The following is a 230686-nucleotide window of genomic DNA, read 5'->3' as shown; positions in this document are numbered from 1 at the left end:
AGTGCATTAACTCTGGATCATTAACAAAGATAACAAATGTTGGTGGTTCGGTTGCAACCTGTGTCCCATAGTATACTCGCAAACGCCGACCATTTTGTGTTGGAGTCGGATTGGCAGCAATTGCATCCATTAAAACATCATTTAAGACTGCCGATTGGATCCGTTGACGGTGATGTTGATATACTTCCTCGATCAATCCCGGTAATTGATTTAACCGTTGCTTTGTCTTCGCCGAAACGAAAATAATTGGTGCATAACTGAGGTACTGGAATTCTTGCCGAATCAGATTAGTAAAATCTGTCATCGTTCGGTGGTCTTTTTCTTTTAATGTATCCCACTTATTAACGACGATAATAACCCCACATCCTGCTTCATGAGCATATCCAGCAATGTGCTTATCTAATTCACGAATACCTTCTTCTGCATTTAGGACAACAAGTACAACATCACTATCATCAATTGCTCGCATGGACCGCATCAATGAATAACGCTCAGTGTTCTCATAAATTTTTCCTTTTTTGCGGATTCCAGCAGTATCAACCATTGTGAATTTTTGTCCATCTGCTGTTTCAAATTGAGTATTAATGGCATCACGGGTAGTTCCGGCAACGTTAGATACAATTACCCGGTTCTCACCTAGAATTGCATTAACTAGTGATGATTTCCCCACATTAGGACGCCCGATAAAGCTAAAGTGAATGGAGTCATCTTCATCATTAGCAGCGTTATCAGGAAACTCTTTAATAACAGCATCCAAAAGATCACCCATTCCAATACCGTGAACACTTGAAACTGCATACGGTTCACCCAGACCAAGGGAATAGTAATCATAAATATCACTCCGCCGTTCTGGATTATCGACTTTATTAACAGCTAAGACCACTGGTTTATTGGAGCGATATAAAATTCGTGCTACTTGTTCATCAGCATCAGTTACACCATTTTCTACATCGGCAACGAAGATTATTACATCCGCTTCATCAATAGCAACTTCTGCTTGTTGGCGAATCTGTGTCAATAATGGTTGATCTGATATTTCGATCCCGCCAGTATCAATCATGCTAAAATGTTTTCCTAACCATTCAGCATGAGCATAAATACGATCTCGAGTAACTCCAGGAGTATCTTCAACAATTGAAATCCGTTCTCCCGCAATACGATTGAATAATGTTGATTTTCCAACGTTTGGACGACCAACAACTGCTACGATTGGATTTGCCAATCTTTCCACCTTCTTTCATTTTATTTTAAATGATTAAAGAGGGAGTGGGAAAGAAGTCGCTTGCGACTTCGTTTTCCCACCCTCGCGAGGATGGCTAGGCATTCCGGACGTTGATTTATCAACGTTCGGAATCCAGCCAGCTACTGCGCTACTGTATAAATACCTTTAAAAAAGTAAAGAGACTGAGTTAATTCCCAGCCTCCCCTTAAAAGATAATTAATTTAAGAAACTAGTTCCGTAGGTCCTTAAGCTTGTCACCAATTAAGTCACCCATTGAGAAGCCACTTTCTTCTTCTGGAGCGTTGTTCATGAAGCTCCGGTTGTTATTGTTACGACGTGAACGACGACGACCACGGTAGTTTTCACCGTTGTTATTGTTGTTTTCGTCTTCCTTTGGACGTTCTTCAAGAGCCTTCATTGATAAACCAAGACGTTGGTGTTCAGGATCAACATTGATTACCTTAACTTGAACTTCTTGACCTGGCTTAAGAACATCTGCAGGTGTAGCAATGTGCTTGTGTGAGATTTGTGAAATGTGAACTAAACCTTCAACACCAGGGAATACTTCAACGAAAGCACCAAAGCTAGTCAAACGCTTAACAGTACCAGTTAATACGCTGTCTACTGGAGCCTTTTCTTCAATATCATCCCATGGTCCTGGTAAAGTTTGCTTAATGGATAATGAAATCCGTTCACGTTCAGGGTCAACGCTTAATACCTTAACCTTAACATCTTGACCAGCAGTCAATACATCAGAAGGCTTGTCAACGTGATCGTATGAAATTTCAGAAACGTGAACCAATCCATCAACGCCGCCAAGGTCAATAAATGCACCGAAGTTAGTCATCCGTGCAACTTTACCTTCAACAACATCGCCTGGTTGTAATTCAGCAAATACCTTTTCAGCAGCCTTTTCGTGTTGAGCTTGAATGATTTCCTTGTGTGAAAGAATCAAACGGTTTTCGCTTGGTTCGATTTCAACAATCTTGAATTCAAGTTCTTGACCCTTAAATTGATTAAGGTCTTCAACATAGTGATCAGTAATCATTGAAGCAGGGACGAAGCCACGAACTCCAGCATCAACGACTAATCCACCCTTAACAGCTTGAGTGACCTTGGCGGTAATGTGTTCACCTTCATCAAATTTCTTTTGAATGTCATCCCATACCTTACGGGCTTCAAGACGACGGTGAGAAAGAAGGTAGCTACCATTTTCCTTATCGTTACCGATCTTAGAAATGACAACTAAGTCTAATTCGTCACCTACTTTTACAGCATCATTGATGTCTTCAACTGGCTTGGTTGATAATTCCTTAGCAGGGACGACACCTTCAACCCCTGCATCTTTAATACCAACGATAGCTTGACGATCGTCATCGATTGCCAAAACTTCACCCTTGACAACATCGCCCACCTTAACTTGTTCAATGCTATCAAGCGCTTCTAACATATCGTTTTTATTTTCGTTGTTTTCAGCCATTAAAAAAAATCCTCCTTGCAACAATCAACTCTAAAAGATATTTTACTAAAATTTGTTTCACATTTCCAGTATTTAGGCTAATTCATCTTGTGTTTTTTTTATTATTTTACTGATTTCACTCACAACTTCATCAATTGTCATATTTGTTGTATCCAATTTGATTGCATCAGGTGCTTGTGTAAGAGGTGAAACTTTTCGCGTTGAGTCTTTTTTATCCCTTAATTCAATTGCTTTTTGTAATTCTTCAAGCGATGTTGTATTAATCCCTTTTGCTTGGTTTTCAGCGTATCGCCGTCGCGCCCGTTCATAGGCACTCGCTACCATGAATATCTTTACGGGTGCTTGTGGTAAAACAGTTGTACCAATATCCCGTCCATCCATTACAATTCCACCATTTTCAGCAATTTGCCGCTGTTGCTTAGTCATCTCTTCGCGAACAGCTGGAACTGCCGCCACAGCAGATACATTTGCTGCTACTTTCGGCAACCGAATATCATGAGTCACCTCTTTGCCATCCAAGAAAACTCTTTGTTCAGTTTCACCAGGTTCAAAATCTATTTTTATTTGCCGAGCAATTTCAGCAACCTTTTTATCATCTTTTGGATCAATGCCCTGGTTTAATGCTGCTAATGTAATAGCTCGGTACATTGCGCCGGTATCACAATAGACATAATTAAACTTTTTTGCTACTAATTTAGCGACCGTACTCTTTCCTGCTGAGGCCGGACCATCAATTGCTACTTGCAATCCCTTACACATTATTAGTTATTCACTCCTCTATTTTCAATCCAATACACTACTTTATCAAAAAATTGCTGCTAATACTCTATTTTTAACGATAACGGTTTGTATTTTCTGTATTATTATTGTAGCGATTATAGGTTTGGTTATTGTTATAACGCTGCTGATAACTACTGTAGCGATTAGGAGTAGTCCGGTTTTGATACCCATTACCATAACGATAACTACTACTATATCGATAATAACTACTACTGCTTTGCGGAGCACTATAACTTTGGCTGGTTTGTGTCGAACTTGATTCCTCAATACTTGAAGAAGAGGATTCACTACTGCTTACACTAGATTCCTTCTTTGAATGCTCACTAGAGGTACTCGAACTGTGAGATTCTTTTTTTTTACTATTTTCAGAACTAGCAGCTACTTGTTCAGTTCTCACCGGATGATTAAAGGACTGTTTATTATTAATCCAATAAATAAGTGGTGTAGCGGCGAGAACGATAATTAATACGATTAAGATCGTAGTAATCATTGAATTATGTGATCGTTGCTTACGGTGTTCTGTTCGTGATAAATGGCCATCACTATCAAGGTCTTCGTTATCTGTAAACTTTTTATCCCATAATTCATCATTAGCTCGTCGGCTCTCTTTCCGTTCCTCACTCAAAGTAATCATGCCTCCTTATTTTGAGAATTAACATTCTGATTGTATCGCAAACTTTTGATGATTGTCTAGCAACAACACGAAACTTTAATTTTCAGTAATATTTAACAGACCCTTTAAGCGGTCTTCCCATCCTACTTTATTGTTTTCAGAAAGTGGCTGACTGACCGGCAAAATCAGTTTAGTTGCCCAATCTGAAAGCTCATAATCACAACAAAATTCATTCGAACCGGCAAATTGCTCACCAAAATATGTTAAAAGATATTCTCTTTTACAACCGTCCTCTTTGATATAAGCAACCATTTCTTGCAATTCTTTTTCTGTTTGAATTTTGCGCCGCTCAAACATCGTAATTATTTGCTGCGGCGTAAAAGAATGTTCAAGATAAAACGCAAATAAAGACGCTTGCTCCCCCAAAACACTTGCTGACAACTTGCCATTCTTAATCTGCTCTAAAATTGTAACTGGCGGAAGATCAACGCTTGTTAATTGTCGTTGAATCATTTCATCGCCATTTGCATATAGAAGAACTGCCAAACTCTGCTTACCATCACGCCCAGCTCGACCGATTTCCTGTAAATAATTCTCTAAATTACTTGGCAAATGATAATGAATAACGTAACGAATATCATTTTTGTCAATTCCCATCCCAAACGCACTCGTTGCACAAATTACCTGTAATTCATTATTCATAAATTGATTTTGAATTCGAAATCGTTCAATTGGAGCAACGCCAGCATGATAAGCCGCCACATTTAAATCAGTTTGGTTTTCAAGCCATTCTGCCATCTGAGAAGCCAGCTTACGACTTGCAAAGTAAATAATCCCGGGACCAGTGAATTTTTGAACTAGTTTCAGAAGTTCACCATCCTTTTCCTTTTGAGTAGCGATGGACTTAACAGCTAAAAAAATGTTAGGACGGTCAACAGATTTAATTACCTGGTAGGCAGTCGTCATCCCCATTTTTTTCAAAATGTCCTGTCGAATACGAGGAGTAGCAGTTGCCGTTAACAGCAATGTTGTCGGCGATCCTAATTGCTGCCGCACTTCCTTTAGTAATAAATATTCAGGACGAAAATCAGGGCCCCACTGTGAGATACAATGGGCCTCATCAATAACCATTAACGCAATCTTATTTTTCTTAAGCGCGGTTAAAACTTGCTGGTTATCAAGCATTTCCGGAGAAGTAAATATAAATTTAAATGATTTCAAATTGTGGAGGACGCTTGCTCGCTCTTTTCCGACAAGCTGGCCGCTTAACATAATGACTCGTTTTTCTCCCTGCCGATGAAGACGGTCAACCTGATCCTGCATTAGTGAAATCAACGGTGAAACAATGAGGATCGTTCCTGACAATAAATAAGCTGGCAATTGATATAAAAGGGATTTCCCGGCACCAGTGGGAAGAATCGATAAAGTGTCTTTCCCTTCCAGTAAGGCGTTAATTGTCTCTTCTTGGCCTGGACGAAAATCCTCAAAGCCAAAATGATTTTGTAAAACATCTAGAATTTCTTGCTTATTTTTCATTTGTTATTCCTTGAAATATTTGATATAGGCGGTATTCATAAAAACTGGCAATTTGCTCGTCAAATTTCCATGCGGTCGGTTCGCCCTTATAGAATCGACTAAGTTCGTCACGCTTACTCTCTGGCAAAAGGATATCCCAATCTAGCTTGTCAGGAATAAGGATTGCCGCTTCCAAGAGATGCTCCCTAATTGTATTTTCTTTCAACCGTCGCTCTTGAGCAATCAGTTCAATTGGCTCTCCCTGGGTATATAAGTCAAACGTTACTTGGGCACTCCGGTTTAGTGGACTCTCATTGATCAGCGGAAGGAGCAATTGTTGCAGTGGACCAGGAAAATTACGAGCATAAGCGCTAACCGCTAACATCTCGTCATGACGTAAGTACTGAATATCATCGATTTTTATTTTCAATTCTTGAGCTGCTTGATTAATTGTCCATCCTGATCGCTGATAACCAATCATGATATTAAAAAGGTCCGTTGTCATTCGTGGATCTTCACTTTCCAAAGCGCTGCCAAACCGATGGAGATCAGTATAGAGATTTTTAACCAGATCGTGATGATAATTTTGTCGAAACCACTGCTTCACCGCAACCATTTCACCATATGAAATCGCCAATGGAACATACTTTCTTTGATGATAAGAGAATTCTGATACGACTTGAATAGCTAAAAAAAGTCGTTGGATTATTCGTTGCGTATTGGTTAACCAGTACCAGTCGTAAAACGATGGGATGTAGAAAGTTTCTTCTTCGTTTTTTAAAACTTTCGCGCCCTCTTCTGTAAGAATTGCTTGGGATTGATCATCAATCGCTAATAGTTTATCAGCAACAAGTTGATTAATAAGCTGATCATATTCTTGTCGATTCAGTGTTCGATCTGCCCCTAACCACTCTAAGATTCCATACTGTCGAGCCCAAAAGAGAGTTGCGACTGTTCGCCGACTTCGCAGAGTGTTTTCAATTACACGAATTCGCCGTGGCTGGTGATAGCTAAAAAAGCGCAATAATTTATTCACGGATTTCACCCCCCTATATATTTATATACGTAATTTATTTAAAAATTTTACCATAAAAATAAAAGGCCAAGAAAAATCTCAGCCTCTTAATCTATCTTTTAAATCATTCTATGCTGGTCTAGCCATGGACTCAACCGACCCGCGATAATTACATATACAATTGTAACAACCAAACCCTTAATAAGGTTAAAAGGCAACACACCGATCGCTACTAATTGAGATACGGGCAAAGTTGACTTCCAGTTCCAAACTGCCATATATAAAGGGGTAAGGATCCACAAATTAAGCAGAGACATTAAAACAGTCAACGTTACGGTTCCTAAAGCAATTCCGATAATAGCTTGTCTTTTATTACTCCAGTTATGATGACACCATACCCAGCAGAACGGAAGCAGAAGAGCGAGGGATGAAATAAAGTCGCTGGTAACCCCGATTAATTCAGCTGGCGAAAAGCCATGAATCATTCCGTGAATTAAGCATTTAATTGCAGCGATAATAATTCCGCCAACTGGCCCATAGATATAGCCCCCTAGCAAAACAGGGACATCAGAAAAGTCCAGTTTAAGATAGGGCGCCATCGGCAAAACCGGAAACTCAAAAAACATTAAAATAAATGCTAAGGCACCTAAACAGGCTATGCCTACCAATCGTTGAATACGTTGATGCGTTACTGTCATTAATAACAACCTCCATCTGAGATTGTCTCCATTTGGCATCCTGTATTAAAAAAGCGTTGCCGACTTACCATTTGTTTGTCAGCAACGCAAATAAACTATTTAAAGATTATTTAATACAGAAATCTTCTTTATACCAGACTGTACTGTCGGCTCTGGAATTACACCAGATCAACCATTAACAATGGGTTGCGGGCTGTCACCGCCGGTCGGGAATTTCACCACGCCTTGAAGACAAACGTTTTATATTTTTACAAGTCCTATTCTAATAGGCTTTTACTGTCATGTCAACGTTTATAACTTGGCTTATTTTCCGTACTATTCCGTAGTTTTCCGTAAAACCAGGTATCTTCTGCCCCCTCAGTGCGCCTTCGGATTATTTCACAAATTCAATTTTACTTTTTCTTTAATAACTGCACTTCTTCAGGCTTTAATGCACGGAATTCACCCGGCTGAAGACCATATAAATTTAATGGTCCATATGTTTCACGATGAAGTTTAGTCACCGGATGTCCTACTGCCTTAAACATATTCTTAACTTGGTGGTTTCGTCCTTCGTGGATTGTTAATTGAACAAGGCTTGTCTTCTTGGCACGGTCAACATTCAAGAGCTTCGATTTAGCCGGTTTTGTCTTTCGACCATCGATGACTACCCCTAAACGTAATTGTTTTAACTCATCATTTTTGACGATTCCTTCAACCTTAGCAACATAGGTTTTTTCAACTTCATATTTAGGATGCATCAGTTTATTTGCCAAAGCACCATCATTTGTTAGAAGAAGAATTCCAGTTGTATCATAGTCCAATCGGCCAACTGGATAAATGCGTTCATCAATCTCAGCATCATGAATAATATCAACCACTGTTCGACGGCCTTTATCATCATGAGCACTTGAGATAACTCCCCGCGGCTTATTTAACAAGTAGTAAACGTGCTGTTCGTGATGGATTGGAACACCATTTACTACAATCTCATCGTGAACGCCAACTTTAGTGCCAAGTTCAGTCACAATCTTGCCATTAACTGCAACTTTCCCTTGAAGGATAAGTTTTTCTGATGCCCGACGAGAAGCTACTCCCGCTTCCGCCATTGCCTTTTGTAATCGTTCCATTAATTATCGTCCTTTCGTTCTTCTCGCGCCTGTAATGCTTCAAGGAAAATATCTCCATTAATATTGCTCATTTCTAATTCGTCTTGATCGGGTAACGGTGGGAGTTCATCTAAATCGCTTAAACCGAAATAGTTTAAGAAAGCCGGGGTTGTTGAATATAAAAATGGACGGCCTGGTGCATCCAAACGTCCATGAGTGTCAACTAAACCACGAACCATTAATTTTTGTAATGATCCTGAACTTTGTACTCCCCGAATATCATCAATTTCTAGCCGCGTAATTGGTTGCCGATAAGCAACAATGGCCAATACTTCTAATAATGCTTTAGTCAATGGTACCGTTAACGGGACTTCAAAGTAATGTTTAATGACCTCTGCTAACTGAGGCTTGGTTGCTAAACGATAGGTCTGATCACTTTCAAGCAAGATAAAAGCAGATGTGGGATCATCTTCATACTTCTTTTTTAGCTCTTGTAATATTGTTAGAACAGCCGGTTTCATAAAACCAGAAATTTTTGCTAAATCGCCTAGGGTAATTCCTTCATCCCCACTAATAAAAAGTAATCCTTCAATCTGCGCTTGGTTGGTTAGTTTCGTATTCGTCACTCTTAGATCCCTCCGCTAAAATTATTGGTTCAAACAAGCCACCTTGGTTAATAACAATCGCTTGATGCTTTGCCAGTTCAAGAATTGCTAAAAAAGTTGTAACTAAGCCATCGCGAGTATGTAAATCTTCAAACAAGTCTTCAAACCTAACTGGACCATCATGAATTATTTCAATCACGTGGTTCATTTGTTGACCAACGCTTACTTTTTCAGCTGCTACAGTTTCAACTAATGGAGTAGCTAATTGTTGGCGGCGAAGAACGGCTGCAAAAGCTTGTTGCAAATCTGTTAATTTGATGCCCGGCTCCACGTGAGATTTTACCATTTCACGTGGAACTTGCATTGCTGGTCGAGTATACTCCTGTTGACGCAGATTTTCTTTATCTTTTAGTCGATCTGCCGCTTTTTTATAACGCTGATATTCCAAAAGCTGTTCCACTAATTCTTGTCGGGGATCAAGCTCCTCTACTTCTAGTTTATCATCCAATACTGGCGGCGAAGGTAACAGCATCTGACTTTTAATGTCCATCAGAGTCGCAGCCATTACAAAATATTCACCTGCGACTTCTAATTGGTGGCTTTGCATCTGGTGAAGGTAATCAAGGTATTGGCTTGTAATTTGCGAAATCTGAATATCATAAATATCCATTTCAGATTGCTTTATTAAATGGAGCAATAAATCTAGTGGTCCTTCAAAGTCATGAACTTTTATGACCGGTTGAAATGGATTTTGTGGTTGCACTTGCTTATTCATTATTTCTCTCCCACATGCTAATTATTGGTTGGGTTGCTAAGGTTCCCATGAGGCGTTTATGAGGATATTGATCGTGAACGCCATCTAATAAGGAAAAAATATTATACCCCGTTCGTTCGCTTGGCGTAAACGATAAGCGGCGAACCAGCACGTAACAATCCCCTATTTCTATCATCACAATTCCAATAAAGTGACTATCATCCATGTCTTTCCACAAAAAGATTGGCCAATCATTAGCCAGTGCCCAGTCCATCTCTTCCATAAAACGATTATCTTTTCGAAGGTCTTTTACTAAGGACAATAAACCTAGGGCGATTTTTTGGTAATCTTTTCGATAACGAACTAACATCGTATTTTCCTTTCTATGCACGAGGATGATATTTCATATAGTTAGCGGATAACTGTTGCGGCGAGACCTGTAAATATGGTTGGAGAGCCTTCATCGCGTTATAACCAAGGATTTCTTGGATTAATTGAACATCGGCGCCATTTTCTATTAAATGAACAGCAAAAGAATAACGCATAGTTTGAGGAGTAACTTCTTTTTTGATTTTAGCCTCACTGACCCATTCCTTCATTTTTTTCCAAATTCCTTGCCGCGTCAAAGGATAACCATGAGCATTTAAGAACACCCGCGTTTCGTGATCATCTCTGAGCAAACGTGGTCGACCACGGTCTAGGTAACCGGTAAGCCACTTGACTGCTGGTTGACTTAAGGGAATCATCCGCTCACGTTCATTCTTTCCCGTTAGTTGTAGAAGCTTAACGTCGAGATGAAGTGCTGTCAGATCCAAGGCAATTACTTCACTAACCCTCATTCCCGTTGCATCCATAATCTCTAACAACGCTCGATCACGAAGACCAATTGGGGTTGAAACATCCGGGACTGCCAGCAGTTGTTCAATTTCTTTTTCAGTTAAAATTACCGGTGCAGGTGGTTGGTTAAAGGTATACTGGTGATCAATCATTTCCATTGGATTAATGATTAGGTTATGGTGACGAATCATGTATTTATAAAATTGCCGTAAACTTGAAATCACACGGTTAATTGTTGAATTAGCTTTTCCCTGCTGACGAAGATTATTAAGGAGGTCAATTAGCAAATAGTGGTCCACCTGTTGCCAATCATCAATTCCTCGATCTTCTAAATAAGTCACAGTTTGTCCTAAGTCCCGTTGATAACTCATCAAGGTATTATCGCTTAATTGTCGTTTATCTTTTAAAAAAGCTAAAAACGCAGCCACTTCATTATTCATTAATCTTGATTCTCTTTTACTAGGATTAATTGACCGTTTTCTTGTTTTACTAATTTCTCTTTAAGCAAATGCCCAATAGCACGTTTAAACTGCCCCTTGCTTATGCCAAAGACATCGCGAATGATCGATGGGTCCGTCTTATCAGTGTATGGCAAGCGGTGATTTATATCATGTTCTAACATTGTCAAAATCATTTGTGCATCTTCACCAATAGCTTGGTAGGCACGAGGCTTAAGGGAGAGATTGAGACTACCATGTGACGAAATTCCAATAACCCGTGCTTTAACTCGTTGACCTAATCGCGGTTCTTGGTCTCGTTCACTTGGATGGATGAATCCTAAACGATAATCATCAGTAATCACAAAGGTTCCACTCATCTTAAGGCGGTAAACTGTGGCATAAGTATCATGGTTGAGCAAGCGTTTATCTGGAGCTGCTGAAATAGTTTGATAGATTTGGTCATCTGCTAATTTACCCCATAGACGGTCCTTATCATCAACTTGAAGGGACATTAATAAACGGTCACCTGGTTGTGGCCATAAGTGTTTCAAGCTTGGTAAATCATCTAAAGAGACGACAATATCCTTATTAGGAAGACCGATATCAACAAAAACCCCTAAATCACGACGAACATTAACTACTGTACCATAATCGTAATGGTCAACCTGGATCGTTGGAATGTGTTTACAGGTCATCTGTAGTTGGTGGTCCTCATTTTCATAAACAAAGCCGCGTACCTGTCCACCAATATGTAATTCTTGAGGACTTTCGCTTTTCGGTAATCGATACGTTTGCCCATTACGATCTGGTTGAACAAAATAATCGGTATCATTTTCATCAATCATTACCGCTGTAACAACTTTTCCTAACGCTGAATTCATTTTTATCACTTATCCTTTTTTATTCTATATCGATTTTACACGGTAAAGGCTTATTTTGCTAGTAAGATCAATGATTATCATTGGTATAAAAAAAGACCGGTTACTAATGACCGATCTTTTCGCAGACAATATTATAAAATATTAGTCGATAGTCTTAACACGCATCATGTTAGTTGCACCTGGTACACCCAAAGGAACACCAGCAACGATGATGATCCTGTCGCCCTTCTTAGCAAAGCCAAGTTCAACAGCCTTCTTAGCAGCTAAGTCGAACATTGTATCAGTGTTCTTCATTTCATCAACAACGTATGGTTGAACACCCCAGTTGATCATAAGTCCACGTTCTACACGTTCGTTTGGAGTTAATGCAACGATATCAGCATTAGGACGGTACTTAGAAATCATCTTAGCAGTGTAGCCTGAAGCAGTGTAAGCAACAATTGTGTGAATGTCTAAGTCTTTAGCTGCGTTAGCAACAGCAGAACCGATAGTTTCAGTTACGTCAGACTTGTCCCAATCGAACTTTTCAGTACCGAATTCCCAAAGGTGGTTTTCAGCCTTGATGTCAATGTCGTTCATCATTGCAACAGATTCAACTGGGTAGTCACCGTTAGCACTTTCACCAGAAAGCATAGTAGCATCAGTACCGTCAAATACGGCGTTAGCAACGTCTGATACTTCGGCACGGGTTGGACGTGGGTTTTCTTGCATTGAGTCAAGCATTTGGGTAGCAGTAATAACTGGCTTACCTAATTCGTTACAACGCTTGATCATGTGCTTTTGAACAATTGGCACATTTTGGGCAGGAATTTCAACACCCATGTCACCACGAGGTACCATTAAACCGTCAGAAACAGCAATGATTTCTTCAAAGTTGTCGATACCTTCTTGAGATTCAATCTTAGGGAAAATTTGAACATCTTCCATGTTCTTTTCCTTAAGTAATTCGCGAATGTCAAGAACATCTTGAGCCTTACGAACGAAGGATGCAGCAATGTAGTTGATCTTGTTTTCCAAACCAAAACGAATATCGCTACTGTCCTTTTCAGTAATACCTGGTAAGTTGATTGATACACCAGGGGCGTTAACACCCTTCCGAGAACCAAGAACACCATGGTTTAAGACGTGACATACAAGTTCCTTGTTTGCATCGTCTTTTTCATCAATAACCATGTCAATTAAACCATCATCAAAAAGAACATGGCCACCAACATGAGTATCATCGTATAAGCCTGGGTAGGTAACAGCAATCTTGTCATGAGTACCTTCAATTGAAGGATCCATTGAAATGCGAACCTTGTCGCCAATTTCAAAGTTGATCTTACCTTCTTTTTGAACAGTAGTCCGAATTTCGGCACCCTTAGTATCAAGCATAAGACCAACGTGCTTGCCAGTAATTTCTTCAGCCTTGTGTACGTTTTCGATCCGACCCAAGTGTTCTGGGTGGTCACCGTGTGAGAAGTTGAAACGGAAAATGTTAGCTCCCGCATTGATCAACTTAACGATCGTATCAACATCAGTACTTGCAGGACCAAGTGTACTTACAATCTTGGTTTTCTTCATAAATGAATCTCTCCTTTTGCATCTATAGCATCAATCACAATCTGTAATTGTATGCCTCATTTGCACACTGTTATGATAGCACTTTTCAAATAACGTGTCTTTATTTTTTATGCAAAAGGTTTTAAAAAAGCGCTATCATTCTAAAATTAGTTATTTTTTCTAACTGTTATTTAATTTTATAGCTTTCAGTGATTACTATTAAGCTGTTGTAAGACAACGTTTTCTTGGCCGAGAACGGCGACAAGCGCCTTTTTTGCTTTCTGAGAATTTTTTAACCATCGTTTTTGGTCAAGCAGGATCTTCTTATCGTTTGCTGGATAAAACAACAAGACAGGAATTGAACCATGGTATTCATTAAAAATATTATTTAACTCTCGATGCACCATCTCAGTGTCTAATGACGGTAAGATTCGTAAAACCCATCGTTGCTTGCGGCGTTTCTGTTGAACTTTTTTAACATCCTGCAATTGATTAGCAACTAATTGTAGACCCCGTCCCTCACGATATTCTGCTCGACCTCTGACAATTAAAATCTTATTTGTTTCTAGTTGTTCTTTGAACTGCTGATATTGTTTGGGAAAGACGGTAATATCAATTGCTCCGGTCTCATCCGTTCCATTAACAAAGGCCATTTCCCGATGTTCACGTTTAGTATAAATAGTCTTAACGTGATTTGTAAGGACAATTATTGTCGCTTCTGAATGCGGATATAAATCAGCAATTTTAGTTGCATGGAGCTGCTGTCCTAATTGGTAATATTGGGTAACCGGGTGGCCGGAAAGATACACTCCTAAGTATTCATTCTCCTTCGTTAAACGGTTCAACAGAGGGAATTCATTTCGTTGGTCAATTGCCGTTTGGAGAGCCGGATCGTCAAAATTAGCAAAACCAGCAAACAACTCAATCCCGGAAATTAATTTAGGAAGGGCGTCAATCATCTCCGCTCGGTTATATTCCATCTTATCAAAGGCCCCACTATAGATTAACGGTTCGATTAATTCTTGCTTTTGCCAACGTTCTGGAATACGCGCAATAAAATTACGAAGATCTGTAAACTTGCCATTTTCCTGCCGTTCTTCAAGAATTGCGGCGACAAAATCACGACGTACTCCTTTAATAGCAGAAAAGCCAAAGTAAACTGTCCCATCATGTAATAGAAAACTACTCTCACTTATATTGATTCGCGGCCCACTAACCTTGACGCCAAATTGCTTTGCATCCCCCACGTGCCGTTTCAATTTCTCAATATTAGTTTCTGCATTCATTAGGGCTGTAAAAAAAGCTGCAGGGTAATAAACTTTCAAATATGCCATCTCAAACGCCATCATAGAATAGGCAACTGCATGCGAACGATTGAACCCATAATTAGCAAAGCGATCGATATATTCAAATACTTGGTGAGCAACTTGTGCTGAATAGCCGCGTTCTGTTGCGCCGGCAATAAATTTTGTCCGCATATCCTCCATTGTGGCCTTTTTCTTCTTACTCATTGCCCGGCGTAAAAGATCCGCCTCTCCTAAGGTAAAGCCAGCCATTACAGAAGCCAACTGCATTACCTGCTCTTGATAGACCAAAATACCGTAAGTTGGTCCCAGAATTTTTTCAAGTGAAGGAGCAGGATAAGTAATTTTCTCTTTTCCAGCTTTGCGGGCGGTAAAATGAGAAATATTTTCCATTGGGCCCGGACGATAAAGTGCATTCACTGCCACAATATCTTCAAAATTCGTTGGATGAAGATTGACCAATACATTTCTGATCCCACTTGATTCAAATTGAAAAATCCCTTCAGTTTTTCCTCGCTGGAACAGTTGAAGAGTCAACGGATCATTAAAGTTAATTTTTTGCAAATCAAAATTAGGGTCTTCTTGCCGAATCATTTGAAGGGTGTTATCCATGATTGAAAGGTTCTTCAATCCCAAGAAATCCATTTTTAATAGCCCCAGCGCTTCTACTGTGTCTTTGGCAAACTGCGTCATTAATAAGCCATCACTACCATCTTGTAACGGCACAATTTCATGTAATGGCTGCTCAGAAAGGACAATGCCTGCCGCGTGAATTGAATAATGACGCGGCAATCCCTCTAATTGCTGTGCAACTTGAATCAGCAAACGAAATTTAGGATTATCGTCAAGAAGATTTTTTAGTTGTTGTGACTCCTTTAATGCATCTTTGAGTGTCACGTGAAGGCCATGTGGTAATGCATCGATTAACCTTTGCATATCGTAACGGGGCAAGTTAAAGACCCGACTCACATCACGAACGACTTGTTTAGCGGCTAATGTCCCAAAAGTAATAATTTGGGCTACGCGTTGGTGACCATATTTTTGATGTACATACTGCAAAACTTCATCACGCCGATTATCAGGAATATCTAAGTCAATATCGGGCATTTGAGCTCGTTCTGGATTCAGAAAGCGTTCAAATAATAAGTCGTATTGCAAAGGATCAACTTCTGTAATTGCTAAAGCATAGGCAACTAATGATCCCGCAGCTGATCCTCGTCCAGGGTCGGTCGTAATCTTTTGCTGGTGAGCAAAATTCATTACGTCCCATACAATTAAGAAATAATCATCAAAGCCCATTTCATGGATTACTTTTAATTCCATCGCTAAACGTTCTCGGTACTGTTGAATAGTTTTTCCTGGTGCTACTCGTCTTTTTTTCAATCCTTGAATACATAGAGAACGTAAATATTGTTGAGATGGTATCCCTGCTTGATTTTTAAAATGAGGAAGGACCGGGGCCCTAAATTGAAGTTCAACGTTGCACAGGACTGCTACTTCAACTGTCTTTTGCGCGGCTGCACTAAGCCCCCTTGCATTGTAATCTTGGACAATCTGTTCTTTCGAATGAAGATAATGTTGTCCTTTTCGTCCCGCTTCTATTGTCGGATCTTTTAACTCAACTCCGGCATCAATTGCTTGTAAAACCCGACTAGCAAAAAGGTCATTAGCATTTAAATAATCAACTGGAGACGTCCCTACTAATGGCAAAGATAATTGTTTTGATAATTGTTGCAAGGTATCTATTTGAACGTCATCTAACCGCGAATTGACTCCTAACAGAACGCTATCATCATCCCCCAGATTAGCAAGCTCAGTTAAAATTGATGTTGGCTGAGCAAGTATACTAAAAACTGTACTTTGTGGGGGGATAATTATAAACAATTCACCCAATAAAGAACTAATTTGCGCAATCGTTAAAGGTATTTTTTTATCTTTTCGTGTTTGCTGAAGCGTCGATATGTCCATCAGATGCTGATACCCTCGTTGATTCTTAGCTAGAAATACTAAATCTAGCTTGGTACCATCCGTCTCATTTAATGCAACTACCAGCCGCAAGCCGAGAATGGGTTTAATTCCTGCTTTTTTTGCTGCATTATAAAATTCGACAGCCCCATATAAAACATTTTCGTCTGTTAACGCTAATGCCTTATACCCTCGTTCCTTAGCCGTTGTAACTAGGTCAGAAATCCGGGTGGGACTTTTTAGCAAACTATAACTACTCTTAACATCTAAGGGCGTAAAATCCACTTCATTTCACCTCTCAATAAAATTATATCAAATCAAACTAAATAGAGAAATTAACCCAACCCTTTCAAAAGCATTAATAAATATGCTAGAATATGGTATGACTTCAAAGGGGATGACCAACATGAACTTTTTATTAAAGAATATCGTGGCTGGTATTTGGGCACTTATTCTGGGTGAGGTCCTAGCTTACATCACAAGTCAACTAGAATCGATGACACCAGACTACACCCTTGTCGGCTGGTGTTCTGTAATTATGGGATTAGTCGTTATCAATTGTGTGGATAAAATTACCGCAGATGCAAATCCTAGCAAAAATGAAGATTAATTAAAAAGGATTGAGTCCAAAATGGCTCGATCCTTTTTAATTTATTTATCTTCTTCTGCAGTCAACCGCACAATTTCAAGCAGGGTGTCCAATGCGCGTTCCATCGTTTGCAGTGATACATATTCAAAACGCGAATGCAATTAACATGCCAATTGACGCGATAAACGGTAGAAACCCGTTAGATTATTAGTGCTTTGGGCTTTTGATTTCTTAATCAATATCGACAATTTTTTCTTGTTTTTAAAACGTTTGCCCCTTTTGTGCCCCTTTTTAGAGTTATCTTAAAGAGCTTACCTCTTACTGATCTATCAACATTTTCAGTATTATAACATAAAAGAAGGGACCATTACATTAACCGCAACAGTCACCTAACTACATTCGCAAACATATTATATTTTAACATAAAAATCCCTAGTAACCGATATGACTACTGAGGCTTTATTATGAGGAACAACAAACTACTTTTTATTACGATACTTAATTAAATCCTTGACGCTTGGATTGTCTTTTTCATCAATATGACATGCTTGAGGTGTATCAATCATCATAATTTTACTAAGTTTATCTACTAAATTCTCTAAATTATAGTTAGGCATTACTTCTATTAAAGTCACCCCATTTATTTTAGAAATGCGCTTCTTTCTTTCATCGCGTTCTTGGTTAGATTTAAGACAATTTTCACCGCCAAAATAGCTAACAGCCCTAAAATGCTGGTCTCCTTGATATTCACATGCTATTTTGTATTCTGGAAAATATACATCGTAATGCTGTTGCCCCAAGAATTTAGGGCGAGCATGCTGTTGTACTTCTTGATTATTAAATGTTTTTCTTAATTCTTCAAATAGCTGTGATTCATGAATCCATCCTTGACCAATTTCAGGAAGATGATTGCTTTTTCTCCATTCATTTTCTGAATTTTTTATAAACGATTTTACTTTATTGTTATCTTTAGTAAAAATATAGCCATTTACTTGTTCAAAGTCTTTTACATCGTCATAATCAACATTATCTGTTGTAGGAATTATCTTTGTTGTGTCCACAACTTTTGCAAACATTGATATATAGTTGATCCCCTTATCTTTGTAGATTAAATCTAACTTTTGTTCTATAAACTGTCTTATCTCATCTTCAAAGTTTCTTCCGTATGGTGAAAGCTTAGATTTTATTGGAAATAAGTCTACGAAGTATTTACTTGGTATATACTCTTCTTCATCTTTAAATAAGAGGGATCCTAAATCATTTAAATTTTTTCTGTCGTTACATAAATGATCTAAATAATAATTAAGCCAATATTCGCCGATTTCCCGATTACCAATACTCTTTGATAACTGCATCATCCACAACGTTGCATAATAATTAATCTTTGGAAAATCTGCTCCGTAAGATCTTAAAATAGATTTATATTTTTCTGATGCTTCTATTAATGATTCTTGAGAATGCTTAATAAGACATTCGTCGTTGATTTTATAGCAATAGTAATATAGATACGAACTTTGAGTATTATCTATATCTATTCTATTTCCATTTTTCCATTTATTTTCTAAATACGCATAGGCTATTTTCACTTCTTTACTTTCATTCTCTACTTCTGGATAATAACCAACCCATTCAGGTATGAACATTAAATTTCTCTCCCTTAAATCAGTAATACTTAAATAGGATATCCTATTTACTAATTGAAATCTATAAAAAAATAGCCCTAGCAGTCATTGCAATTACAATGACCACTAGGGCTAATATTTTTAGATCTGAATTGTCTGTCCTACATAAATTACGTTAGGATTTGCGATCCCGTTTTTCTGTGCGAGTGCTTGCCAGGCCTTGCCAAACTTAGCCGCGATTCCGCTTAATGTGTCCCCTGCCTGGACGGTGTAAGCATTGGATTGTCCGTTACCAGGTAGAATAATCTTTTGACCCACACCAATGATATTAGGATTGGCAATGTGATTAATCTGAGCTAACGTTTGGTAAGTTGTACCATACTTAGCCGCAATACCAGATAATGTATCGCCGTTTTGAACATAGTAAGTATTCTGTGTTGATGCTTGACCGGAAACCTTGAGGACTTGTCCTGGGAAGATAGCGTTTGGGTCACCAATACTATTAATTGCAGCAAGCTGTTGATAGGTTGTACCATATTTAGCTGCAATTTCCGATAATGTGTCACCCCATTGGACTGTATATGTCCCCGTAGCTGGTTGCCACTTATGTTGAACCGGTTCAGGCTTGGGTACTTCAATAGTTGGAACTTGACCAGTTTCACCTGTCGAGACTGTGAAGCAACCATCAAAATCGTAACTAGCATCTGTTCCAGAGCGATTACCTCCATAGCCCTGGCCATCGTCAAATTGCCAAGCTGCAGCATTACTAATTCCGAGGTCAGTAATCCCATATCCAGCAAGCCAAATCTTGTTATCACCTAGAGCATGGCTATTAAGAATGCCGCTAGTAAAGAATGACTTCATCGAGTAAACACTGGTATGAGGGAATCCTAGAGCCTTGACTTGATTAGTAAAGGCCATTGCTCCAGCGTTATAGTCGGCCATTGTGTGAACTTCAGCATCATCAACCATTAACGTTGAGCTGTCCATTCCTAGCGCTTTAGCGTGAGAAACAAAGAAATTTGCTTCATTACGAGCATCGGCTTCACTAGTGTACCGTGCAAAGTGATACAAGCTAATGAGTAAGCCAGCCTTCGATGCATTGCGAATCTTTTCAGCAGCAGTTGCTGACACCCAATTAGAACCATCAGCAGATCCCTCGGTTACTTTGATGACAATTCCCTTGAATCCGAGATTCTTTAAGAATTGCATAAAGTCAATGTCAGAACGTTGATAGTCAGATACATCAGCAAATAAATTACGAATACTCATTATTGATTATCTCCTTTCGTTAGATCAATAGCTACCGCTTGAGCAACTGGCGTAATGTCGGTGCCTGTTTGCGTAGTTGTAATTGGTGTAGCACTAATAGGATTCTTAGTATCAGGATCAACGGTTGGTGTCAATGCGGACTTTTCATAAGCTGATTGGACAAGGGTCTCAATAGCATTGAGGTCAATGTTATTGATGCCTTGCTTTTGAAGTGCCTGTTGGACAATATCCGTTGCTCGGCGGAACTTCTCATGACCAGCCATATCTTTGTCGACTAAGGAAGCTACCGCATTATCCGCAAGTTGGGCCGCACAAGACCAAGCAGCACGAGAGGTTTCTGTTTTAGCATGGATAACTTTGGCGTGGATGAACACCTGACTCTGTTTTAAGGCAAAATAAAAGGCCGCTGAGATAACGGCCGTCAGAATATAGGTTGGAATTGCATTAATGATTGTGCTCATGTTGTTTCTCTTCTTTCTCTAAATAATCTTTGCTGAGTTTGTAAATATGATCTTTTACCCAAGATGGTAGCGGCAATCCCATCTGTCCCCAATTTTCCACGATAGAGACCAAATAAAATAGGAAAAAGAAAAAGACAAGCGAGTCACCTGCCTGTCCTAATCCGCATAATTCCAACATTGGATAAACGGTTAATGTCAAAATAATTACGGCTGCATGTTTCAAAAGTCCTGCTGTTCCTTTACTAGAAGTTGTACGGTGCGTAATGATACTTTTGAAAAATCCAGTCACAATATCAATCACAATCGCCCAGACTAACCATTCAATCAGCATGTTATCAATCATGCTGGCAAAATATTGAATGTATAGAACGTGTTGGGGCGGTTGTGCGAGTAACGTGTGCATTGTGAGGTAGTCACCTTCTTATTGAAATAAAATTATTTTCTAATAGTTAGTTCTATACAATTCAAATCATAATATTGAAAAATATGAATTAATAAAAGACTCTCATAAACATATGTCCTTGCTTTACTATTGAAAAATTATTTTGATCATCTTTTTTTAGCTTTACCTTAAAATAAACATCTCTAACCTCATCATGGAATTTGATTATACCGTCTTCTATTCCCTCTTTTAATTGAATAGTTGCAGTATCCAGCCTTTCAGTATAAGGGCCAAATTCGTCAAAGTCTTGAATAAATTTTTCTTTAGTTACATTAACTGGTCGTAACCTGATTAATGATTGCGAATTGTATTCTAGAAGCCCCAAACCTTTAACTATTTTGAGTGCTACTTCATGGGTACTTAAATTATTAATCACTAGCATATCATTGTCTATATAAAATCGAACATAATTCTTATTCCAACTTCTAGAAAAATAAAGTGATGTAATAACAGCCAAAATAGTCCCAATCGCACTTAGCCAATCTGCCAAGGACCCTTTTTCCATAGGACCTACAGTTATTATTCTAAGATGCAATAACGTAGCAGCTACAATGCCAACGACAATTCCTACTACTAAAAAGAATATATTAATTTTTTTCATCTATATTCTATCCTTTCATTATAATTAAGCATTTTAATTATAAAGGATACTATAAGTATAAAGAACAGTTTATAGATAAATAGCCGCCCATAATAAAAGCCCCAAGTTTGTCATTTTTAACGCTCCCTTACAAGACAACAAACACGTTACCAGCATCAAGCAAAGTCACGGCAACCTTACCAGTTGACTTGTTGAGAGCGAGCGAGTGCGTGTTTTCACCACTATTCCCCGAATCAAGGAACCAACTTGTCCCAGGGCTCATTGAGGACGATTCCGGCTTGGCATAAATCGTTTTAGTGCCATCGCTCATTGCAACAACTCTGACAAGCCTTCCATAGCGACCGTAATCAAGATTGATAGTCTGATCACCATTTCCATTGAAGATGATAAGTGAGTCATCCTTACCATAATCCCCCGATGCATCTGTAGCAAAATGGGGAACGATCGACTCATGCATAAACTGGCCCCGATTGTTAACGAACCAGTTAGCAGACTTATCTGGATTCTGTGCTCTGAAATAGTAATCTACTTTTGCATCGGGATCAACGTTATAAGCGGTGCCGCCATCCACGTTTACCGCATCATAAGCATTGGAGTAGCTTCCGGTTATCTTAGCTCCATTATTGATAAACTCGCCACCAGAAGTTATCCGCAACCCTACGATGTCTTGTGGAACTGTAGACTTAGAGTAGACCCCTAACTCAAGAGCTGTTCCAGCTGCAGCATCTTCTTGAGGAATGTAGACATTAAAGTTAGCACCCCAGACACCAATCATCGGGTTAACGGTGATTGCCAGTCCATCTGCAGGTGTTCCGGTTACTGTTTCGGCGTTAGGATTGCTCTGAACCTTATACCACAGATTGGTGTTGATCGTCCGCCCTTCAACTGAGACAACACTCGTAACATACCAGTCTTTGTTGATGTTTGCCCGCACAGAGGTATCAATCAGCATACCGGGCTTTACATCTGACAAATCAATTGACTCATCAAGGACCGTAACGGAGTTCTCGGTGAATTTTGTGTCCGTGGTGGTAAAAAGGTACGGGATCCGCGTGTTAGAAGCATAAATAGCAGCACTGTCACGACCGGTGTAATGCTTAGCAATCCAGTCCAGTGAGTTGTTTTGTACTTCTGGATCATCATCGCTGTTAACCATGACACTCATACCAGAAGCGTCTTTGCCTTTACCAAACGTCTTTTTGTACACGGCAATGTGCCCGTTATGCATCAAATCGTGTCCCGCAAAGTCAGCTGTTTCTTTTGCGTAATCGGGAAACTTTCCTTGCAAGGTAGAAATAGCATCGTTAATCTTTTCCCGCTCTTTATCTAGCTGACTTTGGATTGCTGTTTTGAAAGCATCCGCTTCCGCCTGCGTAAACAAGTTATCCTGCTTAATCTTAGCTTCTAATGCATCTAAGCCATTTTGGACCGTGACCCCTAATGCCTTGAGAGTGTTCATTGATTGTGTAAATTGATCAACAAAGTCACTGGCCATCTTAGTGAGCTTATCGGTACTGTCTTGGTACTTAGTTTCGATTTCATTGATTAACTCTTCGACAGGTGAAATATACGTTCGTGGTACCAATCCATCAATGACCTTGTCGGCAAGGACATCGAGGTCGAATTCCAAGGTGGTGATGGAATTGCCATCCTTGACAATACGGAAAAAGGCTTGGCGGTAAGAACCAGCGACTGTAAAGGCATGGCCGGGCATGTCGAAACGGAAACGTCCGGCAGTTGGGTCAAGGGCAACGTAGCCTTTATCATCAATTATCCGGAAGTCGCCGGCGGAATTCTTCGGCAGCAATCCTTCAAACCAGACGTTGCAACCGGTTAAGTCTAAGGGTGTCCCATCTTCGTTTTTAATATTGACAAAGACTTGGCGCATACTTCGCTCATACTGACGCGCTTGGACCCAGTTAGTATTACTGCCATCAAAGTTAACCTTGAAGTCTTGCACATTGTCAACATGCGGACGCCGGTCTTGACCGATCACATAAGTTAAAGTTTGTGACATTAAATCATTCCTTTCTCTTTCAAAATCTGCATGACAGCTTGTTCGACCGTTTCATAGTCGGTCCCTAACGCCACATGCTCAATTTTCTTTTTCCACGCTTCTTGAACATTTTTTAGTTCATCTCGCGTGGCTTTTTCTTGTTCGAGTTGGTTGAGACGAGTGTTATTATCCTTTTGAAATTTCTCAAAAGTGGCATCGTCTTTACTATCCTCTTCTTGAATCTTTTGAAAATTATTGCCGATGATGGCTCGGGTATTACGATCCGAAGCATTTAATTGTGTCTCTAATTCCATTTACTCACCGACTTTCTTCTTATTAATAGTTCCATCGTCTTCAATGGTGATTTCGTAAATTGTGCCATTGGGAGACTTTAATTTAATCGCGTCATGTATAATCTCAGTGACTTGGTTCAAAGTTTCTTGATCGTGACCATCGATATATGCATGAACTTGTTGATAATTTTGTTGTGATTCGTTAGCAACTTTCTTCAATCCTTTTGCTAAATAATCAATCCAATCCCAGACATCCATCATCAGTCACCCCGCATATTCCTCGAGCCAAGTAAAAAGCTTCTTGTCACCGCCGATTTGGTTGGCTTGACTAGAAGCTTCAATACTTTTTTGTGCATCTTGTCGAACAGAATTAATAGCATCAGTCAACGCAACTTGGCGTGAGTGCTGATAATCTAAGATATTTTGCGAATTGCTATTAAGCGTGACAGAAGTTGGATTGGTAGCACTATATGGATACCAGTTAAAGCCAACCACTGCTTCATTAGTACAGATTGATTGTTCTTTAACCATGATATGGATCATGTCACCAGCAATCGGCTTAAAGTTCGAATAAGTCGTAACTTCTAATGATAATGCTGGGTCTGGTTGAATTTTCGTCTTAGCATAATCAGACATCGCATTTTTATCACTAAAACGGTCATCTTCAATTGGTTCAGCCGGATATTCGCCGTACTTCTTAATTGATTCTTCATCACGATACATAAAGGGAGAAAAATAGTAATACTCGCTAGATGTCGATGAAGAACTTTCCGAAGTCGTATCGCCACCACTATCGCTATCACCAGCGACAATTGAAGCCATTTGATCATTACGTTCCCACCAGGTTGGCGGATAAGAATCAATCGATTGAGTCTTACAAGATTGTCCCGGAGCTGGTTCATAAATCATCGTGCTGTTATTTAGAGCCATACAAATATGATATGAACCGCCAGGCGAACCATAAAATCCCATGTCACCAGTTTGCACTTGCGACCGATCAATTTGTTTACCATATGGTTCCATTGCTACCGTGTAAGCAGGGATATTGATCCCCATGTCCTTGTAGACCTGACTGACAAAGGAAGAGCAGTCCATACCGCTATGCGGATCACCACCACGAGCACCACCGGCACCGCCCCACACGTACGGCACTCCGAGGTACTGCTTGGCATCGTTGACGACCCTATCCGCGCCAGCGCCACCAGAACCATGACTATCATCCCCACTAGTTGAGGTATCGACCTCAGTTTCAATGGAGTACTTCCCACCGATACACATAACTTCATTAGTCAAACTAGTGGAATCAAATGTCCACTTCACTTCAGTTGTATTATTCGGATAATCAAGCCGATTGCCGTAGTCCTTATAGAACTGGTCCTGCGCATACACCCGAATATTCCAGTTGTCAGGATAAATCACAGCGTTCGGCCAGGCTTCGGTAATTTTGCTCAGCATATCCGTCCCACTGCCGTCAGCCAATTCTTCGAGCCGAGCAGTAGGAAAGTCCCCAATGACCTGATAAGAAAAGCCAAGCTGATTACCATCTATCCAATGTTTCAAAACATCTTCAATATGGTATTCGACTTGGTTCTCATCAGAATCTTCTTTAGTTTCGTCAGTCTTGGTGACCGTTGTCTTGGTAGTCGTGTTCCCTTCGGTTGTGGTGGTTTCCGTCTTCTGAGCATTTGGATCATCATCGTTGTCGCTATCATCTCCGCTATTATCGTTATCATTCTGAGTACTTCCGTAAACTTTAACATCCGTCTGCTTGTCAGCATCAGCCGGATCAATATACGTCTTATACTTCCGGATCCGTGATAATTCGAAATAAACGTGGGTGGCCACGACTTCAATCGTATTGACTAGCCCGCTGGTATCAGGTTCGGCCTGCTTAATGACGTACTCTTGACCATCAAAGAACAGCGACGCCTGAGCATCCAACATCGAGTAAGCAAATGATCCATCATCACGGGCCGTAAACTGAATGCTCCAAGCAGAATTGGCTTCCCAATCAACATAGAACGAGTCCGGATCAATGCAGTTCAGGGGCTCAGTCTCGGTGCGTCCGACGCCCCTAACTGTGACCTTCTCATCAATATTCATCAGATGTAAACAAACGGAAAGCTGAAAGTAATATCAAAACTGTCCGCACCGTCGACAGTAAAACTATTCCATTCAGTGGCCAGGCGAATTGTCCCATAATCGGAGTTGGCACTGGCCGGGTTTCCATTAAGCGTGGTAAAGATTCCATCTAGAACAATCGTCTCCTGTCCGTTCGAAGGCTTCTTGTAGGTCCATTCGGTATTAGTCGTCGTGTTGGTAATCTTCAGCGACTGACCGCTAAACTTCACAATAATCTTGAGATCAGACTTATATTTCCACGGATCAATTGGCACGTCGCTTGCGTTGAAAACCTTAAATTGCTTCGTGGTGAAATGATAATTGTACTGATCCTCATTATTGTGGAGGTTCATACCGAATTGCACCCCATCGTCATTGTTGCTATACGTTGCATCACTCCGATAAAGCGAGTAACGGAAACCTGTCGGGTTATCAAAGTTCATGCTGAACGTAGCATAGTGAGAGCCATTCTGGTCCGGCTTAATTTCCGGCAAATTGGGGTAAACAAAACGGACGATCGCTGATTCAACGTCCGTCCGCATTCTAATGAGTTCTCGTGATGTAAAAAGCCGGTAAAACTGGTGCTTAGCCAGCTTGTAGTCTTGCCAGTCAGTGAAGAAGAGGCAGAAGTTAGCTGCTACCTGATACCGTGAGAAGGTCGTGTACTGAAGCTTGCTACCATCAATACCAGGAATATCCTGGTAAGTATTAGCAAGAGCTGGCGTCGAGTCATCCCCAAGGAAGGTCAGGCCCTGCACCTTGTCCTCAATATTAAATTCATCCTGGTCACCAATCTTCAGATATAATGCTGGGTTACTTACACTCAAGTTTTATCACCTCCGATAACTCATATAATTGCTTAGCCGCTGGTCTCTGGCCATCACGGTATAAGCCGTCGATCGATTAGCTCGCATCCCCAGCTTATTGCCAGAGTTGATAGTAGCATCGATCTGCTGCTGGCCAACCTGAACAAGCTGTTGAACCCCACTAATCAGCTGATCTAATTTCGATTCTAACGACATGAATTCCTTTCGGCTGATGGACTGGTCATCTCGTGTTGGCTGAGCGGGGCCATCTTCATGCTTAAATTGGGCCATTACTTCAGATAATAGCTGATAAGCACGTCCTCTCTTGGAAGCAGTCAGTGGAATAATCATTTCTGGATGATTACCCTCAGCAACTTCATATAAGCCGTGTTGGAATACCTTTCCACCATTGGCCCAACCCCGGCCAGGAATACCAAAGTTACCCCAGCCACCTTCACCACCGTGTTGTAAGGCGTTGAAGGCGGCCAAAATCTGATCAAACCCGTTCATGATGTTTCCGTGACCGTGCCAGATCCAACTTCTGAAAGTACCTGGCTTAAATTGCAGCAGCCCGGTAGCGTGACCATCAGCCAAGCCATCGGTACCACCAATAGCTTTGGGATCACCCTTGGACTCCGTATTGATCTGGGTAAGCATCTTTTTCATCATTGTAGGCGTTAATGAAATGCCTTCCATCTTGGCGGCCTTTTCAATATAAGGACGCCAGCGTTCAACACCAGATCCTCCTGGGTTATCCAATTCAGCAAATTGCTTCTTAACCCATTCAGCCATCTGTTTGGCGATATAAGTAGGCACGCCGGTAATCAATGCTTGGGCAAATTTAATGCCACTGCTTAAACCGCTGAGCTTCTTTGCAAATTCATGCTCCATGAATTCAACTGGATGTTTCATAATCTTTTCAGCATTATCCATCCAGCTATCTGCATCATCTTTTAGCCCGCTAAAGAAGTCACCAACCCCATCAGCAAACTTAGGCAAGCCAATTGCTGACATCAGCTTATGACTGTCCTCACCGTTTAAGATTGACATCCCTTTCGGCAGGAACGTGATAAAGTTCCGTTTATTCGGGAACGCACCTACTTGGCCTTTATAAGAATACAGCTCACGCCAGTGTGAACCGGCACCATCATTGACCATGCCGATCGTCGACTTCTTCAAACCGTCACGATTACCGGCCGTCCCGGTGGCAAACGTAGGAATAGCAGCGGACCAGGATCCACCAAGTTTACTAGCGCCAATCTTATCTAATACCCAATTAATACCGTTTTGGATATCATCAATCAACGTCTTAAATGGTTTCAAAACACCATTGGCTAAGTCTGCCATTGCTGCACCGGCTTTTTTCTTACCGTTGGAAATAGCATCCCCAATCTGGGACATGTGGTCTTTCCAGGAGTCCACAACCTTGCCGAGCCAGCCGCCAGTCTTCTTGTTGATTGAGCTATACATATCTTCAAAGATATCCTTGTTAGCCCGTGACTGGTCCTTGGCTAGCCGCCCGGTATCGTCCTTCAGTCGGGACCAATGGCCAGTGACCAGATCATGCCAGGTCCGAGTCCGATCTTGGATAACCTTATACATGCTTTGGAAAGTCCGCGGATGTTGCCGATACATATTCTGAACAACTCGTGAAGTTGATCGGTTCATATTGGTATACCAACGGCTTACCCGGTTAGCTCCTGAACGGGCATTCTGCTCAATATTCTTCCAGCCTCTGGCAGCATTACGCTTCATCGCATTCCAGGCTTGCTGATCCTGCTTGCGGCGCTGGGCTTGATATCGGGCTTCTTGTTTCTGCTGAGCGCGTTGCTTGCGTGCCTGCTCTTTCCAGTAGTTACTCCAACCACGAGAGAGCTTCTTGTGCAGATTCCCAACACTTTTAAGAATGTTACGGCCGGTATTAACGAAGCCCTTAGCCATATTCTTTAGGCCACGACCAATCCCGTTCACGAAGGACCGGAACTTCTTGTTGTGCTGGTACAGATGTACCAGCGCAACTACCAAGGCTGCAATCGCAGAAGCTACCAAAATGAAGACATTAGCTTTCATCACTAGGTTTAGCACTTTCTGCGCACCCGCTACCTTCTTAATTGCTCCAGAAAGAGTCTGGAAGGTGGTGACCACAGTTGCCACGCTTCGCAACGCTTTTAACGTACCGACTAAACCGAGGAAAGCAGCACCTACCCCAATAACTACCTTTTGATGCCGGGCTAAGATAGCTAACGCTTTAGCAGCATTGACTGCTAATTTTGCAAAGCCAGAAGCTAAGATAACCAACCCCCGTTGAGTATCTTTGTTTTCCAGCGCTTTACTTAGCTGGTTCAGGCCGGTAGCTTCAACCTTGACCAGCGGCTTAGCCAGTGCCGCTTGAGTACTTGTCCATTCAGCTCGTAGCTTATGCTGAGCACCTGCCGCTGACTTGCCAAACGCCTCTGAGTTCTTGTTGTAGTTTTTGGCAGCCGTTTTTAGATAGCCGTTAAATTGGTCGGTTGTCATTTTACCAGAGTTGACTAACTCTTTGAACTTTTGCTGAGTCATTCCAGAAGCTTTGGCCATCGCCGCTGTTAAACCTGGCGCTTGCTTTTCCAAGCGTCCTAATGAGGAACTTGTGACTTTCCCAGACGATTCAATCCGGCTTAATCCACCAGCAAAAGCATTAGCCTGTTTATCAGAAAGTTTCAGTTGGTCAGCTAAACTTGCTACCCCTTTAGTCAAAACTTGAGTCTGTTTAACACTGTGGGTCATGCCATAAAAGCGTGACTGCAATGCATTAACCGATTGTGCAGTTAAATTGGTGTTTGTTTTTAGCTGAGTAACTTGATCACTTAGCTGTTTAACGCCACTAGCATTAACACCAATGTTCTTCCATCGAGCTTGCATGGCCATTCCAGCTTGAGCAGCTTGCATCCCCACTGATGTTATTTGATGCAATTCGTTTTGCAGACTAGGAAGAATTGACGCGGTAAGATTGCCTAGAAACGCACCACTAAAAACACCTTTAATTCGTTGTGCCTGTCTAGTTGCTTGTTTTTCGGCGCCTTCAACGTCTAAGACTTTCCGCTTAAACAAGTCCCAACCTGAAGTACGTGGTGGATTTAATGAGTGAGACAGTTCTGAGGCTTGTTTTTGTGTCCGCGCCATTGCAGCACTTACCTTATTGTAGTCAGTAATTCGCCGCCGATAAGTTGCAGAGTTTTTCCCCTCAGACTTAGCCGCTTCATCTGCCAGCTTTTTCGTTGCTTCCTGTTGCTTAGCAAGATTAACCAACGATGATTTCAACCCGGCAAGCTTTGCCTTCTGGGCTTCTGCAGTATTGCCTTCTGCTTTAAGCTTTTCAACATGTGAGTCAATCGCACAATTATTGGTATAGTAATCATTGCGCAATTCTTTGAGCCCGGAACTGGTGTACTCATATGAGCGTCTGGCTCGTGCTTGCTGGTTAGTCAGGCTAGTCATCTTATTAGTAGCACTAGTCAGCGCTCTGTCCAGTCGTGAAAGTTCATCCGTCTGGTCCTTAGTGACCGTTGCTGACAATTGAATAAGCCGGCGCTGATCTTCACGCTGTCGATTAAGCTGTTCAACTTTCTGACGCTGAACTTCCAGTGCTTTACTAAGCCCCTCATACCGAGCCTTAGCGGCACCAATCGAATCACCGCTTGCTTTGGCCGTTGCCTGTTCAGCCTTCCACTGCGCCGTCAAGTCTTTGAATTTATTGGTTAGGTTCTCAACCTGATTAGCAGCTTCCTGCTGGTCAACCTTGATCTTAGTCGACATGGTTTGCTGAATATCACTTGCCGCCATTTATTTACCTCCTTCCTTCTTAAAATTGCTTAACTAGTGTGATAGATGTCGCAAACGCTGATGAGCAGTAAAGGATGACAATGGTCGATCCTCACGATTACGGGCCTTAGTAATCCGAAATAGGTCGTAGATATTTTCATTCTCAATCTGCGACGGCAAAACACCGCCGTCCTGTAGTAAGCGTTTCTCCATATAGGCAACATCTTCGATATCGTTGTTTACATCATCGATTGCTTTAAGACAGTCACCGACTATTCTTTTGGGTCCTTTACCTTCTGTGAAGCTGCTTCCTTCTTATCGTCAAGCTCAATCTGTTTGTCAGATTGACCCTTGATCCGACGAATAACATAACTCAAGTAGTTCGCCAGAGTTTCCGTATTAGGAATCGATTCTTCAAGATGTTCAACTTGCTTTTCATTAAGTTTGAACAACTCGGTCAGGAACTTAATACCATCTTCAAGAAGCTTGTCCTCATTCTCAATTGATTCAATAACAAACTTGGTGTAGTTAGGGTTATCCGGTTTAATTGCATCTAGTCGATTAGCGGCTGCGGACATCTTCAGAACCTCGACAAGCATTTTGTTGGCCTTCGTGTAGGTCTTGACCGTTGGCTTAATGTTGAAACCTTTGTTAAAACCGACTTGCTTACCATTAATATGCATAATTTATCTCTCCTTAATCGCCGCGTGACTTCTGGCCATACTGTGTATTTCTGCCGCGACGTTTATTTTCTAGGCATGAGTACCTTTATTTGGGTCTTCGCTAACAGCGATAGTGCTTGAACCAGCACCCTTGATCCGGTTAATGATTTCCTTATCTGTATCAACAAATCCACCAAATACCTCGGCTAACATAGCCGCCGCATCGAAGTTTGCATCCCCAGATGAGTATTCCTTGTAAGATTGCTGAGTCCCAGTAGTTGGGTCTACAAAGACATCGTCCTTAATTGGCGATAAGGACTGGTAAGTATACGTTGAGTTGTAGTCCGATTCGTTCTTGTTGCTAGTAGCGTGGTTGTGTGCCGGCTCAATCATTTCACCATTGGCAAAACAATCGAGGACCGCGTTCCCCCAGTAATCAGATGAGCAAATCATCAAAGCAACGTTTGGCTTACGACCAGCGGTAAGAACATAACCGCCCTTGCCGTCATATACGTAGCCCTTAGTCTTCTGCCCAACATCGAGTGGCATATCCAGCATCGTTAGTGCAACTTGAGGCGTTGGTGTACCGTGAGTGATCCGCTTGACCTTATCATTGGCATATTGTTGCTGACCGGCTTCTTCCAAACCGGTAATGTTAGCGGTGGTGGCACCTTGGCCATCCCCATCAATTAGGACAACTCCAGACTTGGAAAGGCCCTTTTTCTCATCAGCAATGATCAGCCCAGTGCTTGGATCAATCATCCCAAAGGCGACCCAACGGATACCCTTAAATGAAGTACCTTCTGTCATTGATTAATTCCTTCTTTCTAAAATTGGCTCTTGCTTATCGATATAGATTGTCTTGGTCAGCTGGCCAGTATCGGGATCATAATCATGCTCCCGTGAAATTTCCACCTGCCAACCGTTGGTAATAAAAAAACGCTGAAGTTCAATTTCGGCGCTCGCAATATCAAAATCGACACTTTTCTTATAAAAAATCTGAATCTCGCAACCAACCAGCATGAACTTAAATGTCGCATTGGCATAGTGTCCCGGTTGAAAGTCTGATTCAGTAATTAAGACAACTGTTTTACTAGTATCATCAATAAATTCAGGCTCAATGTTGGTGGTGGCCAAATGATCGATCCACTTAAAGCCCTCACTCTCGAGCAGCTCTTTAACTTGCAGTACAGGAAGCTTCATTAGTCATCACCCTTGATACTTTCCCGATACTTATCAGCAATGGCACCAAAGATCTTGTCGGCGTTGTCTTCTCGAGCATGCTCTACAAAGTGATCGCCCCGCATCTTCTTCGTGCCATCATTGATAAAACGCGCTATTCTCGCATGATTAACCCCGGACTCCTTAACACCCTGAAAGCCAACCAGTGAACTACCATCAACCTCACCATTAATGTTCTTGTCATCCGAAGCAATCGAATCGGCAAGGTGTTTAATGTTTCGGCCACGATACTTCTTGGGAACATAGTGCTGTTCGTTGTAATGCTTGCGACGGGTTTCCTGTTGCAAACGATCACGAAGAACATCTGCTCCCTCTTTGGTCATTTTCCGCTGTGTCTCCTTATCAGGGACCAGCTTCTTTACTCAGTGTAAGAAGTCCATGATCTGCTCATCAAAATCAGCCATTAGCATTCAACTCCTTTACATTCCGTAAGGTCAGGAAATCGTAAGTTAAATAGTTGGCCGAATCATCGGAGCTGATATTAATAATTGCGTACTCCTCGCCCTTGTACTTCACATGAAGCTGATCATTGAGCCTGGCGTTATGACGAACCACAAGGGTGATTGCGTTCTGATAGGACGTTCCAAGTGCACGATACTGCATATTCAGTGTTCGCTTCTGAGGGAAGACATGCAGACTAAATGACTTAACAAAGGTCGGCTCATTAACCCCACTATATGGGTTAGTAGTCGTCTTCGTAACACCAAAGTCAGCAATCTCATTAAACAGGTAAGGCGAATACTTAACTGTCTTGGGCATTGCCATTGTCTTCACCTTCCTCAGTATCAATATACTTCGCCTGCAACTGAACCAGCATCATCTGAACGCCCAGTGAGAAGTTATTCTCCAGGGTACGATCATAGAAAAGTTGAGTAGTCAACGCGTCCAACGCTCCCAGGAAGAGGTCATCCCCCATGTACTTATCAAGACTAATTTTCTTATTGATAGCATTAATCAGAATCGCTTGTGCCTGCTTAATGAGGTTGACCAGCGTTGCCTTAGTGCTGTCAACATCGTCCAGATTCAGTTCATCCATCAAGCGCTGCGCAAATTCTTCGTTGGTCATAGACTACTCATCTCCTTAGCTTACTTCGTGATTCCGGTACCTTCACCAGCTGCCTTAGCCGTAGCCTTTGATCCAGTGATAAAGGTAATCAAGTCCTTACGTGCTTGAACAACATCTTGGCGAAGGTAAATACCAAGCAATTGATACCAAACATCGTAAGTATCAATTAACTTACCAGTGATTTCATTGTTCTTGAAGTTAATGATTGCCTTTTGAAGTGGTGCAACAATGATGTTTACATCCCCGTTCTTAGCAGCTGGGAATAAAGTATCATCGACGACAACTACTGACTTACCAACGATCATAGAACCAGTTGACTTAGTAACATCTGGTTGTACAAGTGGACGACCCATCTTATCAGTCATTTGATCTAATTGGTTAAAGGCAGATTGAGAAAGAACAATTGAAGCTGCTTGTGAGTCTTGAGGCTTCAAGTTAACATTCAGAGCAGTCTTAATATCAGAAATTAAATCAGTGGCGGTAGCCGCAGTAACACCATTGGTCAATTGAGTAATGATCTGTTGGTCGTTAGTGTTATCTTCAAGTTCTTTTAGCCGGCCTTGTAGTTCACTGATCCATGGGTAAGTTGAGTCACTAAGCAAGTCTTGAGATACCGCATAGTTTGCAGTGTAGGTCTTCAAATCCCAATTAATTGGAGTAATTTCTGGAACCTTGTGCCGTTGTGTTGGTTCAAATTCATTGTGTTGACTTAATGTATCATCACTTGTTTGGAATACTGGAAGCTTCCCTGTAGTCGTCTTAACTGAAACAGTCCGCACTAGGTTTCCTAAACGTGGGAATTGGTGTTCTTCATGTTCTGGGGTAAGGATCGTGTCAGGAATCAGCACTGAACCATCATTCAGCTTAACGTTATTGTCATCACGGCGAATACTATCCGCCACCACCCCAGTCTTCAGATATTCACCGAAGTCACGGATAACTTGGTTCTTGTTGTCGTTCAACTTAATAGACATTGGTTTTTCATCTCCATTTTCTTGATTATCATTTGCAGCCGACACTGCATCCCGAGTTACATCGTCACCAGAAGCCGGTTGTGCTTCACGAGTTGTACTAGAACTGGATGCACTACTCTTTGGATCGCCAGGGTTGCTACTAGTTCCAGCGGCGCTCTTGGCTGCAGAACTCGTTGGATCTCCCGGGTTGGCCGGTGTAGCAGAACGATCAACGTCATCACTATCTGGCGTTGCATCGCTGTCTGAGTCATCATCCCGTTTAGTACTTGAAGCTGGCACCGCCGCTTTGACCACAGTAGTCAACTGCTTCAAAGCCGCTAAAATATCATCATTGCTTGCTGATGCAGAACTAGAAGCGGAACTGGCCGCACTAGTTGCTGTAGAAGTAGCAGAACTAGCTGAAGTTGGTGCCGCACTATCATTTTTATTCATGCTTTTCAAAGCCTCCTCATAATCTCGCTTAACTTGAACACTTGTTTCCGTATAAGCTGGAATTGGCGTCAAGCTAATCTCGTTCAATTGTCTGAATTGGGTAATGGTGTGAATTACATTACCGTGACCATCCTGACCCCAGGTGTCACCACCATTTGGATCAATCACCGCATTGAAAGATAAGCCCTTGATGTTACCATTCTGAACATTTGTATAGACATCATTACCCAAGGTTGTGTCCGGAATATTGGCAACAAAAAAGAGACCTTTATCATCAACTTTTAGTGATAAGGTCCCTGAGTCCACGCGGGCAAGAATATTGTTGTAATCATGTGCATATAGTAATCGAACCTGTGACATATCAACGTTATCAAATGCACCTGGTCGAATATATTCAATAAATGGCAACGGGTTAGATGGTTGATTGAATGTCACCGCATAGCCCGATAGTTGCCGTGTTCCATTACCCAGATCACGTTTGACTGTTAGATTGGTTGCCTGAATTGTCCGGACGTCCGTTGTTTTCATCTTCTGTTCCACCTCCTTTCATTGCTGTACTGGAGCGCTTATTAAGCAATTCAATATCTTCATCGGTAACTGTTAGCCCTGGAAGAATGTCATTAGCCAGCATCAAGCCAAACGCTTGCCGAGGAGTAAGCATCCCCGACTTGGCCAGATTATTGATATTGTTCAATTCATTCTGGTGATCAACATCAATTGCACTGGTCACATCCAGCTTTACTGGTGCTCCCAGCTTATACGTTAGTTCTGACTCAATGGGCCGGATATACATCGTCAAAGCATTCTGGTAGAGTGACCGGATCATTTCAATTGATGATTGCTGATCACCTTGTCCATTGAGGTAGCTATCTGGGATTCCAAACGCCTTAGCAATTTGTGTCTGAGCAAAGGTCGTATCGTCTAACAGCTTGGCCACGTTGGGCGAAACATCCAAAGTAGACAGTTTTGCGCCAGCATCCATTACCATCAAACGACCAGCATTGGCACCCGTATTTGCCTTCTCAAAAGCTTGACGGATCTTCTCTTTATCCTCTGGATCAGTGATGGCATTAGGAGTCTCATAGACGTTTGTCGGGGCGAGAGCATGGATCAGGCTAGCAAGCGTCAGTTTCTTGGAATTATTTTGAATTCCTAGTTCTTGAGCCAGCGAAATCAGTGGACTAACACCGGTGTATTGTTCTGCATCACTCCCAGGTGCAACCAGTTTGAAGTGCAATATATCCGCACTAGGATAAGTCTTGTCTTCGCGCTCATCCTGAAAGTGAACCTTGTACGTGATATCTTCCGCATTATCAAGCAACGTTAATTCCACATCATCGGTTGGTATTCGCTCTAGCCAGGAGGCTTTATTGTTATTGTCACGATGAATGATGACATAGGCATTTCCATGAAGCAGGAGCTGAATCATTACTCCTTGCCAGCCCGCATAGGGATTCATCAGCTTAAACGGGTTGTTTAATAGTGTTTGATATTGCTGACCGTTAAAAGAACAACTCGCAATATCAGAACTGATCCGGAAGACAATGGCAAAGACATCACTGTTCTTAAATGCTTTATCCGCATCAATAACCTGACTGGTTACAATTTTATTCCCGTTAAACACTAACAGCGGGCTTGCACCATTCGGCAAGGTCCGCTGTCGTAGTATTCTCAATGGGTTAATCATCGCTTATCACCAGCCATTTCCTTCAAGGTGTCGTTGCAAACATAGTAAACAACCACGCCACCGACAATCAGGCCGAACCATTTGGCCAAGAGCCAACAGCCATATACAGCAACACCCAGTGCAATATACCCAAGTGCTGCAATCACAAATACCATTGCCACAGTACAGATTGTTCCAATTTTCTTCATCACGTGAATCACTCCTAAAATGTGAAATTATTCCAATACTCTTTCCGTTCGCGCGGTGTCATGTTAGCAAACGGATCTTTTTGATTCTTGTCGAGATTGACATCATCAAAGTCATACTGAGCACGGAAGAAAGCATCAATTGTCGCATCAACAATATCAATTTTGGCCGTGCGGCTATCCTTGTCAACTTTTACTCCGTTGTTATCGTTTAGTAGCACAGCATTGCTGAAGCTGTACTTCAAAAGCGGATCATCAAGCCAGCGAATCTGATCTGAAGCAATAGCACGCCGGAAAGCCAGTGTTGGCTTGTTCAACGTTAGTGACCCCTGGCGGACTGGAATAGTCAGCCAATCGGTCTTCTGATCGATCCACATAGTAACTGGTTCATCAGCATGCCAGGCATCGAAGCAGAACGCTTTAACGGATAAATGGTGCTGTTCCACAAAATCAAGGATGTAGCTAAACACAACCCCATCGTCAATAAAGCCATAGGCATCCTGGGTAATATCGCAGAAGCCTAGCCGCTCTGCGTTGCGATAATTAATACCATCCTGCTTCTCTTTCAGGTCAATGGACCCTTGGGCAAATGCTAACGGAATAAAGCTATGCTGCAGGATATACCACTTGCCAACCCCACCTTCCATATAAGGAAAGGCAAAGCTTACCGCCGTATCATCGGCATATTGCGACTTATCGAAGCCAATTGTTACCTCGTGGCCATCAATGTTAAATGGCGCCTGCTCAACAACCGACTTCTCAATATCGTTAAGAGTCAAATACGTATTGGACTTCGTTTTAAGCCAGATATTCATATTCTTATTCTGGAATTCCTGAATATTGCCAGCCGCCATGTGAGTATTCCGCTCATTAATCAAGGAACGAATCATCTGTTCCTTTTTCTCCTTGCTCAATGTAATCAGAGGGTTCGACTTCTCCCAGGTATCCGGTTGCTCGGTTTCTTTAACTGAGTCTTGTTCCCAGACCATACAGAGGTAATTATCCAGTGAGCGGCTGGTATCATCCCTCATGACGCGCTCAAGCATTCGCTCATCCTTGTAGAAGTAAGAGGTCGGGTTAGGATAAGCAGTCGAAATTTGAAACATCGAGCCACCGGTCTGCATCATCCCCGAAGAGACCTGGCCGACATTCCGCGCAATCTGAGCAATTGCCGCTGGGCTTCCCTTGGCACCGTCTGAACCTGATTCGTCTAGAACCGCCATAACGAAGTGACGACTATCGAACCGACCTGATTCATGACTAAGCCGAAGAATTACATTCTGCGGTATCTTGCTGATGATCTGGTCATTCTGAACATGGGTATCCAGTTGCTTAAAAAGCTTATTGAATGCCGGCATCGTGGAGAAGTGGTCCATTGTGGTCTTGAGGTATGAGAACCCCTTCTTTGATTGACTAGTTACCGGTGCGATATACGCCATATCTTGGTTAGTCTTGCCGGCCGACTCGATGATAAAAGAATAGGTCAGAATAATTGCTGAAAGATACGTTTTACCATTGGTCCGCGCAACAGAGACAATTACTCGGTCATACCGCTTGTTATCCAGATTGTCCCGCCAGCCAAACATTAAGGCTAGGATGGCTTTTTGCCACAGCATTAACGGAACCGGCTTGCCAGTATCAACATCAGGAACAATTTTGGCAAAGTTCAGGATGATTTTGACGTGTTTTAAGTCGTAAACATACTTGAAGGAACTATCCTCATCAATTCGCCGCAAGTCTTGAAGTTGTCGAAATGCAGCAAGCTTCAGCATGGTTGACGTTTGGAATTTACCTTCTAGGACATCGAAGCAATACCTGGTCCCAGGGTCCGGATACTTTTCTTTGATTTTCCGATAGTTGCCAGCTTTCTTTTCTGCTTGATAGGCACTCAGAAGATCTTTAGCAACATTCTCAGAGCCGTTAAAATCATATGCTTTCACGTTACTCATCATCCCCATTAATTACTTTAGCAATGTCAGCCATCACATCGCCGCTATCGTCGTCATCCCCAAGGTTGAGCAAGGTAACACGCGATTGAGGCGTTAACCCTAGTTCCGCACTCAATTGCTTAATCTTGGCCGTGGAATCACTCAAGGTCGTAACTGCTGGGTTTTTCTTATACCCGACAAAGCAATGCGGATCAATTATGTCACCGTTGGGAGAAATAATTGGCTTGTAGATTGCTGACTGAATACCGTGCTTCCGAATTTCCTTGTAGGCTTGGCGAAAAATATCAACCTGAACGCATAAGGAAGCAACAACCGTTAAATCAGGTTGCTTGACAATCTCGGATTTTAGCAAGGCAGGTAAGATTGCCCTATAGGCATTCTTGGCAATTTTTGAAAGATACCAGGGTGGATCCTTCTGCAAGGACTCCCAAGTATCGGTGCTTTCCTTCAGCTTCTTGGTCCGCTCACGTTGATACTTTTCATCAGTCGGGTCATCAGTAATCTTGTTTTTCCGTGCCATATTATCCCTCCTTTCCTAAGAGTGTGCTTGCTCGTGACCATTCCTGACTTCAGCAGCAGAATGGTGAACTTTTCTGCCGCTTGATACCCCCCTACCCCAAAAGATGAAATATCTCGGATTTTCAAGCAAGTGCATTGTTCTATGTGATGCGCTCATTTTGGTTCCTAGGGGGCGGGGGTATTGTTTGTAATTTATTCAAAATTACTTCGTGGCCAAAAAATATTGTTCGCTTTCTCAGATTAATCATTCTTTATCGACTCGTTTAGCCAACGCTTCCACGTTTTTTTGCTGATATGCCGCAGCTTATTGATACCACTTGGTTTGGCTTCGATGGCTTGCTCAATCTGCGTCTTGCGGTTGTGCTGACGTCGGCTCAGTAGCCAAAGGTTATCTGCATCATAAGGATCACGACAGTAACGGCGTGGAATAATATGGTCCACAATATAATCATGGTCACTCAATGCTCTACCAGTTGATCCGTCAATCATCAGGTCTCGACGTTTAACATAGTCACGAACCTTAGTCCATTGTGGTGAATGGTAGAACTTATTAGCAATAGGATCACGATCATACTTGTTGTACTCACGTTGCCATTGCTTATGGTATTGCTTGTACTGATCTGTCTGATGATACTTGGCAAGGCGCTTAAGCTGTTCCTGCTTATGTAATTGCTCGTGCTTACTGCACCAGTCATGGCCAGGTTTACAAAGTACATGGCATCCCCGTTGATAGCATTCATGAGTACGCAATATCATTCTCTCCTTTTGGTTAATGATCTCTGTAGCAGTGGAGGCGCTTGGCTTGCAAGAGGCAAGAGCCTCCTTGGGGTCGGCTTACTTCTTGACCTCAATTAAAATAAGTAATAAGATTAATAGTGTTAAGTTTAAGTTATTCATTGGGAATCACCTCCTCGCAATTTACTTGGGAGGTGATTCCTATTTTTTGTTGCCTAGCCGACCCCAAATAGTTTTATGGGGATGCTATTCATTTAAATAATCTTTCAAGCATAATATCTTTTAATTCCATAATTGACTCCTTTTAAATAATAATTATGTGCAATCTCGGACTCGAACCGAAACGGCTACCCATACTGGCATTAAGGTTTGACCCGCCGGAAAACTAAACTTGCGCAAAATAAAAGACGGCCATCGAATTGATAGTCGCCTATAATACTCGGTTTAAGTAATCTCGTAGCTTTATTGCATTTTCTTTAGATAATTTGAATACCGTCTGTTGATCGTCTTGTTCCCGTGTTCCTTGACGCATATTAGGGTAATAAAGATTAGTTAATAAAACATCAATACTATCTGGTTGCTTTAAGAAGCTGATCTCAGCCTCCATTCCCAGATGATCGTCAATCTTATCTTTATACATTGCATTAAACCAACCATCATCAATGATCAACGAATGATCTTTTACATTCTTAAATGATTTTCTATGCATTTCTTAACCTCTTATCAATTAATTCTTGTAATTCTTTCAAGTCGTCATCAGTAGCTAAATCACGGATAAACTTACGAGCATATGAACGGTAACGATATATCCGATTCTTATCCTTGTTCTTATCGTCCCACTTTTTCTTGGCTCTTTGTTGTGCTTCACTAACCATAATATCGACCTTCTAACATTAATATGGTATACTGTATATGCAAAAGGACAAGAGCTGCTACCTCTCGTCCCTTTGCGATCCGGAAAACGAGTTTGCTGGCTAACCGCTATTTGCGATTAGCTTTTTTTATTATCGCATATGCAATTGCAAAGTTGATACTTGCAACTGATATTGCTACGAGAGCATTAACGATAACTGCATCCTCATGTTTCCAGATAAACTCTTTCATCCATTGAACTCGCCTCCATCCGGAAGAAAGGCTGTCGCCGGATCGCTGTAGCATATTGATAAGGTCGCGACTCCTTATCTCATCTACATCCATTATTATACCTTATTAATATATAAACAACAATAGAAAATCAAATCTTTTTGAGTATAAATTTAGCCGGCAAGCGTTGACCTGTCGGCTTTTTCTTTGCAAAATAAAAGACGGTAGCCATTTTCTATCGCCTTAACTTAACCTCTCATCAATCATCTTGCGTAGTTCTAATAAATCATCCTGGCTTGCAATATCTCGTACATACTTACGAGCATATGAACGGTAACGGTAAACACGCTGCTTATCTTTATTTTTATCGTTCCATTTCTTGGCTGCCTTTAATTGTGCTTCGCTTGTTTTATTTTCTGCCATGTCACTCACCTACTTTAATATCCAAGTGGCAATACAAATAATAATAGCTAAAATAGAAAGCACAATTGAAATGTTATCCTTAGTTTCTCTTTTCATAACAGGCAAGACTAGAACATGGTATAATTTATATACACCTAAACAAGGGCTTTGTTGGAACCCTTGCTGGTGTCAGATTACTTAAATAAGAACGTCAAGATGGATATTATGAAGCTTGCAATGCTGAGATAAAATTTAATATCTTCTCGACGTTCTTTTTGTAATCTCTTACGTCTATCTGTTCTAATCTTTATCTCTCCCTTCACTTATTATAATACTACGTTAGTAACGTATAGCAAAGCGAATTAGGGATAAAATTCATGTATTTTTATGTTCTTTAAAAGCCGGCAAGCGTTGACCTGTCGGCTTTTTCTTTACTAATCGTTTACGGGTTCGTTCAGCATGAGCTAACATATATAATTCGGCTCTACTATTGGTAAAGCCCCATTTTTTAGTCGTTCTCATAATTATCTCCAAACAAAAAGCCAGCCGTTAAGCTGACTTACTATGTCTCTATTTATTGCTGATATTGTAAAGACTAATACATAAACTAATAATAGCTAATATTGAACCTATTATCGTAAATATCATTAATAATCATATCCCTTATTTATATCATGATTCATATCATCATCTATCAGCTTGTCTATTAGCCCTTGATTTCGTTTATCAAAGGCATTGGCAAAGTTCCTATATTTAGCGTTGTACAAATTCTTGTTTTCTTTAATTAATTTTCGATCTTGGCTCATTACATATTTCAGCTGTGCTAGAGCATGTAGTAACGTGCTACGTTCACCCTCAGACAATGGAATGGGCTCACCGTTCTTAACATGATGTTTAGCTTTTAGACTATTCACATCACTATTTATCTTATATACCGTATCAGACAAATCTTGCCGATAAGTTTGGTAATTCATTGATTGTCTTGTAGGCAAATTAGTTATTTGAACATCCCTAATAACCGATAGATTCTGACGTAAACTATTAACTTGAAATATAAGATTATCGGGTGTTATTGGAACCCTAGGTGCATTGGCAACCTTCCCTATTAACAAATCCAATTGATAATTCGCTAAATCTGTTGAATTTATAATAACCTGGCGAGTACTTTTCTCATAGTTATCCGCTGCTTTGCGTTGAGAATACCAGCCAGCACCTGTAAAGACCAATGAGACTATAGAAATAATCAAAGGATACTTAAGGTTCCAATCTTTCACAAATATTCTATACAAACTTTGCTTTACTTTATCCATTCATTTTCACCTCGCTATTAATATAGCAAAAGCCCAGTCAACGAGACTAGGCTGAGGTAAAAATAAAATGGTCATAGTTTAACGTCATTGCGGACAAAAACTTAGTAGGGCTTTGCACCCATACAGCCTTGAAGCCTAAGTATAATCAGGACCACACAATCACCGCACCCGGTCGTAGTTTTCCGCCTACTCCTGTAACGGTATTGCTGTCCATTCATACGGTAATCCTTTAGCCGCTGAGTTAGATTACGTACTCTTCTGCTGATCACAGCACGGTTGCTACGAGACTATCAGAGTAGCATGTAAATTTAATGATAAAGGAGATCTTCCAATCTTCCAAAACGCACAAACCAAATTTAATCGTTACCGTAAATTTATTTTTGAAGTTAATGATAGTCTCAACGTGGATTATGGGGCTCAGACCCATCAGTCAGTCAAACATCTGATCCACACTCAAGCTTAACAAGAGATCCCGTGTGGTATTAAGCATAAAAATCTCTTTCCTTAAAGCCAGAATCCTAAATTTGAGTAGTTAAAGGCTTGCTCAGGCACAATTGGGGGTCACAAGGCTACATCGCTAACCTTCCGACAATATCATTTTCGCACTTAAAAACGGGCTTGAAGTTCACTCATAGTTCACTGTTTGTTCACTCGTTGTTCACTTTTTTCGTCCTTGTATGCATGAAGGTCTTCTAGTAAGTCAGCATCCCCGAGCAAACTAGTATATCTTTCCAGCGTATCCGCAAACTCACTACAAGCAATTTTCAAGTAATGATAATAGCGTGTTTTCTCATAACCAATCTGATTAGCTACTTCCCAATCTTTTTTATTCTGAATAAACTTAGCAATTAATATTCGCCTACTTCTAAGACTGCATGCGTTGAGTGCTTGGGCAATTGTCTCAACTAAGAGATGGTAATTAGCAACTTTAACCATTTGATTTTCCAACGAATTACCATTGGCACTTGCTCTTGGCATTCCATCAATTTGTGGGGATGTTAGCTTGATCCCTCCACCAGCTAAGCGGCATAAGCGTTGATATTCGTCCTTGAAGAAGTAGCGAACATTGTCAGTAGTTCCGTCAACATCTAATTCTTTCAAAAGCCCCACTTTTAGCACTCTCCCCGTTTTGATATAATAGATTTGTTATTTAAATATTTAAGAAGGGCGCGCTTTTCATAGGGGTGTCTTTTTTGTTTAGGAGGAATAAAGATGGTTATTACAATCGTTATTTCGATCATTTCACTGCTAATTTCCGGACTATCATCTACTGTTGCTTTGCTTTCCTTTGCATCTAACAAGTCTAAACTTATTTTCTTTGGTGATGATGACCCAGTTCCAGAAGCTATAATTGAATCTGAAATAACAGCAGATCGTATAAACGAAAAAGGAAAAACTGAACAACTTCCTTTCCCCAACGGTATTCTTTACTGCATCCAAGTATTCAATCCTTCGCCACAAGATATTTCCTTTTTTAACATGCAATATATTATTGATAGTGAAATACCCAAAAATGTGTGGAGTAAGAAAACTATTGAATGGTTTTCAGACAACGCAAAGGTTATTATGCATGATCCTATACATGGATCAGGTGAGATTTATATTCCGGATACGTCATTTGGAGTTTTCAAAGCTCACTCCTTTACTCCCCTATATCTATTCGTTTCAACAGATGGAAGTCCCTACCCAAAACAATTAAGATTTCAATTTAATTATGCAGTTAGAAGCTTCCCGTACTTTGGAAAGAATCATCACTATAAATCTTTTGTTAAGGATTTGGATATTACTAATACCGAAAAAGAAATGCAATTAAAGACAGAAGCAATGAAACAATTGACACAACCAATGCAAAGATCGCAAAAGCCAAATCAAACACCACCTTATAGTAAAAAACGCCGTAGACGAAACAAAAAATAATTAAAACAACATACTAATTATCCAGTGCCATAAAAAGATATTGGCTAAAATCAAACCGCCTAATATTAAGCCACAAATACAGGCACAGAATATAAGGACAACTACACTGATTAATCCACCAAATGCTTCTTTAACTTTATTAGTCATTCTTTCCCTCACGTTTAACTTTATTATTCTCTCGCCGCTGTCGCTTTTTGCGTCGGCGGTTTTTACTTTTACTTTTTGACTTGGCCATGCTTTTGTACCTCTCTTGGTATAATCACAGCTCTGGGATGACCAGTTGCATATTTTTGAGCATCATGTAAATCCTCAAAGACATGAATTAATTCGAGCTTACCGTAATCATCCAACTTCATGTCTTTAACAACGTAGACGATTCCATAATCGCTTCGCTTGGAAAATTCATCTCTGGCAATTGCTTTAATTGCTGTTACCTGTGCTTCGTTAAATAATATTCTGCTAGTAGCTTTTATCCCACTCCCTGATTCAGAATAGACTACATCGCCATCATATCTAATCATTAGCTGTCCCCCGCATATAGATAATTCTTGCATCTAAGTTTTCTAAATAAGCTTGCATTGACCTTAGTTGAGCATTTAGTAGTGTTAATTCCAACGGGGATGAAAGCTTAGGCCCATCTTTAACAATAAATTGAGCTAATCGGTCGATCTTGCCTAACAGATCCTTTCGCTCCTTTGATAATTGCTGAAGTACTTTTCGTTTACTTGTCATTGTATTTCCTCACTTGATTAGTTCGCCGTTCCTCAAAGTTTGCTTGTTTTATCGATAGGACAGTTCCCAAGATAAAACCAACCGTAAAAATTAGGACGGCGCTGATAATTAATAGTTCTGTCATTGTGCATCCCCTCATTCATCAATAGCAACTAGTTTGGCCATATCATCATATTTAACTCTTAAACGTTCTAAGTGGCCAAGATTAAACCGAGTAACAACAATCTCGTCACCGTAAAGAGACTGATTAATAATCTCCCCGGTAGTTTCCCGTACTGATAATTTGAGACCGTTATGAAAAATAATTCGTGTCTTCATTAAGCAATCACCGGATACTTAATCTCGCCAAACGTTTCTTGCTCTAATTGCTGAATGTACTTCTTAATATTATTCTTTGCTTCTACTTGCCATTGGTTGTTATCAGCCATGAATAATGCTGATTGCATCCCCTCACGCATCCGGAAGATAAACTTGCTTGCTGGCTGATCGACCTCCTGGAATGTCCGGAAAGGAATTAACTTAACGGGATTAGGTACTTTCACCTCATCGACACTAGCAACACCAGAATTGATTTGAACGCTCTGGCTTACACCATCATCAGTTTGTTGATGAATGCTTTCATCACGTAGATTACTAACAACTTTAAGAATAATATTTCGGTCGTCATTCTCCTCAAAGTGAGATTGTAGCATGATAATCATCTTTTCTTGATCTAAATAATTCTCTAGGTTAAGACGATCAACGACTGCCCGAACCTCGGCAAAACAAGGACGTTGACCGTGGCCATTCAACTCACCGACTACCTCGACCTTAGTTGGACTAACAACATGGATTTTGATACTGTCATAAATTTCCTGAGTCTCACTTTCCAGCCATTCAATCAGGCTAGTTAATTGGTTCAGTTGGAGGGGATGAGCAATAATCGGATCATTAAGTAAGGCTGCATCCCCATCATGATCAAGAAGATACTGGCGACCGTTTAAGCCTGTAATGAGCTGATTGCCATTAGCATCAATTACGAGTTGTTCAAATTGGGTTAATTCACCGTTAATCTTTGTTTCCATGGGTTAGTTCTCCTTCTTTTGCAAATCAATGATCTTGCGCTTTTCTTCTTTTTCCACTTCTTCAACTGGTTCGCCAGTATCTGTCTTAGCTTTACCATCATCTGGATCGATGTAAGTTTGACCCTTAACTCCTGACTTTAATTCGTTAACGTGAACCTTGCCGTTAATATCACGACCTAAAAGCATCGTAGTTGGCACTCCCACTTCTGGAGCAAGGGTAGTTTTAACTTCAACGGTGACGTCTGAGGCATCCCGCTTCTCATTAGAGGCTAACGTGATATTAAGTTGCACCTTCCGCTTTTTAGTTGGATCCGTATTGGGATCAAGGATATTGTCTGCAACTTGTTGCAATGCGCGGTTAAGCTTAACTTGCACACCACCATCTGCAATTTCTGATAAATCAAAATTGATTGCTTTCTTCTTACTCATAACTCTTCTCCTCCACGTCAATAAACATTTGACCATCTTCACAGTAATAATTAAGTTCCCAGCCATTGCGTCTCATCAAATGAATTAACTTCTCAGCAATTTTTCGCCCGTCAATGCCAAGATTAAACAAATGATAAAGTTCAGGTTCCATCACAAAGTCATCACATCCTAGGGCTTCCATATCAATGGGGAGATAAAGCCGATTGTAATGACCTTTATCATGTAATTGATGAGCCAAGTTAACTTGCATGATGTCGAATAACTGATCTTCGAACATCTTTTGATCTCCCTGTCGCCGTTTAGCAACATATTCATGTCGTAAGTAGTTCTTTAATTCCATCGTAATCTCCTATTTTCCTTTTTCTTTTATCTTCATCATGACCCTAGCAATTAGCATCCCTGTTTTAGATAAGGCTGTATTGTCAAAATGTAAACCCATATGATTGATATACATTGATTCAGCCCTTGTAACTGCTGCTAGGTTTTCAATCGCAAAATTTTTCTTATTGCCATCGAGGAAGAGAATAACCATCCCCTCCGGTAGTGTTCGCTGGTAATGCTGTTGCCATAAATATTTCTGATAAGGAATCCAACGCTGATACCGTGGTCCTTCATCAGATACCTTGATATAGGTGTAACCATTACGCGCTTCACGGAGCGTACCCAGCGACTTGTATTGCTTTGGAATATGACCTTTCTTAAACCTCGTTTTATGACTATTACCGCCAGCAGACCACCTCATTCCCGTATTCCAGGGACGGTTTCCCTTTCGAAACTGACCTTTACTATTTCGTTTTTGGTTTGTCATCGCCATTAATTCCAATCATATGTGGCAGCGTCATATTGCTATCAACTCGCCGGTCATAGATTTCCGCTGCTTTAAGGACAGTATTAGCGTTGTTAATGATCGTATTCCCCACATCGGCCATCGCCTTAGCACGATCAATTTCGTGGCTTAGCTCCTCGGGCTTGATATCATCACGGTCAAGCCGAGTTAGTTCGTTAAAAAGTAAATCATTCAAATCTTCAAGGCGGTTACTTGCCATTTTTAAAAACATCCCTTCCGCATTTTGGGCACTGCTGCCGAATGCTTTTATTTATTATTCGATTGTAACTAGCAGCAAGGTGATACCCACACTTGCATTTAATAATTGTTTGTTTAATTCTTTGATCTCCGGAAGACAGATAATCGACAATAAAGTTTTTACTTAGAATATTTTTAAGTTTCTTGCGAGGATTTTCTGCTTTTTTTGAATCATGTAGACAGCAATAAGCACAATTGCCAGAAAAAGTTCCTTTAACTATTGACTCAGCACGGCGGATAGTGACCTGACCACACTGCTTACATTTCAAGTCGACTTTTTCATTGATGGTTGATGGAATTGAACTGACCACAAAACTTTTTGCATACTTTTTACGAAAATGGTACTGAAATGACTCACGTACTATTTTTCGTTTATCCTCTCTTGAATCGGCTGGTGCTAGTTTTAAAATCTTCCCTGGATAAAACATTACAGCTCAGCCAGTCCTTTCATAATAATGTCATTATCTTTGCGCTTCTGTTTCCTTAGTAAATGGATATAGGTCTCTTGGGTTGTAATCGTATCAGCATGTCCTAAGCGATCAGCGACACTTTGAATCGATACGCTATTAGAAATCAAGAAGCTTGCGTGGGTATGCCGTAATCCATGAACAGTTATCGGTAAGCCATCAAAGTGCAAATACCTTTCTTGAATACTTTTTAGAACGTCGTTAACTGTGGAATTAAACCGAATACCCGCTTTTCTAAAAATAGGCTCATCATCGTTAACGCCAACTGCATTCCGCTTAAAACACCGCAAAGTATAGTCATCAACTTCAATTGTTCTTACTGATGAAGAATTTTTCGTCGGTTGAAAGCCCTCATCAGTTTTGTAATTCCAAGTCTTATTAATGCTGACAGTATGCTTATCAAAATCAATATCATTCATCGTGACTCCTAAACATTCGGCATATCGAAAACCTGTTCGTAGCAGAATATCAATAAAGTTGGTATAAGTACCATCGTCTTTGCGGCAAAACTCATCTAGCTTTTTCATTTCAGATATTTCTAAATACTTTCGACTGTTCTTGACAACCTTCTTGGTAGTGACAATCTTGATCCGGTAAGTCGGGTCCTTATCAAGCAGTCCGTCATACTTTAGATCGCGAAATGGTTGGTTAATGATATGAACAAAGTCCTCAACCGTCTGTTTCTCATGCTTTTTGCCATAAAGATTAATTAATTGCTGATACAATTCTCGTGTAATATCACTAATTTTAACCTTTGGCCATAGTTCCTTAATAACTTGATTGGCGATGTAATACTTCTGGAGCGTTACTGGCCGAACCTCATTTTGTTTGTAGGTAACAATCCAATCATCAAAGTATTTCCAGAAAAATGTGTCTTTAGTCGTCAAAACGATCAACCCATTCTGTAATATCAAATTCTCTCTTGAATAATTCATGATGAGGGCACTTAATAACCTCACTATAAGCAAGATAGTTATTGCTATCATTACGGATAAAATAAACATCCTTAGCCCGTCGACTAAGTGAGTCACAATGTATAGCCACACCATTCATTCCGCGGATTGCCATGTTGAATAGCAAGAATGGGATTGCCCGATCAGACATCTCCTCCGCTTGATACCAATATGAGCGAGGATCGTACGTAAAAATCGAATTATGGGTCAGATCATTCCACCAGTGTTTAATGAGAATTCCACCTGTGCCAGCTGCCACTTCATAATAGGCGTTGTCGTTGCTTTGTCGCGCTGTTAGCCGATTGAGCAGGGTCGCCACGCTATCGGGGGTAAAGTCCTGCTTCTTACTTTTCCTTTCCGCCTGCTCATCTTCAAAGTATTCATGAAACCAATCAAACTTTAGATCAGTTGATACTGCTAAGAACTGCTTAAATAGTCCTGGTCGTTGCTGATCATCAAGCATTAGCTGGAGTATTTTCTCCGGTGCCTTATAAGATTCTTCAATTCCAAGGAGCTTATTTACTGTCTTTACGTCAAACTGCATATCGTCACTCCCCTAACTTGTAAACGGGAATCTTTGGCTTAATACCAGCGACAATAACTGACTTACCGTTATAAACATCATTATCATGTTGGACTGCTGCAAGATTAGTTAATCCCTGTTGCTGATAACGATTTAAGATCGAACGCAAGTATGCAAATGTTGGACGATCAGCATTCTCAAACATAGAAGTGATGGCAAATGCTACTACATCACGACCAAGTTCATTGACGAAAGTTTTGAATTCGATTTTTGATTTTGGGGCGAGCTTTTCATAATATGAATTAAGAGTAGTACTAGTAGTAGTATTTAAATTATCTTTACTCTTACTTAACTTAACTCTATCCTTACCTAACCTGAGGATCCATTTCGGTTCCATTCTGGTTCCAATTTGGTTCCATGAAGGTAAAGCCTTGTACCTGTTGAGGTTGAGAGTTTTCATTTGAAATTTGGTTTTCATTTTTGGAACCACTTTGGATACATTCTGGTTCCATCTTGTCTCCATTTTGGATCCGTTTTGGTTCCATTTCGGTTCCAACTTGGTTCCGTTCTGGTTCCAAATCGGATACAAATTGGTACCGTTTATTCTTATCAAGACCAATTAATTTCATGTCGTCGGTATAAATTGTCGGGGTGTATCGGTCCTTTTTGACATAGTTGGAAACTAACCAATCTTTGATGACGACTACACCATCATCAAAGACAATCAGATAGTCTTTCTCAACTAGAGCCTTCAAGTCATCTTCACTAGCACCGATCATGCGTTTAATTGACTTAGGATTGCCAACAAAACCGTCATCATCGGCATTCATCCCCAAATGGAAGTAAAGTGATTGAGCAGTAAGTGCCATATCAAGGAACTTATCCGTCTCAGTAACCTTCTGACTAAACATTCTGCGCTGTGCCATTTTGTAACCCCCTAGTTATAAATCTGCTTAACCAATTCATCAAAGTCTTGAGATTCGCTCAGCCGCTTAAGGTGGTAAGCAATATCTTCTGCTAACTTCAGATGATAGCTGTACGTCTCAGCATGCTTGAATTGATCACATAAATTACAAATAAAAATAGCTTGATCAATCACATTGTTAGCAAGTTTTTCAACTTCTGCTGCAGTATCTTTTTCTGACATATGTTATAATCTCCTTGTAGATTTCTTATCCAGTTATTGGATTTTGCCATCGGTGTCTCCAGCACCGGTGGCTTTTTTAGTATTCAAGTCCAATAACAAGAGCAAATAAGTAAATAACAATACCAACACTCCATCGTAATCGCCAGCGCCTGCACAGTAAGCAATCCAAACACCAAGCAACATTGCGATGATCTTGGAATTAACAATCTTTTTTAATGTCATTTGATTACCCCCTAATGCTTCTTCTGATACTTCTTTTTGAATAGTAGTGGTCGATCCCTTTCGTAAAGCAGACTGTACGTCAGTGCATACAACATACACAATGCAATACTTAATATGGGTAATGTAATTAGCCACGCCATCTATTCGCCTTCTTTCAAATGAGGATCAAGCATTCTTTTCCGGTATTGTTCAGACCTATATCGCAAAAAATCCTGAAAACGATTTTCATCAACATAGGTTCGTTGACCACCATCATGAATAATTGCGTTCCGATAATCCGGCAGCAATGAGCATTCTTTACACCGGCTATAGAAAGTTCCTTCTGAATAGCCATAATCTGCCATGATCTCTTTTTTCGTTTTCCAGTTATTTGCCATCATGTTAATCAACTCCTAAGCTTCATCTAAAATGAAATCAATTAGTTTTGATAGTCCCACTGCTAAAACCAATAGCAGCAGGGCTTTTTTCTTTTTCTTCTTCATCCATCATTGCCCTCCTCCTTCTAGAAGTTTTATGCTTCAACTGTCAAAAGTTACTCTCTTTCTTTTATTTTGCTATACTTAATTCATCTCTGTATACGAGGAGGTGAACTTATTGAAAAACTGGACTATATCTGAAGTTGTTGCCGTATGTGCAATTGCATCACCTGTTCTAGTCACCTTTATCAGCGTCATATTCAAATCTCATTCAGAAAAGATCAATCATCGACTGGCAGCCTTAAACGCATCCATCAAGAGCAAGCAAAGTGCTTTAAATCAAATAAGCAAGGCTTACAGTATCTTCGTGATTGAAGGTCATAACAACGATAAAAAGGACCTTGAAAATTTCTTTGCTGAAATCGAAACAAGTATGGCGTTTATTGATCCTAAAGATTGTAAAATACTCCATGACCTTGAGTTATCCGTACGCCAGAATAGTTATCTTAGACATGAGAAAGATTTCTACGATGCTAGGGATGTAATACTCAAATCGATTACATCTGATAAATTGAAAATCTATAAGTTAACAACTTCAAAGATTTATAGGATCTGTTCCTTTAGTAAGAAAGTCGTTATCCATATATGGGCTTGGCTAACTTCAAGAGATGTAAGATCCAAAATACATAAGGAATATAGAGAACCCAAACAATAGGAAACTCAATACCTATTGTTGAGAAAAAAATAGTTGCTAAAATTCCCAAAATAATCATTAATATTAATGGATCCAAAAAATCATCTCCTTTCGAGGTGGCTTTTTCTATTCTTCATTACTGCCATCAAAGTGAATTTGAAAGATCGGATAGATCAACTAGCTGATAAGCTTCATCTAAAATGAAATCGATCAATTTTGATAGTCCCACTGCTAACACCAATAGCAGCAGGGCTTTTTTCTTTTGCTCACTCACCATCGCTACCCTCCTAGTACAGTTTTCTGTACATATTCCTTAAAAAAATAAGTGCTAATTTTAGCATCAGGAATTGATAGAACCGCACTAATTGCCTTAATTTCCTTTTGGGTAAACGAACTATGATTGTTAAGCTTAATATTCAAAGCAGTTCGACTCATACTAATAGCTTCTGCAAGAGCCGCTTGTGACATATTCTTTTCCCGCATACGCTTTTCTAATAATGAATAGTCATATTTACTCATGGACACACTCCCTTCTGTTTTTTTGTTCATTTTTCTGAACAACTATATTATATATCAATCTGTCACGGAGTCAAGATAAGTTGTACATTTTTTTGAACATTAGATAATGCGCGTCCATAAATCTGTGCTAAAATACAATAAAGGGGTGTTAAAAAATATGAACACTTTTCAAAATAGATTAAAAGAAGCATTAGATAGCTCAGGACTATCTCAAGCCGAATTAGCGAGACGAGCTAATATTGGCCGAAATTCAATCAGTGACTATCTAAAAGGAAAATATGAAGCTAAACAAGATAAACTTCATGCCCTAGCACAAGTCTTAAACGTTGATGAAGGTTGGCTAATGGGCTATGACGTTAAACAGGAAAGAAAAGTTACGTCTGAAACTAACTTGCCAACTAACATCGTTTACCCGCTGGGAAATAATTTTGAGCGCATCAGCATCCCCCTCATTGGTGAAATTGCCTGTGGTGATCCGATCACAGCCGAGGAAAATATTGAGGGCTACGTTGAAGAGATTTTTGAAAAGCCTGTTCCAAAAGGCAACCTCTTTGCTCTACGTTGCAAAGGCAAAAGTATGGAACCAACTATTCATGATGGATCAATTGTAACCATTAGAGAACAACCCACAGTGGAAGACGGTGAAATCGCCGCTGTCCTTGTTGATGGTGATAATGAGGCAACTCTGAAACGAGTCAAACATCAAGGAAATCTAATTATGCTAATGCCAGATAATAAAGAATTCGACCCAATTATCTTAGATAAAGATAATCCAGGCCGAATTGTTGGTAAGGCTGTTCACGTTTCATGGAGTATTAAATAATAATTTACGTCCAAATACTGATCGACGTAAAAAGCTGATATTTATATTGGGGAGAATTAATTATGTCATACACACATAAAAAAATAAAAGAAAACGACACCATCAAAGGACTAAACGTGAAAGTAATTAATAATGATCAAACTATTGGCAGATCTCTTGGTCATCATTCCTATAGTTTCAATTAGGAGTAAGTAAAACGAAAAAATTAAAGTTCTACATTTATGATATTTTCATGGCGTTACTTGCTATTATTTCAATTGTTCTGATTGTTTTAGATTACGCCCATGAAATTAATATCATTTCACCACCTTATAGTATTATTGATAATTCAATTTTAATTATTTTTGCGGTTGATTACTTTGTAAGACTATTCTATGCAAAAGATAAGAAAAGATTCTTCAAAGAAAATATCTTTGATTTACTCTCTATCATCCCCGTTAATAACCTTTTCTATGTCTTCCGGATGGCTAGAATTGGACGAGCATTCCGCCTATTAAAACTTTTAAGAATTTTTCGATTAGTTGGATTAACTGGAAGACTACATAAGTTTTTAAAGACTAACGGACTTATTTATTATCTCTATATCAGTTTAACCGTTATCCTTATTGCTTCCTCACTATATTGCATTTCTGAAAAAGTATCATTCAGCACTGCATTATGGTGGTCAATCACTACGGCCACGACTGTTGGATATGGGGATGTCTCCCCTACTACGGGATTAGGAAAAGCTGCAGCAGTTTTATTAATGTTCCTAGGAATTGGTTTCATTGGAATGCTAACAAGTAGTCTTACTAATTTCTTTGATACTTCAACAGATAATGATCTAGAAAAAGAATTAGCTGAACTCAAGCAGCAAAATCAAGAACTTGAAGATCATTTAAGTAGGTTAGAAAAGCTTGTGAAAGAGAATAAGTAAATATGTACGTCCAAACGTGATCGACGTTAAAAGCTACTATTGGAGGAAATTATAATGCACGTGAATTTAGAAAATCCTAATACGCACCAACTTAAACAAGTTAAAGTTGGCTTCTCTTGGACAACGTTTTTCTTTGGCTTCTGGCCAGCACTTTTCCGCGGTGACTGGAAATGGTTTGTCATTCAATTAGCAATCGAAATTGTCTTGGGGTGCTTCACATTTGGAATTGGGGCCGGCATTGTAGGAATTATTTTTTCGTTTTTCTACAATAAATTGTACATTAATGATTTACTTGAAGCTGGATATGTTCCAAATGATAAATCTTCAAAAGACATTCTTTTAAGTAAAGGAATTACTGTGGCAAGCAAATAAGCAATTATATATATAATAATTAGCCGGCTTTATGCCGGATACATAATGACCAAATGCTGATGTCATTAAAAGCTGAACTATTGGGGAGTAAACAAAATGAAAAAGTTAGGTTTAATCTGTGTCACCCTGCTAGCTGGGTTGTCATTGTCAGCCTGCAATAACCTGGCGTCACAGCAGTCAAAATCATCAAAAATGAGTAGTCTTAAGGCTGAACATTCTAGCTTAATTGCAGAATCTAGGAAACAGGCCAAAAAGAATCATAAAAACAAGCATAACCATAAACAGAAGAACGCAAATTCAACTACAAAGGCCTCCAATAAAAAGGATAGTGTAACTAGTTCTAGTTCAAATAATAGTACTAAACAAGCCACCCAGAATGATTCGCGTTCTTCTGATAACGGCTCAGATACTGCTGCTAGTTCTGCAGCGTCGAGCACTAGCAGTAATAACAATTACGATGCCACCGATTCATATAATGGCGACTCAAGTCGTTATCGTAATGGCACGCGAAAGCCAAGTACCTTTAGTAATAATCAAGACTACCAAGCCTATTTGGCTTACTACCAAGGATATAATTACGATAAGTCCACTGGGCAGATGACCCGAATGAATGATCAGCAACTGAATGATATGCGCCAGCAAATGAACCAAGATGGTGGTCAAAGTTTTGGGCAAGGAGGCCAATGATGAAAAGACTAATTCTAATTAGTACCGTATTGCTTGCCGGGCTATCACTCTCTGCTTGTGGAAATAATAATAAGCAAGCTGCTAGTTCTTCAGATAGTAGCAAAGAAAGCAGTCTTAAAGCGGCTAATGCTTCCCTTAAGCACAGGATTAGCCAGCAGAAAAAACAGTCTAAAACGAATAGCTCATCAATTGAGTCTTCCTCTAGTAGTTTCTCAGATCAACAGTCAGCTAATACCAGTGGTTCATCTTCTCAATCTCAGGCATCTTCCACACAAGCAAGCAATAATCAGGGGTCGCAAAACGTTGATAACTTCAATGGTGATATCCATGACTTCATAAATACCTACGGCGAAACTATGGCTGCTTATAAGATAGATCATGGGATGTCCGTTAAAGACGCCCTAAACTCTACGCCTGATGATATGAAAACATCTGGTGAACTGCAAGACCAATACATGATGAATGGTGAGCAGTAACAAAAAAAGCATCCCCCACTGGTGCACGGGATGCAAGAAATTTTTAAGGAAGGAGTAATTAATTCATTATCGTTATGCAAGCAAACGAATACATTAAAAACCGGTTAGATGATCAAATTAACTGGTATGACAAAAAAAGCGCTACTCAAAAGAAATGGTACTATCGTTCAAAATTAGTTACACTAGTTTGCACATCTTCTATTCCTGTTATATCAGTAGCACTCAGACATCAATCTTTTACTGTTATTATTACTGCATCAATTGCCGCAGTAGCAACTGTTACAGAGGGAATCTTAACATTAACAAAGTGGCACGAAAAATGGATAGCCTACCGTTCGAACGCCGAAACATTAAAGCATGAAAAATTCGCCTACTTAACCTCTTCAGGAGCTTATTCTAATATGAGCGACGAAGAAAAGTTTCATAATTTAGTAGATCGCACAGAAAATATTATTTCTAATGAAAACACTAATTGGGCATCTCTCGGTAAAAAGAAAGGAAAGACTATTTAATGAAGCATAAATGTTTTATCTCGTTTAAAACCGAAGATATTTCTTATAAAAAAGCCATTCAAAATGACTTAGACGTCGATATGATTGATAAATCACTCAACGAACCAATTAACTCTCAAAATGAAGATTATATAATGCGCAAAATTCGAGAAGATTATCTAAAAGATTCTACAGTTACAATCTGCTTGATCGGGAAACATAGTGCAGAAAATGATTTATTTGAAAACCAACATTATATTAAACGAGAATTACAGGCAAGTTTATATGATGTTCCAAATGGTATCCTGGGAGTTGTTCTACCGGATATGACAAATCAGATTTATAAAGGTACTTATACTTGTGAGGTGTGTGGTCAAGAGCATAATTATGTAAAGATCGATGATGATACTGTTATCAAGGAATTTAGTGTAAACTACTATATTCCAAATCACTCTGGATGCGCCTGGAGTGCTGATGAAAGATATTGTGTTTTAGTCAAATGGGAAGACTTTGTTAAGGAACCAAACACATACATTGAAGCAGCCTTTGATAAAAGATCTGAACCAGTTAAAAATAAGATTACTGTTTTTCCGAAATAATTCGGTATGTTTTTTCAAAGATTTCTTTTTTTACTGGCCATTGTTCTCCTTCGACTCCAGTAATAATCCAATCGCCGGCATTAGCATGCATTACACCTTCAAGAGTCTTAATATCTACAGGCTTTTCTGTTTGATAAGCTTCAACCGGTATACTTTTTTTAACCACTTTATATAATTTCATATTTTCTACTTCTTTCTACTTTTACAAGTTTACAAATATTATAGCATTAAACAAAATTGATTAATTGTGTTTTGTCCAAACCCTGATAACGTAAAAAGCTGGTAAATGAAAAAAGCCCATCCCCTACTGGCATAGGAGATGGACCGAGGGTTGATAATACATTGGTGTGTGATATCAACCCTTTTATTATAACAAATTTATAATAGGAGGAACAATTATGTGGATAGAAAATCTACCTGACGGACGTTTTAAGTTTAGAGAACGGTATAAGGATCCTTTAACCGGCAAATCATTTAAGGTATCTGTTACTGTAGCAAAAAACACAACTCACACACGTAAAGAAGCACAAATTAAGCTGGACAAAAAAATAACTGAAATACTTAAAAGTATTCAATATGGAAAGATTAAGCATGGTATTCATCTTAAAGAACTTAAAGACGAGTGGCTCCCAACTTATAAATTAGAAGTCAGAGCTAATACTTATAGTAATGCTGAAAGCCGTCTGCGTCGTGTAATGCGAGATATTAAACCTGATACTCTAATCGAAAAAATTACGCCAAACTATTTAACTAATTATTTTAATAACCTATTGTATAAACAAAATCTTAAAAATGGAACAGTAAGCCATATCAAGCAAACATTAAACGTTATGTTTGACTATGCCGTAGTACACGATTACCTAAAAGAAAATCCCATTCAAAAAGTTAAAATCCGCTACCGCAAAGAGGATGGTTCAGCTAAACCAAGAGATAAATTTTTAGAAGATGATGAGCTAAAAAAAATTCTTGAATTTGAATATCAGGCCGGTAACCCATATGGTCGATTTTGTGAATTCCTATATCTCACTGGTCTACGATATGGCGAAGCTGCCGCTTTAACTTTGAAAGATATTCGAGGAAACAAAGCAACTATCTCTGGAACGCTTATTAAGCTCCCTAAACAACCGGCCTATAAGCAAAATTCAACAAAAACACAAGCAGGTACACGAACTATAACTTTGCCTAAAAGAGCTATTAAAATTTTGAAAGATCAAGAACAGGAATTCCCTAATAATGAATTTTTATTTTGTACTAAACAAAAAAACTTTATACCAGAAGTAACTCTTAACTATCAATTAAGACGAGCAAAGAAGAAATTTGATATCGACAAAAAAGTTGACTGCCATATTTTTCGTCATACCCACGTCTCTAAATTAGCTGAACTAGGAATTCCGCTCTATGTAATTCAAGATCATGTTGGACATGCTGACGATCAGACTACTAAGTTGATTTACCTACACGTAACAAAAAAAGCCCAGCAGAAGCTGGACTCTCAATTGGATAAATTATAAAAATTTGCCCCCTAAGTGCCCCTTAGCGGGCATTTTTTATTTATCTTCTTCGGCAGTCAACCGCACAATCTCAAGCAGGGTGTCCAATGCGCGTTCCATTGTTTGCAGTGATACATATTCAAAACGCGAGTGCATGTTTTCTCCACCAGCAAAAAGATTAGGAGTTGGTAAGCCCTTATAAGAAATTGTTGAACCATCCGTCCCGCCACGAACTGGATAGATATCCGGTTTAATGTCTAGATTCTCCATAGCTTTCTTCGCAATTTCAACAACTTCCATGTGATCCTTAAGCGCATCTTTTAAGTTGTAGTATTGGTCATAAAGATTCATCGTTACTAGGTCTGCACCAAGTTCATCATTTAGGCCAGCAACAACCCGGTCGAGTAAATGCTTCCGTTCAATAAACGTTTGCTTATCATGATCACGAATTAAATATGTCATTGAAGCATGATCAACAGTTCCATCAAACTTGTATAAGTGATAGAATCCTTGCCGTCCATCTGTTCGTTCAGCTCGATCATGTGCTGGCAAGCTATTTTGCAAGTCAATTGCAACCTGAATAGCATTGATCATTGTTCCCTTAGCAACCCCAGTGTGAACATCTTTTCCTTGAATCTCAATTTCTGCCTGAGCTGCATTAAATGTTTCATATTCCAATTCGCCAAGTGGACCACCATCAACCGTATAGGCAAAATCGGCCCCAAAATCCTTAACATCAAAATGATCAGCCCCGGTGCCGATTTCCTCATCAGGTCCTAAACCAATCTTAATTGTTCCGTGCTTGATTTCAGGATGAGCCATCAGGTAAGCAGCCATTGTAACAATCTCCGCTACTCCTGACTTGTCATCAGCCCCAAGCAAAGTAGACCCATCAGTAGTAATTAAAGTATTGCCCTGATATTTTTCCAATGATGGAAATTCAGTAGTAGTTAAGGCATATTGGCCATCTTTATCAAGCTTAATATCTGACTTGCCATCGTAATCTTTGACAATCTGTGGATTAACATTATGAGCATTAAAATCTGCAGTGTCGATATGGGCAATGAAGCCAACCGTTGGCACATCCTTGTCAATATTACTTGGAATTGTAGCGACCAAATATGAACTTTGTGGATTAATATGAACATCACTCAACCCTAAAGATATCAATTCATCTTTTAATTCATTTAAAAATGCAGTTTCCTTAGGATCAGAAGGAATTGTTTTTGAATCTGGATTTGACCTTGTTTCAGTTTTAACATACTTCAAAAAACGTGGTAATAACCCCTCATACTTTTCCTCACTCATGATTAGCATCTCCTTATCTAAAACCTATTTAGTAATAAAAGTAAACGGCTCTGTATTAACTCTACTCTCTAGCACCTCAAACTGCCAATTATTTTCATTCTTCCACTGGGTGATTAAGTTAGCAAGCTGGTGGGCAGCTACCACTTCAATATGATGTCCAGGATCAATAACAACAAGGTGATTAGCAATCATATCGTGCGCAAAGTGGTAACTTACATCTCCAGTGACATAAGCATCAGCTCCAGTTTCAAGAGCTTGTTGATAAAAATCTTGACCAGCACCACCAAGTACTGCAACACGTTTAATCTCTCTCTCTTGGTCAAGCGGGTTGACAATTAACCGTAATCCGCGGATGGCAAAAACATCTATACAATAATTTGCAAATTTTCGCGGTGTTAATGGTTCATTCAGCTCACCAACACGCCCCATTCCAACTGGTTCACCGCTTATTGGATCATTTCCTGCTGGCACTAAAGGCACAGTATTAGTTAGGCGAAGTTGATCTGCTAACCAGTCATTCATTCCGCCATTAGCAGTATCTAAATTAGTATGAGCTGCATAAACAGTAATATTATTCGCCAAAAGTTTAGCGTACATTGCATTTTGCGGATCCCGCGTATCTAGATTCTTTGCTGGGTGAAACATAATGGGATGATGAGCAAAAATAAGGTCAACATTTTGCTCAATTGCTTCATCAACCACTTCTGGGCGAACATCAAGGGTGGTCATTAGTCGAGTAATCGGGAGATCTGGATTGCCAATTTGTAGACCGACATGATCCCATTTTTCTGCTAGTTGCGGATTAGCAAATTTTTCAAAACGCGCAATTAATTGGTTACCGGTTGTCATCGGCGATCGCTTCCTTTACTTGTGATAAAAACTCGTTTATCTCATTAATCTTTTTTACTGGTGGCTGTTGAGCCTTTTGCATCTGATCAATAACATGGGCTTCACGTTGAAGATATTCTTGCCATTTTTTCCTAAAAACAGGCCCTTTATTTTCCAATAAAAATGGTCCAAAATCAAGCTCATACTTACTGTATCTAAATGGGACAACTGATGGCTCAGCAACGATAATCTCATAAATATGATTGTCTTCTTCAATTATTTTTTCGTTCATTATTTGGTAATAATTATTCATTAACCATTCACGCAACTGACTTTCCCCTACATTCGGTTGAAGGACAAGTCGCTTAATTCCTGTTAACTTATTCTTGTCTTTCTCTAAAATCGAAGCAATCAAACTCCCGCCCATTCCGGCAATCGTAATTGTATCGACTTTATCTGCTGGTTCAATCGCTGCTAAACCGTCTGCCAAACGTGGGATAACCCGGCCTTCTAATTTGTGGTCTTTTATTTCACGAACGGCATTTTCATAAGGACCCTTTACTACTTCTCCAGCAATTGCAAAATCAATTTTACCATCTAACACTAATGCGGCTGGTAAATACGCATGGTCAGAACCAATATCAGCCACCCGCGCACCTGCTGGAACAAGGGAAGCAACACATGCTAAACGTGCTGACAAGTGCTTTTCATCCACAAAAATCATTCCTTTATCTATTTAATAAATCAATTATAACAAAAAGAGGAAGCAAGATAGCACCCACTTAGGAGTCCTATTCCTACTTCCTTCTAATTTACGCAAGATGGTCTAAAAATTCACCAATTCGTTTAATGGCTTCTGTTAGGTTTTCATCAGAGGAGGCATATGACAGACGAACATAACCATCGCCACCCTTACCAAATGCACTACCTGGTGTTACTCCAACCTTTGCTTCTTTAGCAAGCTGCTTTGCAAAGGCAACATCGTCAGTTCCAAATTGAGCTGGAATCTTAGCAAAAAGGTAAAATGCCCCTTCAGGAGTTAACATTTCAAAGCCTAATTTCTTAAGACCGGCAACAAGTAAATCGCGACGATGCTGGTAAATCTTTCGAAATTCTAATGGATCATTTAAACCATTTGTCAGTGCTTCAGCCGCTGCAACTTGAACGTTATTAGTTACGGTTGTGACTAAGAAGGCATGCATCTTTGAAATATTAGCCATGATCTTAGCCGGAGCTGCAACATATCCTAAACGGTAACCAGTCATTGCGTGAGATTTTGAGAGTCCAGAGATAAAAATTGTCCGCTCTGGAATCATAGTAGCAATTGAATAGTGCTCTACCCCATAGACTAGTTCGCTATAGATTTCATCAGCAATCGCATATAAATGATGCTTCTTAATTACTTCAGCTAATCCTGCTAGAACTTCTTGAGGATATTCACGACCAGTTGGGTTACTTGGGTAGTTAAGGATAACAGCTTTGACGCCTTTTCCCTCTTCTTCAAGAACTTCTTCAAGCTTTTCTGGAGTTAGAACAAAATTATCTGCTGAAGTATCAACCTGAACAACTGTTGCTCCTGTCATTTCAATTAATGGGAAATATAGAGAGAAAATCGGGGTCGGAACCACAACTTTGTCTCCAGTATTAAGGATTGCAAATAAGGTTGCATCGAGGGCTTCGGTTGCTCCCACAGTCGCAATTATTTCCGTTTGCGGATCATAGTGCACATCACGAGTATTCTGAATATAATCACTGATTGCTTCAAGTAATTCTGGTTTTCCCATTTGAGGAGCATAGTGAGAATCATCTTCCTCAATACTTCTAATGGCTGCTTGCTTAACGTGTTCAGGAGTTGCCATGTCTGGTTCTCCCAATGTTAATTTAATAATTCCTGGGATCTTTGAAACTTCTTTATTGAATTCACGGATACCTGATGGCTGTAACGCATCTAACTTGTGACTAACAGTTCCATATAAATCAGCAGATAATTCTGGCATTGTTCGATCTCTCCTCAATTTTTATTTTTAATAGATTTAAAAAACGCTTTATAAAAATTTTACCCGAACAATCAAATGTTTTCAATACAAAAATAAGATTTCTCTCATTTATTTTAAATAAAATTAAAAAGTAGCTTAAGATAATTAATTAACTTAAACTACTTTTTTAGTGTAAATCCATCTTTTTTACGTATATATATTAAATGGAGAATATTTTTATTCTAAGAAATCTTTTAATTGCTTAGAACGTGATGGGTGACGTAATTTCCGAAGCGCCTTAGCTTCAATCTGACGAATCCGTTCCCGGGTTACCCCGAAGACTTTTCCGACTTCTTCAAGGGTCCGTGTCCGACCATCATCTAAACCAAAGCGAAGCCGCAGAACATTTTCTTCACGATCGGTTAACGTATCCAGCACATTTTCAAGTTGCTTCTTCATCATTTCATAAGCAGCATGGTCAGCTGGACTTGTTGCATCTTGATCTTCAATAAAGTCCCCTAAATGAGAATCATCCTCTTCACCAATAGGCGTTTCAAGTGAAACTGGTTCTTGGGCAATTTTAAGAATATTCCGTACTTTTTCAGTTGGCATATCCATTTCTGCACCAATTTCTTCGGGTAACGGCTCACGTCCTAAATCTTGAAGTAATTGCCGTTGAATCCGGATCAATTTGTTAATAGTTTCAACCATATGAACCGGAATCCGAATTGTCCGTGCTTGGTCAGCAATTGCCCGTGTAATAGCCTGACGAATCCACCAGGTAGCATAAGTAGAGAACTTAAATCCTCGCCGGTAATCGAATTTTTCAACGGCTTTCATAAGTCCCATGTTACCTTCCTGGATTAAGTCAAGAAACTGCATTCCACGGCCAACATAACGCTTTGCAATTGAAACAACTAACCGTAAGTTAGCCTCAGCTAATTCTTGTTTAGCTACTTCATCACCTTTTTCAATCCGTAAAGCAAGCTGAACTTCTTCATCAGCCGTCAAAAGATTTACACGACCAATTTCCTTCAAATACATCCGCACAGGATCATTAATTTTAACTCCAGTTGGAGCTGATGTATCCTTCATAGCAGATTGTGAGAATTTTTCAGTAGCCTTTAAAGCACGAGGATCTGGATCCCCATTTTCATCGACAACACTAATTCCGGCATCTTCAATATTTTGAAGTAAATTGTCAATCCCATCAGCGTTCAATTCAAATGGTTTAGCAATTTTAGTAGTTAATTCATCGTACTCAATCTGCTTTTGCTTCTTGTAATTACGAATTAACTTACCAACTGCGGTGTCATATTCTTGTTGGTCAAAATTGGCGCTGTTAGAAATAACAATGTCTTTTTTTTTGCTTTTTGCCATATTAATTAGTCTCCTCCGTTTTTAAGCGTTGCTGCTGCTTTAATAATTTTACCAGTTCAATCGTTAATTGCGTAGCTAATTCTGTATTATGCAATGAATTAGCTTCTTTTAACTGGGCTTGCTTATCTGCAATTTGCGCAGCTAACGGTGTTTGTTCTACGATCATATGGATACAATCATCAATTGCTCGCATATCAACTTCTTGGTCAACATTTAAATTTTCAATTTGCCCAAGAGTACCTTGTAAACTACTTTCATCTAAATAATCAAGAAAGTCAGCAGTTGAATACGAGCCATTTTCAGAAAAATAACTTGCTGCTAATAAATACAAAGTTTGATATTTCTCATGTGCAAAATGAAAATTGTGATCTGCTGTCACATGCATCCATACTTCACGATCATATAGCATGTACCTTAATAAGATCTGTTCCGCTAATTCAGTCCTACTAAGTTTAATTTTTTGCTGTTCTTCTTCACTAGTTTGTTGAAACTGTTGATGACGAGCTAGTGAAGGCTGTTGCTTAATCCATGGCTGATTATGAATTCCTAGTTGTTGTCGCAATTGATCTAACTGCGTTTTTAAGGTTTGTCGATCTAACTTGAACTCACCTGCCAACCGTTGCAAGTACATATCTTCTTCTAAGGGAGCTTGAACCTGAGCAATTACCTTCAGCGCTTGGTTAAGATATTGCATTAGTTCATTCTGATTATCTAAATTTTTCCCATTTCTTAAAAAGCGCAGGTAAAATTCTGTTGTTGTTTCTTCCTTATTCGTAAGATAGGCATTGAATTGCTGTGGTCCATACTTTTGAACATATTCATCTGGATCGATCCCAGCCGGCAATTGGACAACCTTTACCTGCAACTGATTAGGTCGATGATCATTAACGAGGCTAATTGCACGATCAATTGCATTTTGTCCCGGTTGATCTCCATCGTAGCAAATGTCTAATTGCCTAGTTGCTCGACCAATAATCGCTACTTGCTCTTCGGTAAAACTAGTTCCCATTGAAGCAATTCCATTTTCGATCCCTGCAGCAAAGGCCGAGATTACATCCATAAATCCCTCAAATAAGTATAATCGACCATCTTTGCGGGCTGCTTTTCGTGCAACATCAAAATTAAATAATGTTCGCCGTTTATTGAAAATCGGTGTCTCAGGACTATTTAAATATTTGGGTAAATTTGTTTTACTGGTATCAATTAATCGCCCAGAAAAAGCAATTACCTGTCCTTGACCATTTTTTATTGGATATATTATCCGTTCAATAAACCGGTCTCGCAACTCTCCTTGTTGATCTTCACTAAAAAGTCCACTTTTTCTTAGCAATTGGTAATCAACTTTTTGCTGTTGGAAGAAAGGCTTCAAGATTCGCTGATCAGGAGCATAGCCTAAACCAAATTGTTCAATCAGCTCCTCACTCATTCCCCGTTTTTTTAAATAATTAAGTGCAACTTGCCCAGCCGGTGTATTTACCAATATATGGTGATAAAGTTTAGCCGCTTTATCATGAAGATCAAACAGCTGTCGATTCTCGTTATTTAATGGTTTAGCCGGAACGCTAACATATTGTTCAGGAATCTTGATATTACTATCGTTAGCGATCTCCTTAACTGCATCGACAAAATCGATATGCTTTAACTCCATCAAAAATTGAAATACATTTCCGCTCCGGTGACATCCAAAACAATAGAAAAATTGTTTTTCCTCATTCACCGAAAAAGAGGGGGTCTTTTCATCATGAAAGGGACATAACCCAATTAGATTTTTTCCAGCCTGATGCAGTTGGATATAGCGCCCAATTACATCACCAATATCAACTGAATTTCGTATTTCATCAATTACATTACGCGGTATCTTTGCCATTGATCCACCTCACTTAGTAAGCGAACAGCAACGAAATGAAAGGTCGCAACCTAACGGAATGCGACCTCCACCTATTTTTACATTTAACTAGTATCTATAATACCACAAGTTAGCAGCAATACAATTAAAACGTCTTATTTTACAATCAAGTTATCCAAGTTACCAATTAATGATGCTTGATTAGCCAAAATACTTAATTGGGCCAAACGATTATTACGAATATCTTCATTCTTATCCATAATCATATTTTCATCAAAATATTCACTAATTATTGGTGTTAAAGTCCGTAAGGCTGCAAAGTTTTCACTTACTGTCTGTTGATTTTCCTTAATCAATTCTGAAACAGCAGTATGCATCTTAGCCTCAGATGGGTTCTCAAATAAATTAGGATCTACTACAAGCTCACTAACTGGACGTTTATCCTTCTTTGCAATCCGTAATACCCGGGTAAGAGCTTCAATATCTTCTTTAAAGTTATCATCATCCTTATGATCATCAATAGTTTGAATAGCTTCAAGGATATTAGCAATATCATTTTGACGAGTATCGGTAGCTGCATCAATGATATCGTGACGAACCTTTTGACCATGGAATAATTGCTTAATCCGGTCCAAGAAGAACGAACGGACTTCATCACTATTTTTATTCAAATCAAAAGAAACATTGATTTCAGCGTTTTCAAAGGCAGGGGCAATTTCTGATTGAATACTTAATAATGGAAGGTTCCAACCACGATCGGCGATGATCCGGACAATTCCAAATGCCTGCCGACGTAAAGCATAAGGGTCATTTGAACCGCTTGGAATCATATCAACTGCAAAGAAGCTCATGATACTGTCAAGTTTATCGGCAATTGCTAAGACCGCGCCAATCTTAGTTTGTGGCAATTCTCCTTCTGCAGAGATTGGCATATAGTGTTCACGAATAGCTGTGGCAACATCATCTTTTTCACCGAATAGCTTAGCATAAATTTCACCCATAATTCCTTGCAACTCTGCGAATTCACCCACCATTTGCGTAGTAAGGTCAAATTTATAAATATGTGCTGCTCGATCAAGGTCTGCTAGTTCTTCATCTGAAAGATTTAGTTGCTTACCAAGAACATTCGCAATCACTGCGACCCGCTGCATTTTGTCATACATTGAACTAATCTTATCATGGAAGCTAACTTTCTTAAGTCGTTCCACATATTCATCAATTGTCAACTTCTGATCTTCTTGATAGAAGAATTGAGCATCTTCAAGACGAGGAACAAGAACCCGTTCATTTCCTTTAATAACATTATCAAGGTAGTCTGTGTTACCGTTGCGAACAGAAATAAAGTGCGATAAGAGGTTACCATCTTTATCCCGTACACAGAAGAATCGTTGGTTATCCTTCATGGAAGTAATTAGGACCGGGTCAGGTAATGCTAAGTACTTCTCATCAAAAGATCCAGCAAAGGCAGTTGGCCATTCAACTAGGTTATTAACTTCTTCTAGTAAGTCCTCATCCCAATCAACTTGCCAGTTGTTCTCATTAATAATCTTAGTAATTTGATCCTTAATTAAATTCTTTCGCTTTGTTTGATCAGCAATAACGAAATCATTATTTAAGGTTTTCTCATAATCATCAGCCTTAGCAATTTTAACTGGATGGCCTAAGAACCGGTGACCTTGTGTTTCTCGACCAGCTTCAACGTCCAAAATATTAAATGGAACGACTTCATCATTTAATAAGGAAACTAGCCACCGAATCGGACGAATAAATTGCAAGTTATTGTAGCCCCACTTCATCAAGGTTGGGAATGTCATCGAAGTAATAACTGCTGGTAATCCTTGAAGAACTTCAGCAACAGTTTTTCCAGCAATATGCTTTTCAACAAAAACATATTCAACGCCTTTTACTTCTTTGAATTCAATATCTTCAACAGAGGCACCTTGTCCCCGGGTAAAACCAATTGCAGCTTTGGTCCAATTACCATCAGCATCTTGCGCAATCTTTTTTGCAGGGCCCTTAACTGATTCATCAATATCAGGTTGCTTATCACTTAAGCCATGGATTAGTAATGCCATCCGTCGTGGAGTAGCGAATTCTTGAATATCATCAAAAGTAATCCGTTGTTCTTTAAGGTACTTTTCTACTCGTTCGTGTAACTGTTTAATACTTGGTGTTACAACGTGAGCAGGCATTTCTTCAACACCGACTTCTAATAAGTATGTATTTGCCATCTTACTTTTCCCCCTTTTGTGCTTTCTTAGCTGCTTGCTTTGCGGCCCGTTCCTTTGCTTTTTCCGCTTTTTTTGTATATTCTTCAACTGTCTTTTGGCGAACTGCTTCGTCATGAATCAGTGGGAAGCCACGTTTACGCCGCTCTTCAACAAAGGCTTTTGCAATTGATTTTGCCATAATTCGAATACGGTGAAGGTAACCAGCACGTTCGGTAACCGAAACAGCACCACGCGCATCTAACAAGTTAAAGGTATGACTACACTTTAAAACATAATCATAAGCTGGGTGAACTAATCCAAGCTTAATTAAACGTTTAGCTTCTTTTTCGTAATCATTAAAGTCTTGCAGAAGCATATCTTGGTTACTTTCTTCAAACGCATACTTAGAATGTTCATATTCAGGTTCTTGGAAGATATCACCATACAGAACACCATCCGCCCACTCTAAGTCATAAACTGAGTCAACATTTTGAATATATTCAGCCAACCGTTCAAGTCCATAAGTAACTTCGGCGGCCACTGGGCTCATTGGCAACTCTCCAACGACTTGGAAGTAAGTAAATTGAGTAACTTCCATTCCATCAAGCCAAACTTCCCAACCAACACCGGCACAGCCCATTGAAGGGTTTTCCCAGTTATCTTCAACAAACCGGATATCATGCTCTAAAGGATCAATCCCTAATTTTTTCAAACTTCCTAAGTATAATTCTTGAATATTATCAGGAGAAGGCTTCATTAATACCTGGAATTGGTGGTGTTGGTAAAGCCGGTTTGGGTTTTCACCATAACGACCATCAGCTGGCCGCCGTGAAGGTTCAACATAAGCCACATTCCATGGTTCAGGACCAATTGCCCGCAAGAAAGTGTAAGGACTCATTGTCCCCGCACCCTTTTCGTTATCATAAGCCTGCATTAACATACAGCCTTGATCTGCCCAATATTGTTCCAATGTAAAGATAATATCTTGCACGGTTAATTTTTTCGTCATACTTTACTTCTCCTTTCAATGAAAAAGTCCCTACAGTATCAAATAATTGATACTGTAGGGACGAAGTTAATCGCGGTTCCACCCTACTTTTTTACATCTCTGTAAAACAGCTTAGTTTAAGCGGCTGTTAGAGTGCCAAGGATAAATAAACTACAAGGCTTGCACTATCCCCTGATCGCTGATTTGGTTTATCCATAATCTCTGTCATTGCCAATATTCAATTAAACACGCTCTTATAATAGAAAAATATTTTACAAATGTCAATCGTTCATTGATAACTTTCCGATATTTTGTTCCCACTTATTCATTTGTCTAATGAACCGTTTTGCCTTCAAGTTTAGTCCAACCTCGTTATCATAAAGAGTATCCAAGACTTGTTGGAGACGTCGTTTAGTAGCTGGATTAATCCGAATAGAATTCAATTTCTGCAAGTTAATTGTGGCAAACTGTTGGAGATAATAAACAGTTTTACGGTCAAGGTGAAGACGATGTTCATCAAGTGACCAGTGATTCTGACAAAGCATCCCTCCATATTGTTCAGAGAAGTCTAAAGCCAGATCATTGCGGCCACAAACAACACACCGATCCCAAATTGGTGCTACACCAAAAGCAACTAGCAGCTGTGTTTCAATAATATTTGTAATTATTTGCTCATCTAATCCTTTTTCGATTAAGTCTAAGGCTGCAGCAACTTGATTAAACCAGCCACCAATGCTTCGACCGTCATTAAAAGCACTGTCAACTAATGCCAAAATATACGTAACATATGCATTTTTGCTAATGTCACTTGCAATATTCTTGTATTGGCTAGTATCACTTGCTGTATTAATAAAACTTAAGCCATTTTCATCAAGCGAGCCAATGTATGTACCATGGGTGAATGGCAGGATATCAGCAGTCATCCGAAAGCCACGTTTTTTAGCATTTTTTACAAAAAACATTGCCGGCCCAATCTTATCAGTGAGCATTTTTACTAATAGGTCGCGTTCACGATAATCCTGTCGGTACATAATGATCCCAGTAAATTGTGTGGTTACGCGTGCCATGTAACCATCATCCTTTTAATAGTCTTTATTCCGATAACCATAGTCTTTTAGCATTGCAGACTTATCACGCCAGTCAGGAACAACTTTTACCCATAGTTGAAGAAATACTTTGTCACCAAGTAATTTTTCAATATCTTGCCGGGCCATTGTCCCAATCTTTTTCAGCATTTTTCCACCTTTACCAATAATAATTCCCTTTTGGCCAGGACGTTCAACAATAATATTGGCCGAGATATGAATATGGTTTTCATCCTCACGCTTTATCGATGTTACATCAACAGCTACTGAATGCGGCACTTCTTGTCTCGTCAGCAAAAAGACCTTTTCACGGATCATTTCTGCAATCACAAAACGTTCAGGGTGGTCACTTACTTGATCGGCTGGGTAGTATTGCGGACCATTGGGAAGAATCTTAATAATATCATTGATTAAGTTATTCACATTATTTCCCTGCAAAGCCGAAATTGGTACAATCCCCTTAAATGGAAGGGTATCTTTATACTGATCAACAATTTCAGGCAGATCATTCGGATTGATTTGATCGATCTTATTAACAACTAAAAAGATTGGCTGATTAACTTTCTTTAAGCGTTCAATAATAAAGTCATCACCAGGGCCGCGCTTCTCAGTCGCACTAACAACAAATAAGACAGCATCCACTTCATCTAATGCTGACATTGCTGATTTTTCCATGAAATCACCTAATTTAGTAGATGGTTTATGAATTCCTGGCGTATCAATAAAAATAATCTGTGCTTCTGGGCTTGTATAAATTCCTTGAATCTTATTACGCGTTGTCTGTGCAACATTACTCATAATTGCTACCTTTTGCCCGACAACATAATTCAATAAAGTTGATTTTCCAACGTTTGGGCGCCCAATAATTGCCACAAAGCCAGACTTATAATTTGGATTATCCATATTAAAACTTCCTATCTAATAATTGCTAATATACGGGGAATAAAAATAATTAGACCCACCAAAACCGAAAATATCGCTGAAATCAGTACACCACCAGCAGCAACATCTTTAACTTTTTTTACATTTAATTCATAATGGTGATCAACAATCAAATCTGTAACAGCTTCGGTAACCGTATTAAGAAATTCAGATGTAAAAACAACAAAGATTGCTAATAAAATCCATAACCATTCCATTGCTGAAATCTGCAATAAGGCCGACATAATAATGGCCAAGCAGGCAGCTAAAAGATGATACCGCATATTACGCTCTTCACGTAATACTTGGATAATTCCATCGATTGCGTGACGCATTGCTTGAATTAAGTGATGATTTTTCTCAGTTTGATGTTTATCGCGTGAGTCCATAACCGTCTAGTATCTCCCGTTGTAATTTAAACATTTTTTCTTCATCTGCCGGCTCTTCATGATCATATCCATTTAAGTGAAGAAAACCATGAACAGCTAAAAATCCTAACTCTCGATCAACTGAATGGCCCAAAAACTTTGCTTGTTCTGCTACCTTATCGATGGAAATAAATAAGTCACCAAGATTAACAGGGATTTCAGCGGCCATTTGGGGATCCATAATAATTGGTGTTTCATCTCCCGCTTCTTCTGCGGCAAAACTTAAAACATCAGTTGCCCGGTCAACATTACGATACTGGGCATTTAATTTTTTTATCTCTGGATTATTTACAAACGTTAAAGACATTTCTGTATTTTCTGATAAGGAAAGTTCTTTAGCAGCATACTGTAATAAGTCCCTTACCATCGCCAATTGTTCATTTGGAAGCTGTGCTGTTGTTTGATCGAAAATTTCCAAGTCCATCATTTTTCCTCTTTTGTCTCTTTATCTTTATCTTTTTCTGCTAATCGCTTTGATGTTTGGTCCTCATAAGCAGTAATAATCCGTGCTACAACCGGGTGACGAACAACATCTTCTGCACTAAATTTAACAAACTTAATTGACTTAATATTATTCAAAATTCGTTGCGCGTTTACAAGACCACTGCGAGTCCCATGTGGAAGGTCAATTTGTGAAACATCACCATTAATAACCATTTTTGAGCCAAAGCCTAAACGGGTAAGGAACATCTTCATCTGGGCATTAGTCGTATTTTGGGCTTCATCTAAAATTACAAAAGCTCCATCAAGAGTTCGTCCACGCATATAAGCAAGAGGTGCAATTTCGATAATTCCTCGATCGATTAACCGCTGTGTATGATCAGCCCCAAAAATATCATTTAAGGCATCATAAATTGGTCGTAAATAAGGATCTACTTTTTCACGAAGGTCACCAGGTAAGAATCCTAGACTTTCACCAGCTTCAACTGCTGGTCGCGTCAAGATAATCCGTTCCACTTCGCCACGCTTTAAGGATGCCACGGCCATTGCGACTGCTAGGTAAGTTTTCCCTGTTCCGGCAGGGCCAATCCCAAACGTAATATCATTATGCTTCATTGCGTTAACATACTGCCGCTGACCAAAATTTTTTACCCGAATGGCTCTTCCCCGGCGATCTTTAATAATCGTTTCACTGTAGAGGTCAGCAAAATATTCCAATGTTCCACGATGCGCCATCTTCATCGCACTAACAATATCTGTACTGTGGATGCGGATCCCTTGGTTTAGCAACGAAATAAGGGCACGAAATACATCGATCGTAAGTTTAACGTCTTCTTCTTGTCCACTTACTTTAAGATTTTCACCGAATGGTCGGATTTCAACATCCATTCCTTGTTCAATCAGGCTCACAAACTTATCCTGTGTTCCTAGTAAGCCAACTTCTATTTCTGGACTTTCAATTTGAAAAGTTTGTTCAATCGTTTTTTGTTCTCCCACCTATACAATCTCCTTTAATTTAGCAGATTTTATTTAATGATAATTATATCATAGATCACCTTTAACCTCATCACTGCAAGCTTTTCTAAGGGATCTAAGTTATTTTTCAAAATTAACTTTAACTACTTCCCCACTATTAAAAGTTTTCGTTTTTCCGTCTGCCAGGCGAATTGTTAACGCACCATCATTTTCGATTTTTTTAGCAGTTCCAGCAATAACCTCACCATTTACTACCAAGTCCACCTTCTGTCCTAAAATCATTGAGTCTTGGCGATATTGCTCAAGATACTGTGGATTATCATAGTCTAAATAATTATTAGCAATCGTCTCAATAAGACGGCTGACTAAAAGATTACGATCTGCTGGTGCTATTCCTGTCGCTTTATTTTTAAGGCCCAGCGGAAATTCTTTTGTAGTTATATTCAAACCAATTCCTACCACTAAGGATGCCGTTGCTCTTAATTCAAGGTCTACTACTGCCTCGGTCAAAATTCCACCGACTTTTTTATGGTTTAAATAAATATCGTTGACCCATTTGTACCGAAAGTCTTGAGCAGGGAAAAATTGTTTAAGAACTTCCCCAATTAAAACTGCAAAAGTCGTTGTCATTAACCCAGCTTGTAGTGGTCTGTCGGTTGGGCTAGGCAGAATCATACTAAAGTACAAGCCAGTTGCTGCCGGAGAGTAAAAGGACCGTCCCTGTCTTCCATAGCCAGCAGTTTGATGATCAGCGATAAATACCGTTGGCGCACTAACTAGGTGGTGACTCAAAAAAGCTTTCGCGATGCTTTGAGTTGAGCTAACCTGATTTTCAACGTAAAGACGATTCTTAAAGTGATTATGAGTATAAAAATCAATAATATCAGCACTCAACCTTGAATTTCCGGTAAAACGGTATCCAAGGTTTCTACGACTTTCAATATTATTTCCGTTTTTTCGTAAACCGTTGATGGCCTTCCAAACAGATTCACGACTAATATTAAATCGCTTTGCTAAATCATTTCCAGAAATCCATGAATCTGGTGCTGAAAGTAATTGCCATAAAATTTTCTGTGCCGTCGAATGAACCATTCTAACCATCTTCTTAACAAAAAGCCTTAATGTGTCGTAAACGGCGAGTAATTGAGACGGCAATAAGCGCTTTGATTGTATCGCCAAAAACAAATAAAACATTGGAAGCCAAGGCAGAAATAAGCGTGGTATGTAATTGATTAGCTAACCAGATTGCGCCGACTCCTTCCACAAAGATTACACCCCATAGCCAAACAATTAGAAATTCAGTTATCCCCTGTGTCATCCCATAATGCCAACTTAATTTTAGACTAAAACCAATCAACAATGGGACAAATAACCAAGCAAAAATATATCCGCCAGTTGGACCTAATATTGTCACCATTCCACCGCGTCCACCAGAAAGTAGTGGCAATCCAAGCACAACTAAAAACAAGAAGAGCCATACAGCAAATGTTCCTAATCTTGGTCCAAGTAATTCTCCAGCAATTATTATTCCCATGTTTTGTAAAACAATTGGCACCGGAATAACCCCCACCGGAATTCCCGGGACTGCTCCTAAAATAACAATAATTGCAATCATCATGGCAACGACAGTCATTTCATAAATTGATAAACTTATCTTTTCCCTAATCATCAGCGTAAATCCTTTATTTTTGCATTAATTATATTCAATAGTAAACCTCGATTCAATATAAGGGTTACTATTGAGTAAAAAAATTGAGGCTAATCACTTTCGATAGCCTCTTTTTACGAATATTGTTACGATATCGTGGAAATTAATTACCTTCTAAAATTTTCTTAGCATCTCTAATTTGTTGACGAACTTGATCAAAACCAGTTCCACCATAAGAATTCCGCCGTTCAACTGCTACTTTAGGTTGTAAGCAGGTATAAACATCTTCTTCAATTTTGGGCGAAATCTTTTTATATTCGTCTAATGGAATATCAACAAGATTTGTCCCTGTCTTAAGTCCCTTCAGTACTAGCTCACCGACAATCTCATGCGCTTCCCTAAACGGAATTCCTTTAGTAGCGAGATAATCTGCTAATTCAGTGGCATTAGAAAAGTCATGATGAGTTGCATGCTCCATGGCTTCTTTCTTTACTTGAAGGGTGGCAATCATCCCGGTCATGATCTTGATGCTTGGGAGAATCGTCTTTACCGCGTCGAATAATCCTTCTTTATCTTCCTGCATATCCTTGTTATAAGCAAGCGGAAGTCCCTTCATTGTCGTTAATAAGCCGAAAAGATCACCATAAACTCGCCCAACTTTACCACGAATCAATTCTGCCATATCAGGGTTCTTCTTTTGGGGCATAATCGAACTACCAGTAGAATATGAATCTGCCAATTCTAAATAGCCAAATTCATAACTACACCAATAAATCAGTTCTTCACATAATCGTGACAAGTGCATCATCAAAATACTTGCGTTACTTAAAAATTCAAGGGCAAAATCCCGATCAGAAACGGCGTCCAGTGAATTATGGTATGGTTCAGCAAAACCTAAATACTTTGCACTTAATTGTCGATCAATTGGGAAAGTGGTCCCAGCTAAAGCAGCCGCTCCTAGTGGTGATAAATCCGTGTGCTGCTGGTTAAATTCAAAACGTTCAACATCTCGCTGAAACATTTGGAAATAAGCCATGAGATAGTGCCCATACGAAATTGGCTGAGCATGTTGCATATGAGTGTACCCTGGCATAATCGTTTCAACATTTTCTGCTGCTTTATCTACTAATTCTGCCTGTAAGTTTTTCAATTCATTAATGATAATGGGCAAACGCTTCTTTACATATAAATGAAGGTCAGTTGCAACTTGATCATTTCTGCTCCGCCCAGTATGAAGCTTACCAGCAACGGGGCCAATTTCTTCTGTCAGCAATGCCTCAATATTCATATGAATGTCTTCATTGTCAATCGAAAATGGGAGTCCTTCACTAGTTAATCGTTCACGTAACTTCTTAAGTCCAGCAATAATCTTATCAGCATCATCTGCTGATAAAATTTGTGTTTCTTTCAGCATTTTTACATGGGCTAATGAGCCTTCAATGTCTTCTTGAGCCATTTCTTGATCAAAACTGATTGACGCATTAAATTGGTTAACTAGTTGGTCACCGGCTTCTTCAAACCGTCCACCCCACATTCTCTTAATAGGCATCGCTTGTATTCTCCTTTACTTTCTTTTTATTTTTGTTTTGTACTTGAGCATAGACCTTATCTGGTAATTCCCAAAGTTTAATAAAGCCAGTGGCAGCTTCTTGGTCAAATTCATCAGCGGAAGTGTAAGTTGCCAAGTTCTTATCATAAAGTGAATTTGGTGATTTCCGACCTTCACAGATTACATTTCCCTTAAATAATTTAACCCTTACCACTCCATTAACAACTGCTTGTGATTCATCAATAAAAGCAACTAAAGATTTCATTAATGGTGAATACCAAAGCCCATTATAAATAATTTCACTCATTTTTTGTTCAATTAGGGGTTTAAAGTGCGCTACTTCCCGTTCTTGGGTCAGGTCTTCCAAGTCTTTATGGGCTGCCAATAAAACAGTTGCAGCTGGGCATTCATAAATTTCCCGTGACTTAATACCAACAAGCCGGTTTTCAACGTGATCAATCCGACCAATCCCATGACTACCAGCTAATTTGTCCAGTTTCATAATTAACTGGTCAAGCGGCATTTCTTCACCATCAATTGCTGTAGGAACCCCTTCACTAAAGGTAATTTCAATTGTGGTTGGGGTATCAGGGGCTTCTTCAATTGAAACCGTCCGATCATATGCATCAGCAGGTGCCGCAGCCCATGGATCTTCAAGAATTCCACATTCATTTGCCCGGCCCCATAAGTTCTCATCAATGGAATAAGGACTAGCCTTTGTGATTGGAACAGGAATGCCATTATCCTTAGCGTATTGAATTTCTTCTTCCCGTGACCAGTGCCAATCCCGAATTGGATCTTCAATCTTCATATCTGGTGCTAAAGCATGAATACCTGCTTCAAACCGAACCTGATCATTTCCCTTTCCAGTACAACCATGGGCAATAGCAGTCGCACCGTATTGATTAGCAACTGCAACTAGTTTTTGAACGATTAATGGACGAGAAAGTGCTGAAACTAATGGGTACTTTTGCTCATACATTGCATGGGCTTGAAGGGCTGGTAATACAAATTGTTCAGCAAAGTCCCGCTTGGCATCAATCACTACTGACTTCCACGCACCAACTTGAAGACCCTTTTCCTTAATCGCTTCAAGGTCTTTTCCTTCACCCACATCAATACAACATGCAATTACGTCATATCCCTTATTTTTGAGCCATGCAATTGCAACTGAAGTATCTAAACCACCAGAATAAGCTAAAACAATTTTTTCTTTTGACATAATCTTGTCCTCCATCTCATTTGAAATTCGTTGTTTATAAATATACGAGTATTATGAATAAAAATCAATAGTTTTAGCATATTTTTTCAAAAAAGCTCTTTTTATGCATAAAATATAAGTCGTTCATGCATAAAAAGAGTTTAGAGATAGAATAATTATTTAATTTTGTTGGTTAATAATTTGTTTATTTTGAACTGGATAGGTAATTAATTCTGATGCTTCAAGGTCTTCCTTATGCATATCAACTGCATTAATTTGACTGTTTTCGTAAGTCTTGTAGTAAAAAATACCCTTCTTTAGGTTTGAACCATCAGAGTAGATCGTATATTCAAAAGTATCCGGTGCTACTTCATCCAATCCCTTTTGTTGTTCGACAGATTGAAGAATGTGGAAATAGTTGGTAATATTCTCAACTTCAGAATTACCAACTGGGGCATGCATCTTAGTGAATGTAGCCTTAACAAAACGACTTTCAGAATCCATTCCTCCCGGGAGAAAATGGGTCCCTAAGCCCCGGCTATAAACTGGTAGGTCGACATTAGGTGCAAATACGTTAGCCGGATTAGCAGGTGCAACACTACAATAGTTACTAAGATTTAATAATTGACGAGGAAACTCCGGATTATTTGTCAAAACACCAACTGGGTTATCATAAACATTCAATCCTTTTGCGGTGGATTCAACAGTCACAGAAGCCCCCGTTTTATCAGCAATAATCCAGTGCAGCGGTGCAGCTTGGAATTTATCAGAAAAATTGATATTAGCAATGTTTGCATTTGAAAGTAACTTCTTCGCTTCAGCAACCGAGGAAGCAGCCGCAAGAATATAAGGAACTAATTCAAATGATGCAATATTATCTTTTCCTTCTTGAACTGGGAAATAATGAGCTGGACCATCAAAATTAAGGCCTGCCATTCCAACACCCTTCTCATTTACCCCATCAAAATATAATGGATAATCATCACGAACAATCGACATTCCAATAATTGCATAATGGTGTTCAAGGTTTGGCATTTCCCGAAATTCTAAAGTCTTATTACGTGGAGTAATCACTACTTCTTGACCAAGATTAACTTCCAAATCAAGGTTACGGCCAAAGTAATAATCACCTGTTGTATAAATTACTGATGTGCACATATAAATGCCCCTTTTCTTTTGAATATACCTTAATTCTAGTTTAAAAAGTAAAAATGTACAGTAAAAAAGGGACTGTGACATAAGTTAAGTTACTTTCATAAAAAGCAAATACACAGTACAACAATAGGCCTCTAACGTCCGGCAAAACCGATCGTTAGAGGCCTATTGTTGCTTGCGGGGGCTCCCAGAGGCTAGCTTCGCGTCGAAAAACGAAGTCACAAGTGACTTCTGTCTCGCTCCCTTTTTACAGCTGATATTACTTACTCAATTGTTCTTTTACAACCTGGTTAACTAATTTTCCATCTGCTTGACCTTGAACTTTGGGCATAACTGACCCCATTACTTGTCCGAAGTTCTTCATACTAGAAGCATTAAGCTCATCAATTACTTCCTTAACAATCTTAGTAACTTCATCTTTTGATAACTGCTTTGGCATATACTTTTCAACAATTGCTAATTCATTTTTAGCTTGGTTGATCAGATCTTCTCGTCCAGCTTTTTCAAATTCTTCAAGCGATTCTTTACGCTGTTTATATTCACGTGCCATTACCGCAATTTCTTCATTAGCGCTCAAATCGTGGCCAAGTTCAATTTGTTCATTTTGAACTGCTGCTTTAAGCATCCGGACAACGTTTAATGTTTCCTTGTCACGATTCTTCATTGCTGATACCATGTCTGACGTTAATTGTTGTAGTAAGCTCATTATTTATCCTTCTTTCATATAAAAAAGCTCTCACCAGGCAACAGGTGAGAGCACACATTTTTAGTAACGACGACCGCGCTTATTCTTACGCTTCCGTGCCGCTTCAGATTTCAACTTGCGTTTTACACTTGGCTTTTCGTAAAATTCACGTTTACGATATTCTTGCAATGTTCCGTTACGTGAAACTGAACGTTTAAAGCGTCGAAGAGCGTCGTCTAAAGATTCATTCTTACGAACGACTGTTTTTGACATGTTGATCCCTCCCTCCGAGCTTAAAGTTACGTATCGAGGTAGCAGGCATACTGCTTCCTTTTCACTACAAAAATTATTTTACCCAACATGGCCTACCCTGTCAACATTACTTTTAAATAAAAATTTAAATTTCTTATCTACCTATTCTTTGACTACTCCATAAACTAAGTAACCGCTTTTAATTATTATACAAGTATATGAATATTTATTCTTTTATTAGATTTTATATTGCATGAATAAACATTTAAGTGTATATTTAGTAACAATTTAATCTTACTATTCTCAAAGGAGTTATTAACTATGAAAGGTTTTAAACATTTATTACTGCTAATGGTAATTGCGTTTCCGATATTATGTACACCTATTACTGTATTAGCTGCTAACGAGAGCAGTTCAACTAGCTCTTCATCAACCAATAATCCATCGCAAGTCGCTAGCAATGATTCAGTGCAAAAGATTAAACAAAAAGGAACATTGGTTGTGGGAATGAGTGCTGATTATCCACCCTACGAATTCACAACCAAAGAAAATGGAAAAACTAAATATGTCGGTTTTGAAGTTTCCCTTGCTAAACAATTTGCTAAAGACTTAGGAGTAAAACTAGTTATTAAAAACATGGACTTTGACTCACTTCTAGTTGCGCTAGAAACAGGTAAAATTGATGCTATTATTTCGGGAATGAACGTTACAGCTGAACGAAAAAAGAGCGTTGACTTCTCAAATACATATTATTCCGGTGATAGTTACTTTTTAATTAATAAAGGAGATAAAGATAAACTAGTTAATGTCAAAAGTTTTAATGGGAAAAATGTGGGAGCACAAAACGGTACGCTCCAATCAACCCTAATTTCAAAGGAAATGCCTAAAGCAAACGGCAAAGGGCTTGCTAAACTTTCTTCCTTAGTCATTGGGCTTCAATCTCATAAATACGATGGGATTTTAATGGATGCTGCAACTGCTAAAGCCTACGCTGCCAATAATTCAAATCTTTATGCCTTTAATTCGAAATTGCCAAATACTGCTGGCGGAATTGCCATGGCCTTTCCTAAAGGCGATACCTCGTTAGTCAATGCCGCCAACCAGACAATTAAAAAAGTTAATAAAGAACAACTAATTAATAAAAAATGGATTCCTGAAGCCTCACAATATATGAAGAGCTATAAAAAACAAAATACTGTTCTTAGCTATTGGCGTTACTTTGCTAAAGGGATTAAATATACATTAATCATTACAGTTGTCTCTGTTATTTTTGGTTTCCTATTAGGAACTCTCTTTGCACTAATGCGGCTTTCAAAGAACAAATTCTTACATTCAATTGCTGTTTGCTACATTGAATTTCTTCGGGGTACGCCAATGATGGTTCAAATAATGTTTGTTTACTTTGGGATTGGCGCAATTATTCAATCACTTCCGGCTCTCCTCGCTGGGATTATTGCCGTTTCACTAAATTCCGGTGCCTACGTTGCTGAAATTATTCGTTCTGGGATCCAATCCATTCCACTTGGACAAACAGAAGCTGCTCGAAGCTTGGGGATGAGTAAAAGCGAAACATTCAGATACGTGATTATGCCCCAAGCACTTAAAAATATTTGGCCAGCATTAGGAAATGAGCTTATTACTTTATTAAAAGATAGTTCATTAGTTTCTGTGATTGGTGTTTCCGAATTGATGTATCAAACACAATTAGTTCAATCAGCAACTTATAAAGGAGTTTTACCTTTATTCATCACAATGATCATCTACTTTATCCTCACATTTACACTATCCAGGATTTTGCTTTACTTTGAAGGGAGAATGAAACATGCCCACTAAAATGATTGAAATTAAAAACTTACAGAAAAAATTCAAAAATAATATTGTCTTAAAAGATATTTCCGAACATGTTGATAAGGGACAAGTAATTTGTGTGATTGGCCCTTCAGGAGCAGGTAAAAGTACTTTTCTCCGCTGCTTAAATGCACTCGAACAACCAACAAGCGGACAAGTTCTTTTTGAAGGACAGAATCTGATTGGCTTAAGTGATAAAAAACTCGACCAATTGCGAGAAAAGATGGGAATGGTTTTTCAAAGCTTCAATCTTTTTCCTAATATGACAGTCCTTAAAAATATCACAATTGCACCAGTTAAAGTTAAAAATATCAATGAAAAAGAAGCAACTAAAACTGCAATGGAACTACTAGAAAAAGTTGGTTTAAGCGATAAGGCTCAACAATATCCGGATCAACTATCAGGAGGGCAAAAACAACGGGTTGCAATTGCCCGGGCCCTTGCGATGAGTCCAGCAGTAATGCTCTTTGACGAACCAACGAGTGCCCTTGATCCTGAAATGGTTGATGAGGTACTAAAAGTAATGCGCGATTTAGCTGAATCGGGAATGACAATGGTGGTTGTTACTCATGAGATGGGGTTTGCTCGTGAAGTAGCAGACCAAATCTGGTTCATGGCAGATGGGTATATTCAGGAAACTGGAGATCCAGAGGAATTTTTTGCCCACCCTACTAGCCCCCGGGCACAAGACTTTTTGAAGAAGATTTTGAAATAAAATAATCCTCGTGAACAGTACCCTTCAAGTACCTTTTCACGAGGATTATTTTTGTTTTATTTATTGCTCATCTGGATCTTGATCGAGCTTGTAATCAATTTTTTCATCAAATTCAATTTTAAGATCATCAAGTTGTTGTTCACTAACTTTGCCTGGAGCTGCCGTTAATGGTTCAACTGCCTTCGAGTTCTTAGGGAATGGAATAACATCCCGAATACTATCAGCTTGAGCTAGTAACATAACCCATCGGTCCAAACCAAAGGCAAGTCCTCCCTCAGGTGGCATTCCCATTGTTAAGGCCTTAAGTAAGAATCCAAAGCGAGCCTCTGCACGTTCCTTTGTATATCCAAGAGCTTTGAGAACTTTTTCTTGAATCTTTGGATCGTGGATACGAATTGATCCCCCACCGATCTCGTTACCATTCAAGATAATATCGTAACTTTGAGCATGAGCTTTATGAGGATCTTCCCCATCTTCAAGATAATGTAAGTCTTCTTCATTTAGCATTGTAAATGGGTGGTGAGCGGCAATCCACTTTCCAAAGCCTTCATCATATTCAAACATTGGCCAATTAACAACCCATAAGTAGTTCCATTGGTCAGGCTTAATCATATCTAGCTCTTCAGCGATTATACGACGAAGGTAGCCAAGTGAATCTGATACAACGTGGAAACTACCAGCAACAAAGAGGATTAAGTCCCCTTCTTTGGCATCCATTTCTTCATTGATTTGGGCAACTTGATCATTTAAGAACTTAGCAACTGGACCATTGTAACCATCAGCAGTTACCTTAACCCATGCAAGTCCCTTTGCACCAAAACGCTTAATGTATTCTTCATACTTAGAAATATCTTTCCGGGAATACTTATCTGCTCCACCAGGAACGCGAATTGCACGAACATAGTTACCATCAGCAACAGTATTAGCAAAAACCTTAAATGAACTGTCTTTTACAATATCAGAAAGATCATGAATCAACATCCCAAAACGAGTATCCGGCTTATCGGAACCGTACTTGTCCATGGCTTCTTGCCATTCCATCCGTGGGAATGGAGTCTTAACATCTACCCCCACGATTTCCTTCATTACCCGCTTAATTAAACCTTCTGTAACTGTTTGGATGTCTTCAGGAGTTGCAAAACTCATTTCAGTATCGATTTGCGTAAATTCTGGTTGACGGTCACCACGAAGGTCTTCATCCCGGAAACAACGTGCTAATTGATAGTACTTATCAACTCCGGCTGCCATTAACAATTGCTTAAATAATTGTGGTGATTGTGGCAAAGCATAGAAATGACCGGGGTAAACACGTGATGGAACAATGTAGTCACGTGCTCCTTCTGGTGTTGACCGTGTTAAATCAGGGGTTTCAACATCCATAAAGCCTTCATTATCATAGTAATTGTGCACAATCGAAGCAACCTTACTCCGCAACTTCAAATTACGCATCATTTCTGGGCGCCGTAAATCAAGGTAACGGTACTTCATCCGTAAGTCTTCAGAAGCATCAACACCATCAGTAATATCAAATGGCGTTGTTTCTGATTTTGCTAATACCTTAACCTTATCAACGGCTACTTCAACTTTTCCAGTCTTCATATCTGGATTAATTTCTTTTTCTGCCCGTAATTGAACTTTTCCTTGAACCTCAAGAACATATTGGTTACGAACCGCATTTGCGATTTCAAATGCTTCTGGATTTTCTTTTTCGTTGAATACTAGTTGAACAATTCCTTCCCGATCCCATAAATCAATAAAGATAAGTCCACCTAGGTTACGACGCTTAGCTACCCAACCCTTTAAGACAACTTCTTGTCCAACTTGCTGTTCATTTGTATCCCCAGCATAATTTGTTCTCTTCATTCTCCGCTTACCTCTTTCAGTTTTTAATAACAGTTTAAATAAAAAGCACCCTTGAAATTACAAGGGTGCAAATGCACGGTACCACCTTGGTATCACTCAAAAATAACGTCTAAACGACGAAGCATATTGCCCAGCTTCAAAAGTGTCAATCGAGGCCGAAATATTTGGAGCTCTCACCTTTCTCCAATCGCTGATAATTTCAAGTACCCGAGCATTCTTTATCAACAGCTATTAATATCTTTAATTTACATTTTTACCTTACTCGATCCCCTCATAAATGTCAATACTAAGGTTAATTAGTGCCTTATAAATCAACTTTATTTAACAATACTTGCCTAAAAATGGTATAAATAAAGTAATTTAGTAAAGGAGGGACATCAATTGGAAAGTCCAAATACAGCATGGTTTAAGCGCCTTCCATTAAAAAATCTCACTTCTGTTAAACCAGTCAGTGGTGGTGATATTAATTTAGCATATCAAACCACAACTACTGATGGAAATAGGTACTTTATAAAGGTCCAACCTAACCATTCACAAGATTATTTCAGTCATGAAATTAATGGTCTCAAAGCTATCGGTAAGGTCATTAATACCCCAACCCCACTTTACCATGGTGAAATCGATGGGAATGCCTATTTAATTTTAAACTGGCTTGATGAAACTTGGGGTAATCAGGCCGACCTGGGATTAGCAGTTGCCAAAATGCACCAACAGCATAATGAAGAATTCGGCTTTATGGATAATCATCAAACCAAGGCCCTCGTAAAAGATAATTCTTGGAATTCAAGCTGGCTTGATTTTTATATTAATCAGCGCCTAGAACCAGAAGTACAAGTGGCAAGCCAACGTGGCCGATGGAATAAATGGCGACAAGAACATTACCAACAAATGGTTAATAAATTTACTGATTACTACCAACACCATGAAGTCATCCCTAGTCTTCTTCATGGTGATTTATGGGCCGGTAACTTCTTATTTGCTGGCGATCATAAACCATACTTAATCGATCCAGATGCATTATTTGGGGATCGTGAATTTGATTTAGCTATGACAACTGTTTTTGGCGGTTTCGATAATAGTTTTTATCAGGCATATAGCAGCGTCTTTCCCTTTGATGATCATTTAGAGGAACGCCTTTCGTGGTATCGTTTCTATTACCTATGCATGCATTTAATCTTATTCGGCGAGAGCTATGGTGGCGCAGTCGATCAAATTTTAAGTCAATACTAAACTGTGACATAAGTTAAGTTACTTTCATAAAAAGCAAATACGCAGTACAACAATGGCCTCTAATGTCCGGCAAACCGAACGTTAGAGGCCTATTGTTGCTTGCGGGGGCTCCCAGAGGCTAGCTTCGTTTTTCGAGCCCCCTCTTTGCTTTTTTAGCGTTCATAAATAATTGTCGTGGGGCCATCATTTTCCAGATCAATTTTCATCATGGCTCCAAAATGTCCGGTTTCAACAGGAATACCAGTAGCAGCTAGTTTTTGATTAAAAAGATCATATAACGGTTCAGCAATCTCAGGACGAGCAGCCTGTGAAAATCCAGGACGATTTCCATGCTTAGTGTCAGCATAAAGGGTAAATTGGGAGACTGATAAAATTGCACCATTAACATCCCGTAGCCCCTTATTCATCTTACCGTTTTCATCCTCAAAAACACGAAGATTAGTAATCTTATGTACTAAGTAGTCTAATTTTTCTTCGGTATCATCTGGAGCAAAACCGACTAAGAGAAAATAGCCAAGGCCAATTTTACCAACAACTTCATCATCAATTGAAACTGCTGCATGATTTACTTTTTGTAAAACGACTCGCACAAGCATCCTCCTATCGAATAATTCTTTTGACAACGTAAACATCTGGAATGTTTTTTAAACCATCCATGATTAATTGCAACTGTCGTAAATTACGCACTCCGATAATCAAACTAATTGTTACCATCTTGTTATGGTCAACTTTTCCGTTAACTGAATTTAAGAAGCGAGTACTGTTATTTACTGAACGTAAAACATCATTTAACAAGCCATTTCGATTGTATCCCTGAACTTCCAAGTCAGCATTGTAGTTTGTTTTGTCGCCATTAGGATTTGCCCAATATACACTAACAATTCGTTCGCCATTCTTACGGGCAGCTTTAATATTCGGACAATCATCCCGGTGAACCGATACTCCCCGTCCCTTTGTAATGTAGCCAGTAATAGCATCTCCTGGGATTGGACTACAGCAATGACTTAAACGAACAAGAAGATTGTCAACTCCTTCAACAATTACGCCCTCGCTCGATGCCTTAGCCTGTTTTTGCTTTTCACGTTCATTTGGCTTCTCAAGAGTCTGGTGATCTTCTAGTACAGCTTTTTCTGCTGCTTGTTGGCGGTCGCTTTCAACTTGCTGACGGATATCAGCAGTAAAACGATTTCTAATACCAACGGGAGCCAAGTCACCAAATCCTAGGGCCGCAAACATATCATCACTACTATTGTAATGAGTCTCTTGAGCAACTTCCTCACATTTTTCATCAGTCATTAATTCTGCTGGCGAATATCCTGCTTCACGGAGTTCGTTTTCAAGAAGTTGTTTTCCTTCTTCAATGTTCTTTTCTCGATCGTGTGCACGGAAGAATTGGCGAATCTTATTACGAGCTCGCCGCGTTGAAACCAAATCAAACCAATCACGACTCGGACCAGCTGATGATGATGAAGTCAAAATATCAACAATATCACCATTTTTGATCTCATAATCAAGGGGTACAATCCGTCCATTTACTTTAGCTCCAGTTGTATGATTACCAACTTCAGTATGAATTTGGTAAGCCATATCAAGTGGTCCAGATCCCTTAGGCATTTCAATTACGTCACCTTTAGGGGTGAATGCATAGACCTTATCAGTAAATATATCGCTCTGAATCCCCTGCATAAATTCATCTGTGCCTTGACTTTCACTTCGTAATTCAAGGATTTCTTTGACGACATTTAGCTTTTGGCTATCCTGAGTTTGTTGGATTCCATTAGTCTTTCCTTCTTTATATGCCCAGTGAGCAGCAACCCCATATTCAGCAATTTCATGCATCTTGTGAGTTCGAATCTGTACTTCTAATGGCCGTCCTTCTGGTCCAATAATTGTTGTATGCAAGGATTGGTACCCGTTAGTCTTAGGCATTGCAATATAATCCTTAAACCGTCCAGGCATTGGTTTCCAATTAGTATGGATCGCTCCAAGAGCAGCATAGCAGTCCCGGATTGAGTCAACGACAATTCGAACTGCAAGAAGATCATAGATTTGGCTAAATTGCTTATGCTGAGTAACCATTTTACGGTAGACAGAATAAATATGTTTAGGCCGGCCATAAATTTCAACATTCGGCCCTAAGTCCAAATCTGCAATCGCCTTTTTTATCAACTTAATTGACTCATCAATATAGTCAACCCGCTGATCGCGCCGTGAATTCATTAAATGGACAATCCGGTAATATTGTTGCGGATTTAAGTACCGTAATGATAGATCTTCTAGTTCCCACTTAATAGTACTGATACCCAAGCGATCCGCAATTGGAGCATAAATTTCAAGGGTTTCATTTGAGATGCGGCGCTGCTTATCAGGACGCAAATGCTTAAGAGTGCGCATATTATGAAGACGGTCCGCAAGCTTGACAATCATTACCCGAATATCCTTTGACATTGCAAGTAATAATTTACGATGAGTAGCAGCCATTTGTTCTTTATTTGATTTGTAACGAATCTTACCAAGCTTTGTATCACCATCAACGATCATTGCAATGGTTGGTCCAAAGAGTTCTTTAATATCATCTAAGGTTGCGCCAGTATCTTCTACAATATCATGTAAATATCCTGCACAAACTGTTTCGGGATCCATATGAAGATTAGCAAGGATCCCCGCAACTTGGATAGGATGAATAATATACGGTTCCCCAGATTTACGTCGTTGATCATGGTGAGCTACCTCGGCAAAATGATATGCCTTTTCAACTAAAGCAACGTGTTCTTCATTCATATAAGAACTAACTATCTTTTGAACATCTTCATGTGTCAATTCCTTTTCTTTTGACATCGGACGACCTCCTTTCAATTACTTTTGTTGACGCATTGCCCAGGATAAGTACGCAAGCGCTAAGTAAGCAAGGGCAAAATAATAAGTATATCGGGGCATAAAGAAATACGCAGTTATCAAGTAAAGGATTGGAAAAATGAATAACTCGCCCCATTTTCGCTGGTGCTTATAAATCCAATAACCGGACCAAATACTAAAAATACCATTAATAAGGATTAAGACAATCTCTACCATTACAACTCGCGTAACAAATGGAAGCTTATCAACAACGAGCGTCAATACAATCCCAATTAAAATGCTAGCTAGCCATAATGGTTTATCTAAATGTTCCCATGCTTTTTTCATAAAATTCATTCTCTTTCAACACCTATATTCAGTTTTAAATCACCGATTAAAGCTGTTCTTTATTTTACCATAAGTAAGCCAGCTACATTATGACAATTCCATTGCATATGAGATAGCCGCCATGAAATATAAAGGCGCTGTTTCAGTTCGTAGAATTCGTGGTCCTAAACCTGCTGCTACCACGCCAGCTTCATTCATTTTAGCAATTTCATTTTCCGTTAATCCACCTTCTGGACCAAAAATGGCAAGGAGCGAGTCTCCCGGGTTAAGGGCATTAAATTGTTGCGCTAAAGCACTTGTTTCACCCTGTTTAGCTGATTCTTCCCAAGCAACTATCCGTTTGGTAGCGGGATAATCGGCTAACAATTGATCAAGATTTGCACTGTATTCAACCTGCGGAATTTTATTTCGATGGGATTGTTCTGCTGCTGATTCAGCTATTTTTTGCAGACGTTCGATCTTTCGTTTCTGCTTATTTCCCTGCCAATGACTAATGGAGCGAGCAGCATCGAAGAAAACAATTTTGTCTGCCCCCAATTCAGTTGCCTTTTGAACAATTAATTCTGGTTTCTCTTTAGTCTTTGGAATTCCGCAGGCAAGCGTTACCGAAACTGGCAATTCACTATCAGCATCTAACTTCTGATTGATTTTTAATGTCGCCGTTGGTTCTGTAGTACTAAGAGTCGCAAGGTAAACACAGTGGTCGGCTAATACAAGCTCAACACTTGTTCCAACCTCTGCGCGCATTACCTTTAACAAGTGGTGGGCTGCTTCAGATGGCAATGTTACTTCATTAGCTGGAGTTACATTAACAAAATAGCGTTGCATTTATTTCACCTCGATTGGCTTGTGGGTAATCATTCCGTGCCAGTCCTTCATCTGCTGTTCATCGTCAATTATAAATCCTTGCTCTTGCAACTTTTGACGAATCAACGGAGCCTTATCATCGATAATTCCAGAAACAAGGAATTTGCCACCTGGCTTAAGATTTTCATATGCTTGAGGAATAAGAGGTACGATGATTTCCGCAAGCATATTAGCAACAATCAAATCTGCCTGGGTATGGATCCCATCTAATAGGCTATTTACGCCAACCTTAACATCTTTAGCGACCGGGTTTAGTGCAAGATTCTTTTTTGCTGAGTTGACTGCTACTTCATCAATATCATAAGCATCAACTTTTCCTGCCCCTAAGTGCTTGGCAGCAATACTTAAAACACCAGAACCTGTCCCGACATCGATTACATATTCATTACCAACAACTGTTTTTTCAAGGGCCTCCAGCATTAAACGAGTAGTTGGATGAGTCCCGGTACCAAAAGCCATTCCTGGATCAAGAAAGATTAATTTTTCTTTAGGATCTGCTGGCTCATATTCTTCCCATTGCGGAACAATCGTTAACTGATCCGTTACTCTTAATGGGTGATAATATTTTTGCCAAACCGTTGCCCATTGTTGATTATCGACAGTCGCTGCTGAGACATCATTTTCTCCTGGATTCAGGCCATAATCCCTTAATTTTGCTACTCGTTGATGGATAGTTGGCAAAAGTTCAGGAACAAATACGTTTTGTGGGAAATATCCAGATACTGCTGCGCCATTTTTTCGGTGCGGAATTGATGATGGATCAATAAATTCACCGTGGTCCCCATACTTTCCCTCATGTAAGTTTGCAAAATCAGCGGCATCTTCAATTTGAACGCCTTGTGCTCCCATATCCGTCAAAATATAGCTAACTGCTTCAACAGCCTCACTAGAAGTTATTACCTTTATTGCTATCCAATCCATTTAATGACCTCCTTAAATAATAAAATCGTGACCACAATAAAAGTAAATGGTCACGATAAATACCAACTTAATAAAGTCTAATCATTTTCATTATCAACTTTACTAATATGTGGTCGTTCTTGTTCGCGTTTCTTTTCTTTTTCTAAATGATGACTTAAGTAATCGATTAAGTCGGACTCAGTCAAGAAAATACGGGGATGATGTTGGTGATGCAACCGAACATCAATCTCGTTAATTTTTAATCGTCCGGTCCAAGTATGGGAATAACGAACAATTACCCGATTATTTAGTCTGTGTTTACCAAAGCGGAACACATATACGTGTTGGGGTGTCATCATTGGCCGAATGTACTCTTTTTTATACATTAAATCATTGTCGCGCATAAACTGCTTAGTTCGATTCAGAATGGTAACCACCTCCTCTATTATTATTCCTGATCAATTTTAAATTAATCTCCCTAGATAGGTATATTTTAGCACAGGTCACCAACGTTCCAAAGTTTAATCTATGTTTAAACTTTAATTTTCAAAAAAATGCTATACTATGTTCACGATACTTTAAGGAAAGGTGATTACAATAGTGAGTCTCTTAATTGCTATTCTTATCTGCTGGTTGCTATGGAAGATTGGGGTTTTAACGGTTAAGTTCATTGGTCTAATCCTTCTTATTCTATTAATCGGGACATTAATTCATGTTTTACTTTGGCCAGCGATCCTTTTAGCAGTCATTATCTTAGGAGCAGGATTATTCACTAACTAATTTATCTATAAAATCTTATAGTAATTTTTCTGCGGAATGTTATAATCATTACTGTGAGAGAAATCTCAAATAATGTATACATAAGATGAAAGGGAGACTGTTTATTATGTCTAAGAATCATCAAAAAGTTGTTCTTGTTGGTGACGGTGCTGTCGGTTCAAGTTACGCCTTCGCAATGGCACAACAAGGAATTGCTGAAGAATTTGCTATCGTTGATATTATTAAGGAACGGACTGAAGGGGACGCAATGGACCTTGAAGACGCTACTGCCTTCACCGCTCCTAAGAACATCTACTCAGCAGATTACGACACTTGCAAAGACGCTGATTTAGTTGTTATTACTGCTGGTGCTCCACAAAAGCCTGGTGAAACTCGTCTTCAATTAGTTGATAAGAACTTGAAGATCATTAAGTCCGTTGTAGAACCAATCGTTAAGTCTGGTTTTGACGGAATCTTCTTAGTTGCAGCTAACCCAGTTGACATCCTTACCTATGCTGTTCAAAAGCTTTCTGGCTTCCCTAAGAACAAGGTTGTTGGTTCAGGTACTTCACTTGATTCCGCACGTCTTCGGGTTGCTCTTGGTAAGAAGCTTGATGTTGACCCTCGTGATGTTATTGCTAACATTATGGGTGAACATGGTGATTCCGAATTTGCTGCTTACTCAAGTGCTACTGTTGGTGGCAAGCCATTACTTGACATCGCTAAGGATGAAGGTATTTCAGAAGATGAATTACTTAAGATTGAAGATGATGTTCGTAACAAGGCATACGAAATCATTAACCGCAAAGGTGCTACCTTCTATGGTGTTGCCACTGCTTTAATGCGGATTTCAAAGGCTATTCTTCGTGATGAAAATTCTGTTCTCCCTATCGGTGCCCCAATGAACGGTGAATACGGACTTAACGACCTTTACATCGGTACTCCAGCTGTTGTTAATGCTTCTGGTGTTGCAAAGGTTATTGAAGTTCCACTTAACGACCGTGAAAAGAAGGCTATGGCCGACTCTGCTAAGCAATTGGAAGAAGTTGCTAAGAACGGTATGGCAAAGTTACAAGGTAACAACTAAGCCGTATTCATAAATAAAACGATAGATTATCGTGCTACTAAAAAACTCTCAGCGTTTAGTAAAACGTTGGGAGTTTTTTTGCCTATTTTTGATCATTTTTTAAGTCACGTGCAAAATCATCAAGAAAGTCTTCTATTAATTTATCCTTATAACCCTTTTTTCTAAGTTCACTCGCTAAAATTGCCGAAGTAAGCCCCTTTCGAATTGCTAACTTATGATCACCTGCGAGCCAAAACATTACTAATTCTCGATCTTCCATTTAAAATGCTCCTTTTTCCTCATATATTCAGTGTACCACTTTCACTTATCAGGATTTGAAGGAGTTTATCAATTATTAAGGAACATCAATACCAAGTTCAGTTCCTATTTCTTTCATTTCTTGATAGGTCTTTTCATCAATCGTGACACCTTTTTCTTTATTTTCTGCTAATAAACGGTACTCACGATCACCGGGTACCCAAATTTCTTTACCAGGAATATGTTCAAGCTGGCGAATTCGATCTAGCATTGATGTGGCATCTTTCTTCAATACCTCTGGATCACCAAAGAATGCTGGATTAAGAACCATTACAAATTGACTAAAATCATGTTTACCACTAACAGTATCGGCAGAGATAGAGCCTTGAGCTAAAATACCCGTCAATAATTCAATTACGATAGAATTTCCCATCCCCTTATAATTAGAATTTTCCTCATCATTTCCGCCAAGAGTGAGAACTCCTCCACCTTTTTGTTCCCCTTCAGTAAAGGCCGCGGTGGCAAGAATATCTTCTGCCTCTTGCGCATCAGTTACTACCTGCCGATCTTTATCAACTGCCCATTCGCCTGGCAACGGTTCGCCTTTTTTAGCATGAACTTGAATTTTTCCACCTGAAACAACACAAGTGGCACCATCAAACATAAATGGATGTGGAGAAGCAGGAAAGCCAAACGCAAAAGCATTAGACCCAAGAAAAGCCTGAGTAGCATTAGTTGGGACTACCAGGGGACGAGTGTTAGTAAGGGCAACTCCTACCAATCCAGCTTCTAACGCTAATCTTGTATAGTAACCAGCGGTGCCGAAGTGATTCGAATTGCGAATAACAGCAATTGCCACCCCTGTTTTCTTAGCCTTTTCAATTATTTTTTGAGTCGCTAAAACCGTTGCGAGCTGTCCCATATTTTGATTAGCGTCAACAAGGACGGATCCTGGTAACTCACGAATAATTTTGGCTTTATTTTGGGGAATAATCGTTCCTTCTTTAATCATCCGACGATACCATGCTAATCGTTGAATCCCATGAGATGAGATCCCGCGTAAATCCGCATCAACTAGAGTGTCTGCTAATAATTGACTGTCATCTTGGTTAAATCCCAATTTTGTAAAAACTTCTACTAGATAATGCCGTTCATCGGTTGCTTGAATTCTCATTTTTATCCTTCTCTCATTTTACATTAATTATATTTTAATAATAAAGTGAGAAATGTCAATATTCAAAATATCTTAAAGGTTAGGATCCATCTTAAATGACATCTTTGAAAGCTCACAGCCTTCAGTTAATAATTCAAAGAAGAGGGCCTTTGTCCGTTCATTATAATGGGTAGCTATTTCATGATTTTGCCCAGTTAGATAATCAGTTAATGCCTGCCTTTCAAGACTAGCTGCTTCTTTATCAACCTGCGCAATTTTACGGCGTGCCCATTCATTTAGTTCCTTTTGGTAGTCTTCATCTTTTTCCATAAATTCTTGATAATGACTTTCAACAACCTCTGCTAAGGCTTCATTTAACCAGAATGCAGACTCTAAGTTCATTTTTTCCGGTACGTTTCGATATGATTCATCAGTATCGTCAGCATTAGCAAAAAATGGAACATAAGGGTTAAAGGCTGGGACCCCTAATTCAATCCAATGAATACTTGTTTTATATTTATTCAGATTGCGCACTTGTAAAATATGTGATTGGGCCGTCCGTGATAAAGAGATAGCTCGGTAAGTCTTACTTTCAGGAGCATCCCCCATTGGATCGTAAGGTGTCTCATTAAAATGCGATTTTAGAACATATTGGATGTCTTCATTAGCAATCTTAAATTCAGCCTTACGAATAAATGGCATTTCAGAATCTTCGGGACGTTGGCCTAATGAAGCATTAGGACTAAGGTAACGTTGAGCAAACCAGGTCCGCGGTGTGTTGTAATGACGGTCTTTTTGTGTACTGGTACCAAAAATATGACGGAAATCCCACCGGTCATGGTCAGGGTTTAATTGGTGTTCTTCAACAAATTCTTGAATTCCATCAGCCCACATATAATTATCAGGATCGTCAAAATCGATATCTTCAATTGCTACCTGGTTAGGAGTAACAGCATAACAATCATCAGGAATACGAACTGCAACCCATTGGTGACCAGTTACTACTTCCATATACCAAATATCATCTGCATCTGCAAATTGCATTCCATTTCCCTCAGCAGAGCCCAATTCAGCAATTAATTTTCCAGTATATTCAACTCCTTCACGGGCAGAATGAATATACGGTAATACTAAAGTACAAAGTGAGTCTTCTGCCAGGCCATTTTTTACGTATGGATCATATGCTAACACCCGATCATTTGCATAAACACTCTCAGTAAAGGAAGCTGCCACATTTGCTTCATTAATTCCATCTTCTTCATTAGGTCCGGCTGTTTGATCAAGGGTAGGCGTAGAAGTATAACGCATTCTCTCTTCCGGCAAGGCTACAGTTACTTTATTGTAAGGTGATACGTAGGTTTCGTGGCGTCCTTTTACTGCCGGTTCTACTAAAAATCGCTTGGGTTCAATTGCTTTTACGCGATCTTCATTACGAGCAATATAATTAGCACCGTCGAGAGAAGCCTTTTTACCGACCATAATTGATGTACAAGCATCTTTATTTTGCATATTTATTTCCTCCTCAAATAATAGCGATTACATTATCTATGATACGCTAATTTGGTGAGGACTGCAGTATTGAGCGAGTATAAAAACCCACCATGTTTAATCGAATGATGAAAAAATTAAATGAGAATCTGTTAAATCGAGGAGAGTCCTTGTATTATTATTTATGGGGTTACCTTCTTTTATATGTGATTTGGCGATTTCATTGTATCAGAGGGCGAGCCTCTTTTTAGTTTAAAAACAAAAAATCTGATATTGGTATAGGAAGTGATATTTCTATATCAACATCAGATACTTACGTCCATCTTGCAACCGAATCCAAGAAAGAAACAGCTAATCTTTTTCAAAAAAGGATCAGTACCTCTATTTCTTAGGGAATACTGATCCTTAATTTTTACCACATTTTAAGCTCACGTGGTAAAAATTACTAGTTTTGTATATTTTTGTTTTATACAAAGCCAATAAATACCTTTACATCAACGTTTACTTCTCATCCAATTGCTCATCGGTCTTCAAAACGGCCATAAAGGCGGCCTGAGGAATATCAACTTTTCCGACAGCCTTCATCCGTTTCTTCCCACGTTTCTGCTTATCTAATAATTTAGCACGCCGGTCTGGATCCCCTGTATGAATACGGGCAGTAACGTCTTTTCGGTAGGCTTTAATATTGGTCCGGGCAATAATTTTTGAGCCTATTGCTGCTTGAATTGGGATTTCAAAGTTTTGCCGTGGAATAATCTTCTTTAACTTAGCAGTAATTTCCCGACCACGTTCTGCCGCAAAGTCACGGTGAGCAATAAAGCTCAATGCATCCACCTTATCGCCATTGAGCAAGATGTCAATCTTAACCAAATTACTTGGCCGGTAACCATCAATTTCATAATCTAAGGAAGCGTATCCCCGTGTAGAACTCTTTAACTTGTCAAAGAAGTCAAAAATAATTTCTGACAGCGGAATATGATAAATAACGTTTACCCGGGTATCACTTAGATATTCCATCGTATCAAAGTCTCCCCGTTTACGTTGGCAAAGCTCCATTACTGGGCCAACATAATCATTGGGTACCATGATTGAAGCGCGGACATATGGTTCCTTAATCGCTTTAATGGAAGAAGCGTCTGGCATTTCAGCTGGATTTTCCACTTCTTTTGTTGTCCCATCCGCTAATTCAACATGGTAAGTAACAGATGGTGCAGTTGTGATTAAATCAAGATTAAATTCACGTTCAAGTCGTTCTTGAATAACGTCCATGTGAAGTAATCCTAAGAAACCACAACGGAATCCAAATCCCAATGCTTGCGATGATTCCGGTTCAAAGGTTAATGCTGCATCATTAAGTTGAAGCTTTTCCAACGCATCACGTAAATCATTAAATTTAGCATTATCAGTTGGATAAAGTCCAGCATATACCATTGGCGTCATTTGCCGATATCCTTCTAACGGCTTATCTGTAGGATTATCTGCACTTGTAACCGTATCACCGACCCGAGTATCTTTAATGTCTTTAATTGCCGCGGTAATATAACCTACATCCCCAGCCATCAATACATCACGTACCAATGGTTTAGGAGAGTTAATTCCTACTTCAGCAACTTCATATTCGGTACCACCGTTCATTAACTTAATTCGGTCACCTTTTTTAACCGTTCCTTCAACAACCCGGACACTAAGAACCACGCCCCGATAATCATCATACTTTGAATCAAAGATAAGGGCTTTTAACGGCGCAGTTAAATCTCCTGTTGGTGCTGGGACATCCTTAACGATTTTTTCAAGGACTTCATCAACGCCCATTCCAGTCTTAGCACTAATATCAACTGCCTCATCAGTATCTAAACCAATCTCGTCTTCAATCTGTTTCTTAGTACCCTCAGGATCAGCAGAAGGTAAATCGATCTTATTGATAACAGGTAAGATCTCAAGGTCATTGTCAAGCGCTAAAAAGACGTTAGCAAGGGTCTGTGCTTCTACCCCTTGCGTTGCATCGACCACTAAGACGGCACCTTCACAGGCAGCAAGAGACCGTGATACTTCATAAGAAAAATCGACGTGGCCTGGTGTATCGATTAAATGGAAAATGTAATCTTCACCGTCTTTAGCATGATATGTCAAGGCGACGGCATTTAATTTGATTGTAATGCCCCGTTCACGTTCTAGAGGCATATCATCAAGAATCTGGTTTTTCATTTCACGTTTGCTGATTGAATCAGTCATTTCTAAAATACGATCAGCAAGCGTTGATTTTCCATGGTCAATGTGGGCAACAATCGAGAAATTCCGAATGTGTTTTTGCCGCTCTTTCATTTCTTCTAGGTTCATTTAAAAAGACTCACTTTCAACGAATATTCTTTATCTAGTATACCAAATCCTCGTTTAGAATGGGAAACCTTCTACTAGATATACAAAAAGCAGGAAAAATATTAAGCTTTTCCTGCTTCATAAAAATTATTTACTTATCCTCAAAGGCATCACGTAACTTATCAAGAACTGTCTTCTTCACACCCTTAACATCTTCACCACTAGCAGCCGCAAAAGCTAACATTGCTTCACGCTGACGCTTGTTAAGGCTCTTAGGTGTCTTAACATGGACAGTAACATGTTCATCTCCGTTACCATTACCGTTAAGGTGTGGAACCCCTTTGCCACGCAAGCGGAAATTAGTTTCTGATTGGGTTCCCGCAGGAATCTTAAGGTTAACATCACCATGAACCGTTTTAACTTTTACTTCGTCTCCCAAGGCTGCTTGAGCAAACGAAATATCACGATCAACGTAAATTGTTGAACCGTCACGACGGAATTCACGACTTGGTGTTACCCGAAAGACAATATACAAATCTCCGGCTGGGCCACCATTCTCACCAGCGTCTCCTTGGTGTTGGAGCCGCATTTGTTGACCATCATCAACACCGGCAGGCACCTTCACTTCTAGCTCATGACGTTCGTGAATATGTCCTGCACCATGGCAAGTATCACAACGATCTTCTGGCTTAATAATCTTTCCAGTTCCATTACATTCTGGACAAGTGGTTTGAGTTTGCATATTGCCTAGTGGTGTTTGACGAACACTCGTAATCACGCCGGCACCATGACACCGTGGACAAGTTATTGGCGATTTACCAGGCTTTGCTCCGGTTCCATGACAAGTCTTACATTCTGCATCACGGTTATACTTGATAGTAGTTGTTTTACCAAAAACCGCATCCATAAAATCAAGAGTCATTGCATATTGTAAATCACGTCCTTGACGCGGGGCTGTTGGGTCCCGACGAGTACGACCACCGCCACCAAAGAATTGACTAAAGATGTCGTCAAAGCCGCCGCCAAAGTTAGAATAAGCTTGACCACCACCAAAGCCGCCAAAGCCTTGACCGCCAGCACCTTGTGGGCCAGCTGAACCAAATTGATCATATTGAGCACGTTTTTGGCTATCACTTAATGTCTCATATGCTTCATTAATCTTCTTAAACTTTTCTTCTGCACCAGGCTCGTGGTTAACATCTGGGTGGTATTTTGCCGCAAGCCGACGATATGCACGCTTGATGTCTTTTTCGGATGCATCCTTAGAGACACCTAAAATGTCATAATAATCTTGTTCTGCCATATAATAAATACCTCATTACTTTATTGCTTGTTTAGTTATACCACAGCCAGCAAACGAAAGTAAAAGCCAAAGTCCTTTTTTCTGGCCTTTGGCTTTTACACTAACATTTTAAGACTGTTTACCGCAGGCTATTTCTTGTCGTCTGGTGTAACGTCCTTAAAATCACCATCAACAGTATTGTCATCATTACCGTTGTTATTACCATTTTGTTGGTTATCACCAGGCTGACCATTAGCAGCGCCACCTTGTGCACCTTGAGCTTGTTGGTAAAGCTTTACGCTAAGGTCTTGAATAACTTTGTTTAAAGCATCCTTCTTAGCTTTCATTTCATCAAGGTTGCCGCTTTCTTTAGCCTTCTTTAATTCGTCACGAGCACTTTCAGCCTTCTTGATATCATCTTCAGGAACTTTACCCTTAACTTCCTTCAAAGTCTTATCAACTTGGAAGAGTTCTTGGTCAACTTCATTCTTTAAGTCAACTTCTTCCTTCTTCTTCTTGTCGGCTTCAGCATGCTCTTCAGCATCCTTCTTCATCCGTTCAATTTCTTCATCACTTAAGCCTGAGTTAGACTTGATAGTGATATTTTGCTTCTTGTGAGTTCCTTGATCTTCAGCAGAAACATTAACAATACCGTTCTTATCGATATCAAATGTAACTTTGATTTGAGGAACACCACGAGGAGCAGCAGGAATATCAGTTAGTTGGAAGTTACCTAAAGTCTTGTTATCTGCTGCCATTGGACGTTCACCTTGAAGAACGTGAATATCAACAGCTGGTTGGTTATCAGCAGCAGTAGAGAAGATTTGACTCTTTGAAGTAGGAATAGTTGTGTTACGGTCAATCAACTTAGTGAAGACACCACCCATGGTTTCAATACCAAGTGAAAGTGGAGTAACATCAAGTAATACGACATCCTTAACATCACCAGTAAGAACCCCACCTTGAATAGCTGCACCAAGAGCAACGGCTTCGTCAGGATTAATTGAGTGGTTAGGTTCCTTACCAGTTAATTCCTTAACCATTTCTTGAACAGCAGGAATACGAGTAGATCCACCGTTTAAGATAACTTCATCAATGTCATCAAAAGTAAGATCAGCATCTTTCAAAGCATTCAATACTGGTTGCTTTGTCCGTTCAACTAAGTCATTAGTTAATTGGTTAAATTGTGCCCGGCTTAATGTCTTTTCCAAGTGTAATGGACCGTTTTCACCAGCTGAAATAAATGGTAAGCTGATTTGTGCCTCTTGAACACCTGACAAGTCCTTCTTAGCCTTTTCAGCAGCATCCTTCAAACGTTGAAGAGCCATCTTATCTTGAGAAAGATCAACACCATGTTCTTCCTTAAAGCCATCAATTAACCAATCCATGATCTTTTGGTCAAAGTCATCCCCACCTAAATGAGTATCACCATTAGTAGAAAGAACTTGGAAGACACCGTCACCTAATTCAAGGATGGAAACATCGAATGTACCACCACCAAGGTCATAAACAAGGATCTTTTCATCTTTGTCCTTCTTGTCAAGACCGTATGCTAGGGATGAAGCAGTAGGTTCGTTAATAATCCGCTTTACATCAAGGCCCGCAATTTTACCGGCATCCTTAGTAGCTTGACGTTGAGCATCATTGAAGTATGCAGGAACAGTAATAACTGCTTGAGTAACAGTATCACCAATGTAGTCTTCAGCATATTTCTTAAGGTATTGCAAAATCATTGCTGAAATTTCTTGTGGAGTATATTTCTTACCATCAACTTCAACAGTGTATCCTGCTTCACCCATGTGACTCTTGATTGATGAAATAGTGTTAGGATTAGTAATCGCTTGACGCTTTGCTACTTCTCCAACTTGAGTTTCACCATTCTTAAATGAAACAACAGATGGTGTTGTCCGACTTCCTTCTGGGTTGGTGATAATCTTAGGTTCATTACCTTCCATAACAGCAACCGCAGAGTTAGTAGTACCTAAATCAATACCAATAATCTTATTACTTGCCATAATTTATTTCCTTCTCTCACAAATTTATTGAGCTACAACAACCATTGCTGGGCGTAATACCCGGTCTTTGAGTTGATATCCTGCTTGAAGAACATTAACAACAGTTTCAGGCTTCTGACCTTCTTCGACCGAAACAGTTTGAACTGCCTGGTGAAGAGTAGGATCAAATGTTTCACCATCAGCTTTGATTTCAGTGATGCCATGATCATTTAATGCCTTTACAAGATGATCATGGACCATTTGAATGCCCTTTTTAAGTTGCTTGCCATTATCGTCTACAACTTCAATTGCTAAAGCCCGTTTAAGGTTATCAAGCACTGGTAAAATTGACTTTGCTAAATCCTGACCATCATATTTAAGGATTTGAGCCCGTTCTTTATTAAAACGATTAGTCATATTTTGAATTTCTGCTTCTGCTCGTAAATATTTGTCATCTTTATCAGCGAGCTGCTTCTTTAAGTCAGCGATCTCTTCTTTTAATTTAACAGTTTGATCATCCTTCTTATCTGAAGCCTCTTTTTTTATATCTTTTTTAGGTGCCTTTTCATTTTCAGGCGCAGTTTGTTTTTGTTGTTCTTCTTGTTTTTCCTTGGCCAATTAACTCGCCTCCTATGAATCATAATAGTGACGGTAGAAATCTAATAGCCGTTTTGCTAATTCTTGGCGAAAGGCATTTACAATTCCAATCGTCCGTGAATAAGGCATCCTTGTTGGACCAAGAACTGCAATAATTCCTCGTCCATATTGTTCAACATTATAACTTGCAGTAATCAAGCTATAATCATCAAGAAGCTTATTCTTAGAGATTTCTTGACCGATTTTAACATTAACTCCATTATCTGAGGTAAGTGTTGAATCCAAGATATTCGATAAGTTGTCGTTCTTATCTAACAAGCCATACAGTGATTGGATTGCATGGGGATCATGAGTACTTGCAAAATCCAGTAAGTTCAATCGACCACCAACGAAAAACCGCTCACGTGCTGCTTGAGATAAGACATTATCAAAAATATCAAGGAAACCATCGGGACTATGCATATAATGCAGAACCTGAAGTGGAATATCATCTTTTAGTCGTTTTACCACTTCTGATAGCGGCAAACCAACTAATTGATCATTAATCATTCTAATTACTGCCTGCAATGCATCTGTGTCAATGTCCGACGGCAAAGTGAATGACTGATTTTCAACCTCACCGTTATCGGTAACCAAGATCGCAATAACCTTATGATTTCCTAGCGGCACAACTCGAAAGCCACTCAAACGAACACTTTCTTGCTCAGGCTTTAATGTAAAAGCAGTATATGAAGTTAAGTTTGATAAGATATCTGCTGAATGTGAAATAATCTCGTCAATCTTTTGAAAACCGGTTCCAAGTGAGTTTTGAATTACTACCAGGTCATTATCAGTAACTGCTTGTGGATCAAGCAAATTATCAACATAATAACGGTAACCTCGTTTTGATGGAATCCGGCCTGATGAAGAGTGCTCTTTTAAGATCAAATCATTGTCCTCTAAAACCGCCATCTCATTACGGACAGTTGCTGAACTGACCTTAAAAGGCAACTTTTCTGCTAAATGTTTTGATCCAACCGGTTGACCAGTTGATGTGTATTGACGTACAATCGCTTGCAGAATCTTTTTCTGTCGTTGTGTTAGCATCGTATATCACTTCCCCTTTTAGCACTCATTAGGGTCAAGTGCTAAACACACTGTATAATATACCAATTACTCCCCTAAAAGTCAAGAAACGTCAAATAATTTTTAAAAGGAGCTTTATCCATGAAACATAAAGAACATCGCTATATTCAACCTCAGAATACTCAAGAAGCAATGTTATTAATTCAGAAGTTATTTAATAAATACCGCAATGCGTCCCTAACGAATGAACTATTAGAATACCATAACAACCTAATCTATCGCTTGCAGTCAGATATTAAAGACGAAGCAATTAAGGAGAACAATCCTAATCAACTTAAGGCACTTGCTTCCATGACCGAAATTATGCGTAACTGGACAACAGTACGCTTAAACGGCCAGCCTTTTAACGGGAAAATGCGGCATTTCAAATTAGTGACTGATGGCGGATTCAAATTTGAACGAAATATTCATAAAATTAACCAGACTACCAGTCATCGGGGAAGTCGGCATTAAAAAAGAGGTTTGATGAATCTTGGTGGCGAAATTGCCACGAAAGATCAATCTAAACCTCTTTTATTTATATTTTTCTAAAATACGACGGGCGTTTTGTTCATCTTGCTTCATCTGTGCTACTAATGCATCCGCTCCCGTGAACTTTTCTTCGCCACGAAGGTACTGATACCAGCGCACAACTACTTCTTCACCATACACCATTTGTTGAAAATCAAATAGATTAATCTCAACCGTTAATTGATTAGCATCGCCAAATGTTATGTTATGGCCAACACTTGCCATGCCGTCATACCACTTCTTACCGAGCTTAACTTTGACAGCATAGACCCCAATCCCAGGAATTCGCTCCTCTTCTGGATGCTCAACATTGATTGTAGGAAAACCAAGTGTTCGTCCACGAGCTAAGCCATGAACTACTAAGCCAGTTGTTTGATAAGGATACCCTAGTGCTTGGTTGGCTGCTTCTACATTACCAGCATCAATTAATTTCCGAATTTCTCGCGAACCGACCTTTTCTTGACTTCCATCCTCAGTAAATTTGGGCACAGTTACAACTTCAAACCGTCCCGCTGCATACTTAGGAAGCAACTTCATTGATGCAATATCTTCTTTTCCATAAGTATGATCAAAACCTGCTACGACCGTTTGAGCATGAAAGCCTACCAAATACTCATCAACAAATTGCTGAGGAGAAAGACTTGCAAAAGACGAGGTAAAGCTTATTAAATAAACCCGATCGACATCAAGGTCATTTAATAACTCAAGCTTCCTATCGACCGTTGATAGATATTTAAAGCCGCCCTTATATTGACGATAAACAATTCCTGGAGCATGATCATACGTCAAAACTACTAATGGCAATCCTTTTTCACGGGCAATTTCACGGGCACGTTTGATTACTGCCTGATGTCCCCGATGAACACCATCAAAGAAACCCATTGCAAGTACAATTGGCCCCGCAGGAATTAGTCTTTTTTCCAAAGGATGGTGAATTTTAATAACTTGCAACTCCTACACTCCTCAATTAACTGCAAACATTTTAGTTGGCTTATACATTTTATTTTTTGGATCAAAATGATATAGTGCTTTTACTTGTCCATCAAATGATAACACAATTTCCTTCTCACTAGTATTAAGTTCACTTGGAGAAAGCCATCCTCCATTTTGAACCTTTTTCCATTGAGCCTCTTGAATCGTTAATTGCAGATAGTCCTTCAAAGCATAATCTAAAGGATACAAATATTGCTGGAGAGTTTGGGTCGCAACAGCATCGCGAACGTCGTCTAAACTTAGAGTCTGATCAAGAGTAAAGCCTCCACTCTTCAACCGCGTTAACAAACTCATTACTCCTGGATACCCTAGTTTACGTGCAAGGTCAACAACAAGCGTCCGAATATAAGTACCCTTACTACATTCAACATTAAAACGGATTCGTTGTTGTTTATTTTCCTCATCATACTTTGAGCTTAATAATTCAAATTTGCTAATAGTCACTTGTCGTTTGGGCCGTTCAACAGTTTCACCAGCTCTTGCATATTCATAAAGTTTTTTCCCATTTACTTTTACAGCCGAATACATCGGTGGGATTTGTATTATTGTCCCCGTTAATGAATTCATGGCTGATAGGATTTCACTAGTCGGAATTTCATTTGTAACTTCTTTTTCCTCAATTTTGTCTCCATCAAGGTCTTGAGTAGTAGTCGTAAAACCAATTAAAAGCTCACCTTGATATTGTTTTCCTGATTGCATCAAATAATCAACAACTTTGGTAGCATTTCCAACACAAATTGGTAAAACACCCGCTACACCTGGATCAAGTGTTCCTGAATGACCAATCTTTTTAGTTTTTAAAATTTGTCGTAGTCGACTAACACATGCAAAACTAGTCATCCCACGTTCTTTATATAAGGGTATTATTCCATCCATCGTTATTCCTCCAAGGGGCTGTGATATAAGTCAAGTTACTTTCACAAAAGACAAATAGTGCAGTACAACAATGGCCTCCATCGCTCGGTAAAAAAAACGAACGTTGGAGGCCGATTGTTGCTTGCGAGGGGCTCCCAGAGGCTTGCTTCGCGTCGAAAAACGAAGTCACAAGTAACTTCTGTCTCGCTCCCTTTTTGCTAATTATTTTTCTTTTTTGTGTAAGTCGTTAATGAGTTGATCAATTCGACTACCGTAAGCAACTGATGGGTCTCTTACAAATTTGATTTCTGGAGTCTTAAAAATATTAAGACGTGCGCCTAATTCACTGCGAATTAACCCGGTTGCCTTATCTAATCCAGCCTGTGCCTTCTCCGCATCAGAAGCAAGATCTGACAAGATACTGTAATAGATGGTTGCTTGCTGGAGATCACCAGTAACATCCACACCTGTAATTGTAACGTTTTGTACACGTGGATCACGAACACGTTTTAACAAGATTTCATCAACATCTTTTTGAATTTCTTGAGCTAAACGATCTACTCGATATTGTTTACTTGGCATCTTTATCTCTCCTCAGCTTTTACTTAACTGGAACTTCTTTCATCTTGTAGGCTTCAATAACATCCATTTCTTTAATGTCATTGTAGTTTTCAATTGTCAACCCACATTCGTAACCTTGCTTAACTTCTTTGACATCATCTTTGAAGCGCTTAAGACTACCTAATTCACCTTCGTAAATAACAACGCCATCACGAACTAAACGAACCTTTGCATCACGGGTAATCTTACCAGAAGTAACCATTCCCCCGGCAATTGTACCAACTTTTGATGCCTTATAGATTTGACGAACTTCTACTTGACCAATTGTTTCTTCCTTGTATACCGGTTCAAGCATCCCCTTCATCGCATCTTCAACTTCTTCAATTGCATCGTAAATGACACGGTGAAGACGGATATCAATACTATTAGAGTCAGCCAATGTCTTAGCTACGGCAGTTGGGCGAACATTAAAACCAATGATAACCGCATTAGACGCTTCAGCTAAGGTAACATCACTTTGATTAATGGCACCAACGGCTTGGTGAATAATATCAACACGAACACCGTCAACTTTAATCTTTTGAAGGCTTTGACTTAGAGCCTCAACAGATCCCTGAACATCGGCTTTAATGATAATCGGTAAGGTCTTCATTTGACCCTTCTTCATAGTTGCAAAGAGGTTATCTAATGTAACATGAGAAGTCTTTTGACGTTCCTTATCCATTGCTCGTTTAGCCCGTTCTTCACCTGCTGCACGGGCAGTCTTTTCATCATCAAAGACAACAAACCGATCCCCGGCTTCTGGTACTTCATTTAACCCAGTAATCTCAACAGGAGTAGATGGGGTAGCTTCTTTAATACGACGACCATTTTCATTTGTCATTGTCCGCACACGACCAAATGTGTTACCAACAACAATTGGGTCCCCAACATGAAGAGTACCTTGTTGAATTAAAATAGTGGCAACTGATCCCCGACCTTGATCAAGGCGGGCTTCAACAACTGATCCAGCCGCATTTTGATCCGGATTAGCCTTTAATTCCAGCATTTCAGCTTGGAGTAGAATCATATCAAGTAATTCATCAAGATTCTTACCAAATTTGGCAGAAATCTTAACAAAAATCGTATCTCCACCCCAGTCTTCAGGAATCAAGTTATACTTTGCTAATTCTTCAGTTACACGATCTGGATTTGCACCTGGCTTATCAATCTTGTTAACTGCAACAATAATTGGTGTTTGGGCAGCTTGCGCGTGGTGAATAGCTTCAACTGTCTGTGGCATAACTCCATCATCAGCTGCAACAACAAGGACCGTGATATCAGTAATATTAGCTCCTCGTGCACGCATTTCAGTAAAGGCCGCGTGTCCTGGCGTATCAAGGAACGTAATTAATTGATCATTATAGTGAACTTGGTAAGCACCAATTTCCTGGGTGATTCCCCCTGCTTCATGTTCAGTAACATGAGAGTGACGTAACTTATCAAGCAAGGTTGTCTTACCATGGTCAACGTGTCCCATAACAGTAACAACAGCTGGCCGCGTTACTTGATGTTCAGTATTATTTTGTTCATCTTCAAACATCTTATCAATGTCTGAAACGTCAACTTGAACCTTTTCCTTAGCCTCAATACCGTAATCAGTTGCTAATAATTCAATTGTATCCTTATCAAGTGACTGATTTTGGTTGATCATTACACCAAGCATAAATAACTTTTTAACGATTTCTGCTGGTGAACGGTGTAAGATCTTTCCTAAGTCTTGGGCATTCATCCCATCAGTATATTCTAATACTTCTGGAAGCGGCTTATCTTTTCGTTGTGTTGGTTGCTTATGAGCTACTTCACGTAACCGCTTGTTCTTATTGTGTTTCTTATTCTTCTTATTTTTCTTATTAAAGCGTTTGCCATTACGGCCTTGATCGTTATTTAAGCTGCCGCCAAATCGACCACCATTGTTTTGGTGTTGATTATTATCTTTTGTTCCATTGTTTGGTCGGCTATTGTTTTTCTTTTGTGGACGCTCATTTTGTGCCTTATCATGATCGTGGTGTTGATTGTGATTTTGTGCTTGATGGTTATTTTGCTTATTGTGACCATCATTTTTCTTTACTGGTTGGCGTTGATTATTAGTTGTTTTTTGTCCACCCTTTGCAAGTTGACGTAATTGTTGCGCTTGATCTGGGGTAACAGAAGACATGTGACTTTTAACTCCCATTCCTTGCCGATTGGCCATATTAACTAAGTCTTTGCTAGGCATTTTTAATTCCTTAGCTAATTCATAAATTCGTTCTTTGGCCATATGCTCACACTCCTTATCTCATAGTTAGTAGTTCCTCAAACTTTCTTGCAAAACCTGATTGCATTACACAAAAAACTGTTCGTGCTTGCCCTGTTGCCCGGCTAAGTTGTTCTCTAGTGAAATCTGTTGAAAAAGGAATGCCATAAAATTTACATTTATCAGTAATCTTTTTTGCACTAGCTTTTCCAGCATCTGAAGCTAGGAATACAAACTTTGCCTTTTTAGTTTGAATATTTTTTAAGACAATCTCTTCCCCACTCTGAAGTTGCCGGGCACGCCGAGCGATTCCAAGGAGGTTTAAGACCTGTTCTTTATTTTTGATCATTACCAAATAACTCTTGTCGTGCCTGTAGGTGGTCTGCATACTTGATTAATTCATCATAAAATGATTCATCAAGTTGAACATGAAAAGCTTTTTCAAAAGTTTTTTCTTTCTTGGCGCGCTTTGCAATATCCACATCTACTGCAACATATGCTCCACGACCAGGCTTTTTACCAGTTGGGTCTAAGGAGACTTCATTTTCCTTATTCTTAACTACCCGAATCAATTGCCTTTTAGGCATCATTTCACCGGTAACAATGTCTTTACGCATCGGTATTTTTCTCTTTTTCATTATTTTCACCCCGCTGCTTAATTTCTAGTTATTCTTCGTTATTGTCAACATTTTCTTCTAAATCAGCTACTTCTTCAGATTCTTGGTCATTTTCAGCCATTTCAGATTCAGACTTGATATCAATCTTGTACTTAGTCAACCGAGCAGCAAGACGAGCATTTTGTCCTCGCTTACCGATGGCTAAGGATAATTGGCTATCTGGGACAACGACAGTGCATGAACGTTCTGTTTGTCCTTCAGTCGTTTCTTCACCTTCGCTATCCTCAGTTTCGCTTGCTGCCTTCTCTTCGTTAAAGATTACATCCAGTACTTCTGCTGGGTTCAATGCATTAGCGATAAACTTAGCGGGCTCCTTAACATACTCCACAATATCCATATTCTCGCCATCAAGTTCATTAACGATTGCTTGTACACGAGAACCTCGTGGACCAACGCAAGTCCCAACTGGATCAACATTAGGATCATTTGAGTATACTGCAACCTTAGCACGATCACCTGCTTCACGAGCAATATTTTCGATTAAGACAGTCCCATCCTTGATTTCAGGCACTTCTCGTTCAAATAATCGCTTTAAAAGTTCTGGAGCAGTCCGGCTAACAAAAATTTGTGGTCCCCGACGATCGTCATTTACTTTCGTTACGTATACTTGAATCCGATCATGGACGTGGTAGTGCTCATTAGGCATCTTATCTCTAAAGCCCATGGCACCTTCTACACCATCTCCTAAATCAACATATGTGAAACGCTTATCTTCTCGTGAAACTTCACCAGTGATAATCTCATTTTCATAAGTCTTATACTTGTCGTAAATGATTTTCCGTTCTTCTTCACGGAGACGCTGCATTACTACTTGTTTAGCAGTTTGGGCAGCAATCCGACCAAAATCACGAGGGGTAACTTCTTCGCGAATTTCATCACCAATATCATAACCTTGGCCATGAGGAAGCTTCCGTGCATCAGCTAAACTCATAAATTCGTTGCTGTCTGCTTCGACTGCTTCTTCATCATCAGTAATTGTTTTTACAGCGTAGACTTTAATATTACCAGTCAATGAATTGAATTCTACTTCAACATTCTTATCACCGTAATTTTGCTTGTATGCTGATTCAAGTGCTTGTTCTAACGCTTCAATAACAATCTCTTTCTTGATCCCCTTTTCTTTTTCAAGATAATCAAGGGCGCCAATCATCTCAGTGTTAATTTTTGGCTTACTCACCTTTCGACACTCCTTTAATACTAGAATTTAATCGCTAATCGGGCCTGGGCAATTTTCTGACGATCAATCGTAATTTGCCGATGACGAGTCTTGTCTAAATAATCCAACGTAATTTCTTTATTAGACAATTGCGTTAACGTACCCTCATAAACCTTTTGACCATTAATCTGTTGGTAAAGAGAAATGTGAATGTAATGGTCAATTGCTCGTTGATAATCTTCCTCTTTCTTCAGTGGGCGTTCAGCACCTGGTGAGGAAACTTCTAAAAAGTAAGCCTGTGGAATTGGATCAGGTTCAACATTATCTAATGCTTCACTTAATTCATCACTGACAAGTGCGCAATCTTCTAGCGTAATCCCACCGTCTTTATCAATATAAACGCGGAGGTACCAGCTTTTACCTTCTTTTACAAACTCTAAATCATATAAGTAAAAATCATGGTCCTGTAAAATCGGCGTTACAAGATCTGTTACAGTTTCTACAACACTGCTCAAACGTGTCACCTCCATTATTTGCAATAAAAAGAGCGAGCATCTCTGCTCACTCCCACGAGTTATTTACCATAATCTATTGTAGCATGTAACACAGCCACTGGCAAGCAATGAAGCATGTTTTCATTACTATTCCTTAAAACAAGCTAAGTTGATTTTCGTCAGGCAGCTTATCTAATACATGATTATCTGTCAAAAAGTCAATAAGTGTCTGCGAAACCTTTCCACGCTCTGCCAAATCTTCTTTAGAAAGGAATGGACGTTCTTCACGTGCGGCAACAATTTGCTTAGCAACGTTTAGCCCTAATCCAGGAACTGCTCGGAATGGTGCAATTAATGAATCACCATCAATCAACCAATCGGAGGCATCTGATTTTTCAATATCAACCATCTTAAATTTAAAGCCCCGTTCCAGCATCTCATTAGCTAGTTCAAGAATTGTTAAGAGATTCTTCTCTTTTGCACTGGCATCATTTCCCTTATCATTGATTTCTTTCATCCGTTGCTTAACCGCATCTTTACCATGAGACATCGCTACTACATCAAAGTCATCTGCTCGCACAGAGAAGAATGCACAATAATAAACTAACGGGAAATAAACCTTAAAGTAAGCAATTCGTAGAGCCATCAAGACATAAGCAGCCGCGTGCGCCCGCGGGAACATATACTTAATCTTCAAACATGAGTCCATATACCATTGTGGAACATTAGCTTCATGCATCTTTTCTTGCCACTCGTCTGGAATCCCGCGCCCCTTCCGTACGTGTTCCATAATTTGGAAAGAAATTTCTGAGTCCATTCCATAGTGGATTAAGTCGGTCATGATGTTATCACGACAACCAATAACATTAGCGATAGTGGCAATTCCCTGTTTGATTAGTTCCTGGGCATTATCTAGCCACACACCAGTCCCATGTGAAAGACCAGAAATTTGTAATAATTGCGAGTAATTTTTCGGATGAGTATCCTCCAGCATCCCCCGGACAAATCGCGTCCCGAATTCCGGCAATCCTAGTGTACCAGTTTTACTTTGAATTTGTTCTTCAGTTACCCCTAATACCTTAGGACTAGAGAATAAGGCCATCACCCCTGGATCATCCATTGGAATCGATTGAGGATCAATTCCTGATAAATCTTGCAAGGCACGAATCATCGTTGGATCATCATGTCCCAAAATATCCATTTTAAGAATATTATCGTGAATCGAGTGGAAATCAAAGTGAGTTGTTTCCCAGGCAGCTGTTTGATCATCAGCAGGATACTGTACAGGTGTAAAGTCATAAATATCCATATCATCAGGAACAATAATAATTCCCGCTGGGTGCTGACCAGTAGTTCGCTTAACACCAGTAGCTCCTTTTGCTAAGCGATCCTCCTCTGCCTTTCTAAATTCCTTTTCTGTATCTCGTTCGTAAGCCTTCACATATCCATATGCCGTCTTATCAGCAACCGTACCAATTGTCCCGGCACGGAATACATTTTTTTCACCGAATAAGACTTTCATATAGTTATGGGCAATTGGCTGGTAGTCACCAGAGAAGTTTAAATCAATATCTGGTACCTTATTACCCTTAAACCCAAGGAAAGTTTGGAATGGAATATCATGACCGTCTTTTACCATTAGAGTGCCACACTTTGGACATTTTTTATCTGGCAAATCGAAACCTGAACTATATTCCCCTTGCGTATAGAAGTGGGTAAATTGACAATTTGGACAACGGTAATGCGGTGGCAACGGGTTAACTTCTGTAATTCCCGAAAGCGTTGCAACCACACTTGAACCAACAGATCCCCGCGAACCTACTAAGTATCCGTCTTTATTAGACTTAGCTACTAGTCGTTGGGCAATTAAATAGTGAACAGAGAATCCGTTCTTAACAATACTGTTCAACTCTAATTCAATCCGGTCCTGAACTAGTTGTGGCAAAGGATCACCATACCATTTTCGCGCAGTATTCCATGTCCGATCTTGGATTTCCTGTTCGGCCCCCTTCATATGCGGTGGATAAAGTTTATCTTTTACTGGCCGAATATTGTCATCAATCTCAGCTGCAATCTTATTACTATTCTCTACAACTAATTCGTGGGCTTTTTCTTCACCGAGAAAAGCAAATTCATTTAACATTTCATCAGTGGTCCTAAAGTGCACTTCTGGACGCTCAGTTCGATTTAACGGGTTTGCGCCACCTTGCGAATTAATCAGGATCTTACGGTAAATTGCATCATGTGGATCAAGGTAATGGACATCTCCAGTGGCAACCACTGTTTTTTCCAACTCATCCCCTAGTTTGACCATATTTTTGAGGATATCTTCGAGGTGGTCTTCATCTGCAATCACATGTTGTTCAAGTAACGGTGCATAGTTTGGCTTGGGCTGAACTTCAATAAAATCATAGTAGCGCGCCTTTTCTAGTGCTTGATCGTAACCTTTCTCCATCATCGCGGTAAATACTTCTCCCGATGAACAAGCAGTTCCCAAAAGCAGTCCTTCACGATATTTCGTCAGCACTGTTCGCGGGATTCGCGGTACTCGGTAAAAATATTCAACGTTTGATAGCGATACTAACTTAAATAAGTTTTTCAAACCAGCCTGGGTCTGCGCAAAAATCGTTACATGAAAAGGCCGCGCATGACGGTAAGCATTATTTTCTTCCATGTGCTTATTTAAATCATCCACATACTTCACATCATAACGGGCTTCAGCATCTTTCAAGAACTTATAAAGCAAGTGTCCTGTAGCTTCCGAATCATAGTTAGCACGGTGGTGATGTTCCAATGCTACCTTAAACTTTTTACTAAGCGTGTTTAATCGGTATCCTCGCATATCAGGATATAAGAATCGCGCCAGTGGTAATGTATCGATTACTGGTTCCGCGATTTTTCCCATTTGATGACGTTCATAGCCAGTATTCATAAAACCCATATCAAATGCAACGTTATGACCAGCAATGATACAGCCCTTACAAAAGTCCTTAAACATCTGAAAAACTTCTTCTTCAGTTTTTGAACCCTGAACCATTTCAGTGGTGATACTAGTTAAATTAGTTGTTTGTTCTGATAACGGGAAACCAGGATCGATGAATTCATCAAAACGTTCTAAGACATTTCCATCTTGCATTTTAACTGCAGACAATTCAATTACCTTATCGTAAATTGCCGATAGCCCTGTCGTTTCCACGTCAAAAATGACATAGGTCTGATGAGCGAGTTCTTCATGATTCTCGTTGTATACCAATGGAATTCCATCATCAACAACATTAGCTTCCATTCCATATAGCATTTTAATGCCCGTTTTTTGGGCCACGCTAAATGCTTCTGGAAAAGCCTGGACATTCCCATGATCGGTTACCGCAATCGCTGGATGTCCCCACTTATGAGCACGAGTTGCAAGCTCAGTAATCGAATTAGTGGCATCCATCTGACTCATTGTTGTATGCGTATGAAGTTCAACTCGTTTATCATCTTGAGGAGCTTTATCTTGACGCGCCGTATGAGTTACTTCATTAACATCATAAGCCGTGATTACCAAGTCTCGCATCCAAGTATCTTCTTGTACAGGCCCGCGAACTTTCAACCACATTCCTGCTTTGATATTGGCAAATTGTGCTTCTTCATCACTGTTGCGTGAGAATTTCTTGACAGCAAAAGAAGAAGTGTAGTCAGTAATTTCAAAGGTTAATAATTGACGACCTGAGCGTAGTTCGCGAATTTCTGCATTAAATACATATCCTTCAACAACCACGGACCGCTCTTCACCCTCAATGTCTTTCATTTGAATAACATTCTGCTTACTATCAATCATCCGGCCAAGTTGAACTGGGCCATCAGCAGGAGCAACTGGTGCACTTTTCTTTGCTGTCTTCTTTGCAGCCTCATTTTTCTTGATCCGGGCAGCCGCCTTGGCAGCAAGCGCAGCATCGGCTTTCTCGTGTTTAGCCTTTAATTCTTCAATTTTTGCTTGCGAGGCTGACTGGTCAACAAATGGGTGAATCCTAAATTTAGGAAAGCCTAGCTCTTGGTATGATTTTTCAATCTTATCTAATGCTTTCTGTGCTAGTAAGTCTTTAATTACCTCATTTTCAACAACCAGCGTTACACGACCCTCCTTAACCTCGGGAGCCGTTTGTAAGCAAGCTTGTTGGAGCATTGGTGTATCACTAATTGCCTTATTAATGATGAACTGCCAATAATTAGCTATCTGTGATTCATCAAGTTCTGTCATGGGAGTACTAATCTTCAAACTAACTTTAGCAATATCTTTGAACCCTAGCTGTAAGCTCTGGTTGAACTGCGTAAATAGGTCATACGGTAAAGTTTTATTAAAGATTAAGTGAAATTCCCAGTGCCGAGACTTTTTATGAACAACAACTGATTGAACTGCGGCATTTCTGAATGCAGAATTGTCTTTTTCCGGAAAGTGAATTTGTTCTAATAGTTTTCCAAATAATTCTTGGCGACTTAATCCCACGTTCTAATCCTCCTACTTAAAAATGTGGTGCGAGTAACGTTACTTATCTTAACATCGCAGCCACATTAGTTTAAATTATTTGTTTTTTTCTTCGTTCAATTGCTTTAGTAAAATTCCCACCGTATTTACTAGCTCTTCCTGTTTAACTTCAACAGTTTCACCAGTTTTACGGATCTTAATTTCAACAATACCATCTTGAGCTTTCTTACCAACAGTAACCCGAATTGGAATACCAATCAAGTCTGAATCAGCAAATTTAACCCCTGCTCGTTCTTTTCGGTCATCTACTAATACCTCATAACCAGCTTCAGTTAATTGTTGATCGATCTTATCAGCCATTGCCATTTGATCTTCTTTCTTCGCATTAACTGGAATTACATGAACATCAAATGGAGCAATACTATCAGGCCAGACAAGACCATTTTCATCAGCATTTTGTTCTGCAACAGCTGACAATAGACGGGTTACACCAATACCGTAACTTCCCATGATTACGTCTGTCAAACGACCATTGCTATCAAGAACTTGGGCACCAAGCTTGCTTGAGTAATGAGTACCTAACTTAAAGATATGACCAATTTCAATTCCGGGAGTAAATTTAAGTGGTTTACCATCAGGAGCAATCTCGCCTTCTTTAACATTCCGGAAGTCACCAAATTGATCAACGCGGAAGTCACGGTCAATATTAGCATTAATATAATGGTAACCATCTTCATTAGCACCACATGCCATGTTAACTAAAACCTTAACATAATTATCAGCAAGAATTTTTACTTCTTCGCCTACTCCTACAGGTCCTAATGATCCAGGATGAGCATTAAGGTACTTTTCGGCATCTTCTTCTGTAGCTAATTCAAGTTCTTCACAATCAAGAGCATTCGTTACCTTTGCTTCATTAACTTCATCGTCGCCACGCATTAATACTAAGACCGGTTGGTATTCATCTTCACTCATTTTAGCAATGTAAAGCATTGATTTGATAACTTGATTAGGATCAAGATCTAAACTTTCTGCAGCTTCATCTACCGTATGAGCACCCGGAGTAGCTTTTTTCTCAATTGGTGCAGGAGCAGCTGTTTGTTGTACACCAGTAAATTTACTTTCAGCTTTCTCAATATTGGCAGCGTAATCTCCATCAGTATAAGCGATTATATCTTCCCCTACTTCAGCTGGTGCAGAGAATTCTTGTGAGTTCTTACCACCCATTGTTCCCGAATCAGCGAGAATAACTTTATAGTTTAAGCCAATCCGATCAAAAATGTTCCGGTAAGCCTTTGCTTGATTATTGTAGGCTTCGTCTAATCCTTCTTGATCTGCTGAGAAGGAATAACCATCAAGCATTTCAAATTCTTTTCCACGAAGAATTCCATAACGAGGACGATCTTCATCACGAAACTTATCTTGTAATTGATAAACTACTAATGGCAGCTTCTTGTACGACTTAATACTATCACGCAATACTTCAGTAAAGGTTTCTTCATGAGTTGGGCCCAAAATAAAGTCACGGTCACGACGATCTTTAAGTTTAAAAAGATTATCACCATAGCTTTCGTAACGACCAGATTCCTTCCACAAATCAGCTGGAAGAAGTCCCGGCATAAGCATTTCAACCGCTCCGGCCTTATCCATTTCATCACGAATAATATTTTCTACTTTTCGAATAACCCGGTAAGCTAATGGTAAATATGACCATACCCCTGCAGATACTTGGTAAATGTAGCCGGCACGAATCATCATCTTATGACTTAAGGCTTCTGCATCACTTGGGGCCTCTTTTTTTGTTGGAATTAATACCTTTGACTGTTTCATTAAAACTATACTCCTTTGTTTTTAATTACCGAATAAAATATCTTTGAATATCGTTCCATGTTACTAGAACCATAAGTGTTAGTAAGATTAGAAAACCAATCATTGTGATAATTCCCTCAGCTTTTTCAGGAATTGGTCGCCGAATGATCGCTTCAACAATATTCAATAATAATTTCCCACCATCTAATGCTGGAATTGGTAATAAGTTAACAATTCCTAAATTAATTGATAAGAGGGCTAAGAAATTTAAAACTCCATTGATTCCCAATGAGGTGGCTTGTGATGTTCCAGCATAAATTGCTACCGGTCCACCAAGGTCATTTAAGCTAAATCCATGGGTAACCATATGACCAAGAACACTAAAAATTAATGTTCCCGCTTGGATAAATTGTTGCCAACCAAACTTTAATCGAGCAGCTAAACTTCTCTCTTGCTTTTCAACAATTCCAATTTGGCCAACTTTCTGATGCCCTCGCTCAACTGCTTTTGGTGTTAGCTTAATATGATATGTCTTATTACCACGCTCATACGTTACTGATACTGTCTTGTTAGGCTTATTTGAAATATTAGTTGAAAGGTCAGTCCAATTATTTATTTTTTGGTTGTTAACCTTAACAATCCGATCATTTGCTTTTAAGCCCGCTTTGGCAGCTACGGAACCGGCATTCACTTGCCCTAACTGATTGCTATTAGTTGGTACGCCCGTTAAGGTAAAACCAAGAATGATAAATACTACTAAGGACAAAATGAAATTATTCATTGGACCAGCAAAATTAGTCATCATCCGTGCAGGCAGACTTGCTGAACGAAATTGCACATCACGTGGAGCAATCTGTACCTCGGTTCCGTCTCGTTCAATAATCATTGCATCATGGTCAACACTATATACCTTCAGCTGATCTTCGTCCCCATTGACATATCCTTTTATCCATAAGCCATCTTCTAAATCACAAGCAACTAATTGAAGGGGGATCCCCTGAAATAAGGTTGTTTTATCACTAGCATTAATACTAATAACTTTATCTTGATCATTTAGTTGAATCGTTAGAGGGGTACCTGGCTTTAACTCATCTTGGTCCTCATCATCAGCACCAGCTAAACGAACATAACCACCGAGGGGCAAAATTCGAATAGTATAGGTAGTACCATTTTTTCGTTTCCACCAAATTTTTGGACCCATTCCTATTGAAAATTCACGAACCAGAATTCCTGCTCGTTTAGCAAAATAATAATGACCATATTCATGAACAAGGACAAGGATTCCAAAAACAATAATAAATGTAATAATTGTTATTATCAAAAAATCTCTTCCTTACGTTTGATTAAATGATCCCTAATAAATGAAGCATTGGCATAACAATTAGCATACTATCAAACCGATCTAAAATTCCGCCATGGCCTGGAAGAATTTTTCCCGAATCCTTTACACCATAGTAGCGTTTTAATGATGATTCGATTAAGTCACCAAATTGACCGAAGATTGAAAGAATCAAAGTAACGAATATCATTGTTACCCAACCTGCACCAACAGGGATAAAGTAGCAATAAATAGCCAAAATAATAACAGCAGCTAATGTACCACCAATTGAACCTTCCCAAGTTTTATTAGGACTAATCTTAGGAGCGAGTTTATTTTTACCAATTTTTCGGCCAATTAAATATGCTCCACTATCTGTAATCCAAACGATTAACATTCCATATAATAGCGTTTGAAAATTGATTGCACGAGCAGCAATAAAATAGCGAAATCCCATTCCAATATAGAGCATTGCTAATGTTAAAACCCCAGCATCATCGAAAGTAAAGCGTTGTTTTCGAATAACCGTATGTAATAGAAGTAAAACAACTAAAATATAGAATCCGAACCATCGAGTTGCAATACTAGGCAAGAAGTCAAGCCAACTATCCGGCAGTATTAATAATGCAACCCCCAGATAACTGATCAAAGCTTCAAACGAAATTACAAACATTTTTTTCATTACCAATACTTCTGACATTGCAACCATTCCTAAGGCAACGGCTGCAATTGTTAATGGCCAATGACCATATATAATAAGCGGTATAAAGATTGCAAGTGCAATTACCGCGGTCGTTATTCTTGTTTTCAAAACAAAATCCCCTTATTATTTATTGATTTTTTAGTCCACCGAACCGCCGATGACGTCCTTGATAGGCAATTATTGCTGACCGTAATGAATCTTCATCAAAGTCTGGCCAGTGTTCTGGAACAAACTCCAATTCACTATAAGCAATTTGCCACAGCATAAAGTTACTAATCCGCTCTTCGCCACTTGTTCTGATTAGCAGGTCAGGATCCGCAAATTGACCCAGTTGTGCTGACATCAAGTACTTACCAAACGAAGCTTCATCAATATCCGCAAGTGCCAAGTTCTCATTTTGAACGTCTTCTGCAATCTCTTTAGCAGCTTGAGTGATCTCATCTCGACTCCCATAATTCAAAGCAAAATTGAGAATCATCCCCGTACAATGGGCTGTATCAGCCATTGCCTCTTTAACAGCTTTTTGCGTAGCTTCAGGCAGTTGCGTAATATCTCCCATCACTGTCACCTTAACATTATGTTTGACAAGATCTGGAACAAATGTTGAGAAGAAGCGGACAGGCAACTGCATTAAATAACTTACCTCTGAAGAAGGGCGTTTCCAGTTTTCGGTTGAAAAAGCATATAATGATAAGACTTTTACCCCTAATTCACTGGCAGCAATTGTAATCTTTTTTACTGTTTGCATTCCTTGCTTATGACCAGCAACCCGTGGAAGGTGCCGTTTCTGCGCCCACCTACCATTACCGTCCATAATAATTGCAATATGGTTAGGAATACGTTCCATATCAAGTTGCTGATTTATTTCATCATGTTTACTTTTGGAAAACACTAATTGTTCCTCCATTTTTTATCATGTACTTAAGATTAATTACAGACACTTCTTAAAAATTCACGTCTGCCAATTAATTATAGCCTTTATTATACCAGAGGCAAATTTCGATTTGTCAATCCACAGTAAATTGTTACATAGTTTTATCATAACAATTCAATTTTAGCCAAAATAAAAAGGTTGTGGACTTACGCAAAGTTCACAACCTTTTTATTTCTGAAAACTAGCCTTCCATTAATTCCTTTTCTTTTGCATTCGCAATATCTTCAAGGTTCTTAATTCCAGCATCTGTTTCGTTTTGAACTTTCTTTTCAAGATCATGGAATTCATCATCATTAAAGTCGCCGTTCTTGTTACCCTTCTTTAAGTCATCCATTGCTTCACGACGAACATTTCGAACTGCAACTTTTGCCTTTTCTAATTCAGCTTTAACGTCCTTTACTAATTCTTTCCGCCGATCTTCAGTTAATTGTGGGATGATTAAGCGAATTGAACTTCCGTCGTTTTGAGGAGTTAATCCTAAATTAGATGCATAGATTGCTTTTTCAATTTCTTCAAGCACGCTTTCGTCATAAGGGGTGATTAATAATTGCCGTGCTTCTGGAATTGTGATTGATGCAACTTGATTTAATGGAGTTGGTGCTCCGTAATATTCAACTTTAACAGAATTTAATAAACTTGCATTGGCTTGACCCGCACGAATATCAGCAAGTGTCCGCTGAAGTGCATCACCTGATTTTGCCATTTTTTGTTTGGCATCATTTAAAATTTCTTTTCCTGTAGCCATATTATTAGTCTCCTTCAATTGTTGTACCAACTTCTTGACCAGTTACTACTTTCATAATATTGCCTGATGTGTTCAAGTTGAAGACTACCAATGGAATATGATTGTCCATCGATAGTGAACTAGCAGTAGTATCCATTACATGTAAATTCTTTTCAATGATATCCATATGGGTTAAATGATCAAACTTAGTAGCATCCTTAACTTTATTTGGATCAGCTGAGTAAACGCCGTCAACCCCATTTTTACCCATTAAAATGGCATCAGCGTTAATTTCTGCTGCTCGTAATGCAGCAGTAGTATCAGTTGAGAAGTAAGGACTTCCTGTTCCACCAGCAAAAATAACGATTCGATCTTTCTCTAAATGACGAATAGCTTTCCGCCGAATATATGGTTCAGCAATTTGGCGCATTTCAATTGAAGTTTGTACCCGGGTAGGAACACCAATTGATTCAAGCGCATCTTGAAGTGATAAGGCATTCATAATAGTTGCTAACATTCCAATGTAATCAGCTTGCGCACGTTCCATCCCTAATTCAGCACCAGTAACACCACGCCACATGTTACCACCACCAACAACGATGGCAATTTGAACGCCCAAATTATGAACTTCTTTTAATTCTTTAGCTACATCCTTTAAAACGGGTGGGTTAATCCCAAAACCCTTGTCGCCAGCTAATGCTTCTCCACTGAGCTTTAAAATTACTCGCTTATATTTAATATCTGCCATATGATATCCTCCTTGAATTGGTAAGTTAATCTTTAAAAAAGGACGCACTACATTGAGTACGTCCTCCTTTTGACCGAACGCTTAGTTCATTTGGTCCTTAACTTCTTGAGCAAAGTCATCTTGCTTTTTTTCGATTCCTTCACCGACTTCGTAACGAATGAAGGACTTCAACTTACCATTCTTGCTTGAAACGTATTGTTCAACAGTTTGGTCAGAATCCTTAACAAAGTCTTGATCTGCTAAACAAATTTGTGAAAGGAACTTGTTTAAACGACCTTCAACAATCTTGTCAACGATCTTTTCAGGCTTTCCTTCGTTTAAAGTTTCTTCCTTGAAGATAGCACGTTCATGGTCAAGACGTTCTTGAGAAACATCATCACGAGTCATGAATTCAGGGTTGATAGCTGCAACGTGCATTGCAACGTCTTTAGCAGTGGCATCGTCAGCACCTTCTAAGACAACCAATGCAGCAATTTGACCACCTTGGTGTAAGTATGCACCAAAGCTATCGCCGTCATCCTTTTCTACAACAGTAAACCGACGAAGGCTAACCTTTTCACCAGTTTTTTGTGTAGTACTGATAATATCATCATTTAATGTGCCATTTTCAGTCTTGATTTCTAATGCTTCTTCAACATTAGCAGGCTTGTTTTCACTAATTAACTTAGTAACCTTCTTCAATAAGTCCTTAAATGGTTCACTAGCAGCAACGAAATCAGTTTCTGAATTCAATTCAACGATTGCAGCTGTATTGCCATTAACAGCAATATCAGCTAATCCTTCAGCTGCAACACGATCACTCTTCTTGGCTGCCTTAGCAATACCCTTTTCACGAAGGTAGTCCATTGCTTTGTCCATGTCACCATCACTAGCAACTAATGCCTTCTTAGCATCCATGATACCGGCACCGGACTTTTTACGTAATTGCATAACTTGAGCAGCTTTAATTTCAGCCATGACGAAATCTCTCCTTTTATAATCTTTTTTGAAAAAAGGGCTGTTTAGTACTTAGGCCAGAATGGTCCGTACAAAACAGCCCAAGAATTTAATATTTTTAGTCTTCTTTACCTTCAACGCTGTTCTTCAAGTTCTTTAATGAATCTTCGCTAACAGTTTCGTTAGCAGCGTTATCATCAGCAGTTTCTTGTTGAGCATCGTCTTGACCTTGCTTACCTTCAACAAAAGCATCAGCCATCTTTGAAGTGATTAAGCGAACGGCACGGATAGCATCATCGTTTGATGGGATAACGTAATCAATGTCGTCTGGGTCAGTGTTAGTATCAACCATAGCTACGATTGGAATGTGTAACTTTTGAGCTTCCTTAACAGCGATTTGTTCCTTGTGAGGATCAACAATGAACATAACATCTGGGATCCGTGGCATATCTTCAATACCACCAAGGAAACGTTCAAGCTTTTCACGTTGCTTAGTTAAGACAGCAACTTCCTTCTTAGGAAGAACATCAAATGTACCGTCTTCGCTCATCTTCTTAAGTTCCTTCAAACGAGCGATCCGTGATTGGATAGTCTTCCAGTTGGTCAAAGTACCACCTAACCAACGGTGGTTAACGTAGTATTGACCTGCACGAGTAGCTTCTTCTTCAATAGCATCTTGAGCTTGCTTCTTTGTACCAACAAATAAAGCAACACCATCGTTAGCAGCAACATCTTTCATGTAGTTGTAAGCAGTATCAATTAACTTAACAGTCTTTTGTAAGTCAATGATGTAAATACCGTTACGTTCAGTAAAGATGTATTCTTCCATCTTTGGGTTCCAACGACGAGTTTGGTGACCGAAGTGGACACCGGCTTCAAGCAATTGCTTCATAGATACAACAGACATAAATAATACCTCCAAATTGTTTCTCCTCCCCAGTCTTCTTCTGGCAATGGGACTATTTAAGCACCCTCACCACCATCATTCTGGGTGTGAAATTGGCGCGTAACACCGAAATATAGTATACAAAAAACCTTGCAAACTGACAAGGTTTTTCACTTAACTTATTTTAAAATTTAACTAGTTTATCTGAGGTGCCAGTTTTAATCAAATCTAGATTGGCGGACAAACTCATCTTAACCATATTTTTAATTGCTTGATCAGTATAGAAAGCAATATGTGGCGTGATTAAAACATTTGGCCGATCAACTAAATCCTTAAATTCGTTATAATCAACTTCTTGGAAATCAATTTGCTGGTTAAAAATCTTGGTTTCACCAGTCATTACGTCTAAAGCAGCTCCTCCGACTTTACCGCTATTCAACGCTTCAATCAATGCCTTTTCATCGACTAATGGTCCACGTGCAGTGTTAACCAGTAAGACCCCGTCCTGCATCATTGCAAATGTTTTTTCATTAAGCATTTTATCTGTCGCTGGAACATGAGGTAAATAAAGCGAAATAATTGTTGCCCGTTTATATAATTCATCAAGGCTAACGTATTCAACAATTTCTTCTAGTTCCTTATTTTGGTGACGGCTATATGCAATCACTTTTGCACCAAAACCAGCAAAGATTTTAGCTGCTGTGGATCCAATGTTTCCTGTTCCAACTATCCCGACAACCTGCTTATTCATTTCCTTAGCAATATGCGGTGCCCAGTTATAATCTCCTTTTGCTAATTTTAAATAAAATTCTTTTGTTCGACGTAAAAGGTTGAGTGCTTGAGTAACTGAAAATTCAGCAATTGCAGCTGGGGAATAAACTGGTACGTTAGTAATTTGGAAACCAAGTTCTCGTACTAATTCATGATTAAGATTATCAACCCCAACATTCCGCAATGACATCTTTGTAATACCATTAAACGCTAATTGACGTAAGGCCTCGTCTGAATAAGGCTTTTGCTGGAATACTACTACTCCATCGCTTCCCTTAGACAAGTTGACTGTGCTTTCGTCTAAAAGTTTCGTTGTTGAGTCTACAGTTACTTCAGGATGTTCCTCTTGCCATTCCTTAATGTAAGGAACTTCATCCTGATAAACACCATACATATAAATCTTCATCTTAATTCCTCCGTAGTTTCAATAAATCGACACCATGGTCAAGTAAAAATTTTTCTTTTTGGCGGCGGGTTTGATGTTTAAAATAATATTCCGCACTCAGGGCATCATGCTTTGATTCAAATTCCTCTGAATAAATAAGCTTTAGCGGATGACGCTTTTTCACACGAGTATATTTTGCCCCTTGATAAGTCTGATGGGTATGAAAGCGCCGTTTAACATTGTTGGTAAAGCCACAATAAAAGCTATTATCTGCACAATACAATACATAAATATAGTATTTCTCACTTGCCATATAATAACTCCTGAACCGCTGGAGTATACTCGTTATCTGCTCCATGAACAATCAATGGTGGTACTACTTTTACTCCTCCAGGTCGGCCATCCTTAATCACTTCAAGCAACAAAATATTCGCATCACGATCAGGTTTAGGATGAATAAATTGAATTCTTTTAGGTGCTAATCTATTTTCCTGACACACTTGTAAAATCTCACCTAAACGATCTGGACGATGCACAAGATACCCATGACCATTCATTTTTAATAAGCCACTCATCTTTTTAACAACTGTCACTAAATCAGTCGCTATTTCGTGACGAGCAATCGCTAAAGCTTTATTTGGATTCTTCTGGCTTTGGGCTGTAACTGGGAAATAAGGAGGATTACAAAGGACAATATCAATCGAGTCCTTAGAAATATAATCATTAACGTTTGCGATATCATCATTAATGACGGTATAACGATCTTGTAAATCATTTAGCAAAATTGTCCGTTCAGCCATATCAGCAATCTGTGGTTGTAATTCAACTTCGGTAAATGTTCCGCTAAGCTTATCGTGGAGAAAAATGCCGATTGCCCCATTTCCAGCGCACAAGTCAACAATTTTTAATTTCTGTCGATGATTGGGACGCACAAAGTTTGCTAATAAGACAGCATCTAACGAAAAAGCAAAATAATGGGGATTTTGGATTATCCGTACATCCTGACTATATAACTGATCAATTCTTTCATCCTTTTTTAAAATATTTCTGTTTTCCATTATGTCCTCCATTATTTTTGTACTTGCAAGATCCACTTTTTTTCGTCATACTGAGGAACGAAAACTTAATTTTGTTATAGATTGGAAGATTGACATGTTGTACACTTTCCTCGTTAAAATCGTTAATCCATTTTTAAATTTGATTAACGGACGACCTAAAATATACAATAGGGAAAACATCCCTGAAGGCAATTATATTATTATTGCACCTCATCGTACTTGGATGGATCCTGTCTTACTAGCGCTTGCCGTATGGCCCAAAAAATTTAGCTTCATGGCTAAAAAAGAACTTTTTAAGAATCCAATTGCTAGCAAATTCTTAAAAGCACTAAATGCCTATCCGGTTGATCGGAAAAATCCAGGTCCGTCTGCTATTAAAAAGCCGGTTACAATTTTAAAGAAGACTGACTTATCGACCATTATTTTCCCTAGCGGATCACGCTACTCATCTAAATTAAAAGGCGGGGCCACCGTGATCGCTAAAATGGCAAACGTCCCCTTAGTTCCTGCTGTTTACCAGGGACCCCTAAAATTTGGCCAGCTATTTACCCGTAAGCCGCGCCAAATTGCATTTGGGAAGCCTATTTATATTGACCGAAAGCAACGGCTCACTCCCGAAGTACAGGCTGACTTAGAAAAGCAAATGCAAGACGCCTTTGACCAATTAGATAGACAAATTGATCCCAATTATAAATATATTGTTCCTCCAAAGCCAAAGAATGATGAATTTTAATTTCCAATATAAAAGGATGTGATAAAAATCACATCCTTTTATATTATTTACGATTTGACTTTTTAGCTTGTGCTTTCATCGCTTGCATCATTTGATGTAATTTACGACTTGATGGTTTTTGTCCCATTTGAAGCATCATCGTCCGCAGCATCTCTTCCGAAATCGGTGGATTATTGCGGAGGTAGTTTTCCATGTATTTACGTGCACCAAAGAAGCCGATAACCAAACCGACTAATAATGCAAGAATCATTAGCATGATCGTCATACCCACAATTACTTCCTCCTTTGCTCGTTACCTATCCATCTTACACGAAAGAGCAATTTTTGAAAAGAGCAAATCGCTGTTAATCGTCACGAAGTCCTTTTTTACGTTGAATTTCACGAACCTTTTCAGGAGTAACCTCTTTACCTTCTTTATCAAAAATCCGCATCATTTCAATATTACTACGCATTGCTTCTCTAAAGTTCTTTAGGTATTCCTTACGTAAACGATCTCGTTCTTTAGTTTCTTCCTCAGTTAAACCTTCTTCTTTATTCTTATGAGCAAGTTCATTAATTCGCTTCAATAAAGCATCTTGTTCTTTCGATTCAGCCATTATAATCATCTCCTTAATAAAGTCGATTTTACTTATTTTATAAAATTAATGCAAATCACGAACGTACGTTTGAAATATGCATCTATCTATGATAAGCTTAACACAATTAATGATAATGAGGTGTCAATATGGCAAAGGTAGCAAAAAATAAACAAATGGCCGTCCTAAATTATATTCATAAACAAGTTGAAGATCATGGCTATCCACCGACTGTTCGTGAAATTTGTAGTGCTGTTGGACTGTCTTCAACTTCAACAGTCCATGGACACATCTCTCGCTTAATTGAACAAGGATTCTTACAAAAAGACCCTTCTAAACCTCGAGCACTTGAGATCACACCCAAGGGACTTGATATTTTAGGTGTAAAACCGATTCAAAAAGAAATTCCAATGCTTGGTGTTGTTACGGCTGGGCAACCAATTTTAGCAGTTGAAAATGCTACTGAGTTTTTCCCGATACCTCCTTCTATTCAAGATAATAATGATTTGTTTATGCTTACCATTCGTGGAACTAGTATGATTAAAGCAGGGATTTTTAATGGCGACCAAGTAATTGTGCGTAAACAATCCACCGCTAAAAATGGTGATATCGTTATTGCAATGAATGATGATAATGAAGCTACTTGTAAACGATTCTATAAAGAAAAAACACGTTTTCGTTTACAGCCAGAAAATGATACGATGGAGCCAATCTTCTTAGACAATGTAAAAATCCTTGGTAAAGTAGTGGGACTATTTCGTGATCATATTTTCTAAATAAAAAAGGAGTCCATTTTGGGGCTCCTTTTTATTTAAGTTATTTGGCTTCATAAATCCGTTGATGATCCTTTTGCCCTTTAAGAACGAAAGGTAATGGATCATTAGTAACATCAAACTCGATATCCTGGTCATTCATTCCTAATTGACTACTGAATAGTTTTTCGTATTCTGCTACCGAAACCTGGTGACGATGTTCTAGTTCTTCTTGAATATTATTCATATAATGCTCGTAGCCATCTTCTAGGATTCCTGTGTAGAACTCTCCTTCTGCACCAGAACCATAGCTAAATAACCCAATTCGGCTTCCAGCTTTTAAGTCACTATTTTGTAACAATGACATTAATGATAAATATAGGGAGCCAGTGTAAAGGTTACCAACTTGACGTGAAAATAGTTGACTTGCGGTTAATTGTGTTCGTAATCGTTGAGCTACCTCATCATTACGATCTTTGAGCAGCCCTTCTAACCCTTTCTTTCCCATTTTAGTAAATGGCATATGGAATGTAAGGGCAGCAAAATCTGCTAATTCTCGCCCAGTTAATTGCTGGTAACGGGTAAAAGTTTGAAGGAAAAATTCAATATAAACATTAGTAGAGTATTTTCCATCTACTAAAGCTTCTGTTGCATATAACGGCCGCCAAAAGTCCATTATATCCTTACTATAAGCAACCGTTGTATCTTCAAGGGTTAGGATGTGAGGGTTCCGCGAAATCAGCATTGCAACTGCTCCAGCTCCTTGAGTCACCTCTCCTGGCGTATTTAATCCATAACGAGCAATATCAGCAGCGATCACCAATACAGTTTCTTGAGGATTAAGCGCCACTACTCCCTTTGCAAATTGGATAGCAGCTGTTGCAGAATAACAAGCCTCTTTCATTTCTACCGTTCGGGTGAAGTCGCTAAGCCCTAATAAGCGTTTAATGTAGATTGCACTCGCTTTTGAATTGTCAATTCCTGACTCAGTTGCCACAATTACTGTCGAAATATTTTTTTCTAATTCCGGAGTAAGCAATTTTTTCGCTGCCGTAGCTCCTAAAGTCACAATATCTTGCGTAGGTGGCACAACTGCCTGTAGATCCTGTCCAATTCCAATGGTAAATTTATTAGGATCTACGCTGCGTTCTTTTGCTAATTCAACAAGGTCTAAATAGTCATTTGTTGTTGCAAAAGCCATTTTGTCAATACCAATTCTCATTTCTTATCATCCTCTTGTCAAATAATTATAACTGATCCATCGTCTTATTTAGTAATTCATCGACCTTATTATTTCCAGCATTCGTTGCATGACCCTTAGTCCAATCAAAATGTAAATTAGGGAACTGAGGTAAAAGGGTAACTATTTCTTCCCATAGCTTCTGATTTGCTACCGGCTTGCCACTAGCAGTTAACCATCCCCGTCGCTGCCAATTAGTTAACCAGCCTTTCATAATTGGATCAAGTACGTAATGTGAATCCAAAATCGCTGTAATTGGTTGATCTTGGAGGCCAAGTTCTAATAGTTTAGTTAGTGCTTGAATTAAAGCTGTAATCTCCATTTTATTATTAGTAGCCCCAAATTCGCCAGCAGTTCCTGTATAAGCTTGATCTTTAGTTTGAATAAAATAAGCCCAGGCCGCTTTATCATCTGCCTTAACATGCTGTCCCAATTTATTGCCATGATTACGGGAGCCTCCATCAGTATAAACAAGAATGTTATCAGAATAATCAACCGTTTTAGTCGATGGTACGATATTTCCCGTAGCCTGAAGCCACTCATTAGCACCTTTAAACGTTAAAAAGCTTTTGAACTTAGCATTCGGATATCCATTAACTTCCTTCTGACATTCAGCCCAAGTTTTATATATTCCTGGATGACGACCTTTTTTGACTGCATAATATTTTTTTACCATAAAAATCCCCTAATTAAATTTCAAATTACATCATATATTAGAATATCATATCAGCAAGAAATCATTTCTGCAAAATTATTAAATAGCTATTTCCTTGATTGATATTCTCTTTACGCTTTACAATTTTTTTGTTACAATAATATAGTTGAAATGGAGACATACTCAAGTGGCTGAAGAGGACGGTTTCGAAAACCGTTAGGCGTGTAAAAGCGTGCAGGGGTTCAAATCCCCTTGTCTCCTTAGATAATTAATCAGAATGTTAAAGGGTTGTTCAAATTGCTTTATATAGCGGTTTAACAGCCCTTTAATTTATCACAACATTTCAACATATATCACTTTTTGTTCTCAAAATGTTCTCAATATCTTCTGGCTGGCAAGATACATATCTACTTATTTAAATACATATTCCAATCGTCACAATTTACGTGGCGTTTTTTATTTATCCTTACACAAAAAGAGTTTTCTCGATTTCTGGAAACACTACCCTTGGTTTAATTCCTTCTCTAACAAAGCAAGATGATCAATCACCCGTTTTATACTTTTTCATTTCGTTTGAGAGCAAAAAAAGCCGGACTAATTAAAGCCCGACTAAGGAAAATATGGATATTTATTCTACCAAATTAAAAATAAGAAAGCCATTAAAGACTTTAACCCACACTCAACAAAATATGCCTAATAGACATTAAGCACTAACCAAGCAACAACATTAGTCAGTCCACACATTAAAGAAACCGTTGTATTCTTGTCCGTCACGACTTTATACTTCCTATCGCTTAACTAAGCGACAAGAAAACGGTTATACTTTATTTCCATATAACCATCCCCTTTCCAATTGAATAAAACTTTCTACTATGGTGACTTTGATAGCTATATTCTGGAAGGAGTTTACAAGGCTTGAAAGAAAATAAATACTGTAATGCCGGCTGTATTGCTCCGAACACTTAATGTTCATGGGAAGTTTTACTCACTTCCCACTATTAATTATACCATACGTTTTAGGCATATAAAGCAATAAACTATACTATTCATCTATACAAGCCCCCGCAATTGCTGAATCATGCTTAACACTTGGTAAGGGGTATTCGTCATGTCAATACCTCTATTTTGATACCAAAATTGCGCCAACATCTGAACGGCGAATGTATATTGTTCATACTGGGTTAAGTCTGCTGTTGGGTTTACAGCGTTTTGTACATAAGCCTTAGCATTCTTTAGATAATCCTTGATTAATTGATCTTCTTCTTCACCATCAAGATATAAGGCTTGCTTAAAGTTGTCTACTTCCCACTGCTCTACATCAAATTTCATTAATTTCACCTTCTTTTAAAACACATCTAGGTCTAACTTTTTAGCAACATCTACTATAAATTGATCACGTAACTTGTACGCTTTTGTAGTGCTACACCATATATCGCCAGTTGCTACTAGGTTCTTTATCGTCTTATGATTAGGGTTAAAATAGCATTCTTTAATTATCTTCTGGGTACAGTCCCCAGCGTCTTGTAATGCTAAGTCAATAGCTTCTTTCTCACGTTTTAAGCGGTGCATATATCTATCTTGGTCAATGGTTATTAACATATCATCGTAATAAGTCCATGGTCGATTGATAGCACGTCCACCACCTACATTTTCATCTCTTTTGTGGATAGGGTGCATTAGTTCAAACTTACGGCTTTTTAGTTTCTTATTAATTGAAGGATAATCTTTCAGTATTACTATTACTAGACTTTTTACTTCTTTTCGCATTAATACACCTCATAAAAAAAGAGTGGGCGATATTGCCCACCCTGTGCTAGTAGCTATTATTTACTTTCGGTTGCCTTAGTTGTGGCTAAAGAGAGATTAAAAGCAGCGTCATTACTAATTGGTTGATAGTCGTTACGGACGATAACAGATAAGCCTTGACTGTAACTATCGAACTTGTCCCATTGGGCTGTAACTTGATTACGCCGGAATACTGCTACCGCTTCTGAAATATCACCTAAAATCATTGGATGTGAACCGTCTGTGTTATCTGGTAAGAACTTATTACTAATCTTAACAACGGGTTGGCCAAGTAAAGAAAATCCACTAGGAGCGGTTACATCTGGTTGTAATAAGTAACGTCCTTCATTGTCTTTCAAAGTATCTAATACTTGGAAAGCCGATTGATTTACTAACCATGTAGAAGTACTTTGTAAGGCTGGGTCAAGGTCAACGTTGAATACTTGCTTCAAGTCGTCAACATTAGCTACGGTTTTCTTAGTAAAGTTATCGCCTTGTAATACCTTGATAATTTCAGCGTTATCAGTGTTATCAACTAACTTTTGAAGTTGGTTCTTTACTTCAGATACAATATCAACTTCTGAATCGTCAACAACTTCATTTGATAGTGCAATCTTACCGGCACGGGTCTTTACATCAAACTTCACATCTTCAAACATATTAGCGTCTACATCAGCAATTTCTGCTTGTTCTTCCTTAGTAGTAAGTACCGCTGTATTGTAACGGGTAGCGATTGGATAATGACCGGAACCAGTCCCTACAGTCTTTACAGTAGCGTACTTTGCTAAGTTATAAGCACTGTTCTTTAAGTCTAGTACTGGAGTAACAACTTCTTCTGGAATAACAGCTTCTGCCCCCTTAGTTGTTAATCCGTCACGGGTTTCACCACGTGAACGAATGAAGCTTTCAAAGGCGTTAGCTGGTTGTTCTGTATTGTTTTTGGGGTCTAAGATTGTGTGTTGCATTTTATTATGTTCCTCACTTTCGATAAATTGGTTGTAACTACGAATGCTTGTTTTATCTACATCAACATTTGTCTGATCATATGAAGGCACTGTAACGGTTGAAACCTCAAATAAATCTTTAATCTGATTAACGGTGCGTGTAATTTGTCCGTTATCGTCACGTGTCCAACTGTCAGAACCATCATCAACATCAAAACGGAAAGACATAGAATTAATGTTCCCATTCTTAACATTATTAAGAGTGTCACTTGCGTAACTTACACTTGGGTCAATAGTTGCCTTGAAGTGAAGCCCCTTATCGTCCACATCAAGTTGTAATGAACCAGCCTTAACGCTTGCTAGTGGCTTAGTGTAGTCGTGTTGATCAAGCATAACTACATTGGATAGGTCTACGTTATCAAGGGCGCTAGGGTCAATCACTTCAACAAAACCGCCTAAGTCCTTGCTGGGTTGATTAAAGAGTAACGCATAGCCTTCAACTGTATTAGGCTGTGAGGCTTGCGTTTCATCTTGGTTATCTTGCTGGTCTTTTGTTGGGTCTTCTTTAGGGCTTACCGTTTGTAAACCTGCGTTAGTTGTTAGTCGTTTCTCCATTGGCTGTAACTCCTCCTTCTTTTTCAATAAAATTATCTCCATTAGTTACCGGCACTAAATTAAGTAAGGCTCGGGCTTCATTGCGTGTGTAGATACCGTTAACATAACCATCAACTGCCATCTGCTGTTGAGCGGACGGGTCAAGGCTTAATAGCTTGCTATTATCAAAGCTAAAATCTTGCCCTAGCTTGTAGTTCAATTCAGAAGTAAAGCAATCTTCATAGTGCTGTAAAGTACCTTGTAAATACTGAACGTTACTTTGTTGTTGGTTGCTATGCTCGTTTTCTACACCTAAACGCTCGGGTGGTAGTCCGAACGCTTTCGCAATTTGACGGGTATTCCAGTCATTAGAATTTACTAGCTTCAACACGTCTGTATTAAGTGGTAGGCTTTTAACATCCATACCATCATCAGTAACAATTGTGTTAAGTGAATTATTACCGGTAGTTGCCTCATCAAATTGTTTTCTAATATTCTCTTTACCATCCGAACTAAGATCAGCTTGGTGGACTTGGACAACTGTTGTGCCATGAATTCCATTATTAAAGAATCCAGTCATTAACCTGTTTCCAGCCGCCTGTATCTTCATTTCATCTTTTAGCGCATACAGTGGCGATAGTCCGACTAAACCATCACGGGTAAAATACTTAAAATGTAAGATGTTAGAAGAGGCAATTACTCGCTTAATACGTCCATCTGGGCTGTATGTGTAAGTCAGCTTTTGCGTTACATCATCTTGCTGGACAGTTAATTTATTGTTAGGAATAAAATTTAGCGTGTGTGAACTTAAATCAATTTCGGCAAACGCATTACCATTTAATAGCATTTCAACCGCTAGGACGTACTTGAAACTTCTGCCGTCCATTAACTCGTTAGGATGATCATTAATCATCTTGTTATATAGGCTAGAACTAGACTTAATCGGATTACTGGCAAGATCACCAGCGATAGAACTAATTGCAGCAAATATATCACTATTACGTAAAGCCGAAGCACTAACGTAACTATTAGAGTCATTACTAGAAAGACTTACTAGAGCGTCTAAGAAGGGGTCTTGGGCGCTTGTAGTTGTGGTTCTTTTACTAAATAAGCTCATTATCTACCCTCCTTTATCCGTGATTATCTGCATAGTTGATCATAAAAGATAGAGTGATTAACTCTATACCAAGGAAACCAAGTCCATACAACCAACCAGCTAGACCAACTACACTAATTGCTAGAAATAAGCCACCAACGATTAATAAAATCGGCTTAATATAGCTAGAAAAGATTTTTAGCAGTTTCATAATATTCATTGGTACGTTTTTGCTCCTCTCTCTTAGTGAAGTAATCATAGCCAGCTGCCCAAGCGTCCATAAGAGCAGCAAGGCAATCTATTTTATTTTGCTTTCTAGTCTTGTCTAATAACGCTTGACCATTAAAGTTATATTTCAAGATTGCGTTACCTGCGTTGTAAGCTAACATCTGGTTATTAGTGTGCAATATATTGCCAGTGATTAGTTGTTCTTTAAACGTTCCAATTGGTATTGATAAATTCTTATACGATTGTGTCAATTGAAGCTGTGGCAGCTTGAAACGGTCGACAAGGTTTTCCCACTTATAAGGGTCAAACACTAAAAATTTAACGTTAAGATCATACTTGCCAATTAACTTCATTACAAAGTCGTGAACGGAATCATAATCAATCACACCACTTTCTAGTGAACTGATTGTACATTCACCCCGTTCTGCTGCCGCCTTGTAATCAATACCATCACGTTTTGACTTAGTAGTAATACCACCATAACGGGAAACAAAGGCGTGGGAATCAGCAAAGAATTTACCGTCATCAAGTGGTACTAACCAACTAATCGCTGTTAAGTCACGGCTTTTTGATAAATCAGCACCAATATAAACATCTCTACCGTGAATATCTGGAGCTTCTTCAATTAGTCCATGTTCCCAGTCTTGGGTACTAATATAGGAATCCTCATTCTGCTGTACAAACATATTCATATTCTTTACGAGAACATTATTAAGGTTGCTTTGTTTGGTTGCTACATCTAAATCATTTTGAATGTGTTCTCTCATTGTCTTAGCAATCTTTGGGTTGCTCATTAATGGATTAGCTTTAATCCACATTGTGGGGTCGAATATTTCTTCTTTTTTATCAAGGCAATACATAACCGCAAAGTAACGATCATTTTTAATTTTGCTGTTAAGTATATCGGCTGCATAGTCCCATTCATTTTTGAAGGGTGAATTAAGATTAAAACCAGCAGTAGAAATAATCGCTAGAATACCATTGTCTTGTTGAGCCATACCCGAATTCAAGGCGTTTAGAATAGTGTTATCTTTAGCTTGGTGATATTCATCGACTACGCCCAGTGTCGGGTTATAACCGTCCGTACTGTGGGTATCAGTAGATAGTGGAATTGCAAAAGAACCTGTCTTTTTATCTGTCACCCGTTGCTTATTGATTTTCACCCGTTGCCTTAAATACTTTGAATTACGCCGTAAGTTTTCCAGTTGGTCACTCATAATATCAAACGCAAGGTGTGCCTGCTGGGAACTGTTAGCAGTAAATAGTATTTGTCGGTTACGGGCTGGTTGCTTTTCCATTAGAAGAGACACAACGCCAATCGCTGCCAGTAAGAAGCTCTTTCCATTTTTACGGGCTTCACTTAATAGAATCCGATTGAAGCGCAATGAATTATCGTCTACCTGTCGCCAACCATAGATATTAGATAAGATAAACACTTCAAATGGCTCTAGCTTCAATGGTTCACCGTTTGTTTGTGGTAAGCTCTCAACAAATTTAATAACCTTACCAGCATACGTTTCAGAATAATAATAAGGAAAGTCATCGGTCTTTTGCTTTTTCATGTCGTCTAAGAAGCGCTGGCAAGCATGAATAACTAACTTACCGGCGATTAACTCACCTTTAACAACTGAATTAGCATACTGAATAGCTCTATCCATTATGACAGCATCTCTTCAAACTCATCAGCAGGCGCTTCTTCACTCATTGCCTTGTGGACTTCTAGGCGCACCCGTGATTGTGGGCTAAGTGCCATTTGACTATCAATTGACTTCATTTCTTTAATAGCCTTGTCACGTGCCATGTAGTAAGGCGATTGCTGTAATCCTCGTTTTGTGTCAATAACTACCCCAGTACGATCAATCTCTTTAGTACATTTGATAATTGTTGAATACAAAGTACAGTGAGTAGCGATTAAACTAACATCTAGTTCACTAACAGGGGCGCTTTTCTTTAAGAGTGGGACAATCCTACGCCATTCTTTTTTAGCTACATCATCAAGCCATTTTGGGGCGTGAGATGTTAAGTTTGGGTATTCTGCCAATGCTTTTTCAGCTTCTTCACGTTGTGCTTTTTCTGCCTTAGTAATATGACCTTCTGGACGGGTCTTCATTGGTTGAGCCAACTATTTAACCTCCTTCTATTTATTTAGTGACACCATGTCACTATTTGTTTAAAAAAATAAAAAACATCATTTCATATTCAATTATCGTATTATTTAACCCTTATTATACCATATTTGAATAGTTTGTTAAGTTCAATGCCTAAAAGTTATAATAAAAAATCCTTGACATTTGAGGCTCTAAATTATTTAATAAAGTTGAAAAGAAAACCATACAAAATAAAAAGAAACGTCTTGAAATCTTCGGATTTTAAGGCGTTTTTTTGTAAAGGGAGAATTTTTTAAAAAGAAACCCCCACCATTACAGCTCCTACCGGTCTATACCAATGGCGGGGGTATTAAAATTATTTCAGCTATTCATATTTATTTTCCTTTCTCGTTGATGATCTTTTCTTGTCTTTTCTCGGTGACAACGATAGCAAAGTGATTGTAGATTAGTTGGATCCAGTCTTTTACTCCAGTCTTCACGTATAGGTACAATATGATCGACTAAATCAGCTTTCTTTACTATTCCTTTTCGCAAACATACAACGCAAACTGGGCTTTTCTGGAGCGTTTGACGGCTTAATTTAACCCACTTACTCGTTTTGTAGAATCTATTATAGTCATGAGGAGCTTTGGCGCTTCTTTCCATTCGCTTTTTGTATACTTTTCTGTTGTATTCATGTTTCTGTTCTTTGGTCATCTTTTTATAGTTATCTCGTTGCCAATGTTTACGCTTGTCTTCATATTCTTTTTGTAGATATTGATGTTTTTTACAAAAATATTGACCTACTGGAATCACCTCTCGACAACCAGCAGCACTACAAAACCTTACTACACTCATTTGATAACCTCCTATGAAAAAAGGTACCGCATAACACGATACCTTCATAACTTACAGATTAATAATCTCTATTACTTTACTCAATGCTTTTAGCTTGCTGATATTCCAGTCTTTAATATCATTAACCGTTCTTGTCATACAAGCTTCTAACTCTGGTAGATTAGCACTATAAGGATTACATTCACTTGCTGTATACCTTGCGATAATTAACCAATCTTTGCGACTTTCCTCTGCGTCCTTACATACTGCTACACGTGCAATGTCTCGGGCTAGTTCTGGGTTGTCTGGTAAACCTAAATCAATTGCTAGTGGTAATGGTCTTCCATCTGCTGAGACTAACCTTAAACTATAAAGCGTAGTATACATATGATAGTTAGAAGGATCTTCACAACTTACCTCAATCATTGTATTAATAAAGTCGTTATATTCTGGATGTGTGTTGACAGTTAATTTACTCATTCTCAACTCACCTCTTATTTATGACTATCAAGTTTACGTAAGGTTACAGTATCATAAGCCAGTAATTCATCATCAATTGACCAACCAGCAACTTTATAGATACTGCCATTGTATTGTGCTTCTGGATATTTCTTCATATCCGTTAAATCTTTCTTGTGACGAACTACCAATATAACATCATCGGTAATTGAACTACCTGCCTCACTAATAGCTTGACTAGCACTGATTGAATAGTTACCACAATGTACTGTCACATCTCCTACAAAACCTGTCATGATCTTACCAGTATTCGGGTTACGTTTCCCCGTACCACCTTCATGACCGAATGTGACCTTATGCTTTAATCGTGTAATTGCGTATTTATTACTTCGCATTTAATTATTCCTTTCTGCCTGTACTTGCAGATACAAGCAATAGTAGAACGTTTGCAGCCGTTCTAGTGAAATCTACTGTTACTTTATTTTTAACTCCTTAATAGGCTTTTCACCTATCCGGTGGTATGTGGTCACTGCCTCAAAATAAAAGTACGGGTAAAAAAGTGATACATTGATACATTTTGTCTATAAACGTTGATATTACAAGCTTTCATCATGTATCGGTTTATGTATCAGTTTTGCAGTATGTATCACTTTTGCACTTCATAACTTATCAATAAATGATACATATATTAAAAATGATACATAAAGTGATACATGAGCAAACGTTGATATAACAGCGCTTATAACTATTTTGTATCAATGTTGCAGTTTTAATCGTTAATTTTCATCTCTTCAATTGAAAATAGTTTTTACTTTTATCGGTTACCCCGTTTCAAGTACCCACAATCGCCTTTATATCAACATTTATATGGTAACCGATAGGATATAAAGGTAACCGATACATTGCAGTTACTTAATATAGTAACCCGAAACTATCGGTTACCTCAAAATGCTTTCGGTTACCTTTAAATAGCTTTATATCAAGCTTTATAAGAACTTCTGCAATGGTAACCGATAAATATAAAACTATAACTAATTTTGAAGAGCAATCCCTTTATAACCTTTAACATTTTTACCGTTAATCTTAACTGTAGTGTGTTTGTATCCTCGTGCTATTAGCTCTTTTGCAAACTTACGATTACTAAGACAAGGAACAGCAGTATTTTTACAATACTCTTTGTAATTATCATATAGATATACTGATTTTTCTTTATCTTTCTCATTTGTAGTACAGCAATCATTAATCCAATTACCGATATTGTCATTAGCATTTACCCAGCTTTGCTTTTGCTGTTCCATGTATTCAGTCACTGGAAACTTACCAGAATCAAGTGCTTTTTTATAAGATTTTAAGCATTCATAGGCAAATGCTGGCATTTCTCTTTTAAAGTCTTGCTCTTTGAATTGCTCTTTAAAATGTTTAATCTTATGGAACGTTACAATAATTGGTCGTCTTTTAAATCCGTCTGTAAAATCATTGAAGGCTGGTAAATCATTAGCGCTAAAAATTAATTTAGCTTCATTTTCAAGTTTAAATGGATCTTTATATTTAAATTGAGCTGTTGTAGCGTCGCCACCAGTTAATGTTTTAATAATATTAGTCTGTTCCATAAATTTGGGGCTTATATCAGCAAAAACATTAGCAGCTTTATGATACAGCTGAGAAGTAGCAAATTTAGCTTCTTTTTGGTCGGATAATGCTTCTAAAGAAACGTTTGAAACGTTAGGCTTCCCTATTAACTCCATTAGTTTATTTAGAAATGTAGATTTACCATCCCCACCCAACCCGTATAGAATCATATAAATTTGAAAGTCCTTAAAACTACCTGCTAAAGCAAAACCAATAAAGGCTTTTACTGTTTCAATTGCTGTTAGGTCATATTCATCTTGTAGTTTTCCAGTATCATCACGGATTTCTTTAGTTGAGGGTACTAATGATTGTTTTAACCATTTATTCCACGTTGTAGCTTTTCCTTTTGTTTCTAATTCATATGGTCTATTTTGTAAAAGATAGTTCTCTGGTGAATTATCTTCTAAAGTGTCCGTCATCAAGTTGTAAGTGTGTTTACCAAACACTGCTTTATAAGGTGCTGGTTGATCAAATGGATTGTCTTCTACAATTTCTTGTGAATCTAAGGCAATTAATTTAGAAACCGATGCTAATAAGTTCGTTCTCCATATTCCATGAGGTACAATTTCATTTTTGATTGATTTTTCAATGACTGAATCAGCGTAATTTTTCCATTGTCTACTTTTAGGATCGAACCAATAGCCGTGTTCTATAAATTGGTTGGATGTAAAGTGATACTTTTTTTCTAAATATTTAGCCAACTTAATTTCATCAACCAGTTTATTTCCTTTATCACTTACAGTTAACCATTCTGGAAAACTATTGTTATTTACTAAGTCATCAATATTAGCCATATTTTCCCTCTCTTTACATGGTAATTTAGCGTTTGTATTTAAGACTGATAATCTCTACTTCGCCTTTTGTTTTGATATATTCAAAGCTTTTCCCGTCTAAACTTGTTTCTTCGTATATATTGTCCCAATCGACTATTGATTGATCTTCGTTTTGACTAGCATTATTCCAATACTTAAAGAGTGGTGTACGGTGCAGTATCCGGTTAACTTGTTTAACGTCATCCCCTGTGTAGTAGAGAAGATAAAAACACATTGCACCAATAGCAGGTTTAACGCTATGATATTTATTTAGGTAGTAGGAAATTATTTCCTCATTATTTTTATAAAGAGCAATAAATTTTCTACTACTTTTACTACTAACAGCCCGTTCTATAACCTTGTAATCATCGTTATAGTATTCAAGTGCTTTTTGAAACTGTTTCTTTGCGTACTCATTAAGGGGATGTGACGTTGAATTAATAATTTTTTCCATCTTGTCACTATCTAATAAAGGGTTAACAGATAGTTTTTCTTCAAAACTTAACACTATTAATCACACCCCATCTATTGCAATTGATCATGAATTTGATCTAACTTATCCAGCAAAATATTAGATAGTGCTAATAATGCTTTTTTACGTGATATTACTGTTTGCGCAACCATTGACATCTGTTCATCACTCATTGCTGCATAATTGTCTACTCGTATAATTGGAGCAACAACATCATTTATCTGATCATACAGCGCTTGAGCTATTCCGGTTGTTTCTTCAATATTGGAATCTGCTTCCCATAACTGATTTTCAAACGCTAGTTCTTGGTTCTTATCTTTTTCCATTGTTTAAACCCTCCACTCATGTTAGAATGAAAGAGAATTAAATATTAGCAATTTGTCCAACATCCTCCGTAAAGATTGTTGGCTTTTTTATTAGCTAAATTTAATTCTCTAAGTTTTATTTAGTCGTTGTTAGTGTCTGAATTGGCGTTCTCACTATCAACGGCTTTTTTATTACCATCCATAAAGTCGTTTTCAAAATCAGTTAAAGTTTTATATTGAATTGCTAAATCTTTAATTTCTTTAGCGACCTTAATAATTTCATCTGCTGAGGAAATCGGATCATCTGCAATTATTTCTCCATTTTCTTTAGTGATAGTACCTTCAAAACAATCTTCAGTAATTGAATTTATATAACTGCCAGCTTTAACAATCCTGTCTTCTATATCAATAATTCTTTTACTTAATATTTCTTCTTCAAATTTTTTAGTGTATAAACTCATTTCTTATTACTCCTTAAAATAAGTTACTAATTGCAACAACAATACCCAGCAATGGTAAAAATGTTGCTAGATAAGCCCATAGGCGTTGATCTGGTGAAGTCCACCAGTAAGCTAAAATCTTACCATCAATTTTTTGTAACATATGTCTCACCTCCTCATTGATTAAACCATTTATTTCTCTACAATCACTTGCCAGCCAGCTGTGCGATTATTACTTAGAATTTTCTTTTACCCAACGGTCAACTTCTTCACGCTTGTATAAGTATTTACCGCCAACTTTTGTTGAAGGAAAATTTCTATTATTAATCCATCGATCAATAGTTGTTCGAGAAACACTTAGATAATCCGCAGTTTGGCCCTTGTTCATAAACTCTGGTTCGGTTTTAACAGTCTTAGCATCTTGCAAATTATTGTTCTCTAGCTTTTTAGCCACAGCTTCAGCTAACTGATCAATGAACTGATTTAAAATAGCTGTACTCATTATTATCACCTCTTTATTTCATACCGTAATTCAAATATATAACATAATGAAACATTATGCAACAACAAAATAAAATATATTGTGTTTTGTATTGTTATTTTCAGTTATGTATAATATATTAACTATACAAGGAGGAATTAATGTGAAAGAAATTTCGTCTGACCAGAAAATAGGTTCTAACATTGCGCTAATTCGTAAAGCTAAAAAGATGACTCAAAAAGACTTAGCAATAAAAATTGGAATATCACAACCAGCCTTGGGGAATTATGAACGTGGCCAGCGGGTTATACCTGCTTCGATTTTTTACAGTTTACCTCAAACATTAGATGTTCCTCTAGATTTTCTAGTCTATGGAATTCCCAACAATATTACCTTTCATGATTTAGCAACACTCGATTCCGTATCTCTCAAAAAGAAAGCTGCTCATATTGAAAATGATAGAAGTATTATTGAACGTGGGTTAGGGCGTGACGACATAAAAAGACATTTATTAGCTGCTGTTTTGCTTGATAATTATGATCATCTTGTGTACCCAGATGAATCTAGCAATGACAAAGAACATGAACAACTTAAAAAATTTGTTTGGAATACATTAGATGGATTGCTTACCGGCGTACCAATTACCAATGAAATGAATTTTAAACAAATTAATGAACAATTTGAATTACTTGCAAATACGTATTTAAGCCTAATTATTGACGAAGAGGCAAATCGCTATCCTGCTTTCCGCAAAGATTTACCACCCTTCAAAGAAAAACTTACACAGTTTTTAAATGATAACGGATATTTTAAAATTTTAAAAAAATAATTTTAAACCTTTCTCTACAATCTCTTGCCAGCCAGCTGTGCGATTGTAGGAGGAAAGTAAAAATGTCAGTATACAAAGATAAAAGAAATGGTACATGGTACGTTAAATACCGCATTAACGGTAAATCAACCAGTAAGCGAGGATTTAAATTAAAATCGGACGCTGTGGCGTGGGAACAGGAAAAAGCTGTGGAGCTTAAAAAATACGGTCAAATGGATAACCGTAATATGACCGTTGAAGAGCTATCCCAAAAATGGTTGCCAGTATATGAACAGACCGGGATAGAAAATTCTACTATTCATAAAACAAAACAAATCATTAAAAATCACATTCTACCCCGCATTGGAAACTATAAAGTTGCTGATCTTAGTATTGAGTTACTAACTGATGTTGCTGCCAAATGGAAAGAAGAGTTAGTAAAGAGTGACCCTTTTAACTATACTAAGCGAATGTTAGACTACGCAGTACAATTAAGAGCGATCCCAACTAATCCAATGAATTCTATAGTAAAGCCCCGTAAAAAACATGACAAAACATTTACTAACAATAATTTCTTTAATGAAAAGCAACTTCACAATTTTATCAAGTGTATAAAAAAAGACTACGAAGAAAAAAATCCTCGTGCTTTCATGGTTCTATGGTTAGCCCTTTTTACTGGCATGAGAAAACAAGAACTTCAAGCCTTGACGTGGCAAGATGTTAAATTTACAAAAAGCGGTGGAATAATCCATATTAATAAGGCTATTAAGAACGCAAAACATCCCTATCTTGGTAGCCCTAAAACCGCTAACTCTTATCGCTGGATTTCAATAGATAAAAAAACTGCTTCCTATCTAAAAAGATGGAAACAGCAACAGATAGATATTTTAACTAAACTAGGTTTTAACCCACACCAAAAAGAGCAATTGATTTTCTCTACCTACACTAAAAATAAAATTGTTTTAGGTGCAGAATTGGACAAGCCGTTAAATAAAGTAATTGTTAGAAATAATCTAAAGAAAGTTACATTCCATGGATTACGTCATACTCATGCTACACATTTGGCTTCTATTGGTACCCAGCCAAAATTAATAGCAGATAGATTAGGCGATACAATGGAAACTGTTCTTGAAGTTTATATTAATGCAGATACTGAACCAGAACAAGGAATCGCCGATAAGTTCGCCGATAGTTTAGTATAATGTTCTCAAAATGTTCTCAAATTTCAATTAAATATTTTTAAAACCCTTTAATATCAAGGATTATAGGAGAATTTTTCAAATTATTAGAAGTCCCCTTGTCTCCTTTATCTAAAGTTTTGCTGATATTCAATCGTTGTTAAAACGTTGATATATCAGCTTTTTTATTACACAAAAAAGGACACCTATTAAGTGCCCCAATCTGTCTTGAACTAATCTTAGGTTATTTAGTTTTATTGATTAGCAATATCGTATGTAGTTTTGCCATCTTTGGCCGTATACAACGCCTGACTAGAATCACTTGGATTCATAATACTAATTGAATATCCTTCACCTAATGCTTTTTCTACTTGCCCTGAATTGCTTTTAATCGACTTAGTTAAGTTAGGCCAGCCCATTTGTTCAGCCTGACTTGGATCTTGCGCTAAAGCTTTCAATGCTTCAACCGTATTATCATCAGTTGGCGTGATCTGGAATGTCTTACTATCTTCGTTATAATCAACTGAACCTAATTTTGAATAACCCTTTTGCATTTGACGCAAAACAGCCATTGTCTTACTTTCTTGTTGCGCTTCATTTGCACTTGAATTGCCAATCGCTAATCCATTTGAAAATGATGAAAAACTACTGGACCGCGCCACTTGTGAAGATGAAGTACTTTGGCTTGAGCTAGCAGAATTATTATGATGAAAATAAGGTAAATTAATCACACCATAAACAATTGCGATAATACTCAATACTACAATAATTGTCCCGCTTTTCCATTCGCGATACTGTTGCCATGAATTAGCAAGATAAAAACCACCCAAAATCAAAAATAAGGCTCCCATTATTACTAAGAAAATCATAAATTAACTGGCTCCTTTTTATCAACGTAATGTTATTGTCCCGCATTCATTTTATATATACAACTATAATTTAAAAAGAAAAAAGGCTAGTATCCCCAGCCTCCTCCTAATTAAAATTCCATTAATGCCTTCATATCGTAATCTTTAAGCTTATCGCGACCATGAAGATCTTTTAATTCGATTAAGAATGCACAGCCAACAACAATACCACCCATTTGTTCAACCATATCAATTGTTGCAGAGATTGTTCCACCTGTAGCTAAGAGATCATCCACAACAAGAACCCGTTGTCCCGGTTTAATTGCATCGGCTTCCATTTGCAAGGTAGCTGTTCCGTATTCTAAGTCATAAGATGCACTAATTGCTTTTCTTGGCAACTTACCCTTTTTACGTGCTGGAGCAAATCCAACACCCAGTTCGCGAGCAATAGGACACCCAACAATAAAACCTCGCGCTTCTGGTCCTACTACCATATCTACCTTTTTATCCTTAGCATAATCAACTAATTCGTCAGTAGCTTGCTTAAAGGCAGCCCCATCAGCCATTAATGGCAAAATATCTCGAAAGATAATACCCTTTTCTGGATAATCAGGAACACTAGCTACGTATTTATAAAGGTCTAAAGCCATGAGATAAATAGTCTCCTTATTCTAAATTTAAATATTTCAATAACCAGTTAGCAACCGTTGCAGCATCATTAAAAAGCAACTGTTGTTCAACTTTATATTGTGCTAATTGTTTTTGATAACGTTTAGTTTGCGTTAAATCAGTCTTATTAGTTGACTCATTAAACTTTAACACATCATCTTTTATTGTAACAAATCCTGCTTCAGAAAACACTTGAATCATTAGATTTAATCGATCCATATTAATCTTTAAATGATTGCTAACTGCTTTAGCTTGCATGGGCCATTTTAATTCTTTTTGCTTATAAATAAATCGATAAAGCTGTGCAAAATCATTCCGTGTTGGCAGTCCAGCTAAATAGGCACTTTTTCGCTGATACAGTAATAAGCGAATAGTTGCTGGTTCTTCTTCATCCTCTGCAAAAATCCGTTTTAGCATTTCTTCACTAGATGGGCAGTCAACCAGCGTTACTTGTTGACCAGAAAAATCAGTCTTAATTGCTTCTTCGATCGATAAAGTATAGCCAGGAGCCACATGGGGAGCAATATTTTCTCGCAATCTTGGCTCTCTTACAATGTAATAATCTGAAGAACTAAAAAGCTGAGGAGTTAGTTTATTCGTTCGTTCATCAATAATTACCGTTCCATTAATTTGGAGATCTTCTAACATCAGTTGGACACTTTTTTTACCACGCCACTCATTAAGACTAACTTTAACGGCTAAATTAATTTGTCCGGTTGGCGCGGATAATAGTGTTGCCAAATTTCCTTGACCAAAAGCAACGACTGTTAGATTTTTTTTATCACTTACAATCGAAAATTTTAAATGCTGGTGTTCCTGTCCCATTGTTTTGACATCGACAACTTTAACGTTATTTAATTCAAAAACCGGTTCCATATTTCCTGGACCAAATGGAGCAACCCGTTGAATATCGTTATATAACTGTTGGGTAACATCAGCTGGTACAAGTTTCATTGCGATTGGAAGAGGTTGCTTTACCGTTGGATCAAATTTTTGTTTGACTGCTTCTTCTTCCAAGGCTATTTGCAGAGGTACAATATTTTTCGAATCAAAAGAAAGACCACAAGCAGCAGGGTGCCCGCCAAATGTCGTAAATAGTTCACGATGAGCCTCCAAGGCATTGAACAGGTTAAAACTGTCAACGCTTCTACCAGATCCTTTTATTAAGGTCGGATTATTTTGATCAGTTGATGCGACAATTGTTGGCTTTCCAGTCTCATTCATAATCCGACTGGCAACAATTCCTAATACGCCTTGATGCCAACCTTTTCCAACAATTAATAAGGTCTTTTTCTGCTGGTTAGCTGAACTATTAGCTTGTTTTTCTGCCTCTTTCATAATATCAGCAACTAGGTTCTGACGTTCTTTATTCGCCTGATCTACCTCTTTAGCTAATTTTTGTGATTCATTCTCATCTAAACTCGTCAGTAATTTAACTCCATCATTAGCATCAGCAATTCGGCCAAGCGCATTTAGCCGTGGTGCAATTCCAAATCCAATATCCTGATCAGTTAGATTGTTAGCTTTAATATCAGCTAATTTCATTAAAGCCGCTAATCCTGGACGCATCTCCTGTCGTAATTGCTGAATGCCATAGGAAATTAACGCATGATTTTCGTCCGTAACGTTTACTACATCAGCTATTTCACCAATTGCAACTAAGTCCAGTTCTTCAACAGGAAACTCACCAGTTAAAGCCCAAGCCACCTTAAATGCAACACCAACGCCTGACAAATCAGGAAAAGGATAATTACTACCAGGATAACGAGGGTGAACGATCGCAACCGCATTAGGCAAGTCAGCAGGCAACTCATGGTGGTCAGTAATTACAACATCTACTCCTGCTGCTATTACCTTATCGATAACATTTTTTCCGCTAACGCCATTATCCACCGTAATAAAAAGCTGGGTACCATTATCAATAAGGCGTTGGTAAGCGTCCATGTTAGGCCCATATCCATCTGTAAACCGATTTGGGACATAATAATTAACATTGGCACCGATAGATAATAACGTTTCATACATTAAGGATGTGCTAGTAATTCCATCGGCATCATAATCACCATAAATAGTAATTTGTTCTTGCTTTTCAACTGCCTGCTCAATTCGCTCAACTGCTTTATCCATATCATGCAATAAGGTTGGATCATGGATCTCTTCTATCGATGGTTCAAAGAATTTTTTTGCTTGTTCGGTTGAATCGATTCCTTGCTGAGCTAATAAGGTTGCCAATATTCTAGAAATGCCTAACTCTTTTTCAAGATTATCAACAGTTGCTGAGGAAGCATTATCGGCAAGTTCCCACTTAAATTTTGCATCAATCATTTAAAATTAACCACCATTTCAACGCCAAAATTAAACAAGAGGCTGGGATAAACTCAGTCTCTTTTATTTTGCCCCTTTCATTTTTTGAAAAGACTATTAAATTCTGTAACCTCTCGAAAATAAGGGAGCATATTATAAGTTCTTCTTATCCTGTTGGAAATCAAAAAATTTTTTAATTGCCCAGTCACCTAAACCGGGAATAACTTGGTAAGCCCAGCCAAGACAAGCCACATATCCTGGAACATTAATTTCCCTCGTCTTATACCCAACATTATTCCAAATTCGTCGAGCTAAGTCTTCAGGAGAGATAAATATCCATTTTGGTAAGTGGGCCCGATACGTATAATTATTATCCGCTTTATCAAAGAAAGGTGTATCAATTGGGCCAGGATTAACTGTCAACACTTGGACACCATAATCAGCAACTTCCATTCGTAAAACGTTATCAAACTGGATTACCCCAGCCTTCGTTGCTGAATATACAGCGCTATTTGGTGTAGGTAATTTACCAGCTAATGAACCCATATTAATAATGGCCCCATACCCTTGATCCATCATTTGTTTAGCTACACACCGACTAATATACATTAAGGCTAAGAGGTTCGTATGTACCATTTTTTCCATTGAGCTGTAAGATTCCTTAACTACGGGAATAAAGTCACCAAGCCCAGCAGAATTAATTAATACATCGATTCCTCCTACTTCATGTTGAACCTTCGAAAGCACATCATCAATCTGATCAGGGTCGGTGACATCCAATTGATAAGCAAATGCTGGCCGACCAGATAAAATTAAACATTTCTTGGCTACCTCTTGCAACTTCTCAAGGTTACGAGAAACAACAACAACAATTGCACCACGACGAGCTGCCTCAAAAGCCAACTCTTTGCCGATTCCACTTGAACCACCAGTAATTAATACAACTTCATTTCGCAGAAAACGTAACGTCTTTACTCTTCTCAGCATTTTTTGCCATCTCTTTTCATTTTTTAAACGGAATATCAATCACATCAAAATCATTAACAACTCGAGTATCAGGAATAATATTACGAACTTGATATGCCAATTGATAGGCTGCTTTACCGGTGTATCGTGCTGAAATATGATTTAACAATAATTTTTTAACACCAGCTTTTTTTGCAATTTCAGCTGCTTGTTTGCTGGTTGAATGATAATAATTGTATGCCATCTTCGTCTCATCTTTAGCAAAAGTACTTTCATGCACTAATACATCCGCATTTTGTGCTAACAAAATTGCATTCTTTGTTTGTCTAGTATCGCCTAAAATTGCAATAATTCGTCCAGGTTGAGGAGTGCCAATAAAGTCATGACCATCTAATACGCGACCATCAGGAAGAGTAACCGTTTTTCCAGCTTTTAGTTGACCGTAAATTGGCCCAGATGGTACTTTTTGTTCTCGTAATTTTTCAACTTGTAATTCTCCTGGATGATCCGCTTCTTCAATCCGGTATCCAAAACAAGCAATTTTGTGATCCAACTTTCGTGCAATCACTCTAAAACCATGATCATTAAATAGTTCCCCGTCATCTGTTATTTCAACAAAATGCAAAGGATAACTGAGGCGTGACTCACTTACTTGCAAAGAAGTCTGAACATACCGCTTTATTCCTATTGGTCCATAGATCGTCAATGGTTCGGTTCCTCCTTGAAAAGAGCGGGAACTTAGTAAACCAGGTAAACCAAAGATATGATCACCATGCAAGTGAGTAATAAAGATTTTTTCTATCTTTCGTGGCCTAATTGTCGTATTGAGAATTTGATGTTGAGTAGCTTCTCCAACATCAAATAACCAAATTGCGTTTCGTTCTTCTAACAACCGCAATGCAACACTTGCTACATTACGTTGCTTACTTGGGGAACCAGCGCCTGTTCCTAAAAATTCAAGTTGCATTTATATTTTTCCTACCTTTGCTACGTATAATTTTATTGAATAAATTCAAAAACAAATTTTTCAATTCTTACAAGATCACCATCTTGTACACCTTTAGCTCTTAACGCGTCATCAACCCCCATATGGCGAAGTTGACGAGCAAAGCGTAATTGACTTTCTTCATGAGTTAAATCAGTCATCTTAAATAACCGAATAAGTTTTTCACCGCCCAATACCCAGGTGCCGTCTTCATCCTTGGTAATGGTAAAGTCCGTCTCATCCTTCTTGTCAGGAGCAGCAGCACGATATTCAGCGACCAATTCTTTATCATGACTCTCACTATCAAATGCGGGTGTCTTATCTAAGAGATCAGCCGTTAATTGCATTAATTGTTGGACACCTTGATGAGTAACCGCTGAAATAGGGAAAATCTCTGGCTGCTTTTCTAAAGTCTTATCTGCTGCCAAATCAGCTTTAAAAGCAGCTAAGTTATCGGCAGAATTTGGCAAATCCATCTTTGTCGCAACTACAATTTGTGGTCGCTTTAATAATTCAGGATCGTAATTAGCAAGTTCCTTATTAATTTGCCGGTAACGTTCAATTGCTTGATGAGGATCTTCACTACTCATATCCACTAGGTGAAGAAGAACGCGGGTACGTTCAATGTGCCGTAAGAACTTCAATCCAAGACCGATACCCTTCGATGCTCCTTCAATTAAACCAGGCATGTCAGCCATCGCAAAATCACGGCCATCTGGTAGCATTACCATTCCGAGATTAGGAGTTAATGTCGTAAATTCATATGCAGCAATTTTAGGCTTAGCACCGGTTACTACTGATAATAAAGTTGACTTTCCAACAGAAGGGAACCCAATTAATCCGACATCAGCAAGCATCTTTAATTCTAATTCTAAGTAATGGTCTTCTCCTGGTTCACCATTTTCAGCAATTTCAGGAGCAGGGTTTTTAGCACTAGCAAAGTGAATGTTGCCGCGACCACCACGGCCACCTTTAGCCACTACTAATTCTTGGTCTTTTTCAACAAGATCACCAATAATCTCGCCGGTATCAAGGTCCCTAACGGTAGTACCTTGGGGAACAGCAATAATTGTATCTTCTGCACTTGGACCAGTCATCTGTTTACTCATTCCATTACCACCGTTTTTAGCTTTAAAAATTCGATGATAACGGAAATCCATTAAAGTCCGTAATCCTTCATCAACTTTTAAAATGATGCTACCACCACGGCCACCATCACCACCAGCGGGGCCGCCGTTAGGAACATACTTTTCACGACGAAATGCTACCATTCCATCGCCACCCTTACCTGCATGTACTTCAATTTTTATTTGATCAACAAACATATTCATAATGATTGTCTCCGTTCTTTAGTCTATTATTTAGTATATTTAAAATTTACAAGCCTGTCAAAACTCAATCATGACTACTACCCTTAGCAACCTCAGCATTTTTCTGCAATGAAACCTTGATTAACTGGGCGGTAGGTCGATTAATTCCTAGTGAATGGATTTCATCAACTGAGGCTTGAGCAATTTTGGTAATTGATCCATATTTTTTAAGCAATTTTGTTCGAGTTCGGGGTCCCACTCCCTTAATTTCATCCAAACGCGAGCTTAACGAATGCTTGGTATGAACGCGCCGGTGGAAAGTAATTGCAAACCGGTGAACCTCATCTTGAATGCGTTGAACTAAGTAAAAGCCTTGGCTCCGTGGATTCAAATTAATATGGTGATCATCATCCCCGAACAATAAGTCAGCGGTTTGGTGTTTATCATTCTTTACCATCCCTACTACCGGAATATCGAGACCAAGCTCATTCTCTAAAACATCTTTAGCCGCATCCATCTGAATTTCGCCACCATCCATAAAGATCATATCCGGCATTGGCTTATTCTCTTTTAAAAGACGCGAATACCTCCGTCGAATAACTTCACGGGTACTGGCAGCTTCGTCAGCATGATTAATCACCGTTTTCAATTTATACTTCCGGTAAAAATTTTTAGCCGGTTCTCCATTAACAAATACAACCATTGCACTAACAGGATCAGCCCCCTGAATATGAGAATGATCAAACGCTTCAATCCGGTGACCTTCTGGAAGTCCAAGGGCATCCGTAATCTCTTTCATCGCACCGGTAGTCTTACTTTGGTCCATCTCAAGCAGTCGAAATTTTTCATCTAAAGACAACTGAGCATTTTCATGTGCCATTGCTAAGAGGTCCCGTTTTTCACCACGAACCGGTGTCCGAACTGGTACCCCTAATATTTCACTTATTTCTTTATTGGGAAGGCCCTTAGGAAGAAGAATTTCACGAGGCAAAATATTATTGCGACGATTATAAAACTGGAGAATAAAGCTAGTCATTTCTTCAACTGCCGTATCCACGATTGGAAATAGACGTTTTTCTCGTTTCATCAACCGCGCCTGCCGAATAAAGAAAATTTGAATAGAAAGCCATCCTTTATCCATATAGAAATTAAATAAATCACGAGGGGTTTTATCATTTGAAATAATCTTTTGTTTTTCAACTGTCACTTCAATATAGTGAAGCTGGTCTCGAATTTCAGCAGCTCGTTCAAACTCCATGTTTTCTGCTGCTAGTTGCATCTTTTTGGTTAACTGTCGCTTAACTGTCGCTGTATTTCCACTTAAAAATGACTTAATTTTTTTAATTTGCTCTTCATATTCGCTCTTAGGAACGTCTTTAAAACAAGCTCCTAAACATTGTCCCATATGGTAATACAAACACGGACGGCCTTGATACCCATTACATCGTCTTAATGGATAAACCTTTTGAATAAAATGCATCGTCTCCTCCGCAGCATAGACATTTGGATAAGGGCCAAAATAATATCCACCATCTTTTTTTATTTTACTAACGATCTTAATTTGAGGATCCCGCTCATTTGTTATTTTTATGTAGGGATAACCAGTTCCCTTTTTTAATTTGATATTGAAATAAGGTTGATGTTTTTGAATAAGCGTTATTTCAAGTAAGAACGACTCCTTATTAGTCGAAGTTACAATGGTTTCAAAGTCCGCAACTTCTGAAACCATTTTAGCTACTTTACCGGTGTGGCTACTCTTAAAGTAAGACCGAACCCGATTTTTTAAATTTTTAGCTTTACCAACATAAATTATCTGATCATTAATGTTTTTCATCAGGTAGCAACCTGGCTTGTCAGGTAACAATGCTAGTTTATGTTCTAAATGTTCACTGGCCATCGCAAAATCCCTCCGAAAAATTATCTAACAATATATTATATCTGAAAAATCATCATTAAGGCAAAGAAAGTGTTTAGAAATAATTGTACATTTAGCAAAATTTATGCTAGCATTTTGTCAAATATAAAAAAGGAGCTAAAAAAATGGGATTAGTTACTAGAAGAAGCGAACAGCTTGATAAATTATTTGATCAATTTGCGGTTGATCCTAAAAAACCAAAAGCAACTAAAAAAAATGACGATAAAAAAGAAAAAGATAGCAAGGATAAAGAAAAGAAATAATGCAAAGGAGGCTGGGAGAAAACTTTTGTTTTCTCCCAGCCTCCACTACTTTTATGAACAATAGTAACGTGGAACTAACTTCGCGTCGCCACAAGGCTCGAGTCTAAGTACGAACGATAATCAGCCCGTGCCGTGCTAATCATCGCCCTAGCTTAGCCAACTGCTTTGTCGAGAAGGCTATTTTCCACTCTCTATTTTTAATCTTGCTTTTTAAAACCAGTCGGATAGCGCTGATTTAATTCCTCAATATTTGCTTTGGCAACCTCTTCAAATGGAATATCGGCCCATTCTGCAATTTGAGATAAATACCATAAGACATCACCCATTTCGTGGATTAGTTCCTTACGATCTAATTTTCGACTACGAAAAGTATAGTTTTTTACTAAATCAACGACTTGTCCTGACTCACCAGCTAATCCTAATGCACAATTTGTTAAAACTTGTTCATTCCCATATAAGGTTCGTTTTGCTGCATTTTGGTATTCATTAAAATCCAACTTAGTTCTTCCCCATTCGCTCTTCAATCCACTGCCAAACATCATCTTTACCCTTTTTCTCTGTAGCTGAAAATAGAATAATCGGTGTTGAACTCTCAACATCAAGGGTCTTTTTGATAAGGCTTAGTTGGCGATTCCATGCACTTCGTTTTACCTTATCAATCTTTGTCCCTACTATTAATGTTGGAATATTATAATATTGTAACCAATTGTACATATTTACATCATCAGAGGTGGGTTCATGCCGTGCATCAACTAATTGAATAACTCCGCGTAATTGTTCACGTTGGGTTAAGTATTGTTCGATCATTTTTCCAAATCGTTCTCGCTCTTTTTTCGAGACTTTGGCATACCCATATCCTGGAACATCGACAAAATATACCTTATCCTCAACGTCATAGAAATTTAACGTCTGGGTTTTACCTGGCTGACTAGACGTATGAGCAAAATTGCGCCGGTTGATTAAGACATTTGTCAACGATGACTTCCCAACATTTGAACGACCAACTAAAGCAATTTCTGGAATATTTGTTTTAGGATATTGTTCATCACTTACGGCACTGATTGTTAAATCTACATTGTGAACTTCCATTTGCTTACCTCATTTCATTAAGAAGCTTTTTCATCCTTTAAAACGTAACGAGGTTCTGTATGTTGCGTTACACATCGTTTATCAATAATTACCTTTTCTACATCTTTACGACTTGGCAAGTCAAACATTACATCCCGCATTACATCTTCAATAATCGAACGGAGACCACGAGCACCTGTATTTCGCTTGATTGCTAGTTGTGCCATTGCTCGTAATGCACCATCAGTAAAGGTCAACTTACTTCCATCAAGGCGAATTAACTCTTGATATTGCTTAACTAATGCATTCCTTGGCTCAGTAAGGATTCGAACAAGGTCATCTTCATCAAGTTTTTCAAGAGCAGTCATCACAGGTAATCGTCCAATAAATTCTGGAATCAAGCCAAACTTAAGAAGGTCTTCTGGGATAACATGTTGCAAAATATTTTTATCCGTAACCTCTTCAGCTTCTCGTGAGTCTGTTCCAAATCCAATTGTCTTATCACCGAGTCGTTCCTTAACAATTGTTTCGATTCCATCAAAGGCTCCCCCAACAATAAAGAGGATATTCTTTGTATCAACTTGGATAAATTCTTGCTGTGGATGCTTACGTCCTCCCTGAGGTGGTACATTAGCAATTGTTCCTTCAAGAATCTTTAAAAGAGCTTGTTGAACCCCTTCTCCAGAAACATCACGCGTAATTGATACATTTTCACTCTTCTTTGCGATTTTATCAATTTCATCAATGTAAATGATTCCTTTTTCAGCACGTTCTACATCAAAGTCAGCAGCCTGAAGTAATTTAAGGATAATATTTTCAACGTCTTCACCAACGTATCCAGCTTCAGTTAAAGTTGTAGCATCTGCAATTGCAAACGGAACATTTAGAATTCGCGCAAGTGATTGGGCAAGATAGGTTTTCCCAGAACCAGTTGGACCAATTACGGCAATGTTGCTCTTTTGAAGTTCTGTATCATTATTATCGCCACTCATCATTGCATTAACCCGCTTATAGTGGTTATAAACAGCAACTGCTAATGTTTTTTTAGCATCACCTTGACCGATTACATAGTCATCCAGTTCGTTAACAATCTCTCCTGGAGTTGGCACACGGAAAGCTTTTTTAGCTTCATCTTCTGCTAGTTCCTGATCAATAATTTGTTTACAAAGGTCAACACATTCGTTACAAATATAGACGCCAGGACCAGCAACAATTTTTTTCACTTCATCTTGGGACTTTCCACAAAATGAACAGTGAACTGAATCCATACCAGTGGTATCTTCAAACATAAATGAACCTCCTCTAAGACTTATTAAAACATAATAACAAAATTACTGTTTAATTTCGACTAAATTACTCAGTAAATTATTTTCTACTTTATCTTACTAATATTTGATTAAAATAGCGAGGCTGGAAGAAAACTACTGTTTTCTTCCAGCCTCATTGATTAGTAATTATTTAACAAATTACTTGTCAGACTTTTCGTCATCCTTAACTTGCTTTGCTGAATCAGCAACTAAGTCAACAGCCTTACGGATCTTAATATCATGCATTAACATGTCTTTAGATAATGCCTTCTTAACAGCATCTTCTTCCATACCGTATTGCTTTGCAAGGTCAGAAATTTCTTTAGCAATTTCTTCATCAGTAGCATCTAAGTTAGCATCGTCAACAATTGCTTCTAAGACAAGGTTAGTCTTTACACGTTGAGCAGCATCATTAGCAAATTGCTTCTTCAAATCTTCTTCCTTTGTACCAGTAATTTGGAAGTACATTTGAGGACTGATACCTTGTTGTTGCATTCCTGCTAAGTATTGTTGCATTTGACGGTTAGTGTCATCATCCAACATTGCTTGTGGAATATCTTGGATTTCTGCATTAGCAACAGCCTTATTGATAGCAGCATCTTCAATAGCAGCCTTAGCTTGGTTATCCTTTTCTTCTTGAAGTTGCTTCTTAGTCTTTTCCTTTAATTCAGCTAAAGTATCAACATCTTCGTCAACATCCTTAGCGAAATCATCGTCAAGTTCTGGTAATTGCTTTTCCTTGATTTCGTGAATCTTAACCTTGAAAAGTGCATCCTTGCCAGCAAGATTCTTAGCGTGGTAATCTTCTGGGAAGGTAACATTTACATCAACATCTTCATCAGCGTTGTGACCGATTAATTGATCTTCAAAACCTGGAATAAATGAGCCTGAACCTAATTCTAGTGAGTAGTTTTCAGCTGAACCGCCATCAAATTCTTCACCGTCAACGCTACCCTTGTAATCAATAACGACAGTGTCGCCCTTTTCGGCTGGCTTATCTTCTTTTAATACAAGTTCAGCTTGTTGTTGACGCTTAGTTTCAAGTGCATCATCAACATCAGCATCAGTAACAGTGGTGTCTTGAGCAGGAACTTCCATACCCTTGTATTCACCTAATTTAACTTCTGGCATAACGTCAACTTCAGCAGTTAATACCCATGGTTGACCCTTTTCCATGCTCTTAATATCAATCTTAGGTTGATCTACAGGTTGAATGTTAGTTTCCTTTACTGCTTCGTTATATGCATCAGGTAATACCTTGTTTAAGGCATCTTGATACAATGATTCTTCACCGTACATTTGGTTAAAGATTTGACGAGGGACACGACCCTTCCGGAAGCCCGGAACAGTGATCTTTTTACGAGTCTCAACGAAAGCTTCGTCAATTCCCTTGTTAATAGTGTCGACATCAATTTCAAATGTCAATGTACCTTTGCTGGCATCGCTATCGCGTTCCCATTTTGCTGACATTTTATTTCCTCCAATAACAAATCAATTTGACTAATTAATATTTATAACTAGTCTTTACATACTATATTAGTTTACCGTAGGAGACCAGTAATTGCAACTTATTGACGGCTGATCCCCAAGTTATTTTCAAATATTTTTGTTAAAGAAAAAAGACTTGGGTTTCCCCAAGCCTTTCAGCACATCTGTACTCAAGAATTAGTCTAAGATGTCGGATACAACACCGGCACCAACAGTGTGTCCACCTTCACGAATAGTGAACTTAAGACCCTTTTCAAGAGCAACTGGCTTTTGTAAGTTAACAGTGAATGTAACGTTATCACCAGGCATAACCATTTCTACACCATCTGGTAATTCGATAGTACCAGTAACATCAGTTGTGTGGAAGTAGAATTGTGGACGGTAGTTTGAGAAGAATGGAGTGTGACGTCCCCCTTCTTCCTTAGTCATAACGTAAACTTCACCCTTGAAGTTCTTGTGAGTTTGGATTGAACCTGGTTCAGCCAAAACTTGACCACGTTGGATTTGGTCGTGTGAAATACCACGAAGAAGTACACCAACGTTATCACCGGCTTCACCAAGATCAAGAGTCTTGTGGAACATTTCCAAACCAGTAACAGTTGACTTAAGAACGTCTTCAGTTAAACCAACGATTTCAACTTCGTCACCGACCTTAACAGTACCACGGTCAATACGACCAGAAGCAACAGTACCACGACCAGTGATAGTAAATACGTCTTCGACAGGCATCATGAATGGCTTGTCAGTAGGACGCTTTGGAGTTGGGATGTAGTCATCAATAACATCCATTAAGTGAAGGATAACTTTTTCTTGTTCTGGGTCACCTTCAAGTGCCTTAAGAGCAGATCCACGAACAACTGGAACATCGTCACCAGGGAAATCGTATTCGCTAAGTAAGTCACGAACTTCCATTTCAACTAAGTCAACTAATTCATCATCGTCAACTAAGTCAGTCTTGTTCAAGAATACAACGATGTATTGAACACCAACCTGACGAGCAAGAAGAATGTGTTCACGAGTTTGTGGCATAGGACCATCAGTAGCAGCAACAACAAGGATAGCACCATCCATTTGTGCAGCACCAGTGATCATGTTCTTAACGTAGTCAGCGTGTCCAGGGGCATCGATGTGTGCGTAGTGACGCTTTTCAGTTTCGTATTCAACGTGGGCAGTGTTGATAGTGATACCACGTTCCTTTTCTTCTGGAGCAGCATCGATATCAGCGTAATCTTCTGCCTTTGCTAAACCTTTGGCTGCCAATACCTTTGTAATAGCAGCAGTTAAAGTAGTCTTCCCGTGGTCAACGTGGCCAATAGTACCAATGTTAACGTGGGGTTTTGTACGTTCATAATGTTCTTTTTCAGCCATTAATGAAAACCTCCTGATAATTTACAAGTATAATGCCAGATCATCTAATTTGATGACTGACATACCTTTATACATATTGTACAACTTCTTTTCGCCAATTGAAAGCTTTAATCTTAGGCTCTGAAGAAGAATTCTTAAATATAATATCAACTATCTGTTCATTTGTAAATGTATTTGACTAATGTTTTTCTATTAATTCGTCAATCTGCTTACCTAGTCGTTCCTGCCACGTACTAGAAACTGTATTTGTTGCGACTTTCTTTCCTTCTATTCTAGCGATTAAAACATCTGTCCATTCATCAATATCTTTAATAATTTGATTAATTCGCGGATATAAGAACATTACCTGTAATTGAAATTCTTGAATTGCCAGCTTTTCTGTCTGCGGGTTTTGATTTCCACACTTTTCTGTAATTAATCTCTTACCTTCACTAACGACTGGCAATAAATTTAAAGGCTGAATATCAGCTGGCACAACTGTATATTCTTTCTTATCTAGCCAATAAACAGTAACCGGATCTGCAACTTGTAACTTACTAAGCAGCTCAACCAAACTAGACTTTACCAGTGGATGAGTGTAGGGATCACGAAGCAGGAATTTAGCGCCTGTAATAAATTCATTTAAAGGAAGTTTAAAAGCCGCCTGCAGCCTACTTTGCTGCTCTTCAAGGGAGTAATCTCCTAAATGATAAAAGTCTCGCAAACGTGTTTGTAATGTCTCCTGGTACTCTTGACGAGATTTTTCCTCCCCCATTGTAACAATTGTCAGCAAATCTTCCTGCCATTGCGAAAGACTACTAATCACCTGTCTTGCTAAAACAAATAATTCATTTTGACACAAAATTTTAATGGCAATTTGAGCATCTGCCAAGCTATCAAACATTACTTCTAAATACTCAAACAAGTAAGTACAAGCCCTGGTATATTGTTGAGAATGATACAGAGCGATTATCGTCAATCGACCGATTTCTGAATCATCAACCTCGTTTATAAGATCTTCCAGAATATTACTAGCTTCTTGCCATTTTTCTTCAGCAATTAATTTTTGAGCCTGGAGATATTGATCTTGTTGGGTTTCATTCATTTTTATCACCCTTTTTTATTTCATTACTTTATACAATTGTTCATAAAAGCAGTTGAGGCTGGGAGAAAAACGAAAGTTTTCTCCCAGCCTCCCTTCACATTACTTATATTAAACAGCTACTTTTTTTCTTTTGCCATTCGTTTTTTACCACGACTACGATGATGTTCTTTCGTTGAACGTGACTTCGCAGATTTCTCTTCTTTCTTCTCAACATTGTTTTTAATCTTCTTTTGATGTTGATTAATCTCCATAATAACTGGCAAAATAACTGGATGCCGTTTAGTTTGATCAAACAAGAATCGGTTTAATTTATCGCGAACATCTTGTTTCAAGTGACTCCAATCAAATTCCTTTTGATCTAGATTTTCTTGAACAATCTTTTCAACTAAGTCAGCACTCTGTTGCATTAGTTGACGGTTAGTCTTTACAAATACGAATCCTCGTGACGTAATTTGTGGTCGAGCAACGATCTTTTTCTTTTTCCGATCAATAGTTGCCACCACAACAAAAATCCCATCCTCTGACAGGACGCGCCGATCTCGTAAAACAATATTACCGATATCACCGACACCTGTTCCGTCAATCATAGTATTACTTACATCAATATGTTCTCCAACATGGAATTTACCATTTTTGTAAGTCAGAACATCACCCTTATTAACGAGGAAGATATTTTCTTTTGGAACTCCTACTTCTTCTGCTAATTCCGCATGACGATCTAACAGACGGTATTCACCTTGAATTGGAATGAAGAACTTGGGTTTCATGAAATTCAACATTAATTGTTCATCATTTTGGTTAGCATGTCCAGAAGGATTCAAATCATCAGAAATAAATTTAACCTCTGCTCCCGTACGATAAATCATATCTTTTGTCTTTTGTACCTCAGTCTCCTGCGCATAAGAAGGAGTAGTAGTAACAAAGACAAGATCGGTACTCGTTAATTGTAAATTAGGATTATCGCCGTTTGCAATTTGCTGTAATGACTTAATCGGTTCACCCATTTTACCAGTTTCTAAAATAACAACTTGGTTTGGTTCGAGTTTTTCTGCTTCCTTGCGACTAATAAATAAGTCATCTGGTAAGTGTAACTTTCCCAAAGACATTGCTGTATCAATAATTTGTTCAATGTCTTTTCCAGATAAAACAATCTTCCGGCCAACGGCTACAGCAGCATTGATAATCTGCTGTACACGCATAATATTTGAAGCTACACTAGCAACAATAATCCGACCGTTTTGATATTTAAAAGTTTCTTTAATATAGTCTCCAATATCTTGTTCACGAGCAGACGCACCCGTAATTCCGGCCCCAGCAGAATCACTTAAAAGTGCTAATACACCTTGTGATCCAATTTCCGCTAAACGAGCAAGGTCTGTTTGATAACCCTTTTTAGCTGTCTGATCGAATTTAAAATCACCAGTGTAAACAATATTTCCTGCTTTAGTTTCTAAAACAACCCCTAAAGTTTCAGGAATAGTATGGGTCGTCTGGAAGAATGAAACTGTAACATCATTAAAATCAATTGCTGTTGACGCATCAACAACATGAAAATCATTAAACTTCTTAACTTCCTTATGGTTTTTAACTGCCAGCTTTGCTAAGGCAATCGTCATCTCGCTTCCAAATACCGGAACATTAAAGTCCATCAAGAAATACGGGAGTGCTCCAATTGAATCTGCATGTCCGTGTGTTAAGAATACCCCGACTATCTTGTTCTTATGTTCACGAAGATATTCCCAGTCAGGAATGACAACATCAATTCCCATTAATTCATTCTCAGGATACTTTAACCCCGTATCCAAAATGAAAATTTGGTCTTCAATCTCAACGGCGTACATATTTTTACCATTTTCGCGTACACCACCAAAAGGAATAATTTTAATATTATTATCCATTGATTTGGCTCCTTTAATATTTAGTTTTGAACCCCTTATCGATTACAATATGTAGCGATAAGAATTTTATATCGTTCATTATAGTTATAAATATCTTACCACAATCAGTGAAAATAATGGAGTAAAAACAAAAAACACCTTGCCTCCAAGTAGAAGGCAAAGTGCTTTGATAATAAAATATTACCGACGTAAACCTAACTTTTGGATAAGTTCACGGTAAGCAGGTAAATCAGTCCGACGTAAGTAAGCTAATAAGTTACGACGGTGACCAATCTTCTTCATTAAACCACGTTGTGAATGATAATCGTGCTTGTGTGTACGAAGGTGATCGTTCAATTCGTTGATGTCAGCAGTTAAAACAGCAACTTGAACTTGAGTAGAACCAGTATCTCCTTCGTGAGTTGCGAATTCCTTAATAATTTGATCTTTACGTTCTTTTGAAATAGCCATGCTATTTTCCCACCTTTCAATATTAATGCGCCTAAGATCTAAGTATAACGTCGGTGAGGATCGTTAAACTGAGAAGAGGCAATTAATTACTTGTTTGAAGTAACCTATACAAATATACATAAAATTTACTAATGTTGCAACTATTTCTATGAAATTTTGACTTGATCGTCGTTAGCTATTGCATTGCTCGCTAGTCTTTTGTATAATGACAAATGTTGAAAATTCTGGTCAACTGAAAATCGGGTAACGGAGGTGAAACTCATGCCAATTATCAAATCAGCAATTGAACGTGTTCGTACTAGTGAAAAAGCTGAAGCACGTAACGCTTCACAATTAAGCCAAATGCGGACTGCTATTAAGAAGTTCGATAAGGCAAAGCTTGCTGGCGCAGATAACCTTGACGACTTATACAAGGCTGCTATCTCAGCAATTGACCGTGCCCACTCTAAGGGCCTTATCAAGGCTAACAAGGCTGCACGTGACAAGTCACGTCTCTCAGCACGTTACGCTAAGTAATAAAAAAGCAACTATTAAGTTAGTTGCTTTTTTATTTTTAACTTTTCGCAAAAAGAGGATAAGAAAACAAATTTTCTTATCCTCTTTTTGTATCTCATGCTCCTTTGCTCTGCTGAGAATACTGTAACATAAATAACTGAAACAAAAGTGAAGGATCGCGTTGTGTCGTTTTTAACGATTGTTCAATACGAATTAATCCCAAATAGGCGTTTTCTAACGCCTGCATTGAGAAATCACGCGCAGTTTTTAATCCCAATTTAATCCGATAAGGATGGACATTAAGCTGACTCGCTAGACTCCCTTGCGTAAGGCCGCGTTTACTTAATACTTTTATTTGAATCAACAGCCGAAACTGCCCTACTAGCACTGCATTAATCCTTAACGGCGGTTGCTGGCCCGCTAATAGCTGTTGATAGAGATCTAAGGCCTTTATTTGATTATGCTTAAGAACCGCAGTGACTAAATCAAATACATTTTCATCTAATGATTGCGGAACTAGAGCGGCTACCATGTTTTGATCAATCTTTTTTTCATGGTAAGCCAAAATCTTTAATTTAGTTAAGCTTGCATCCATCATCCCATAATCCGCATTAGTCCGTTGAACCAACTCATCCAAAGCAGCTTCTGATATTTCAAAACCAGCAGTTGATAATTGAGTTCTCACTCTTTGACGAGCTGCTCGTTCATCAAGTGGACTAGCATCAACTAAAACTGCTGTCTTCTTTAATTGCTTTACAATCCCTTTTCGTCCATCAAGCTTTTCATAAGGGGCCGCAAAAACTAAAATTGTAGACGGTTCAGGGTGTTCAAGATACTTTTTTAAGCTATCCAAATCATGTTCAACTTTCGAATGTCTTTTCTCACCAGTTAAGAAGAACGGTTTATTGATAATAACTAATCGTCGTTCACCAAAAAATGGAGTCGCCATCGCATCATCCAAAGCAACTGCCAATGGTGTGGCTTCCATATCATATCGACCAACATTCATAACCTGTTCATTCTCTGGAATAAGGCTTATAAAGGCATCAATTGCCTGCTGTTGAAGGACCTGTTGTTTCCCTAAAATTAAATATACCATTGCTGGGGTTTTAGTTTTTAATTGTGTAGATAATTGGGCAATGTCCAACTTGTCTCATCTCCCCTCAATGTTGTTTTTATTTTTCCATTTCGACCATGGTATACATATTGTATCATTCCAAATTGCTGCGTTGATAAGTAATTAATATTTAATCTTTGAAAATTTTTTATTGTTATTTCATCAGGATGGCGATACCTATTAAATCGTCCAGCTGAAATTATCGCATACTTAGGAGCAACTGTCTGCAAAAATAAATAACTACTAGCAGTTTTACTGCCATGATGACCAGCTTTTAAGATATCTGACTTTAGTTGCGGATACTTTTGAATAACTTTTTCTTCATTTTCCTGGTCCAAATCCCCAGTAAAAAGGAATCTTTTCCCACCAAATTTCCCAGCTAACACTAAAGAATCTTCATTTTTCCCTTCACCCGGAACAAAGGGATGTAGAATTTGCAATGGAAATGATGACAACTTAACATTATCAGTCACCGGAATTATCATTGGCGATGACTTTTCAGCAGTCCTTACTTTATTAAGAAGTGCTGGTTGTCTTTCCATCCCCGCTGGGACAATCAGTCTTTTCACTGCTATATTATCCAAAATCGTTGTTAAATAGCCGATATGATCTGCATCATGGTGAGTTAAACAAATATTATCAATTTGCCTGATGCCTTTACTTTTCAAATAATTAATGGTTATTCGTTGGGCATCATCTTGAGAATGCTTTGAAGTCGCCCAATCCGGCTTTTTAAAATTTAATTTGCCTCCTGTATCAATCATTGTTACCCGTCGATTAAAAGGTTCTCTAATAATTATCGAGTCCCCCTGTCCAATATCAACAAAGGTAACTTCGCCATTAAGTGGAAAATGAATTATCCCTCCAGTAATTACATACAATAAGGCTAATATCTTCCATGATTTTAAAGATGTCTCTTGAGAAATAACAAATAAAGATGCCGCAAATAATAGAAGGGCCAAAATTAACGGTGGCTTCCCAAAATGAATCATTCCTGGAAAATCAGATAACCAATTTAAAATATATTGAAAACATTTTAAACCAGCATTAATTAGATACGCGAGTGGTTCAAAAAGCTTAAAACTAAGTGCCCCAACCAAGACCGCTGGAAAAACAACTGTCGAAAATAGCGGAATTATTAAATAACTAACCCCAAAACTCAGAAGATGAACCTCATATACATAACTCAATAACGAAGGCAAACTAATTAAATTCAATAATAAAGACTGCTTAAAACCACGTACTGATTCTGGAAGAACTTGAAGAATAAAAGAAAGCAAATAGCTTAATTGACCGCCTAATGTAAGCAATAGCAACGGATCAATAACTAATCCAATTAATAAGCTCAGTGCCCATCCATCAAGACTGTCCAAATTTAAATATCGATGAAGAAGACCAAGCTCAGCCATAATGGTTGCTCTTATCAAGCTTGTTGCTCCACCACCAACGAGAAGATAAAACGGTAAAATGATAATTAAAAATAAATCAATTGATTCTTTACGCCACCATAAATGAACTAACAGCCGCCGTAATAAATCAGTGAAAAGCACGATATGCATTCCTGAAATGCAAAAAAGATGAAGCAGACCAAGCCTTTTAATACTTACCATTAATTCAGCCGAATCCTCATTACTGCTACCAATTATTAATTGTTGGCAATACGTACTAAGAGGAGGCGGTAAAGTTTCAAAGTAGAGGCTGATTCGCTTTCTTAATGTATGACACCAGCCAACTATTCCTCTTTTTTGCCTAACCATTTGCTCTACCCGGTTAATTTGAACTTGATTACAGATCCGGCGATGGTGATTATAAGTTAAATTATCAAATTGATTTTCATTTGTACGGGGAATAATCGGTTTTAATTGCCCATTAATAAGCCATATCGAGGGTGTTGTAAGCTTATCAATATTTTTTAGCATCTGGGGTGACTTAAACGACATCATTATTGCTTCACGTTGTCCAGTTTGAATGTCGATTGCAGTTCCTGTCATAAAATTTCCATTGAATTTTAATTCATCAGGGTAAACTAATATTTTTTGAGTAACTTCCATTTGCTTATTCGCCGTAATAGTTGTCCAATTTTTTTGTAAACTGTAACATAAAATCGCCATCAATAAACATATCAGCACTCCAACTCCAAGTACTATTGGCCTTTTTAATACGGCAATTCGGTAAAATATAGCAATTAAAAGAAAAATTAACCAATATGAACTAAAGAAACTAACCGCTACTAAACTTGCAATTAGCGCAGGAAAAAACCAAAAGTGTTGAATAATCTATTTTTGATCTGGGTTGATATACTGGTCCAGATCGACCTCTTCTAAAATATCACTATCTAATTTAATCTGATGAAGCGCAACATTTTTTAGTTTAAGTAATTTCATTGCATAATCATCATTGTGATAATTACGAATATAATTTATCTCCTTAATTCCAGTCTGCAATAAACTTTTGGTACATTGTAAACAAGGAAAATCTGTTACATAAATACTTGCCCCATCAGCAGAAATACCAAACTTAGCACACTGTAAAAGAGCATTCATTTCTGCATGAATAGTTCGTACACAATGTCCATCACGTAAATAGCAGCCTTCATCAATACAATGTGCATCGCCAGCAACTGATCCATTGTACCCACCGGCAATTATTCGCTTATCACGAACTAAAACTGCACCTACTGAAAGGCGGTTGCAGGTACTTCGCGACGCCAATAAAGCTGCTTGAATCATAAAATACTGGTCCCAATCAATTCTCGGTTTCATATTATTTCACTCCTCTATATTTGAAATATAGTATAGCAAATATCTTCATCAAAAAAATAAAAACTAGATAGATAGGTGATCTTTTAGTTTAGCAACAGTTTTTTCGCCAAAACCATTTATTTCTTTAAGTTCGTCAATACTCTTAAATTGACCGTGTTCTTGTCGATATTGCAATATTAAATCGGCTTTTTTATCGCCAATCCCTGTAATTTGACATAGTTGTTCTTTGGTAGCCGTGTTTAGATTTATCTTTGCAGAACTATCGCTGCCATTTTCATTATTAGCTGCTGATGGTTCTGTACTGCTGGAAACTATTGGCGTTTCGCCTTGAAGAGGAATATAGATCATCTGCTGGTCTGTTAATTGTTTAGCAAGATTTACTTGGCGCAAGTCTGCATTGGGTAGTGGTCCACCTGCCGCTTTCAAGGCTTCGTTCACACGATCATCTGCTTTCAATTCATAAACTCCGGGCATTTTTACGGCACCCTTTATATCAATTGCAACGGTCCCTTTCATCGTAGTGGTAGAAGTTAAACTACTTCCTGTTTCGCTACTTGTTAAAACAGCATTAGTATTTGAAATTAAAGCATCGTTATTATTTTTATTAAGTATCCAATATCCCCCAACTACTGCAGCAATCACTATCATCAGCACTTGTACTCGATATTTTATCCATAATTCTGATAATTGCTGCATGTTTCTCACCTCCCTATAAATATAAATACGAAAAAAAATAAATTTTGCATTAAAAAAAGCAAGAGACCTTCATTTTGCCTCTTGCTTTTCAATTTACTTATGCGTTTGTAAATATTTCACTGCTTCGTCAAAGGAAGTGACAGGGACAACCTTCATTCCTGGTGCATATTTCTTAGCTGCTTTTTTAGCCATTTGATAATTAGTCAGATGACCTTCTTCATACTTAAGAATCTCTTTCGTTGGTTTTATATAAGGGGCAAAGAAAATAGTGGCTCCCGCACGGTGCGCAGCGATTACTTTCTTGTCAATTCCACCAATTTCTCCAACGGTCCCGTCTGAATTTATTGTTCCAGTTCCAGCGATTTTACGTCCCCGTTGCAAATCTTTTCCACTAATTTGTTGATATATTTGCAAACTGAACATTAAGCCACCAGATGGCCCGCCATATTGACCAGCATCAACCTTTACTGGAACCTTAGTCTTAACTTGCATATTGTTAGTAAGAATGATCCCAATTCCTGGCTTATTAGTATTGGTAATTTTAACAAGCGGATGGGTGACAGTTTTAGTTTTCCCATCTCGAGTATAAGTAACCACTAACGGAGTGCCAACTTTTTTAGCACCAATATATTTTTGAAAGCCTTGAGCGGTATTAAAGTGATGACCATCTACTTTTGTAATTGTGTCCCCAACATGAATATCATGTTTAAATTTAGAATTAGGCTGAACTTGCAATACATAAATTCCTAGATAGCGTCGCGTTACTTTTTGGTGAGCGGCATTATAAGCAACTGCAATTGCCTCGTTAATCGAGCTATCCATATAAAATTTTTGGACACGGTCATACGTTGCACTATTTTGACCACCAGTTACATCTTCCGCACTCTCAATTGACATATAGGGCATCATTTTGGCATATAAATATGTTGCAGGATGGGCACGTTGAATCGCCACCGACGTCAACATAAAACTTCCCTTATATCGATCGGGGTGTCCCTTTATTTTAACAAAAGACTGTAAATCAGCAGCTGTTCCCGGACTTTCAATATAAGAATTTAGGGGCCAGAACAAAAAGCAGCCTAGTAAAAGGACAAGCCCTAAAATAATTCCTATCCGTCGCAATATTACATTATCTTGCTTTTTCATTGTCTTTCTTAACCCGTAACATTTCTCGTTCCATTAAACGCTTTTTTAGTGCTTCGTTAATATTAGCGGGAAGGTAAGCTGAGATATCTCCCCCAGCCGATGTTACTTCTTTTAGCAAACTACTAGATAAGTGCTGATATTCAGGCTTAGCAAGGAAAAAGACGGTCTCACACTGATCATCTAAAAAGTTATTCATCGCCGCAATATCACGTTCATATTGAAAATCAGTAGTATTACGCAAACCACGCATTAAGTAATCTGCACCAATGCGGTTCATTAGATCAACAGTTAAGCCTTCCGTTGTAATAACCGAAACATTATCTAGCCCACTAACAGCCTCTTTAATTTGCGCTACTCGTTCTTCAACAGTAAACAGCGGGTTTTTACTTTCATTAGTCATTACCGCCACTGCCAATTGATCAAACAACGCACTTCCTCGCTTAATTAAATCTAAATGTCCAAGTGTTAATGGGTCAAATGATCCAGGAAAAACTGCAACTTTCATTATTTTGATTCTCCTTTATATTGATAAATTGTTAAAACCGTAATTCCATATTCTTGACGACGAATAAAGTTAAACTCAGCTAAATCTGTCGGCAGTTTCGCATTCTGATCTGTTTCTGCCACAATTATTGCGTCTTTAGCTAGCAAATTATTTTTAACCATCTGCTCCATATCATTAACAATTTGCTGTTTAGCATAGGGCGGATCTAAAAAGACCAGGTTAAATTTCAATTTGTCTTTTGCAAACAAATTCAACGCTTTGTGAGCGTCCATTTTATAAACTTTAAATTGTTCAACATGTTTTGTAACGTCAATATTCTTCTTAATTGTTTTGATTGCTTGATATTGACGATCAACTAAGACTGCCTGACTGATTCCGCGCGATACAGCTTCAATACTTAATCCACCGCTTCCGGCAAACAAATCTAGACTGGTTCCGCCATTAAAGTAAGGACCGATTATATTAAATAATGCTTCTTTAACTTTATCAGTTGTTGGACGAGTTGCCATTCCCGGAACAGCACTTAGCTTTCGTCCCCCGAAGTCTCCTGCAACAATTCTCATTTTTTATCATCCTCATCATGTAATTGATAGACCCCTGTTAATTCAAGATCAGCTAACGTCGGGTCTAAATCTGGCCGAGCTGATAATTCAACCTTTTTCACTGCGCGTAATCGACTTATCTTCTCTTTTATTTTTTCGACATCACTTTGGTCTACATACATTACCACATAATGCATTCGTCGGGAAATATAATCAATCTGACCATAATGACGAAGAGCTCGAATCACACGATTATTGTTAATGTAAATTATTAGGGAACGCCGTGGAATTAATTTAAACATTCTTTACGCCTCCTGTTTCAGGAATAAATGGTTTCCCCATAACCAAGCGATCCCGATTTTGCTGCATACTAATATTCATTATAATGCCTACCGTTGCAGAAAGAATCAACATACTTGATCCCCCATAACTAATAAATGGGAAGGTAACCCCCGTAATCGGCAAGAGTCCTAGAACTCCACCAATATTAAAGAGTGTTTCAATCGTAAAGAATGTTGCTGAGCCATAACAGATGAGCGTTTGATACAAACTATCTGCCCGCACCCCAACTTGAATAATACGACAGATCAAAAAGAGTAAAGTAACTAAAATTGCCGTTACCCCGACTAGACCCAATTCTTCACTAGTAATTGACATAATAAAGTCGGTATTGGGCTCTGGCAAATATCCCATTTTTTGAATACTATTTCCAAGTCCAACCCCAAATACACCACCATTGCTGATTGCATAATAGGAATTAACTAATTGATTTCCTGAACCACTAGCATTTCCAAAGGGATTTAGAAAGGCAACAAAACGCGCAACTTGGTATCCACCGCCTTGAAGCAAACCACTTTCAACTAGTCGTTCCAATCCAAGGTAGCCAAGCGCTGGTAAGACAAGAATTATTTCCAAACCAACGCCCCATTTATAATCCGCCGCTAAAAGCATGATTGCAATAATCGCTCCGTTAATCGCCATTCCTCCAATATCTGGTTGAATCATAATCAACCCGAGAAAAACTGCAATTATGAGCCAAGGACCTTTAGCATCAGTGGTAAAATGTTGTCCACGTTGCCTAATTTTAGCCATTCGATCAGCTAAATATAAGATAAAATATAGCTTACAAATTTCCACCGGTTGAATATTAAAGAAGCCCAAGGATATCCAACCTTTAGCTCCGTTAACAGCCCGGCTAAAAACCAAAACAATGACAAGTAAAGCACCAACTACCAATGTTGAATCTCGTAAAAACCTTGGCGTTCGATAATGCCGCAAAGGATAATTTGCCATAAATGCCATTACCGCAACTCCCATTACAACATAGATTGTTTGTTTTACTAAATATCCTAATGGGGTTCCACCATTTTGCATTTCAATGGAAGCACTAGCTGAATAGACCATTACAATTCCTACTAAACATAAAGCAAGGTAAGGAACTAAAATATAATAATCAAGGTAGCGGACGTTATTCCATACAGAACGAATCTTACGGAATCTTAATTTCTTTTTCTTCACAAAGTGCACCTACCTAAAAACAAAATACAATCATTATTATACAACAAAAAAAAGCTCGGAAAGCTAGTTAGCCTCCCAAGCTTTTTTAAATATTTACTTCCGTGAAGCAGCACGACGACGCTTAGCTTCCTTTTCACGGGCATTTGTGTTAAGGGTCTTCTTCCGTAAACGGATATTTTCTGGAGTTACTTCACAGTATTCATCTTCATTTAAGAATTCGAGTGATTCTTCAAGGGAGAAGTGAGTAGGGGTCTTAATGTGAGCCATTTCATCAGAACCAGCAGCACGAACGTTCGTTAAGTTCTTACCCTTGGTGATGTTAACAGTAATATCATTTTCACGACTGTTTTCACCAACGATCATACCTTCGTAAACTTCCGTACCTGGATCAATTAATAATTGACCACGACTTTCGATACCCATCATTGCGTAAGTAGTAGCCTTACCAGCATTCATGGACACAAGAGTACCCTTTTGACGACCAGGGTTCCAGTTCTTGATAACTGGTGCGTATTTTTCAAAGGTATGGCTCATGATTCCGTAACCACGGGTCATAGTCATAAATTCAGTTGAGTATCCAATCAAGCCACGTGATGGTGCTAAGAAGATAAGACGAGTTTGACCATTTTCGCCTGGTTCCATGTTCTTCATTTCACCTTTACGTTTAGAAAGGCTATCAATAACTGCACCAGTATATTCATCTGGAGTATCGATTTGAACTTCTTCAAATGGTTCACTCATTACTCCATCAATTTCACGGTAAATAACTTGTGGACGTGATACAGATAACTCATATCCTTCACGACGTAATGTTTCGATCAAGATAGAAAGGTGTAATTCCCCACGACCAGAAACAGTCCATGCACCTGGATCATCAGTATCTTCAACCTTTAAGGACACATCAGTTTGCATTTCACGCTTCAAACGATCTTCAAGCTGACGGGCAGTAACAAATTTACCTTCACGACCAGCGAATGGAGAATCGTTAGTCCGGAAAGTCATTTGTAATGTAGGTGGATCAATCCGTAATGGAGTAATTGCTTCGGGATGTTCTGCATCAGCTACAGTTTCACCAACATTGATGTCTTCCATCCCAGAAACCGCAATCAAATCACCAGCTTCAGCTTCATTAATTTCCAACCGCTTCAAACCGAAGAAACCAAAAAGCTTAGTAACCCGGAAATTCTTCTTTGAGCCATCAAGTTTCATTAAGGTAACATTATCGCCGACCTTAATCTTACCACGGAAGACACGACCGATACCGATTCGACCAACGAAGTCATTGTAATCTAAGATAGCAACTTGGAATTGAAGTGGTTCATCAGAATTGTCTACTGGAGCAGGGATTGTCTTGATAATAGTATCAAACAATGGCTTCATGGTGTGTTCTTGAGTAGAAACATCTGAATCATAACTTGAAGTACCGTTCATTGCTGAAGTGTAAACAACTGGGAAGTCGAGTTGATCTTCATCTGCACCTAATTCGATAAAGAGGTCAAGAACTTCATCCACAACTTCTTCAGGACGAGCACCTTTACGGTCAACCTTGTTAATCACAACAATTGGTGTTAAGTGTTGTTCAAGGGCCTTCTTAAGGACGAACCGTGTCTGAGGCATTGTCCCTTCGAAAGCATCCACAACAAGTAATACACCATCAACCATCTTCATAACACGTTCAACTTCACCACCGAAGTCCGCGTGTCCTGGTGTATCCAAGATGTTAATTTGGTGATTATCATATTTAACAGCAGTATTTTTTGAAAGAATAGTAATACCACGTTCACGCTCAATAGCGTTAGTATCCATCGCACGATCTTCAATTGAGAAGTGTTCTGGTAAAGTATCTGATTGCTTCAACATTTCGTTAACTAAGGTAGTCTTACCGTGGTCAACGTGGGCAATAATCGCAATGTTACGAATGTCGTCACGAGTTTTCAAAACTTGATTCTCCCTTTCGTCATATCATTTTTAAGTCGAACAGCAGCGGCCTATCAATCGCCAATTTCATAAAAAAACTGTGACATCGCGGTCACAGCCTCGACAACTAATTGATGATCTGTCGAATATCTCGACTAACCTGCCTCGTTGCTACTAATACAAGATTAGATGATAACACATTAATAGAACTACCGTCAATTGATTTCACAACTAAGTCTAATTCTTCTGCTAACATTCGCCCAGCAGCAAGGTCCCATGGCTTCAAATTAGAGATATATCCACCTAATTGACCAGTGATCACACCAATCACCTCAATGCCCGCACTTCCATACATCCGTAAGCCTATTGCGTCTTGAGCGATTTTCTTTAATGCTGAATCACCACTTAAAGTTAATGTCCGATTCATCGCTAACAAACTCTCTCGCAAGCCTAAGTCAGCTGGCTGGCCAATTTTTTGGTTGTTAACATAAACACCAGCACCCTTTCGACCATGGTAAAGACGATTATTAATTACATCTAAAATATAGCCAAGCATCGGTTGACCGTCAACATACAATGCTAACATAACAGCAAAATTATTATGCTGCTTAACAAAATTCATTGTTCCATCAATCGGATCAACAATCCAAACATGTCCTTGCATATTGCTTATTTGTTTGTCGCCAAATCCTTCTTCACTTAAAATTTGACTATCAGGATCAATTTTTCGTAGTTGATCATTTATTAATTGTTCATTTTCCCGGTCAATTGTCGTTACAAGGTCAGTATAATTCGTCTTTGTATCAATCTGGTAATCATTTTCCATTTTCTGGTATGCATTTTGACCTGCTTGACGAATTATTTGTTGTGCTTTTTGATCTAACTCTTCAATACTAATCATTTTTTTGCCTAACCATCTTAATTCGCTTATCTGTTGACTCTTGTGCTGCTTTGACAACACGGTAGAGAACATAACCCGAATTCTTTTCAAATTCGCGACCCAATTGTTTCTCTTCAGCCTTTGAGGGAACGACTTGCTTAAAGGCACGATAACAATCTAAAATTTTATCTCTATCAATCGCAACTTCATAAGCATCTTCAACCGCCCTAAACATGGCAATTACCGTTTCCATCTCTTTAGTTGTCCATGATAGATCAAGGGGATAACTATAGTTATGTGAATTCATTTTTTTGTCCCTCCAATCATTTTCTACTTGTATTATACAATCCAAACGGAAATTTAGGAATAAAAGGCCTAAAAGAATCCAAACAGAAAAAGTTCTTAGTGATTTCAAAATCGAGTCATCCATCACTAAGAACTTTTCTAACTTATTAAAATTTAAATATGTGTTGGGAAGCCAAGCGCAATATCTGCAGCTTCTTGAACAGGTTCATTCAATGTTGGGTGTGGGTGAATTGTTAAAGCAACATCTTCAACATTCATACCACAGTTGACAATCAATGAAAGTTCACCAGCAAGGTCACTAACACCAGGACCGACACCTTGAGCACCAATAACATTTTTCTTATCTTTAGTGTAGATTAAGCGAATAAATCCTTCGGCAGCATCAAGAGAAACAGCACGGGCATTACCGGCAAATGGGAATTGAGCAGTAGATACATCAATTCCTTTATCTTTAGCTTCTTCAACCGTCATACCAACTTGAGCTAATTCTGGATCAGCAAAACAAACCATTGGTACTCCAACCCAATCGTTAGCAGTATTCTTACCAGCAATGGCACCAGCGGCAGTCTTAGCTTCAAAGAATGCCTTGTGAGCAAGTGCAGGACCAGGAACAATATCTCCAATAGCCCAAATACCAGGTACATTCGTCCGGCCTTGTTCATCAACAATTACTTGATGACGGTCGTTTAACTTAACATTTGTCATATCAAGCCCAAAATCATCAGTATTTGGTTTACGACCAACAGATACCATGCAGTAGTCTGCTTTAATGCTCTTTTCCCTACCATCAACTTCATAAGTGACAGTAACGCTATTTTCATCTTGCTGAGAATCTTTAGCCATTGCCTTAGTTACAATGTCTACGCCCTTCTTTTCAAGATTCTTGACAACAATATCAACCATATCGTGGTCAAATCCACCAAGAATTGAATCAGTACCTTCAATAATCGTTACATGAGCACCAAGATCAGCATAGGCACCAGCTAATTCTGTACCAATGTAGCCCCCACCAATTACAACTAATTCTTCTGGTACTTCCTTAAGGTTTAAGCCACCGGTTGAATCAATAACACGACCTTCAAACTTAAAATGAGGAATTTCTACTGGACGACTTCCTGTTGCAAGAATTAAATTCTTCCACGTGATAGTACGACCATTATCATTATCCATGAATTGCTTTGGACCAGGCTTGATTACACGAAGTTGGTGGTCATTATCAAGAATTGCCTCTCCATCAATGATTTCAACTTTATGCTTCTTCAAAAGCATCTTAACTCCACGAATCATACGGTCGACAACTTTATGGTCCTTCCATTCTTGAGTCTTAGTAAAGTCTAGCTTTGCATCGGTTTTAGAAATACCATAAATAGATGAGTCTAAAGTTTCTTGGTAACGGTGGCCAGCAGCAATTAATGCTTTAGATGGTACACATCCAACATTTAAACAAACACCACCTAAACCTGGTTCTCCCTTATCAATTAAGGTAACCTTTTGACCTAATTCTGAAGCTCGAATAGCGGCTACATAACCACCAGGACCTCCACCAACAATTACTGTATCCTTTTGTTCAACATCAGCCATTATCTAGCCCTCCATCATCAATAATTCTGGATCATGTAATAACTTGTTCATGTAGTTCAATGCATGTTGTGCAAGTCCACCATCAATTAAACGGTGATCGTAAGTCAATGATAACTTCATCATTCGACCAACAACAATTTCACCATCTTCGTTAACGTATGGTTCCTTGTCAATTCGACCAACACCAAGAATGGCAACATCTGGTTGGTTGATAACAGGGGTGAACCAGCCACCGCCAATTGAACCAATATTACTGATACTGATAGTCCGACCAGCCATTGATTCCGGACTTAGCTTGTTATCAAAGGCTGCCTGAGTATTTTCAGTAATTTCTTTTGCGATCTCAAACATGCTCTTAGAATCTGCATTCTTAATATTTGGATTATAGAGACCGTGGTCAGTGTTTGTAAGGATCCCAACATTATAGTAGTGCTTGTAAACAATTTCTTGAGTAGAATCATCAATTGAAGCATTTAATTCTGGGAACTTCTTGCATGTGGCAACTAAAGCCTTAATAATGTATGGCAAGAAAGTCAAGTGAATATCTTGTTCTGCAGCAACTGCCTTGTACTTCTTGCGACTAGCCATTAGAGCAGATACTTCAACTTCATCAAATGATGTAACATGTGGCGAGATATCCTTTGATTCACGAGTAGTCTTAGCGATAATCTTCCGCATATTAGACATTGGTTCACGTTCTTCAAGGTCGGTATTCCATGGCTTGATTGTATTACCAGCGGTCTTAGCTGCAACTGGAGCAGTCTTAGCTGACATAGCTGCACTCTTTTCTTCCTTAGCTGGAGCAGCTGACCCATTAAAGTTATCAATATCTTCTTTAAGAACTTGACCGTGGTTACCACTTGGTTGAACAAGTGAAATATCAACACCCTTATCACGGGCATATTGACGAACAGAAGGCATTGCCATTACAAGCTTGTTTGGTTCTGCAAGTGGAGCTACTCCACCCTTTGGAGAATTATCTTCTGAAGGAGAATCTGCAGCTGGAGCCGTGGATTTTTCACTTTCAGTAGCTTCTTCACTGCCTGTATCAGTTTCATCATCGTCGTCTTCGCTTTCGACGTTTGTACTAATACCAGGCTTACCATCATCAATTTCAGCGAGCTTGTCGCCCTTTTCAACGTGGTCGTCTTCTTTTACAAATAATTTTTTGACAGTTCCATCAACTGGGGATACCAATTGAGTAGTCGATTTATCAGTTTGAATTTCAATTAAAGGATCATCAGCTTTAATTGCTTCTCCTTCTTTAACGAGCCAAGAAGCAACATCACCTTCAGTTAATCCTTCTCCCATTTCTGGTAGTCTAAAAATGTATGCCATATCGTATTAACACCCTTTCTATTCCGCACTTTTAGTAATTAATTACTTCTCGTACGGCATCCTCAATATCACGTGCACCTGGAAGCCAAACATTTTCAGCTTGTGGGAATGGATATACTGAGTTAGGAGCAGCAACCCGGGTAACAGGAGCATCAAGATACATAATTGCACCTTCTGAAATAGCTGATGCAACTTGGGCACCAACACCAGCCATCTTTTGCGCTTCTTGAACAATGACTACTCTGTGCGTCTTCTTAATTGATTCAAAGATCGTGTCAGTATCAAGTGGGTAAAGAGAACGTAAGTCGATAATCTCAGCAGAAATATTGTCCTTAGCTAATTTCTTAGCGGCTTTTTGTGCTTCTGATACTTCACCACCATAAGCGATAATTGTAACATCAGTACCTTCTTGAACAACATTTGCTTTATCCAACGGAACAGTATACTTGTCATCAGGAACTTCACCTTTGACTGAACGATAGAGACGAAGGTTTTCAAGAAAAAGAACTGGATCGTTATTTTCAATTGCAGAAATAATTAATCCCTTAGCATCATAGGCAGAACTTGGTGCAACAACCCGTAATCCTGGAATACCAACGAAGAAGTTTTCAAGATCATCCCCGTGTAGTTCAGCAGTATGAGTACCACCACCATAAGGAGTCCGAATAGTAATTGGTGCATGCTTAGTCCCATTGTATTGGAAACGTATCCGTGACATTTGAGCAGCGATAGAATCCAATGCTTCAAAAGTAAAGCCCATGAATTGAATTTCTGGTACTGGACGCCAGCCAGTTACTGCTAAACCAATTGACATTCCTAAAATACCTGATTCGGCAAGAGGGGTACTAAATACTCGATCAACACCGTATTTTTCTTGAAGCCCATTAGTCGCACGGAAAACACCACCGTTTTTACCAACATCTTCACCGAATACTAAAGTCTTAGGATCTTCGGCTAAAGCGATGTCAATACCTTCAGTAATAGCTTTGATATAAGTCTTTTTAGCCATGATTACTTCGACTCCTTTTCTTCGTACTTCTTAATTTGTTCTTTAATGTCTGGAGTTGGTACTTCAAACGTCCGCTTCAACATATCGCTAACTTTTTCAGGTTCTACTGAGTCTGCTTCTTTCATTGCTTCTTTAAAGCTTTGTTTGCATTCATCAGCATATTTTTGTTCTTCTTCTTCAGACCAAAGCCCCTTTTTCGTTAGGTACTTGCGAAGACGAATCAATGGATCTTTATCAAACCATGGCTTTGTTTCATCCTCAGTCCGGTAACGAGTAGGATCATCACCTGCTGAACTGTGAGCACCAAACCGGTATGTTAATGTTTCGATTAGCACTGGTCCATTACCAGCAGCAGCAAATTCACGTGCCTCTTTAGCAACTTCATAACATGCAAGGACATCCATTCCATCAACTTGGACACCTGGAATTCCAGCAGCAACAGCCTTTTGGGCAATTGTTTGTGTTTCAGTTTGTAGCTTTCGTGGGAACGAAATAGCCCATCCATTATTTTGAATAATAAATACACCAGGTACTTGGAATGCACCAGCAAAGTTCATTCCTTCATAAGTATCCCCTTGTGAGCTTCCACCTTCACCAGTGTAAGCATAGGCAACAGTGTCCTTTTCACCATTCTTCTTAATTCCAAGAGCACCACCAGCCATTTCGACCATCTGCGCTCCGATAATAATTTGTGGCCGGAGAGCACGTGCATCAAAAAGGTTACCTTTGATGTGTCCCTTTGACCATAAGTACATTTGAGCAACAGTTGCTCCATGTTGAATTAATTGTGGCAAATCACGATAAGCAGGGAAAAGGAAGTCTTGCTTCTTAAATGCAGCAGCTGTTCCCATTTCAGAAGCTTCTTCACCCCAAGTTGGCGCATAGAAACCTAATCGACCTTGCTTTGAAAAACTCATTGTTTGTTCATGCAAGGCACGTGCCCAAACCATTTTTTTCATTAAGTCAACTAATAATTCATCATTGAAATTAGCCATTAATTCTTCGTTAACAACATTTCCGTCGTTATCCAGAATTTGTACGGGTTTTGCATAAGGTACCCCTTCATTGGCTTTAATCTCAGCAAAATTGACAGCTTTGGTATTGGCCATATTCAACATTCCTTTCCAAATCCAATTAACATCATGTAAGCGATTGCTTACCTACATTTATAGTATAACCGATTGCCTAAATAATACAAGCGCTTTCATAAACTTAATGGACAGAATTGTTAAAATGGTCCAAGTGAAGTATACGTTTTTTCAAAATTTATAGTTAAATATTGTTATCCTCATATTCATTAGCAATTTTAAATAGTTATGATAGACTATAATATGACTGAATTTTTATATGGAGGCATAGTGAGTAATGTATTTAATGAAAGATATTACCCGTGATGGCAATCCCGTTTTACGTAAACGAGCTGCTAAGGTCTCATTTCCCCTATCTGATGAAGACCAAAAATTAGCAAAGGATATGATGCAATACTTAGAAGTAAGCCAAGATCCTGAATTATGTGAAAAGTACAAGTTACGAGCTGGAGTTGGCCTTGCCGCTCCTCAAGTTGGTGTTTCAAAGCAAATGGCTGCTGTCCTTGTTCCCGCACCTGCTGAAGGTGAAAAGCCCTTATTTAAGGACGTTATCATTAATCCAGTAATCGTTAGTGAATCGGTTCAATATGGTGCTCTTACTGAAGGCGAAGGTTGTCTTTCAGTTGATAAAGACGTGCCTGGCTACGTACCACGACATGACCGCATCACATTACGTTATCAAGACGTTAACGGTGAAACTCATAAGGTACGATTAAAGCATTATCCAGCAATTGTTTGTCAGCATGAAATTGACCATTTGCATGGGGTGCTATTTTACGATCATATTAATAAAGATCAACCATTTGAGGCGCCTGCAGATACAGTAATGATTAGTTAATTTTTACAAAAAATGGTCGAGAGAAAAATACACTTTCTCCCGGCCATTTTCACTAATTACTGATTTAATTTTTTTAAATCTTCAATGTACTCAACAGTTGCTTCATTTATCAAATAGGCAATATCGATATGCAAAATCCCCTCATATTTCCACCAATCGGTTATAATAAACGGTTGAGAGGCTTTGGGAGCCATCTTTAAATGGTGTCGTTTTGCATATTCATTAAGTTCTGCTGCTAGTTTTTGACGTGTGAAATCATCAAGATTAATATTTTCTTTTTTATAATCAAAATGGTATTCAAAAGCAAGCACACCTTTTCCCCAAACATCGGCAACAATTTGAGAATTTAGATTTTTATTCCAATGTAACATTTCTTTCAAACTAGTATTTAACGCTGCATCAGTAACGTCTTGAGCGTTTTTCTGTACCATCATCGTTGCTCGCTTAAGAAATACGCGATGGATCGTTAAATAAAGAGCAATAACAATTATTGCTGCTAAAATACAGATTAAGAATATAACCATGACTATCACCTCGTTGGCCTTTACCTTTATTTAATAATACCATGTTAGGAAAATTTAAGACACTTTTGGTTATCTGTGATAGAATAATAAAGTAAATTACTGCATAATATCTTTAATTAAGGAGTTTTTAACAGTATGACTTTTAAAGTATACTACCAAGCTGATAAGACAAAACGCCCAGTTCGTGAAAACACTCAATCATTGTATATTGAAGCTGATTCAGAAGCTGAAGCACTTTTAATGGTTGAACACAACACTGACTACAATATTGAATTTGTAGAACAACTTGATGAAAAGGCCCTTGCTTACGAAAAGCAAAACCCTAACTTTAAGTTGACGACGTTCTAAGCTTTTAATCATTAACAGAGGCTGAGAAAAACGCTTGTTTTTCTCAGCCTCCAACTTTCTTATGAACATTAGAAAAATACTGAATTAATTATTCGAATATAAATATTATTTTGCTTTTTGGCACCATTCAAAGGAGGAATATTGATGAATTATTCAATCATCCTCAACCGTCATGCTGGTAATGGTAATGCAGAAAAGGCATGGTCGTCAATTAAACCGGTCTTAGATCAACAACAAATTGATTATCACATGGAAACAACTAAGTATCCTAATCATGGAGAATACCTTGCCAGCCAAATCGCCCAATCTCATAATGCGGGATCAACAATTGTCATTGCGATTGGTGGTGATGGTACGCTACATCAAGTTGTTAATGGACTTATGAAGACGGCCAAGCGATTGAATAAAAAACCACTTGCGGTTGGATATATTCCTGCTGGGACAGGAAATGATTTTGCCCGCGGTTACGGGATTTCTATGCATCCACAAAGGGCATTAAATCAAATTTTAACTGCAGACGCACCACAAAAAATTAACATTGGTCATTATCATGAGGCGATTCGGGGTGAAGAAGGTTATTTTCTTAATAATTTAGGGATTGGTTTTGACGCGGCAATTGTTAGTCGTGCTAATACGTTTAAGGCTCGTCACAAGAAAAATCATATTGGGCGTTTCACCTACCTCCAAAAGGCAATTGGAGTAATCTATGATCAAGAGCCCTTTACCCTGATGATTCAATCTGGGCGTGAACGCTTTATTTTTCCTAAAGCTTACATCGCAATTACCAGCAACCATCCATTTATCGGTGGTGGATTTAAAGTTGCCCCAAGTGCTTCGTTAAAGAAACCATTATTGGAATTAGTCGTCGCTGAACGGAAAGGATGGCCTATGACAATATGGCAATTGCTGCAATTAGCCCGAGGCAATTTAGATCAATCAAAATTTGCCCACCACTTCCAAAGCGATAATCTCCACATCACAACTACTTCACTAGAATTTAGTCAAACTGACGGAGAAGAAATAGGTAATCGTTTTATCGACCTCACCCTAGACATTAGTCAATATCCAATTTGGCAAACAACAGAAAAATAAGTTAAAAGCAGTAAGTCCAGAAGATAATTTTTTCTTCTAGCGCTTACTGCTTTTTGTTAATCTTTTTTAGTTTATTAATCTTCAGAAGCTTCCATTGCTTCTAAAATAATCCGTAACTGACTGCATTCTTCCCGTAAAGATTGCATCTCTTCACCGTATTTTGGTTGAATAGTAACAGTCTGAGTGCCCGTATTTTCCTGTCCCTCTTGTTTACATAAATCATCCAAACGGGACTGTGCACGGTATAAATCTTCTTCAATTTCATGTTTGTTACTCATATTTAACACTCCCCAATAAATGTGAAATATTTTTAGAGCAATACTGGAATTGCAATATAAGTAAGATAACACGAGGATAGAAGAATGTTAACCCTTTTTAGGTTACATCTTTGTTACTATCTAATGAAAAAGCTCTAATAATCTATCAGAACTATTTAACCGTTCCGGCAAAACTTGGATTAAAGTATGGACTGATTGTGTAAGTCGAAACATTAGTCCCCGGGTGAGCAGCGGCCACATATTGATTATTTCCTGTGTAAATAGCTGTATGGTAAGTTGAACCATGGTTACCCCAGAATAAGAGATCGCCTGGCTTAGCTTCACTAACTGGATGTTGGTCCACACAGTTTTCAAGTGCTCCTGTATAGTGTGGTAATTGCTTACCTTCCGCATTAGCATAAACATACTTAACTAATCCAGAACAATCCATTCCACTAAGACTTTCACCACCCCATACGTATGGAACACTATTAGAGTTAGCAATCTTAGTGGCAAGACTAACTACAGAACCATGTTGTAAATCTTGATTAGTAGTTGCTGCTTGCTGTGCAGGTTGACTAGCAGCCGCTTGTGATTGTTGCGGTTGAGCTTGTGACGTTACAACAGTTGTTTGTTGCGAAGCAGCATTACTATTCTGAACGTTATCCGTCGCTTGTGATGCTGGTGCAGTCTGTGATTGTGAAGCTTGACTTGCTACTGGTGCTGCTTGAACAAATGATTGTCCATATAAAGCAGCAGTATTCACAGCTGTTGAAGTAGCTTGACTAACAGCAAAACTTTGTGTTTGCGGTGCAACACTATTTTCAGCTGAGGCAGAAGCAACCTGAACATTATTAGCTGTAGCAGGTTGAGCAGCAACTGTTGTAGTGGCTGGACTATTAGTAGTTGCTGAGGACGTTACAGCAGCAGAAGTCGAAGTTGTACTATTCGCAATAGTGGTACTACTATTGTTGGTTGCACTTTGGTTAGGAGCAGCTACTGTTGAAGAAGTTGAAACTTGTTGCGTTGCACTCAAAGCAGGAGTTGCTTGTGAAGTCCCTGCTGGTTGACTACTAGCCATATCTTGTTGAGACACAGAAGTAGACGTAACTGCTGAAGTTTGAACCTGAATCAATGAAGTTGTGTCTGTCGATTGAGCAGCCGGTTGCTGAGCCGATACACTCGCATCAGCAACAGGGGTACTTACAACGGGCGCGTTTACAGCAGTTGAGATCGCAGGACCTGTTACACTGAGTTGTTGTCCAATGTATAATGAATTATTAGAGCTTAAGTTATTCCATGACATTAATTGACTAACAGTTACATTATAACGATCTGCAATAGAGCTAAGCGTGTCGCCAGGCTTAACAGTATAACTACCATCAGCATTCAAATCCGCGTTAGCATCATGTTGAGTAGTAGGCAACGTTAATTGTTGACCAACTGTAATTAAGTCGATGCTATCACTTATCTTCTTAACTGAAGGATTTGCTTGTTCTAATGCACTAATAGAAAGTCCATGTTGTTTTGCAAGCCCCCAAATAGTGTCACCAGACTTAACAGTAAGCTGTTCAGCATTAACTGCTTGTGTTGTCACTGCTAATAAACTTAAGGCACTAACTGCTCCTGCAAAAACGCCACGAGATCGATGGTTATTTGAATGATGTATTCTTTTTTTACTCATATAAATAAAACACCCTCCCAATAAGTTCCTAAAAACTAAACAAACAATAATAAATTAGTGAAATACACAATTCTAACTTTACCATTAATTTTTAAATGCGTATAGCAATTATTAGATAGTTCTTAAAAAACGTTACTCTTTCTTAAAAGATTAATCATTATAATAATATTTAATCTATCATTTCATTTTTTACACGATCCATACGAGTTACTAATAACAATTCAATAATTGTAATAATACTCATTAATAGAACTGAGTAACGACTAGTCGTCATGAAAACAATAATTGCTAGTATACACAAGATCCAATTCAACCGTTTTTCTTGACGAACTACCCGAATAAAATCCTTTGTAACTTTATCTGGTCGTTGACTTGCCAAGAATCCAAGTTGACTATGTAAACGATTTTCCCAAATCACTAATCCTAAAAAGGCAATTGAAATAATAAACGTTATTAGACTATTCATCATTATCCTCGCTATCATCGGCATGCACCGTCTTATTATTTGCTTGTGATTCATTGTATCGAGCGGATAAAATCTGCTGATATTTTTCCATGATTACTTTATTGATCGGTGTATCATTTAGGGTTGGATATTTTTCTTTTATTTTTTCCAAAACATCATCTGAAAAGTCATAAACAGTCTTAACTTCCTTTTCACCATTAAGAAATGCCAACGTCTCATCATAGTCCAGAGTTATTAAATCGCGCTGTGTACGGTCAGCATCTGGCTGGTGGAGGACATCTGGATCATCTTTTAAATCTTCACGAAAGCCGTTTTCATCATATTGATATTTATTATCTTCCATTTTTAAATTCTCCTTGGTTATCTTCCAATTCATTATACGGTCTTTATAAGACTAAGCCAAGCCAGTAATTTGCTGTAAAATGTGCGTAGAAAACAGTCTTCTCGACAAGGCGGTTGGCTAAGCTAAGGCGGAGGTATGGGCTAATTGTCGCTCGGACGCGAGCCTTGTGACAACGCGAAGCTAATTCTACGTTATCTTGCAATTGTTCGTGAAAATAGCAGAGGGTGAGAAAAAAGCAAAGTTTTTTCCACCCTCTTTTAATTCCTAATTATTAACATGACTCACTTTAATTAAACGCGCAACGTTTTCTGCTGTTTGCGCAATATCAATAGGTGCATCTGCTAATGCTGCTTTTAATGGTTTAGCCCCTTCAGGAGTTGCAAAAATTGCATCGATGGCCGTGGATGAATATAGATCATTTACACCTTTACCAATATTTCCAGCCAACACAATTACTGGAGCATTAGGAGCCACCTCTTTAGTTGCCTTAGCGACTCCATATGGCGTTTTACCAAATTTAGTCTGGAAATCAATTCCTCCTTCACCAGTAAAAACATAATCAGCGCCAACTGCCTTTTTTTGTAGTTGAGTTGCTTCAATCACTAATTCTATTCCTCGCTTCATTGTCGCACCGGTAAATGCTATTAATCCGGCTCCTAAACCACCGGCTGCCCCTGCACCTGCCGTTTGTTCAACGTCTGGCCCACCAGCTGCAACTATTTTTCGTGCATAATGATGAAGATTTTTGTCCAAGATGTTCACCATTTCGTCATCAGCTCCTTTTTGCGGGCCAAATACTGGGGCGGCCCCATTTTTTCCTGTTAATGGGTTGGTAACGTCTGATGCAATCTGAATATCTACATTTTTTAAGCGAGGATCTAAGTCTCCAAAATCTATTTGCTCTAAACTTGCTAACTCACCACCGCCTAAACCAATTTCATGATTATCAGCATCCAGTAAACGTGCTCCAAGTGCTTGGGCCATTCCCGCCCCGCCATCAACGGTTGCACTTCCACCAATTCCAATAATTATTTTTTTTATGTTATGGTCAAGAGCATCCTTAATTAACTCGCCGGTACCATATGTAGTTGTAATAAGCGGGTTCGCAGTCTCCTTATTAACAAATTGAAGGCCACTTGCCGCTGCCATTTCAATCACTGCTGTTTCCCCATCACCTAATATTCCGTACTCAGCATTAACTAATTTATTTAATGGGTTGTGGACTTTAGCAATCATTTTTCGACCGTTAGTCGCATCAACTAAGGATTGAACAGTTCCTTCTCCTCCATCAGCCATTGGAACTAAAACATACTCGGCATTCGGAAACACTCTTTTAATTCCTTCTGCCATCACATTTGCTGCTTCTTTTGCTGTTAGTCCGCCTTTAAATGAATCTGGAGCAATTACAAATTTCATCACTGATCATCCTTTCATTTATAGTAAATGCAAAAAGCCATACAAGATAGTTGCGGTTAACATTGCGGAACCTCCAACTAAGAATTCATAAAAAATACCTTGCGATCGTTCTTTAATATCCATATGCATTGCATTCGCTGTAACATGGAAATAGTTTCCTTGAGGTAATTGGTCAATGACAATCGCCCCAGTATGAACCATTGCAGCCGCTGCAAGTGGTGCAACACCAAATCCTAAAATAGACTTGGCAAAAGAACCAGTAGCTAAAATAACACCCGTAGAGGTTGAAGCAGTTGCTCCGGCCATGAGAATACCAGAAAGTGGTGCTAATAAGACACCAGGCACATGACTTGCCTTAATAAGTTCGATTAATAACTCTGGGAAAGTAGACGCAGTAATAGTAGCACCAATTGCACCTGCACCAATTAAAATCATTACTACGCCAGTCATTCGACTAACACCGGTCTGAGCATAACTCTTAATTTTTTCACCTTTTCCCATTGCTAGAGCACCTATTATTGCTGCAAATGGCAAAACATAGGTAGCATCTAAATTTACTTTTGCTAATAATGGTAAATGACAAATAGTTCCAATTGGTCCTAATAAAAGTAAAACTATTGCAATAACAGGAGCAACGATGGCTTGTTTAAATGTCGGCAAATCACTTTGCTTGATCGTTTTTGCACTATCTTCAAGATCTTGTTCTAGAACTGCCCTACCTTTTTTGCGGATCATTCTAGCTACAACAACTGTAACTATTAAAGCGATGACGGCAGGAATAAAATCAGCAATCATTACTTGACTTAGTTCAAGCCCAAAACCCTTTGCTGCTGCAATTGTATTTGCATTTGGTGAGATTATGTTACCTGCCTTGCCTCCACCAGATAAGGCAACCAATAAAGATAATTTTGAAATATGCATATTGCGACCAACTTCAAGGGCAATTGGTGCAACAATTAAAACAGCGACTGGGATAAAGACACCCACAGCTGTAATTACCATCGTTGCTAGAGCTAATGCAAAAATAGCTAACCGATCACCAAATTTATTAACGATTGTCCGTGCAAGGGTTTCGGCAGCCCCAGAATCCATCATAACACCAGCTAACATTCCTGCTGCTAATACTCGAAGGACCGTTCCCATTACACTTTGTTCACCTTTAACCAAAATATTAATAGTTCCTTCTAAACCAGCCCCACCAATAACGGCGCCGACTATTGCACCTAGTAATAATGAATATACTGGATCTAATTTTCGTAAAATTAAAAAAATCGCAAGTGCTAATCCTATTAATGCTCCCCACCAAGAAATCATTTTATAAGCCTCCTCTTTGATTGCTAGTAAAGAAATATTAAAATAAGATAAAATATCACAAGAAACAGTATCCCTTTGTCATCGTTTACATTAATCCTTAAACAAGCTTATAACAAGTTATGTTTTGCACAAAGATTATTATGCATTTTGTACACAAATCCTATTATCAAAATCTTATCGTCTAATTACCAATCAGTAAGGAGAAAATAATGGAACTCAAACCAGAACTTGCACAATCAATTGTCGATCATATGATCGACGCAAATACCGTATAACATTAATATTATGAATAAGAAAGGTTATATTATTGCAAGTGGAAATAAAAGCAGGATAAATACTTTACATGTTGGAGCTGTTGATGCGATAAAACAGCGAAAAACACTACCAATGGAGCAACAATATGGAAATCATGGACAGCCAGGCGTTAATATGCCCTTAAAATTTAAAAATGAAATTATTGGTGTTGTTGGAATTACTGGTGACCCTAATAAAGTTACTCCCCTAGCATCATTGCTAAAAACAGCAGTCGAGCTCTTGCTACAGCAAAAACAAGAAAATGAACAAGAGCACGAAATTGAAAAAGTTAAACAAAGATTTATTTATAGGTGGATTAATGTCAGCAAGTATCAAAATCCGCAACTTGATAGTGAACTAGTTGAGGAAGCAAATCGTCTAAATATAAATCTAGCAAAACAACGACTTGTAATTGCAATTGCTGGGAGTTCTCAGATAATCAAAAACCTTAAACTAGATCAGGAAACAATTATTTTTTCTCTTACTAATCACATTGAGTTGATTATCCTCAGTTCAAAGCACCAAGAAACATATATTCAACAAAAACTTGAACATCAAGAAATTGAATACGGTATCAGTAATTGGGGTAATTTGCTTGGTAGATTAGCGGAGCAAGCAGTTACAACACTGCGATTAAGTAATATTTTTGGAAAGCCATCATTTAGGCATTACTCACAAGTCTCTTTTATTAAACAGGTATTAGATAGTGATTTAAATTTAATAGCAGTTAATGATCAATATGAAGCTTTACTAAAAAGAAAAGATGGGAAAGAATTGATCGATACAATCCGTGAGTTCATTAAGTGTAATATGAGTGTAAATCAAACTGCGCATAATTTATTTGTACACCGTAATACACTTAATAACCGATTACTTCGCATTAAAAAACTTTTTGAACTAGATCCTAAAAATACTGAAGACTTATTTCAACTTTTTATTGGCTACATTACTTTTTACTATCGACAAACTTTATAACCATACAAAAAATACTCCCTATATTCAGAGAGTATTTTTTATTATGATTATAAAATTTTAAACTAACCCATTTGCGACTAAACGTTCTGCATTTTCAACGGTATTCCAAGCCGCCCCTTTAAGGAGATTATCAGCAACAACCCACATATTAAAGGAACCAGGATTTTCTTCATCTGCACGGAGACGACCAACAAAAGTGTCACGCTTGCCAACAGCATTAATTGGTTGAGGATAAACCTGGTGCGCAGGATCATCCTGCAGAACTACCCCGGGAGCGTCCTTTAATACTGCCCGCAATTGGTCAACAGTTACCGTTGGATCATCAACAGTAAAGTAAATCGATTCTCCATGAGCAATTGGGACAGGTACACGAACACAAGTGGCAGTAACCTTAATATCCTTAGCGTCCATGTCGTTTAACATGATCTTCTTTGTTTCGTGGATCATCTTCCATTCTTCATGGGAGTAACCATCATCTTCAAAGACATCGATCTGGGGTAATAAATTAAAAGCTAATGGATAATGCTTCTTGTCACCCTTTGTTGGCAAAATCTTGGCATCTGCTTGCATATCTTTACCATCAAGGTAGTCTTGAGTTTCTTGTCGTAATTCATTTAAGGCTGATTGGCCTGCTCCTGAAGCTGCTTGGTAAGTCGAAACAATAATTTGATTTAATCCAAATGCTTGGCGGATTGGTTCCAATGCTACCACCATTTGAATTGTCGAACAGTTAGGATTAGCAATGATTCCGTGATGATTTTTTAACGCCTCTTCATTTACTTCTGGAACTACTAGCGGTACATCAGGTTCCATTCGAAAAGCACTCGTATTATCAACACAAACTGCTCCCCGTTTTACTGCTTCTGGAAGGAACTTTTTTGATACTGATCCACCAGCAGATGAAAGCACAATATCAACCCCATTAAAAGAATCAGGTGTCGTTTCTTCAACAGTGATCGGTTGGCCTTTAAATGATAATTGTTTACCAGCTGACTTAGCAGATGCCAGTAATTTCACACTCTTTACTGGAATTGTTGATTGTTCCAATTGCTGAATCATCCGTGTACCAACTGCACCAGTAGCACCCAAAATTGCGACATTATATTCTTTACTCATCTTAGTTCCTTCTTTCAACCTATCCTAAATTATTCATAAAATTTTGTAACCGTTCAATCGCCGTATCAATAACAGAATCTGCCGCTGCATATGATAAGCGAATGTATCCTTCTCCACCAGGACCAAATGCATTTCCAGGAATTACGCCAACTTTAGCTTCGTGGGCTAGTTTACGAGCAAAAGCGAGATCATCCTTCCCAAATTGCGCAGGGATTTTAGCAAAAATATAAAATGCGCCATCTGGCAACGCAATTTCAAAGCCCATCTTTCTCATTGCACTCGCAAGTTTATCTCTCCGTTGACGATAGGCCCGCTTAAATTCTTGCGGATCATCATTCCCGTTTTCTAACGCTTCAATCGCGGCCGCTTGAGCAGTATCATTTGGGCACGTTACCATAAATGAATGCATCTTTGACATCGTTGAAATAAATTCTCCTGGGCCAGCCACATATCCTAAACGATAACCCGTCATTGCATGTGATTTTGATAAACCACTAATCAGAATTGTCTGCTCGGGCAAAAGTGTCGCAAGTGAATGGAAGGGTTGATCGTACATCAATGAACTATAAATCTCATCAACAATCGCATAGATATGATGATCTTCAATTACTTTAGCCAATGCTTTTAACTCTTCTTCAGTGTACGAACGGCCAGTTGGATTATTAGGATAATTTAAGAGAACAGCCTTTACTGCCGGACCCTCTTTTGCTAATACCTCTTCTAGTCTTTCAGCGGATAACAAAAAGCCATCTTCAGCAGTGTTAACTTTGATCGGTTCAGCACCAGTTAGAGAAACACTCGGGAAATATAGCGAAAATGCTGGAGTGGGAATAATTACTTTATCTCCCGGATTTAACATTGCAAAAGTTGTCGCGGTTACCGCTTCTGTTGCCCCAATCGTTACTACAATTTCGGTTTCAGGGTCATAGTAAACGTGACGACTCTGCTCAAGATATTTACTAATCGCTTTGCGTAATTCAATCTTACCCTTACTCGACGAATAGTGAGAATCATCATTTTGAATACTTTCAATTGCTGCCTTCTTAACATGATCTGGCACAGCAAAGTCCGGTTCCCCAAGCGTTAATTTTACTAGTCCAGGAACGGCAGAAATTTCTTCATCAAATGCGCGAATCTGTGCTGGCGGAACAGCTGCCAGATGACTATTTACGGTTGTTGCTAATTCAGCATGGAGTCTTGGCATTTTTTCACCCTCTTATAAAATATTTTCTAAGCCAATTACCAATTTTGATAATCCATCAACTTTCTCCAGAGCAACCTTAACCCCATTCATAAAGGATTGACGGTCAAATGAGTCTTGGCGGATAGTTAGGGCCTCGCCATCCCCACCAAAGAGAACTTGTTCGTGAGCAATGTACCCCGGAAGTCGAACAGCATGAATCTTAATTCCATGGTAGTCGCCACCCCGCGCACCGGTTAAGCTCTCTGTCTCATCAGGATTCGTCTCATGTGCAGGACGGACTTGATCGATCAACTTTGCGGTACTCAAAGCCGTTCCTGATGGGGCATCTTTTTTATCACCATGATGCATTTCAATAATTTCAACGTCCGGGAAATATTTAGCTGCTTCCTGAGCAAATTTCATAAGAAGAACTGCCGACATCCCAAAATTAGCAGCGATCAATCCACCCACTTGTTTTTCTTCACTGAGGCGCACCAGGTCTGCTTGTTGTTCATCGGTTAAGCCGGTTGTTCCAACAATCGGCCTCATTCCGTGTTCAAGCGCAAACTTAACATTCTGATAAACAGCACTTGGCAAGGTGAAATCAATCCAAATATCAGCAACGCCATCTTCAATTTCATCCAAAGTTTGATAAGGATGAACAGATGATGCAAGGTGAAAATCAGCCATATTCTCTTTTGTTAAGGTTGGTGCAAGCGCAGCAGTAATTTCAAACCCAGCGAGTGAGTTCACTAGATCAACAGCCTTTTGTCCCATTGCTCCAGTCGCACCAGCAATTAAAACTTTTTTCATGCTTTATTCCCCCAAATTTAAAGGTAAGTTCTTGGCAGTCAACGAATTAGTAGGTAATGATAAGGCAGTCTCTAATTCGCGTTTTTCTTCTTCATTTAATGGAAGAATTGGTAAGCGACAACTACCAACGTTAAAACCTTGCGCATTCAAAACAGCTTTAACTGGTGATGGTGATGGGAACATAAACAAAGCGGCCATCCGGGGAGTTAACCACCGTTGCAACTTACCAGCAGTTTGATAATCGCCTCGGTATAGTGAGTCATACATTTGGCGCATTTGATCGACATAGGTATGGGAAGCAACCGAGATAACCCCATTTGCTCCTAAAACCCGGGCAGTTAGCGCCTGTGCATCTTCACCCGTGAAAACTGCAAAATCAGGGTCGCGGTGTTCAACAATGTATTCAAGTTCTTCCAAAGATGTACATTGTTTTACAGCGGCGATATTTTGATGGTGCGACAATTCTACTACGGTTTCCTGAGCCATCTTTACCCCTGTACGACCAGGAATGTTGTAAATGATGATTGGGAGGTCAACATTATCCGCAACTGCTGTGAAATGAGCAACCATTCCCCGTTGGTTAGGTTTGTTATAAGGAGGAACAACAACAAGGGCATAATCGATACCGTTAATTTGCGCAACCTCATTAGTAAAGGCAATCGTTTCCTTAGTATTATTGCTACCAGTTCCAGCAATAACCGGAACCCGTCCGTTTACAATTTCACCGAAATGTTGGTATAGCTCAATTTTTTCATCATGAGTGAGTTCTGGAGTTTCCCCAGTAGTCCCCCCGATAACAAAACCATTACTCCCATGTTCAATTAAGTAATTTGTCAAATATTCTAAACGACCATAGTCAATATTTCCCTCATCATCAAAAGGGGTTACAATTGCCGTCATTAAGTCTGCATTTTGTAATAATGTCATATTATTTCCTCCATTATTTGTTCCCTATTAATTTTGCATCCGATATTCAAGAAAACCAGTAATCGCATCTACTCCACGTTTAATTGCTTTTTCATTGGGGGTAAGGGTGGCCGAATGTAATTGTGAATCATCTTCAACCCCAAGCCAAAACATGGTTCCCGGAAATTTAGCCAGTAAGTAGCCAAAGTCTTCCCCAGTCATTGCTGGTTCTGTTTCGATAAAGTTTACAGTTGGTGTTTCTTCCATATAATGGATAAACCGTTTTGTTAATTCTGGATTATTTTCTACTGGCCAATAGCCACCCTGATTTAATTCAAGGGAAACATCCATGTTAAAACTACGCCCGATTCCTTCACATACGTCCTTCAAGCGATCATCAATAGTTTCAATCATCGTCTGCGTTAGTCCCCGAATCGTTCCTTCAATCCGTGTATGTCCAGCGATAACATTTCGAATCGTCCCGCCGTCAATCTTTCCTAAAGTAATTACACCACTTTGAATAGGATCGATACTCCGCGAAATCACAGTCTGCACTTGAAGAATTAATGAGGCTGCCGCAACGACCGTATCATTAGCATTTTGAGGATACGCCGCGTGACCGCCCTTACCATTGAGGTCAATATTAACTTCCGTGGTTCCCGCAAACAAGGTCCCCATCCGACAACCAATTGCTCCTGCTGGCAAATCAGGATTATCATGCAAACCGTAAAACTCATCTGGTTTCCACTTTCCGCTAAACAAGCCCAGTTCATATGCCCGCTTTCCACCATTTTCGCTTTCTTCGGCCGGTTGAAAGAAAAACAGGATATTATCTTGCGGCTGGTGTTCACTAAAATAATTCAATACACCTAATGCAACCGTCATATGAATATCATGACCACAGGCGTGCATTATTCCCGGATGAGTTGATGAATATGGCAAGCCTGTTTGTTCCTCAACTGGTAAAGCATCAATGTCTGTTCGATATCCAATTGTTCGTTGTGGATTCTGACCATGAACTAACACCATGAGAGCAGTTGGCAATTCCTTAAAAGTACGAACTTCTAAAAATGCTTGGTTAAAACTAGCAACCGTCTCCACTAAGTATTGGTGGGTGTCAAATTCATGGAGAGCTAGTTCCGGAATTTGGTGGAGATGACGACGAATTTGAATTAATTCTTCTTCTGTTAACATCTTCATCCTCCTAAAGCTTCCGTAAATCGTCCTCTAATTCAGTCTTACCAGCAGTTTGGTCATCAACATTCTTAATAAACTTAGCAGGAACTCCCGCAACCATCGTATGAGGAGCAACATCATGAGTAACCACGGCGCCAGCAGCAATGACCGCTCCTTCTCCTACATGAACCCCTTCAATTACCACCGCATTGGCGCCAATCATTACATTGTCATCAATGCGGACTGGTTCAGCTGAAGCCGGTTCAACCACTCCAGCTAATACAGTACCAGCACCAATATGACAGTGGCGACCAACAATTGCACGGCCACCAAGAACTGCCCCCATATCAATCATCGAATCGGCACCAATTTCAGCACCAATATTAATTGTTGCGCCCATCATAATGACAGCATTGTCACCAATAAGCACTTTATCGCGAATAATTGCTCCTGGCTCAATGCGGGCATTAATATCCTTCAAATCAAGCAAAGGGACTGCTGAATTACGCGCATCGTTTTCCACATGGTAAGATTCAATTGCTGAACTGTATTCCTTTAATAACGGTTCAATAACTGTCCAATCACCGAAAATAACACCCGTACGCTGTTCAAGAAATGTTTCTACTTCTGTGGGAAATTCTAAATCACCCAAATTTCCTTTAAGATAGACCTTTACCGGTGTCTTCTTGGGTGCGTTACTAATGTAGTTAATGATTGTTTGTGCATCTAATTCAGCCATAATTATTTACCTCTTTCTTCCTTTATATATGTCAAATTATTGTTGTATATATGTCAAATTATTGTTGGTATGGTTCATCCAAATGAATTAAATCATCATAGGTTTCTCGTTTAATTACAACCTGAGCTGTGCCTTTTTCTGCAAAGACAACTGCTGGACGAGGATTCCGATTATAATTTGAAGCCATTGAATAACCATAAGCACCAGTATCAAGCATCGCTAAGACATCTCCTGGTTTTGTAGCCGGTAATACCTGATTCTGACTGAGGATATCACCAGACTCGCAATACTTTCCTGCTACCCGAACATGTTCAACCAACTCTGCACGAGGATTATTTGCTAAGACCGTTTCATATTGTGCTTCATAAAGTGCTGGACGAATGTTATCACCCATCCCCCCATCAACTGTTACATATGGCTTCAACCCTGGTACATCTTTACGTGATCCAACAGTATAAAGATTATAACCAGCGGGCCCCGCGATTGAACGTCCGGGTTCTATCCAGATCGCTGGCATAGCAAGATTTGTTTCTTTAATTTCAGCTTTAATTACCTTAATAATTGCTGCCACAAATTCTTCTGGAGCAAGTGGTGTATCATCTTTTACATAACGAATTCCAAAACCGCCCCCAACATTGATCACAGCAGCTTGATAGTTAAATTTTTCTTGCCAGTGGGCAGCAACTTCAACCAACTTCTTAGCTACCCCTTCAAATCCCGCAAGCTCAAAAATCTGTGAACCAATATGGGCATGCAACCCTTTCATTTGCATCCGGGGATTCTCGAGGACTTTTGCTAACGCCTCATCTGCCTGTCCTGATTGAAGGTCAAACCCAAACTTACTGTCAACCTGACCAGTTTGAATGTACTTATTTGTATGAGCAGAAATTCCAGGAGTAATTCGCAACATTACATCAACATGTGCATCAAGCTTCTCCAAAACGTCTGCTAGCAATTCAATCTCATGGAAGTTATCAATCATGATTGTTCCCACATGATGGTCAATTGCCATTTCCAATTCTTCCCGTGATTTATTGTTTCCGTGAAAACTAACATCAGCCATTGGAAAGCCGGCTTTGATTGCCGTATATAATTCACCACCAGAAACAACATCAACATGCGCACCTTCTGCAGCAACTACTTGATACATTGCGATTGCTGAAAAAGCTTTACTAGCATAGCTAACCGCATAATCAACATTATTTTCTTCAAAAACCCGCTTAAATGCTCGAATCTGTTGGCGAATCTGTTGAACATCATAAACAACTAACGGGGTACCAAACTGATGAGCTAAGTCAACCGCATCACATCCCCCAATCGTTAGATGACCAGCGGCATTTAATTGTTGATCAGTAATCTGTTCGTTCATTTGTAATTCCTCCATGAGATTTGTAGTAAAGAGGCTATAAAAAATCCACTGTCTGCGCAAACAAACAGTGGAATTCACTTATCCATTCTGATTTGTCGATAGCGCAACGCAAGCTCTTATTGTCCTGCGACAGTCCGTAGCTTATTCAACTACGACCCAGCTACTTAATGTGCCAAACTAAGCGCTTCGGCAACTTCCCTGTTCAACTAACCTCAATGTCTTGGCGGACTAAATTAGTTTACTAGTGTCGGTTGCGCCTCTTCGATTTATACATAGCTTATAAGTCTTTTATGAGAATGTCAATACAAATAATTAAATTTAAAAAGTTTTTTTAATCCATTAGATGTAAGAAAGTTTATTTTACTTACCTTATACAACTTAAAGGTTTGCATGTCTTCCTTAATGTGTTAGAATTCGATTAAATTATTTTAGAGATAAATTAACAACCCTAATTTTCTCAAAGGAGTATTTAAGTATGAAAGTTGTAAAATTTGGTGGAAGTTCTCTGGCTAATGGAGAAGCCTTTCAAAATGCAATTAATATTATTACCTCTGACCCCCAACGCCGGGTAATTGTCACTTCTGCGCCGGGTAAACGTTTTGCCGATGATATTAAAGTTACTGACTTACTGATTAAATATGCCCAAGCAGTAATTGCAGGCCAAAATCCCCAAGAAATCGTTGAACAAATTTTAAATCGATATCAAGAGATTGCCGCTTATTTTGGCTTACCAGCAGATAAATTAATTCCGCTAGTTGAACGACTGGAAGGTCTTCCTAACCATACGTATCCAAATGATAACTATCTCTTGGCCGCTTTCAAAGCTCATGGTGAACGCTTAAACGCTCAACTAATGGCTATCCTTTTGCAGCATTTAGGCTATGAAGCACGTTTTGTGACACCAAGTGAAGCTGGTATTATCGTTACTGGAACACCCAATAATGCTAACGTTATTCCAGAAACATATGCAAACTTGAGTCATTTTACGTTTAATGAGAACGAATTATTAGTATTCCCTGGTTTCTATGGCCTAACTCTTGCTGGACACATTGCTACTTTTTCCCGTGGTGGTTCTGATATCACCGGTGCAATTCTCGCGCGCGGTCTTCACGCTTCAACTTATGAAAATTTCACCGATGTCGATGCTATTTACTCAGCCAATCCACAAATTGTCGACCATCCGCAACCAATTACAACCATGACTTACCGGGAAATGCGAGAACTATCTTATGCTGGTTTCTCCGTCTTTCACGATGAAGCATTGATTCCTGCTATTCAAGGAAATATTCCAATTAATGTTCGTAATACTAATGATCCTGAAAAGCCGGGAACAATGATTGTCCCTGATAAAGATTTTCAACCAAGCGATATTATAACGGGGGTCGTGAGTGGAAAACACTTTGCAGCCCTCTACCTGCACAAATATCTTCTTAACAAGCAAGCAGGTTTTACTCTTCGGATCCTTGAAATTCTCGCAAAGCACAACGTCTCATACGAACATATGCCTTCCGGAATCGATGATATAACAATTATCCTTGATCGGAATGCAATTAATGACCAATTAATCGATACCATCTGCAATGAAATTCAAGAGGAGATTAATCCTGACCGTTTAGAATGGATTGATAATTATGCAATTACCATGGTTGTTGGTGAAGGTATGCGTAATCGCACGGGGGTAATTGATGATATATTAATGCCTCTAGCCGAAAAACACATTGCGGTTCCCATGATTAATCAAGGAGCTTCACGAATTGCAATTATGATCGGAACATACAACGAAGACGCGGATGATGCCGTTCGAGCTATTTACCATCGCTTTTTCGCAAATTAGGAGGAACTATTTATGGTGCAATTATTAAAAGTACACGGATCACAAAATGCCTTTTTTATTCTTGACCAAACACAATTGACTACTCCCCTTACCGATAAAGAACTAGTTTCATTTACCCGAAAAGTAACTGATACACAAAATGGCGTTCTCGGTGGTGCTGATGGCGTTTTAGTTGTTAACCATCCAACTAGACCAGGATCGGTAGCACAAATGCGGGTAATTAACGCAGATGGCAGCGAAGCCTCAATGTGCGGTAATGGTTTGAGAACGGTTGCTCGTTATGTAGCAGAACGTGATAATTTAACCGATTTTAAAGTTGATACAATGAATGCTAGTCTTCGTGTTCGTCAGCATGAAGACCTTGCACCTGGAGTTCCTGCTTTTGCGGTTGAAATTTCACCAGTAAAGTTTGACCGCACTGCTTTGCCATTTGATAATCTTGGCCATGAGCGCCTGTTAGACACCCTCGTCCCTGAGTTATATCCTAACCTCCGTTTTTCAGCCCTTGCTGTTCCTAACCCCCACTTAATTAGTTTTGTTAGTATGGAAGAGCTAAATGGCCCAGCACTTGAAGAATTAGGTACACGGTTAAATAGTGATAATCTTTACTTCAGTGACGGGGTAAATGTTAATTTTGGCCATATTCTTGGTCATAACAAACTCTTTGTAAAAACGTTTGAACGAGGAGTCGGCTTTACAAATGCTTGTGGGACAGGTATGTCTGCCACTAGTCTCACTTTAGCCCTCACTCATCCAGACGCAGCATCATTTAATGAACCAATTAGTGTTTATAATCCTGGTGGCATGGTTAAGACAATTCTTCACCGTGATGACTACAACTACTGGGTCGAACTAATCGGTAATGCTACGTTTACTCATATTATTACTGTAGAGGAGTCAACAATTCACCAAGAAAATCTTGATGAGCTTCAAAGCAGTAGCGTTGAAACGGATGAAAACAAAGCATATTTGGCTTTTGTTAATTCACTACCTTCCTTAAAATTTGAAAACTAAAAAAATTTAAAAGATAAAAATCGATGAAAATTCAGTTTCAACTCTGAATTTTCATCGATTTTTAATTTATTTACGATTAAACAATGTATCAATTGATTGGTTATTGTGGATACGAACAATTGCTTCTTTTAATAAATCGTCCACTGATAATTGAACCAACTTAGGGAATTCTTTCTCTTTTGGTAGGTGGATTGTATCTGTTACAATCATTTTTTCAAGAGGAGAATTTTGTAACGTATTTACCGCATCAGCTGATAATACTGCATGCGTAGCAATTCCGTAAACTTTAGCGGCACCAAAGTTCTTTAATGCTTGTGCAGATAAGTTCATCCGTACTCCTGTATCTACAATATCATCAACAATAATCGCAGTCTTTCCTTTTACATCCCCGATTACATATTCCGGTACTTCTTGTTCAGTCCGTTCCCGAACTTCATTGTTACGGTTATCAATAATCGCAATGGAAGCTTTAATTCGTTCAGCATATTTCCGCGCTAAATTAACGCCAGCATGATCAGGGGCAACTACTACAATATCATCACCCAAGTTTTGTTCCTCAATATATTTAGTAAAAAGACTGGTTGCTTGAAGATGATCAACAGGAATATCAAAGAAACCTTGAACTTGAGGAGCATGAAGGTCAATCGTTACTAGTCGACTAATTTGATCCATTTCAAGAAGGTTGGCGATCAATTTAGCTGTAATTGGTTCACGGCTTCGTGCTTTTCGATCTTGACGTGCATAGCCATAGTATGGCATTACTACGTTAATCTTGGCCGCACTTGCCCGCCGTAGAGCATCAACCATAATTAATAGTTCCATCAAGTTAGTGTTAACTGGATCAGAAACTGACTGGATGACGTAGACCTCACAGCCACGAATACTTTCGTCAATTGTAATTTTAATTTCCCCATCAGCAAAATGACTAATGGAAGCTTTACTCAACGGAATCCCCACGCGTTGAGCAATTTGTTCAGCTAGTTTTGGATTTGAATTTAGTGAAAATAAACGCACATTATCGGCATTTTTTATCTGGGTCATTTTTATACTCCTTTAAAGTTCGACAATAATCATAACTATTATGACAACAAATTACTATTCAAGCAAGTATTATTTGGCTTGATGCAAACTTTGTAAGCTAATATTTTCCATTCCGATTAATGGATCAATTGTCTCTGAATTAATGAGATCAGCTGTTAGGATATATTGCTGAGCATCATTATTTATTAACTGTTCATTTTCTTTTTGAACAGGTTGCGGACTAGAAAGTTCTTTGGTTAACGAATCCGTTTGATGATCCAATTTTGATTTTAGTTCACCATGCTTACTCCAAACCTTATCAAGACGATCGACCAAAGAAGTTTTCCGGTTAACTGCTTCATTTTTTACACTAGTCACAACCGCATACGGCTCACCGATCAAGACTAACTTTTCTGCGGCACGGGTAATCGCCGTATATAAAAGATTTCGTTGAAGCATCCGGCTAAACTGCTGAACAATCGGCAAAAGAACCATCTTAAACTGACTTCCCTGTGCTTTATGGATCGAAATACAATAAGCTAACCGTAATTGATTCCATTCCATGCGGCTATAGCTCACTTCATTACCATCAAAATCGACAGTAATTGATTCATTTTTCTTACCGACTGTCCTACCGCTTTCAATTGCTGTGATTTTTCCAATATCACCATTAAAAATGTTCTTTTCTGGAACATTAACGAGTTGCAGAACCTTATCTCCAACACGAAAAGTTAGTCCCCTAAAATCGACTTCTTGCTTTCCATTAGCTGGAGGATTATATGCCTGTTGTGCAAGTTCATTCAAACGGTCGATTCCCGCCTGTCCGCGGTACATTGGTGCCAAGATTTGAATATCATTTGCGGAATAATCTCGTTTTTTAGAAAGGTCAATAATTTGTTGAACCACACTTGGCACTTGGTTAGCATGGCATGAGATAAATGATCGATCTGGCATTTTATTCGTTAGATCTGATGGTAACTTACCCTCTTTGATAGCATGAGCTAATGGGATAATTGTTGAATCAGCAGCCTGGCGGTGAATATTGGTTAGTTCAACTTTGGGCAGTTCTGCAAAGTCAAGAAGATCATGGAAAATTTGCCCGGGACCAACAGATGGTAATTGGTCTTTATCACCTACCAAAACCACATGCATAGAAGTAGGGACGGCTTGAATAAGAGTCTTAAACAAGAGGGTATCGACCATCGACATTTCATCAATAATCAATAACGAGCCTTCTAAATCGCGGGCATTCATATCAGTTGGCATTTCCCGACCGTTAAGTCCTAGCAAGCGATGGATTGTACTTGCTGGCAAATCTGTAGCTTCACTCATTCGTTTAGCAGCTCGGCCTGTAGGAGCAGCTAGCAAAACAGGAAAAGACTTTTCCTTATATTCATTTACATCCAATGAGAGATTATGAATTTTCGCATAGCTAGCTACAATTCCCTTAATAATTGTTGTTTTTCCCGTTCCTGGGCCTCCCGTAAGAAGCATGACTTTGCTGTTTAAGGCTGTTTTAATAGCCTCTTTTTGAACTTGGTCATAGTTTATCCCCGATTGATCAGCAACTTCCGTAACTGTTTTTTCAATAGTCGTTGCTGGTAATTTTTCCTGGTCAACGGTAAGAAGACGATGTAAGTGATCAGCAATTTGCCATTCCGCGTTATAAAGGGCAGTTGGATAAATTTTTTCATCCGCGTAACTAATTTCTTGATTTTTCTCTAACTCAACAATTTGGTTGGCAATTAAATCTGTAGAAACACGGCCACCACTTCCTTGGGCAAGCAACTGGATAGTTTGCTGCAGAAGAGGTTTTGTTGTAGTAAATGTATCACCAGTTTCCATTGTCAAGTCATCAAGTGTCTGGATAATTGCTGCATCAATCCGGCGTGAATCATCCGTGGCAATTCCTAATTTTTGTGCCACCTGATCAGCACGATTAAAACTAATTCCATCTATTTCAGCGGCGAGTTGATAGGGGTTTTCATTAATAATATGTAGAGTTTCTTCCCCGTACTTGTCAAAAATTGCACTACTAAGGTTAGCGCCAAAGCCGAGATCATTTAGGCCGATAATAATCTCGTCCATCCCCTGGTTTGCCCGTAAATTATCAACCAATGAATCCTTAACTGCTTTGCGGAGTTTTAATTTATCTAAAACATGCGGGTCAGCAATAATTTTATTAATCGCATCTGTTCCTAACTTGTCGACAATTTTTTCAGCCGTCTTTTTTCCAATTCCGGTAAATTGTTTTCCAGACAAGAAATCAACTAACCCATCCTTGCTTGTAGGACGGTTGACATGATAAGAAGTAGCTTGAAATTGTTGTCCATATCGTGGATGCTCAACAATTTTTCCCTCAAAGCGGTAAGTCTGATCATCACTAAGATCACCAAAACTTCCGGTTACAGTAATTTCCGGCTCGTGCCAATCAAAATTTGCTTCTTCAACCGAGACAATTAAAACTTTAAAAAACGAATCTGGACTAGTAAAAATCTCAGATTGTACCTGACCAATAAAAAAAGACGGCTCCGTTGGCGTCTTAAATAGGTCGATTTCTTCAGCCATAGAAGTCATCCTTTCATGTTGCTAATTTTTCTTTTGCGTTGCCTGAAGCGCTTTTTCAATATCATTAAGTCGTTGCTCACTCTTATGGTAGTAGTTAGGATCTAACTGCTTAGCTTGCGCAAGGTAGTCTTTGTATGGCTCACCAAGAACCATCGCTACAATTCCGCGGTTAAATTGCGTATCAGCACGGCCCGGATGATACTTTAGAATTGCATCATAATAAGCCTTAGCCTGTTTAAATTCACCTAATGCTAATAATGAATCACCAATTACCTGATTAATTTCAGGATCGTCTGGACGTAATTCAAGGGCAGTTAATCCATAAGCAACGGCTTGCTTGTATTGTCCCTTTTTCATATAGCTTTGGGCTAACATAAGATAAGAATCAGCTTTGAGTTTGGGATCATCAATCTTATTGTAAAGCTTAATTGCTTCATTAACTTTGCCAATCTCATAGTAAAGGTTACCAAGACCATAGTTTAAGAGGTTCATAGCATCCTTGTCACCCTTTGCCTCAAAGATCCCCAAAGCCTTCATAAAGAGTTCTTCTGCTTGTTGATAGTCATTTAACCGGGTTAGCAAAGAACCTAAATCATAATAATTGTTTACTTTATCTGGGTGCTCATCAATTGCTTCAACTAGTTTATGAACTAATTTTTCTGTTTCCTTTTTCTTAGGATCACGAAAACCTTTTTTCTCTGTCATTAATATCACCTCTTAAATCGTATCAGTCGGATCAACCTTGCTCTTGTGAAGGTAAGATGTATCATTCCACTTTTCAAGTTCAAAATGACGACCATCATTAGTAATAAGAATCGTCGTTGATGTATTGCTTAGTCCACCACGATCTTTCAAGTGAGCAAGCGGTGTTCCAATCAATGCATTAATGGCAGCATTCAAGGCAGCTCCATGTGAAATCACGAGAATATTACCATTAGGATACTGGCGACAATACTCTTCAATTGCTGCACGGAAACGAGCGATTACTTCTAGAAAACTTTCTCCTTCTACTAATGATTCATCATATTTATCAGGATGATGACGAAAGTTTTTTAAGACTTCAGGCCATTTTGCCGCAACATCTTCAAAATGCATTCCCTCCATTTTGCCTAAATTAAATTCTTTTAACCGGCTATCAATTGTTAATGGGATTTCTGGATTCAAATGGTTCAATAATGCCTGAGCTGTTACGCGCGCACGCTTTAAAGGACTAGTATAAGCGTGTTCAAACGGAATCCTTTGTAAAGAACTTGCTAATAATTCAATTTCACGATAACTATCCTTTAATAACGGTGAATCGCCATTGGCACCTTGATAACGGGATTCTAAATTCCATTGCGTTTTTCCGTGCCGGATTAAATAAACTTTTGTCATCTCTGTCGTTACCCCTTTTATTTACTATCTTACCAGAGTTTGCGGCAATTGTTTATCACAGAGTTATTACTTTATGTATATTTAAGAAGGCAAAAGCGAAATTACCTCTGCCTTCTTTAAGGTCTAAAAATATGAATCAAACGTATTGAAGCTGCCGGTCATGACTGTAAGCACGATCAATAATCGCGCTCCCAAGGCATTCCTCTCCATCGTAAAAGACAACTGCTTGACCTGGAGTGATGGCCCGTGCAGGATCATCAAATTCAACCGTTACCATTTGATCATCCTCTGACAAATAAACAGTAACGCCAACATCCGTCTGACGGTAGCGGAACTTGGCTGTACAGTGAAAATCACGCCCATAACGACTTACAACATCATCAACCCAGTGGATATCACTCGCTTCAAGATGAGTAGCATAAAGATGGCTGTTTTCGTATCCTTGACCAACATAAAGAACGTTCTTCTTCATATCCTTACCGATTACAAACCATGGCTCATTACTTTCCTTATTACCACCAAGGCCAAGCCCACGACGCTGACCAATGGTGTAATACATTAAGCCCATATGCTGACCAACGACCTTACCATCAAGGGTCTCCATATTCCCTGGTTGTGCTGGAATATATTGACTCAAGAATTCACGAAAATGACCATCCTCACCGATAAAGCAAATTCCAACAGAATCCTTCTTATCAGCAGTAGCAAGCCCTGCTTCTTCAGCAATCTTTCTGATTTCTGGCTTAGTGTAGCCAGCTAATGGAAACATTACCTTATCCAACTGCTTATAATCAAGTTGACTTAAGAAGTAAGTTTGATCCTTGTGTTGGTCTTTAGCACGCATCAAGTGCATCCGGCCGTTCTCATCACGCTTTACATCAGCATAGTGTCCAGTAGCAACGTAATCAGCACCTAATTGGTTAGCATATTCAATAAAAGCCTTGAACTTGATCTCTTTATTACAAATAATATCAGGATTTGGTGTACGACCTTTCTTGTACTCAGCAATGAAATACTTGAAAACCCGATCCCAGTATTCCTTCTCAAAGTTAACAGAATAGTATGGAATCCCAATCTTAGAAGCAACTTTTGCTACATCTTTGTAGTCTTCAGTGGCAGTACAAACACCATTTTCATCAGTGTCATCCCAGTTTTTCATGAAGACACCAACAACATCGTATCCTTGACGTTTCAAGAGAAGAGCCGTCACTGAAGAGTCGACTCCTCCACTCATTCCTACCACCACACGTGTATGACTATTATCAGCCATTAATTATCACCATCATTTCGTATAGATTCTGGAATAATCTACGATTGAAGGTCGCATGCATCCAGTGATAACCATTGTACCAGAGTATTTCAATCCCTGCACAGTTTTTATTTAGTGAATATTTGCCGGGCAACCATTTCATCTAAAATATAGTGATATTGTTGAATAAATTCAGCTGCGCGTTGGTGATTAAAAATATTAATTTTTCTTAAACCATTTCCTGAAAGAGTCTCCATTTTAAAACCGTCTAAATCACTGTTAATTAAAATCCGAAGACGGGCAACCGGTTTAAATGGGTTATCAGTATCAAGACTTCCTAAATATTCAAAGTTTCCCCGGTTAGTCTGTTCAAATCCCAAATCAAGTAAAGCATATTTTTTTATCTCTGGGCTAATTGTGTATTTATCCTTATCACCAGAAATTTGTACTGTTTTTGTAAATTCCATTTTAATTGTCCCCATTAATTTTCTTTAGGTTTTCAACGGTTCTAACAATCGTAGCAATTAACTGATCAATATCTTCTTCCGTATTTAACCCACCAAAACTAATTCGAATTGATTCACTAATTCGGGGGCTATCAGCGCCAAACATCGCTGTTAAAACGTGAGAAGGTTCAATACTACCCGCTGTACATGCAGAACCACCAGAGACTGCGATGCCTGCAAGGTCTAGGTCTGTCTGGATAACATAAGTTGAAATTCCCTTAAACCATAAGTTAAGCACGTGGGTTTTGTTGATTTGTCCATTAATTTCAAAATCAACATTATTTTCCTTAAGCGCATTAACGATCTTTTGCTTAAAGGCATAATAACGATCACGGCGTTCTTCTTTTACCTCCGGCGTGTTTAATTCTACCGCTTTAGCAAAACCGGCAATTCCAGGTACATTTTCAGTCCCCGCACGGCGTTTAGTTTCTTGGTCCCCACCCTTAATAAAGCTTGGAAAACTAATGCCATCACGACGATATAAAAATCCCATCATCTTTGGCCCATTAATCTTATGGGCTGATGTTGAAAGCATATCAATGTGATCAGCTTTAACATCAATTGGCAACAGTCCATATGCTTGAACTGCATCTGTATGGAACCATGCTTGATGGTCTTTCAAAATTTCACCAATCTCATGGATAGGCATTTGACTACCCACTTCATTGTTTTCCATCATAATGGTTACTAAAATCGTATCATCACGAAGAGCGGTCTTAAAATCATCAATTGAGATATTACCATTTTCATCAACTGGCAAATAGGTTACCTCAAAGCCATGTTCTTCTAAAAAATGGAGAGGTTTTAAGACTGCCTCATGCTCAATGGCAGTTGTAATAATATGCTTACCAAGATTCTGCCGTTTAAAAGCAGTTTGGATAATAGCAGTATTATCACTTTCAGTCCCCCCACTGGTAAAGATAATCTCATTATCATCAGCATTAATGCTTTGGGCAAGAACGTGACGACTATCTTCCATTACAAGTTTGGCATGACGCCCATAAGAGTAACCAGTTGAGGCATTTCCCCATGATTCTTGCATTTGTTTAGTCACTTCCGCAATCACTTCTGGGGTCATTGGGGTTGTTGCTGCATTATCCAAATAAATCTCACTCACGAGTTTTTCATCCTTCCATTTACTTATCTAAATCTGCAAAGAGCTGAAGAAGCATATTTGCAGAGCGTTTTCCGGCATCAATAATAAAGTCGTCAAAACTAACGCCGGCATCTTCATCACCTGTATCAGACATTGCCCGAACTACCACATATGGAATTTGGTGGTCAGTGGCAACTTGTCCAACCGCTGCCCCTTCCATTTCACTAGAAAGTGCATCAGGGAAATTATTCAAAATCTTTTTAATTGCTTCTGAGCTTGCAATAAATTGGTCACCAGAAACAATTAATCCTCGTTTTACATTTAAACCAGTCTTTTCGCCGGCTTTTTCTAAGGCTTGTCCCCATTGATCAGAAGCCTTAAAGCGCGGTTCTTTCCCTGGGAGTTGACCATAACGGTAATTAAATGCAGTTGCATCGACATCATGGTAGGCCGTTTCAGTTGAAATTACAATGTCCCCAACATGTAAGCCTTCACCAATCCCGCCAGCTGATCCAGAATTAATCACAACATCTGCCTCACAATCGGTAATTAAATGTTCAGTAGTAATTCCAGCTTCCACTTTACCAATTCCAGATTCTACTAATACAACGTCTTGATTACTGATCTTACCGAAAAGGTAGGATTTACCCCCGATTTCCTTTTCTTGTTTATCAGATAACTTCGCAGTTAATTCTTTAATTTCTTCAGGCATTGCACAAATAATTCCAAATCGCATATTTTTCTCCTTTTTATCCAACATAAAATAGTATTAAGTAAACAATAATAATTGCCACAATCAAAGCAATGATTGCAATATTTAAGCGACGCTTCAAGCGCGCTGTTTTTTCTGCCACTGTTTCGTCATGACGCTGACTAGCAACTGCTTCGCGACTATAAGGTCGATCAGTTGTATTTTCTGCCGCTTCATTAGGTTGTTCAGTCTGACGTTGCTGTTGACGATATTGACTACGTGACATACGTGATTGTTGCTCATCTTGTTGTTTATTATCCACGGTTGTTCATTCCTTGCCAGTAATAGATTGCCATGATTGTCTTAGCATCTTCAATTTCGCCTTGATCAATCATTTCAAGCGCTTGTGGTAAAGTTACTTCTTTTAACATCAATTGTTCATCTTGATCTTGCGGCAGCTCGTTGCTAACCCGTTTTAATCCCGTGGCCAAATAAAGAGTCATGTATTCATCCATACAACCAACAGAAGTATAAAATGAAGAAATCTTTTTTAAACTTGTTGCTTCATACCTTGTTTCTTCATTTAATTCACGTTTAGCCGCATGAAGAGCATTATCAGCATCCCGTTGGTCGAGCTTCCCCGCAGGAATTTCAAGGGTTGTTTTCGCAATTGGTGCGCGCCACTGTTTTTCAAGAATCATTTTATTATCAGCCGTCAAAGCCAAAATCGCAATTGCTGGTGCATGGTGGACGATTTCTCGTTGTGTTTTATTACCATGTGGGGTGATAACTTGCTGTACTTCAACATCGATTAAATGGCCGTGAAAAACTGTTTTACTACTTATTGGTCGCTCTTCAAATTCCATTAGAACCCATCCTTATCTTAAAACACGAACATGTGCTGCTTGTGGTCCCTTTTGTCCTTGAACAATTACTAATGAGACCTCTTCATCAGGGTGAAGGATACGACGACGCGTTCCTTCAATTCCACTATAATGAACAAAAATTTCTCCTTCGTGAGGAACTGTAATAAAGCCCCATCCTTTTTGTTCGTCAAAACTTTTTACTTTTCCTTTGAGCATTTTTACCAACTCCATAATAAAATACCAAGCAACAAGTGTCACTTGGTATTTTACACCGCTTAAAAATAATTGTCATTTACTGGATAACGAAAACCAGTTTTTTTAGAGATTATTCTTCTAAACCATCTTCTGCTGTTTCAGGGAAGTTTTCCCGAACAATCGCAGCACAGCGAGCACATAATTCAGGATATGCTGGATCACTGCCAACATCTTCCTTAACCATGCGACAACGAGCACAAGTTTCACCATTAGCAGTTGTAACCTTAACTGCTACCCCATCGTTGTATTGGTCAGCATCAGCAGGCGCTTCATCAGCTGGATGGACATGAAGAGCAGAAACCCCTAGCAATAATTGAATGTTTTCATTAAGACTATCAAGTAATTGCTTTTGATCATCGGTTAAGTAAAGATCAACTTGAGCTTCAAGTGATTTACCGATTAGCTTAGCATTCCGTGCCTCTTCAAGACTCTTCAGAACATGTGAACGTACTTCCATAAAGTCATCCCACTTGCTCAATAGCTCTTCTTCGCCAGCGAATGTCCGTGGATCTGGAATTTCAGTTAATTGAACAAAATCTTCTGGTTCATTCATGTAGCTCCATACTTCTTCTGTAGTATGAGGGAGAATTGGCGTAAGAAGTTTAACAAGTGTCAAAAGGATATCGTAGAAGACGGTTTGCATTGACCGCCGAACTTCTGAATTTTCAGCCTCAATATAGAGCACATCTTTGGCAGTGTTCATGTAGAAAGCTGAAAGGTCATTGTTTACAAAGTTGATCAATGCCTTATAAGCATCAAGGAAATCATAATTATCAAAATCTTCCCGCATTGTCTTTAAGAAGTGGTTAAGTTTAACCAACATGTACTTGTCTACCGATTGTAACTTCTCATAAGAAACGGTATTTTCTTCAGGATTGAAGTCACTAGTATTAGCAAGTAAGAAGCGGAACGTATTTCTCAACTTACGATATGCTTCAGAAATCTGTTGGAATGTTCCCATCGATACACGAACATCAGCTGAAGTATCAGCACTCATTACCCATAACCGGATAATTTCCGCACCCATTTGTTGAACAACCTTATTTGGATCGATAACGTTACCTTGAGATTTACTCATCTTGTTACCGCGCTTATCAAGTGTGAACCCTTGAGAAACGATTTCCTTATATGGCGCATGTCCTGAACATACAACACTGGTAATCAAACTAGAGTTAAACCAACCACGGTATTGGTCAGACCCTTCAAGGTAAAGGTCCGCTGGGTATGTTAAATAATCACGTTCAGCTAATACCCCTTGGTGTGATGAACCAGAATCAAACCATACGTCCATAATGTCAGTTTCCTTAGTGAACTTACCATTAGGAGAATGTTCATTAGTGTATCCTTCTGGCAAAAGATCTTTTGCTTCACGTTCAAACCAAACATTAGAACCATACTTAGCAAATAATTCTGCTACATGGTTGATTGTTTCTTCTTCCATGATTGGTGTGCCATCTTCAGCATAGAAGATTGGTAGAGGTACACCCCAAACACGTTGACGAGAAATTACCCAATCACCACGGTCTTTGATCATATTGCGAAGACGAACCTTTCCCCATTCTGGGTGGTACTTAACGTCTTCTAAGGCGTCCAAAATACTTTGACGCATCTTTTCAATTGATACAAACCATTGATCAGTTGCCCGAAAGATGATTGGTTGCTTTGTCCGCCAATCAAATGGGTAACTGTGTTGTAATGGCTCTTGAAGAAGTAAAGCATTGTTTTCTTCTAGCTTTTGAAGAGATACATCATCAGCATCTTGGTAGAATACCCCTTCAAAGCCTTCACCGTTTTCCTTAGTTAAAACACCTTGATCATTGATTGGGGCAAAAATTGGCAAGTCATACTTTTTACCAAAGTTGTAATCATCATCCCCATATCCAGGAGCAGTGTGAACAAGGCCAGTACCAGCATCAGCAGTAACATAATCTGCTAAACCAACAAGAAGATCACGATCAAGGTATGGGTGTTGAGTAGTCATCCCTTCAAGTTCTTGACCCATTAAATGATCAACAACTTCATAATCTTCCCACCCAAGTTTTTCTGCTAATTTCTCAAGCAGGTCTGTTGCAACAACAAATTTCCGGTCATCATTTGCTGGCTTTACAACAGAGTAATCAAACTTTGGATTAACCGCAACTGCCTCAGAAGCAGGAACAGTCCATGGTGTTGTCGTCCATACAACTAAATATGTATCATTATCTAAACGGCCTTTGCCATCTTTAATTTGCTCTACGAAGAAGGCTGTTTTAGCAACAACATCATGATATTCAACTTCGGCTTCTGCTAAGGCTGATTCTGAAGACCATGACCAGTAAACTGGCTTCTTAGCTTGGTATAATAGACCTTTCTTAGCAAATTCACCGAATACCCGAATTTGAGCAGCTTCAAATTCTTTATCAAGGGTAAGGTATGGATGATCCCATTCACCACTTACACCTAACCGCTTAAAGTCAGTCCGTTGCTTATCAACTTGCTTAAGGGCATATTCCCGACAAAGATCACGGAATTCAGTTAAGCTCATCTTCTTACGGTCGTAACCGGACTTAGTCAATTGGTGTTCAATTGGCAATCCGTGAGTATCCCAACCAGGAACATAAGGTGTCCGGTAGCCAGACATTGACTTATAGCGCACAATAAAATCTTTAGAAATCTTGTTCATAGCGTGGCCAATGTGAATATTACCATTAGCATATGGAGGCCCATCATGTAAAACAAAAGTAGGCTTTCCTTCATTTAGTTTTTGTCGTAGTTCATAAACTTTATTTTCTTCCCATAGCTGTTCCCGTTGTGCCTCAGTTACAGGTAACTTTCCGCGCATTGGAAATTTAGTACGGCCAAGGTTTAACGTATCTTTAACACGCATTGTAACTACCCCTTTCATTAATTCTTGTATTTTAATAATAAAAAAGCTTCCTCCCATTACTGGGACGAAGCTTCTTCGCGGTACCACCCGGATTTAAAACTTTAAGATTAAAGTTTCCTCATGTCATTAGATAACGATAATGAACCGCCTCATCCTAACTAACTCAAATGAGGTACTCCGAGATGATCAGGAATAGTTAAACATTATCAACCTCTCACCAATTGTTGACTCGCTTCAACGTTATGATAATTATTCCAATTCTCTTCAACGATTTTATTAAAATACGATTCTAGTGATTTACTTGTTATTATCAGGGAAGACAACAACAGTTTCAGGTGCATCTGATCCTTTGTCATCGTTAACAGCTGTTGGTTGTACAGGTGTACTCTCTTCTTCTGTTTGTTCAGCAGAAGCAACTGGCTGTTCTGATTCAACAGGTTGTTCTTCACTAGCAGTTGTTGCAGTTGATTCTACACTGGTTGGTGAACTGCTGTCAAGACGACTACCTAAAATTTTTTCAATTTCGTCATATTTACTCAAGTCATCATTTTCCAAAAGCTTGTCCCATTCATTACTCTTAATGACTTCTAATTGAGATTCAAGCATGACTTGAAGCCGTTGACGGAAGATCCGAGTCTGTTTACGAAGATCATTAGTTTCACTTGTTAACTTCTTAGTAGAATTAGCAGCGTCTTCAATTACTTGATTTGACTTATCATTAGCTTCCGAAACAATATCGGTTGCTTGCTTTTGCGCTTCACGAATCATAATATCTGCTTCACGCTTAGCATTATTTTTAACCTTATCAGCGGCCTCTTGAGCAACTAAAATTGACTTATTTAAAGAATCTTTCAAGTCAGCAAAGTACTTAATCTTGCTATCGTTAGCCCGTACTTGCTCTTGTAAATTATTATTTTCAGTTATTAATTGTTGGACCGTTTGTGAAACTTCCTGAATAAATTCTTGAACTTCTTTAGGATTATAACCCCGCATCTTAGTATTAAATTGCTTATTGTTAATTTGATCAACCGTCAAACTCATGAGTAAATTCCTCCATTCAAATTACGCATTTACAACTGAAATGGTAATTCTTTCTTTGTCTTTTTTTGTTTTCCCATTGGTCATATCGATTCTGAGGCGACCACCATGACGCACAGATATCAAATCATGAACCACAATTTGATAATCTGGACAATCAATCTCTTCCCAGTTTAATCGAACTTGACCATGCTCTATTAATTGCTTTGCCCGGTTTCGTGAATAATTAAAGCCTGCAGCTATCACAACATCTAACCGTAGTGATGAAACTGTTGTAACTATCGGTACCCATTCCTCTTTAGGTGTTACCACTGCTTCTGTTGCGATCGGAATCCATTTAACCTTAATTCGGCCAACGTGCTCAACGTTTTTCCGTAAATACTCTGCCATTGGTTTCGTTACGATCACTTGCCAATGCGCTCCATCAGTTAAAATATCACCAAATGCATTCCGCTCCATCCCTTCACCGATTAATGTTCCCATAATTTGCCGATGGTGAAGTTCTGAAAACTTAACAGGATAGTTTATCTCTAAAGCCTGTAAAGTAAAGTCTTCGATAGAGGGTTCATAATAAGGCGGATAAATTAAAACTCGTTGCATTTCTGCGCCTTGCCAACCACCATACATTGTTATTTTAACATTGTTATTTCGATTAACAATCGTTTGGATAATAAAACGTTCACGTGGATTTAAAAAAGGAGTGAGGACAGGACGATATTGACCTTCTGCAGTGGCTACCCAGTCATTTGCTTGGTCAATAAGGGTGGCTTCATCCGGACGAAAATGTTGTTTAATATTATCTTCGCTCAAATTTACTTCCTCTTAGTATTAATTAAATGATTGCTGCTATATGTGCTAATCCTGCCTGAACAAAATATAGTACAAGGATAGCGATCATCGGCGCAAAACTTATCCCCCCGATTGGAGGAATAAAATCAAACCAATGCATATAAGGTTCTACCAACCGATTGATAACATCACCGAGTCGTGAATTACGTGCATTTGGAAACCATGACATAATGCACCACACAACTATCACTAAGATATAAGCATCAACTAATTGATTAAGAGCCCATAATAAAAATGCGATCATATTAACTCCTTTTAGTGATTAAAATTTATCACCATCATTTTTTAGATTACTCGTTAAACTACCTGAGATTTCATAGTTTTTAGGGGTGCAGAGGAAAATTTCCTTTCCGATCCGTTTCATTTCACCATCAATTGCAAAAACGGTGCCATTTAAGAAGTCTACTAACCGTGCTGCAACATTTGTATCCATTTGAGTGAAATTAACGATCACCGCATGTCCTTCTAATAATTGGGATGCGATCTGCTTTACATCTGCATAAAGACGGGGTTCGTATAAGGAAATCTGACTCATTTTATTAAGACGCCCGCTATTAATTGAAACTACTTTGTTGCTTGTGTTTGCTGGCGTTGAAACTTGTTCACTCGTTTCATAGAGACCATCTTGTTCATCAATGTCTTCTTCACCAAATAGGCTTTTTAAAAAATTTGCTGCCATTGTATTACCCTCCTTAATAGGTCTAAACAGAAAAAGGCGGATTAAAAAATCCACCTTTTTGCTAAATTATTTACTTACGACGATTCTTGAAGAACGGTGGAGTCGATAAGTTAGTATCATCATTGTCATCCGTATTAGCCGCATCATCGTTAAATACGTTAAATTCTGGCTTAGTAACGTGAGAAAATTCGTTATCAGAATTTCTTGATTGGTTACTTGTATCGGCTGTTGGATCATTCCAACCATCAAAAGGATCTCGTTGCTTTGGTTGTTCTTCTTGTGGAATAGACCGAGTTACTCGTGGTGCTTCTTTTTCCGCTGGCTTTTGTTGTTGAATTTTCTTTTTCTTATCAATTCCAGTGGCAATTACAGTAACGCGAACTTCATCGCCCATTGATTCATTTAAGGACATACCAAATGAAATATCAACATTAGTTCCAGCAGCTTGTTTAATCACATCTGATGCTTCTTGAGCTTCAAACATTGATAAGTCTTTACCACCAGTAATATCCATCAAGACATGTTGAGCCCCATCAATTGACACTTCAAGTAATGGAGAAGAAATAGCCTTCTTAGTTGCTTCAGTAGCACGGTTTTCACCAGTAGAAGCACCAACCCCCATTAAGGCAGAACCTTGATTAGACATCAATGTCTTAATATCAGCAAAGTCAAGGTTGATGTAACCTGGGGTAACAATTAAGTCTGAAATACCTTGTACACCTTGACGAAGAACATTATCGGCTTCTTTAAATGCTTCCATCATTGGCGTCTTCTTATCAATCATCTCTAATAAACGGTTATTAGCAACGATAATTAAAGTATCAACATTTGACTTTAACTTTTCAAGTCCTTCTGCAGCATAGCGTGCTCGACGAGGTCCTTCAAATGAGAACGGACGAGTCACAACACCAACAGTTAATGCTCCACTATCCTTAGCAAGCTTAGCTACAACTGGGGCTGCTCCAGTACCAGTTCCACCACCCATTCCGGCTGTAATGAAGACCATATCTGCGCCTTCAAGAGCTTTTTTAATTTGTTCTTCACTTTCTTGGGCAGCTTTTTCACCTACTTCTGGATTTGAACCGGCACCTAATCCCTTTGTCAATTTAGGTCCTAAGCGGATCTTAGTTGTTGCTTGAGAATTATTTAATGCTTGTAGGTCGGTGTTAGCAACAATAAAGTCAACACCTTGTACTTTTTCAGTGATCATTCGGTTGACGGCATTACCGCCAGCTCCACCAACACCAATTACTTTGATTTGCGCTTCCGCAAATTGGTTGTCGTTAGCGAACGTTTCGTTATCCATAGCAGTATTCCTCCAAATTAGTCAAATAAATTATTAAAAATGTTTTTAAACCGATTACTTAGGCCATTTTGCTTTTTCTTCTTTGGCGCTGGCTCTTCAGTAACTGGTTGCTGCTGTGCTTCTCGCTGTGAACGTTGTAATTTATCAGATTTTTCAGTCCATTGTTGACGTGGCTGATTAACAACTTGTCTTTTTTCTTCATGAGGACTCTTAATCGTATCAATTCGTTGAACAGTTTGCTTAATTAATCGATCAATATCTGATAACTGATTTTCATACATCCCCAAAGCTAAACTAACCGCATAGCGAGGGTGACGAATGCCCATTTGTTCTGGAACATTCACCTTAATATTACCAGTAAAGTACTGTTCAGCAAGTTCCTTAACTCCTGGTAGAGCAGCCACTCCACCAATCAAGACTACTCCTCCCGGTAATTCAGGGGCATGAATAGCCTTAAGTTTATCCTGAATACGATCAAAAATTTGCCTTACTCGTGCTTCAATTATTTCTGATAAATACTGCTCTGAATATTGGACAGGATCATTTTGACCAACAACATCAACGTCAACTTGAACATCTTCATCGGCTAAGGATGCCATAGCATATCCATGATTTAGCTTAAGTTGTTCAGCGTTTTTTAATGATGTATTCATGACCGTAGAAATATCTTTAGTAATGTATTTCCCACCCTCAGGATCAACATAAGTATACTTTAATTGATGATCATGAATAATACTGGTCGTTGTTTGACCACCACCTAAATCAATAACAACAGTACCAAAATCTTGCTCTCCGTCATTAAGGAGGTTAAAGTCTGTTGCGATCGGCGTAATAACAAAATCTTTAATGTCATAACCTGCCTGTTGAACTGCCTTTTTTGTATTATGAATAATGGTCTTAGGTCCTGTATACAAGGTGGCCTTCATTTCTAAACGGACACCAACCATTCCACGGGGGTCCTTAATACCAGAAAAGCCATCAACAGTAAATTCTGTTGGAATTAAATCAATTATTTCCCGCTCGGGGGGAATACTTTGCGTCAACGCTTCACGAGCAACGTCAATTACGTCTTGGTTAACAATCTCTCTTGATTGTCCTCTTGTTGCAATCGTAATCATACCGTGTACTCGTTGCATTTGTAAGTAATTTGCCGGTAAGCCAACTACAACACTTTGAATCTCTACGTTGGACTTTTCCTCGGCCTGTGCTACCGCCGCCGAAATTGCCTGGGCGGTTTTATCAATGTCGACAATAACTCCTCGGTTTAATCCTGCCGATCGTTCTACACCAACACCAATAACTTTCAACTGACCCTTAACACTTTCACACACCAGTGCCTTGATCGAGGTGGTTCCAATATCTAATCCAACGTATACTTCTGAATTATTCATTCTAAAAGGAACCCTCCTAAGACTATCATTAATTAAATTAATTGTATTTTTAACCTATATAAGAATTTTACCACAGATAAACAATGACAAAAAAGGGAATTATCAAGGTTTTTCACAAAATCATTTATCCTTAGATCCATAGTCATAAGAATAAGCTCCGACTTGAAGATCTATAATTCCCTTATTTTTCATACTTGCTGCAATTGCAGGGTAATATCCCATTTTATCCCCGATAGTATTTAAGTCGCCATAAACTGTATTACCATCACGCATATAAATAATAACGCGATCTGGATACTCTTTAGTGGGTTGATAACTCACACTTGAAATACCATTTCTTATTGCCAGTTTCAGCTTTCCTAACTGAGCGGCCGTTGTAGCAAGAACTTTTTTATGACCATCAAAACGTTTATAAGCAATACCATTATCAGCATTTTTTGTTCGCTGTAATTGGCCGTCAGCTAAAACAGCGTATGTATCATTATTCATCACCGCTGTTCCTAAAAGCGCATTTTCTTTTACAGATATTTGCAGAGACTGAGGACCGGTTACCTTGATCCTTAAATCTTTTATTTGAGGATTTTTGCGAATAGCTTGTTTAGTGAGTTGATGACGAGCAAGATAAACGCCCCAAATAAACCGTCCTGGATAAATATTTGCATTTTTTTCTACTTGCTCTTTTGTTAAGTCATGATTACCCGTTACATGAAGCGTGGTAATTTTGCTTAAGGGAGAAATAATATAAAGCATAAAGAGGAGAATAGCACTGAACAATACAACTAATTTTAAGACTCGCTCGCCGTTAGAAACATAACGCTTAATCTTAATCCCGCGAATCTTATTACCAACATGCATTTTTGGAGGCTTCTTTTTCTGTTGTCGCTGTTGGGCAGCAGCACTTCGCCTTTCTAATTCAGTTAACCGCTGTGAATATTTATGATGCTCAATCGCAGATCTATCATCCAACATCTCTCCTCCTCCTTCCTAGGCTATACTTTATTTTTCGTGTTCATCAATTGCCTTATGTAAGATCTTAATTAGTCTATCAGCGGCATCTGGCCGACCCATCTTTTCAGCAGCATGCGCCATCTCTTTACGCACTTCTTCATCTTCCATAATCTTATCTGCTTGAGTCAATAATGCCCGGGCATCTAACTTATCTTCAGTAATCATCAAGCCAGCGTTATTCTTAACTAAAGCTTGAGCATTCTTTACTTGATGGTTAGCGGTAACATACGGACTAGGAATTAAGATTGTAGGAACTCCGAGTGCCGTTACCTCAGCAATAGTGGTTGCTCCTGCGCGCGATACTAAAGCTGCCACTCGAGGCATCTTAGCCGGCATGTCTTTAATGTAAGGAACGACTTTAACATTATCAGCTGGTCTAATATTATTTTCTGCAAGTTGCTTTTTTACATCATCATACCGTTTTTGACCGGTTGCAAAGATAACCTGATAAGGACGCTTATTGAATTCTGGAATAGCGTCGACAACTGTTTTATTAATTTTTGGTGCTCCTTGACTTCCCCCAAAAATCATTAAGGTTGGAATATCATCTTTCAAGTCATAACTTGTCCATGAAAAGTCACTATCTTTTTTAGCAGCTACCTGTTGAGCACGAGGATTACCTGCCATTGTAACTTTATCAGCAGGGAACTGACTGCGTGCAGCTTCAAATGCAATTGCAATTTGATCAACATACCGACTTAAAAACTTGTTTGTTACACCAACAACACTATTTTGTTCATGAATTACGGTTGGGATATGTTTCTTTGCGGCAGCATATAGGACGGCTCCACTTACATATCCACCTGTACCTAAAACAACGTCAGGCTTAAACTCATTAATAATTTTTTTAGCATGATGAACAGAACTTAAGAAAAGATAGATTGTCTTAAAATTTTCAAGAGAAAGAGAACGCTTAAAGCCCTGCATATGCATTGTTTCAAGCTCAATTCCGGCATCCGGTACAATTTTATTTTCAAGGCCACGGGTTGTTCCAACATATAACACTTCAGTATCTGGATCAACCTGCTTTAAGCGTTCGATTAATGCTAATGCTGGGTAAATATGACCACCAGTTCCACCACCTGATACCAATAACCGCATCTTATTGTTCCTTCTTTCCTGTTAATTTTTCAACTGCTTCAATAAATTTATCACCACGAACTTCAAAGCTCGGGAATTGGTCCCAACTAGCATTAGCAGGCGAGAGGAGAATGACATCTCCTGGTTCACTCAGCTTCCATGCTTCTGGTACCGCAGTAATTGCATTTTCACTTTCAATTACTGGAACTCCAGCTTGATTCCCCGCATCCTTCATTTTATCTTTACATTCACCAAAAACAATCATTGCCTTGACATGCTTCTTAAAGTAAGGAACCAACCGTTCAAAGGTATAACCACGATCAAGGCCACCCGCCAAAAGAACTACTGGACGATCAAAGCCTTGCAAGGCAACTTCAGTAGCTTCAATATCAGTTGATTTTGAATCATTGTAGAAAAGCCGTTCTTGGTATTCCATCACATATTGTAAGCGGTGACGGACTCCACTAAATGTTGTTAAAACTTTCTTTATTGCATCATTTGTAACACCGCTTAATTTTGCCGCTGCAATTGCTGCCAATGCATTTTCTACATTTTGGGGACCGATCAATCGAATATCTTTGGTTGACATAACCTCTTGTCCACGCCAGTAAATCATTCCATCTTCTACATAAGATCCTTCATGACTCTTATTGAGACGAGAAAATGGCACAATGGTAGCTTGACTACGCTGAGCAATCTTTTGCCATTCATCACGATCCCAGTTAATAACTAAGAAATCATCCTTGGTTTGGTTCCGGGTAATATTAAGCTTTGCATTAATATAGTTTTCTCGTGTCTTATGATAGTCTAAATGATTAGAAAAAATGTTAGTAATAATTGCAATATGCGGATGAATTGTTGGTGCTCCTAATAATTGGAAACTAGATAATTCCGTGACCAATGTATCGTCTGGCCCTAAATCCTCAGCAATTTTACTAAAGGAAATTCCAATATTACCTGCATATTTCACTTGATATTTTGCATTTTCAGCAATCATTAGTTGAGTTAAAGTCGTTGTGGTAGTCTTCCCATTACTTCCAGTTACACTTACAAGGTGACCATCAAAAATTTGCCATCCTAGTTCTGCTTCCGTAATAATAGGTGTCCCCTGCTTAACGAATGCAGCCACTAATGGATTATCATAAGGAATTCCAGGATTTTTTACTACAACATCGAAACCTTCATTAGCTAATGAAATGGGATTATCACCAGTAATTACCTTGATTCCATCAGCTTTTAAATCATCAACAATATCATTATTTTTAGGAGTTGCTTTATCATTAGCGGTAACATTGGCACCAAGTTTTACCAATAAGTGAGCCGCATTAATGCCACTAATTCCGAAACCCATTACAAGAACTTTTTTACCTTGATATTCATCAATTTTTTTCATTTCTCTTTACTCCTAACCTACTAATAAGATTGTTGTAGCGGCAATAATTGCAGCAACTAACCCTACAAGCCAAAACACAATATCAATTTTCCATTCACTCCATCCGCTCATTTCAAAATGGTGGTGGATTGGGGTCATCTTAAAAATTCGTTTACCGGTTGTTTTGAATGAAGCCACTTGAAGAATGACACTAGCAGTTTCACAAACATAAACAATTCCAATTACTAATAAGGACCATTCATGATGTAATAACAATGAAACAGCGGCTAAGGATGCCCCAATTGCTAAAGATCCCATATCACCCATGAAAATCTTAGCGGGCTTATGATTATAAGGGAAGAAACCTAGTAAAGTTCCGATCATTGCTAAACAGAAAAGAGCAATTTCAGGATAACCTGGTTGATTGAGATTTACTAAAGCAATGATTAGATAAGCCGCAAAAGAAATAATGGAAAGACCACTTACCAAGCCATCAAGTCCATCGGTTAAATTAACAGCATTTGAAAAGCCGACGATCCAAAAAATAATAAACAAACCGTAAAGCCAACCAATTTGAGTTGTTCCAAAGCCCATTTGAAAACCTTCATGTTGGTAAATAACTGTAAAGACCATTGCTGCTAATACCTGACATAGCGCCTTTTGCCATGGTTTAAATCCTTCATTTTGATGGTGGAAGATTTTAATACTATCATCCCACATCCCAATCAGGCCATAAACAACCAGGACAAAGAGGAGTGCCCACAGCGTATTCGTAATTAACCCTTGCCAAGCAGCAACCCATAAAATTGTTACTACTGCAGAGAAGATGAACAATAATCCTCCCATTGTTGGCGTCCCAGCCTTTTTAGCATGCCAGGTAGGGCCTTCCTTACGAATTTGCTGACCTTCTTTTTTAGCCCGAAAATATTTAATTAACGAGGGCATCAATAAAAACGTAATTAAGAATGAACTAAGAATAGTCAAAACTGCACTTAAGAAATTCATATTTACCTCCAATTAGTTTCTCTGCTAGTTTTTAGCTTCATATTGAACGGTTAAAGTTGTTCCACGCTTAATAGTTGTATCAGGTAAAATACTTTGCTGAGTAACATAGCCGTTTCCATTTTCTTTTACTTTTAGCTTAAGGACCTTAGCTAATTGTTGAACATCCGCAGAACTCCATCCAGAAATATCTGGCATTTTATACTCGCCACCAGTATCAAGAATAACATGTTGATCTGTTAACACTTGTTCGTCTGGAACTGCTGATTGTTGTTTAACTTTCTTGCCAGAACCTACAACAATTACCTGCATTCCTTTACCTGATAATTCTTTATTAGCTTCATCGCTTGCTTGACCAACAACATTAGGCATTGTAATAACCTTTTTCTTGACCTTTTCTGCAACTTTTTGTTGGCTCAACAACATTTTCATTGTCGGATTAAAGACGCTGGCAATTTGTTTGGTTGCTGTTTTTTTAAGGTTTTGCGGTTGGCGAAGGGTGACATACATAATATACTTTGGATTTTTAGCTGGTGCCATCCCTGCAAAGGAGTAAAGGTAGTTTGTATCACCAGTTGAATAACCATGAGCACCACCAATTTGTGCAGTTGCGGTCTTTCCAGCAATTCGATAACCCTTAATTTGGTAATCATGGCCAAGGCCCTTTTGATCATAAACAACGCCTTTCATGTAACCAAGGACCCTTTTCGCTGTCGATGCTTTTATTGGGTGTCCAACAACTTTAGGCTTAACCTTTTGAATCGTCTTTCCGCTATTACCATCTATAACTTTGCTAACAATGTAAGGCTTCATCATTTTACCATTATTGCCAATAGCACTGAACGCTTGCATCATCTGCATGACATTTACAGTAATTCCCTGTCCAAAAGCGGTATTTGCCTGAGCAAGAATCCCTTTGAATGAAGTATAACCATTAACCTCGTTACTCATTCCAATAACATTAACTTTTTTTAACAGGCCAAATCGTTTAATGTACTTCATCCATGTCTCTGCTCCCATGTCCTGCTCTACATGAGCAAACCCAACATTACTAGACATATCAAAAGCATCTTTATAGGAAATTGTTCCCCAACCAGAACTTGACCAATCAGTGATTTTTCCGCCACCCATAGCCCATGTTCCCGAATTAAAGGTCGCATTAGGATTAAAATGTCCGGTATCAATAGCAGCAGCTAATGACAAAATTTTCATTACCGAACCTGGTTCATAAGCATCTTGAACTAACATATTCCGCCAAACAGGATTATTTTCTGCATGAAGAGTTGGCCGTTGCGTAGCGGCAATAATTTTACCTGTTTTAGCTTCCATTACAACTGCAGTCATTGCATTGGCGTTAGAACTTTTATAAACTTTATTAACTTTATTTTCGAGAAAATGTTGGGTTTGTGAATCAAGGGTAGTGTAGATATTATCTCCATTGATGGCTTTTTTAGTTACCTGCTTAGAATTAGCAATTTGGTATCCATAGACGTCCTGTTTATCTTTTCTCAACCCGTTTATTCCTGTCAGTTGTTTATTAAAGTAGCCTTCTAAGCCCAATTGTCCCACTAAGTTGGTCTCTTCAGTTCCATTATCATTTTTAACTTTAGGAGTTGCCATCCCAATTATTTGAGAAGCAAATTCGCCTTCTGGATATTGACGTGCTGGAGTCGCAATAAAATTAATTCCTGGCAAGTGCCGGCTCTTGATCTTCTGCATTGTTGAAACAGAAAGGTTGCTTCCAGCATTTCCAAATTCAACTTGGTAGGCTTGCCCTTTTGGTTTAAGAATCTTTTCAATTTGCTTTGGGGTCAGGTCAATATACTGTGATAATACCTTGGCAGTTTTTTTTCGATCTTTTACATATAACGGTTTACCATCAGAAGACTTTTGGGTTCGATCCAAAACCGCATAGAGGGTATATTTACTTGTATCAGTTGCCAAGGGATTCCCTTCTGAATCATAAATATCACCCCGTCGCGCTTGAATAATTCGCTGCTGGGTATAAATTTGTTCCGCTTGTGACCGTAAGTTAACATGTTGAACATCCTTATTTATTGCGATATACGCAAAACGAACGATAAATAAGGTAAACAATCCAACCGTGATTAGAAAGAGCCATTTGCCAAAGGTCCCTCGGTTTTCTCTATGTCCCCTATTTTTCGTTCGTTGTGGCTTCTTATTCATTATTTATTAACGTTCCTTACATTTGAATTTTTATCTGATAATCCATATTTATGTGCTGCTGATTTCAAATGCGATTGAGTCGTCAATTCAGCGATTTCTTGCTGCAAACTTGTATTACTACTTTTTGCCTTAGTAATTTGAGTTTGGGTATCCTGTAAGCGCCGTTGCTGATTATTAATACTAATTTTTGTAGAAAGTAAGCTAATCATTAAGCATAGCGTAATTAAGCTACCTACTGCTACTAAAGATCTTTCAAATTTTGACCATCTAACCGGACTTGGAGAAATTTTTAGTTGTTGATAAGTCTTTTTTCTTGGCGCTTGCTGCGGTTGTTGCTCTCCCGCCAGTTGCCTTGCCGCATTTGAAACCATAATTCTGTCACTTTCCTTCTCTAATTTTCTCGATTATCCTCAACTTGGCACTATGCGCACGATGATTTGCCGCTAATTCTTCCTCACTAGCTACAATCGGCTTTTTATTAATTAATTTGAAGTTTGGTTCCATTCCCGCTGGTATTACTGGTAATCCCTGCGGTACATCCCCACTTAATGAAGTCTTTTCACGAAACATTGTCTTTACTAACCGATCTTCTAGGGATTGGAAGGTAATAACACTTATTCGTCCCCCAACATCCAACAAGTCTAATGCTTGCTCTAACGATTCCTCTAAAGCACCTAATTCGTCGTTAACTGCTATCCGAATAGCTTGAAAACTCTTTTTCGCTGGATGACCACCATGACGGCGAGCTGCTGCTGGAATTCCCTCTTTAATCACATCAACTAATTCAAATGTCGTCTTTATTGGTGCTATCTTTCGGCGTTGTTCAATCTTTCTAGCAATTGACTTGGCAAATTTTTCTTCTCCATATCGGTAAAGAATCTTAACGAGCCGTTCATATGACCATTCGTTAACAACTTCCATTGCCGACAATTTTTGTTCCTGATTCATCCGCATGTCTAAGGGGGCGTCATGCTGATAGCTAAAACCTCTTTTAGCATCATCGAACTGTGGAGATGAAACACCTAAATCATATAAAATTCCATTAACATGTTTTACATTATAGCTATCCAATTCCGCTTTTAAGTTGCGGAAATTATCTTCAATTAATGTTAATTTTTGTTGCTCTATTGCTGTTTTTAACTGTTCTTTATTGTAATTAATTGCCGTCTGATCTTGATCAAATGAATATAGGTGGCCATCGACGAGCTGTTGTAAAATAGCTTGCGTATGACCACCACCACCTAATGTTGCATCAACGTAGGTACCTGTTGGTTGCACATTTAATCCTGCTACGGCCTCCTTTAAAAGTACCGTTACATGTTTAAATTCTGCCATCAACTAAAACCTCCATTAAAAATCAATATTAAGATCTTCAGCAATCTCATCAAAATTATCAGCTGTTTCGCTTGTAAATTTATTCCACCGTTCAGCGCTCCAGATTTCTAAGCGATTAGACACACCAACGATTACACATTTCTTTTCAAGTGAAGCATGAGTTCGTAATGTTATCGGAATATTAATCCGTCCTTGTTTATCAATTTCGCAATCTGTCGCAGCGGAATATAAAAAACGTACAAATGCACGTGCATCACGCTTTGTTAATGGGAGCGCCTTTAGCTTTTGTTCTAAAATCACCCATTCATTTAATGGATATCCAAACAAACATCCATCTAACCCCCGAGTAACAATGAAGTGTGCCCCCAATTGTTCTCGAAATTTGGCAGGAATAATTAGTCGGCCTTTGGAATCAATAGTGTGTGTAAATTCTCCCATTAACACGACTAATGTCCTCCTTTACCACATTATAGGTCAAGTCTACCACAATCCCCCACTTCTCACCACGTAATTTTGTGAATTTTACCAAAAAGTAATAGACAAAAAAAGTGAGCAGAAAATTAATTTTCCAACTCACTCAATATTTTTATATCAACGGTAACCATGGTGAAATAATTAAGCTACCAATATATATAATTAAAGCATAATATGCCGAATACCGCCAAAATACTGGCCAGTAACGGCGATAAATGAATTCATGATTGTGAATAATTTGTAAAGCAATTAATAGCAGAGCTAGAATCATCCATAAGGCAATAGGATAAGCTGGCCAATAGAATCCAATATTAAAGATTATCAGAATCCATAAAATAATTGTCCATCCCCACCATAAATGCTTTATTTTTTTAGGATGATGAAATATTCGTACTAATAATCGTTCTACTATCCCAATCACTAATAATAAAATAATCTCTAAAATTATAACTTGAATACTAACCATCAACCTTTTCAGTCCCCTTCTTTTTAAATAAGTAATTTAAGTTTAACATAATCTAAAACTAGATTTGAAAAAGGCATTAAAGATGCGTTACACTACTATTATCGATAAAAATGGAAGGATGGTTAATAATGCAGCGAAAAAAGAAAACTCGTTTCCAAAAAATTACCATGGTTGCTATTTGGCTCATGTTAATTGCAATGCTTGGTTCTTTAATCTTTGGAGCAGTTGCATCCTTAAACTTAATTTAGCCTATTAAACATCCATGTAATCGGAATAAAAAAAGATCGGAGAAAAATTTCTCCGGTCTTTTTTATTCCTCACTTTTTTGCTTATAAACTTCCCGTGGTTTTGAGCCATTAGCTGGTCCGATAAAACCGCGCTGTTCCATATCATCAATAATTCTTGCTGCACGATTATAACCAATTCTAAATCGCCGCTGAATTAGCGAAGTTGATGCTTTTTGTTGATCAACCACAAAATCTAATGCTTCGGGGAATAATTCATCTTCCTCTTCAGCTTGCTCTTCTTGCTCAATTTCACTGTCAGTTACAACCATATTATCGTCATACTCAGCTGCTCGCTCGTTTTTTATAAAGTCTACTACTGATTCAACATCATGATCAGAAATAAATGCACCTTGAATCCGGACTGGCTTATTTTGATCAATTGGTTCAAATAACATATCACCTCGACCAAGGAGCTTTTCTGCCCCATTAGTATCGATAATAGTTCGCGAATCAACCCCACTAGAAACCGCAAAGGCAATTCGAGAAGGAACGTTAGCCTTAATAAGCCCTGTAATAACATCGACAGAAGGACGCTGAGTTGCCAAAATCATATGAATACCAGCAGCCCGCCCCATTTGTGCAATCCGGACAATTGCATCTTCAACATCATGAGAAACAGTCATCATTAAGTCGGCTAATTCATCAACAATAACTAAAATTAATGGTAGGTTAACTTGAACTTCATCAGGATGGTCATCATTTTGTTGTTTGACCAACTTATTATATCCATCCAAGTTACGAACACCGAATTTTGCAAACAATTCATAACGACGCTCCATTTCTGCAACAACTTTTCCTAATGCCCGAGCTGCTTTTTTGGGTTCAGAAACTACCGGACTGAGTAGATGGGGAATACCATTATAAACACTCAATTCGACTTTTTTAGGGTCAATCATTAACATCTTTACCTGATGCGGTTTAGCCTTTAATAAAATGCTTGTAATGATAACATTGATTGCAACAGACTTACCACTACCAGTTGCCCCAGCGATAAGAAGGTGTGGCATCTTAGTTAGATCAGCCATTTTGATATCCCCAGTGACACTGCGACCAAGCGGAACTTCCATGGGATTATCATTACTAGGAGCATTTTCGACCATATCGCGAAAACCAACTGTTGCAATTTGCTGGTTCGGAACTTCAATCCCAATTAATGATTTGCCTGGGATTGGCGCTTCAATCCGGATATCTTTAGCCGCAAGTGCAAGTGCTAAATCATCAGCCAAATGGGTTATTCGACTAACCTTTACCCCTACTGCAGGACGTAACTCATATTTGGTAACAGAAGGACCTAAATTAACATTTTCAACTGTTGCATCTACACCAAAAGATTTTAGGGTTTGCTGAAGTGTTTTGGTGTTCTTTTTGATATTATTTAAATCTTCTTGCTGGTCTGTTGCTTTTACTTGACTTAGCAGGCTGACTGGTGGCAATTGATAATCATTGTCTTCTTTAGCGTCAATTCCTGCAAGTTTAATTTCCGCATCATCATGTTGATTCGAGTCTTGGTCATCCTTGCGCCCACTCTGAGTTTCTTCCACCTGACTTTCACTTGCGACCCTAATAGTTGGTTCAACAGGATCTTGAGCAGGCATCGCTGGAGAAACTGGCGGCGTTGAAGTTGGCTCAGCTGATTCTTGGTCAGCAAAAAAGTCTTTAACCTGCCTTGATGCTTTAGCAAGGGGCACGCTAATTGATGGTACCGTAGTTGGCTTGGTCGCTCTCTCCGTTCTCTTTTTCATTAATTGATCGTGAGCATTAGCCATGGCTGCTCCAGATTTTTTAATACCAATTCCACATTTTACTAGAAATTCGCGCCACGGTAATGCAAAAAAGACAATAATTCCGATAATCATTAACAACCATGACAATACCGCTGTTCCAACTTCTGAAATTAAAATATTACTTCCATTATATAGGTAAGCACCCATCATCCCTCCACCAACCAGAACAGTCGAATCACCATTAAAAATGACCTTACTGAGACTATTCCAAGTAGTTTCGATTACCTTTGCATGAAGATTCAGACGCTGAAACATTACTGTCTGAAGCCACATTAATAAACCAATATAGGCAATAATAGTTCCTGCAATCCAACGTTTTTTGAAATGCGGACGATTCCCATACAATGCAAAACATAATCCATAAAGAAAAACAATAATCATTGCAATCGGAAAGGATGACCCTACAAAAATCTTAAAACAGTTATCGAGAAAGGTTCCTAATACTCCTAAATTAAATAAGCCAACTAACATTAAGAGGCAAACAATTATTCCTAATAGATTATCCATTAATCGATACTGTTGTTTTTTCCCTCTTGTCCGGCGGGATGATGCCTTTTTTCTTCTCGCCATCGCATTATTGCCTCCTTAAGGTTACTTTAATTTATCGAATTCATATTTATGAACTCGTGCTAAATTAGGAAAACTCTGTTGCCGCAATACCTCATAAATAACAATCGCTGCACTATTCGATAAATTCAGGGCCCGAATATTATTATCATTTTGTGGAATCCGGATAGCATTTTCTGGATATTTTTGCATAAAACGTTCGGGCAAGCCAGTTGTTTCTTTTCCAAATAGGAAATAATGATCACCTTCACCCGTATAATCAACATCACTATAATCATGAGTGGCAAACTTAGAAACAATATATAAACGGTTAATATCAGGAATAGTCTTCATAAATGAAGGTAAATCCTCATGATACGTGATCTTTACTTTATCCCAGTAGTCTAATCCAGCCCGTTTCATATGCTTATCATCAGTTGAAAATCCTAATGGCTTAATTAAATGTAATTCAGTATTTGTTCCCGCACAAGTTCGTGCAATATTTCCTGTATTTGCTGGAAACAATGGTTCAAACAAGACAATATGGTTTGTCATAATAAAATCTCCTTAATAAAATAAAAAAAGCAGGGTCTCGGTGTGGGCACGGCGAAACGCTGCTTTAATGAAGTACTCCTTGATAATTACCAACGAAACACTTATATTCGATGTCAATTATCAAACGATTTCTTATAATAATTTAGCACTAATTTAGTAATGTTGCAATAATTAATTAGCTTTTTTCGCAATTAATAAGCTGACATCCACCGTAATTGTTTTTAATTGGGTTAATTCTTCTTTAGATAATCTTTTAGCGTTTGCTCCCCAGTGTAAAGGCGTCATTTCCAGCATTGCCTGTTGTAAACCGTCTGGAATTCTAAATTGGTAGGTTACCGTTTCAACTTTACTATGAGGATAATGCTGGTTAAATAACTCGATTACTCGTGAATTATCATAGTGGTAATTACGTTCTCCTGTTTCATATAAGAGGTGACGTAATTCGACTAAGTAGTTAGCGTTAGGAATTACCTTAATAAGGGTCCCATCTTTTGTTAGAACCCGTTTAAACTCTTGATAATCAGATGGAGAAAACAACTCTAATATACAATCAAAACTCTCATCATTAAAAGGTAATTTACGTAAATCAGCTACACAAAAAAATGCCTTTAACGGTAACTGAGTAGCAAGCGTTATCCCTGGTTTCGAAATATCAAAGCCAATCATCGTATCATTACAGTTAGCACGGATTGTTTCTAATTGTAATAATGGTGTTCCTTCCCCAGTTCCTACATCTAAGATCCTTAAAGATTTTGAAGGTAAGAATTTACTGATATTTTCAATAATTGGCTTAAATAGTCCTGCATTTAATAGCTGACGACGAGATTCAAACATTGAGCAATCATATTCAGTATTAGCCGCTCCATTAAGAAAGTAAAGATAACCATGCCGATTAAAGTCAAATCGGTGGTTATTTCCGCAAATAATACTATTTCCTTCAACTCTCTCCATCGGCTGTTCACAAACAGGGCATTGAAAAAGGGCAAGATTATTTTTTACCATTTCTCGTTGACGTTCAACTTTTTTCAACTTTTCTCCTCCATTAACAACTAAAAATTACTAATAACAGTGTATCACAGCTAGAATTACGATGGGCAAATTGCTATTATATAGGTAAGCATTTTCAAAAAGGAGGAAATTGCCTTGATTGAACAATTTCTAATTGGAACTTATACTAAAAAAACAAGTAAAGGGATCTACAAAGTTACCCTCGATACTGACCAAGAAAAAATAACGAACGTTGAATTAGCAATTCCATCTCAAAAACCAGCTTACTTACAAGTTGGTCAAGATGGTCGTATTTACGCAATCAAACAAGTAGATGACAAGGGGGGCGTTGCTTCTTACTCATTAAATGACGATAACGCTAAGATGCTAAGCGATATCTTAGCTGCCGGTGCTCCTCCTGCATATGTAGGTGTTGATAACAAACGGCATTTATTATTCAGTGCTAATTATCATACAGCAAAAATAGATGTTTTTAAGATCAACGAAGATGGAACGTTGACACAAACTGATTCTGTCCTTCATGAAGGAGCAACTGGTCCTGAACCTGAGCAAGAGGCTCCACATGTTCATTATGCCGATCTAACTCCTGATAATCGTCTAGTTGTATGTGACTTAGGAATGGATCTTGTTGTGGTTTACGATGTCTCTGATGATGGTAAATTAACTGCTGTTTCTCGCTATAAGTGTGAAGATGGCTTTGGTACCCGTCATATAGTTTTCCATCCAAATGGCAATTATGCTTATCTTTTGGGTGAACTAAGCAGTAAACTAGAAGTACTCAAGTATAATAGTAAGGATGCATCATTTAAGCACCTTCAAACGCTCAAAACAATTCCTGAAGACTGGACAGCTCACAATGGAGCAGCTGCTATCCGGATTTCAAATGATGGGAAATTTGTCTATACATCAAATCGTGGTGAAAACACTATTGCCGTCTTTGAAGTTCAACCAGATTTTACCGTTAAACATATTCAATCAATTTCAACTGAAGGAGATTTCCCACGTGATTTCAATCTAAATCAAGATGAAAATTATCTTTTAGCTTCAAATCAGAACTCTGATAACCTTACTCTTTATAAACGAAACCCATCAACTGGTAAGTTAACTCTCCTTCAAAAAGATGTTAGTTGTCCAGAACCAGTGTGTGTAATGAAGTGGAAATAAATTAATATCAACAGCGTGAACTGGACCCTGTCAAGTAGACAATAAATTATACAAAGTTTCTTAGGCAGCTTGATGCCGGTATTGTACCGGTGTTAAGCTGCCTAATTTTTCTTGATAACGTTTGTGGTTCTAGAAATAGATATATTGATCGATTGAGGCCTTCAATGCTTCAAAGGTATTAAAACTTTCGCCATAGGATGTTTCACCTTTATAATGTTCCATCGGGGGTATTATCCAGGCAACGATCACCTCTAGAGATGCCCATGTTAGCCATAAAGTAGACAAGTATATTGGAAGTCACGATCACTACAGAGTAATGGTTGAGCTTGCGACTTTTTACCAGGGTCTGCTTAATTGTATCCATGACTAAGGAATTGTCATTACATCGGTCAAAGATATCAGCAATAGTTGAAGACTGCTTATTAAAAGTACTTAGTTTATTTTTGAAAACAGGAGTGATAATTTCATTTTGTTCTGCAATAAGTAAACATGCTCCGGTACATGCCATTTAATGGACATAACGAATAGCTACGTTTAGCTATATCGGCTGCAAGACTGGGATTAGCCCTTTTAAAGATCGTTAAGTTCTCAACTTGTAGTTTTGCAGCTGGCCGAGGAATAAATTCTTCCTTATTAATTAGTGAATTCTTGGTCTTAAAAATTGGTACTACAATATTGTTTTTTCCTTCCACAGAAAAAACTCCTATACTAAGATTGCTTTTAGTATAGGAGACTAAGTTTTTGATGGCTAGACGTGTGGATACGGACTGCTTACCGATATCCGAAGCTAAAACAGAATTAGTCCGTAAGCAGTCCATATTGACACGTTATTGACAGACAAAAAATCCCCGTAGAACCGTCCTTGATGGCTTCACGGGGATTTTCTATTCGCGACATTCTTCTTGTACGTTTTTTGACCACGGCAAAAAAGCTGCCAGATCTTGACAATTGCTCTCTGGTAGGTGATCAAACAAGTATTCTAAGTACCGCTGGACGTTAAGCTGGTTTAGTTTAGCTGTCTCTACTAAGCTATAGTAGACGGCGTTCGCCTTGGCACCTTCTTCGGTTTTTGCGAATAGACAATTCTTTCGAATTAGTGTTGATGGCTGAATACTTTGCTCAACTGAATTGTTGCTTAACGGTAATTGTCCATTTTCAAATACACGATACACTCGTGATTTTAACTGGATGGCGTTCTGAATTGCCTTACGCAACTGTCCAATCGGCTGGCTAATCTGGCTA

250 protein-coding genes, 1 tRNA gene, 2 riboswitches and 1 other annotated feature (1 of these 254 cut by a window edge) are annotated in these 230686 nt (G+C 38.7%); of the genes, 33 read left to right on the top strand and 218 right to left on the bottom strand.

Annotated elements, in window-relative coordinates:
- The 15 genes from der to dnaE all read right to left on the bottom strand — a co-directional run.
- Nucleotides 1-1222 carry the 5' portion of a ribosome biogenesis GTPase Der gene (gene der, locus QOS06_RS01255; protein WP_035157732.1) on the bottom strand. It extends 92 nt beyond the left edge of the window, so 1222 of the gene's 1314 nt are visible here — the first part of the coding sequence; its start codon is at nucleotides 1220-1222; its stop codon lies off the left edge, out of view.
- Nucleotides 1223-1451: 229 nt separating this feature from the next.
- Nucleotides 1452-2702 carry a 30S ribosomal protein S1 gene (rpsA, locus tag QOS06_RS01250; RefSeq protein WP_003666049.1) on the bottom strand — a complete coding sequence of 417 codons (1251 nt, stop codon included), beginning with the start codon at nucleotides 2700-2702 and terminating at the stop codon, nucleotides 1452-1454.
- A gap of 72 nt (nucleotides 2703-2774) precedes the next feature.
- Nucleotides 2775-3461, bottom strand: a complete 687-nt coding sequence (gene cmk / locus QOS06_RS01245; protein ID WP_283595354.1) for a (d)CMP kinase — start codon at nucleotides 3459-3461, stop codon at nucleotides 2775-2777.
- Between the two features lie 73 nt (nucleotides 3462-3534).
- A complete protein-coding gene (locus tag QOS06_RS01240; protein WP_003670892.1) occupies nucleotides 3535-4107 on the bottom strand; it encodes a hypothetical protein in 573 nt (190 codons plus the stop codon).
- 84 nt (nucleotides 4108-4191) lie between these two features.
- Nucleotides 4192-5631, bottom strand: coding sequence for a RecQ family ATP-dependent DNA helicase (locus QOS06_RS01235; protein ID WP_078009090.1), 1440 nt, complete (start codon nucleotides 5629-5631; stop codon nucleotides 4192-4194).
- Nucleotides 5621-6646: a helix-turn-helix domain-containing protein gene (locus QOS06_RS01230; RefSeq protein ID WP_078009091.1), complete on the bottom strand. Its 1026-nt coding sequence runs from the start codon at nucleotides 6644-6646 to the stop codon at nucleotides 5621-5623. Before QOS06_RS01230 ends, QOS06_RS01235 begins: the two co-directional genes overlap by 11 nt.
- A 98-nt stretch (nucleotides 6647-6744) precedes the next feature.
- Nucleotides 6745-7323 carry an ECF transporter S component gene (locus tag QOS06_RS01225; RefSeq protein ID WP_225431145.1) on the bottom strand — a complete coding sequence of 193 codons (579 nt, stop codon included), beginning with the start codon at nucleotides 7321-7323 and terminating at the stop codon, nucleotides 6745-6747.
- Nucleotides 7324-7440: 117 nt separating this feature from the next.
- A riboswitch (FMN riboswitch) is annotated at nucleotides 7441-7560 on the bottom strand.
- Between the two features lie 155 nt (nucleotides 7561-7715).
- Nucleotides 7716-8432: a pseudouridine synthase gene (locus QOS06_RS01220; RefSeq protein ID WP_035157748.1), complete on the bottom strand. Its 717-nt coding sequence runs from the start codon at nucleotides 8430-8432 to the stop codon at nucleotides 7716-7718.
- Nucleotides 8432-9037 (bottom strand): SMC-Scp complex subunit ScpB, encoded by a 606-nt coding sequence (gene scpB, locus QOS06_RS01215; protein WP_003671046.1) that lies wholly within the window; start codon nucleotides 9035-9037, stop codon nucleotides 8432-8434. Before scpB ends, QOS06_RS01220 begins: the two co-directional genes overlap by 1 nt.
- Complete coding sequence (locus QOS06_RS01210; protein ID WP_283595352.1) at nucleotides 9000-9791, bottom strand: segregation and condensation protein A; 792 nt, start codon at nucleotides 9789-9791, stop codon at nucleotides 9000-9002. Before QOS06_RS01210 ends, scpB begins: the two co-directional genes overlap by 38 nt.
- On the bottom strand, nucleotides 9784-10140 hold the full coding sequence (locus QOS06_RS01205) for a reductase (RefSeq protein ID WP_085649501.1): 357 nt from the start codon (nucleotides 10138-10140) through the stop codon (nucleotides 9784-9786). Before QOS06_RS01205 ends, QOS06_RS01210 begins: the two co-directional genes overlap by 8 nt.
- A gap of 13 nt (nucleotides 10141-10153) precedes the next feature.
- Entirely contained in the window at nucleotides 10154-11047 is an 894-nt protein-coding gene (locus QOS06_RS01200) for a tyrosine-type recombinase/integrase (RefSeq protein WP_152699301.1), read from the bottom strand.
- Nucleotides 11047-11928, bottom strand: a complete 882-nt coding sequence (locus tag QOS06_RS01195; protein WP_035157754.1) for a CvfB family protein — start codon at nucleotides 11926-11928, stop codon at nucleotides 11047-11049. Before QOS06_RS01195 ends, QOS06_RS01200 begins: the two co-directional genes overlap by 1 nt.
- Nucleotides 11929-12069: 141 nt before the next feature.
- Entirely contained in the window at nucleotides 12070-13491 is a 1422-nt protein-coding gene (gene pyk, locus QOS06_RS01190) for a pyruvate kinase (protein ID WP_003671054.1), read from the bottom strand.
- Between the two features lie 185 nt (nucleotides 13492-13676).
- Entirely contained in the window at nucleotides 13677-17024 is a 3348-nt protein-coding gene (gene dnaE / locus QOS06_RS01185; RefSeq protein ID WP_085679558.1) for a DNA polymerase III subunit alpha, read from the bottom strand.
- 82 nt (nucleotides 17025-17106) lie between these two features.
- On the opposite strand from dnaE, the gene QOS06_RS01180 reads away from it, so the two are divergent.
- The gene (locus QOS06_RS01180; protein ID WP_003671058.1) at nucleotides 17107-17349 is read left to right on the top strand and encodes a YjzD family protein; all 243 of its coding nucleotides are present in this window, start codon (nucleotides 17107-17109) and stop codon (nucleotides 17347-17349) included.
- 458 nt (nucleotides 17350-17807) lie between these two features.
- Here QOS06_RS01180 and QOS06_RS01175 read toward each other — a convergent pair whose 3' ends face one another.
- From QOS06_RS01175 to QOS06_RS01025, 31 genes are all read right to left on the bottom strand, one after another.
- Nucleotides 17808-18971, bottom strand: coding sequence for a hypothetical protein (locus QOS06_RS01175; RefSeq protein WP_283595351.1), 1164 nt, complete (start codon nucleotides 18969-18971; stop codon nucleotides 17808-17810).
- A 120-nt stretch (nucleotides 18972-19091) separates the two neighbouring features.
- Nucleotides 19092-20222, bottom strand: a complete 1131-nt coding sequence (locus tag QOS06_RS01170; RefSeq protein WP_283595350.1) for a LysM peptidoglycan-binding domain-containing protein — start codon at nucleotides 20220-20222, stop codon at nucleotides 19092-19094.
- Entirely contained in the window at nucleotides 20222-20683 is a 462-nt protein-coding gene (locus tag QOS06_RS01165) for a phage holin, LLH family (protein ID WP_152742997.1), read from the bottom strand. Before QOS06_RS01165 ends, QOS06_RS01170 begins: the two co-directional genes overlap by 1 nt.
- Nucleotides 20667-21086, bottom strand: coding sequence for a phage holin family protein (locus QOS06_RS01160; protein ID WP_152742996.1), 420 nt, complete (start codon nucleotides 21084-21086; stop codon nucleotides 20667-20669). Before QOS06_RS01160 ends, QOS06_RS01165 begins: the two co-directional genes overlap by 17 nt.
- Before the next feature lie 88 nt (nucleotides 21087-21174).
- Complete coding sequence (locus QOS06_RS01155; protein WP_152742995.1) at nucleotides 21175-21726, bottom strand: hypothetical protein; 552 nt, start codon at nucleotides 21724-21726, stop codon at nucleotides 21175-21177.
- Between the two features lie 127 nt (nucleotides 21727-21853).
- On the bottom strand, nucleotides 21854-23743 hold the full coding sequence (locus tag QOS06_RS01150; RefSeq protein WP_225431013.1) for a phage baseplate upper protein: 1890 nt from the start codon (nucleotides 23741-23743) through the stop codon (nucleotides 21854-21856).
- Nucleotides 23743-24036 carry a hypothetical protein gene (locus QOS06_RS01145; protein WP_152742994.1) on the bottom strand — a complete coding sequence of 98 codons (294 nt, stop codon included), beginning with the start codon at nucleotides 24034-24036 and terminating at the stop codon, nucleotides 23743-23745. Before QOS06_RS01145 ends, QOS06_RS01150 begins: the two co-directional genes overlap by 1 nt.
- Nucleotides 24037-24273, bottom strand: a complete 237-nt coding sequence (locus tag QOS06_RS01140; protein ID WP_283595348.1) for a hypothetical protein — start codon at nucleotides 24271-24273, stop codon at nucleotides 24037-24039.
- Nucleotides 24274-24279: 6 nt separating this feature from the next.
- Nucleotides 24280-26118, bottom strand: coding sequence for a phage tail protein (locus QOS06_RS01135; RefSeq protein ID WP_152742992.1), 1839 nt, complete (start codon nucleotides 26116-26118; stop codon nucleotides 24280-24282).
- The gene (locus QOS06_RS01130; RefSeq protein WP_283595347.1) at nucleotides 26118-26963 is read right to left on the bottom strand and encodes a phage tail domain-containing protein; all 846 of its coding nucleotides are present in this window, start codon (nucleotides 26961-26963) and stop codon (nucleotides 26118-26120) included. Before QOS06_RS01130 ends, QOS06_RS01135 begins: the two co-directional genes overlap by 1 nt.
- Nucleotides 26964-26969: 6 nt before the next feature.
- Nucleotides 26970-30764 carry a tape measure protein gene (locus QOS06_RS01125; RefSeq protein ID WP_283595346.1) on the bottom strand — a complete coding sequence of 1265 codons (3795 nt, stop codon included), beginning with the start codon at nucleotides 30762-30764 and terminating at the stop codon, nucleotides 26970-26972.
- A 33-nt stretch (nucleotides 30765-30797) separates the two neighbouring features.
- Nucleotides 30798-30956 carry a hypothetical protein gene (locus QOS06_RS01120; protein ID WP_283595345.1) on the bottom strand — a complete coding sequence of 53 codons (159 nt, stop codon included), beginning with the start codon at nucleotides 30954-30956 and terminating at the stop codon, nucleotides 30798-30800.
- 59 nt (nucleotides 30957-31015) lie between these two features.
- Nucleotides 31016-31426 carry a phage tail tube assembly chaperone gene (locus QOS06_RS01115; RefSeq protein WP_283595344.1) on the bottom strand — a complete coding sequence of 137 codons (411 nt, stop codon included), beginning with the start codon at nucleotides 31424-31426 and terminating at the stop codon, nucleotides 31016-31018.
- Nucleotides 31427-31495: 69 nt separating this feature from the next.
- Entirely contained in the window at nucleotides 31496-32215 is a 720-nt protein-coding gene (locus QOS06_RS01110) for a phage tail protein (protein WP_283595343.1), read from the bottom strand.
- A gap of 3 nt (nucleotides 32216-32218) precedes the next feature.
- Nucleotides 32219-32608 (bottom strand): DUF806 family protein, encoded by a 390-nt coding sequence (locus tag QOS06_RS01105; RefSeq protein WP_283595341.1) that lies wholly within the window; start codon nucleotides 32606-32608, stop codon nucleotides 32219-32221.
- Nucleotides 32608-33000 (bottom strand): HK97-gp10 family putative phage morphogenesis protein, encoded by a 393-nt coding sequence (locus tag QOS06_RS01100; protein ID WP_283595446.1) that lies wholly within the window; start codon nucleotides 32998-33000, stop codon nucleotides 32608-32610. Before QOS06_RS01100 ends, QOS06_RS01105 begins: the two co-directional genes overlap by 1 nt.
- A gap of 43 nt (nucleotides 33001-33043) precedes the next feature.
- Nucleotides 33044-33412: a phage head closure protein gene (locus tag QOS06_RS01095; protein WP_283595340.1), complete on the bottom strand. Its 369-nt coding sequence runs from the start codon at nucleotides 33410-33412 to the stop codon at nucleotides 33044-33046.
- Nucleotides 33390-33713, bottom strand: a complete 324-nt coding sequence (locus tag QOS06_RS01090) for a hypothetical protein (RefSeq protein ID WP_283595339.1) — start codon at nucleotides 33711-33713, stop codon at nucleotides 33390-33392. The genes QOS06_RS01095 and QOS06_RS01090 overlap by 23 nt, the downstream gene beginning before the upstream one ends.
- Nucleotides 33714-33733: 20 nt before the next feature.
- Nucleotides 33734-35647 (bottom strand): phage major capsid protein, encoded by a 1914-nt coding sequence (locus tag QOS06_RS01085; RefSeq protein WP_283595338.1) that lies wholly within the window; start codon nucleotides 35645-35647, stop codon nucleotides 33734-33736.
- Nucleotides 35592-36806 carry a phage portal protein gene (locus QOS06_RS01080; protein WP_283595337.1) on the bottom strand — a complete coding sequence of 405 codons (1215 nt, stop codon included), beginning with the start codon at nucleotides 36804-36806 and terminating at the stop codon, nucleotides 35592-35594. Before QOS06_RS01080 ends, QOS06_RS01085 begins: the two co-directional genes overlap by 56 nt.
- Nucleotides 36803-36997, bottom strand: a complete 195-nt coding sequence (locus QOS06_RS01075) for a hypothetical protein (RefSeq protein ID WP_283595335.1) — start codon at nucleotides 36995-36997, stop codon at nucleotides 36803-36805. The genes QOS06_RS01080 and QOS06_RS01075 overlap by 4 nt, the downstream gene beginning before the upstream one ends.
- Before the next feature lie 11 nt (nucleotides 36998-37008).
- Nucleotides 37009-38940 carry a terminase TerL endonuclease subunit gene (locus QOS06_RS01070; protein WP_283595334.1) on the bottom strand — a complete coding sequence of 644 codons (1932 nt, stop codon included), beginning with the start codon at nucleotides 38938-38940 and terminating at the stop codon, nucleotides 37009-37011.
- Nucleotides 38933-39460, bottom strand: coding sequence for a phage terminase small subunit P27 family (locus tag QOS06_RS01065; RefSeq protein ID WP_283595332.1), 528 nt, complete (start codon nucleotides 39458-39460; stop codon nucleotides 38933-38935). The genes QOS06_RS01070 and QOS06_RS01065 overlap by 8 nt, the downstream gene beginning before the upstream one ends.
- Before the next feature lie 239 nt (nucleotides 39461-39699).
- Entirely contained in the window at nucleotides 39700-40209 is a 510-nt protein-coding gene (locus QOS06_RS01060) for an HNH endonuclease signature motif containing protein (RefSeq protein ID WP_283595331.1), read from the bottom strand.
- A gap of 415 nt (nucleotides 40210-40624) precedes the next feature.
- Nucleotides 40625-40903, bottom strand: a complete 279-nt coding sequence (locus QOS06_RS01055; RefSeq protein ID WP_132140156.1) for a hypothetical protein — start codon at nucleotides 40901-40903, stop codon at nucleotides 40625-40627.
- Nucleotides 40896-41069 (bottom strand): hypothetical protein, encoded by a 174-nt coding sequence (locus tag QOS06_RS01050; protein ID WP_191981058.1) that lies wholly within the window; start codon nucleotides 41067-41069, stop codon nucleotides 40896-40898. Before QOS06_RS01050 ends, QOS06_RS01055 begins: the two co-directional genes overlap by 8 nt.
- A 106-nt stretch (nucleotides 41070-41175) precedes the next feature.
- Complete coding sequence (locus tag QOS06_RS01045; protein ID WP_003663930.1) at nucleotides 41176-41298, bottom strand: hypothetical protein; 123 nt, start codon at nucleotides 41296-41298, stop codon at nucleotides 41176-41178.
- 222 nt (nucleotides 41299-41520) lie between these two features.
- On the bottom strand, nucleotides 41521-41700 hold the full coding sequence (locus QOS06_RS01040; RefSeq protein ID WP_076462027.1) for a hypothetical protein: 180 nt from the start codon (nucleotides 41698-41700) through the stop codon (nucleotides 41521-41523).
- 354 nt (nucleotides 41701-42054) lie between these two features.
- Nucleotides 42055-42201 (bottom strand): hypothetical protein, encoded by a 147-nt coding sequence (locus QOS06_RS01035; RefSeq protein ID WP_191991106.1) that lies wholly within the window; start codon nucleotides 42199-42201, stop codon nucleotides 42055-42057.
- Between the two features lie 125 nt (nucleotides 42202-42326).
- The gene (locus QOS06_RS01030) at nucleotides 42327-42989 is read right to left on the bottom strand and encodes a hypothetical protein (RefSeq protein ID WP_152738033.1); all 663 of its coding nucleotides are present in this window, start codon (nucleotides 42987-42989) and stop codon (nucleotides 42327-42329) included.
- A 636-nt stretch (nucleotides 42990-43625) separates the two neighbouring features.
- Nucleotides 43626-44099, bottom strand: coding sequence for an ArpU family phage packaging/lysis transcriptional regulator (locus tag QOS06_RS01025; RefSeq protein ID WP_152742977.1), 474 nt, complete (start codon nucleotides 44097-44099; stop codon nucleotides 43626-43628).
- Nucleotides 44100-44201: 102 nt separating this feature from the next.
- Here QOS06_RS01025 and QOS06_RS01020 point away from each other — a divergent pair, with 102 nt between their 5' ends.
- Nucleotides 44202-44906 carry a hypothetical protein gene (locus QOS06_RS01020; RefSeq protein WP_283595330.1) on the top strand — a complete coding sequence of 235 codons (705 nt, stop codon included), beginning with the start codon at nucleotides 44202-44204 and terminating at the stop codon, nucleotides 44904-44906.
- On the opposite strand, the gene QOS06_RS01015 is transcribed toward QOS06_RS01020, so the two are convergent.
- The 18 genes from QOS06_RS01015 to QOS06_RS00930 all read right to left on the bottom strand — a co-directional run bounded on the left by QOS06_RS01015 (nucleotide 44907) and on the right by QOS06_RS00930 (nucleotide 51907).
- A complete protein-coding gene (locus QOS06_RS01015) occupies nucleotides 44907-45053 on the bottom strand; it encodes a hypothetical protein (RefSeq protein WP_283595329.1) in 147 nt (48 codons plus the stop codon). It abuts the gene before it with no gap.
- Between the two features lie 68 nt (nucleotides 45054-45121).
- Nucleotides 45122-45427 (bottom strand): hypothetical protein, encoded by a 306-nt coding sequence (locus QOS06_RS01010; protein WP_142499323.1) that lies wholly within the window; start codon nucleotides 45425-45427, stop codon nucleotides 45122-45124.
- Nucleotides 45420-45638, bottom strand: a complete 219-nt coding sequence (locus QOS06_RS01005; protein WP_085681283.1) for a crAss001_48 related protein — start codon at nucleotides 45636-45638, stop codon at nucleotides 45420-45422. Before QOS06_RS01005 ends, QOS06_RS01010 begins: the two co-directional genes overlap by 8 nt.
- Nucleotides 45628-45762 carry a hypothetical protein gene (locus tag QOS06_RS01000; protein ID WP_255505071.1) on the bottom strand — a complete coding sequence of 45 codons (135 nt, stop codon included), beginning with the start codon at nucleotides 45760-45762 and terminating at the stop codon, nucleotides 45628-45630. The genes QOS06_RS01005 and QOS06_RS01000 overlap by 11 nt, the downstream gene beginning before the upstream one ends.
- 11 nt (nucleotides 45763-45773) lie before the next feature.
- Complete coding sequence (locus QOS06_RS00995) at nucleotides 45774-45956, bottom strand: hypothetical protein (RefSeq protein WP_066035353.1); 183 nt, start codon at nucleotides 45954-45956, stop codon at nucleotides 45774-45776.
- Entirely contained in the window at nucleotides 45956-46702 is a 747-nt protein-coding gene (locus QOS06_RS00990; protein ID WP_099979603.1) for a hypothetical protein, read from the bottom strand. The genes QOS06_RS00995 and QOS06_RS00990 overlap by 1 nt, the downstream gene beginning before the upstream one ends.
- 3 nt (nucleotides 46703-46705) lie before the next feature.
- Nucleotides 46706-47131: a replication terminator protein gene (locus tag QOS06_RS00985; RefSeq protein ID WP_283595326.1), complete on the bottom strand. Its 426-nt coding sequence runs from the start codon at nucleotides 47129-47131 to the stop codon at nucleotides 46706-46708.
- Nucleotides 47124-47471: a hypothetical protein gene (locus QOS06_RS00980; RefSeq protein ID WP_085681297.1), complete on the bottom strand. Its 348-nt coding sequence runs from the start codon at nucleotides 47469-47471 to the stop codon at nucleotides 47124-47126. Before QOS06_RS00980 ends, QOS06_RS00985 begins: the two co-directional genes overlap by 8 nt.
- A 9-nt stretch (nucleotides 47472-47480) precedes the next feature.
- Nucleotides 47481-47939 (bottom strand): HNH endonuclease signature motif containing protein, encoded by a 459-nt coding sequence (locus QOS06_RS00975; protein ID WP_283595324.1) that lies wholly within the window; start codon nucleotides 47937-47939, stop codon nucleotides 47481-47483.
- Entirely contained in the window at nucleotides 47917-48177 is a 261-nt protein-coding gene (locus QOS06_RS00970) for a hypothetical protein (protein ID WP_085649873.1), read from the bottom strand. Before QOS06_RS00970 ends, QOS06_RS00975 begins: the two co-directional genes overlap by 23 nt.
- Nucleotides 48167-48643 (bottom strand): hypothetical protein, encoded by a 477-nt coding sequence (locus tag QOS06_RS00965; RefSeq protein ID WP_085681277.1) that lies wholly within the window; start codon nucleotides 48641-48643, stop codon nucleotides 48167-48169. Before QOS06_RS00965 ends, QOS06_RS00970 begins: the two co-directional genes overlap by 11 nt.
- The gene (locus QOS06_RS00960; RefSeq protein WP_158087915.1) at nucleotides 48643-49569 is read right to left on the bottom strand and encodes a site-specific integrase; all 927 of its coding nucleotides are present in this window, start codon (nucleotides 49567-49569) and stop codon (nucleotides 48643-48645) included. Before QOS06_RS00960 ends, QOS06_RS00965 begins: the two co-directional genes overlap by 1 nt.
- Complete coding sequence (locus tag QOS06_RS00955; protein WP_283595323.1) at nucleotides 49559-50179, bottom strand: N-6 DNA methylase; 621 nt, start codon at nucleotides 50177-50179, stop codon at nucleotides 49559-49561. The genes QOS06_RS00960 and QOS06_RS00955 overlap by 11 nt, the downstream gene beginning before the upstream one ends.
- 4 nt (nucleotides 50180-50183) lie before the next feature.
- Complete coding sequence (locus QOS06_RS00950; RefSeq protein ID WP_283595322.1) at nucleotides 50184-50555, bottom strand: DnaD domain protein; 372 nt, start codon at nucleotides 50553-50555, stop codon at nucleotides 50184-50186.
- Nucleotides 50524-51084, bottom strand: coding sequence for a hypothetical protein (locus QOS06_RS00945; protein WP_283595321.1), 561 nt, complete (start codon nucleotides 51082-51084; stop codon nucleotides 50524-50526). The genes QOS06_RS00950 and QOS06_RS00945 overlap by 32 nt, the downstream gene beginning before the upstream one ends.
- An 11-nt stretch (nucleotides 51085-51095) precedes the next feature.
- On the bottom strand, nucleotides 51096-51305 hold the full coding sequence (locus QOS06_RS00940; protein WP_085680981.1) for a hypothetical protein: 210 nt from the start codon (nucleotides 51303-51305) through the stop codon (nucleotides 51096-51098).
- Nucleotides 51306-51338: 33 nt separating this feature from the next.
- Nucleotides 51339-51662, bottom strand: a complete 324-nt coding sequence (locus QOS06_RS00935) for a hypothetical protein (RefSeq protein ID WP_225436999.1) — start codon at nucleotides 51660-51662, stop codon at nucleotides 51339-51341.
- Between the two features lie 5 nt (nucleotides 51663-51667).
- Complete coding sequence (locus QOS06_RS00930; protein WP_283595319.1) at nucleotides 51668-51907, bottom strand: hypothetical protein; 240 nt, start codon at nucleotides 51905-51907, stop codon at nucleotides 51668-51670.
- Nucleotides 51908-52121: 214 nt separating this feature from the next.
- Here QOS06_RS00930 and QOS06_RS00925 point away from each other — a divergent pair, with 214 nt between their 5' ends.
- Complete coding sequence (locus tag QOS06_RS00925; protein ID WP_283595318.1) at nucleotides 52122-52658, top strand: hypothetical protein; 537 nt, start codon at nucleotides 52122-52124, stop codon at nucleotides 52656-52658.
- A gap of 124 nt (nucleotides 52659-52782) precedes the next feature.
- Here the strand turns inward: QOS06_RS00925 and QOS06_RS00920 are convergent, their stop codons facing one another.
- A complete protein-coding gene (locus QOS06_RS00920) occupies nucleotides 52783-52914 on the bottom strand; it encodes a hypothetical protein (RefSeq protein WP_283595317.1) in 132 nt (43 codons plus the stop codon).
- A gap of 2 nt (nucleotides 52915-52916) precedes the next feature.
- Entirely contained in the window at nucleotides 52917-53156 is a 240-nt protein-coding gene (locus QOS06_RS00915) for a DUF739 family protein (RefSeq protein WP_230212503.1), read from the bottom strand.
- 157 nt (nucleotides 53157-53313) lie between these two features.
- Between QOS06_RS00915 and QOS06_RS00910 the strand changes: the two genes are divergently transcribed.
- The 8 genes from QOS06_RS00910 (at nucleotide 53314) to QOS06_RS00875 (ending at nucleotide 57520) form a co-directional block, all read left to right on the top strand.
- Nucleotides 53314-53979, top strand: coding sequence for a LexA family protein (locus QOS06_RS00910; RefSeq protein ID WP_283595316.1), 666 nt, complete (start codon nucleotides 53314-53316; stop codon nucleotides 53977-53979).
- Between the two features lie 62 nt (nucleotides 53980-54041).
- Entirely contained in the window at nucleotides 54042-54164 is a 123-nt protein-coding gene (locus tag QOS06_RS00905; RefSeq protein WP_267865360.1) for a hypothetical protein, read from the top strand.
- A gap of 32 nt (nucleotides 54165-54196) precedes the next feature.
- Complete coding sequence (locus QOS06_RS00900) at nucleotides 54197-54895, top strand: ion transporter (RefSeq protein ID WP_283595444.1); 699 nt, start codon at nucleotides 54197-54199, stop codon at nucleotides 54893-54895.
- A gap of 54 nt (nucleotides 54896-54949) precedes the next feature.
- The gene (locus tag QOS06_RS00895; protein WP_283595312.1) at nucleotides 54950-55267 is read left to right on the top strand and encodes a DUF2628 domain-containing protein; all 318 of its coding nucleotides are present in this window, start codon (nucleotides 54950-54952) and stop codon (nucleotides 55265-55267) included.
- 96 nt (nucleotides 55268-55363) lie between these two features.
- A complete protein-coding gene (locus QOS06_RS00890) occupies nucleotides 55364-55954 on the top strand; it encodes a hypothetical protein (RefSeq protein ID WP_283595310.1) in 591 nt (196 codons plus the stop codon).
- On the top strand, nucleotides 55954-56430 hold the full coding sequence (locus QOS06_RS00885) for a hypothetical protein (protein ID WP_283595309.1): 477 nt from the start codon (nucleotides 55954-55956) through the stop codon (nucleotides 56428-56430). Before QOS06_RS00890 ends, QOS06_RS00885 begins: the two co-directional genes overlap by 1 nt.
- A gap of 74 nt (nucleotides 56431-56504) precedes the next feature.
- Complete coding sequence (locus QOS06_RS00880; RefSeq protein WP_099979618.1) at nucleotides 56505-56942, top strand: DUF4231 domain-containing protein; 438 nt, start codon at nucleotides 56505-56507, stop codon at nucleotides 56940-56942.
- A complete protein-coding gene (locus QOS06_RS00875; protein WP_099979619.1) occupies nucleotides 56942-57520 on the top strand; it encodes a TIR domain-containing protein in 579 nt (192 codons plus the stop codon). The genes QOS06_RS00880 and QOS06_RS00875 overlap by 1 nt, the downstream gene beginning before the upstream one ends.
- On the opposite strand, the gene QOS06_RS00870 is transcribed toward QOS06_RS00875, so the two are convergent.
- A complete protein-coding gene (locus QOS06_RS00870) occupies nucleotides 57501-57701 on the bottom strand; it encodes a hypothetical protein (RefSeq protein ID WP_099979620.1) in 201 nt (66 codons plus the stop codon). The genes QOS06_RS00875 and QOS06_RS00870 overlap by 20 nt on opposite strands.
- 217 nt (nucleotides 57702-57918) lie before the next feature.
- On the opposite strand from QOS06_RS00870, the gene QOS06_RS00865 reads away from it, so the two are divergent.
- On the top strand, nucleotides 57919-59031 hold the full coding sequence (locus QOS06_RS00865) for a tyrosine-type recombinase/integrase (protein ID WP_283595306.1): 1113 nt from the start codon (nucleotides 57919-57921) through the stop codon (nucleotides 59029-59031).
- Between the two features lie 36 nt (nucleotides 59032-59067).
- On the opposite strand, the gene pepT is transcribed toward QOS06_RS00865, so the two are convergent.
- The 20 genes from pepT to rpsU all read right to left on the bottom strand — a co-directional run bounded on the left by pepT (nucleotide 59068) and on the right by rpsU (nucleotide 79907).
- Nucleotides 59068-60318: a peptidase T gene (gene pepT, locus QOS06_RS00860; protein WP_152703659.1), complete on the bottom strand. Its 1251-nt coding sequence runs from the start codon at nucleotides 60316-60318 to the stop codon at nucleotides 59068-59070.
- A 24-nt stretch (nucleotides 60319-60342) separates the two neighbouring features.
- Entirely contained in the window at nucleotides 60343-61167 is an 825-nt protein-coding gene (locus tag QOS06_RS00855) for a Nif3-like dinuclear metal center hexameric protein (protein WP_003671063.1), read from the bottom strand.
- Entirely contained in the window at nucleotides 61154-61861 is a 708-nt protein-coding gene (locus QOS06_RS00850) for a tRNA (adenine(22)-N(1))-methyltransferase (protein ID WP_283595304.1), read from the bottom strand. Before QOS06_RS00850 ends, QOS06_RS00855 begins: the two co-directional genes overlap by 14 nt.
- A gap of 97 nt (nucleotides 61862-61958) precedes the next feature.
- Complete coding sequence (locus QOS06_RS00845; protein ID WP_003671065.1) at nucleotides 61959-63143, bottom strand: aminotransferase class I/II-fold pyridoxal phosphate-dependent enzyme; 1185 nt, start codon at nucleotides 63141-63143, stop codon at nucleotides 61959-61961.
- A 216-nt stretch (nucleotides 63144-63359) separates the two neighbouring features.
- Nucleotides 63360-64502, bottom strand: a complete 1143-nt coding sequence (rpoD, locus tag QOS06_RS00840) for an RNA polymerase sigma factor RpoD (RefSeq protein ID WP_003671067.1) — start codon at nucleotides 64500-64502, stop codon at nucleotides 63360-63362.
- 1 nt (nucleotide 64503) lies between these two features.
- On the bottom strand, nucleotides 64504-66369 hold the full coding sequence (dnaG, locus tag QOS06_RS00835) for a DNA primase (RefSeq protein WP_085678313.1): 1866 nt from the start codon (nucleotides 66367-66369) through the stop codon (nucleotides 64504-64506).
- A gap of 134 nt (nucleotides 66370-66503) precedes the next feature.
- Complete coding sequence (gene glyS, locus QOS06_RS00830; RefSeq protein WP_085678310.1) at nucleotides 66504-68579, bottom strand: glycine--tRNA ligase subunit beta; 2076 nt, start codon at nucleotides 68577-68579, stop codon at nucleotides 66504-66506.
- Nucleotide 68580: 1 nt separating this feature from the next.
- Complete coding sequence (gene glyQ, locus QOS06_RS00825) at nucleotides 68581-69567, bottom strand: glycine--tRNA ligase subunit alpha (RefSeq protein ID WP_003665860.1); 987 nt, start codon at nucleotides 69565-69567, stop codon at nucleotides 68581-68583.
- 260 nt (nucleotides 69568-69827) lie between these two features.
- Entirely contained in the window at nucleotides 69828-70613 is a 786-nt protein-coding gene (recO, locus tag QOS06_RS00820; protein ID WP_019253441.1) for a DNA repair protein RecO, read from the bottom strand.
- A 15-nt stretch (nucleotides 70614-70628) separates the two neighbouring features.
- Entirely contained in the window at nucleotides 70629-71534 is a 906-nt protein-coding gene (gene era, locus QOS06_RS00815) for a GTPase Era (RefSeq protein ID WP_003671073.1), read from the bottom strand.
- 11 nt (nucleotides 71535-71545) lie between these two features.
- A complete protein-coding gene (locus tag QOS06_RS00810; RefSeq protein WP_283595301.1) occupies nucleotides 71546-71941 on the bottom strand; it encodes a diacylglycerol kinase family protein in 396 nt (131 codons plus the stop codon).
- Nucleotides 71925-72404 carry an rRNA maturation RNase YbeY gene (gene ybeY / locus QOS06_RS00805; RefSeq protein WP_085678307.1) on the bottom strand — a complete coding sequence of 160 codons (480 nt, stop codon included), beginning with the start codon at nucleotides 72402-72404 and terminating at the stop codon, nucleotides 71925-71927. The genes QOS06_RS00810 and ybeY overlap by 17 nt, the downstream gene beginning before the upstream one ends.
- Complete coding sequence (locus QOS06_RS00800) at nucleotides 72404-73417, bottom strand: PhoH family protein (RefSeq protein ID WP_085678302.1); 1014 nt, start codon at nucleotides 73415-73417, stop codon at nucleotides 72404-72406. The genes ybeY and QOS06_RS00800 overlap by 1 nt, the downstream gene beginning before the upstream one ends.
- 99 nt (nucleotides 73418-73516) lie before the next feature.
- Complete coding sequence (locus QOS06_RS00795) at nucleotides 73517-74488, bottom strand: biotin--[acetyl-CoA-carboxylase] ligase (RefSeq protein WP_085678299.1); 972 nt, start codon at nucleotides 74486-74488, stop codon at nucleotides 73517-73519.
- A gap of 13 nt (nucleotides 74489-74501) precedes the next feature.
- Nucleotides 74502-75065, bottom strand: coding sequence for a biotin transporter BioY (locus QOS06_RS00790; RefSeq protein ID WP_085678296.1), 564 nt, complete (start codon nucleotides 75063-75065; stop codon nucleotides 74502-74504).
- 142 nt (nucleotides 75066-75207) lie between these two features.
- Complete coding sequence (gene argH, locus QOS06_RS00785; protein ID WP_085678293.1) at nucleotides 75208-76593, bottom strand: argininosuccinate lyase; 1386 nt, start codon at nucleotides 76591-76593, stop codon at nucleotides 75208-75210.
- Nucleotides 76583-77815, bottom strand: a complete 1233-nt coding sequence (locus QOS06_RS00780; protein ID WP_035159966.1) for an argininosuccinate synthase — start codon at nucleotides 77813-77815, stop codon at nucleotides 76583-76585. Before QOS06_RS00780 ends, argH begins: the two co-directional genes overlap by 11 nt.
- A gap of 159 nt (nucleotides 77816-77974) precedes the next feature.
- The gene (bsh, locus tag QOS06_RS00775; protein WP_085678291.1) at nucleotides 77975-78952 is read right to left on the bottom strand and encodes a choloylglycine hydrolase; all 978 of its coding nucleotides are present in this window, start codon (nucleotides 78950-78952) and stop codon (nucleotides 77975-77977) included.
- A 256-nt stretch (nucleotides 78953-79208) separates the two neighbouring features.
- Entirely contained in the window at nucleotides 79209-79655 is a 447-nt protein-coding gene (locus tag QOS06_RS00770; protein WP_003665848.1) for a GatB/YqeY domain-containing protein, read from the bottom strand.
- Nucleotides 79656-79715: 60 nt separating this feature from the next.
- Nucleotides 79716-79907 carry a 30S ribosomal protein S21 gene (gene rpsU / locus QOS06_RS00765; RefSeq protein ID WP_003665847.1) on the bottom strand — a complete coding sequence of 64 codons (192 nt, stop codon included), beginning with the start codon at nucleotides 79905-79907 and terminating at the stop codon, nucleotides 79716-79718.
- Nucleotides 79908-80207: 300 nt separating this feature from the next.
- On the opposite strand from rpsU, the gene QOS06_RS00760 reads away from it, so the two are divergent.
- Both QOS06_RS00760 and QOS06_RS00755 read left to right on the top strand, forming a co-directional pair.
- The gene (locus QOS06_RS00760) at nucleotides 80208-81719 is read left to right on the top strand and encodes an ABC transporter substrate-binding protein/permease (RefSeq protein WP_152703662.1); all 1512 of its coding nucleotides are present in this window, start codon (nucleotides 80208-80210) and stop codon (nucleotides 81717-81719) included.
- Complete coding sequence (locus tag QOS06_RS00755; RefSeq protein ID WP_003671089.1) at nucleotides 81709-82449, top strand: amino acid ABC transporter ATP-binding protein; 741 nt, start codon at nucleotides 81709-81711, stop codon at nucleotides 82447-82449. The genes QOS06_RS00760 and QOS06_RS00755 overlap by 11 nt, the downstream gene beginning before the upstream one ends.
- 60 nt (nucleotides 82450-82509) lie before the next feature.
- On the opposite strand, the gene aspS is transcribed toward QOS06_RS00755, so the two are convergent.
- Nucleotides 82510-84312, bottom strand: a complete 1803-nt coding sequence (gene aspS / locus QOS06_RS00750; protein WP_085678285.1) for an aspartate--tRNA ligase — start codon at nucleotides 84310-84312, stop codon at nucleotides 82510-82512.
- Between the two features lie 381 nt (nucleotides 84313-84693).
- Between aspS and QOS06_RS00745 the strand changes: the two genes are divergently transcribed.
- Nucleotides 84694-85542: a fructosamine kinase family protein gene (locus QOS06_RS00745; protein WP_085678282.1), complete on the top strand. Its 849-nt coding sequence runs from the start codon at nucleotides 84694-84696 to the stop codon at nucleotides 85540-85542.
- Between the two features lie 152 nt (nucleotides 85543-85694).
- On the opposite strand, the gene dtd is transcribed toward QOS06_RS00745, so the two are convergent.
- The 6 genes from dtd to QOS06_RS00715 form a co-directional block, all read right to left on the bottom strand.
- Nucleotides 85695-86132, bottom strand: coding sequence for a D-aminoacyl-tRNA deacylase (gene dtd, locus QOS06_RS00740; protein ID WP_003665822.1), 438 nt, complete (start codon nucleotides 86130-86132; stop codon nucleotides 85695-85697).
- A gap of 10 nt (nucleotides 86133-86142) precedes the next feature.
- Nucleotides 86143-88380: a RelA/SpoT family protein gene (locus QOS06_RS00735; protein WP_085678279.1), complete on the bottom strand. Its 2238-nt coding sequence runs from the start codon at nucleotides 88378-88380 to the stop codon at nucleotides 86143-86145.
- An 18-nt stretch (nucleotides 88381-88398) separates the two neighbouring features.
- Nucleotides 88399-88725, bottom strand: coding sequence for a hypothetical protein (locus QOS06_RS00730; protein WP_225430975.1), 327 nt, complete (start codon nucleotides 88723-88725; stop codon nucleotides 88399-88401).
- An 87-nt stretch (nucleotides 88726-88812) separates the two neighbouring features.
- The gene (locus QOS06_RS00725; protein WP_085678276.1) at nucleotides 88813-89553 is read right to left on the bottom strand and encodes a 16S rRNA (uracil(1498)-N(3))-methyltransferase; all 741 of its coding nucleotides are present in this window, start codon (nucleotides 89551-89553) and stop codon (nucleotides 88813-88815) included.
- Nucleotides 89554-90513: a 50S ribosomal protein L11 methyltransferase gene (prmA, locus tag QOS06_RS00720; RefSeq protein ID WP_085678271.1), complete on the bottom strand. Its 960-nt coding sequence runs from the start codon at nucleotides 90511-90513 to the stop codon at nucleotides 89554-89556.
- 77 nt (nucleotides 90514-90590) lie between these two features.
- The gene (locus QOS06_RS00715) at nucleotides 90591-90896 is read right to left on the bottom strand and encodes a hypothetical protein (RefSeq protein ID WP_003668153.1); all 306 of its coding nucleotides are present in this window, start codon (nucleotides 90894-90896) and stop codon (nucleotides 90591-90593) included.
- A gap of 196 nt (nucleotides 90897-91092) precedes the next feature.
- On the opposite strand from QOS06_RS00715, the gene QOS06_RS00710 reads away from it, so the two are divergent.
- A complete protein-coding gene (locus QOS06_RS00710) occupies nucleotides 91093-91272 on the top strand; it encodes a hypothetical protein (RefSeq protein ID WP_003668154.1) in 180 nt (59 codons plus the stop codon).
- 106 nt (nucleotides 91273-91378) lie between these two features.
- The gene (locus tag QOS06_RS00705) at nucleotides 91379-92338 is read left to right on the top strand and encodes an L-lactate dehydrogenase (RefSeq protein WP_035159976.1); all 960 of its coding nucleotides are present in this window, start codon (nucleotides 91379-91381) and stop codon (nucleotides 92336-92338) included.
- Between the two features lie 82 nt (nucleotides 92339-92420).
- On the opposite strand, the gene QOS06_RS00700 is transcribed toward QOS06_RS00705, so the two are convergent.
- The 8 genes from QOS06_RS00700 to hrcA form a co-directional block, all read right to left on the bottom strand.
- A complete protein-coding gene (locus tag QOS06_RS00700) occupies nucleotides 92421-92597 on the bottom strand; it encodes a hypothetical protein (RefSeq protein WP_003671106.1) in 177 nt (58 codons plus the stop codon).
- 75 nt (nucleotides 92598-92672) lie between these two features.
- Complete coding sequence (locus QOS06_RS00695) at nucleotides 92673-93749, bottom strand: Ldh family oxidoreductase (RefSeq protein WP_078009097.1); 1077 nt, start codon at nucleotides 93747-93749, stop codon at nucleotides 92673-92675.
- A gap of 72 nt (nucleotides 93750-93821) precedes the next feature.
- Entirely contained in the window at nucleotides 93822-95237 is a 1416-nt protein-coding gene (locus QOS06_RS00690; RefSeq protein WP_085678269.1) for a C69 family dipeptidase, read from the bottom strand.
- A 480-nt stretch (nucleotides 95238-95717) separates the two neighbouring features.
- A complete protein-coding gene (lepA, locus tag QOS06_RS00685) occupies nucleotides 95718-97553 on the bottom strand; it encodes a translation elongation factor 4 (RefSeq protein ID WP_085678265.1) in 1836 nt (611 codons plus the stop codon).
- 130 nt (nucleotides 97554-97683) lie between these two features.
- Entirely contained in the window at nucleotides 97684-98835 is a 1152-nt protein-coding gene (gene dnaJ / locus QOS06_RS00680) for a molecular chaperone DnaJ (RefSeq protein ID WP_085678262.1), read from the bottom strand.
- Nucleotides 98836-98963: 128 nt separating this feature from the next.
- On the bottom strand, nucleotides 98964-100829 hold the full coding sequence (dnaK, locus tag QOS06_RS00675) for a molecular chaperone DnaK (RefSeq protein WP_003671118.1): 1866 nt from the start codon (nucleotides 100827-100829) through the stop codon (nucleotides 98964-98966).
- Nucleotides 100830-100853: 24 nt separating this feature from the next.
- Complete coding sequence (gene grpE / locus QOS06_RS00670; protein WP_003671120.1) at nucleotides 100854-101426, bottom strand: nucleotide exchange factor GrpE; 573 nt, start codon at nucleotides 101424-101426, stop codon at nucleotides 100854-100856.
- Nucleotides 101427-101438: 12 nt separating this feature from the next.
- Complete coding sequence (gene hrcA, locus QOS06_RS00665; protein ID WP_283595293.1) at nucleotides 101439-102491, bottom strand: heat-inducible transcriptional repressor HrcA; 1053 nt, start codon at nucleotides 102489-102491, stop codon at nucleotides 101439-101441.
- A 120-nt stretch (nucleotides 102492-102611) separates the two neighbouring features.
- On the opposite strand from hrcA, the gene QOS06_RS00660 reads away from it, so the two are divergent.
- Complete coding sequence (locus QOS06_RS00660) at nucleotides 102612-102983, top strand: hypothetical protein (RefSeq protein WP_003671125.1); 372 nt, start codon at nucleotides 102612-102614, stop codon at nucleotides 102981-102983.
- Nucleotides 102984-103043: 60 nt separating this feature from the next.
- On the opposite strand, the gene ribF is transcribed toward QOS06_RS00660, so the two are convergent.
- The 20 genes from ribF to QOS06_RS00560 form a co-directional block, all read right to left on the bottom strand.
- The gene (ribF, locus tag QOS06_RS00655; protein WP_003671127.1) at nucleotides 103044-103991 is read right to left on the bottom strand and encodes a riboflavin biosynthesis protein RibF; all 948 of its coding nucleotides are present in this window, start codon (nucleotides 103989-103991) and stop codon (nucleotides 103044-103046) included.
- A gap of 12 nt (nucleotides 103992-104003) precedes the next feature.
- Nucleotides 104004-104909 (bottom strand): tRNA pseudouridine(55) synthase TruB, encoded by a 906-nt coding sequence (gene truB / locus QOS06_RS00650; protein ID WP_085678255.1) that lies wholly within the window; start codon nucleotides 104907-104909, stop codon nucleotides 104004-104006.
- A 201-nt stretch (nucleotides 104910-105110) separates the two neighbouring features.
- The gene (gene rbfA, locus QOS06_RS00645; RefSeq protein ID WP_003665800.1) at nucleotides 105111-105470 is read right to left on the bottom strand and encodes a 30S ribosome-binding factor RbfA; all 360 of its coding nucleotides are present in this window, start codon (nucleotides 105468-105470) and stop codon (nucleotides 105111-105113) included.
- Between the two features lie 19 nt (nucleotides 105471-105489).
- Entirely contained in the window at nucleotides 105490-107748 is a 2259-nt protein-coding gene (gene infB, locus QOS06_RS00640; RefSeq protein WP_085678252.1) for a translation initiation factor IF-2, read from the bottom strand.
- A gap of 13 nt (nucleotides 107749-107761) precedes the next feature.
- Nucleotides 107762-108073: a L7Ae/L30e/S12e/Gadd45 family ribosomal protein gene (locus QOS06_RS00635; RefSeq protein ID WP_003671135.1), complete on the bottom strand. Its 312-nt coding sequence runs from the start codon at nucleotides 108071-108073 to the stop codon at nucleotides 107762-107764.
- On the bottom strand, nucleotides 108060-108362 hold the full coding sequence (rnpM, locus tag QOS06_RS00630; RefSeq protein WP_003668183.1) for an RNase P modulator RnpM: 303 nt from the start codon (nucleotides 108360-108362) through the stop codon (nucleotides 108060-108062). Before rnpM ends, QOS06_RS00635 begins: the two co-directional genes overlap by 14 nt.
- Before the next feature lie 28 nt (nucleotides 108363-108390).
- Nucleotides 108391-109578, bottom strand: a complete 1188-nt coding sequence (gene nusA / locus QOS06_RS00625; protein WP_085678249.1) for a transcription termination factor NusA — start codon at nucleotides 109576-109578, stop codon at nucleotides 108391-108393.
- A gap of 20 nt (nucleotides 109579-109598) precedes the next feature.
- On the bottom strand, nucleotides 109599-110072 hold the full coding sequence (gene rimP, locus QOS06_RS00620; RefSeq protein ID WP_139561226.1) for a ribosome maturation factor RimP: 474 nt from the start codon (nucleotides 110070-110072) through the stop codon (nucleotides 109599-109601).
- A 133-nt stretch (nucleotides 110073-110205) separates the two neighbouring features.
- Nucleotides 110206-114537 carry a PolC-type DNA polymerase III gene (locus QOS06_RS00615; protein WP_229411579.1) on the bottom strand — a complete coding sequence of 1444 codons (4332 nt, stop codon included), beginning with the start codon at nucleotides 114535-114537 and terminating at the stop codon, nucleotides 110206-110208.
- A 75-nt stretch (nucleotides 114538-114612) separates the two neighbouring features.
- Nucleotides 114613-116346, bottom strand: coding sequence for a proline--tRNA ligase (locus QOS06_RS00610; protein ID WP_152697289.1), 1734 nt, complete (start codon nucleotides 116344-116346; stop codon nucleotides 114613-114615).
- 25 nt (nucleotides 116347-116371) lie between these two features.
- Nucleotides 116372-117646 carry an RIP metalloprotease RseP gene (gene rseP / locus QOS06_RS00605; protein WP_087214917.1) on the bottom strand — a complete coding sequence of 425 codons (1275 nt, stop codon included), beginning with the start codon at nucleotides 117644-117646 and terminating at the stop codon, nucleotides 116372-116374.
- Between the two features lie 22 nt (nucleotides 117647-117668).
- A complete protein-coding gene (locus QOS06_RS00600) occupies nucleotides 117669-118454 on the bottom strand; it encodes a phosphatidate cytidylyltransferase (protein ID WP_087214919.1) in 786 nt (261 codons plus the stop codon).
- 19 nt (nucleotides 118455-118473) lie between these two features.
- Nucleotides 118474-119253: an undecaprenyl pyrophosphate synthase gene (gene uppS / locus QOS06_RS00595; protein ID WP_087214921.1), complete on the bottom strand. Its 780-nt coding sequence runs from the start codon at nucleotides 119251-119253 to the stop codon at nucleotides 118474-118476.
- Between the two features lie 208 nt (nucleotides 119254-119461).
- Nucleotides 119462-120025: a ribosome recycling factor gene (gene frr / locus QOS06_RS00590; protein ID WP_035157866.1), complete on the bottom strand. Its 564-nt coding sequence runs from the start codon at nucleotides 120023-120025 to the stop codon at nucleotides 119462-119464.
- 4 nt (nucleotides 120026-120029) lie between these two features.
- Nucleotides 120030-120752, bottom strand: coding sequence for a UMP kinase (pyrH, locus tag QOS06_RS00585; protein WP_003671153.1), 723 nt, complete (start codon nucleotides 120750-120752; stop codon nucleotides 120030-120032).
- Nucleotides 120753-120833: 81 nt separating this feature from the next.
- Entirely contained in the window at nucleotides 120834-121709 is an 876-nt protein-coding gene (tsf, locus tag QOS06_RS00580; protein WP_003666861.1) for a translation elongation factor Ts, read from the bottom strand.
- Nucleotides 121710-121806: 97 nt separating this feature from the next.
- The gene (rpsB, locus tag QOS06_RS00575; RefSeq protein ID WP_003666860.1) at nucleotides 121807-122595 is read right to left on the bottom strand and encodes a 30S ribosomal protein S2; all 789 of its coding nucleotides are present in this window, start codon (nucleotides 122593-122595) and stop codon (nucleotides 121807-121809) included.
- Nucleotides 122596-122758: 163 nt separating this feature from the next.
- Nucleotides 122759-123751 (bottom strand): D-2-hydroxyacid dehydrogenase, encoded by a 993-nt coding sequence (locus QOS06_RS00570; protein ID WP_152703901.1) that lies wholly within the window; start codon nucleotides 123749-123751, stop codon nucleotides 122759-122761.
- A gap of 1 nt (nucleotide 123752) precedes the next feature.
- Entirely contained in the window at nucleotides 123753-124043 is a 291-nt protein-coding gene (locus tag QOS06_RS00565; RefSeq protein WP_003668197.1) for a GIY-YIG nuclease family protein, read from the bottom strand.
- Nucleotides 124033-124788, bottom strand: coding sequence for a tRNA1(Val) (adenine(37)-N6)-methyltransferase (locus QOS06_RS00560; RefSeq protein ID WP_013924001.1), 756 nt, complete (start codon nucleotides 124786-124788; stop codon nucleotides 124033-124035). Before QOS06_RS00560 ends, QOS06_RS00565 begins: the two co-directional genes overlap by 11 nt.
- Before the next feature lie 94 nt (nucleotides 124789-124882).
- Here QOS06_RS00560 and QOS06_RS00555 point away from each other — a divergent pair, with 94 nt between their 5' ends.
- Nucleotides 124883-125521: a lysophospholipid acyltransferase family protein gene (locus QOS06_RS00555; protein ID WP_003668200.1), complete on the top strand. Its 639-nt coding sequence runs from the start codon at nucleotides 124883-124885 to the stop codon at nucleotides 125519-125521.
- A 43-nt stretch (nucleotides 125522-125564) separates the two neighbouring features.
- Here QOS06_RS00555 and QOS06_RS00550 read toward each other — a convergent pair whose 3' ends face one another.
- Both QOS06_RS00550 and QOS06_RS00545 read right to left on the bottom strand, forming a co-directional pair.
- Nucleotides 125565-125792, bottom strand: coding sequence for a YneF family protein (locus QOS06_RS00550; protein ID WP_003666855.1), 228 nt, complete (start codon nucleotides 125790-125792; stop codon nucleotides 125565-125567).
- A 73-nt stretch (nucleotides 125793-125865) separates the two neighbouring features.
- Nucleotides 125866-126117, bottom strand: a complete 252-nt coding sequence (locus QOS06_RS00545; protein ID WP_003674333.1) for a DUF896 domain-containing protein — start codon at nucleotides 126115-126117, stop codon at nucleotides 125866-125868.
- Between the two features lie 128 nt (nucleotides 126118-126245).
- On the opposite strand from QOS06_RS00545, the gene lexA reads away from it, so the two are divergent.
- Nucleotides 126246-126872, top strand: a complete 627-nt coding sequence (lexA, locus tag QOS06_RS00540) for a transcriptional repressor LexA (RefSeq protein WP_003666853.1) — start codon at nucleotides 126246-126248, stop codon at nucleotides 126870-126872.
- A 40-nt stretch (nucleotides 126873-126912) separates the two neighbouring features.
- On the opposite strand, the gene QOS06_RS00535 is transcribed toward lexA, so the two are convergent.
- Nucleotides 126913-128070, bottom strand: a complete 1158-nt coding sequence (locus QOS06_RS00535) for a hydroxymethylglutaryl-CoA synthase (protein ID WP_098047182.1) — start codon at nucleotides 128068-128070, stop codon at nucleotides 126913-126915.
- A gap of 25 nt (nucleotides 128071-128095) precedes the next feature.
- Complete coding sequence (locus QOS06_RS00530) at nucleotides 128096-128764, bottom strand: ribonuclease H family protein (RefSeq protein WP_087214933.1); 669 nt, start codon at nucleotides 128762-128764, stop codon at nucleotides 128096-128098.
- Nucleotides 128765-128916: 152 nt separating this feature from the next.
- Between QOS06_RS00530 and QOS06_RS00525 the strand changes: the two genes are divergently transcribed.
- A tRNA-Ser gene (locus tag QOS06_RS00525) sits at nucleotides 128917-129004 on the top strand.
- 789 nt (nucleotides 129005-129793) lie between these two features.
- Here QOS06_RS00525 and QOS06_RS00520 read toward each other — a convergent pair.
- From QOS06_RS00520 to QOS06_RS00445, 16 genes are all read right to left on the bottom strand, one after another.
- A complete protein-coding gene (locus tag QOS06_RS00520) occupies nucleotides 129794-130072 on the bottom strand; it encodes a head-tail connector protein (protein ID WP_152701327.1) in 279 nt (92 codons plus the stop codon).
- 15 nt (nucleotides 130073-130087) lie between these two features.
- Nucleotides 130088-130510, bottom strand: coding sequence for a DUF722 domain-containing protein (locus tag QOS06_RS00515; RefSeq protein ID WP_168240269.1), 423 nt, complete (start codon nucleotides 130508-130510; stop codon nucleotides 130088-130090).
- 56 nt (nucleotides 130511-130566) lie between these two features.
- Nucleotides 130567-132087: a phage major capsid protein gene (locus QOS06_RS00510; RefSeq protein WP_283595286.1), complete on the bottom strand. Its 1521-nt coding sequence runs from the start codon at nucleotides 132085-132087 to the stop codon at nucleotides 130567-130569.
- Nucleotides 132065-133183 (bottom strand): phage portal protein, encoded by a 1119-nt coding sequence (locus QOS06_RS00505; protein WP_283595285.1) that lies wholly within the window; start codon nucleotides 133181-133183, stop codon nucleotides 132065-132067. Before QOS06_RS00505 ends, QOS06_RS00510 begins: the two co-directional genes overlap by 23 nt.
- A gap of 13 nt (nucleotides 133184-133196) precedes the next feature.
- Nucleotides 133197-133382 (bottom strand): hypothetical protein, encoded by a 186-nt coding sequence (locus QOS06_RS00500; protein WP_152701323.1) that lies wholly within the window; start codon nucleotides 133380-133382, stop codon nucleotides 133197-133199.
- Nucleotides 133348-135048 (bottom strand): terminase large subunit, encoded by a 1701-nt coding sequence (locus QOS06_RS00495; RefSeq protein WP_283595282.1) that lies wholly within the window; start codon nucleotides 135046-135048, stop codon nucleotides 133348-133350. Before QOS06_RS00495 ends, QOS06_RS00500 begins: the two co-directional genes overlap by 35 nt.
- Nucleotides 135048-135512 carry a phage terminase small subunit P27 family gene (locus QOS06_RS00490; RefSeq protein WP_273774687.1) on the bottom strand — a complete coding sequence of 155 codons (465 nt, stop codon included), beginning with the start codon at nucleotides 135510-135512 and terminating at the stop codon, nucleotides 135048-135050. The genes QOS06_RS00495 and QOS06_RS00490 overlap by 1 nt, the downstream gene beginning before the upstream one ends.
- 346 nt (nucleotides 135513-135858) lie before the next feature.
- A complete protein-coding gene (locus QOS06_RS00485; protein WP_229288833.1) occupies nucleotides 135859-136335 on the bottom strand; it encodes an HNH endonuclease signature motif containing protein in 477 nt (158 codons plus the stop codon).
- A gap of 51 nt (nucleotides 136336-136386) precedes the next feature.
- Entirely contained in the window at nucleotides 136387-136794 is a 408-nt protein-coding gene (locus tag QOS06_RS00480; protein ID WP_283595281.1) for a hypothetical protein, read from the bottom strand.
- A 14-nt stretch (nucleotides 136795-136808) separates the two neighbouring features.
- Nucleotides 136809-137168 carry a head-tail adaptor protein gene (locus QOS06_RS00475; RefSeq protein ID WP_283595280.1) on the bottom strand — a complete coding sequence of 120 codons (360 nt, stop codon included), beginning with the start codon at nucleotides 137166-137168 and terminating at the stop codon, nucleotides 136809-136811.
- 636 nt (nucleotides 137169-137804) lie between these two features.
- A complete protein-coding gene (locus tag QOS06_RS00470; RefSeq protein WP_283595279.1) occupies nucleotides 137805-139196 on the bottom strand; it encodes a DNA primase family protein in 1392 nt (463 codons plus the stop codon).
- A gap of 25 nt (nucleotides 139197-139221) precedes the next feature.
- Nucleotides 139222-139722: a hypothetical protein gene (locus QOS06_RS00465; RefSeq protein ID WP_003668224.1), complete on the bottom strand. Its 501-nt coding sequence runs from the start codon at nucleotides 139720-139722 to the stop codon at nucleotides 139222-139224.
- Nucleotides 139723-139739: 17 nt separating this feature from the next.
- Nucleotides 139740-140012 carry a hypothetical protein gene (locus QOS06_RS00460; protein ID WP_168240260.1) on the bottom strand — a complete coding sequence of 91 codons (273 nt, stop codon included), beginning with the start codon at nucleotides 140010-140012 and terminating at the stop codon, nucleotides 139740-139742.
- Nucleotides 140013-140131: 119 nt separating this feature from the next.
- Entirely contained in the window at nucleotides 140132-140452 is a 321-nt protein-coding gene (locus QOS06_RS00455; RefSeq protein ID WP_003668227.1) for a hypothetical protein, read from the bottom strand.
- Between the two features lie 13 nt (nucleotides 140453-140465).
- Entirely contained in the window at nucleotides 140466-140594 is a 129-nt protein-coding gene (locus QOS06_RS00450) for a hypothetical protein (RefSeq protein ID WP_263862111.1), read from the bottom strand.
- Nucleotides 140595-140663: 69 nt separating this feature from the next.
- The gene (locus tag QOS06_RS00445) at nucleotides 140664-140933 is read right to left on the bottom strand and encodes a helix-turn-helix domain-containing protein (protein WP_283595276.1); all 270 of its coding nucleotides are present in this window, start codon (nucleotides 140931-140933) and stop codon (nucleotides 140664-140666) included.
- A 142-nt stretch (nucleotides 140934-141075) separates the two neighbouring features.
- Here QOS06_RS00445 and QOS06_RS00440 point away from each other — a divergent pair, with 142 nt between their 5' ends.
- Nucleotides 141076-141741: a helix-turn-helix domain-containing protein gene (locus tag QOS06_RS00440; protein ID WP_283595274.1), complete on the top strand. Its 666-nt coding sequence runs from the start codon at nucleotides 141076-141078 to the stop codon at nucleotides 141739-141741.
- A 62-nt stretch (nucleotides 141742-141803) separates the two neighbouring features.
- Nucleotides 141804-142922, top strand: coding sequence for a site-specific integrase (locus QOS06_RS00435; protein WP_283595273.1), 1119 nt, complete (start codon nucleotides 141804-141806; stop codon nucleotides 142920-142922).
- Nucleotides 142923-143152: 230 nt separating this feature from the next.
- Here the strand turns inward: QOS06_RS00435 and QOS06_RS00430 are convergent, their stop codons facing one another.
- The 7 genes from QOS06_RS00430 to uvrC form a co-directional block, all read right to left on the bottom strand.
- Nucleotides 143153-143767: a DUF308 domain-containing protein gene (locus tag QOS06_RS00430; RefSeq protein ID WP_085678228.1), complete on the bottom strand. Its 615-nt coding sequence runs from the start codon at nucleotides 143765-143767 to the stop codon at nucleotides 143153-143155.
- 110 nt (nucleotides 143768-143877) lie between these two features.
- Nucleotides 143878-144396, bottom strand: a complete 519-nt coding sequence (locus tag QOS06_RS00425; protein ID WP_003671181.1) for an adenine phosphoribosyltransferase — start codon at nucleotides 144394-144396, stop codon at nucleotides 143878-143880.
- Between the two features lie 16 nt (nucleotides 144397-144412).
- Complete coding sequence (gene recJ, locus QOS06_RS00420; protein ID WP_085678225.1) at nucleotides 144413-146740, bottom strand: single-stranded-DNA-specific exonuclease RecJ; 2328 nt, start codon at nucleotides 146738-146740, stop codon at nucleotides 144413-144415.
- 132 nt (nucleotides 146741-146872) lie between these two features.
- Entirely contained in the window at nucleotides 146873-147706 is an 834-nt protein-coding gene (locus QOS06_RS00415; RefSeq protein ID WP_085678222.1) for an SDR family NAD(P)-dependent oxidoreductase, read from the bottom strand.
- Nucleotides 147707-147722: 16 nt separating this feature from the next.
- On the bottom strand, nucleotides 147723-148652 hold the full coding sequence (rnz, locus tag QOS06_RS00410) for a ribonuclease Z (protein WP_003671185.1): 930 nt from the start codon (nucleotides 148650-148652) through the stop codon (nucleotides 147723-147725).
- Nucleotides 148653-148684: 32 nt separating this feature from the next.
- Nucleotides 148685-150001, bottom strand: coding sequence for a GTPase ObgE (obgE, locus tag QOS06_RS00405; RefSeq protein WP_085649723.1), 1317 nt, complete (start codon nucleotides 149999-150001; stop codon nucleotides 148685-148687).
- 64 nt (nucleotides 150002-150065) lie between these two features.
- Nucleotides 150066-151877 carry an excinuclease ABC subunit UvrC gene (gene uvrC, locus QOS06_RS00400; RefSeq protein ID WP_003671189.1) on the bottom strand — a complete coding sequence of 604 codons (1812 nt, stop codon included), beginning with the start codon at nucleotides 151875-151877 and terminating at the stop codon, nucleotides 150066-150068.
- A gap of 143 nt (nucleotides 151878-152020) precedes the next feature.
- Here uvrC and QOS06_RS00395 point away from each other — a divergent pair, with 143 nt between their 5' ends.
- Complete coding sequence (locus tag QOS06_RS00395) at nucleotides 152021-152158, top strand: SPJ_0845 family protein (protein ID WP_162859759.1); 138 nt, start codon at nucleotides 152021-152023, stop codon at nucleotides 152156-152158.
- Nucleotides 152159-152355: 197 nt separating this feature from the next.
- Here QOS06_RS00395 and QOS06_RS00390 read toward each other — a convergent pair whose 3' ends face one another.
- The 8 genes from QOS06_RS00390 to rpsO all read right to left on the bottom strand — a co-directional run bounded on the left by QOS06_RS00390 (nucleotide 152356) and on the right by rpsO (nucleotide 160821).
- On the bottom strand, nucleotides 152356-152655 hold the full coding sequence (locus QOS06_RS00390; protein WP_003674350.1) for a nucleoside triphosphate pyrophosphohydrolase family protein: 300 nt from the start codon (nucleotides 152653-152655) through the stop codon (nucleotides 152356-152358).
- 1 nt (nucleotide 152656) lies between these two features.
- Nucleotides 152657-153247: a ribosome biogenesis GTP-binding protein YihA/YsxC gene (gene yihA, locus QOS06_RS00385; protein ID WP_085678218.1), complete on the bottom strand. Its 591-nt coding sequence runs from the start codon at nucleotides 153245-153247 to the stop codon at nucleotides 152657-152659.
- Nucleotides 153248-153264: 17 nt separating this feature from the next.
- Nucleotides 153265-154515 (bottom strand): ATP-dependent Clp protease ATP-binding subunit ClpX, encoded by a 1251-nt coding sequence (gene clpX / locus QOS06_RS00380; protein WP_085678213.1) that lies wholly within the window; start codon nucleotides 154513-154515, stop codon nucleotides 153265-153267.
- A 177-nt stretch (nucleotides 154516-154692) separates the two neighbouring features.
- Nucleotides 154693-156003 (bottom strand): trigger factor, encoded by a 1311-nt coding sequence (gene tig, locus QOS06_RS00375; RefSeq protein WP_003666837.1) that lies wholly within the window; start codon nucleotides 156001-156003, stop codon nucleotides 154693-154695.
- Between the two features lie 195 nt (nucleotides 156004-156198).
- Complete coding sequence (tuf, locus tag QOS06_RS00370) at nucleotides 156199-157389, bottom strand: elongation factor Tu (protein WP_003666836.1); 1191 nt, start codon at nucleotides 157387-157389, stop codon at nucleotides 156199-156201.
- Nucleotides 157390-157567: 178 nt separating this feature from the next.
- Nucleotides 157568-158473 carry a hypothetical protein gene (locus QOS06_RS00365; protein WP_003671195.1) on the bottom strand — a complete coding sequence of 302 codons (906 nt, stop codon included), beginning with the start codon at nucleotides 158471-158473 and terminating at the stop codon, nucleotides 157568-157570.
- A 116-nt stretch (nucleotides 158474-158589) separates the two neighbouring features.
- Nucleotides 158590-160371, bottom strand: coding sequence for a ribonuclease J (locus QOS06_RS00360; protein ID WP_085678205.1), 1782 nt, complete (start codon nucleotides 160369-160371; stop codon nucleotides 158590-158592).
- A gap of 180 nt (nucleotides 160372-160551) precedes the next feature.
- Nucleotides 160552-160821: a 30S ribosomal protein S15 gene (rpsO, locus tag QOS06_RS00355; RefSeq protein WP_003666833.1), complete on the bottom strand. Its 270-nt coding sequence runs from the start codon at nucleotides 160819-160821 to the stop codon at nucleotides 160552-160554.
- Between the two features lie 261 nt (nucleotides 160822-161082).
- On the opposite strand from rpsO, the gene rpsT reads away from it, so the two are divergent.
- Nucleotides 161083-161337 carry a 30S ribosomal protein S20 gene (gene rpsT, locus QOS06_RS00350; RefSeq protein ID WP_003666832.1) on the top strand — a complete coding sequence of 85 codons (255 nt, stop codon included), beginning with the start codon at nucleotides 161083-161085 and terminating at the stop codon, nucleotides 161335-161337.
- Nucleotides 161338-161431: 94 nt separating this feature from the next.
- Here the strand turns inward: rpsT and holA are convergent, their stop codons facing one another.
- From holA to pdhA, 16 genes are all read right to left on the bottom strand, one after another.
- The gene (gene holA, locus QOS06_RS00345) at nucleotides 161432-162463 is read right to left on the bottom strand and encodes a DNA polymerase III subunit delta (RefSeq protein ID WP_003671201.1); all 1032 of its coding nucleotides are present in this window, start codon (nucleotides 162461-162463) and stop codon (nucleotides 161432-161434) included.
- On the bottom strand, nucleotides 162433-164544 hold the full coding sequence (locus tag QOS06_RS00340) for a DNA internalization-related competence protein ComEC/Rec2 (RefSeq protein WP_078009825.1): 2112 nt from the start codon (nucleotides 164542-164544) through the stop codon (nucleotides 162433-162435). Before QOS06_RS00340 ends, holA begins: the two co-directional genes overlap by 31 nt.
- Before the next feature lie 165 nt (nucleotides 164545-164709).
- A complete protein-coding gene (locus QOS06_RS00335; protein WP_003666825.1) occupies nucleotides 164710-165195 on the bottom strand; it encodes a ComE operon protein 2 in 486 nt (161 codons plus the stop codon).
- Nucleotides 165196-165258: 63 nt separating this feature from the next.
- On the bottom strand, nucleotides 165259-165891 hold the full coding sequence (locus QOS06_RS00330; protein ID WP_003671206.1) for a helix-hairpin-helix domain-containing protein: 633 nt from the start codon (nucleotides 165889-165891) through the stop codon (nucleotides 165259-165261).
- Between the two features lie 93 nt (nucleotides 165892-165984).
- Entirely contained in the window at nucleotides 165985-167037 is a 1053-nt protein-coding gene (locus QOS06_RS00325; RefSeq protein ID WP_003671208.1) for a SepM family pheromone-processing serine protease, read from the bottom strand.
- The gene (gene coaD, locus QOS06_RS00320) at nucleotides 167021-167542 is read right to left on the bottom strand and encodes a pantetheine-phosphate adenylyltransferase (protein WP_003668252.1); all 522 of its coding nucleotides are present in this window, start codon (nucleotides 167540-167542) and stop codon (nucleotides 167021-167023) included. Before coaD ends, QOS06_RS00325 begins: the two co-directional genes overlap by 17 nt.
- The gene (gene rsmD / locus QOS06_RS00315; RefSeq protein ID WP_085678194.1) at nucleotides 167542-168105 is read right to left on the bottom strand and encodes a 16S rRNA (guanine(966)-N(2))-methyltransferase RsmD; all 564 of its coding nucleotides are present in this window, start codon (nucleotides 168103-168105) and stop codon (nucleotides 167542-167544) included. The genes coaD and rsmD overlap by 1 nt, the downstream gene beginning before the upstream one ends.
- Nucleotides 168102-168386, bottom strand: coding sequence for a YlbG family protein (locus QOS06_RS00310; protein WP_003666818.1), 285 nt, complete (start codon nucleotides 168384-168386; stop codon nucleotides 168102-168104). Before QOS06_RS00310 ends, rsmD begins: the two co-directional genes overlap by 4 nt.
- Nucleotides 168379-169602 carry an FtsW/RodA/SpoVE family cell cycle protein gene (locus tag QOS06_RS00305; protein ID WP_085719464.1) on the bottom strand — a complete coding sequence of 408 codons (1224 nt, stop codon included), beginning with the start codon at nucleotides 169600-169602 and terminating at the stop codon, nucleotides 168379-168381. Before QOS06_RS00305 ends, QOS06_RS00310 begins: the two co-directional genes overlap by 8 nt.
- 93 nt (nucleotides 169603-169695) lie before the next feature.
- The gene (typA, locus tag QOS06_RS00300; protein WP_003668260.1) at nucleotides 169696-171540 is read right to left on the bottom strand and encodes a translational GTPase TypA; all 1845 of its coding nucleotides are present in this window, start codon (nucleotides 171538-171540) and stop codon (nucleotides 169696-169698) included.
- A gap of 106 nt (nucleotides 171541-171646) precedes the next feature.
- Nucleotides 171647-172420, bottom strand: a complete 774-nt coding sequence (locus QOS06_RS00295; RefSeq protein ID WP_085719463.1) for an inositol monophosphatase family protein — start codon at nucleotides 172418-172420, stop codon at nucleotides 171647-171649.
- The gene (locus QOS06_RS00290) at nucleotides 172413-172706 is read right to left on the bottom strand and encodes a UPF0223 family protein (RefSeq protein WP_085678185.1); all 294 of its coding nucleotides are present in this window, start codon (nucleotides 172704-172706) and stop codon (nucleotides 172413-172415) included. Before QOS06_RS00290 ends, QOS06_RS00295 begins: the two co-directional genes overlap by 8 nt.
- 152 nt (nucleotides 172707-172858) lie before the next feature.
- Nucleotides 172859-174286, bottom strand: a complete 1428-nt coding sequence (gene lpdA / locus QOS06_RS00285) for a dihydrolipoyl dehydrogenase (protein ID WP_283595272.1) — start codon at nucleotides 174284-174286, stop codon at nucleotides 172859-172861.
- 3 nt (nucleotides 174287-174289) lie between these two features.
- Complete coding sequence (locus tag QOS06_RS00280) at nucleotides 174290-175624, bottom strand: 2-oxo acid dehydrogenase subunit E2 (protein WP_085649562.1); 1335 nt, start codon at nucleotides 175622-175624, stop codon at nucleotides 174290-174292.
- Nucleotides 175625-175655: 31 nt separating this feature from the next.
- Nucleotides 175656-176633 (bottom strand): alpha-ketoacid dehydrogenase subunit beta, encoded by a 978-nt coding sequence (locus QOS06_RS00275; RefSeq protein WP_271901424.1) that lies wholly within the window; start codon nucleotides 176631-176633, stop codon nucleotides 175656-175658.
- Nucleotides 176634-176635: 2 nt separating this feature from the next.
- Nucleotides 176636-177742 carry a pyruvate dehydrogenase (acetyl-transferring) E1 component subunit alpha gene (gene pdhA, locus QOS06_RS00270; protein ID WP_085649561.1) on the bottom strand — a complete coding sequence of 369 codons (1107 nt, stop codon included), beginning with the start codon at nucleotides 177740-177742 and terminating at the stop codon, nucleotides 176636-176638.
- 256 nt (nucleotides 177743-177998) lie between these two features.
- Here pdhA and def point away from each other — a divergent pair, with 256 nt between their 5' ends.
- Entirely contained in the window at nucleotides 177999-178559 is a 561-nt protein-coding gene (gene def / locus QOS06_RS00265; RefSeq protein ID WP_013923994.1) for a peptide deformylase, read from the top strand.
- A gap of 56 nt (nucleotides 178560-178615) precedes the next feature.
- On the opposite strand, the gene QOS06_RS00260 is transcribed toward def, so the two are convergent.
- Nucleotides 178616-179083: a hypothetical protein gene (locus QOS06_RS00260; protein WP_152699575.1), complete on the bottom strand. Its 468-nt coding sequence runs from the start codon at nucleotides 179081-179083 to the stop codon at nucleotides 178616-178618.
- 135 nt (nucleotides 179084-179218) lie between these two features.
- On the opposite strand from QOS06_RS00260, the gene QOS06_RS00255 reads away from it, so the two are divergent.
- Nucleotides 179219-179431 carry a DNA-directed RNA polymerase subunit epsilon gene (locus QOS06_RS00255; RefSeq protein ID WP_003666803.1) on the top strand — a complete coding sequence of 71 codons (213 nt, stop codon included), beginning with the start codon at nucleotides 179219-179221 and terminating at the stop codon, nucleotides 179429-179431.
- Nucleotides 179432-179575: 144 nt separating this feature from the next.
- On the top strand, nucleotides 179576-180523 hold the full coding sequence (locus QOS06_RS00250; RefSeq protein ID WP_283595269.1) for a diacylglycerol/lipid kinase family protein: 948 nt from the start codon (nucleotides 179576-179578) through the stop codon (nucleotides 180521-180523).
- A 74-nt stretch (nucleotides 180524-180597) separates the two neighbouring features.
- On the opposite strand, the gene QOS06_RS00245 is transcribed toward QOS06_RS00250, so the two are convergent.
- The 6 genes from QOS06_RS00245 to QOS06_RS00220 form a co-directional block, all read right to left on the bottom strand.
- Nucleotides 180598-180801 carry a hypothetical protein gene (locus QOS06_RS00245; RefSeq protein ID WP_003668273.1) on the bottom strand — a complete coding sequence of 68 codons (204 nt, stop codon included), beginning with the start codon at nucleotides 180799-180801 and terminating at the stop codon, nucleotides 180598-180600.
- A 151-nt stretch (nucleotides 180802-180952) separates the two neighbouring features.
- Entirely contained in the window at nucleotides 180953-182464 is a 1512-nt protein-coding gene (locus QOS06_RS00240; protein WP_283595268.1) for a C40 family peptidase, read from the bottom strand.
- Nucleotides 182465-182633: 169 nt separating this feature from the next.
- Nucleotides 182634-182930 (bottom strand): hypothetical protein, encoded by a 297-nt coding sequence (locus QOS06_RS00235; protein WP_181462764.1) that lies wholly within the window; start codon nucleotides 182928-182930, stop codon nucleotides 182634-182636.
- The gene (locus tag QOS06_RS00230; protein WP_003671747.1) at nucleotides 182923-183306 is read right to left on the bottom strand and encodes a hypothetical protein; all 384 of its coding nucleotides are present in this window, start codon (nucleotides 183304-183306) and stop codon (nucleotides 182923-182925) included. Before QOS06_RS00230 ends, QOS06_RS00235 begins: the two co-directional genes overlap by 8 nt.
- 231 nt (nucleotides 183307-183537) lie before the next feature.
- On the bottom strand, nucleotides 183538-184689 hold the full coding sequence (locus QOS06_RS00225; protein ID WP_283595267.1) for a glycerate kinase family protein: 1152 nt from the start codon (nucleotides 184687-184689) through the stop codon (nucleotides 183538-183540).
- 18 nt (nucleotides 184690-184707) lie between these two features.
- Complete coding sequence (locus QOS06_RS00220; RefSeq protein ID WP_003671750.1) at nucleotides 184708-186003, bottom strand: GntP family permease; 1296 nt, start codon at nucleotides 186001-186003, stop codon at nucleotides 184708-184710.
- Nucleotides 186004-186288: 285 nt separating this feature from the next.
- Between QOS06_RS00220 and QOS06_RS00215 the strand changes: the two genes are divergently transcribed.
- Nucleotides 186289-187272 carry a PucR family transcriptional regulator gene (locus QOS06_RS00215; protein WP_283595266.1) on the top strand — a complete coding sequence of 328 codons (984 nt, stop codon included), beginning with the start codon at nucleotides 186289-186291 and terminating at the stop codon, nucleotides 187270-187272.
- Between the two features lie 57 nt (nucleotides 187273-187329).
- Here the strand turns inward: QOS06_RS00215 and QOS06_RS00210 are convergent, their stop codons facing one another.
- The 7 genes from QOS06_RS00210 to lysA are packed head-to-tail and all read right to left on the bottom strand — an operon-like array spanning nucleotide 187330 to nucleotide 194574.
- On the bottom strand, nucleotides 187330-188388 hold the full coding sequence (locus QOS06_RS00210; protein ID WP_013923992.1) for an aspartate-semialdehyde dehydrogenase: 1059 nt from the start codon (nucleotides 188386-188388) through the stop codon (nucleotides 187330-187332).
- Between the two features lie 19 nt (nucleotides 188389-188407).
- Nucleotides 188408-189592, bottom strand: coding sequence for an aminotransferase class I/II-fold pyridoxal phosphate-dependent enzyme (locus QOS06_RS00205; RefSeq protein ID WP_003671755.1), 1185 nt, complete (start codon nucleotides 189590-189592; stop codon nucleotides 188408-188410).
- A 12-nt stretch (nucleotides 189593-189604) separates the two neighbouring features.
- The gene (gene dapB / locus QOS06_RS00200; protein WP_078009586.1) at nucleotides 189605-190384 is read right to left on the bottom strand and encodes a 4-hydroxy-tetrahydrodipicolinate reductase; all 780 of its coding nucleotides are present in this window, start codon (nucleotides 190382-190384) and stop codon (nucleotides 189605-189607) included.
- Nucleotides 190385-190387: 3 nt separating this feature from the next.
- Nucleotides 190388-191311 (bottom strand): 4-hydroxy-tetrahydrodipicolinate synthase, encoded by a 924-nt coding sequence (gene dapA / locus QOS06_RS00195; RefSeq protein WP_085678173.1) that lies wholly within the window; start codon nucleotides 191309-191311, stop codon nucleotides 190388-190390.
- A 27-nt stretch (nucleotides 191312-191338) separates the two neighbouring features.
- Nucleotides 191339-192490, bottom strand: a complete 1152-nt coding sequence (locus QOS06_RS00190) for an N-acetyldiaminopimelate deacetylase (RefSeq protein WP_003671760.1) — start codon at nucleotides 192488-192490, stop codon at nucleotides 191339-191341.
- A 4-nt stretch (nucleotides 192491-192494) separates the two neighbouring features.
- Nucleotides 192495-193205, bottom strand: a complete 711-nt coding sequence (gene dapD, locus QOS06_RS00185) for a 2,3,4,5-tetrahydropyridine-2,6-dicarboxylate N-acetyltransferase (protein WP_085678170.1) — start codon at nucleotides 193203-193205, stop codon at nucleotides 192495-192497.
- A gap of 58 nt (nucleotides 193206-193263) precedes the next feature.
- Nucleotides 193264-194574, bottom strand: a complete 1311-nt coding sequence (gene lysA / locus QOS06_RS00180) for a diaminopimelate decarboxylase (RefSeq protein WP_078009590.1) — start codon at nucleotides 194572-194574, stop codon at nucleotides 193264-193266.
- A gap of 90 nt (nucleotides 194575-194664) precedes the next feature.
- Nucleotides 194665-194844, bottom strand: a riboswitch (Lysine riboswitch).
- Nucleotides 194845-195049: 205 nt separating this feature from the next.
- On the opposite strand from lysA, the gene QOS06_RS00175 reads away from it, so the two are divergent.
- Together QOS06_RS00175 and dapF are read left to right on the top strand one after the other, a co-directional pair.
- Nucleotides 195050-196408, top strand: coding sequence for an aspartate kinase (locus QOS06_RS00175; RefSeq protein ID WP_003671765.1), 1359 nt, complete (start codon nucleotides 195050-195052; stop codon nucleotides 196406-196408).
- 12 nt (nucleotides 196409-196420) lie between these two features.
- The gene (gene dapF, locus QOS06_RS00170) at nucleotides 196421-197422 is read left to right on the top strand and encodes a diaminopimelate epimerase (RefSeq protein WP_085678164.1); all 1002 of its coding nucleotides are present in this window, start codon (nucleotides 196421-196423) and stop codon (nucleotides 197420-197422) included.
- Nucleotides 197423-197488: 66 nt separating this feature from the next.
- Here dapF and QOS06_RS00165 read toward each other — a convergent pair whose 3' ends face one another.
- The 27 genes from QOS06_RS00165 to QOS06_RS00035 all read right to left on the bottom strand — a co-directional run bounded on the left by QOS06_RS00165 (nucleotide 197489) and on the right by QOS06_RS00035 (nucleotide 224100).
- Nucleotides 197489-198463 (bottom strand): ribose-phosphate diphosphokinase, encoded by a 975-nt coding sequence (locus QOS06_RS00165; RefSeq protein ID WP_085678161.1) that lies wholly within the window; start codon nucleotides 198461-198463, stop codon nucleotides 197489-197491.
- 69 nt (nucleotides 198464-198532) lie between these two features.
- Nucleotides 198533-201010, bottom strand: coding sequence for an SF1B family DNA helicase RecD2 (gene recD2, locus QOS06_RS00160; RefSeq protein ID WP_085678158.1), 2478 nt, complete (start codon nucleotides 201008-201010; stop codon nucleotides 198533-198535).
- Between the two features lie 21 nt (nucleotides 201011-201031).
- Nucleotides 201032-201715: a tetratricopeptide repeat protein gene (locus QOS06_RS00155; RefSeq protein ID WP_078009594.1), complete on the bottom strand. Its 684-nt coding sequence runs from the start codon at nucleotides 201713-201715 to the stop codon at nucleotides 201032-201034.
- Between the two features lie 12 nt (nucleotides 201716-201727).
- Nucleotides 201728-202384, bottom strand: coding sequence for a histidine phosphatase family protein (locus QOS06_RS00150; protein WP_003671776.1), 657 nt, complete (start codon nucleotides 202382-202384; stop codon nucleotides 201728-201730).
- A 136-nt stretch (nucleotides 202385-202520) separates the two neighbouring features.
- Nucleotides 202521-203654 (bottom strand): tRNA 2-thiouridine(34) synthase MnmA, encoded by a 1134-nt coding sequence (gene mnmA / locus QOS06_RS00145; RefSeq protein WP_085678155.1) that lies wholly within the window; start codon nucleotides 203652-203654, stop codon nucleotides 202521-202523.
- Between the two features lie 107 nt (nucleotides 203655-203761).
- A complete protein-coding gene (locus QOS06_RS00140; protein WP_011953428.1) occupies nucleotides 203762-204100 on the bottom strand; it encodes a DUF1831 domain-containing protein in 339 nt (112 codons plus the stop codon).
- A gap of 1 nt (nucleotide 204101) precedes the next feature.
- Entirely contained in the window at nucleotides 204102-205256 is a 1155-nt protein-coding gene (locus QOS06_RS00135) for a cysteine desulfurase family protein (protein ID WP_085678143.1), read from the bottom strand.
- 19 nt (nucleotides 205257-205275) lie between these two features.
- Complete coding sequence (locus QOS06_RS00130) at nucleotides 205276-205971, bottom strand: 5'-methylthioadenosine/adenosylhomocysteine nucleosidase (protein WP_085678140.1); 696 nt, start codon at nucleotides 205969-205971, stop codon at nucleotides 205276-205278.
- Between the two features lie 13 nt (nucleotides 205972-205984).
- Nucleotides 205985-206248, bottom strand: a complete 264-nt coding sequence (locus tag QOS06_RS00125) for a hypothetical protein (RefSeq protein ID WP_003671784.1) — start codon at nucleotides 206246-206248, stop codon at nucleotides 205985-205987.
- Nucleotides 206241-206792, bottom strand: coding sequence for an NUDIX hydrolase (locus QOS06_RS00120; protein WP_003666776.1), 552 nt, complete (start codon nucleotides 206790-206792; stop codon nucleotides 206241-206243). The genes QOS06_RS00125 and QOS06_RS00120 overlap by 8 nt, the downstream gene beginning before the upstream one ends.
- Before the next feature lie 12 nt (nucleotides 206793-206804).
- Nucleotides 206805-207008: a cold-shock protein gene (locus tag QOS06_RS00115; RefSeq protein ID WP_003666775.1), complete on the bottom strand. Its 204-nt coding sequence runs from the start codon at nucleotides 207006-207008 to the stop codon at nucleotides 206805-206807.
- Between the two features lie 109 nt (nucleotides 207009-207117).
- Entirely contained in the window at nucleotides 207118-209913 is a 2796-nt protein-coding gene (gene ileS / locus QOS06_RS00110) for an isoleucine--tRNA ligase (protein WP_283595265.1), read from the bottom strand.
- A gap of 57 nt (nucleotides 209914-209970) precedes the next feature.
- Nucleotides 209971-210190: a binding site (T-box leader), on the bottom strand.
- 20 nt (nucleotides 210191-210210) lie between these two features.
- Nucleotides 210211-210954 (bottom strand): DivIVA domain-containing protein, encoded by a 744-nt coding sequence (locus QOS06_RS00105; protein ID WP_102817050.1) that lies wholly within the window; start codon nucleotides 210952-210954, stop codon nucleotides 210211-210213.
- 21 nt (nucleotides 210955-210975) lie between these two features.
- Nucleotides 210976-211761, bottom strand: coding sequence for a YlmH family RNA-binding protein (locus QOS06_RS00100; RefSeq protein WP_099979777.1), 786 nt, complete (start codon nucleotides 211759-211761; stop codon nucleotides 210976-210978).
- A gap of 22 nt (nucleotides 211762-211783) precedes the next feature.
- A complete protein-coding gene (locus tag QOS06_RS00095) occupies nucleotides 211784-212044 on the bottom strand; it encodes a YggT family protein (RefSeq protein WP_003674426.1) in 261 nt (86 codons plus the stop codon).
- Between the two features lie 18 nt (nucleotides 212045-212062).
- On the bottom strand, nucleotides 212063-212479 hold the full coding sequence (locus tag QOS06_RS00090) for a cell division protein SepF (RefSeq protein WP_085678131.1): 417 nt from the start codon (nucleotides 212477-212479) through the stop codon (nucleotides 212063-212065).
- Nucleotides 212480-212549: 70 nt separating this feature from the next.
- Nucleotides 212550-213785 (bottom strand): cell division protein FtsZ, encoded by a 1236-nt coding sequence (gene ftsZ / locus QOS06_RS00085; RefSeq protein WP_085678128.1) that lies wholly within the window; start codon nucleotides 213783-213785, stop codon nucleotides 212550-212552.
- A gap of 17 nt (nucleotides 213786-213802) precedes the next feature.
- Nucleotides 213803-215176: a cell division protein FtsA gene (gene ftsA / locus QOS06_RS00080; protein WP_003671798.1), complete on the bottom strand. Its 1374-nt coding sequence runs from the start codon at nucleotides 215174-215176 to the stop codon at nucleotides 213803-213805.
- 120 nt (nucleotides 215177-215296) lie between these two features.
- Nucleotides 215297-216145 carry a cell division protein FtsQ/DivIB gene (locus QOS06_RS00075; RefSeq protein ID WP_078009599.1) on the bottom strand — a complete coding sequence of 283 codons (849 nt, stop codon included), beginning with the start codon at nucleotides 216143-216145 and terminating at the stop codon, nucleotides 215297-215299.
- A gap of 27 nt (nucleotides 216146-216172) precedes the next feature.
- Nucleotides 216173-217285 carry an undecaprenyldiphospho-muramoylpentapeptide beta-N-acetylglucosaminyltransferase gene (murG, locus tag QOS06_RS00070; RefSeq protein ID WP_003671802.1) on the bottom strand — a complete coding sequence of 371 codons (1113 nt, stop codon included), beginning with the start codon at nucleotides 217283-217285 and terminating at the stop codon, nucleotides 216173-216175.
- A gap of 1 nt (nucleotide 217286) precedes the next feature.
- The gene (gene murD / locus QOS06_RS00065; RefSeq protein ID WP_283595264.1) at nucleotides 217287-218657 is read right to left on the bottom strand and encodes a UDP-N-acetylmuramoyl-L-alanine--D-glutamate ligase; all 1371 of its coding nucleotides are present in this window, start codon (nucleotides 218655-218657) and stop codon (nucleotides 217287-217289) included.
- Nucleotides 218658-218669: 12 nt separating this feature from the next.
- The gene (gene mraY, locus QOS06_RS00060) at nucleotides 218670-219641 is read right to left on the bottom strand and encodes a phospho-N-acetylmuramoyl-pentapeptide-transferase (RefSeq protein ID WP_003671806.1); all 972 of its coding nucleotides are present in this window, start codon (nucleotides 219639-219641) and stop codon (nucleotides 218670-218672) included.
- Between the two features lie 24 nt (nucleotides 219642-219665).
- Nucleotides 219666-221825, bottom strand: coding sequence for a penicillin-binding protein (locus QOS06_RS00055; protein ID WP_283595263.1), 2160 nt, complete (start codon nucleotides 221823-221825; stop codon nucleotides 219666-219668).
- Entirely contained in the window at nucleotides 221825-222196 is a 372-nt protein-coding gene (gene ftsL, locus QOS06_RS00050; protein ID WP_003671810.1) for a cell division protein FtsL, read from the bottom strand. Before ftsL ends, QOS06_RS00055 begins: the two co-directional genes overlap by 1 nt.
- A 7-nt stretch (nucleotides 222197-222203) precedes the next feature.
- Complete coding sequence (gene rsmH / locus QOS06_RS00045; protein WP_003671812.1) at nucleotides 222204-223160, bottom strand: 16S rRNA (cytosine(1402)-N(4))-methyltransferase RsmH; 957 nt, start codon at nucleotides 223158-223160, stop codon at nucleotides 222204-222206.
- 15 nt (nucleotides 223161-223175) lie between these two features.
- On the bottom strand, nucleotides 223176-223604 hold the full coding sequence (gene mraZ / locus QOS06_RS00040) for a division/cell wall cluster transcriptional repressor MraZ (protein ID WP_283595262.1): 429 nt from the start codon (nucleotides 223602-223604) through the stop codon (nucleotides 223176-223178).
- Between the two features lie 142 nt (nucleotides 223605-223746).
- Complete coding sequence (locus QOS06_RS00035; protein ID WP_003671814.1) at nucleotides 223747-224100, bottom strand: hypothetical protein; 354 nt, start codon at nucleotides 224098-224100, stop codon at nucleotides 223747-223749.
- 128 nt (nucleotides 224101-224228) lie between these two features.
- Here QOS06_RS00035 and QOS06_RS00030 point away from each other — a divergent pair, with 128 nt between their 5' ends.
- On the top strand, nucleotides 224229-224348 hold the full coding sequence (locus tag QOS06_RS00030; RefSeq protein WP_003666746.1) for a DUF4044 domain-containing protein: 120 nt from the start codon (nucleotides 224229-224231) through the stop codon (nucleotides 224346-224348).
- A gap of 62 nt (nucleotides 224349-224410) precedes the next feature.
- Here the strand turns inward: QOS06_RS00030 and QOS06_RS00025 are convergent, their stop codons facing one another.
- The 3 genes from QOS06_RS00025 to QOS06_RS00015 all read right to left on the bottom strand — a co-directional run bounded on the left by QOS06_RS00025 (nucleotide 224411) and on the right by QOS06_RS00015 (nucleotide 228301).
- The gene (locus tag QOS06_RS00025) at nucleotides 224411-226741 is read right to left on the bottom strand and encodes a DNA translocase FtsK (protein WP_283595261.1); all 2331 of its coding nucleotides are present in this window, start codon (nucleotides 226739-226741) and stop codon (nucleotides 224411-224413) included.
- A gap of 21 nt (nucleotides 226742-226762) precedes the next feature.
- Complete coding sequence (locus tag QOS06_RS00020) at nucleotides 226763-227272, bottom strand: tRNA (cytidine(34)-2'-O)-methyltransferase (protein ID WP_003671819.1); 510 nt, start codon at nucleotides 227270-227272, stop codon at nucleotides 226763-226765.
- A gap of 171 nt (nucleotides 227273-227443) precedes the next feature.
- Nucleotides 227444-228301: a methyltransferase domain-containing protein gene (locus QOS06_RS00015; RefSeq protein WP_003671820.1), complete on the bottom strand. Its 858-nt coding sequence runs from the start codon at nucleotides 228299-228301 to the stop codon at nucleotides 227444-227446.
- A gap of 114 nt (nucleotides 228302-228415) precedes the next feature.
- Between QOS06_RS00015 and QOS06_RS00010 the strand changes: the two genes are divergently transcribed.
- On the top strand, nucleotides 228416-229444 hold the full coding sequence (locus QOS06_RS00010; RefSeq protein WP_003671822.1) for a lactonase family protein: 1029 nt from the start codon (nucleotides 228416-228418) through the stop codon (nucleotides 229442-229444).
- A gap of 884 nt (nucleotides 229445-230328) precedes the next feature.
- Here QOS06_RS00010 and QOS06_RS00005 read toward each other — a convergent pair.
- Nucleotides 230329-230686 (bottom strand): IS66 family transposase (locus QOS06_RS00005; RefSeq protein WP_283595260.1); only part of this gene is annotated, 358 nt, incomplete at its 5' end.

Origin of the sequence: Limosilactobacillus sp. DJ3M12, assembly GCF_947381695.1 — a bacterium.
GTDB classification, from domain to species: domain Bacteria; phylum Bacillota; class Bacilli; order Lactobacillales; family Lactobacillaceae; genus Limosilactobacillus; species Limosilactobacillus kinnaridis.
Note: the sequence above shows the minus strand (reverse complement) of the source record. Positions and strands in the feature narration are given on the sequence as shown.

Excerpts from the sequence above, each read along its gene's own strand:
- rpsA (WP_003666049.1), bottom strand. The coding sequence starts at position 2,702 with ATGGCTGAAAACAACGAAAATAAAAACGATATGTTAGAAGCGCTTGAT.
- cmk (WP_283595354.1), bottom strand. The coding sequence starts at position 3,461 with ATGTGTAAGGGATTGCAAGTAGCAATTGATGGTCCGGCCTCAGCAGGA.
- QOS06_RS01235 (WP_078009090.1), bottom strand. The coding sequence starts at position 5,631 with ATGAAAAATAAGCAAGAAATTCTAGATGTTTTACAAAATCATTTTGGC.
- QOS06_RS01225 (WP_225431145.1), bottom strand. The coding sequence starts at position 7,323 with ATGACAGTAACGCATCAACGTATTCAACGATTGGTAGGCATAGCCTGT.
- QOS06_RS01220 (WP_035157748.1), bottom strand. The coding sequence starts at position 8,432 with ATGGAACGATTACAAAAGGCAATGGCGGAAGCGGGAGTAGCTTCTCGT.
- QOS06_RS01210 (WP_283595352.1), bottom strand. The coding sequence starts at position 9,791 with ATGAATAAGCAAGTGCAACCACAAAATCCATTTCAACCGGTCATAAAA.
- QOS06_RS01205 (WP_085649501.1), bottom strand. The coding sequence starts at position 10,140 with ATGTTAGTTCGTTATCGAAAAGATTACCAAAAAATCGCCCTAGGTTTA.
- QOS06_RS01200 (WP_152699301.1), bottom strand. The coding sequence starts at position 11,047 with ATGAATAATGAAGTGGCTGCGTTTTTAGCTTTTTTAAAAGATAAACGA.
- QOS06_RS01195 (WP_035157754.1), bottom strand. The coding sequence starts at position 11,928 with ATGAATTCAGCGTTAGGAAAAGTTGTTACAGCGGTAATGATTGATGAA.
- pyk (WP_003671054.1), bottom strand. The coding sequence starts at position 13,491 with ATGAAGAAAACCAAGATTGTAAGTACACTTGGTCCTGCAAGTACTGAT.
- QOS06_RS01180 (WP_003671058.1), top strand. The coding sequence starts at position 17,107 with ATGCTAGAATATGGTATGACTTCAAAGGGGATGACCAACATGAACTTT.
- QOS06_RS01175 (WP_283595351.1), bottom strand. The coding sequence starts at position 18,971 with ATGTTCATACCTGAATGGGTTGGTTATTATCCAGAAGTAGAGAATGAA.
- QOS06_RS01170 (WP_283595350.1), bottom strand. The coding sequence starts at position 20,222 with ATGAGTATTCGTAATTTATTTGCTGATGTATCTGACTATCAACGTTCT.
- QOS06_RS01165 (WP_152742997.1), bottom strand. The coding sequence starts at position 20,683 with ATGAGCACAATCATTAATGCAATTCCAACCTATATTCTGACGGCCGTT.
- QOS06_RS01160 (WP_152742996.1), bottom strand. The coding sequence starts at position 21,086 with ATGCACACGTTACTCGCACAACCGCCCCAACACGTTCTATACATTCAA.
- QOS06_RS01155 (WP_152742995.1), bottom strand. The coding sequence starts at position 21,726 with ATGAAAAAAATTAATATATTCTTTTTAGTAGTAGGAATTGTCGTTGGC.
- QOS06_RS01150 (WP_225431013.1), bottom strand. The coding sequence starts at position 23,743 with ATGTCACAAACTTTAACTTATGTGATCGGTCAAGACCGGCGTCCGCAT.
- QOS06_RS01145 (WP_152742994.1), bottom strand. The coding sequence starts at position 24,036 with ATGGAATTAGAGACACAATTAAATGCTTCGGATCGTAATACCCGAGCC.
- QOS06_RS01140 (WP_283595348.1), bottom strand. The coding sequence starts at position 24,273 with ATGGATGTCTGGGATTGGATTGATTATTTAGCAAAAGGATTGAAGAAA.
- QOS06_RS01135 (WP_152742992.1), bottom strand. The coding sequence starts at position 26,118 with ATGAATATTGATGAGAAGGTCACAGTTAGGGGCGTCGGACGCACCGAG.
- QOS06_RS01125 (WP_283595346.1), bottom strand. The coding sequence starts at position 30,764 with ATGGCGGCAAGTGATATTCAGCAAACCATGTCGACTAAGATCAAGGTT.
- QOS06_RS01120 (WP_283595345.1), bottom strand. The coding sequence starts at position 30,956 with ATGGAGAAACGCTTACTACAGGACGGCGGTGTTTTGCCGTCGCAGATT.
- QOS06_RS01115 (WP_283595344.1), bottom strand. The coding sequence starts at position 31,426 with ATGCATATTAATGGTAAGCAAGTCGGTTTTAACAAAGGTTTCAACATT.
- QOS06_RS01110 (WP_283595343.1), bottom strand. The coding sequence starts at position 32,215 with ATGACAGAAGGTACTTCATTTAAGGGTATCCGTTGGGTCGCCTTTGGG.
- QOS06_RS01105 (WP_283595341.1), bottom strand. The coding sequence starts at position 32,608 with ATGAAGCTTCCTGTACTGCAAGTTAAAGAGCTGCTCGAGAGTGAGGGC.
- QOS06_RS01095 (WP_283595340.1), bottom strand. The coding sequence starts at position 33,412 with ATGGCAATGCCCAAGACAGTTAAGTATTCGCCTTACCTGTTTAATGAG.
- QOS06_RS01090 (WP_283595339.1), bottom strand. The coding sequence starts at position 33,713 with ATGACCAACGAAGAATTTGCGCAGCGCTTGATGGATGAACTGAATCTG.
- QOS06_RS01085 (WP_283595338.1), bottom strand. The coding sequence starts at position 35,647 with ATGAAAACAACGGACGTCCGGACAATTCAGGCAACCAATCTAACAGTC.
- QOS06_RS01080 (WP_283595337.1), bottom strand. The coding sequence starts at position 36,806 with ATGATTAACCCATTGAGAATACTACGACAGCGGACCTTGCCGAATGGT.
- QOS06_RS01070 (WP_283595334.1), bottom strand. The coding sequence starts at position 38,940 with ATGAGTAACGTGAAAGCATATGATTTTAACGGCTCTGAGAATGTTGCT.
- QOS06_RS01065 (WP_283595332.1), bottom strand. The coding sequence starts at position 39,460 with ATGGCACGGAAAAACAAGATTACTGATGACCCGACTGATGAAAAGTAT.
- QOS06_RS01055 (WP_132140156.1), bottom strand. The coding sequence starts at position 40,903 with ATGCATAGAAAATCATTTAAGAATGTAAAAGATCATTCGTTGATCATT.
- QOS06_RS01050 (WP_191981058.1), bottom strand. The coding sequence starts at position 41,069 with ATGGTTAGTGAAGCACAACAAAGAGCCAAGAAAAAGTGGGACGATAAG.
- QOS06_RS01045 (WP_003663930.1), bottom strand. The coding sequence starts at position 41,298 with ATGAAAGAGTTTATCTGGAAACATGAGGATGCAGTTATCGTTAATGCT.
- QOS06_RS01040 (WP_076462027.1), bottom strand. The coding sequence starts at position 41,700 with ATGGCAGAAAATAAAACAAGCGAAGCACAATTAAAGGCAGCCAAGAAA.
- QOS06_RS01035 (WP_191991106.1), bottom strand. The coding sequence starts at position 42,201 with ATGAGAACGACTAAAAAATGGGGCTTTACCAATAGTAGAGCCGAATTA.
- QOS06_RS01030 (WP_152738033.1), bottom strand. The coding sequence starts at position 42,989 with ATGGATAAAGTAAAGCAAAGTTTGTATAGAATATTTGTGAAAGATTGG.
- QOS06_RS01020 (WP_283595330.1), top strand. The coding sequence starts at position 44,202 with ATGGTTATTACAATCGTTATTTCGATCATTTCACTGCTAATTTCCGGA.
- QOS06_RS01015 (WP_283595329.1), bottom strand. The coding sequence starts at position 45,053 with ATGACTAATAAAGTTAAAGAAGCATTTGGTGGATTAATCAGTGTAGTT.
- QOS06_RS01010 (WP_142499323.1), bottom strand. The coding sequence starts at position 45,427 with ATGATTAGATATGATGGCGATGTAGTCTATTCTGAATCAGGGAGTGGG.
- QOS06_RS01005 (WP_085681283.1), bottom strand. The coding sequence starts at position 45,638 with ATGACAAGTAAACGAAAAGTACTTCAGCAATTATCAAAGGAGCGAAAG.
- QOS06_RS01000 (WP_255505071.1), bottom strand. The coding sequence starts at position 45,762 with ATGACAGAACTATTAATTATCAGCGCCGTCCTAATTTTTACGGTTGGT.
- QOS06_RS00995 (WP_066035353.1), bottom strand. The coding sequence starts at position 45,956 with ATGAAGACACGAATTATTTTTCATAACGGTCTCAAATTATCAGTACGG.
- QOS06_RS00990 (WP_099979603.1), bottom strand. The coding sequence starts at position 46,702 with ATGGAAACAAAGATTAACGGTGAATTAACCCAATTTGAACAACTCGTA.
- QOS06_RS00985 (WP_283595326.1), bottom strand. The coding sequence starts at position 47,131 with ATGAGTAAGAAGAAAGCAATCAATTTTGATTTATCAGAAATTGCAGAT.
- QOS06_RS00980 (WP_085681297.1), bottom strand. The coding sequence starts at position 47,471 with ATGGAATTAAAGAACTACTTACGACATGAATATGTTGCTAAACGGCGA.
- QOS06_RS00975 (WP_283595324.1), bottom strand. The coding sequence starts at position 47,939 with ATGACAAACCAAAAACGAAATAGTAAAGGTCAGTTTCGAAAGGGAAAC.
- QOS06_RS00970 (WP_085649873.1), bottom strand. The coding sequence starts at position 48,177 with ATGGCAAGTAACCGCCTTGAAGATTTGAATGATTTACTTTTTAACGAA.
- QOS06_RS00965 (WP_085681277.1), bottom strand. The coding sequence starts at position 48,643 with ATGTTTTATCCAGGGAAGATTTTAAAACTAGCACCAGCCGATTCAAGA.
- QOS06_RS00955 (WP_283595323.1), bottom strand. The coding sequence starts at position 50,179 with ATGCAGTTTGACGTAAAGACAGTAAATAAGCTCCTTGGAATTGAAGAA.
- QOS06_RS00950 (WP_283595322.1), bottom strand. The coding sequence starts at position 50,555 with ATGGAACCGAAATGGATCCTCAGGTTAGGTAAGGATAGAGTTAAGTTA.
- QOS06_RS00945 (WP_283595321.1), bottom strand. The coding sequence starts at position 51,084 with ATGGCACAGCGCAGAATGTTTAGTCAGAAGGTTACTGAGACGGATAAG.
- QOS06_RS00940 (WP_085680981.1), bottom strand. The coding sequence starts at position 51,305 with ATGTCAGAAAAAGATACTGCAGCAGAAGTTGAAAAACTTGCTAACAAT.
- QOS06_RS00930 (WP_283595319.1), bottom strand. The coding sequence starts at position 51,907 with ATGATGGCAAATAACTGGAAAACGAAAAAAGAGATCATGGCAGATTAT.
- QOS06_RS00920 (WP_283595317.1), bottom strand. The coding sequence starts at position 52,914 with ATGGTGAGTGAGCAAAAGAAAAAAGCCCTGCTGCTATTGGTGTTAGCA.
- QOS06_RS00915 (WP_230212503.1), bottom strand. The coding sequence starts at position 53,156 with ATGAGTAAATATGACTATTCATTATTAGAAAAGCGTATGCGGGAAAAG.
- QOS06_RS00910 (WP_283595316.1), top strand. The coding sequence starts at position 53,314 with ATGAACACTTTTCAAAATAGATTAAAAGAAGCATTAGATAGCTCAGGA.
- QOS06_RS00905 (WP_267865360.1), top strand. The coding sequence starts at position 54,042 with ATGTCATACACACATAAAAAAATAAAAGAAAACGACACCATCAAAGGA.
- QOS06_RS00895 (WP_283595312.1), top strand. The coding sequence starts at position 54,950 with ATGCACGTGAATTTAGAAAATCCTAATACGCACCAACTTAAACAAGTT.
- QOS06_RS00890 (WP_283595310.1), top strand. The coding sequence starts at position 55,364 with ATGAAAAAGTTAGGTTTAATCTGTGTCACCCTGCTAGCTGGGTTGTCA.
- QOS06_RS00885 (WP_283595309.1), top strand. The coding sequence starts at position 55,954 with ATGAAAAGACTAATTCTAATTAGTACCGTATTGCTTGCCGGGCTATCA.
- QOS06_RS00880 (WP_099979618.1), top strand. The coding sequence starts at position 56,505 with ATGCAAGCAAACGAATACATTAAAAACCGGTTAGATGATCAAATTAAC.
- QOS06_RS00875 (WP_099979619.1), top strand. The coding sequence starts at position 56,942 with ATGAAGCATAAATGTTTTATCTCGTTTAAAACCGAAGATATTTCTTAT.
- QOS06_RS00870 (WP_099979620.1), bottom strand. The coding sequence starts at position 57,701 with ATGAAATTATATAAAGTGGTTAAAAAAAGTATACCGGTTGAAGCTTAT.
- QOS06_RS00865 (WP_283595306.1), top strand. The coding sequence starts at position 57,919 with ATGTGGATAGAAAATCTACCTGACGGACGTTTTAAGTTTAGAGAACGG.
- pepT (WP_152703659.1), bottom strand. The coding sequence starts at position 60,318 with ATGAGTGAGGAAAAGTATGAGGGGTTATTACCACGTTTTTTGAAGTAT.
- QOS06_RS00855 (WP_003671063.1), bottom strand. The coding sequence starts at position 61,167 with ATGACAACCGGTAACCAATTAATTGCGCGTTTTGAAAAATTTGCTAAT.
- QOS06_RS00845 (WP_003671065.1), bottom strand. The coding sequence starts at position 63,143 with ATGCCAGAATTATCTGCTGATTTATATGGAACTGTTAGTCACAAGTTA.
- rpoD (WP_003671067.1), bottom strand. The coding sequence starts at position 64,502 with ATGGCAAAAAGCAAAAAAAAAGACATTGTTATTTCTAACAGCGCCAAT.
- dnaG (WP_085678313.1), bottom strand. The coding sequence starts at position 66,369 with ATGGCAAAGATACCGCGTAATGTAATTGATGAAATACGAAATTCAGTT.
- glyS (WP_085678310.1), bottom strand. The coding sequence starts at position 68,579 with ATGGCAAATACATACTTATTAGAAGTCGGTGTTGAAGAAATGCCTGCT.
- glyQ (WP_003665860.1), bottom strand. The coding sequence starts at position 69,567 with ATGACGAAAAAATTAACCGTGCAAGATATTATCTTTACATTGGAACAA.
- recO (WP_019253441.1), bottom strand. The coding sequence starts at position 70,613 with ATGGCACGCGTAACCACACAATTTACTGGGATCATTATGTACCGACAG.
- era (WP_003671073.1), bottom strand. The coding sequence starts at position 71,534 with ATGGATAATCCAAATTATAAGTCTGGCTTTGTGGCAATTATTGGGCGC.
- QOS06_RS00810 (WP_283595301.1), bottom strand. The coding sequence starts at position 71,941 with ATGGACTCACGCGATAAACATCAAACTGAGAAAAATCATCACTTAATT.
- ybeY (WP_085678307.1), bottom strand. The coding sequence starts at position 72,404 with ATGGACTTGGAAATTTTCGATCAAACAACAGCACAGCTTCCAAATGAA.
- QOS06_RS00795 (WP_085678299.1), bottom strand. The coding sequence starts at position 74,488 with ATGGTTCATTCGACGGCACAGAAAATTTTATGGCAATTACTTTCAGCA.
- QOS06_RS00790 (WP_085678296.1), bottom strand. The coding sequence starts at position 75,065 with ATGATTAGGGAAAAGATAAGTTTATCAATTTATGAAATGACTGTCGTT.
- argH (WP_085678293.1), bottom strand. The coding sequence starts at position 76,593 with ATGCCTATTAAGAGAATGTGGGGTGGACGGTTTGAAGAAGCCGGTGAC.
- QOS06_RS00780 (WP_035159966.1), bottom strand. The coding sequence starts at position 77,815 with ATGTCAAAAGAAAAAATTGTTTTAGCTTATTCTGGTGGTTTAGATACT.
- bsh (WP_085678291.1), bottom strand. The coding sequence starts at position 78,952 with ATGTGCACATCAGTAATTTATACAACAGGTGATTATTACTTTGGCCGT.
- QOS06_RS00770 (WP_003665848.1), bottom strand. The coding sequence starts at position 79,655 with ATGAGCTTACTACAACAATTAACGTCAGACATGGTATCAGCAATGAAG.
- rpsU (WP_003665847.1), bottom strand. The coding sequence starts at position 79,907 with ATGTCAAAAACAGTCGTTCGTAAGAATGAATCTTTAGACGACGCTCTT.
- QOS06_RS00760 (WP_152703662.1), top strand. The coding sequence starts at position 80,208 with ATGAAAGGTTTTAAACATTTATTACTGCTAATGGTAATTGCGTTTCCG.
- QOS06_RS00755 (WP_003671089.1), top strand. The coding sequence starts at position 81,709 with ATGCCCACTAAAATGATTGAAATTAAAAACTTACAGAAAAAATTCAAA.
- aspS (WP_085678285.1), bottom strand. The coding sequence starts at position 84,312 with ATGAAGAGAACAAATTATGCTGGGGATACAAATGAACAGCAAGTTGGA.
- QOS06_RS00735 (WP_085678279.1), bottom strand. The coding sequence starts at position 88,380 with ATGTCAAAAGAAAAGGAATTGACACATGAAGATGTTCAAAAGATAGTT.
- QOS06_RS00730 (WP_225430975.1), bottom strand. The coding sequence starts at position 88,725 with ATGAAAAAAGCATGGGAACATTTAGATAAACCATTATGGCTAGCTAGC.
- QOS06_RS00725 (WP_085678276.1), bottom strand. The coding sequence starts at position 89,553 with ATGCAACGCTATTTTGTTAATGTAACTCCAGCTAATGAAGTAACATTG.
- prmA (WP_085678271.1), bottom strand. The coding sequence starts at position 90,513 with ATGGATTGGATAGCAATAAAGGTAATAACTTCTAGTGAGGCTGTTGAA.
- QOS06_RS00715 (WP_003668153.1), bottom strand. The coding sequence starts at position 90,896 with ATGCGCGACAATGATTTAATGTATAAAAAAGAGTACATTCGGCCAATG.
- QOS06_RS00705 (WP_035159976.1), top strand. The coding sequence starts at position 91,379 with ATGTCTAAGAATCATCAAAAAGTTGTTCTTGTTGGTGACGGTGCTGTC.
- QOS06_RS00700 (WP_003671106.1), bottom strand. The coding sequence starts at position 92,597 with ATGGAAGATCGAGAATTAGTAATGTTTTGGCTCGCAGGTGATCATAAG.
- QOS06_RS00695 (WP_078009097.1), bottom strand. The coding sequence starts at position 93,749 with ATGAGAATTCAAGCAACCGATGAACGGCATTATCTAGTAGAAGTTTTT.
- QOS06_RS00690 (WP_085678269.1), bottom strand. The coding sequence starts at position 95,237 with ATGCAAAATAAAGATGCTTGTACATCAATTATGGTCGGTAAAAAGGCT.
- lepA (WP_085678265.1), bottom strand. The coding sequence starts at position 97,553 with ATGAACCTAGAAGAAATGAAAGAGCGGCAAAAACACATTCGGAATTTC.
- dnaJ (WP_085678262.1), bottom strand. The coding sequence starts at position 98,835 with ATGGCAGAACAAGATTATTATGACATTTTAGGTGTCTCTAAGGATGCA.
- dnaK (WP_003671118.1), bottom strand. The coding sequence starts at position 100,829 with ATGGCAAGTAATAAGATTATTGGTATTGATTTAGGTACTACTAACTCT.
- hrcA (WP_283595293.1), bottom strand. The coding sequence starts at position 102,491 with ATGCTAACACAACGACAGAAAAAGATTCTGCAAGCGATTGTACGTCAA.
- QOS06_RS00660 (WP_003671125.1), top strand. The coding sequence starts at position 102,612 with ATGAAACATAAAGAACATCGCTATATTCAACCTCAGAATACTCAAGAA.
- truB (WP_085678255.1), bottom strand. The coding sequence starts at position 104,909 with ATGGATGGAATAATACCCTTATATAAAGAACGTGGGATGACTAGTTTT.
- rbfA (WP_003665800.1), bottom strand. The coding sequence starts at position 105,470 with ATGCCAAGTAAACAATATCGAGTAGATCGTTTAGCTCAAGAAATTCAA.
- infB (WP_085678252.1), bottom strand. The coding sequence starts at position 107,748 with ATGGCCAAAGAACGAATTTATGAATTAGCTAAGGAATTAAAAATGCCT.
- QOS06_RS00635 (WP_003671135.1), bottom strand. The coding sequence starts at position 108,073 with ATGATCAAAAATAAAGAACAGGTCTTAAACCTCCTTGGAATCGCTCGG.
- rnpM (WP_003668183.1), bottom strand. The coding sequence starts at position 108,362 with ATGAAAAAGAGAAAAATACCGATGCGTAAAGACATTGTTACCGGTGAA.
- QOS06_RS00610 (WP_152697289.1), bottom strand. The coding sequence starts at position 116,346 with ATGAAACAGTCAAAGGTATTAATTCCAACAAAAAAAGAGGCCCCAAGT.
- uppS (WP_087214921.1), bottom strand. The coding sequence starts at position 119,253 with ATGGAGGAACAATTAGTGTTTTCCAAAAGTAAACATGATGAAATAAAT.
- frr (WP_035157866.1), bottom strand. The coding sequence starts at position 120,025 with ATGGCTACAGGAAAAGAAATTTTAAATGATGCCAAACAAAAAATGGCA.
- pyrH (WP_003671153.1), bottom strand. The coding sequence starts at position 120,752 with ATGGCAGATATTAAATATAAGCGAGTAATTTTAAAGCTCAGTGGAGAA.
- tsf (WP_003666861.1), bottom strand. The coding sequence starts at position 121,709 with ATGGCTGAAATTAAAGCTGCTCAAGTTATGCAATTACGTAAAAAGTCC.
- rpsB (WP_003666860.1), bottom strand. The coding sequence starts at position 122,595 with ATGTCTGTTGTATCTATGAAGCAATTGCTTGAAGCCGGTGTCCACTTC.
- QOS06_RS00570 (WP_152703901.1), bottom strand. The coding sequence starts at position 123,751 with ATGAAGATTTATATGTATGGTGTTTATCAGGATGAAGTTCCTTACATT.
- QOS06_RS00565 (WP_003668197.1), bottom strand. The coding sequence starts at position 124,043 with ATGGCAAGTGAGAAATACTATATTTATGTATTGTATTGTGCAGATAAT.
- QOS06_RS00560 (WP_013924001.1), bottom strand. The coding sequence starts at position 124,788 with ATGGAAAACAGAAATATTTTAAAAAAGGATGAAAGAATTGATCAGTTA.
- QOS06_RS00555 (WP_003668200.1), top strand. The coding sequence starts at position 124,883 with ATGTTGTACACTTTCCTCGTTAAAATCGTTAATCCATTTTTAAATTTG.
- QOS06_RS00545 (WP_003674333.1), bottom strand. The coding sequence starts at position 126,117 with ATGGCTGAATCGAAAGAACAAGATGCTTTATTGAAGCGAATTAATGAA.
- lexA (WP_003666853.1), top strand. The coding sequence starts at position 126,246 with ATGGCAAAGGTAGCAAAAAATAAACAAATGGCCGTCCTAAATTATATT.
- QOS06_RS00535 (WP_098047182.1), bottom strand. The coding sequence starts at position 128,070 with ATGAGAATTGGTATTGACAAAATGGCTTTTGCAACAACAAATGACTAT.
- QOS06_RS00530 (WP_087214933.1), bottom strand. The coding sequence starts at position 128,764 with ATGGTAAAAAAATATTATGCAGTCAAAAAAGGTCGTCATCCAGGAATA.
- QOS06_RS00520 (WP_152701327.1), bottom strand. The coding sequence starts at position 130,072 with ATGAAATTTGATGTAGAGCAGTGGGAAGTAGACAACTTTAAGCAAGCC.
- QOS06_RS00515 (WP_168240269.1), bottom strand. The coding sequence starts at position 130,510 with ATGCGAAAAGAAGTAAAAAGTCTAGTAATAGTAATACTGAAAGATTAT.
- QOS06_RS00510 (WP_283595286.1), bottom strand. The coding sequence starts at position 132,087 with ATGGAGAAACGACTAACAACTAACGCAGGTTTACAAACGGTAAGCCCT.
- QOS06_RS00505 (WP_283595285.1), bottom strand. The coding sequence starts at position 133,183 with ATGAGCTTATTTAGTAAAAGAACCACAACTACAAGCGCCCAAGACCCC.
- QOS06_RS00500 (WP_152701323.1), bottom strand. The coding sequence starts at position 133,382 with ATGAATATTATGAAACTGCTAAAAATCTTTTCTAGCTATATTAAGCCG.
- QOS06_RS00495 (WP_283595282.1), bottom strand. The coding sequence starts at position 135,048 with ATGGATAGAGCTATTCAGTATGCTAATTCAGTTGTTAAAGGTGAGTTA.
- QOS06_RS00485 (WP_229288833.1), bottom strand. The coding sequence starts at position 136,335 with ATGAGTGTAGTAAGGTTTTGTAGTGCTGCTGGTTGTCGAGAGGTGATT.
- QOS06_RS00480 (WP_283595281.1), bottom strand. The coding sequence starts at position 136,794 with ATGAGTAAATTAACTGTCAACACACATCCAGAATATAACGACTTTATT.
- QOS06_RS00475 (WP_283595280.1), bottom strand. The coding sequence starts at position 137,168 with ATGCGAAGTAATAAATACGCAATTACACGATTAAAGCATAAGGTCACA.
- QOS06_RS00470 (WP_283595279.1), bottom strand. The coding sequence starts at position 139,196 with ATGGCTAATATTGATGACTTAGTAAATAACAATAGTTTTCCAGAATGG.
- QOS06_RS00460 (WP_168240260.1), bottom strand. The coding sequence starts at position 140,012 with ATGGAAAAAGATAAGAACCAAGAACTAGCGTTTGAAAATCAGTTATGG.
- QOS06_RS00455 (WP_003668227.1), bottom strand. The coding sequence starts at position 140,452 with ATGAGTTTATACACTAAAAAATTTGAAGAAGAAATATTAAGTAAAAGA.
- QOS06_RS00450 (WP_263862111.1), bottom strand. The coding sequence starts at position 140,594 with ATGTTACAAAAAATTGATGGTAAGATTTTAGCTTACTGGTGGACTTCA.
- QOS06_RS00445 (WP_283595276.1), bottom strand. The coding sequence starts at position 140,933 with ATGAGTACAGCTATTTTAAATCAGTTCATTGATCAGTTAGCTGAAGCT.
- QOS06_RS00435 (WP_283595273.1), top strand. The coding sequence starts at position 141,804 with ATGTCAGTATACAAAGATAAAAGAAATGGTACATGGTACGTTAAATAC.
- QOS06_RS00430 (WP_085678228.1), bottom strand. The coding sequence starts at position 143,767 with ATGATTTTCTTAGTAATAATGGGAGCCTTATTTTTGATTTTGGGTGGT.
- QOS06_RS00425 (WP_003671181.1), bottom strand. The coding sequence starts at position 144,396 with ATGGCTTTAGACCTTTATAAATACGTAGCTAGTGTTCCTGATTATCCA.
- recJ (WP_085678225.1), bottom strand. The coding sequence starts at position 146,740 with ATGATTGATGCAAAATTTAAGTGGGAACTTGCCGATAATGCTTCCTCA.
- QOS06_RS00415 (WP_085678222.1), bottom strand. The coding sequence starts at position 147,706 with ATGCTGAGAAGAGTAAAGACGTTACGTTTTCTGCGAAATGAAGTTGTA.
- rnz (WP_003671185.1), bottom strand. The coding sequence starts at position 148,652 with ATGCAACTTGAATTTTTAGGAACAGGCGCTGGTTCCCCAAGTAAGCAA.
- obgE (WP_085649723.1), bottom strand. The coding sequence starts at position 150,001 with ATGAATATGTTTGTTGATCAAATAAAAATTGAAGTACATGCAGGTAAG.
- uvrC (WP_003671189.1), bottom strand. The coding sequence starts at position 151,877 with ATGGCCAGTGAACATTTAGAACATAAACTAGCATTGTTACCTGACAAG.
- QOS06_RS00395 (WP_162859759.1), top strand. The coding sequence starts at position 152,021 with ATGGGATTAGTTACTAGAAGAAGCGAACAGCTTGATAAATTATTTGAT.
- yihA (WP_085678218.1), bottom strand. The coding sequence starts at position 153,247 with ATGGAAGTTCACAATGTAGATTTAACAATCAGTGCCGTAAGTGATGAA.
- clpX (WP_085678213.1), bottom strand. The coding sequence starts at position 154,515 with ATGTTTGAAGATACCACTGGTATGGATTCAGTTCACTGTTCATTTTGT.
- tig (WP_003666837.1), bottom strand. The coding sequence starts at position 156,003 with ATGTCAGCAAAATGGGAACGCGATAGCGATGCCAGCAAAGGTACATTG.
- tuf (WP_003666836.1), bottom strand. The coding sequence starts at position 157,389 with ATGGCTGAAAAAGAACATTATGAACGTACAAAACCCCACGTTAACATT.
- QOS06_RS00365 (WP_003671195.1), bottom strand. The coding sequence starts at position 158,473 with ATGAATGAAACCCAACAAGATCAATATCTCCAGGCTCAAAAATTAATT.
- QOS06_RS00360 (WP_085678205.1), bottom strand. The coding sequence starts at position 160,371 with ATGGATAATAATATTAAAATTATTCCTTTTGGTGGTGTACGCGAAAAT.
- rpsO (WP_003666833.1), bottom strand. The coding sequence starts at position 160,821 with ATGGCTATTTCAAAAGAACGTAAAGATCAAATTATTAAGGAATTCGCA.
- rpsT (WP_003666832.1), top strand. The coding sequence starts at position 161,083 with ATGCCAATTATCAAATCAGCAATTGAACGTGTTCGTACTAGTGAAAAA.
- QOS06_RS00340 (WP_078009825.1), bottom strand. The coding sequence starts at position 164,544 with ATGGCGATTTTATGTTACAGTTTACAAAAAAATTGGACAACTATTACG.
- QOS06_RS00335 (WP_003666825.1), bottom strand. The coding sequence starts at position 165,195 with ATGAAACCGAGAATTGATTGGGACCAGTATTTTATGATTCAAGCAGCT.
- QOS06_RS00330 (WP_003671206.1), bottom strand. The coding sequence starts at position 165,891 with ATGCAGCAATTATCAGAATTATGGATAAAATATCGAGTACAAGTGCTG.
- QOS06_RS00325 (WP_003671208.1), bottom strand. The coding sequence starts at position 167,037 with ATGAAAAAGCAAGATAATGTAATATTGCGACGGATAGGAATTATTTTA.
- coaD (WP_003668252.1), bottom strand. The coding sequence starts at position 167,542 with ATGAAAGTTGCAGTTTTTCCTGGATCATTTGACCCATTAACACTTGGA.
- rsmD (WP_085678194.1), bottom strand. The coding sequence starts at position 168,105 with ATGAGAATTGTTGCAGGAGACTTCGGGGGACGAAAGCTAAGTGCTGTT.
- QOS06_RS00310 (WP_003666818.1), bottom strand. The coding sequence starts at position 168,386 with ATGTTTAAATTAATTCCACGGCGTTCCCTAATAATTTACATTAACAAT.
- QOS06_RS00295 (WP_085719463.1), bottom strand. The coding sequence starts at position 172,420 with ATGATTAGTATTGAAGAGTTAGATCAAAAAGCACAACAAATAATTCGT.
- QOS06_RS00290 (WP_085678185.1), bottom strand. The coding sequence starts at position 172,706 with ATGAATTCACATAACTATAGTTATCCCCTTGATCTATCATGGACAACT.
- lpdA (WP_283595272.1), bottom strand. The coding sequence starts at position 174,286 with ATGGCTGATGTTGAACAAAAGGATACAGTAATTGTTGGTGGAGGTCCT.
- QOS06_RS00280 (WP_085649562.1), bottom strand. The coding sequence starts at position 175,624 with ATGGCATACATTTTTAGACTACCAGAAATGGGAGAAGGATTAACTGAA.
- QOS06_RS00275 (WP_271901424.1), bottom strand. The coding sequence starts at position 176,633 with ATGGCTAAAAAGACTTATATCAAAGCTATTACTGAAGGTATTGACATC.
- pdhA (WP_085649561.1), bottom strand. The coding sequence starts at position 177,742 with ATGGCCAATACCAAAGCTGTCAATTTTGCTGAGATTAAAGCCAATGAA.
- def (WP_013923994.1), top strand. The coding sequence starts at position 177,999 with ATGTATTTAATGAAAGATATTACCCGTGATGGCAATCCCGTTTTACGT.
- QOS06_RS00260 (WP_152699575.1), bottom strand. The coding sequence starts at position 179,083 with ATGGTTATATTCTTAATCTGTATTTTAGCAGCAATAATTGTTATTGCT.
- QOS06_RS00255 (WP_003666803.1), top strand. The coding sequence starts at position 179,219 with ATGACTTTTAAAGTATACTACCAAGCTGATAAGACAAAACGCCCAGTT.
- QOS06_RS00250 (WP_283595269.1), top strand. The coding sequence starts at position 179,576 with ATGAATTATTCAATCATCCTCAACCGTCATGCTGGTAATGGTAATGCA.
- QOS06_RS00245 (WP_003668273.1), bottom strand. The coding sequence starts at position 180,801 with ATGAGTAACAAACATGAAATTGAAGAAGATTTATACCGTGCACAGTCC.
- QOS06_RS00240 (WP_283595268.1), bottom strand. The coding sequence starts at position 182,464 with ATGAGTAAAAAAAGAATACATCATTCAAATAACCATCGATCTCGTGGC.
- QOS06_RS00235 (WP_181462764.1), bottom strand. The coding sequence starts at position 182,930 with ATGAATAGTCTAATAACGTTTATTATTTCAATTGCCTTTTTAGGATTA.
- QOS06_RS00230 (WP_003671747.1), bottom strand. The coding sequence starts at position 183,306 with ATGAATTGGAAGATAACCAAGGAGAATTTAAAAATGGAAGATAATAAA.
- QOS06_RS00225 (WP_283595267.1), bottom strand. The coding sequence starts at position 184,689 with ATGAAATTTGTAATTGCTCCAGATTCATTTAAAGGCGGACTAACAGCA.
- QOS06_RS00220 (WP_003671750.1), bottom strand. The coding sequence starts at position 186,003 with ATGATTTCTTGGTGGGGAGCATTAATAGGATTAGCACTTGCGATTTTT.
- QOS06_RS00215 (WP_283595266.1), top strand. The coding sequence starts at position 186,289 with ATGAATAAGAAAGGTTATATTATTGCAAGTGGAAATAAAAGCAGGATA.
- QOS06_RS00210 (WP_013923992.1), bottom strand. The coding sequence starts at position 188,388 with ATGAGTAAAGAATATAATGTCGCAATTTTGGGTGCTACTGGTGCAGTT.
- QOS06_RS00205 (WP_003671755.1), bottom strand. The coding sequence starts at position 189,592 with ATGCCAAGACTCCATGCTGAATTAGCAACAACCGTAAATAGTCATCTG.
- dapB (WP_078009586.1), bottom strand. The coding sequence starts at position 190,384 with ATGAAAAAAGTTTTAATTGCTGGTGCGACTGGAGCAATGGGACAAAAG.
- dapA (WP_085678173.1), bottom strand. The coding sequence starts at position 191,311 with ATGACATTATTACAAAATGCAGACTTAATGACGGCAATTGTAACCCCT.
- QOS06_RS00190 (WP_003671760.1), bottom strand. The coding sequence starts at position 192,490 with ATGAAGATGTTAACAGAAGAAGAATTAATTCAAATTCGTCGTCATCTC.
- dapD (WP_085678170.1), bottom strand. The coding sequence starts at position 193,205 with ATGGCTGAATTAGATGCACAAACAATCATTAACTACATTAGTAACGCA.
- lysA (WP_078009590.1), bottom strand. The coding sequence starts at position 194,574 with ATGAACGAACAGATTACTGATCAACAATTAAATGCCGCTGGTCATCTA.
- QOS06_RS00175 (WP_003671765.1), top strand. The coding sequence starts at position 195,050 with ATGAAAGTTGTAAAATTTGGTGGAAGTTCTCTGGCTAATGGAGAAGCC.
- dapF (WP_085678164.1), top strand. The coding sequence starts at position 196,421 with ATGGTGCAATTATTAAAAGTACACGGATCACAAAATGCCTTTTTTATT.
- QOS06_RS00165 (WP_085678161.1), bottom strand. The coding sequence starts at position 198,463 with ATGACCCAGATAAAAAATGCCGATAATGTGCGTTTATTTTCACTAAAT.
- recD2 (WP_085678158.1), bottom strand. The coding sequence starts at position 201,010 with ATGGCTGAAGAAATCGACCTATTTAAGACGCCAACGGAGCCGTCTTTT.
- QOS06_RS00155 (WP_078009594.1), bottom strand. The coding sequence starts at position 201,715 with ATGACAGAGAAAAAAGGTTTTCGTGATCCTAAGAAAAAGGAAACAGAA.
- QOS06_RS00150 (WP_003671776.1), bottom strand. The coding sequence starts at position 202,384 with ATGACAAAAGTTTATTTAATCCGGCACGGAAAAACGCAATGGAATTTA.
- mnmA (WP_085678155.1), bottom strand. The coding sequence starts at position 203,654 with ATGGCTGATAATAGTCATACACGTGTGGTGGTAGGAATGAGTGGAGGA.
- QOS06_RS00140 (WP_011953428.1), bottom strand. The coding sequence starts at position 204,100 with ATGGAATTTACAAAAACAGTACAAATTTCTGGTGATAAGGATAAATAC.
- QOS06_RS00130 (WP_085678140.1), bottom strand. The coding sequence starts at position 205,971 with ATGCGATTTGGAATTATTTGTGCAATGCCTGAAGAAATTAAAGAATTA.
- QOS06_RS00120 (WP_003666776.1), bottom strand. The coding sequence starts at position 206,792 with ATGGAATTTGAAGAGCGACCAATAAGTAGTAAAACAGTTTTTCACGGC.
- QOS06_RS00115 (WP_003666775.1), bottom strand. The coding sequence starts at position 207,008 with ATGCTCAAAGGAAAAGTAAAAAGTTTTGACGAACAAAAAGGATGGGGC.
- ileS (WP_283595265.1), bottom strand. The coding sequence starts at position 209,913 with ATGCGTGTTAAAGATACGTTAAACCTTGGCCGTACTAAATTTCCAATG.
- QOS06_RS00105 (WP_102817050.1), bottom strand. The coding sequence starts at position 210,954 with ATGAGTTTGACGGTTGATCAAATTAACAATAAGCAATTTAATACTAAG.
- QOS06_RS00095 (WP_003674426.1), bottom strand. The coding sequence starts at position 212,044 with ATGATCGCATTTTTATTATGGGCTCTTAATCAATTAGTTGATGCTTAT.
- QOS06_RS00090 (WP_085678131.1), bottom strand. The coding sequence starts at position 212,479 with ATGGCAGCAAATTTTTTAAAAAGCCTATTTGGTGAAGAAGACATTGAT.
- ftsZ (WP_085678128.1), bottom strand. The coding sequence starts at position 213,785 with ATGGATAACGAAACGTTCGCTAACGACAACCAATTTGCGGAAGCGCAA.
- ftsA (WP_003671798.1), bottom strand. The coding sequence starts at position 215,176 with ATGAATAATTCAGAAGTATACGTTGGATTAGATATTGGAACCACCTCG.
- QOS06_RS00075 (WP_078009599.1), bottom strand. The coding sequence starts at position 216,145 with ATGTTGGATGATAGATCTGCGATTGAGCATCATAAATATTCACAGCGG.
- murG (WP_003671802.1), bottom strand. The coding sequence starts at position 217,285 with ATGCGGTTATTGGTATCAGGTGGTGGAACTGGTGGTCATATTTACCCA.
- murD (WP_283595264.1), bottom strand. The coding sequence starts at position 218,657 with ATGAAAAAAATTGATGAATATCAAGGTAAAAAAGTTCTTGTAATGGGT.
- mraY (WP_003671806.1), bottom strand. The coding sequence starts at position 219,641 with ATGAATTTCTTAAGTGCAGTTTTGACTATTCTTAGTTCATTCTTAATT.
- QOS06_RS00055 (WP_283595263.1), bottom strand. The coding sequence starts at position 221,825 with ATGAATAAGAAGCCACAACGAACGAAAAATAGGGGACATAGAGAAAAC.
- ftsL (WP_003671810.1), bottom strand. The coding sequence starts at position 222,196 with ATGGTTTCAAATGCGGCAAGGCAACTGGCGGGAGAGCAACAACCGCAG.
- rsmH (WP_003671812.1), bottom strand. The coding sequence starts at position 223,160 with ATGGCAGAATTTAAACATGTAACGGTACTTTTAAAGGAGGCCGTAGCA.
- QOS06_RS00035 (WP_003671814.1), bottom strand. The coding sequence starts at position 224,100 with ATGGTTAGTATTCAAGTTATAATTTTAGAGATTATTTTATTATTAGTG.
- QOS06_RS00030 (WP_003666746.1), top strand. The coding sequence starts at position 224,229 with ATGCAGCGAAAAAAGAAAACTCGTTTCCAAAAAATTACCATGGTTGCT.
- QOS06_RS00025 (WP_283595261.1), bottom strand. The coding sequence starts at position 226,741 with ATGGCGAGAAGAAAAAAGGCATCATCCCGCCGGACAAGAGGGAAAAAA.
- QOS06_RS00020 (WP_003671819.1), bottom strand. The coding sequence starts at position 227,272 with ATGACAAACCATATTGTCTTGTTTGAACCATTGTTTCCAGCAAATACA.